The organism is Novosphingobium sp., assembly GCF_965214355.1.
In the GTDB taxonomy this organism is placed as follows: Bacteria; Pseudomonadota; Alphaproteobacteria; order Sphingomonadales; family Sphingomonadaceae; genus Novosphingobium.
The window spans coordinates 3,312,467-3,543,152 of the sequence record NZ_CBDCBI010000002.1; the positions used below are offsets into that span (position 1 = coordinate 3,312,467).

General features: G+C 64.6%; 186 protein-coding genes and 1 tRNA gene (2 of these 187 cut by a window edge). 91 read left to right on the forward strand and 96 right to left on the reverse strand.

The annotated features are described in order from the left end of the window. The 3 genes in view from ACOOE2_RS15370 to ACOOE2_RS15380 are tightly spaced (at most 11 nt apart) and all read left to right on the forward strand, a layout consistent with a single transcriptional unit that may run on beyond the window. Positions 1–863 carry the 3' portion of an amidohydrolase family protein gene (locus tag ACOOE2_RS15370; protein ID WP_420383864.1) on the forward strand. It extends 10 nt beyond the left edge of the window, so only the last 863 of its 873 coding nucleotides appear in the window; its start codon lies beyond the left edge, outside the window; the stop codon is at positions 861–863. Further along, positions 860–1,609, forward strand: coding sequence for an SDR family NAD(P)-dependent oxidoreductase (locus tag ACOOE2_RS15375; RefSeq protein WP_420383865.1), 750 nt, complete (start codon positions 860–862; stop codon positions 1,607–1,609). The genes ACOOE2_RS15370 and ACOOE2_RS15375 overlap by 4 nt, the downstream gene beginning before the upstream one ends. An 11-nt stretch (positions 1,610–1,620) precedes the next feature. Then, positions 1,621–2,385 carry a glutathione S-transferase family protein gene (locus tag ACOOE2_RS15380; RefSeq protein ID WP_420383866.1) on the forward strand — a complete coding sequence of 255 codons (765 nt, stop codon included), beginning with the start codon at positions 1,621–1,623 and terminating at the stop codon, positions 2,383–2,385. Between the two features lie 181 nt (positions 2,386–2,566). Here the strand turns inward: ACOOE2_RS15380 and ACOOE2_RS15385 are convergent, their stop codons facing one another. Genes ACOOE2_RS15385 through ACOOE2_RS15395 form a run of 3 tightly spaced genes read right to left on the reverse strand, consistent with a single transcriptional unit; the run spans position 2,567 to position 5,308 of the window. Beyond that, a complete protein-coding gene (locus ACOOE2_RS15385) occupies positions 2,567–3,445 on the reverse strand; it encodes an SDR family oxidoreductase (RefSeq protein ID WP_420383867.1) in 879 nt (292 codons plus the stop codon). Further along, entirely contained in the window at positions 3,442–4,398 is a 957-nt protein-coding gene (locus ACOOE2_RS15390) for an SDR family NAD(P)-dependent oxidoreductase (protein WP_420383868.1), read from the reverse strand. Before ACOOE2_RS15390 ends, ACOOE2_RS15385 begins: the two co-directional genes overlap by 4 nt. A gap of 34 nt (positions 4,399–4,432) precedes the next feature. Beyond that, positions 4,433–5,308: a 3-keto-5-aminohexanoate cleavage protein gene (locus tag ACOOE2_RS15395; protein WP_420383869.1), complete on the reverse strand. Its 876-nt coding sequence runs from the start codon at positions 5,306–5,308 to the stop codon at positions 4,433–4,435. A 118-nt stretch (positions 5,309–5,426) separates the two neighbouring features. Here ACOOE2_RS15395 and ACOOE2_RS15400 point away from each other — a divergent pair, with 118 nt between their 5' ends. Further along, positions 5,427–6,263, forward strand: coding sequence for a helix-turn-helix transcriptional regulator (locus tag ACOOE2_RS15400; protein WP_420383870.1), 837 nt, complete (start codon positions 5,427–5,429; stop codon positions 6,261–6,263). Here ACOOE2_RS15400 and ACOOE2_RS15405 read toward each other — a convergent pair. Genes ACOOE2_RS15405 through ACOOE2_RS15425 form a run of 5 tightly spaced genes read right to left on the reverse strand, consistent with a single transcriptional unit; the run spans position 6,256 to position 11,344 of the window. Further along, complete coding sequence (locus ACOOE2_RS15405; RefSeq protein ID WP_420383871.1) at positions 6,256–7,650, reverse strand: MFS transporter; 1,395 nt, start codon at positions 7,648–7,650, stop codon at positions 6,256–6,258. The two genes, ACOOE2_RS15400 and ACOOE2_RS15405, sit on opposite strands and share 8 nt — an antisense overlap. Positions 7,651–7,667: 17 nt before the next feature. Further along, the gene (locus ACOOE2_RS15410) at positions 7,668–9,341 is read right to left on the reverse strand and encodes a GMC family oxidoreductase (protein WP_420383872.1); all 1,674 of its coding nucleotides are present in this window, start codon (positions 9,339–9,341) and stop codon (positions 7,668–7,670) included. 13 nt (positions 9,342–9,354) lie between these two features. Beyond that, positions 9,355–10,221: a CmcJ/NvfI family oxidoreductase gene (locus ACOOE2_RS15415; protein ID WP_420383873.1), complete on the reverse strand. Its 867-nt coding sequence runs from the start codon at positions 10,219–10,221 to the stop codon at positions 9,355–9,357. Then, positions 10,221–10,649 carry an acyl-CoA thioesterase gene (locus ACOOE2_RS15420; protein WP_420383874.1) on the reverse strand — a complete coding sequence of 143 codons (429 nt, stop codon included), beginning with the start codon at positions 10,647–10,649 and terminating at the stop codon, positions 10,221–10,223. Before ACOOE2_RS15420 ends, ACOOE2_RS15415 begins: the two co-directional genes overlap by 1 nt. Further along, a complete protein-coding gene (locus tag ACOOE2_RS15425; protein WP_420383875.1) occupies positions 10,646–11,344 on the reverse strand; it encodes a glutathione S-transferase family protein in 699 nt (232 codons plus the stop codon). Before ACOOE2_RS15425 ends, ACOOE2_RS15420 begins: the two co-directional genes overlap by 4 nt. A 213-nt stretch (positions 11,345–11,557) precedes the next feature. On the opposite strand from ACOOE2_RS15425, the gene ACOOE2_RS15430 reads away from it, so the two are divergent. From ACOOE2_RS15430 to ACOOE2_RS15450, 5 genes are all read left to right on the forward strand, one after another. Next, complete coding sequence (locus ACOOE2_RS15430; RefSeq protein WP_420383876.1) at positions 11,558–12,313, forward strand: glutathione S-transferase family protein; 756 nt, start codon at positions 11,558–11,560, stop codon at positions 12,311–12,313. A 13-nt stretch (positions 12,314–12,326) separates the two neighbouring features. Continuing rightward, positions 12,327–13,172 (forward strand): beta-etherase, encoded by an 846-nt coding sequence (locus ACOOE2_RS15435; protein WP_420383877.1) that lies wholly within the window; start codon positions 12,327–12,329, stop codon positions 13,170–13,172. A gap of 4 nt (positions 13,173–13,176) precedes the next feature. Further along, positions 13,177–13,998, forward strand: a complete 822-nt coding sequence (locus tag ACOOE2_RS15440) for a glutathione S-transferase family protein (RefSeq protein WP_420383878.1) — start codon at positions 13,177–13,179, stop codon at positions 13,996–13,998. A gap of 17 nt (positions 13,999–14,015) precedes the next feature. Next, positions 14,016–15,461, forward strand: a complete 1,446-nt coding sequence (locus ACOOE2_RS15445) for an aldehyde dehydrogenase family protein (RefSeq protein WP_420383879.1) — start codon at positions 14,016–14,018, stop codon at positions 15,459–15,461. Positions 15,462–15,737: 276 nt separating this feature from the next. Continuing rightward, positions 15,738–17,201 carry a carotenoid oxygenase family protein gene (locus tag ACOOE2_RS15450; RefSeq protein ID WP_420383880.1) on the forward strand — a complete coding sequence of 488 codons (1,464 nt, stop codon included), beginning with the start codon at positions 15,738–15,740 and terminating at the stop codon, positions 17,199–17,201. Positions 17,202–17,352: 151 nt separating this feature from the next. Here the strand turns inward: ACOOE2_RS15450 and ACOOE2_RS15455 are convergent, their stop codons facing one another. From ACOOE2_RS15455 to ACOOE2_RS15465, 3 genes are all read right to left on the reverse strand, one after another. Continuing rightward, the gene (locus ACOOE2_RS15455; protein ID WP_420383881.1) at positions 17,353–18,726 is read right to left on the reverse strand and encodes an alginate export family protein; all 1,374 of its coding nucleotides are present in this window, start codon (positions 18,724–18,726) and stop codon (positions 17,353–17,355) included. Next, the gene (locus tag ACOOE2_RS15460; protein ID WP_420383882.1) at positions 18,723–19,052 is read right to left on the reverse strand and encodes an antibiotic biosynthesis monooxygenase family protein; all 330 of its coding nucleotides are present in this window, start codon (positions 19,050–19,052) and stop codon (positions 18,723–18,725) included. Before ACOOE2_RS15460 ends, ACOOE2_RS15455 begins: the two co-directional genes overlap by 4 nt. 104 nt (positions 19,053–19,156) lie before the next feature. Next, positions 19,157–20,062, reverse strand: coding sequence for a LysR substrate-binding domain-containing protein (locus tag ACOOE2_RS15465; protein WP_420383883.1), 906 nt, complete (start codon positions 20,060–20,062; stop codon positions 19,157–19,159). 224 nt (positions 20,063–20,286) lie between these two features. Between ACOOE2_RS15465 and ACOOE2_RS15470 the strand changes: the two genes are divergently transcribed. From ACOOE2_RS15470 to ACOOE2_RS15485, 4 genes are all read left to right on the forward strand, one after another. Continuing rightward, entirely contained in the window at positions 20,287–20,874 is a 588-nt protein-coding gene (locus ACOOE2_RS15470; RefSeq protein ID WP_420383884.1) for an isochorismatase family protein, read from the forward strand. Positions 20,875–20,902: 28 nt separating this feature from the next. Beyond that, the gene (locus ACOOE2_RS15475) at positions 20,903–21,775 is read left to right on the forward strand and encodes a pirin family protein (RefSeq protein ID WP_420383885.1); all 873 of its coding nucleotides are present in this window, start codon (positions 20,903–20,905) and stop codon (positions 21,773–21,775) included. A 265-nt stretch (positions 21,776–22,040) separates the two neighbouring features. Beyond that, the gene (locus ACOOE2_RS15480) at positions 22,041–22,676 is read left to right on the forward strand and encodes a glutathione S-transferase C-terminal domain-containing protein (protein WP_420383886.1); all 636 of its coding nucleotides are present in this window, start codon (positions 22,041–22,043) and stop codon (positions 22,674–22,676) included. 3 nt (positions 22,677–22,679) lie between these two features. Then, positions 22,680–23,270: a TMEM175 family protein gene (locus ACOOE2_RS15485; RefSeq protein WP_420383887.1), complete on the forward strand. Its 591-nt coding sequence runs from the start codon at positions 22,680–22,682 to the stop codon at positions 23,268–23,270. Positions 23,271–23,565: 295 nt separating this feature from the next. On the opposite strand, the gene ACOOE2_RS15490 is transcribed toward ACOOE2_RS15485, so the two are convergent. The 8 genes from ACOOE2_RS15490 to ACOOE2_RS15525 form a co-directional block, all read right to left on the reverse strand. Next, a complete protein-coding gene (locus ACOOE2_RS15490; protein WP_420383888.1) occupies positions 23,566–24,687 on the reverse strand; it encodes an NAD(P)-dependent alcohol dehydrogenase in 1,122 nt (373 codons plus the stop codon). A gap of 142 nt (positions 24,688–24,829) precedes the next feature. Continuing rightward, entirely contained in the window at positions 24,830–27,412 is a 2,583-nt protein-coding gene (locus ACOOE2_RS15495; RefSeq protein ID WP_420383889.1) for a TonB-dependent receptor, read from the reverse strand. Positions 27,413–27,553: 141 nt separating this feature from the next. After that, a complete protein-coding gene (locus ACOOE2_RS15500; protein WP_420383890.1) occupies positions 27,554–28,906 on the reverse strand; it encodes an MFS transporter in 1,353 nt (450 codons plus the stop codon). A 48-nt stretch (positions 28,907–28,954) separates the two neighbouring features. Continuing rightward, positions 28,955–29,428, reverse strand: coding sequence for a MarR family winged helix-turn-helix transcriptional regulator (locus ACOOE2_RS15505; protein ID WP_420383891.1), 474 nt, complete (start codon positions 29,426–29,428; stop codon positions 28,955–28,957). An 83-nt stretch (positions 29,429–29,511) separates the two neighbouring features. Then, entirely contained in the window at positions 29,512–30,390 is an 879-nt protein-coding gene (locus ACOOE2_RS15510; protein WP_420383892.1) for a methylenetetrahydrofolate reductase, read from the reverse strand. Positions 30,391–30,453: 63 nt separating this feature from the next. After that, on the reverse strand, positions 30,454–31,854 hold the full coding sequence (ligM, locus tag ACOOE2_RS15515; RefSeq protein ID WP_420383893.1) for a vanillate/3-O-methylgallate O-demethylase: 1,401 nt from the start codon (positions 31,852–31,854) through the stop codon (positions 30,454–30,456). A gap of 135 nt (positions 31,855–31,989) precedes the next feature. Next, positions 31,990–34,137 carry an acetate--CoA ligase family protein gene (locus ACOOE2_RS15520; protein ID WP_420383894.1) on the reverse strand — a complete coding sequence of 716 codons (2,148 nt, stop codon included), beginning with the start codon at positions 34,135–34,137 and terminating at the stop codon, positions 31,990–31,992. 43 nt (positions 34,138–34,180) lie between these two features. Beyond that, positions 34,181–35,020 (reverse strand): p-hydroxycinnamoyl CoA hydratase/lyase, encoded by an 840-nt coding sequence (locus tag ACOOE2_RS15525; RefSeq protein ID WP_420383895.1) that lies wholly within the window; start codon positions 35,018–35,020, stop codon positions 34,181–34,183. Positions 35,021–35,133: 113 nt separating this feature from the next. Between ACOOE2_RS15525 and ACOOE2_RS15530 the strand changes: the two genes are divergently transcribed. From ACOOE2_RS15530 to ACOOE2_RS15555, 6 genes are all read left to right on the forward strand, one after another. Beyond that, positions 35,134–35,550, forward strand: a complete 417-nt coding sequence (locus ACOOE2_RS15530) for a MarR family winged helix-turn-helix transcriptional regulator (RefSeq protein ID WP_420383896.1) — start codon at positions 35,134–35,136, stop codon at positions 35,548–35,550. A 126-nt stretch (positions 35,551–35,676) separates the two neighbouring features. Continuing rightward, positions 35,677–36,399 (forward strand): alpha/beta fold hydrolase, encoded by a 723-nt coding sequence (locus ACOOE2_RS15535; protein ID WP_420383897.1) that lies wholly within the window; start codon positions 35,677–35,679, stop codon positions 36,397–36,399. A gap of 37 nt (positions 36,400–36,436) precedes the next feature. Then, on the forward strand, positions 36,437–37,834 hold the full coding sequence (desA, locus tag ACOOE2_RS15540; RefSeq protein ID WP_420383898.1) for a syringate O-demethylase: 1,398 nt from the start codon (positions 36,437–36,439) through the stop codon (positions 37,832–37,834). 52 nt (positions 37,835–37,886) lie between these two features. Then, positions 37,887–39,008: a cobalamin-independent methionine synthase II family protein gene (locus tag ACOOE2_RS15545; protein ID WP_420383899.1), complete on the forward strand. Its 1,122-nt coding sequence runs from the start codon at positions 37,887–37,889 to the stop codon at positions 39,006–39,008. Then, positions 39,005–39,412: a nuclear transport factor 2 family protein gene (locus ACOOE2_RS15550; protein WP_420383900.1), complete on the forward strand. Its 408-nt coding sequence runs from the start codon at positions 39,005–39,007 to the stop codon at positions 39,410–39,412. Before ACOOE2_RS15545 ends, ACOOE2_RS15550 begins: the two co-directional genes overlap by 4 nt. After that, complete coding sequence (locus tag ACOOE2_RS15555) at positions 39,413–40,165, forward strand: IclR family transcriptional regulator (RefSeq protein WP_420383901.1); 753 nt, start codon at positions 39,413–39,415, stop codon at positions 40,163–40,165. It abuts the gene before it with no gap. Between the two features lie 59 nt (positions 40,166–40,224). On the opposite strand, the gene ACOOE2_RS15560 is transcribed toward ACOOE2_RS15555, so the two are convergent. The 8 genes from ACOOE2_RS15560 to ACOOE2_RS15595 form a co-directional block, all read right to left on the reverse strand. After that, positions 40,225–53,586 (reverse strand): filamentous haemagglutinin family protein, encoded by a 13,362-nt coding sequence (locus ACOOE2_RS15560; protein ID WP_420383902.1) that lies wholly within the window; start codon positions 53,584–53,586, stop codon positions 40,225–40,227. A gap of 71 nt (positions 53,587–53,657) precedes the next feature. Continuing rightward, on the reverse strand, positions 53,658–54,209 hold the full coding sequence (locus ACOOE2_RS15565; RefSeq protein WP_420383903.1) for a hypothetical protein: 552 nt from the start codon (positions 54,207–54,209) through the stop codon (positions 53,658–53,660). Then, positions 54,209–56,089, reverse strand: a complete 1,881-nt coding sequence (locus tag ACOOE2_RS15570) for a putative porin (RefSeq protein WP_420383904.1) — start codon at positions 56,087–56,089, stop codon at positions 54,209–54,211. The genes ACOOE2_RS15565 and ACOOE2_RS15570 overlap by 1 nt, the downstream gene beginning before the upstream one ends. A 48-nt stretch (positions 56,090–56,137) precedes the next feature. After that, positions 56,138–56,863 carry a TonB C-terminal domain-containing protein gene (locus ACOOE2_RS15575; RefSeq protein ID WP_420383905.1) on the reverse strand — a complete coding sequence of 242 codons (726 nt, stop codon included), beginning with the start codon at positions 56,861–56,863 and terminating at the stop codon, positions 56,138–56,140. A gap of 14 nt (positions 56,864–56,877) precedes the next feature. Then, positions 56,878–57,285, reverse strand: coding sequence for an ExbD/TolR family protein (locus ACOOE2_RS15580; protein WP_420383906.1), 408 nt, complete (start codon positions 57,283–57,285; stop codon positions 56,878–56,880). 46 nt (positions 57,286–57,331) lie between these two features. Further along, entirely contained in the window at positions 57,332–59,149 is a 1,818-nt protein-coding gene (locus tag ACOOE2_RS15585) for a DUF2341 domain-containing protein (protein ID WP_420383907.1), read from the reverse strand. A gap of 28 nt (positions 59,150–59,177) precedes the next feature. Beyond that, positions 59,178–60,869 (reverse strand): ShlB/FhaC/HecB family hemolysin secretion/activation protein, encoded by a 1,692-nt coding sequence (locus ACOOE2_RS15590; protein WP_420383908.1) that lies wholly within the window; start codon positions 60,867–60,869, stop codon positions 59,178–59,180. A 173-nt stretch (positions 60,870–61,042) separates the two neighbouring features. Further along, complete coding sequence (locus tag ACOOE2_RS15595) at positions 61,043–63,682, reverse strand: substrate-binding domain-containing protein (RefSeq protein WP_420383909.1); 2,640 nt, start codon at positions 63,680–63,682, stop codon at positions 61,043–61,045. Positions 63,683–64,307: 625 nt separating this feature from the next. Here ACOOE2_RS15595 and ACOOE2_RS15600 point away from each other — a divergent pair. From ACOOE2_RS15600 to ACOOE2_RS15650, 11 genes are read left to right on the forward strand one after another with little or no spacing between them, the layout of a single operon-like run. Then, positions 64,308–66,059: a GspE/PulE family protein gene (locus ACOOE2_RS15600; protein WP_420383910.1), complete on the forward strand. Its 1,752-nt coding sequence runs from the start codon at positions 64,308–64,310 to the stop codon at positions 66,057–66,059. Next, complete coding sequence (locus ACOOE2_RS15605) at positions 66,056–67,276, forward strand: type II secretion system F family protein (protein WP_420383911.1); 1,221 nt, start codon at positions 66,056–66,058, stop codon at positions 67,274–67,276. The genes ACOOE2_RS15600 and ACOOE2_RS15605 overlap by 4 nt, the downstream gene beginning before the upstream one ends. A gap of 5 nt (positions 67,277–67,281) precedes the next feature. Further along, entirely contained in the window at positions 67,282–67,698 is a 417-nt protein-coding gene (gspG, locus tag ACOOE2_RS15610) for a type II secretion system major pseudopilin GspG (RefSeq protein ID WP_420383912.1), read from the forward strand. Beyond that, the gene (locus ACOOE2_RS15615; RefSeq protein ID WP_420383913.1) at positions 67,682–68,098 is read left to right on the forward strand and encodes a pilus assembly FimT family protein; all 417 of its coding nucleotides are present in this window, start codon (positions 67,682–67,684) and stop codon (positions 68,096–68,098) included. The genes gspG and ACOOE2_RS15615 overlap by 17 nt, the downstream gene beginning before the upstream one ends. Further along, positions 68,095–68,469, forward strand: a complete 375-nt coding sequence (locus ACOOE2_RS15620; RefSeq protein WP_420383914.1) for a type IV pilus modification PilV family protein — start codon at positions 68,095–68,097, stop codon at positions 68,467–68,469. The genes ACOOE2_RS15615 and ACOOE2_RS15620 overlap by 4 nt, the downstream gene beginning before the upstream one ends. Then, positions 68,466–69,158: a PulJ/GspJ family protein gene (locus tag ACOOE2_RS15625; protein WP_420383915.1), complete on the forward strand. Its 693-nt coding sequence runs from the start codon at positions 68,466–68,468 to the stop codon at positions 69,156–69,158. The genes ACOOE2_RS15620 and ACOOE2_RS15625 overlap by 4 nt, the downstream gene beginning before the upstream one ends. Then, complete coding sequence (locus tag ACOOE2_RS15630; protein ID WP_420383916.1) at positions 69,155–70,153, forward strand: hypothetical protein; 999 nt, start codon at positions 69,155–69,157, stop codon at positions 70,151–70,153. The genes ACOOE2_RS15625 and ACOOE2_RS15630 overlap by 4 nt, the downstream gene beginning before the upstream one ends. A gap of 2 nt (positions 70,154–70,155) precedes the next feature. Further along, positions 70,156–70,707: a type II secretion system protein GspM gene (gene gspM / locus ACOOE2_RS15635; protein WP_420383917.1), complete on the forward strand. Its 552-nt coding sequence runs from the start codon at positions 70,156–70,158 to the stop codon at positions 70,705–70,707. Next, on the forward strand, positions 70,679–71,197 hold the full coding sequence (locus ACOOE2_RS15640) for a hypothetical protein (RefSeq protein WP_420383918.1): 519 nt from the start codon (positions 70,679–70,681) through the stop codon (positions 71,195–71,197). The genes gspM and ACOOE2_RS15640 overlap by 29 nt, the downstream gene beginning before the upstream one ends. Beyond that, positions 71,194–73,224, forward strand: coding sequence for a type II secretion system secretin GspD (gene gspD / locus ACOOE2_RS15645; RefSeq protein ID WP_420383919.1), 2,031 nt, complete (start codon positions 71,194–71,196; stop codon positions 73,222–73,224). The genes ACOOE2_RS15640 and gspD overlap by 4 nt, the downstream gene beginning before the upstream one ends. After that, positions 73,221–74,084: a hypothetical protein gene (locus ACOOE2_RS15650; protein ID WP_420383920.1), complete on the forward strand. Its 864-nt coding sequence runs from the start codon at positions 73,221–73,223 to the stop codon at positions 74,082–74,084. Before gspD ends, ACOOE2_RS15650 begins: the two co-directional genes overlap by 4 nt. Positions 74,085–74,088: 4 nt before the next feature. Here ACOOE2_RS15650 and ACOOE2_RS15655 read toward each other — a convergent pair whose 3' ends face one another. Beyond that, a complete protein-coding gene (locus ACOOE2_RS15655; protein ID WP_420383921.1) occupies positions 74,089–74,847 on the reverse strand; it encodes a cell wall hydrolase in 759 nt (252 codons plus the stop codon). 157 nt (positions 74,848–75,004) lie between these two features. Here ACOOE2_RS15655 and ACOOE2_RS15660 point away from each other — a divergent pair, with 157 nt between their 5' ends. Next, complete coding sequence (locus ACOOE2_RS15660) at positions 75,005–75,571, forward strand: hypothetical protein (protein WP_420383922.1); 567 nt, start codon at positions 75,005–75,007, stop codon at positions 75,569–75,571. On the opposite strand, the gene ACOOE2_RS15665 is transcribed toward ACOOE2_RS15660, so the two are convergent. The 4 genes from ACOOE2_RS15665 to ACOOE2_RS15680 form a co-directional block, all read right to left on the reverse strand. Then, positions 75,572–75,844 (reverse strand): hypothetical protein, encoded by a 273-nt coding sequence (locus tag ACOOE2_RS15665; RefSeq protein ID WP_420383923.1) that lies wholly within the window; start codon positions 75,842–75,844, stop codon positions 75,572–75,574. Positions 75,845–75,963: 119 nt separating this feature from the next. Next, positions 75,964–77,574 (reverse strand): sulfotransferase, encoded by a 1,611-nt coding sequence (locus ACOOE2_RS15670; protein WP_420383924.1) that lies wholly within the window; start codon positions 77,572–77,574, stop codon positions 75,964–75,966. A gap of 19 nt (positions 77,575–77,593) precedes the next feature. Then, the gene (locus tag ACOOE2_RS15675) at positions 77,594–85,213 is read right to left on the reverse strand and encodes an MBG domain-containing protein (RefSeq protein WP_420383925.1); all 7,620 of its coding nucleotides are present in this window, start codon (positions 85,211–85,213) and stop codon (positions 77,594–77,596) included. A gap of 28 nt (positions 85,214–85,241) precedes the next feature. Continuing rightward, positions 85,242–87,017, reverse strand: a complete 1,776-nt coding sequence (locus ACOOE2_RS15680; RefSeq protein WP_420383926.1) for a ShlB/FhaC/HecB family hemolysin secretion/activation protein — start codon at positions 87,015–87,017, stop codon at positions 85,242–85,244. A gap of 512 nt (positions 87,018–87,529) precedes the next feature. Here ACOOE2_RS15680 and ACOOE2_RS15685 point away from each other — a divergent pair. From ACOOE2_RS15685 to ACOOE2_RS15740, 12 genes are all read left to right on the forward strand, one after another. Further along, complete coding sequence (locus ACOOE2_RS15685; protein WP_420383927.1) at positions 87,530–90,844, forward strand: glycosyltransferase; 3,315 nt, start codon at positions 87,530–87,532, stop codon at positions 90,842–90,844. Continuing rightward, positions 90,841–91,809 carry an NAD-dependent epimerase/dehydratase family protein gene (locus tag ACOOE2_RS15690; protein WP_420383928.1) on the forward strand — a complete coding sequence of 323 codons (969 nt, stop codon included), beginning with the start codon at positions 90,841–90,843 and terminating at the stop codon, positions 91,807–91,809. Before ACOOE2_RS15685 ends, ACOOE2_RS15690 begins: the two co-directional genes overlap by 4 nt. A gap of 328 nt (positions 91,810–92,137) precedes the next feature. After that, positions 92,138–92,491 (forward strand): hypothetical protein, encoded by a 354-nt coding sequence (locus ACOOE2_RS15695; RefSeq protein WP_420383929.1) that lies wholly within the window; start codon positions 92,138–92,140, stop codon positions 92,489–92,491. 61 nt (positions 92,492–92,552) lie between these two features. After that, positions 92,553–93,812 (forward strand): NAD-dependent epimerase/dehydratase family protein, encoded by a 1,260-nt coding sequence (locus ACOOE2_RS15700; protein WP_420383930.1) that lies wholly within the window; start codon positions 92,553–92,555, stop codon positions 93,810–93,812. Between the two features lie 101 nt (positions 93,813–93,913). After that, on the forward strand, positions 93,914–95,413 hold the full coding sequence (locus ACOOE2_RS15705; RefSeq protein WP_420383931.1) for a hypothetical protein: 1,500 nt from the start codon (positions 93,914–93,916) through the stop codon (positions 95,411–95,413). Next, positions 95,413–96,237, forward strand: a complete 825-nt coding sequence (locus ACOOE2_RS15710; protein WP_420383932.1) for an ABC transporter permease — start codon at positions 95,413–95,415, stop codon at positions 96,235–96,237. Before ACOOE2_RS15705 ends, ACOOE2_RS15710 begins: the two co-directional genes overlap by 1 nt. Positions 96,238–96,243: 6 nt before the next feature. Then, on the forward strand, positions 96,244–96,951 hold the full coding sequence (locus ACOOE2_RS15715; protein WP_420383933.1) for an ATP-binding cassette domain-containing protein: 708 nt from the start codon (positions 96,244–96,246) through the stop codon (positions 96,949–96,951). Beyond that, a complete protein-coding gene (locus ACOOE2_RS15720) occupies positions 96,948–98,024 on the forward strand; it encodes a hypothetical protein (protein WP_420383934.1) in 1,077 nt (358 codons plus the stop codon). The genes ACOOE2_RS15715 and ACOOE2_RS15720 overlap by 4 nt, the downstream gene beginning before the upstream one ends. Positions 98,025–98,073: 49 nt before the next feature. Then, a complete protein-coding gene (locus tag ACOOE2_RS15725) occupies positions 98,074–98,379 on the forward strand; it encodes a hypothetical protein (RefSeq protein ID WP_420383935.1) in 306 nt (101 codons plus the stop codon). A 64-nt stretch (positions 98,380–98,443) separates the two neighbouring features. Next, positions 98,444–99,658, forward strand: coding sequence for a polysaccharide biosynthesis/export family protein (locus ACOOE2_RS15730; protein ID WP_420383936.1), 1,215 nt, complete (start codon positions 98,444–98,446; stop codon positions 99,656–99,658). A 36-nt stretch (positions 99,659–99,694) separates the two neighbouring features. Continuing rightward, the gene (locus ACOOE2_RS15735) at positions 99,695–101,863 is read left to right on the forward strand and encodes a beta strand repeat-containing protein (RefSeq protein WP_420383937.1); all 2,169 of its coding nucleotides are present in this window, start codon (positions 99,695–99,697) and stop codon (positions 101,861–101,863) included. Positions 101,864–101,903: 40 nt separating this feature from the next. Beyond that, a complete protein-coding gene (locus ACOOE2_RS15740) occupies positions 101,904–102,389 on the forward strand; it encodes a hypothetical protein (protein ID WP_420383938.1) in 486 nt (161 codons plus the stop codon). Between the two features lie 13 nt (positions 102,390–102,402). Here the strand turns inward: ACOOE2_RS15740 and ACOOE2_RS15745 are convergent, their stop codons facing one another. Together ACOOE2_RS15745 and ACOOE2_RS15750 are read right to left on the reverse strand one after the other, a co-directional pair. Next, positions 102,403–104,103, reverse strand: a complete 1,701-nt coding sequence (locus ACOOE2_RS15745) for a glycosyl transferase family 1 (RefSeq protein WP_420383939.1) — start codon at positions 104,101–104,103, stop codon at positions 102,403–102,405. Positions 104,104–104,158: 55 nt separating this feature from the next. Continuing rightward, positions 104,159–105,379: a glycosyltransferase family 1 protein gene (locus ACOOE2_RS15750; protein WP_420383940.1), complete on the reverse strand. Its 1,221-nt coding sequence runs from the start codon at positions 105,377–105,379 to the stop codon at positions 104,159–104,161. 249 nt (positions 105,380–105,628) lie between these two features. Here ACOOE2_RS15750 and ACOOE2_RS15755 point away from each other — a divergent pair, with 249 nt between their 5' ends. From ACOOE2_RS15755 to ACOOE2_RS15775, 5 genes are read left to right on the forward strand one after another with little or no spacing between them, the layout of a single operon-like run. Further along, positions 105,629–106,078 (forward strand): hypothetical protein, encoded by a 450-nt coding sequence (locus ACOOE2_RS15755; protein WP_420383941.1) that lies wholly within the window; start codon positions 105,629–105,631, stop codon positions 106,076–106,078. 46 nt (positions 106,079–106,124) lie between these two features. Next, positions 106,125–106,889, forward strand: coding sequence for a PIG-L deacetylase family protein (locus tag ACOOE2_RS15760; RefSeq protein WP_420383942.1), 765 nt, complete (start codon positions 106,125–106,127; stop codon positions 106,887–106,889). Further along, complete coding sequence (locus ACOOE2_RS15765; RefSeq protein ID WP_420383943.1) at positions 106,865–107,908, forward strand: glycosyltransferase; 1,044 nt, start codon at positions 106,865–106,867, stop codon at positions 107,906–107,908. Before ACOOE2_RS15760 ends, ACOOE2_RS15765 begins: the two co-directional genes overlap by 25 nt. Beyond that, positions 107,905–108,741 carry a class I SAM-dependent methyltransferase gene (locus ACOOE2_RS15770; protein ID WP_420383944.1) on the forward strand — a complete coding sequence of 279 codons (837 nt, stop codon included), beginning with the start codon at positions 107,905–107,907 and terminating at the stop codon, positions 108,739–108,741. Before ACOOE2_RS15765 ends, ACOOE2_RS15770 begins: the two co-directional genes overlap by 4 nt. Then, entirely contained in the window at positions 108,738–109,697 is a 960-nt protein-coding gene (locus ACOOE2_RS15775) for a GNAT family N-acetyltransferase (protein ID WP_420383945.1), read from the forward strand. Before ACOOE2_RS15770 ends, ACOOE2_RS15775 begins: the two co-directional genes overlap by 4 nt. A 58-nt stretch (positions 109,698–109,755) precedes the next feature. Here the strand turns inward: ACOOE2_RS15775 and ACOOE2_RS15780 are convergent, their stop codons facing one another. Both ACOOE2_RS15780 and ACOOE2_RS15785 read right to left on the reverse strand, forming a co-directional pair. After that, positions 109,756–111,192 (reverse strand): MFS transporter, encoded by a 1,437-nt coding sequence (locus ACOOE2_RS15780; RefSeq protein ID WP_420383946.1) that lies wholly within the window; start codon positions 111,190–111,192, stop codon positions 109,756–109,758. Then, entirely contained in the window at positions 111,193–112,248 is a 1,056-nt protein-coding gene (locus ACOOE2_RS15785; RefSeq protein WP_420383947.1) for a sugar phosphate isomerase/epimerase family protein, read from the reverse strand. It lies immediately after the preceding gene. A 182-nt stretch (positions 112,249–112,430) separates the two neighbouring features. On the opposite strand from ACOOE2_RS15785, the gene ACOOE2_RS15790 reads away from it, so the two are divergent. From ACOOE2_RS15790 to ACOOE2_RS15830, 9 genes are all read left to right on the forward strand, one after another. Beyond that, positions 112,431–113,099: a TetR/AcrR family transcriptional regulator gene (locus ACOOE2_RS15790; protein ID WP_420383948.1), complete on the forward strand. Its 669-nt coding sequence runs from the start codon at positions 112,431–112,433 to the stop codon at positions 113,097–113,099. Positions 113,100–113,187: 88 nt separating this feature from the next. After that, the gene (locus tag ACOOE2_RS15795; RefSeq protein ID WP_420383949.1) at positions 113,188–114,510 is read left to right on the forward strand and encodes a family 1 glycosylhydrolase; all 1,323 of its coding nucleotides are present in this window, start codon (positions 113,188–113,190) and stop codon (positions 114,508–114,510) included. Positions 114,511–114,574: 64 nt separating this feature from the next. After that, complete coding sequence (locus ACOOE2_RS15800) at positions 114,575–115,483, forward strand: LysR family transcriptional regulator (RefSeq protein ID WP_420383950.1); 909 nt, start codon at positions 114,575–114,577, stop codon at positions 115,481–115,483. Positions 115,484–115,617: 134 nt separating this feature from the next. Then, positions 115,618–116,733: an FAD-dependent oxidoreductase gene (locus tag ACOOE2_RS15805; protein ID WP_420383951.1), complete on the forward strand. Its 1,116-nt coding sequence runs from the start codon at positions 115,618–115,620 to the stop codon at positions 116,731–116,733. A gap of 18 nt (positions 116,734–116,751) precedes the next feature. After that, positions 116,752–117,654, forward strand: coding sequence for a VOC family protein (locus tag ACOOE2_RS15810; RefSeq protein WP_420383952.1), 903 nt, complete (start codon positions 116,752–116,754; stop codon positions 117,652–117,654). A 3-nt stretch (positions 117,655–117,657) separates the two neighbouring features. Next, positions 117,658–118,830, forward strand: a complete 1,173-nt coding sequence (locus tag ACOOE2_RS15815; protein ID WP_420383953.1) for an alpha/beta hydrolase family protein — start codon at positions 117,658–117,660, stop codon at positions 118,828–118,830. 10 nt (positions 118,831–118,840) lie between these two features. Further along, on the forward strand, positions 118,841–119,620 hold the full coding sequence (locus ACOOE2_RS15820) for a cyclase family protein (protein ID WP_420383954.1): 780 nt from the start codon (positions 118,841–118,843) through the stop codon (positions 119,618–119,620). A 4-nt stretch (positions 119,621–119,624) separates the two neighbouring features. Further along, positions 119,625–120,593, forward strand: coding sequence for a fumarylacetoacetate hydrolase family protein (locus tag ACOOE2_RS15825; RefSeq protein WP_420383955.1), 969 nt, complete (start codon positions 119,625–119,627; stop codon positions 120,591–120,593). A 342-nt stretch (positions 120,594–120,935) separates the two neighbouring features. Further along, complete coding sequence (locus ACOOE2_RS15830) at positions 120,936–123,041, forward strand: putative bifunctional diguanylate cyclase/phosphodiesterase (RefSeq protein ID WP_420383956.1); 2,106 nt, start codon at positions 120,936–120,938, stop codon at positions 123,039–123,041. A 19-nt stretch (positions 123,042–123,060) separates the two neighbouring features. On the opposite strand, the gene ACOOE2_RS15835 is transcribed toward ACOOE2_RS15830, so the two are convergent. Both ACOOE2_RS15835 and ACOOE2_RS15840 read right to left on the reverse strand, forming a co-directional pair. Next, positions 123,061–124,425 (reverse strand): ATP-binding protein, encoded by a 1,365-nt coding sequence (locus ACOOE2_RS15835; RefSeq protein ID WP_420383957.1) that lies wholly within the window; start codon positions 124,423–124,425, stop codon positions 123,061–123,063. Further along, a complete protein-coding gene (locus ACOOE2_RS15840; RefSeq protein ID WP_420383958.1) occupies positions 124,422–125,084 on the reverse strand; it encodes a response regulator in 663 nt (220 codons plus the stop codon). Before ACOOE2_RS15840 ends, ACOOE2_RS15835 begins: the two co-directional genes overlap by 4 nt. 123 nt (positions 125,085–125,207) lie before the next feature. On the opposite strand from ACOOE2_RS15840, the gene ACOOE2_RS15845 reads away from it, so the two are divergent. Both ACOOE2_RS15845 and ppk2 read left to right on the forward strand, forming a co-directional pair. Next, entirely contained in the window at positions 125,208–125,792 is a 585-nt protein-coding gene (locus ACOOE2_RS15845) for a hypothetical protein (protein ID WP_420383959.1), read from the forward strand. 142 nt (positions 125,793–125,934) lie between these two features. Further along, positions 125,935–126,846 (forward strand): polyphosphate kinase 2, encoded by a 912-nt coding sequence (gene ppk2, locus ACOOE2_RS15850; protein WP_420383960.1) that lies wholly within the window; start codon positions 125,935–125,937, stop codon positions 126,844–126,846. A 6-nt stretch (positions 126,847–126,852) separates the two neighbouring features. Here ppk2 and ACOOE2_RS15855 read toward each other — a convergent pair whose 3' ends face one another. Beyond that, positions 126,853–127,254 (reverse strand): DoxX family protein, encoded by a 402-nt coding sequence (locus tag ACOOE2_RS15855; RefSeq protein ID WP_420383961.1) that lies wholly within the window; start codon positions 127,252–127,254, stop codon positions 126,853–126,855. 119 nt (positions 127,255–127,373) lie between these two features. Here ACOOE2_RS15855 and ACOOE2_RS15860 point away from each other — a divergent pair, with 119 nt between their 5' ends. Further along, positions 127,374–129,239, forward strand: a complete 1,866-nt coding sequence (locus tag ACOOE2_RS15860) for a CshA/CshB family fibrillar adhesin-related protein (protein WP_420383962.1) — start codon at positions 127,374–127,376, stop codon at positions 129,237–129,239. Positions 129,240–129,254: 15 nt separating this feature from the next. Here the strand turns inward: ACOOE2_RS15860 and ACOOE2_RS15865 are convergent, their stop codons facing one another. The 4 genes from ACOOE2_RS15865 to ACOOE2_RS15880 form a co-directional block, all read right to left on the reverse strand. Then, positions 129,255–134,405 carry a hypothetical protein gene (locus ACOOE2_RS15865; protein ID WP_420383963.1) on the reverse strand — a complete coding sequence of 1,717 codons (5,151 nt, stop codon included), beginning with the start codon at positions 134,403–134,405 and terminating at the stop codon, positions 129,255–129,257. 79 nt (positions 134,406–134,484) lie between these two features. Continuing rightward, positions 134,485–135,582, reverse strand: a complete 1,098-nt coding sequence (locus ACOOE2_RS15870) for a hypothetical protein (protein WP_420383964.1) — start codon at positions 135,580–135,582, stop codon at positions 134,485–134,487. Between the two features lie 100 nt (positions 135,583–135,682). Next, on the reverse strand, positions 135,683–136,159 hold the full coding sequence (locus ACOOE2_RS15875) for a hypothetical protein (protein ID WP_420383965.1): 477 nt from the start codon (positions 136,157–136,159) through the stop codon (positions 135,683–135,685). 34 nt (positions 136,160–136,193) lie between these two features. Continuing rightward, positions 136,194–137,168, reverse strand: a complete 975-nt coding sequence (locus tag ACOOE2_RS15880) for a hypothetical protein (RefSeq protein ID WP_420383966.1) — start codon at positions 137,166–137,168, stop codon at positions 136,194–136,196. 592 nt (positions 137,169–137,760) lie between these two features. Here ACOOE2_RS15880 and ACOOE2_RS15885 point away from each other — a divergent pair. The 9 genes from ACOOE2_RS15885 (at position 137,761) to ACOOE2_RS15925 (ending at position 150,505) form a co-directional block, all read left to right on the forward strand. Next, positions 137,761–139,431: a hypothetical protein gene (locus tag ACOOE2_RS15885; RefSeq protein WP_420383967.1), complete on the forward strand. Its 1,671-nt coding sequence runs from the start codon at positions 137,761–137,763 to the stop codon at positions 139,429–139,431. A gap of 184 nt (positions 139,432–139,615) precedes the next feature. Then, positions 139,616–140,653, forward strand: coding sequence for a phosphate ABC transporter substrate-binding protein PstS (pstS, locus tag ACOOE2_RS15890; RefSeq protein ID WP_420383968.1), 1,038 nt, complete (start codon positions 139,616–139,618; stop codon positions 140,651–140,653). A gap of 7 nt (positions 140,654–140,660) precedes the next feature. Further along, on the forward strand, positions 140,661–141,665 hold the full coding sequence (gene pstC, locus ACOOE2_RS15895) for a phosphate ABC transporter permease subunit PstC (RefSeq protein WP_420383969.1): 1,005 nt from the start codon (positions 140,661–140,663) through the stop codon (positions 141,663–141,665). Then, positions 141,662–142,531 carry a phosphate ABC transporter permease PstA gene (gene pstA, locus ACOOE2_RS15900; protein WP_420383970.1) on the forward strand — a complete coding sequence of 290 codons (870 nt, stop codon included), beginning with the start codon at positions 141,662–141,664 and terminating at the stop codon, positions 142,529–142,531. The genes pstC and pstA overlap by 4 nt, the downstream gene beginning before the upstream one ends. Continuing rightward, positions 142,528–143,340 (forward strand): phosphate ABC transporter ATP-binding protein PstB, encoded by an 813-nt coding sequence (gene pstB, locus ACOOE2_RS15905; RefSeq protein ID WP_420383971.1) that lies wholly within the window; start codon positions 142,528–142,530, stop codon positions 143,338–143,340. The genes pstA and pstB overlap by 4 nt, the downstream gene beginning before the upstream one ends. 17 nt (positions 143,341–143,357) lie before the next feature. Continuing rightward, entirely contained in the window at positions 143,358–144,035 is a 678-nt protein-coding gene (gene phoU, locus ACOOE2_RS15910; RefSeq protein WP_420383972.1) for a phosphate signaling complex protein PhoU, read from the forward strand. A gap of 453 nt (positions 144,036–144,488) precedes the next feature. Next, a complete protein-coding gene (locus ACOOE2_RS15915; protein WP_420383973.1) occupies positions 144,489–147,734 on the forward strand; it encodes an efflux RND transporter permease subunit in 3,246 nt (1,081 codons plus the stop codon). Further along, the gene (locus ACOOE2_RS15920; RefSeq protein WP_420383974.1) at positions 147,727–149,091 is read left to right on the forward strand and encodes an efflux RND transporter periplasmic adaptor subunit; all 1,365 of its coding nucleotides are present in this window, start codon (positions 147,727–147,729) and stop codon (positions 149,089–149,091) included. The genes ACOOE2_RS15915 and ACOOE2_RS15920 overlap by 8 nt, the downstream gene beginning before the upstream one ends. Next, complete coding sequence (locus tag ACOOE2_RS15925; protein ID WP_420383975.1) at positions 149,081–150,505, forward strand: efflux transporter outer membrane subunit; 1,425 nt, start codon at positions 149,081–149,083, stop codon at positions 150,503–150,505. Before ACOOE2_RS15920 ends, ACOOE2_RS15925 begins: the two co-directional genes overlap by 11 nt. Before the next feature lie 321 nt (positions 150,506–150,826). On the opposite strand, the gene ACOOE2_RS15930 is transcribed toward ACOOE2_RS15925, so the two are convergent. The 4 genes from ACOOE2_RS15930 to ACOOE2_RS15945 form a co-directional block, all read right to left on the reverse strand. Continuing rightward, the gene (locus ACOOE2_RS15930; RefSeq protein WP_420383976.1) at positions 150,827–151,933 is read right to left on the reverse strand and encodes an acyl-CoA dehydrogenase family protein; all 1,107 of its coding nucleotides are present in this window, start codon (positions 151,931–151,933) and stop codon (positions 150,827–150,829) included. A gap of 3 nt (positions 151,934–151,936) precedes the next feature. Next, positions 151,937–153,133 carry an acyl-CoA dehydrogenase family protein gene (locus ACOOE2_RS15935; protein ID WP_420383977.1) on the reverse strand — a complete coding sequence of 399 codons (1,197 nt, stop codon included), beginning with the start codon at positions 153,131–153,133 and terminating at the stop codon, positions 151,937–151,939. Between the two features lie 188 nt (positions 153,134–153,321). Then, positions 153,322–154,728 carry an aspartate aminotransferase family protein gene (locus tag ACOOE2_RS15940; RefSeq protein ID WP_420383978.1) on the reverse strand — a complete coding sequence of 469 codons (1,407 nt, stop codon included), beginning with the start codon at positions 154,726–154,728 and terminating at the stop codon, positions 153,322–153,324. Between the two features lie 71 nt (positions 154,729–154,799). Continuing rightward, the gene (locus ACOOE2_RS15945) at positions 154,800–155,474 is read right to left on the reverse strand and encodes a flavin reductase family protein (protein WP_420383979.1); all 675 of its coding nucleotides are present in this window, start codon (positions 155,472–155,474) and stop codon (positions 154,800–154,802) included. A 77-nt stretch (positions 155,475–155,551) separates the two neighbouring features. On the opposite strand from ACOOE2_RS15945, the gene ACOOE2_RS15950 reads away from it, so the two are divergent. Further along, positions 155,552–156,265 (forward strand): HD domain-containing protein, encoded by a 714-nt coding sequence (locus ACOOE2_RS15950; protein ID WP_420383980.1) that lies wholly within the window; start codon positions 155,552–155,554, stop codon positions 156,263–156,265. Between the two features lies 1 nt (position 156,266). Here ACOOE2_RS15950 and queF read toward each other — a convergent pair whose 3' ends face one another. Further along, positions 156,267–156,722, reverse strand: a complete 456-nt coding sequence (gene queF / locus ACOOE2_RS15955; RefSeq protein WP_420383981.1) for a preQ(1) synthase — start codon at positions 156,720–156,722, stop codon at positions 156,267–156,269. A gap of 137 nt (positions 156,723–156,859) precedes the next feature. Between queF and sseA the strand changes: the two genes are divergently transcribed. The 8 genes from sseA to ACOOE2_RS15995 all read left to right on the forward strand — a co-directional run bounded on the left by sseA (position 156,860) and on the right by ACOOE2_RS15995 (position 163,936). Continuing rightward, positions 156,860–157,705, forward strand: coding sequence for a 3-mercaptopyruvate sulfurtransferase (sseA, locus tag ACOOE2_RS15960; RefSeq protein WP_420383982.1), 846 nt, complete (start codon positions 156,860–156,862; stop codon positions 157,703–157,705). Continuing rightward, on the forward strand, positions 157,702–158,934 hold the full coding sequence (metC, locus tag ACOOE2_RS15965) for a cystathionine beta-lyase (protein WP_420383983.1): 1,233 nt from the start codon (positions 157,702–157,704) through the stop codon (positions 158,932–158,934). The genes sseA and metC overlap by 4 nt, the downstream gene beginning before the upstream one ends. Then, positions 158,931–159,866 (forward strand): mechanosensitive ion channel family protein, encoded by a 936-nt coding sequence (locus tag ACOOE2_RS15970; RefSeq protein WP_420383984.1) that lies wholly within the window; start codon positions 158,931–158,933, stop codon positions 159,864–159,866. Before metC ends, ACOOE2_RS15970 begins: the two co-directional genes overlap by 4 nt. A gap of 114 nt (positions 159,867–159,980) precedes the next feature. Further along, the gene (gene cobA, locus ACOOE2_RS15975) at positions 159,981–160,760 is read left to right on the forward strand and encodes a uroporphyrinogen-III C-methyltransferase (RefSeq protein ID WP_420383985.1); all 780 of its coding nucleotides are present in this window, start codon (positions 159,981–159,983) and stop codon (positions 160,758–160,760) included. Continuing rightward, on the forward strand, positions 160,757–161,065 hold the full coding sequence (locus ACOOE2_RS15980; RefSeq protein ID WP_420383986.1) for a DUF2849 domain-containing protein: 309 nt from the start codon (positions 160,757–160,759) through the stop codon (positions 161,063–161,065). Before cobA ends, ACOOE2_RS15980 begins: the two co-directional genes overlap by 4 nt. Before the next feature lie 22 nt (positions 161,066–161,087). After that, complete coding sequence (locus ACOOE2_RS15985; protein ID WP_420383987.1) at positions 161,088–162,722, forward strand: nitrite/sulfite reductase; 1,635 nt, start codon at positions 161,088–161,090, stop codon at positions 162,720–162,722. Beyond that, positions 162,715–163,143 (forward strand): DUF934 domain-containing protein, encoded by a 429-nt coding sequence (locus tag ACOOE2_RS15990; RefSeq protein WP_420383988.1) that lies wholly within the window; start codon positions 162,715–162,717, stop codon positions 163,141–163,143. The genes ACOOE2_RS15985 and ACOOE2_RS15990 overlap by 8 nt, the downstream gene beginning before the upstream one ends. Beyond that, entirely contained in the window at positions 163,136–163,936 is an 801-nt protein-coding gene (locus ACOOE2_RS15995) for a phosphoadenylyl-sulfate reductase (protein WP_420383989.1), read from the forward strand. The genes ACOOE2_RS15990 and ACOOE2_RS15995 overlap by 8 nt, the downstream gene beginning before the upstream one ends. 44 nt (positions 163,937–163,980) lie before the next feature. Here the strand turns inward: ACOOE2_RS15995 and ACOOE2_RS16000 are convergent, their stop codons facing one another. Together ACOOE2_RS16000 and ACOOE2_RS16005 are read right to left on the reverse strand one after the other, a co-directional pair. Next, positions 163,981–164,640, reverse strand: a complete 660-nt coding sequence (locus ACOOE2_RS16000; RefSeq protein WP_420383990.1) for an HAD-IA family hydrolase — start codon at positions 164,638–164,640, stop codon at positions 163,981–163,983. 12 nt (positions 164,641–164,652) lie between these two features. Continuing rightward, complete coding sequence (locus tag ACOOE2_RS16005) at positions 164,653–165,030, reverse strand: ribonuclease HI (protein WP_420383991.1); 378 nt, start codon at positions 165,028–165,030, stop codon at positions 164,653–164,655. Positions 165,031–165,235: 205 nt separating this feature from the next. Between ACOOE2_RS16005 and ACOOE2_RS16010 the strand changes: the two genes are divergently transcribed. Then, complete coding sequence (locus tag ACOOE2_RS16010; protein ID WP_420383992.1) at positions 165,236–166,615, forward strand: MFS transporter; 1,380 nt, start codon at positions 165,236–165,238, stop codon at positions 166,613–166,615. Between the two features lie 234 nt (positions 166,616–166,849). Here the strand turns inward: ACOOE2_RS16010 and ACOOE2_RS16015 are convergent, their stop codons facing one another. From ACOOE2_RS16015 to ccmA, 29 genes are all read right to left on the reverse strand, one after another. Beyond that, complete coding sequence (locus tag ACOOE2_RS16015) at positions 166,850–167,788, reverse strand: NAD-dependent epimerase/dehydratase family protein (RefSeq protein ID WP_420383993.1); 939 nt, start codon at positions 167,786–167,788, stop codon at positions 166,850–166,852. 2 nt (positions 167,789–167,790) lie between these two features. Next, entirely contained in the window at positions 167,791–168,939 is a 1,149-nt protein-coding gene (gene proB / locus ACOOE2_RS16020; RefSeq protein WP_420383994.1) for a glutamate 5-kinase, read from the reverse strand. A gap of 79 nt (positions 168,940–169,018) precedes the next feature. Further along, positions 169,019–170,074, reverse strand: a complete 1,056-nt coding sequence (gene obgE / locus ACOOE2_RS16025) for a GTPase ObgE (protein ID WP_420383995.1) — start codon at positions 170,072–170,074, stop codon at positions 169,019–169,021. A 27-nt stretch (positions 170,075–170,101) separates the two neighbouring features. After that, a tRNA-Ala gene (locus ACOOE2_RS16030) sits at positions 170,102–170,177 on the reverse strand. A 150-nt stretch (positions 170,178–170,327) separates the two neighbouring features. Next, the gene (locus ACOOE2_RS16035; RefSeq protein ID WP_420383996.1) at positions 170,328–171,362 is read right to left on the reverse strand and encodes a hypothetical protein; all 1,035 of its coding nucleotides are present in this window, start codon (positions 171,360–171,362) and stop codon (positions 170,328–170,330) included. A 263-nt stretch (positions 171,363–171,625) separates the two neighbouring features. Then, the gene (locus ACOOE2_RS16040; RefSeq protein WP_420383997.1) at positions 171,626–172,369 is read right to left on the reverse strand and encodes a Bax inhibitor-1/YccA family protein; all 744 of its coding nucleotides are present in this window, start codon (positions 172,367–172,369) and stop codon (positions 171,626–171,628) included. A gap of 144 nt (positions 172,370–172,513) precedes the next feature. Next, a complete protein-coding gene (locus ACOOE2_RS16045) occupies positions 172,514–173,344 on the reverse strand; it encodes a pyrroline-5-carboxylate reductase family protein (protein WP_420383998.1) in 831 nt (276 codons plus the stop codon). 3 nt (positions 173,345–173,347) lie between these two features. Beyond that, complete coding sequence (locus tag ACOOE2_RS16050; RefSeq protein ID WP_420384625.1) at positions 173,348–173,851, reverse strand: YbjN domain-containing protein; 504 nt, start codon at positions 173,849–173,851, stop codon at positions 173,348–173,350. 247 nt (positions 173,852–174,098) lie between these two features. Next, positions 174,099–176,705: an SPOR domain-containing protein gene (locus tag ACOOE2_RS16055; RefSeq protein WP_420383999.1), complete on the reverse strand. Its 2,607-nt coding sequence runs from the start codon at positions 176,703–176,705 to the stop codon at positions 174,099–174,101. Positions 176,706–176,817: 112 nt separating this feature from the next. After that, positions 176,818–178,275: a cell division protein FtsZ gene (gene ftsZ, locus ACOOE2_RS16060; protein ID WP_420384000.1), complete on the reverse strand. Its 1,458-nt coding sequence runs from the start codon at positions 178,273–178,275 to the stop codon at positions 176,818–176,820. Between the two features lie 282 nt (positions 178,276–178,557). Further along, complete coding sequence (gene ftsA, locus ACOOE2_RS16065) at positions 178,558–179,844, reverse strand: cell division protein FtsA (protein WP_420384001.1); 1,287 nt, start codon at positions 179,842–179,844, stop codon at positions 178,558–178,560. A 9-nt stretch (positions 179,845–179,853) separates the two neighbouring features. Then, complete coding sequence (locus ACOOE2_RS16070; protein ID WP_420384002.1) at positions 179,854–180,873, reverse strand: cell division protein FtsQ/DivIB; 1,020 nt, start codon at positions 180,871–180,873, stop codon at positions 179,854–179,856. Next, on the reverse strand, positions 180,873–181,808 hold the full coding sequence (locus ACOOE2_RS16075) for a D-alanine--D-alanine ligase (protein WP_420384003.1): 936 nt from the start codon (positions 181,806–181,808) through the stop codon (positions 180,873–180,875). Before ACOOE2_RS16075 ends, ACOOE2_RS16070 begins: the two co-directional genes overlap by 1 nt. Next, on the reverse strand, positions 181,805–182,698 hold the full coding sequence (murB, locus tag ACOOE2_RS16080) for a UDP-N-acetylmuramate dehydrogenase (RefSeq protein WP_420384004.1): 894 nt from the start codon (positions 182,696–182,698) through the stop codon (positions 181,805–181,807). The genes ACOOE2_RS16075 and murB overlap by 4 nt, the downstream gene beginning before the upstream one ends. Before the next feature lie 29 nt (positions 182,699–182,727). Then, positions 182,728–184,152, reverse strand: coding sequence for a UDP-N-acetylmuramate--L-alanine ligase (gene murC, locus ACOOE2_RS16085; RefSeq protein ID WP_420384005.1), 1,425 nt, complete (start codon positions 184,150–184,152; stop codon positions 182,728–182,730). Then, entirely contained in the window at positions 184,149–185,321 is a 1,173-nt protein-coding gene (gene murG / locus ACOOE2_RS16090; protein ID WP_420384006.1) for an undecaprenyldiphospho-muramoylpentapeptide beta-N-acetylglucosaminyltransferase, read from the reverse strand. The genes murC and murG overlap by 4 nt, the downstream gene beginning before the upstream one ends. After that, positions 185,318–186,592, reverse strand: coding sequence for an FtsW/RodA/SpoVE family cell cycle protein (locus ACOOE2_RS16095; RefSeq protein WP_420384626.1), 1,275 nt, complete (start codon positions 186,590–186,592; stop codon positions 185,318–185,320). Before ACOOE2_RS16095 ends, murG begins: the two co-directional genes overlap by 4 nt. A 29-nt stretch (positions 186,593–186,621) precedes the next feature. Then, positions 186,622–187,962, reverse strand: a complete 1,341-nt coding sequence (gene murD / locus ACOOE2_RS16100) for a UDP-N-acetylmuramoyl-L-alanine--D-glutamate ligase (protein WP_420384007.1) — start codon at positions 187,960–187,962, stop codon at positions 186,622–186,624. Between the two features lie 11 nt (positions 187,963–187,973). Then, entirely contained in the window at positions 187,974–189,038 is a 1,065-nt protein-coding gene (mraY, locus tag ACOOE2_RS16105) for a phospho-N-acetylmuramoyl-pentapeptide-transferase (RefSeq protein ID WP_420384008.1), read from the reverse strand. Further along, positions 189,039–190,565 (reverse strand): UDP-N-acetylmuramoyl-tripeptide--D-alanyl-D-alanine ligase, encoded by a 1,527-nt coding sequence (locus ACOOE2_RS16110; RefSeq protein WP_420384009.1) that lies wholly within the window; start codon positions 190,563–190,565, stop codon positions 189,039–189,041. Then, positions 190,562–192,010 carry a UDP-N-acetylmuramoyl-L-alanyl-D-glutamate--2,6-diaminopimelate ligase gene (locus ACOOE2_RS16115; protein ID WP_420384010.1) on the reverse strand — a complete coding sequence of 483 codons (1,449 nt, stop codon included), beginning with the start codon at positions 192,008–192,010 and terminating at the stop codon, positions 190,562–190,564. The genes ACOOE2_RS16110 and ACOOE2_RS16115 overlap by 4 nt, the downstream gene beginning before the upstream one ends. Further along, a complete protein-coding gene (locus ACOOE2_RS16120) occupies positions 192,007–193,743 on the reverse strand; it encodes a peptidoglycan D,D-transpeptidase FtsI family protein (protein ID WP_420384627.1) in 1,737 nt (578 codons plus the stop codon). The genes ACOOE2_RS16115 and ACOOE2_RS16120 overlap by 4 nt, the downstream gene beginning before the upstream one ends. Positions 193,744–193,817: 74 nt before the next feature. Further along, positions 193,818–194,609: a hypothetical protein gene (locus ACOOE2_RS16125; RefSeq protein ID WP_420384011.1), complete on the reverse strand. Its 792-nt coding sequence runs from the start codon at positions 194,607–194,609 to the stop codon at positions 193,818–193,820. After that, a complete protein-coding gene (gene rsmH, locus ACOOE2_RS16130) occupies positions 194,606–195,568 on the reverse strand; it encodes a 16S rRNA (cytosine(1402)-N(4))-methyltransferase RsmH (protein ID WP_420384012.1) in 963 nt (320 codons plus the stop codon). Before rsmH ends, ACOOE2_RS16125 begins: the two co-directional genes overlap by 4 nt. Next, positions 195,565–196,077 (reverse strand): division/cell wall cluster transcriptional repressor MraZ, encoded by a 513-nt coding sequence (locus ACOOE2_RS16135; protein ID WP_420384013.1) that lies wholly within the window; start codon positions 196,075–196,077, stop codon positions 195,565–195,567. Before ACOOE2_RS16135 ends, rsmH begins: the two co-directional genes overlap by 4 nt. Before the next feature lie 479 nt (positions 196,078–196,556). Further along, complete coding sequence (locus tag ACOOE2_RS16140) at positions 196,557–196,850, reverse strand: hypothetical protein (RefSeq protein WP_420384014.1); 294 nt, start codon at positions 196,848–196,850, stop codon at positions 196,557–196,559. A 106-nt stretch (positions 196,851–196,956) separates the two neighbouring features. Continuing rightward, positions 196,957–197,949 (reverse strand): cysteine synthase A, encoded by a 993-nt coding sequence (locus ACOOE2_RS16145; RefSeq protein WP_420384015.1) that lies wholly within the window; start codon positions 197,947–197,949, stop codon positions 196,957–196,959. 72 nt (positions 197,950–198,021) lie between these two features. Further along, entirely contained in the window at positions 198,022–198,693 is a 672-nt protein-coding gene (gene ccmB / locus ACOOE2_RS16150; protein WP_420384016.1) for a heme exporter protein CcmB, read from the reverse strand. Next, on the reverse strand, positions 198,690–199,265 hold the full coding sequence (gene ccmA / locus ACOOE2_RS16155; RefSeq protein WP_420384017.1) for a heme ABC exporter ATP-binding protein CcmA: 576 nt from the start codon (positions 199,263–199,265) through the stop codon (positions 198,690–198,692). Before ccmA ends, ccmB begins: the two co-directional genes overlap by 4 nt. 63 nt (positions 199,266–199,328) lie before the next feature. Here ccmA and ACOOE2_RS16160 point away from each other — a divergent pair, with 63 nt between their 5' ends. Next, positions 199,329–199,619 (forward strand): 4a-hydroxytetrahydrobiopterin dehydratase, encoded by a 291-nt coding sequence (locus ACOOE2_RS16160; protein WP_420384018.1) that lies wholly within the window; start codon positions 199,329–199,331, stop codon positions 199,617–199,619. A 240-nt stretch (positions 199,620–199,859) separates the two neighbouring features. On the opposite strand, the gene ACOOE2_RS16165 is transcribed toward ACOOE2_RS16160, so the two are convergent. Then, complete coding sequence (locus tag ACOOE2_RS16165; RefSeq protein WP_420384019.1) at positions 199,860–200,477, reverse strand: DNA-3-methyladenine glycosylase family protein; 618 nt, start codon at positions 200,475–200,477, stop codon at positions 199,860–199,862. A 131-nt stretch (positions 200,478–200,608) separates the two neighbouring features. On the opposite strand from ACOOE2_RS16165, the gene ACOOE2_RS16170 reads away from it, so the two are divergent. Next, complete coding sequence (locus ACOOE2_RS16170) at positions 200,609–200,926, forward strand: 2Fe-2S iron-sulfur cluster-binding protein (protein ID WP_420384020.1); 318 nt, start codon at positions 200,609–200,611, stop codon at positions 200,924–200,926. Between the two features lie 99 nt (positions 200,927–201,025). Next, positions 201,026–202,381 carry an alkaline phosphatase family protein gene (locus ACOOE2_RS16175; RefSeq protein WP_420384021.1) on the forward strand — a complete coding sequence of 452 codons (1,356 nt, stop codon included), beginning with the start codon at positions 201,026–201,028 and terminating at the stop codon, positions 202,379–202,381. A gap of 295 nt (positions 202,382–202,676) precedes the next feature. Here the strand turns inward: ACOOE2_RS16175 and argC are convergent, their stop codons facing one another. From argC to ACOOE2_RS16190, 3 genes are all read right to left on the reverse strand, one after another. Then, on the reverse strand, positions 202,677–203,600 hold the full coding sequence (gene argC / locus ACOOE2_RS16180) for an N-acetyl-gamma-glutamyl-phosphate reductase (RefSeq protein ID WP_420384022.1): 924 nt from the start codon (positions 203,598–203,600) through the stop codon (positions 202,677–202,679). Continuing rightward, the gene (locus tag ACOOE2_RS16185) at positions 203,597–203,941 is read right to left on the reverse strand and encodes an SH3 domain-containing protein (RefSeq protein ID WP_420384023.1); all 345 of its coding nucleotides are present in this window, start codon (positions 203,939–203,941) and stop codon (positions 203,597–203,599) included. The genes argC and ACOOE2_RS16185 overlap by 4 nt, the downstream gene beginning before the upstream one ends. A gap of 86 nt (positions 203,942–204,027) precedes the next feature. Then, positions 204,028–205,422, reverse strand: coding sequence for a leucyl aminopeptidase family protein (locus tag ACOOE2_RS16190; RefSeq protein WP_420384024.1), 1,395 nt, complete (start codon positions 205,420–205,422; stop codon positions 204,028–204,030). A 110-nt stretch (positions 205,423–205,532) separates the two neighbouring features. Between ACOOE2_RS16190 and map the strand changes: the two genes are divergently transcribed. The 6 genes from map to ACOOE2_RS16220 all read left to right on the forward strand — a co-directional run bounded on the left by map (position 205,533) and on the right by ACOOE2_RS16220 (position 209,874). Continuing rightward, the gene (map, locus tag ACOOE2_RS16195) at positions 205,533–206,360 is read left to right on the forward strand and encodes a type I methionyl aminopeptidase (protein ID WP_420384025.1); all 828 of its coding nucleotides are present in this window, start codon (positions 205,533–205,535) and stop codon (positions 206,358–206,360) included. Positions 206,361–206,503: 143 nt separating this feature from the next. Further along, complete coding sequence (locus tag ACOOE2_RS16200; RefSeq protein WP_420384026.1) at positions 206,504–206,782, forward strand: CopG family ribbon-helix-helix protein; 279 nt, start codon at positions 206,504–206,506, stop codon at positions 206,780–206,782. Continuing rightward, positions 206,779–207,078 carry a type II toxin-antitoxin system RelE/ParE family toxin gene (locus ACOOE2_RS16205; protein WP_420384027.1) on the forward strand — a complete coding sequence of 100 codons (300 nt, stop codon included), beginning with the start codon at positions 206,779–206,781 and terminating at the stop codon, positions 207,076–207,078. Before ACOOE2_RS16200 ends, ACOOE2_RS16205 begins: the two co-directional genes overlap by 4 nt. A 255-nt stretch (positions 207,079–207,333) precedes the next feature. Next, on the forward strand, positions 207,334–207,672 hold the full coding sequence (locus tag ACOOE2_RS16210) for a P-II family nitrogen regulator (protein WP_420384028.1): 339 nt from the start codon (positions 207,334–207,336) through the stop codon (positions 207,670–207,672). 86 nt (positions 207,673–207,758) lie between these two features. Next, entirely contained in the window at positions 207,759–209,168 is a 1,410-nt protein-coding gene (gene glnA, locus ACOOE2_RS16215; RefSeq protein WP_420384029.1) for a type I glutamate--ammonia ligase, read from the forward strand. Between the two features lie 247 nt (positions 209,169–209,415). Further along, entirely contained in the window at positions 209,416–209,874 is a 459-nt protein-coding gene (locus tag ACOOE2_RS16220; RefSeq protein ID WP_420384030.1) for a CHAP domain-containing protein, read from the forward strand. A 17-nt stretch (positions 209,875–209,891) separates the two neighbouring features. On the opposite strand, the gene ACOOE2_RS16225 is transcribed toward ACOOE2_RS16220, so the two are convergent. Beyond that, positions 209,892–212,285: an EAL domain-containing protein gene (locus ACOOE2_RS16225; protein ID WP_420384031.1), complete on the reverse strand. Its 2,394-nt coding sequence runs from the start codon at positions 212,283–212,285 to the stop codon at positions 209,892–209,894. Between the two features lie 238 nt (positions 212,286–212,523). Between ACOOE2_RS16225 and ACOOE2_RS16230 the strand changes: the two genes are divergently transcribed. Further along, a complete protein-coding gene (locus ACOOE2_RS16230; protein WP_420384032.1) occupies positions 212,524–213,948 on the forward strand; it encodes an aldehyde dehydrogenase family protein in 1,425 nt (474 codons plus the stop codon). A gap of 307 nt (positions 213,949–214,255) precedes the next feature. Here the strand turns inward: ACOOE2_RS16230 and ACOOE2_RS16235 are convergent, their stop codons facing one another. The 5 genes from ACOOE2_RS16235 to ACOOE2_RS16255 all read right to left on the reverse strand — a co-directional run bounded on the left by ACOOE2_RS16235 (position 214,256) and on the right by ACOOE2_RS16255 (position 223,511). Beyond that, positions 214,256–218,542 (reverse strand): translocation/assembly module TamB domain-containing protein, encoded by a 4,287-nt coding sequence (locus tag ACOOE2_RS16235; RefSeq protein WP_420384033.1) that lies wholly within the window; start codon positions 218,540–218,542, stop codon positions 214,256–214,258. Beyond that, positions 218,542–220,845: an autotransporter assembly complex protein TamA gene (locus tag ACOOE2_RS16240; protein WP_420384034.1), complete on the reverse strand. Its 2,304-nt coding sequence runs from the start codon at positions 220,843–220,845 to the stop codon at positions 218,542–218,544. The genes ACOOE2_RS16235 and ACOOE2_RS16240 overlap by 1 nt, the downstream gene beginning before the upstream one ends. Continuing rightward, positions 220,823–221,668 (reverse strand): arginyltransferase, encoded by an 846-nt coding sequence (locus ACOOE2_RS16245; protein ID WP_420384035.1) that lies wholly within the window; start codon positions 221,666–221,668, stop codon positions 220,823–220,825. Before ACOOE2_RS16245 ends, ACOOE2_RS16240 begins: the two co-directional genes overlap by 23 nt. Before the next feature lie 192 nt (positions 221,669–221,860). Continuing rightward, positions 221,861–223,102, reverse strand: coding sequence for a threonine ammonia-lyase (locus ACOOE2_RS16250; RefSeq protein WP_420384036.1), 1,242 nt, complete (start codon positions 223,100–223,102; stop codon positions 221,861–221,863). 10 nt (positions 223,103–223,112) lie between these two features. Next, positions 223,113–223,511 carry a hypothetical protein gene (locus tag ACOOE2_RS16255; protein WP_420384037.1) on the reverse strand — a complete coding sequence of 133 codons (399 nt, stop codon included), beginning with the start codon at positions 223,509–223,511 and terminating at the stop codon, positions 223,113–223,115. 100 nt (positions 223,512–223,611) lie between these two features. Between ACOOE2_RS16255 and ACOOE2_RS16260 the strand changes: the two genes are divergently transcribed. Together ACOOE2_RS16260 and ACOOE2_RS16265 are read left to right on the forward strand one after the other, a co-directional pair. Next, the gene (locus ACOOE2_RS16260) at positions 223,612–224,544 is read left to right on the forward strand and encodes an NAD(P)-dependent oxidoreductase (RefSeq protein ID WP_420384038.1); all 933 of its coding nucleotides are present in this window, start codon (positions 223,612–223,614) and stop codon (positions 224,542–224,544) included. Then, complete coding sequence (locus tag ACOOE2_RS16265) at positions 224,544–226,244, forward strand: amidohydrolase (RefSeq protein WP_420384039.1); 1,701 nt, start codon at positions 224,544–224,546, stop codon at positions 226,242–226,244. The genes ACOOE2_RS16260 and ACOOE2_RS16265 overlap by 1 nt, the downstream gene beginning before the upstream one ends. Before the next feature lie 24 nt (positions 226,245–226,268). On the opposite strand, the gene tatC is transcribed toward ACOOE2_RS16265, so the two are convergent. From tatC to ACOOE2_RS16300, 7 genes are all read right to left on the reverse strand, one after another. After that, positions 226,269–227,048: a twin-arginine translocase subunit TatC gene (gene tatC, locus ACOOE2_RS16270; protein WP_420384040.1), complete on the reverse strand. Its 780-nt coding sequence runs from the start codon at positions 227,046–227,048 to the stop codon at positions 226,269–226,271. Further along, on the reverse strand, positions 227,045–227,428 hold the full coding sequence (gene tatB, locus ACOOE2_RS16275) for a Sec-independent protein translocase protein TatB (protein WP_420384041.1): 384 nt from the start codon (positions 227,426–227,428) through the stop codon (positions 227,045–227,047). Before tatB ends, tatC begins: the two co-directional genes overlap by 4 nt. Before the next feature lie 26 nt (positions 227,429–227,454). Next, complete coding sequence (locus ACOOE2_RS16280; protein WP_420384042.1) at positions 227,455–227,727, reverse strand: Sec-independent protein translocase subunit TatA; 273 nt, start codon at positions 227,725–227,727, stop codon at positions 227,455–227,457. Positions 227,728–227,803: 76 nt separating this feature from the next. Then, the gene (gene scpB / locus ACOOE2_RS16285; protein WP_420384043.1) at positions 227,804–228,403 is read right to left on the reverse strand and encodes an SMC-Scp complex subunit ScpB; all 600 of its coding nucleotides are present in this window, start codon (positions 228,401–228,403) and stop codon (positions 227,804–227,806) included. Continuing rightward, entirely contained in the window at positions 228,400–229,173 is a 774-nt protein-coding gene (locus ACOOE2_RS16290; protein WP_420384044.1) for a segregation and condensation protein A, read from the reverse strand. Before ACOOE2_RS16290 ends, scpB begins: the two co-directional genes overlap by 4 nt. After that, the gene (nagZ, locus tag ACOOE2_RS16295; protein ID WP_420384045.1) at positions 229,170–230,186 is read right to left on the reverse strand and encodes a beta-N-acetylhexosaminidase; all 1,017 of its coding nucleotides are present in this window, start codon (positions 230,184–230,186) and stop codon (positions 229,170–229,172) included. Before nagZ ends, ACOOE2_RS16290 begins: the two co-directional genes overlap by 4 nt. Before the next feature lie 312 nt (positions 230,187–230,498). Further along, positions 230,499–230,686: the end of an SPOR domain-containing protein gene (locus ACOOE2_RS16300; protein ID WP_420384046.1), read on the reverse strand. 661 nt of this gene lie beyond the right edge of the window; the window shows 188 of its 849 coding nt (coding positions 662–849); its start codon lies beyond the right edge, outside the window; the stop codon is at positions 230,499–230,501.

A 230,686-nucleotide genomic window follows, 5' to 3' on the forward strand; every position in this document is an offset into this window, starting at 1 on the left:
ATCCCGCCAAAGTCATCGCCATCGACGTGCATGTCCATGCCGAAGTGTCGTGCCACGATCCCGAAGATCCGGTGATGGCCAAATTCTTCGACGCGGCATCGACCTATTTCAAGGCCGATCGCAAGCGCCCGACGATCCCCGAAACGATCGCCTATTACCGCGAGCGCAATATCGCGTTCTGCCTGTTCACGGTCGATGCCGAATGCGGCATGGGGACAAAGCGGATCAGCAATTACGAAGTCGCCGATATCGCCGCCGAGCATTCCGACATCGTCATTCCGTTCGCCTCGATCGACCCGCACAAGGGCAAGCTGGGCGCGCGCGAGGCACGCGACCTGGTCGAAAATCACGGCGTCAAAGGCTTCAAATTCCATGGCATCGCCCAAAACGCGCATCCAGCCGACCGGATGGCCTATCCGATCTATGAAGTCATCGCGGAATACAAATTGCCGGCGATCTTCCACACCGGCCATTCGGGCATGGGCACCGGCATGCCCGGTGGTGGCGGGCTGCGTTTGAAATACGGTCAGCCGATGCTGATCGATGATGTCGCGGTCGATTTCCCCGACATGAGATTCATCCTGGCGCACCCGAGCTGGCCATGGACCGACGAAAGCCTGTCGATGGCGCTGCACAAGGACAACGTGTTCATCGACCTGTCCGGGTGGAGCCCGAAGTATTTTCCCAAGCAGGTCATCCAGTATGCCAACACCCAGTTGAAGCACAAGATGATGTTCGGATCCGACTGGCCGCTGATCCGCCCGGACAAATGGATCGACGCCGCGCGCGAGGCCGGGTTCCGCGACGAGGTGCTGCCGCTGATCATGAAAGACAACGCCGTGCGCGTGCTGGGCCTGGGATGACCGATTTCAGCGGGCGCCATGTCGTCGTCACCGGCGCATCATCGGGGATCGGGCGCGCGACGGCGTTGGTGCTGGCGGCGCGCGGGGCAAAAGTGTCGCTGATCGCACGGCGCGCGGCAGCACTGGACGACATCTGCGCTGGCTTGGACGGCGCGTTTTTTGCAGCTCCCGCCGACGTGTCCGACCGTGCAGCATTGCTGGGCGCGCTGGATGCCGCCGAAAACGCGATGGGGCCGATCGACGCGCTGTTTGCCAATGCCGGAACGGGCGGCACATTTGCGCCGTTTGCCGATTACGACGATGCGGTGTTCGAAGACGTCCTGCGCACCAACCTGCTGTCTCCGTTCTGGGCGATGAAGCGCGTGCTGCCCGGCATGATCGCACGGCGGCGCGGCGCGATCCTGGTGACGGGCAGCCTGGCAAGCGAGCGCGGGATGGCGCACAATCCGGGCTATGTCGCATCGAAGCACGCCGTGCTCGGCCTCGTACGCGCGGCCGCGCTGGAGGCGGCACCCTCGGGCGTGCGGATCAACTGCATCGTGCCCGGGTTCATCGAAACCGAAATGTTGGCCAACATCCCCGAGGCGGCGCGCGCGACGATGGCCGCGCGCGTGCCGCAGGGCCGCACCGGCACGGCGCAAAACGTTGCCGAAGTCGCCGCCTTCCTGCTGTCCGATGCGGCTGCGCATGTCACTGCGCAAAGCTGGGCGGTCGATGGCGGCATTCTCAACACGCTGACGGTCTGAAGGAGCCTTTCATGGCGATTACCTATTACCATGCCGAACCGCTTGCCAATTCGCTGAAATCGATGGCGCCGCTGTTTGAAAAGGGCCTCGCGTTCGACAGTGTCTATGTCAACCTGCACAAGTTCGAACAGCATGCCGCCTGGTTCATCGCGATCAATCCCGAGGGCCAGGTGCCCGTGCTCGACCATGACGGCGTGATCGTCACGCATACGACCGTGATCAACGAATACCTGGAAGATGCCTTTCCCGATGCGCCGGCATTGCGGCCGAACACGCCCGAGGGCAATGCACGCATGCGCTACTGGAACAAGTTCGTCGACGAGCATGTGATGAACCATGTGTCGATGCACGGCTGGCACCGTATGGTCGGGGTGATTGCGCGCGGTATCGCAGGCGACGATTTCGAAACGCTGATGGCGAATATTCCCCTGCCCGACCAGCGGCGCAAATGGGCGGCGGCGCGGTCGGGCTTTTCCGACGAACAGCTGGCGCTGGCGACCGAAAAGATTTCGTACGCTCTGGGGAAAGTGGAGACGCAGTTGGGCCAGACCGAATGGCTGGCAGGCGATGCGTATACTTTGGCGGACATCAATTTCTACGCGCATTGCGGCATGATGGTCGAGCGGATGTTCCCCGACCTGGCCGTGGCGGCCAATTACCCGCGCCTGATTGCCTGGCGCGACCGCGTGACGGCGCGCCCCGCGATGCAACAGGCGCTGGCCATGCCCGACCATACCGCGCCAGGGTTGCGGACATGGTCGGGACACGTACAGTAGGCTCAAAAATCCTCCCCGGGACGGGGAGGGGGACCGCGCGCAGCGTGGTGGAGGGGCGTCGCCCCAGGGGAATCCCCCTCGGTAAGGTACCCGGCGCGTGTCGAAACGTGGCATCATGAGGCACCGCCCCTCCACCACGGCTTCGCGTGGTCCCCCACCCCGTTCCGGGGAGGCTTTTCATTCAGGCCTTTTGCCCTCCGGGTACGCCGTGCGCCGCGCGTGCGGCGTATTCCGGGTCATCCTCGGGCTGGGCCAGCGCGGTCATCACGCGGGTATGAATATCCTCAAGCGTGCCGCGGAATTCGGGATAGGGCAGGATGTACAATTCGTCCGCCTCGACGCCGGCCAATACGTATTTGGCCAGCGTCTCGGGCTCCATGCCCACTTCGATCACGCGCTTCAGGTGCGCCAGCACCGCCGGATCGGCGCCGTAATAGCCGGTATCCTGCTGATGCGCCGGGCGCGTCAGCACCGCCTCGTGAATATTGGTATTGACTGCGCCCGGGCACAGCATCGACACGCCGATGCCGCTGTCTGCCAGATCGAGCGCCAGGCATTCCGACAGGCCGCGGATCGCCATCTTCGACGTGCAATAAATGCCTGTGCCTTTCAGCGCGACAAACGCCGACATCGATGCGGTGTTGATGACATGGCCGCCGTTGCCCCGCTCGATCATGCGCGGCACGAACGTCTGGATGCCGTTGATCACGCCCTTCACATTCACATCGAGCTGCCAGTCCCAATCGTCGTACGTCGCGTTCTGCAACGGGCCGAAGATCGATACGCCGGCGGTGTTGAACAGCAGCTCCACCGGGCCCAGCCGCGCCTCCACCGCATCGGCCGCCGCCGCATACGCTGCGCGATCGGTGATATCGAGCTTGACCGGCATGACTTCGAAATCCGTGCCCGCAAAATACGCCATGGCCTCATCGAGATGATCCTGGCGGACATCGGCGATCGCGACTTTGCAGCCGGCAGCGGCAAAGACCTTGGCCTGGCCCAGCGCAACGCCCGAACCGCCGCCGGTGATGAACGCGGTGCGTCCTGCGACCCTGGTCATGCCGCCGGTTCCGTCTTGCGGCTGTGGCTGGCGAGTTGTTCGTCGAACACCGGGTTGCCCAGCAGGAACCCGATCGCGCCGGCGCGTTCGTGGTTCAACGGTTCGTCGGGCATCGAGGCCAGGATCGCGTCGAAGCGCGTGCGCATGCCTGCGGCAAATTCGGGGTGCGTCAGAATATACAGCTTGTTGGCGCGGATCCCGGCGAGCACGCGCTCGCCCACTTCGTCGGCTGACATCCACAGCGGCGAATTGGGCCGCTTTTCCAGGGCCGCCTCACGCTCGGCATAGCCGCTGTCGCGCTTGTAGGCATCGGGCCGCAATTCGCCCGACATCGCGATATTCGACTGCACCGGGCCCGGCAGGAACGCCGAGACACCGATATCGTCGCCCGCCAGTTCGCCCCGGATCGTTTCCATCAGACCCAGCACCGCTGCCTTGGCCGCGGTATATGTCGCGGTGAACGGGATCGGGACGAGGGCCGATTGCGATGACGTCGTGACCACCTGGCCGCCCTCGCCGTGCGCCTTGATGCGCGGCAGGATCGTGACGAGGCCATTGATGACGCCGCCGAAATTCACCCCCATCGCCCAATCCCAGTCATCGTACTTGGTCTCGATGATCGGGCCCATCACGCCGATGCCGGCGTTGCCGATCAGCATGTGGATCTTTCCGAACCGCGCTTCGGCGGCATCGGCGGCGCGCGCATAGGCGGCGCGATCGGTGACATCGAGCTGTACAGTTTCGACTTGCGCAGCTGCGCCAAGCGACGCCCTGGCCTCGGCCAGCGAACCCTCTCGGATATCGGCGATCACGACGTTTGCGCCCGCCGTGACCAGCGCGCGCGCGATGCCCAGGCCGATGCCATTGGCGCCGCCGGTAATGAACGCGGTCTTGCCGCGCACATCGGCCATCGGGGTTTTGTTGGTGGCGATTTTAACGGGCTCCATGGCCATGATTTTTTCCTCTCCGGTTGTTATGATTATAGGATTAGTGGGCCAGGCCGAGCATTTCGCGCGTTTCGCCGACCGTGGCGATTTCGCCGCCCAGCCGTTCGATCATTTCCGCGCCCCAGTGCACCAGCGAAGCGTTGTCGTTGGCCAGCTGGCCGCGCCGCAGATAGATCGTGTCCTCGAACCCGACGCGGACATTGCCGCCCAGCAGCACCGCCTGCGCCGCCATCGGAAACGAATGCCGGCTGACGCCGAACCCGGTCCATTGCGCGCCGCGCGGCAGCTGGTTCTTGCAATACATCATCGCCTCGGGCGTAGCGGGCAATCCATACTTGGTGCCCAGCACGAACGAATACGGTGCGTTTTTCGGCAGCGCGCCCTTGGCCATAAGATCGTCGGCAAACACGAAATCGCCGGCTTCGAAGCATTCGATTTCGGGCATCACGCCGGCATCCTGGATCATTTCGCCCATCCGCGTGATCATCGGATCGAGATTGATCGCCACCCCGCCCCACAGGTTCATCGTGCAGATATCGAGCGTGCACATGTCCGGCTTGAGCTCGAGAATATGTTCCAGCCGGCGTTCGGCCGTAAACATCAGCGTGCCGGGCCCGGCCACGGCCGGGTCTTCCGGGCTCTGCATCCAGGTGCAGCCCGGCCCGGTGGTGACATTGAGGATGACCGCGTCGTTCTTCTGCCGGATCAGGCCGACCACTTCGCGATAATCGTCGAGCGCCTGGCTCGGCACGCCGGTTTCGCGGTCCCGCACGTGCAGATGGATGATCGACGCCCCCGCCTCTGCCGCGGCCAGCGCTTCGGCCGCAACATGGTCGGGGCGAAATGGAAAATTGGGATGCGTCGGCATCGGCGAGCTGCCGGTTACCGCGCACGTAATGAACACCTTTTCAGCCACGCATCGTCTCCTGCATTGCGCACAATTTTGTGCGCGCGTTACAGACTGGAGTCGCATAGCATTGCGGATCGGACTAGAAGGGTCGATGTGCCAGTATTGGGAGTAACTGGATAAGATTATGGCGCATCGCGAAGAACTTTCCAGCTTTCTGAAATCGGCGCGTGCGCGGCTGGCACCAGTCGATGTCGGCCTGCCTGCGGGTGAACGGCGCCGCACCAAAGGGCTGCGCCGCGAAGAGGTCGCCGCGCTCGCCGGGATGAGCGTCACCTGGTACACCTGGTTCGAACAGGGCCGCGAGGTCCAGTTGTCGGTGCCCATGATCGAACGGCTCGGCCGCACGCTGCGGCTCGATGCGAACGAGCGCGAATTCCTGTTCGCGCTGGCGCAGCATCGCCCGCCACCGCTGAAAAGCCGGATCGACGAAGATATCCGCCCGGCCACGCAGCACCTGATGGACAGCCTGTCGATTCCCGCGCTCGTGATCGTCGAAGACTGGACCGTGATCGGCTGGAACGCGCTCGTCATGCGGGCCTTTCGCGATTACGCCCCGCTGCCGCGGACCGAGCGCAACCTGTTCAAGATCCTGATGCTGAGCGAACGTTATCGCAGCGATCCCGTGCATTATCGCGAAATGGGCCAGCGGCTCGTCGCGCGTTTCAAATGGGATTACAGCCGCACGTCGCAGCCCGAAATATTCGATGCGATCATCGCAGAAATGATGGCGCAATCGCCGCTGTTCAGCGAATTCTGGGCGGAATCGACGATCCTGCCCTATTCCGAACACGTCAATATCGCGCTGATGCCCGGAATCGGTGACATCAGTTTCTGGCATTCTTCCTATGGCGTGGAGGAAGTGCCAGGCCAGCGCCTGATCCTGTTTGCCCCGCGCGACGAAGACAGCGCGCAACGTCTCGCGATCCTGGCGTCGAGCACGCGGTGCGCGCTGGTTACCTGATTTCGATTTCCCGCAGGTGGCCGCTGACTTCGGCACCCGCGCCGCGCGGCAGGCGGGCAAATAGCGGAATGGCGGCCATGCCCACACCAGCCAGCACCAGGATTGCAATGCGATAGTCGCCGAGCGTTGCCACGCCGCCAGCTCCTCCTGTGGTATAATTGAGCACGAGCGAGGCCAGCGAAATACCCAGCGCTGCAGACAGCGCGTTGGCAAGATTGTTGAGCACCGTCGCCCCGCCGATCTCGCGGTCTTCGACATCGGCGAATGCCAGCGCCACCATCGCCGTGAACGCAATCGAACGCCCCGCGCCCACCCCGAGCATGGCCAGGCACAGCAACCATAGCGGCATGCGCGGATCGAGCAGCACGACCGCGGCAAAAGTGCCCATCATCGTCGCGGTCCCTGCGGTCAGCGCCAGACGAAACCCCAGCCGGCGCAGCGCCTTTCCGGCAATCGCCTTGAGCATCAGGTCGCCAAGGTTCTGCGACAGCAGGATCAGCCCGGTCGCCAGCGGCGACAAGCCGAAGCCAAGCTGGAAATACAGCGGCAGCAGCAGCGCCTGCCCCATGAACGGCAATCGCATCAAAAACCCGGCGCCAAACGCCACGCTGCGGAATGTGGCATGCCGCAGCGCGATCAGCGGCACGATCGGCGTAGGCACGCGGCGCAGATGCCGCACAGCCAGGGACCCGACGACAATGGCAAAACCGGCCAGCAGCGCCGGGCCGGCCCAGGCGGCCGGATGCGCCGCCAGCCGGTCGAGCGCCAGCACGCAGCCGGCCAGCGCGGCTGCAACCAGCAGAAACCCGCGGCGGTCAAATTCGACGCGCGCATCGGCATACAGATCAGGCACCAGCCGCCACACCAGCGCCACACCGACAATCGCCAGCGGCACATTGACCCAGAAGATGAATTGCCAGCCCGCCGCTGCCGTAATGAACCCGCCCAGCGGCGGCCCGACCACCGGTGCAATCAGCGCCGGCGTCGTGCTGATCGCGGTCATCTGCACCAGCTCGCGCTTGGGCGTGACGCGCAACAGGACCAGATTGGCCACCGGCACCATCAGGCTGCCAAAGAACGCCTGAAGCGCGCGCGCCGCCACAAATGCCGGCAGGCTGTGGCTGGCCCCGCACAACAGCGACGCCGCCGCAAAGCCCACGATTGCCCCGATCAGCACGCGCCGCGTGCCCAACCGTTCCGCGATCCAGCTGCTGATCGGCAGGAACATCGCCGACACCAGCAGATAGGCGGTGATGCCGACACCCAGATCGACCGCCGGCACGCCAAAGTCGCGCGCCATCTGCGGCAGCGCGGTCGAAATGATCGTGCCTTCGAGGATGCCCATGAACATCACGACCGCCACGACCAGGGCGATCGTGCGCGGCACCGGCGCTGGAGCGTGGGTCAGGACGCCAATGCCGACGGAATCTGCCGGCCCAGGATCAGGTCGCTGGCGCGTTCGGCGATCATGATCGTGGCCGCATTGGTGTTGCCCGAAACGATCCGCGGCATGATCGAGGCATCGACCACGCGCAGCCGCTGCACCCCGTAGACGCGCAGTTCGGGATCGACCACTGCCGACGACGCATCCGGCCCCATCCGGCAGGTGCCCACGACGTGGTACAGTGTCGAGCCGGCAACGCGGGCGTAACCGAGCATGGATTCGTCGGTATCGCCAAACGGATCACCGGATGAAACGAGGTACGGCGCAATCGCCGGCTGGTGCATCACCTTGCGGATCAGTTTGATTTGCGCGACCGCGACTTGCTGGTCGATCGGATCGGACAGATAGTTGGCGACGATCGTGGGATAGACTCGCGAATCCGCCGACCGGATGTGGATGTGGCCCCGCGATTCAGGGCGAACCTGGCACGGCGTGCAGGTCACGCCGGGGGTCCGTTCCAGATCGAACGCCTGTTCGTCGTTCTGTTTCTGCAGATCGACCGAGGCCGCCATCAGGTGCAGTTGCACATCGGGGCTGGCAAGCTCTGGCCGGGTCTTGGTAAAGGCCACGATATGCGCCACCGCATAGCTGAGCAGGCCCTTGCGGGTCAGCGCGTACTTGGCGATTTCCCTTGCCAGCCCCCAGCCATGCGCCATCTGGTTGACTGTGCGAAAGCCTGGTTTCACCGCCCACTGCGCGCCGATCATGTAATGATCCTGCATGTTCTCGCCGACATTGCGCGATTCGTGGAGGACCGGAATGCCGTGCGCAGCCAGCACTTCGCTGCGGCCGATGCCCGACAGTTCGAGCAGCTTTGGCGATTCGACCGCGCCCGCCGCAACGATGACTTCGACATGCGCGCGTGCGCGCACGATCGCGCCGTTCTGTTCGAATTCCACGCCGATCGCCGTCGTTCCATCGAACAGCACGCGCCGGGCATAGGCGCGGGTTTCGACGCGCAGGTTCTCGCGTCCTTCGACCGGATGAAGATACCCGACCGCGGTCGAGCAGCGGCGCCCGTTTTTGGTGGTCAGCTGGAACCAGCTGACTCCGGATTGGTCCCGCGCATTGATATCGGGCGAATAAGGAATGCCCGCCTCGACACAGGCTTCGAGCAAGGCCTGGCTGACCTGGTTGCGTTCGGGAAAGTCTGCGGTGTTGAGCGGGCCGTCGCTGCCATGGGTATCGCAGGCCCCGCGCTCCTGGTTCTGCGAGCGGCGGAAATAGGGCAACACGTCGTCATACGACCAGCCATGACAGCCCATTTGCCCCCAGCCGTCGTAGTCCTCGGCCTGCCCGCGCACATACAGCAGCCCGTTGATCGAGGACGATCCGCCCAGCACTTTGCCCTTGGGCCACTTGTGCGTGCGCCCTTGCGTGCCGGCGTCGGGCTCGGTTTCGTACATCCAGTTGACTTTGGGGTCGTTCAGCGTCTTGCCGAACCCGATCGGTGTGCGGATCATCAGGTTGGAAAAAAACTGGCCCGGCTCTTTCAGCAACCGGTCATCGCCGCCCGCTTCGAGCAGCAGCACGCGGTTCGACGGGATCGCAGACAGGCGATTGGCCAGCACGCAACCCGCGCTGCCGGCCCCGACAATGATGTAATCCGCTTCGATATCATAGCGCTCGGTCATGCGGGCCTCGTTCTCATGTGCTGAAATAGGCAATGGCGCGAAATTCATAGCTTTCGCGCGTCACCGTGTCGGGGCGGCTGGTGTCGTGAAACGCGGTGTGCGGCGCGCGCCAGGCCCGGTCATGGTCGCTGTCATGAAACTTGATCAGGATCACTTCGTCGGCGGTCATGTCTGGAAAATACCACCAGCGATGCGCCGGATTGTGGTGAAAGATGGTGGCCGCGGTCATCTCGTCCTCGCCTTCGATCGGCGCAAACAGCGCGTCGCCTGTCGGAATCTCGTCGACATCGACTTTGACATTGGCGACCGCGTCCTCGTCACCGACGCTGCGGAAATCGCACAGCGCCAGCGGCCAGTCCTGCGGCGGCGGCGAAAACGTCCGCCACAGGCTGAATGCGATGAACCGGTCGTAACCGGGCGCGCCCGGTTGCGTCCGATCATACAGCGCGCGTGCGATCTTCTGTGCGCTGCGCGTGTTGAAATCGACATGCGCCTCGGCCGCGGGCGGCTGAAACCCCGGGCCCGAAATCACCGGCGATCGCAATTGCCCGCCCATCGGGATCACCAGGTCGGCGCCGGTCAACCGTTTGGCGATCGCGATGACTTCGGCGGGATAATCGCGCGCCAGTTCGTCCTGGTCGCGAAAGTCGTGGATCGCGCTCGGCTGCGACGACAGGCAGAACCCGTGCGTATCGAGCGTGATCGGCTCTGCCGACAGCCGCGCGTTGTGGATCGTTACCGGGTACGGCGCATATGTCCCGGTGTTGTATTCCTTGCCCGGCGCCCAGAAGCGCCGGTTGATCCGCGACGTCGGGATCAGGTAATCGATCGTCGTTGCAATCGCGTCGGTTGCCCGGCTTTTCGCTTCGGTCTGTGCCATCAGTCTTTCCCCGCAAACAGCGCGCGCACCGCATCGGGCACGCGTTCGGCGCGCAGGCCCCCCGGGCGATCGGCCGCCGGCACAGTCCACACGCGTTTTTCGGTGCATTCCATGCAGGTTTGGCCATCGCGCGAAATGCGGTGGTCGATCGTGAAACTGCTGTTGCCGAACACCGGCGCGGCGGTTTCGACAGTTACGTCATCGCCATAACTGCACGGGCACAGGAACCGCGCCGTCAGATCGACCATCGGAAACCCGGCGACCTGCATCTGCTTCAGCATGTCGCGTTTTTTGGGCAGGCCCGCCGCTTCGAACAGGCGGATCGTGCTTTCGCCGCAAATGTCGAGAAAGCGCGGCGCATAGACGATGCCCGCAGGATCGCACTGCCCCCATTCGATGCGCACGATACGAGACAGGAATGGTGTCATGCGAGAATATTCTTGCCCTGCGCGACGGTCTTTTCCGCCATCTCCTCTGCCGTTGGCGGGGCGGGCACGAGCAGGCCGCGTTGCACCGCCGGGCGCGCCGCGATCGTATCGAACCAGCGTTGCAGGTGACCAAATCCCTCGATCGGCACTTGCGCCCAGTCGTGGCCGCGCACCCACGGAAAGCACGCCATGTCGGCGATCGAATAATCACCGGCCAGGTATTCGTGGCTGGCCAGGTGCGTGTCCATCACTTCGAACAGGCGCTGGCTTTCGCGCACATAGCGGTCGATGACCTTTGGCAGCTTCTCGTCGAAATAGCGGTTGAAGACCGTCGCCTGACCCATCATCGGGCCCAGCCCCGACATCTGCCACATCACCCACTGGATCACGCGGCTGCGCCCCGCGACATCGGCAGGCATGAACCGGCCGAATTTTTCGGCGAGGTAGATCATGATCGCGCCCGATTCAAAAATCGCGAAATCGCCTGCGTCATGATCGACCAGCGTCGGGATGCGCCCGTTGGGGTTGAGCGCGACGTACCAGTCTTCCTTTTGCACCCGGTTGGTCAACGAGATCGGCGTCAGCTTGTACGGTTCGCCCAGCTCTTCGAGCAGGATGGCGACTTTCCAGCCATTGGGTGTCTCGGATGTCAGCAGTTCCAGCATGATCGCGCCACTCCCGGCAATTCGGCGCATCTTCGCGAGCGTCCGTCCTTACCGTGATCAAGCAAAGTCGCGAGGGCACGGCAAGACGAGTGGCGGCGCTATCATTGGGAGTGACAGGCTGGCGCGAACGGCCAGTTAGTGTGGCTGATAGTATACGCAGACGACTTGCGGCGGGCCCGCGCACCCGCCACCAATCCGGCCAACGCGTAATGACGCGAAGCAACGGGATAGGATGACGAGCATATGCTGACCCTGTACAGCTTTGGACCCGGAGCGAATTCGCTGAAGCCGCTGCTGGCGCTTTACGAAAAAGGGCTCGATTTCGCGCCGCGCTTTGTCGACCCCACGCGGTTCGAGCATCACGAGGACTGGTTCAAGGCGATCAATCCGCGCGGCCAGGTGCCCGCGCTCGATCATGACGGGAACGTGATCACCGAATCGACGGTGATCTGCGAATACCTCGAAGATGCGTTTCCCGATTGCGCGGTCAAGCTGCGCCCCGCCGATCCGGTCGCGATTGCCGAAATGCGCGTGTGGACCAAATGGGTCGACGAATATTTCTGCTGGTGCGTGTCGACGATCGGCTGGGAACGGATGATCGGCCCGATGGCGCGTGCTTATTCCGACGCGGAATTCGAGGAAAAGGTTGCGCGCATTCCCATCCCCGAACAGCAGGTGAAATGGCGCCATGCCCGCGCCGGTTTTCCGCAGGCCACGCTGGATGAGGAAATGCGCAAGATCCGCGTGTCGGTCGCGCGGCTGGAAGCGCGACTGGCGCAGAGCAAGTGGCTGGCGGGCCCGAATTATTCGCTCGCCGATATCTGCAATTTCGCCATCGCCAACGGCATGCAGCATGGCTTTGCCGATATCGTGAACCCGGCCGCCACGCCGCACCTGGTCGCCTGGATCGAGGCGATCAACGCACGTCCTGCCGCCCAGGCGATGTTTGCGAAGTCAAAGAGCGAAATGGCGGCGCGCGCGCCGGCCAACGCCGCGTAAGGGACCCGCGCATATGGCCGACAGGCACAGCATCACGCTCTATGATCTCAACCTGGCGTCGGGCTGCACGATCAGCCCGTTCGTATGGCGCACCAAATACGCGCTGGCGCACAAGGGGATCGATATCGATCTGGTTCCAGGCGGATTTACCGGCATTCTGGAACGCACCGGCGGGCGATCCGAACGCCTGCCCGCGATCGTCGACAACGGCGAATGGGTGCTCGACAGCTGGCTGATCGCCGAATACCTCGACGAAAAATACCCGGACAAGCCGCTGTTCGAAGGGCCGGGGATGAAGAACCTGACCAAATTCATCGACCAGTGGCTGTGGCGCACGGCGATCGGGCCGTGGTTCCGCTGCTACATTCTCGACTATCACGATCTGTCGTATCCGCGCGATCACGACTATGTGCGCACCACGCGCGAAACGATGTTCCTGGGCGGGCAAAAGCTCGAGGATGTCCAGGCGGGGCGCGAGGATCGCCTGCCGCTGGTCCCGCCGACGCTGGAACCGCTGCGCCAGCTGTTGCGCGAAACGCCGTGGCTGGGCGGGGATCAGCCCAATTTCGCCGATTACACCGCGCTCGCCGTGTTCCTGTGGGCCGGGTCGGTTGCGACCACGCCGCCGCTGACGGATGACGATCCGCTGCGCGACTGGCTGGACCGGGGCTTCGATCTGTACGGTGGCCTGGGGCGCCACCCGGCGATGCATTCGCTGTTCGGGCTCCAACTGCGCGAGGGCGATCCGGCACCGTTTCTGCAACAGGCCGTCGGCACCGCGCCCGCGCCGGTCAATCGCGGCGCCGGCACGACGCCCCTCCCAGACCCTGCAAACGCCGAACCGGTAAAGGTTGCCTGACCCCATGGCCTGGAACGACGAACCGACCGGCAATACGCTTACGATGTATCACATCCCGGGCTGCCCGTTCAGCGAACGCATCGAATTGCTGCTCGATCTCAAGGGCTTGCATGGCGTGATGGGCGATCACGTGATCGACATCTCGCAGGCGCGTCCCGATTGGCTGTTGCGCAAGACCCGCGGCACGACCGCCTTGCCCGCGCTCGAGCTGGAAAACGGCGAAACGCTCAAAGAAAGCATGGTCATCATGCGCTATTTCGAGGACCGTTTTCCCGATCGCAAAGTCGCGCGCGCAGATCCGTACGAACACGCGATCGAGGCGATGCTGTGCGCGACCGACGGTGCCTTTACCGGCGCGGGGTATCGCATGATTCTCAATCGCGACCCGGCCGCGCGCGATGCGCTGAAGGCCGAAGTCGATGCGCAATATGCGCGGCTCGACGATTTCCTGCGGTATTACGCGCCCGACGGCGATTTCCTGTTCGATGATTTCGGCTGGGCCGAAGTCGCGTTTACGCCGATGTTCAAGCGGCTGTGGTTCCTCGAATATTACGAGGATTACGCCGTACCTGCCAAACTGGAGCGCGTGCTGCGCTGGCGCGAGGCGTGTGTTTCGCACCCGATCGCGCAAGCCCATCATGGCCACCGCGAACTGATGACCCTGTATTACGATTACAGCCAGGGCGGCGGCAACGGCAAGGTTCCCGAGGGCCGTCACGTGTCCAGTTTCACGCTCGATCCTGCCTGGGACACGCGCCCGCTGCCACCGCAAGACAAATGGGGCCCGCCTGCGACCGACGCGCAGCTCGGCCTGATCCCCGCCTGAACCAAAGGACTGTTCCCATGAAGAATTACCCGCAGAATTACATCGATGGCGCCTGGGTCGACAGCAAGGGCGGCCGCAAACACACCGTGATCAACCCGGCGACCGAAGGCCCCGCCAGCGAGATCACGATCGGCACCGCCGCCGATGTCGACGATGCCGTGATCGCCGCGCGGCGCGCGTTCGAAACGTTTTCGCAGACCACCAAGGCCGGGCGTGTCGCCCTGTTGCGGCGCATCACCGAGGAATACGCCAAGCGCGTGCCTGATATCGCCGAGGCGATCGCGACCGAAATGGGCTGCCCGATCGCGATGGCCCGCACCGCGCAGGCAGGATCGGGCATGGGCCATCTCGGCAATGCGCTGAAAGCACTGGAAGCCTATGAATTCCGCGAAAAGATCGGTGACAACACGGTCGTGCGCGAACCGATCGGCGTCGTTGCGCTGATCACGCCATGGAACTGGCCGATGAACCAGATCGTCGCCAAAGTCGGCCCGGCGCTGGCGGCAGGCTGCACGATGATCCTGAAACCGTCCGAAGAAGCGCCGACCTCGGCCGCGATCTTTGCCGAAGTCATGGATGCCGCCGGGGTGCCGCCGGGCGTGTTCAACCTGATCCAGGGCGATGGCGCAGGCGTCGGCACCGCCCTGGCACAACATCCCGACATCGACATGATCAGCTTTACCGGATCGACCCGCGCCGGGGTCATGGTGGCCAAGAACGCCGCCGACACAGTCAAGCGCGTGGCGCAGGAACTGGGCGGCAAATCGCCCAACATCATCCTGGAGGGCACGCCGCTCGACAAGGCGCTGCCCGGCGGCGTCGGCGGCGTCCTGCTCAATTCGGGCCAGAGCTGCGTTGCGCCCACGCGGATGCTTGTCCACAACTCGCAACACGACGAAGCCGCCGAAAAAGTCGGGCAGATGTTTGGCGCCAAGCAGGTCGGCGCGCCGCTGACCGAGGGCGACCATATCGGCCCGGTCGTGAACGAAAGCCAGTGGAACAAGATCCAGGGCCTGATCCAGAAAGGCATCGACGAAGGCGCAACGCTGGTCACCGGCGGCACCGGGCGACCCGACGGCATGACGCAAGGGTTCTATGTCAAGCCGACGGTGTTTGCGAATGTGACACCCGACATGACCATCGCAAAGGAAGAAATCTTTGGACCGGTACTGGTCATCATGCCCTACACCGACGATGCCGACGCCGTGAAGATCGCCAACGACACGCCCTATGGCCTGGGCGCGTATATCGCCGGCGACCCCGCGCATGCCAAGACGATCGTCCCCAAGATCCGCGCCGGCGCGGTGTTCGTCAATGCCGGCGGCCTGGCGTTCGACATGCCGTTCGGCGGGTACAAGCAATCGGGCAATGGCCGTGAATTCGGCAAATTCGGGCTCGAGGAATTCCTCGAAGTCAAATCGGTGATCGGCGCGCTGCCCGAAGACGAACCGGTGGCGGCATAACCGCCGCGTAAAAGCCCTCCCCCCGCATGGGGGAGGGCCCGCGTGGGGTGTGCGGCGGCCAGGAGCCATCGCTCATAATCGCTAACTTGGAGCAGCATCGTCGTCCCGGGCTTGACCCGGGGTCCCGCTTCTTCTGCAAACTTGTCCGAATTGACGAAGGGCAAACAAGCGGGATCCCGGGTCAAGCCCGGGAAGACGAAAAAAAGCACAGCTATCGCGTATGAGCCATCGCCCCTGGAGGCCGAAACGCAAACACCACCCGATCGCGAGACGCGCATGACCACATTTCCCCACACCATCCATTTCACCGGGCTCAACACGCCGGTCCGGACCGAAACCTCGATCCGCAACCTGCCCGTGATCGGCACGCTGCCGCCCGAAATCAGCGGCGCGTTTTACCGCGCCGTGCCCGACCCGGCCCATGCGCCGATGCACGACGATGACATCGTGCTGTCGGGCGATGGCATGATCTCGCGCTTCCGCTTTGAAAACGGCCATGTCGACTACGACATCCGCTATGTCGAAACCGAACGCTACAAACTCGAGCAGCAGGCACGGCGCGCGTTGTTCGGCCGCTATCGCAACCCGTTTACCGATGACGCCAGCGTCGCGGGCAAGGACCGCACCGTCGCCAACACCACCCCGGTGTGGCACGCCGGCCACCTGTTCATGACCAAGGAAGACGGCCTGGCCTACGAAATCGATCCCGAAACGCTGGCCACGATCGGCCGTTTCGATTTCTACGGCGCGCTGAAATCGGAAACCTTTACCGCGCACCCCCGCGTCGATCCAGCCACGGGCGAAATGTTCTTTTTCGGCTATGAAGCCAGCGGCCTGGGATCAAGAGACATCGCCTATGGCATCGCCGACAAGACCGGCAAGCTGGTGTCCGAACAGTGGTTCGAAGCGCCCTATTGCGCCAGCGTCCACGATTTCGCGATCACCGAACATTACGCGATCTTCCCGATTTTCCCCACCACCACCGACCTCGCGCGGATGCAGGCGGGCGGCGCGCACTGGGCGCACCAGCAGGACCTGGAAAGCTGGGTCGGGATCATGCCCCGCTACGGCAAAGTCGAACAGATGCGCTGGTTCAAGGGCCCCGTCGGCGTCTCGGCGTTCCACATCGTCAATGCGTTCGACGACGAACTGGGCACGCATCTCGACTTGTGCCTGACCGACACCAACGCCTTTGCCTTCATGCGCGAAGCCGGCGGCATCCACCGCCAGCCGTGGGACATCCAGGGCGCCCTCACCCGCTGGACCTTCAACCTGGCCGACGCCGCCGACACCTTCGAGGAACGCCCGATCGGCCCCCCGGGCGACTTGCCCCGCCTGCGCGATGCAGACCAGGGCCGCCCCTACCGCTTCGCCTTCTATTGCAGCATGAACCCGCAAGGCGGCCCCCCGCTCCCCGGCGGCCCGGTCGGCGCAGCGTTCAACGCGCTGATCCGGATCGAGCCGGGCAACGGCCGCGTCGAAATGATGGGCCTGCCGCCCGAAATGGCGGTCAGCGAGCCGGTTCATGTCGAATCCGCGAAGGACGGGCATGATGGCTGGCTGCTGGCCGTGGTGGACCGGCGCACGGCCGATGAGGCGTTCGAGTCGGAATTGTGGGTGATCGATGCGGGCAATATTGCTGCCGGCGCCGTTGCGCGCGTGCCGGTGCCGGTGCGGATGCGCGCGCAAGTCCATGGCGCTTGGGTATCGGATGCGCAGTTGGCTGCACAAGCGAGCTAGACAAGACGAACCATGTTTCGCTCAGCCCGATCGGCGAACTCTGGTCAGTAGCGGCTATCATGCGGGGCATCGGCGCAGGGCAGGTCATCGGCTGAGACGATGAAGGCGCATCACATGCCAGGCGCTCGTCTCAAGCGTACACGAAGCGTCATCACAGACGCAGCGCCGCAGAAAGCATGGCAAAGGTTTCGTCGTGTCCGCCGCCGCGCTTCACGAAGTCACCTGCCGAAAAACGAACCAATGCGGCGCCGACGGTGACGAACGGGTTGGCGCGCCAACTGCCGCTTACCTGCTGCTCGATCCCGGTGAAGCGATCGTTGCGACCGTCAGGCACGACGAGGGGCAGCAACGGTGGCGCGTAGAACGCGTCGCGGACCGAATATCGCCATAGGCCTTCGAGGGTATATTGCAGGTTGAGCTTTGCCGTGGGACTTGCGCGCAGCACTGTCCCGACCTGGATGAGGTTTGCCGGCGCCTCGATGGTCGCTTCGGTCGAATAGGCAACGTTGGGATACAGCGCGTTGAACGTGGACACCCGGTTTTTGGTCGCCGGGCCGCCGCTCAGCACGTCCGCCCGCAGGGTGAGATGCGGCGACCATGGTGCATTGGCAAAGACCCACCCGGCATCGCCGTGAAGCGAAAAAGCGCGGACGTCGCGACCGCCCGCCGCCGTTCCTGATTGCCCGATCACGCCCACCGATCCGTCGAAGGGCCCGGTGCGTTCTCGGATCCGTACGCCGAAAGTATCGGTACGTTCCGCTCCGGCTGCCCCGAGGAGGGCGACCGACGGGTTGCGATTGTGATACCAGAACGCATCCAGACCGAGTGCGTCGCTAAGCGTTCCACTGACATGGACGCCTTCGAGGGTCTGTCCGGGCAGTCCGCGGTCATCAAACACCCCGCGAAGGACCGAGACCGGCTGCACTGCGAAGGCGTCCCACTTCCAGCCGTTCGTCACGTAGCTGGCGCGAACCCCGTCCCATACCTGCCGCACATTAGGTCCGTCGCGCAAGCCGATGATCGCCCCGTCGTCGTAAGACATCTCCGCACGACCGACGCGCAAGGTGGCGCGCCCCTCGCCGATGGCATGCGATAGATCGACGAAAGCCTGCTGGAGATCGAAGCGATCAACGTCTGTTGGCAAGGCACCCGGCCGGCGGCCGGCCTCGTCGTGATTACCGAGCTGGCCGAAGACCCGCACATCGGAGCCAAGTTGCAGGTCGGCGTAGACCAGCAGTCGATGCAAGTCGTAGGTTTCGCTTCCAAGGTTGCGGAACCCAAGCAAAGCGACATTGCTGGCCTCCACCCGCTCGCGCAGGTCCGCGCCGAACGACAGGTAGCTATCGTCCGTCAGCGGAATGAACTTGATTTTGGCATAGAAGTCGTCCGTCGGCGCCCCCGCGACGGGCTTCGGGTCGTCGTCGTACCGGAAGGGCGAGCTCGGCGGCGGCGGGTTGCCGGTCTGCGCGGCAACGGGGCCGGCCAGGCCCATCAGGAGCAAAAAACCCGGCAAACGACCGATCATTGCAATGCGCCAACATAGGCAACGCGGTACGGGACCGGATCGACGCGATCCGCTAAGGCGGCGACTTCGGCCATATGGGCCTGGGCTTCGGGCAGCGCGAGCATGGCCTGGAGGTCGGCGCGGCTGCGCCACTGGACGTAGTTGACGACTCGTCCGCCATCCAGACTGATGTGCACCGAAGCGCCGATGAACCCGGGCAGCGAACGTGCGACATCTGCGGTGAAGCGCCGTAGTGAATCTACGATCGCGGCTTGGCGATCGAGCGACGTATGAAACGTGTTGATGAGGGTAAAGATTTCTACGGAATCATCGATGCATGCGATCATGAGCGTCCCCCTTGGCCACCACGACCCTACTAGCTTGTTCCATTCGGGATAATCCGCCCGTCTGGAAATGTTTGTTCCAAATATGGGCCGGGGGGCGGATAGGTTTAGCTGCCGAACGACGCCGCCAATTCCGGTGACACTCGAGTGGCCAGCATGTCGACAAACAGGCGCGTTTTCGCTGGAAGCAAACGGCTCGGCATCAGCGCGTAGACCGGTGCTTCGCGCAACACCCAATCGGGGAGGACCCGCTGCAATCGCCCGGCCTTTACGTCGAAGCCGACCATAGGTTCGTGCAGCATGACGATGCCGAGGCCGAGCAAGGCAAGCTGGCGCATCAGGCCGAAATTGTTTACCATGATCCGCCCGCTCACGGTCACTTCTACCGTCTCGTCGCCCCGCGACAAAACCCAGCGGTCAGCCTGCGGTGCGTTAAGGTTTCCAATGACGGCGTGAGTGGACAGTTCCTCAGGCCGCGCGGGCACGCCCATGCGCGCGAGATGGGCTGGCGATGCGAACAGGGTCGTACGCAGAATTCCAAGATGGCGGGAGATAAGCGTTGAGTCTGGCTGCTGCCCGACGCGCAGCGCCAAGTCATAATTCTGCGAGATCAGATCGACACGGTTGGGATTAAGGTCGATCTCCAACGTGACGTCAGGATAAAGGCGCGTATAGTCCGCAATAATAGGCGCAAAATACAGCCGCGCCAGTTCCACCGTGGTTGATATCCGAAGCCGGCCGCGAGGCTTGTCCACTACCTCGCCAAGTTTCTCATGGGCAATGCGGGCGGCTTCGACGATGTCGCGGCATCGCTCATAGTAGATCGCGCCCGCTTCGGTCAGTTCGATAGATCGGGTCGTCCGGTTGAAAAGGCGGACACCGACGGCGCGCTCCAAATCGGCTATCCGGCGAGACAACGTCGAGTTCGGCACCCGGAGTGATACGGCCGCCCGTTTGAAGCTCATGACTTTGGCGACTTCCACGAAGAGCGCCATTTCACGGAGGTGATCCATAACATTATCCCGTCTGCGGCACAGAGAAATCCAATGCACAGAGTTCATTCCTCCGGCGGGACGATGTAACTACCCCATATGACAACCCGTCAAGGGCCACGGCACGAAGATATGGCTGAACCAAATCGTCGCCAATTGGTGGCCAGCGCCGCCATTGTCTCCGCCGCGGCTGCGCTGCCGGGCGCCGCCTTCGCCGAAACCCGCCCGAAAAAGGACCCAACCCCATGACGACCAAATCCTATACCACCCAGAACGCCATCATCATGCTGGTCGATCACCAGACCGGCACCGTCGGCTGGGTGAAATCGATCCCCAAAGAGACTGTTGTCACGAGCTGCCGCGTCCTTGGGAAGCTGGCCGTCGCCTATGACATGCCACTCATTATCACGACCACGGTCGAACAGCAGGTCGGCCTGACGATCAAGGATTTGCAGGACATTGCACCTGACGCGTTCGCCAAACGCTACGCCCGTGGCGGTCAGCTCGACTGCTGGGACGATGAGCGCCTGCGCGACGGTGTGGCAAAGATCGGTCGCAAGAAGATCATCATGGCGGGACTCACCACCGACATCTGCCTCTACTGGGCGGCGACGAGCGCGTTGAAGCTCGGATACGAAGTCCTAGTCGTGGCCGACGCCTGCGGCACGACGAGCGCACAAGGCGATGAAATGACCTATAGCCGCCTCCGCAAGGCAGGCGCGGAGATCACTGTGGTGAATCAGATCACTACCGAACTCGCCAACGACTTCTCCCGCCCTGAGGACCAAAAGGCGCAGAACATCATGGCGGATGAGATCATTTCCAAGCTTTGATGTGGCGCGAACCGGGAGTGAGGACACCATGCAGCAACAAGAACAGCGGGCTCCAGCGGTTAGTGCGCTTAGGGCAATCGAAGCGCGCGTTGCGGGCCGGCAGCATGGACCGATTTCCCGGCTGGTTAGTCCCGATGATTGGGGCGAACGGCTGAAGCCATTCATCTTTCTCGACTTCTTCAATGCAGAGATTGAGCCAGGCTTTGGTTTTGGCATGCATCCTCATTCCGGCATCGCGACACTCACCTGGCAACCGGGCAGCGACGTCCGGTATCAAGATACGACTGGCAAGAACGGCATCCTACAGGCGGGCGGGCTCGAATGGATGAATGCGGGCGGCGGCGCCTGGCACCAGGGCTCGCTCCTTGGACAGGGTCGGGTTACGGGGTTCCAGCTTTGGGTCCCGATGCCGCCGGGGATAGAGGACGGCCCTTCGTTCGGGCAGTATGTCGCGCCGGATGAGGTTCCAGACGTGCAAATCCCTGGAGGATCGGTCAAGGTCTTGCTCGGTTCGATGGAAGATGGCGCCGCGGTCCATAGCAGTCCGATCACCTCCCACCACGACATGAACTATTTCGTCGTGGGACTAGAGGCGGGAGCTGTGTGGCGGTATTCGCCACCCCAAGCGCATGATGTTGCTTGGATTTTTGCTTTTGAAGGGGCAGCGATCCTTCAAGGCGAAAACGCTCGAGGCGAGCTCCTTGTGCTTGGAAACTCTGGCGACATCGAAATTGCGGCGACCGGCGAACCCACACGGGTTTTACTTGGTACCGCCAAACACTACACTCATCCCTTGGTGATGGGCCCGAGTTCAGTACATTCAAATGCAAATTCTCTCGCGAGAGGAGCCGAACAAATTCAAGCGCTACGGGTGAATTTGGTTGCACAGGGTCTTCTATAATACGCTGTAGAATGCCACGAGCGTAGCGACGGGCAAGTGAACGCTGGAACGCCCCGGTTGGAAAGAAGATTTCTCCGGAGTCACAACGGCGCATATTTGGGCCGATCAAATGCGACACTTGTCGACCGCCCATCCGCTTCGCTCCGGTCTTCCTGACCGATCCGCCGGCTTTAGAGCGATAGGCTTCGCCCGGCGGCGGCCATAACGAGACCCTTGCGATGACCTCGGCGGCGTTGCGAATGAACAAGGAACCAGGGGATACGATATGATGAAACTGTTCAGTATGGCGGGGACCTGCGCGCTGTCCGTCCATATCGTTCTCGAGTGGATCGGTGCGCCGTTCGAGGTCGATGTGATGGACCGGGGTGAAAACCACGGAGCCGGCTACCTAGCGATCAACTCATCAGGCCAGGTGCCGGCCCTACTGCTCGATGACGGTCAAGTCCTGACCGAAGCCGCCGCCATCTTGCCGTTCCTCGCCGACAGCTTCCCAGCCGCAGGCCTCGCATCCGAGGCGACCCCACTTGGGCGCTACCCGTTAACGCAATTGCTGAGCGTGCTGACTGGGGAGGTCCACGTCGCTTTCAAGCCGTTCTTCATGCCGCAGCGCTTCGTTACCGACGCGGCGCAGTTCGACGCCGTCAGGGCGCAGGCGTTTGTCGTGCTCGCTCCAATGCTGGCGGAGCTGGACGCTCGAATCGGAACGTCCGACTTCGTTCTCGGTGACCGTCGGTCCGTCGCCGATGCTTATTTGTACGTCTTACTCCGCTGGGTCGACAACGCGCCGGACGGGATCGCGCCCTATCGTAACCTCGCGCGTTACCGTGCTGCTGCGGAGGAGGAACCCGCCGTGCAACGTGCGTTGCTGCGACAAGGTATGGCACCGGTTGGAGCGGGCTGAGCGATGGACCAGGAGACTGGCGGAATGCATGCCGACCGGCTGGCCGCGTTCAGCGACGGCGTCGTCGCGATCATCATCACGATCATGGTGCTGGAACTGCATGCGCCCGAAACAGCCGACCGCGCCGCGTTGACGCATCTCCTGCCGATCATGGCGAGCTATGCGCTCAGCTTTCTTCTGGTCGCGATCTACTGGGTCAACCACCATCACCTTCTGCACTCCAACCGTCGCATCGGCCGAGACGTGCTATGGCTCAATATCCACTGGCTATTCTGGCTGTCCCTGTTTCCGTTCGCGACCGCTTATATCGGCAATACCAGAGGCGCGCCCATCGCCGTGATGATGTACGCAGGCCTGGGTACCGCCACTGCGATTGCGTTCCGTCTGTTGGGGGTCAGCCTTAGTCGCCGTAACGCCGAAAATGCTGTGGTCAGCCTGATCGCGCCCAGCCGGCGGCGCAAGAACACGGTTGCCCTTCTAGCAAACGTCGCGGCGATCCCTACGGCGATGATCTGGACACCGCTCGCATTCGCTTTCCTAACTCTTCCAGCGCTGCTCTATTTCCTCCCTGATGCGCGCGCTGAAACGATTTAAAGGATAATGCTAATAATTCGATCGGCTTCTCTGCACCAGGTGTGTCGATTGCAAGAAATAATGCTTTGTCCCAATACCAGTCACACTGACCATGAAGACAAAAGCTTACCTGGCTATGGCGTGGTATAGCGCTGTTTATTGAAACGATTAGAATTCAGTGTAAAGCAGGAACAAAGCGCCCAACATATTATGCCACAGCCAATTTCTGAATCTGGCGACGACGCCCGATCAAGTCAGGGCGTAATACCGCAGCATATAGCGCGCGTCGAACCCAGCGACGTCGTCGCAGCCACAGTCAGTGCTCGGCACTCATGCGCAGCACGGACTTGACGATCCGCCCGCTCTCGCTGGCGTGGACAGCATCGTTGATATCGGCGAGATCAAAATAGGCGATCAATCGTTCGAACGGGAAGCGACCGGCGACATGATGCTCGATCAGCTCGCACACGAACGGCCCGATATCGCTGTCGCCGCCAAGAATGCCCATCACGGTCCTGCCCATGCCCATGAACTGCGCTTCGTTGAACGCCAGCATGTCTCCAGGATCAGAAGCGCCGACCATGCCGAGCTTCCCTTTTGGCGCCAGCAATGCGAACGCGCCTTCGATCACGGAATTGATACCGGTGGTATCGAGCACATAGCCCAGGCCTGCGGGGCAAAGCTGCCGGACCTTTTCGATCGCATCCGAACGGGCGTTGAAGACATGGGTTGCGCCCAGGTCTTTCGCCAGCGCCAGCCGCTCGTCGTTCACATCGATGGCTATGATCGGATCGGCCCCGACGATCCTGGCTGCCATGACCGCCGCTATGCCGACCGTACCGGTGCCGAAAACCGCGATCGATTGGCCGGGCATGACATTCATGCTGCGCAGCACGGCGCCGGCGCCGGTCATCAACCCGCAGCCAAGCGGCGCCAGGCGTTCCAGCGGGATCGCAGCGGCGCTGTCGGGCACGCGGATGACGTTTCTTTGATGGGCAATGGCGTGCGTGGCGAAGGCGGACTGACCAAAGAAATTGCCGTTCAACGGCGCATCGCCGATGAACAGCGTCGATGAGCCGTCGATACGGGTCCCGGACCAGTTGTGCGCAGAAAAGTCATGGCAATAGGTGGGCGCCCCCGACGCGCAATTGGGGCATGTGCCGCAGCTGTTGAAACTCATCAGCACGCGGTCGCCGGGTTTGGCGACCGTGACATCGGCCCCGACGTCTTCGACGATACCCGCGCCTTCATGACCGAGCACGATCGGCACCGGGACCGGCAATTGTCCGTCGCGCACAGCCAGGTCGGTGTGGCAGATCCCGCACGCGACAATGCGCACCAGAAGCTCGTCCGGGCGCAGGTCATCGAGCCTGACGTCCTCGATCGCAAAGGGTTCGCCCTTGCCGCGGCAGATCGCTGCTTGTGCCAGAGTCGTCATGCTACCTCACTTTTCGACGACACGCGCGCTTAAGCCTCTTGGCGCAAGCTGCTGGCGCTGCGTGTCGATCAAAATCCGCGCCCGGTCGTCATCGCGGATCAAGTCCGCGATGACGAACGGGTGGTTTTACGTGGATGCCCGATCAGAATTTCACGCCGAGGCGGGCGTACCATTCGGCCGGGCGGTTGTACGTGCCGCTGATCACACCGGCCGCCAGGTTCGACTGGCCGGTGATGATGTAGCGTTCGTTGGTCAGGTTGGTGCCGCCGACGGTCAGGTCCCACATGCCGCCGGGTGCCTTGTATGTCGCGCTGGCGTTGACGATCATCGTGGCCTTGCGGTCCAGCAGGTAAGTGCCGAGCGAATCGTTCCACATGCTCGACGTGTAGGTCCAGTCGGCGAGCAGCACGATCTTGCCCCGCGGCATGTCGATTTCATAGCGCGGCGACACGTTGATTTTCCAGTGCGGCGCCTTGGGTAGCGGCGCGCCGGCATAGACCCCGGCCTCGACCGGCGAGGAGCCGGGCGCGATATACGCCGACTGCCCGTTGCAGAAACTCTGCAGAGTGCCGCCCTGGCCGCACACATACGAGTAATGCGCATCCAGGTACGACAGCGAGGATGTCAGCGTCAGGCCCCCACCGGGCGCGATCGTCGCTTCCAGCTCGGCGCCCTTGTTGATCGCCTTGCCCAGGTTGAACACGGTCGGCGACGCGCCGATCTGCTCGTTCAGCTGGATGCCGGTGTATTGCGTGTCGAACAGCGCGCCGTCGATCTGCAACTTGTGATCGAACAGCGTGGTCTTGAACCCGAGTTCGAACGTCTGCGCCTTTTCCGGCCCGAATTCGGGCGCGGCGAGCAGCGGCGACGACAGGCGCGTGGTCCAGCCGCCCGATTTGTAGCCGCGGGTCCAGCTGAAATAGAACATCGTGTTGCGCGCAGGATATAGCTGGATGCCGGCCTTGGGGCTGAAATTGTTGAACTGCTGGCTGGACGGTGATGCGGGATAATAATCGAGGTATTGGGCCAGCCCGCCCAGGTTCGACCCGTAGGTAAAGCCCGAGGCAAAGTTGTTGTTTACCGGGAACCCGAGCGCGGCGCCGTTGGCGGCATTGGGCGTCAGCCCCGCGCCCTTGTACGCCAGGCCGTTGTCGTCCCCCTGGCCGCCGTAATAGTCCTTGTTTTCATGGGTATAGCGCGCGCCCAGCGTCAGCCCGATCAGATCGCTGAACCGGTAGTCGACCTGGCTATAGGCGGCGAGCGCCACGGTGTTGAGCCGGCCCGGGCCATCGACCTGCAACAGCCCGTCGTCGAAGATCACATAGTCGTGGAGGTTGCCCGCTTCGTTGAAGAAATAGAGGCCGGCGACGTATTTCAGCTTGTCGTCCATCGCCTTGCCGGTCAGCTGGAATTCCTGGCTCCACTGGTGCTGATCGACCGTAAAGCTGAGCAGCAGGATATTGAGCGGCGAACCGTCGTCATTGATGCCCGCGTTCAAGTCGACCTTGCGATACGCGGTGATCGATTTGAGCACCGCATTGCCGATCGGCTGTTCCAGCGTCAGGCCGACGCCCAATTGCGTGACATTCGAATAGTTGTTGCCGGTGGCGTATGTCGTATCGATGTTGTTGGTGATGAACTTGTTGCCGTACGTCTGATACCCGTTGGCGCCCTGTCCGGCGAGGCCGGGCAGCGTGTTGTATCCACCAACGCCGGTGCGCGGGCCGCAGATGCCGCCCAGACCGATTTCCGACAAGGTGGCCGCGGGCAGCGAGATACAGGTGTTGTACAACCCTTCGATGCTGCCGCCGGTACCCAGCAGGGTGTTGGCGGTCGATTCGGAAGAGACATGGGTGTAATCGAACGTCAGCCGCGCGACGAAGCCGTTGACGCCGGTGTATTTCAGCTTGATCCGCGCGTTCCAGTTGTTGTCGCCGCCCTGGCGATCACCGCGGCTGGCGTTGCCGGCGGCGGCAAACACGCTGGGCACATCGGTTGTGTAGGCGCCGGGATAGGGGATGCGATACTGGTACCCCTCGCGGGTCATCACCCCGATCGAGACTGTCGACGTCAGGTTGTCGGCCAGCGGGATGTCGGCTGTCGCGCGCGCCTGGATGCGGTTATAGCTGCCGGTGGTGAAATCGCCGATGAAGCGGAACTGGTTGCCCGGATCGTGCGTCACCACGCTGATCGCGCCGCCGATCGTGTTGCGGCCAAACAGCGTGCCCTGCGGACCTTTCAGCACTTCGATGCGATCGACATCGAGCAGATCCTGGTTCGCGCCGACCGAACGGCCAAGATACACGCCATCGACATAGACGCCGACGGCCGAATCGATGTTGAACGCGAAATCGGCCGCGCCGACACCGCGGATAGAGGCGCCCAGCACGGCCGAGGTGCCCGAAAATGGCGTCGAGGCATCGAGCGTCACGTTGGGCGACAGCGCGGACAATTGCGACACATCGCCGACCGCGCGTTCCTTCAGCGCGTTGGCGGTAAACGCCGAAATGGAAATCGGCACGGTCTGGATATTTTCGGACCGTTTTTGCGCGGTCACGACGATTTCCTCGATCCCGCCGGCCTTTGGCTCGGGCGTGGCCGGGGTGGCCGCGGTTTGTTGGGCAAATGATGGTGTGGCCAGAGTTATCCCGGCGATCAGCGTGACCGCTGCGCTGCCCAAGAATGCTGCACGCCGACGAGGCTGCGCCTGCACAATTCCGCTCATGTCGTTCCTCCCTCATGTCGGCCGGGGCTGTCAACCGCCCCGATCCGATTCAGTATGCCAAGCATACAGAATTTCCGCGCACTGCCAAGTGTCGAAACATGCATTGAAGGGCAAATCTGTCGGGCGCGTCGCGCCCGGGCCTTACAGGTCGGCGGGTACCATATCGACGGCATGGCCATTGGTGCGTCGCGCCGGCAATCCGATGAACAGGACCAGCGCGATCAGCGATCCGCTCGCCATGATCACCGCAACCAACGCCAGCGGCACGTGCCGGGCAAACAGCGCGCCCGATGCGATCGGCGCCAGCGCCGCACCGATGCGACCGATCGTCAGCGCAAAACCGGTGCCGGTCGCTTTCAATTCCGGCGGATAGAGGCTGGCGAACACCGCGTAGAACCCGACGATCGCCGCATTGGTGACGCAGGCGATCATGGCGATCGCGACAATCCACGCGGTCAGTGTCGGCTGGCCCAGCCCGAATGATGACACCATCACGAATGACAGCGCCAGCGCCGCCAGTGTCGCGCGCCGCGTGCCAAAGCGGTACATCAGCCAGCCGAACGTGCCGCCGCCGATCGCGCCGCCCAGATTGGCGATCGCCAGTGCGCGTGCGCCCTCGGCGCGGGTATAGTGCAGCCCGGCAAATTGCGGATCCGACAGGATGGCCGGCGCCATTTTCAGAATGAAATAGAACGCCAGCGCGTGCGCCGCATACGAAAAGGCCACCAGCAGCGTAACCCGCCGATGCTGCGGGGCAAACAGCGCGGCAATCCCGGGGCGCGGCGCGATCGCTGGCGCCGGCGGCAGCGATGCCAGCGGCGCATGGCCCAGCGCGCAAAGCGAACGATTGAGCCGCACCAGCGCATCGCGCGGCCGCGCGCGTTCCAGCCAGGCCGGTGGCTCGGGCACCAGCAACACGAACAGCGGGATCATCACCAGCGTCATTGTGCCACCGAACTGGAACACCACGCGCCAGCCATGGTGGGCCAGCAGCACCGACACGATCAATCCGCCCAGAAACGCCCCCAGCGGATAGCCGATGACCATCAACGCCATCGCGATGCTGCGCCGCGCGACATTCGACAATTCATGCGTCAGTGCGTTCACCGCCGCCAGCATGCCGCCGATGCCAAGGCCGGTCAGCACGCGCCAGGCCGACAGGACCGGCGCCGAGGTCGCGGTACCGGCGCCAAACATGCCCACCACCATCAGCGCCAGACACGCCAGGATCGCGGGGCGCCGCCCCAGCCGATCGGCCACACCGCCCAGCAGCACCGAACCGACGCCCATGCCGATCAATTCCATCGACAGCACCAGCCCCAGCCCATCGGGTCCAAGATGCCATTCCGCCTTGATCCCCGGGCCGGCAAACGCGCTGGACAACACATCGAACCCGTCCAGCGCATTGAGCAGCACCATGATCGCGACCGCCAGCCATTGGCGGCGGCTCATCGGGGATGCGTCGATCACCGCCGTGGCGTTGGGCTGGTCCATCAGAAAATCCCCGGTTTTTATGGTTGTGGTCGTCACCCGCGACGGGCGTTATTCGTGAATGCGCGTCAGCATCTCGATCAGCGTTTCGACTTCCTTGTCGGTGAACCGCGATTTCAGCCAGCGTTCGTGCTCGCCGATGGCATCCTTGGCCATGGCCAGCGCCGCGCCGCCCGCGGTGGTCAGATTGAGCGTCTGCTTGCGCCGATCGGCCAGCGAGACGCCGCGCACAAGGTACCCGCGTTCCTGCATCCTGTTGACGATGGCCATCGTCGTGGCGCGATCCATACGCATGCGCTGCGCCAGGTCGGTCTGTGCGATGCCGGGGTGATCGTCGATCAGCCACAGTACCGAAACCTGTTTCTGGGTGAGGTCGATATGATTGAACGTCTCGGTAAAATGCCGATACGTCGCGCCGTGGGCCAGGCGAATATGAAAGCCTACGATCGACCGGATTTCACCGATATCGTCATCCCCGGCGACATGCGGTGTCGTGGGTACGAGCGTTTCCTTGGGCCGGGCCATTCGGTATTTCCTGCAGGATTGTCTGCTGCGCATACAAACCCATTCGGAAGCGATGTCTACGCCCCATTTTCACAAACCTGCGATCAGCCGGCGCCATGCCGCGCCTCATAGCCGGCAATCCATTCGACCGTCTTGCGCAAACCGCCGAACGGATAGAAGTGCAGTCGCACTTTGCCGTGCTCTGCTCCCAGCCCTGCGGCAAAGGCATCGACCAGCTTGTCCGGCCCGGCAGACCCGAGCAGGCTTGCAACCGAAATACCATATTTTTTCAGAACACTGGCAGACGCACCGACCCCGCACCGCGCGGCAAATGACAACAAGCGCTTGATCCCGGCTGGCCCCGGCACACCGATGCGCACCGGCACATCGATGCCCCGCCGGCGCAGCTCGACGAGCCATTCCAGAAAGGCATCGGGGTCGAACCCGAATTGCGTGACCACCAGCGGCGCCATGCCGCGCGACGCGATGGCGGCGACCTTGCGGTCAAGCACATCCCAGCATTCGTCCACCGACATGTTGGGGTGCCCTTCCGGGTGCCCGCCGACGCCGATCGCGGTGATGCCTGCACGCTCGAACGCGCCGGTTTCCAGCAGCGCCATCGTGTCGAAGTACGGACCTTCGGGCGCTGGCGGGTCGCCGGCCACGATGAAGCAGCGGCGAACACCGGCGTCGCGCACGACCGCGTTCAGATAGCCTTCGAAATCGTCTTCGGAACGGATCCGCCGCGCCGAAAAATGCGGCATCGGCTCGAACCCCAATTCGCGCACGGCCACAGTCGCCGCAATCCGCGCGGCGTGTTCCTCGCCGGGTAGAAACGTGACCGCGACCGGCGTTTCCACCGGGATCAACGGCGCGGCATCCATGAGCGCGGCGATGTCTTTTGCAGTCATCTCCAACGAATAGCCGTCGGTGATGATATGCGGAGGCTTGTCCCAGTTGCGATGTATCTGCGGTAACGTCATGGCACTATCCCGGCCGGAGACCGCCCCGGCCCGGCGTTCCATCGCCGGTGCCGGGGCAAACAATCAGCGCGCGGTGCGCCAGCCGTCCTGGTAGGTATCGCGCGCAACGCGCGAATACGGCACCGGGCTGACGATTGCGCGAACTTCGATCTGCTTGTGCGGTTCGACGGTGGATTTGCGCGTGCCGCCGTTTTCCTCGCCCCATACCACACGCACTTCGGTGCCGACGGGGATCTCGTGGTCGACCGTCGCCAGCGAAAGGCCCTGCTTTTCGTTGTAGGAATACCCGGTGAACATCGACAGGCCGACCGTCTTGCCCGCGGCATCGATTACCCGGTCGTAGTTCGACGAGGCATAGTTGGCGAGCGGCACATCGAAGAACTTGTACTGTTCGCCATCGGGGTTGAACATCGAGGTCCAGATCTTGCCGAGATCCTCGGGGTTCCAGGCCAGCGTCACTTTGTTGCGCTGCGTGGCAGGATCGAGCTGCTCCAGCGCTTCGCGGCCATGAAAATCATGGTCGAAGCGCACGAACGGACCATAGCCCAGTTCCCACGGGTTCAGATAATAGTCCTCGATATCGTCCGACACGAACGACCCGCCGATCGACCCGGTGGCTTCATAGCTGTCCGGCCCCAGCCATTCGCGAAAGCCCTTGAGCTTTTCACCGGTATAGATTGCGGGCAGCGGTGACGGGATCCAACCCGATTCCAGCGTGTTTGACGGATAGGCGCGGCTGCCGCACGCGATCAGGCCGAATTCCTTGCCGGCTTCCAGAATGGCGGCGCGGATCTCTTCCTGTTCCTCGTACGGGCCCCAGATTTCGAGACCGGGCGCGCCCGACATGCCGTGGCGCAGCGTGCGCACCGTGTGGCCGGCGATATGCATCGTCGACATGTTGAAGAACTTGAGCTGTTCGAGCGGCGCACCATGCAGCTTTTCGATCACGTTCCAGGCCTTTGGCCCCTGGATCTGGAAACGCCATTCCTTGCGATGCGCCGGCTTGCCCATCAGGCGCATCGGCGAACGGTCGTCCAGCTCGATCTCGACATCATAACCGCCGGTCGCCGCGTTATAGCGCAGCCAGTTCGACGCCGGCGCGCGGCCGACATACGTAAACGACGTTTCTTCTTCCCAGAAGATGATGCCATCGCCGATGACATGGCCATACGGCGTGGTGGGTACGTATTGCTTGGCCTTGCCGACCGCCCAGCCTTTCGACGAGTTGATCATCGTGTCGGACAGCAGCTTTGCCGCGTCCTTGCCGCGAATATACAGGTTCACCATGTGGTGCGACTGGTCGAACAGCACCGCGCTGTGCTGCCAGGCCCACTGTTCGGAACGCCAGTTCGAAAACTCGGGCGCGACCACCGGATAGACATAGGCGCCGAGTTGCGAATTGCGCAGCATCGCAACGATATTGCTTTGCTGCGACAGCAGCTGGTCAAGGTTGGCGGCAGTCACTTCAGCTCTCCCGATATTTGGCATTTTGTATGTATCACATACTATAAAATCCTGGCCGTGCAAATGGAATCTGGCCGCAGCAATTTTGCAGCAACGTGACGGTAAGGTCGAAAAAACTGCCCGGGAATGCCGGTTTCAGGCAGGCTGCGGCTGCACCACCATCAGGGCATCGAGCGCGATAATCCCCTGCCCCGCCGGATAGATAATGACCGGATTGAGATCGAATTCAACCAGGCGCGGCTCGCTGTGCAGCAGTCGCGCCATTTTCACGATCAGCGCCGCCAACGCCGGCACATCGAGCGCCGGCGCGCCGCGCCAGCCGGCCAGCAAAGCCGCGCTTTTCAACTTGCCAAGATCGGCGATCACATCCTGCTCGGTCATATCCGGCGTATAGAGCCGCACATCGGACAGGATTTCGGCAGTAACCCCGCCAAACCCGGCCAGCACGACCGCGCCCCATTCGGGATCATTGCGCCCGCCCACGATCATCTCGGTCCCGCGCGGCCCCATCGCCTCGATCAGCACGCCATCGAGCACGATCGTCGCATCATAGGCCGCAACAGCCGCATGCATCCGGTCCCAAGCCGCGCCCGTTGCCTCGGCATCGGCCAGATTGAGGATGACGCCGCCAGCATCGCTTTTGTGGCTGAGCGTGCTCGCCTGCGCCTTCATCGCGACCGGAAAGCCGAGCGCGTGGGCCGCGGCAACGGCGGCGCTGCGCGATGCGGCAAAGGCGCCCCGTGGGAATGCAACGCCCAATGGCGCCAGCAGCGCTTTGGCCCGGTATTCGGGGATGACACCGGCCGCATCGGCAAGCGCCGGCAAATCCAGCGGCGCCGGGTGCACAGGATCTGACGGAGCACAGGCAACGCCCAGCAGCGTCAGCGCACGCAACACGCGTTCGGTCGTCGCAAACCATGGCACACCGCGCGCGCGCAACGCGGCGATGTAATGCTCGGGCATGCGCGCGCCTTCATCCAGCCCGGCAAAAATCATCGGTTTGGTCAGCGTGCCACCTTCGCCCGCGGCCCGGTCAATTGCCGCAAGTATCGCGGGCACCTTGATATCGGCGGTGGTGGGGTCGGACTGGATGATCGCGGCGACAATCGCGCCGACCCGGTCATCGCCGAACAACGCAGTCAGCACCTCGGTGTAGATCGAGGGCTGGCTCAACCCTTGCGCCGTGATGTCGAGCGGATTGCTGACCGGGACAAAGGCCGGCAGCGCAGCGCGCAAGGCCGGCGCATTGTCATTGTCCAGCACGGTCAGCGGCAGGCCCAGCCGCTCCGCCTGGTCCAGCACCATCGCCTTGAACGCGCCGGATTCGCCCAGCACCGCGACATCGGGCCGCAACAACGCCGGGCAGCGCACCAGCAGTTCGGCAACATCGCCCAGTTCCTGCAACGTGTCGGCAAAAATAACGCCCTGACGCGCGACCTTGGCGCGCATCAGCGGATAATCGCCCGCCATCGCCCCGGTGTGCGTCGCGGCGGATTCGCGCGCCGCGCTCGATGTCCCGGGATGCAACAGCACGATCGGCTTGCCCGCCAGGCGCGCGCGCGCGGCCGCCGCCACAAACCGCGCCGGCTGGCGGAATTGTTCGACAATCATCGCGATCACGTGGGTATCGGGATCATCGATCAGCCAATCGACATAGTCCTCGACCCCGCTGCCCGCCTCGTTGCCGGTCGATACCGAAAAGCTGGTCGGGACCGCGCGCGCGATCAGCACGGTGCCCAGCACCGCCGCCATCGCGCCCGATTGGGACACGACACCGACCGCGCGGCGCCCGGCCGGCGGTTCGCAGAACGCCTCGACAAACGTCAGTGGAATCTTGTCGACATGGTTGACCAGGCCCAGGCAATTGGGACCCTCGATCACCATACCGGCCTCATGCGCGATACGCGCGATTTCGGCCTGTTCGGCCAGGCCTTGGGGTCCGTCTTCGGCAAACCCGGCCGAAAACACGATCGCCGCGCCCACGCCGCGCTCTGCCAGCGCCCGCACCGTGTCGATCACCGCCGGGCGCGGGATCGCCAGCACCGCGACATCGACGCCCGGCGGCAGATCCGCAACCGATGTCAGGCAGGGCCGCGCCCCGATTGCATCGCGCTTGGGGTTGATCGGATAGATCGTTCCGGCAAAGCCCGCCCGATCGAGATTGGTGATCAGCGTTGCACCCAGCGCGCCGGGCTTGTCGCTGGCCCCGACCACCGCGATCGATTTCGGACGCAGCAACCGTGCCAGCGCCTCGCGCGAAAAACGCGCCCCTGTATCCAGCATGCCCATCTCCTGCGCGCTTGCGCCTGCGTATTGTAGGCCGCGCTCAGCCTTTGACTTTGGTCGCGTCGAACGTGCTCAGCCCGGGCTTGAACGTCTTTTCGTCGAGGAACTGCTTGGTCGCTTCCTTGCGCGCGGCAGCGCCGCCAAAGCTGTGCAGCGCTTCCTGCGCGCGGATCTGGTATTCCAGCGCATTGTCGTATGTCATGTCGCCCACGCGGCGCATTGTCCATTTCGTCGCGCGCAGCGCATGCGGGTCTTTCTTGAGCAGCACATGCGCGATTTCGAGCACGCGCGTGTGCAACTGGTCGGCCGGCACCGCCTCGGTGATCAACCCTTGCGCCTCGGCCTGCTTGCCCGACAGGGTTTCGCCCATCATCGCGTGATACATCGCCTTGCGAAACGGCATCAGTTCCTGCGCGACCTTGCTGGCGCCGCCGCCGGGCAGGATGCCCCAGTTGATTTCCGACAGACCGAACTGCGCGTCATCGGCCGCGATCGCGATGTCGCAACCAAACAGCGGCCCATAGCCACCGCCGAAGCACCAACCGTTGATCATCGCGATCGTCGGCTTTTCATACCAGCGCAACCGTTCGAACCAGCCGTACGATTCGCGCTGCGACTTGCGGATAGCGCCCAGCCCCTGCGCTTCGGTTTCGCGGAAGTATTCCTGCAGATCCATGCCCGCCGTCCAGGCCGAGCCTTCGCCGGTCAGCACCAGCACACCGACATCGTCGCGGAATTCAAGCTCTTCCAGAACCTGCTTCATCCGCCGATTGAGCTTCGGGCTCATGCAGTTGCGTTTTTCGGGGCGGTTGAATTTGACCCATGCAATACGGTCTGCGACCGTATAGGCGACGGTATCGGCTTCGCTGCGATCGGTCATGATGTCCTCATTTTGCAATTTCACGATTATGCTATAGGCAATAGCCATAAAAATGGTATCGTCAATAACCGTTTCAAGCGTCCGACATGGCTGAAAAGCGAGACCCTGTTCCCATGACCGATCCGTTGCGCCATCGTCCGGGATACGCCCTGCGCCGCGCGGCCAATGCGATGATGGCCGAGCTGTCGCGCCGGCTCGACACGATCGATTTGCGCATTGCCGACGCATCGGTGCTCTTGCTGATCCACGATCGCGACGATGCCACATCGAGCGAAATCGGCCGAATTCTCGACATTCAGCGCGCCAACATGGTGCCCCTGCTGAACCGGCTGGTCGAAGCCGGGCTGGTCGAGCGCCGCCCGATCGACGGAAAATCGCAGGCGCTGCTGCTGACAGCGCTTGGTAAGCAACGGCGGGCGGAGGCAGACGCGATCACCACCGAATTCGAAATCTATCTGATGAACCTGATAGCCCCCAAGCACCGCGACCACCTGATCCCGGCGCTGGGCGGACTGTGGAGCGCGGACTGACCGGTTTGCAGCCGATCGGCAACCGGGCGCCAGTTTCGAAAAGCGCGCGAGGTTCAATCGATATTAGCCCTGCCGGCTTCGCATTGCCTCTGGCGAGCATGCAATAATTCGTATAGACGAAATTTCATGGACGCGAATTCGACATCTTCCGGGACGCAGGCCGCGCCGTTTGTCATCCTGCCCGGACTGATCTGTGATGCCCGCATGTTTGCAGGCCAGATCGAGGCGTTTGGCGCCACCGTGATCGACGGGTTTTACGGCGCGGCCGACCGGATCGGCGCGATGGCCGACTATGCCCTGGCGCGGATGCCCGATCGTTGCACGCTGCTCGGCCATTCGATGGGCGCGCGTGTGGCGCTGGAAATCTGGGCGCGCGCCCCTGCGCGCGTCGATCGCCTCATCCTTGCCGATACCGGCGCACATCCGGTCAGCGACAAGGAACGCGCCGGGCGTATGGCGCTGCGCGATCTCGGGCGGTCCGAAGGCAGCGCCGCGCTGGTCGATCGCTGGCTGTCGCCGATGGTCGGGCCGCACCGCCGCGACGATGGCGTGTTCATGCGCGCAATGCGGACAATGGCGATCGACGGTGGTTGTGCGGCTTACGAGCGCCAGATCGAGGCGCTGCTGCACCGGCCCGATGCGGCGGCGGTGCTGCCGACGATCACCTGCCCGACGCTGTTCCTGGTCGGTGCGGACGACGCCTGGTCGCCGCCGGCGCAGCACGCGGCGATGGCGCGCGATGTGCCCGGCGCACAACTGCGGATCATTGCCGATGCGGGCCACATGGCGCCCGCCGAAGCGCCCGAACAGTTCAATCGCTGCATCAGCGAATGGCTCGACAATACGTGAAATCGCCCCGGAATTCCAAGCAAGGAAGGTTACGAAAATGAGTGACGGCAATCTGCAGCAAGTGCTCGACAGCAAAGGCAACATCGTCGAATTCCTGCGCAACCAGCAGGTCGGACCCAATGCCTATCCCGGCGTTCCGGCCGAATATTCGAACTGGCGCGACGAGCAGCGGTCGTGGGCGGAAACCGCCGTGCTCTTCAACCAGAGCTTTCACATGGTCGACCTGCTCGTCACCGGGCCCGGCGCGTTCGACATGCTGTCCTATCTTGCGCCCAACAGCTTCAAGGGGTTCATCCCCGATCGCGCCAAGCAGTTCGCGCCGGTCACCCCCGAAGGCTATGTGATCGGCGACGTGATCCTGTTCTACCTGGGCGAGGAGACGTTTGAACTGGTCGGCCGCGCGCCGACGATCGAATGGGTGGAATACTGGGCGCAGACCGGGCGCTGGGATGTAAAGGTCGAGCGCGACGAACGCACCGCCGCGCGCCCCGAAGCCGAAAAGCACTACCGCCGCAACTACCGCTTTCAGCTGCAGGGGCCGAACGCGATGAAAGTGCTGGAAAAGGCGATGGGCGAAACCCCGCCCGATCTCAAATTCTTTCACATGGCGACGGTCGACATCGCCGGCGCCAAAGTGCGCGCGCTGCGCCACGGCATGGTGGGCCAGCCGGGGTACGAGCTGTTCGGTCCCTGGGCGGACTACGACACAGTCCGCGATGCGCTGATCGCGGCGGGCAAGGACGATGGCCTGACGCTGTGCGGCGGGCGCACCTACAGCTCGAACACGCTGGAATCGGGCTGGATTCCTTCGCCGCTGCCCGCGATCTACACCGGCGACTCGATGAAGGAATACCGCGAGTGGCTGGGTGCGAAATCGTACGAGGGCGTGTGTTCGCTCGGCGGCAGCTTCGTCTCGGACCGGATCGAGGACTATTACCTGACGCCGTGGGACCTGGGCTATGGCATCATGGTCAAGTTCGATCATGAATTCGTGGGGCGTGAAGCGCTGGAAAAGCTGAAGGATCAGCCGCATCGCCGCAAAGTCACGCTGGCGCTCGACAACGCGGACATCGTGCGCGTGATGAGCTCGATGCTGCAGACCGGCGACAAGGCGAAGTTTCTCGAATTCCCCAGCGCAGTCTATGCGATGCATCCGTATGACGCAGTGCTGAAGGATGGCAGGACGATCGGCCTGTCGACCTGGATCGGCTATACCGTCAACGCCGGCCGGTTCCTGGCGCTGGCCATGATCGAGGAGGAGTTTGCCGAGCCCGGTACCGAAGTGACGCTGCTGTGGGGCGAACCCGATGGCGGCACGTCGAAACCGACGGTCGAACGGCATATCCAGACCGAGATCAAGGCCGTAGTCGCACCGGTGCCCTATTCGGAAGCCGCGCGCGATACATACGCCGACGGCTGGCGCACGAAGGCCTGACGTCAATCAAGCCCTCCCCTCCGGGGGAGGGCTTTTACAAGAAGGGTGCACGATGATCGCGACGACACATGTTGGCAGCCTGCCGCGCGGCGATGCGCTGACCCCGTTGCTGCTGGCCCGCGACAAGGGCGAGCCGTATTCGGCCAAAGACTTCGATGACACGGTGCAGGCTGCGATCGACGATGCACTGGCGCACCAGATCGATTGCGGAGTCACGATCGTCAGCGACGGCGAACTGGGCAAGATCGGCTATTCGACCTACATGATCGAGCGGCTCGAAGGGTTCGGCGGCCATATCGAGCGCAGGGCGGCGGCCGATCTTGCGCCGCATCCCGAATTGTCGAAAAAGCTGTCGGCGATCATGGGGAGCCAGGAATTCACGCGCGCGTCGTGCATCGGCCCGGTCCGTCTGAAAAACCTGCAGCCGCTGCACGACGATATCCGGCGTTTCCAGACGGCGCTGGCCGGTGTCCCGGCGCAGGCAGCATTCATGAATGCGGCCTCGCCGGGCCTGATCACCGCATTCCAGGTCAATCGCCATTATCCGACGCACGAGGCCTATCTTGCCGATATCGTCGATGCGATGCGCCCGGAATACGAGGCGATCGTTGCCGCAGGATTTGCGCTGCAGCTCGATTGCCCCGACCTGGCGATGTCGCGCCATACGGGGTTTCAGGACAAGACCGAGGCCGAATTCCTGAAAATCGCGGCCGCCAATGTCGAGGCGCTGAACGCGGCCACGGCCAATATCCCCTCAGACAAGATGCGCATGCATGTTTGCTGGGGCAATTACGAGGGGCCGCACGACCATGATATTGCGCTCGAGCGCGTGATCGACATCGTGCTGGCGGCGCGGCCGGGCACGATCCTGTTCGAAGCGGCCAATCCGCGGCACGAGCACGAATGGACCGTATGGCGCGATTGTCGCCTGCCCGATGACAAGATCCTGGCGCCCGGAATGATCGACAGCTGTTCGAACTATGTCGAACATCCCGAGCTCGTCGCGCAGCGCATCGAGCGTTTTGCCGCCTTTGTCGGCAAGGACCGGGTGATCGCCAGCACCGATTGCGGTTTCGGCACATTCGCCGGCTATGGCAAGATCGACCCCGCGGTCACCTGGAAAAAGCTGAAAGCGCTGCGCGAAGGCGCCGATATTGCGGACAAGCGCCTGTGACCCCCGATACCATGCTGACAGACGCTGAAATCCTGGCCGCCGAATGGGCGTGCGCACGCCTGGTTGCGCGCTATGCCAATCTGAACGATGCCGGCGCGTGGGAAAAACTTGCCGATCTTTATGCCGAAGACGGCTGTTTCGCCCGGCCCGCCGCGCCAACCGAGGTCGTGCACGGCCGGGCGGCAATCCTGGAAAGCCTGCGCGCACGCCCGTTGCGCAAAAGCCGGCATATTTGCAGCAATATCGTCATCGATGTCGTGAGCCCGGTCGAGGCGCGCGGCGAATGCGCGATGGCGCTGTTCATCGAAGGGGCCGAACCCAAAGTCGGCACGTTCCGCGACCGGTTTATCAGGACCGGCCAGGGCTGGCGTTTTTCCGAACGCTTCGGCTCGCTGGCGTACTAGATGGCGCCATCGGCATCCTCGCCGGGCGTCAAGTCGGCGCTGCGCACGCTTGATCTTATCGAATACGTCGTGGCGAAACCGGCAGGCGTCGGCGCACAGGAAATTGCCGCCGCGCTGGCGATCCCGATCAGCAGCTTGTCCTATCTGCTGGCGACGCTGGTCGAACGCGGGTACTTGCGCCGCGAAGGCCGCACCTACGTCGCAGGCGCAGGTCTCGACCGGCTGCAATGCCCACGCGGCGAGCTTTCGCTGATCGATCTGGCGCGGCCGCTGGTCCGGGCCCTGCGCCAGCAGACCAACGAGACGACTTCGCTGTTCGTCGCCATCGGCTGGGAGGTGGAAGCGGTTGTTACCGAGACATCGAACCACAGCTTGCGCTATGCGATCGATGTCGGTCGCCGCACGCCGATGCATTGCGTGTCTGCGGGCAAGGCGTTGCTGGCCTGTCTGCCGAAGCCGACGCGCGATCGCTATTTCGCCGAAGCGCAGCGGGAGCGGTTTACCCCATTCACCGTGTGCGATCGCAGCGCACTGGAAAACGAATTTGCCGCGACCCGGGAAACCGGCTTTGCCTTTACCCGAGAGGAATACACGATCGGGATCTATGGCATCGGCGTGCCCGTGCGCGCCAAAGGCCAGGTCGTCGCCGCACTCAGTATCGGATTGCCGACCTCGCGGCTGACGCCGGACATGCAGGCGACCATCATGGCGCAATTGGGTGCAGCGTCCCGCGCAATCGAGGCTGCGCAGTAACGGCCTTCTCGAATGCAGCCGATGCCGCAAAGTACGGCACAGCTCCGGCATGATCCGGTTTAGTTCGCCTGCTTCTTGCGGCATTCCGGGTCGGTCACGCCTGGGTCTTCGCAAAGCGCGGCATTGCCCACAAAACCTTCGACGTCGACGGTGATGATCGATTTTTGCTGGCCGTTGTCATTGCTGGCCGATGTCGCATTGGCCGCGGCAGCAATTGTCGAGCTGTTGTTGGCAGGCGCCGTTCCCGGTGTCGCACCGCGCGCGGGGACACCTGAAATAGAGCCGCCGGCGCTGAACGAATCCGCATTGGCGACATGCGCGGCCGCGACCAGGATGTTGCCCGATGCGCGCACCCCGGCGTCGCCGGCATCGACCAGGCCGGCAGGCGCCACCAGGATGATCGATGACGCCGGGTCGGTCGGCAGGCGCTGAAACGCGCCGATGCCCGCCCCCGACACGCTGCCGGCGCTGTCGACGGTGCTGTATCCATCGAGATCCGTGGCAACCGTGACCGGCGGGAAGTTCGATGCCGTCTTGGGACCCTCGCCGGCGTTGAGATCGCCGTTGGAAGACCACATGGTAATATCGCCGCCGGCTTCGGTGAAAATGCGGCTCTGGTTGACCAGGAAATTGCCGTCGGTGAATGCGCTGACCGCACCGCCATTGAGCGTTAGCACGCCTTCATATCCGATCGGGATCGCGCTGATGCGGTTGGCGGCGCTACCCGAAATCGCGCCGAACGCCAGGTTCTGCGTGGGATCCACACCAAAGCGGGTGACGATGCTGGCGGCCTGGGTCGAGGTTCGCACGACCGAGCCGGCAATGAAATTGCCACCCGGCCCCAGGATCGTCAGGTTGCCGCCGCTGTCGGTCTGCAAGGTGGCCAGTTCCAGGTTGGCGTTGCCGGTGTGGACTTGCGTGGCCTTGGCCGGTTCGCCATTCAACAGATTGCGCGTCGGCACGCCCTGCGGATGGTCGGTGCTAACCGTCGCGGAATTGACGGTGTAGACCGCCAGGTTGTCGGTGTAGCCCATGCTTGTCGGAAACAGCGTGTCGATCGCGCGGTATCCGCGAAAGTATTGCAGATACGACGGACTGGTGGGCTCGGCCGGCTGTTGCAATTCGTGGAAATACACATCGTTGATCAGGAACTGGTCCTGTTCCAGCGCGTTGACTTGCGTGAAGGCGGCATACATCGCCTTGCTCTGGCCGTAAGACGCCTTCGTCAGCGCGGCATTGCCGGCATCCGTGTTGGCAAGATCCGATCCTGCAATTTTCGCAACGGCGCTCGGGGTATCGGCAAAGGTGCCAAGCCCGAAAATTGTCGCGAAGGCCACCGGATCGTTGTCGCGCAGCCATTCCGCCAGGATGGGCGCATAGATCTGCTTGGTGCGATCGGGATGATTGTTGCCCAGCGCATCGGCGGTCTGGACGAACAACGACCCGTCGAGCTGCGCAAAGGTGGCCGGATCGAGATATGTCTTTTCGAACGCCGCATAGTCGATCCCGCCGGCCACGCCGAACAGCACGGTCAGGTTGGCGCCCGCTCCGGTCAGCCACGGATCATACAGATTGCCGACGGTCTGGATGCCGCCGGGATAGCTGACATTGTTCACCACTGCCGAATTGATGAACGGGCCGATGTTGCGCCCCGCCTGCACCAGGAAATTGCCCGGGCCGCCCAGCACGTAATCGCTCGAGACGACATAAGGCAGATTGTACAATGCCGAGGTCGCCGCAGTGCCGGCGATATCGCGCCCGGCCTGTACTACAGTGGTATCGCTCGCGTTGATGTTCTGACCGGTGAAATACAGATTGGTGATATCGCGCCCGGCGATCACTTCGGCTTCCTTGGGCACATTGATCAGCGCGTTGGCAATATCCACCCCGGCGTAGATGCGGATCGGGTTGGCATCGTCGGCATGCGTGATGGCCTGGTCGTGATAGATCCGCAGCAGGCCCGGACTGGTGGTCGGCGTGACGCCGGGAATCCCGAAGCCCAGCCCCTGCAGCGTGGTCACGTCGCCCGAACCCGATCCCGTTGTCGATGTCAGCGAAATGACCGACGCGGTGAACGCCCCCGGCAACAGCGAAGGCTGGCTGTCGCTCATCGCAATGACCAGGGAGCTGATATTGCCCGCACTGAACAACGCCAGTTCGCCGATGGCCGATGGGTACAGCTCCAGCGGTTCGCCCGGCGTGGCCATGCTGTCGGTCAGCGCCGACAGACTGACGCTCGGCGGCAAAACGCTACCGCCGAAAATGCCCGAATTGCCCGCGCCAAGCTGGAACGGAACGGTCTGGTTGGTCCGGTTGTCGGTATAATCGAGCGCACCGGTTGCCGTGGCGGTAAAACTGGCGGCCGGGGCGAAATACCCGGCGGCATTGTATTCGGCGTTGGCATTGCCGCCGTTTGCCGCGGCCAGTGCCGAAACGCCGGCCATTGCGATCGAGCCGTCGGCGGTCAGCGTGAACGCGGTGTCTGCAATCCGCACCTGGAGGTATTCGTTGTTGATCGACTGCACGTTGCCACCGACATCGACAGTGGCAGTGCCATCGGCCACGTCGATTTGCCCGCCGTTCAGATCGCCGGCGATATGCGCCGCCAAACTGCCCCGCCCTTGCGTTATCAGCACCGGCCCTGCGGCCGTGCTGGCCGTGGTGGCCGAATTGTCGAGCGCCACGGTCAGTTCGGTGACGCTGCCGCCGGTGGCAATGGCGACATCGCCCCCGCCCAAAGCGCCGATCCCGCTGGTGAAATATTTCGGCGCAATGGCGATTTCGGTATCCTGGCCGACATTGCCGACACGCCACAACTGCGTGTTGTCGCCGATCGTGGTGGCGTCGAATGGCGAGACGAACGCCTTGTTGTATGTCGCGCCGCTGACCAAATTGGCCGCGCTCCAGTCGTCGGTCAGCGCGAGCACGCTGCCGCCTGCCGAAACCGAGATGGCGCCACCACCGGTGGCAAACACCGCGCCTTGCGTGTCGTACCCCTTGGGCGATGGGGTGAAGCTGGCGCTTTGCGCGGCGATCGTCTGGTCGGGACTGACGGGCGTCACCGATACCTGCGTGTCGGTGCCCACGATCGTCGCCGTCAGCGCAGTTCCGGCCAGGCGCGCCCCTGCAGTATAGATCGCGGTGCCGCCGACTTGCGCAACGCCTTTGGAATTTGCGGTATAAGGCTTGCCCTTGGCAGCCTTCGACGCGCCGTTGGCATCGCGATAGATGATCGCAGAGCCGTTGTTGGCCAGGTTGTACGCCTCGTTGGTCAGATCGACATTGCCACTGGCGGCGACAGCGATCGTGCCGTTGCCGGTGCGCACCAGCGTGTTCACATTGGCCACCGGATCGGTGTAATTGATCAGCGTTGGCGCGTTGATCGACCCCACAGGCGCGCCCTGGCCACGTGATCCCAAATACTGCAGGTAATCGGCGCTGTATTTCTGCAGGAATGCGACAATCTGGCCGAGCGGCGCCTGTACGCCCGAATAACCGAATGAATCGGCGATCAGCGTGCCCTGGCTGGCATTGGTGAAGAATGCCCTCGCATCCTGGCCCAGCGCCGCCGGCACGTTGCTGCGCGCATCACCCCAGTTCACCGTGGTGAGCGATGTCGCGGTCAGGCGATTGGCACTGGCCGCCGTGCTGGTCGTGCCGATCAGCGAGGTCAGGGCGAATACCGGATCGGTCGCCGGGGTGCTGCCGTTTACCGCAAGCAGCAGATCGAGCGTGTTGCTGATGCTGATCGTCGCGGCACTGGCCGAAACCGCATATTCGCTGGTGCCTTCGACTGTCACGCCGGCGCCGCTGGCCGGATCGACATGCAGCGGGTTGGCCGAAAATGTGACAGCCCCGGTCTGCGGACTGGTGGTGAACGAGGCCCCTGCGACCAGCCGCAGACTGCTCGACTGGACCGTGCCGCCACCGGGCAAAAGCGGGAACAGTTCGGCAAAGCCCAGCGCATCGCCGCCGGCTGTGCCGCTGTTCGACGGATTGACATTGCTGCCGGCCGCAGTGGCCGAATTGGCTGCCGGATCGTACGGCGCCAGAACGCTCGATGCGCCCTGCTGGACGCCGTAGTACGAGGTCAGGTCGATCGCGAGCGACGGGCTGCCGGCGATGATCGCAGCCAGCGAATAGTCGGCGATATTGCTGCAATTGTTGGCCTGGCCGCACGTGGCGACTACGCCCGCGACATAGTTGCGCGTGCCGCCGCCCAGCTGGTAATTGATCCAGACCGCATCGGACTTGTCGGCAAAATTGAAGAAGCCGTCGCTGATCGAGGCCGCGATATCGAGATTGCCCCCGGCCGCAAACGTGAACACGCCCGCCTGCCCGCTTGCCTTGCCACCCACGCGATATGCAAAATCGACATGGTTTGCCAGCAGGTCGCTTTCGGTGCCAGACACCACGGCATAATACGGGGTGCCGTCGCTGCGCGCGCCAAGCTCCGGGATGGTCTTGAGATCGCCTGCGGCCAGGGCCGCTGCGGTATCGAGCGTACCTGCGGCCAGGTTCCAGGTCTGCGCCAGCTTGATATTGCCGGTGGAGACCAGATTGACGCCGGGGCGCTGGACAAAGGCGGAAAGGTCGGTGGTGCCGTCGGTGGCTGCGATCGAAAAGTTGCGCACGAACGACGGAACGGATTGTGTGCCGTCGGCGCCGATAAACAGGTCGGACAAGATGTTGGTGCCGTTGGCCGTGGGGTCCAGTTGCACCCCTTTGGCCACCGCCGTCACCCCGGAATAGGTGCCGGCCGCAGCGATCGCGTCGAGATTGTACGTGTAATACCCCTCGATCTGTTGCGCAGCCGCACCGGTGATCGTGGCACTCTTGCCGATGGCGATGTTGATGCCCCACCGCGCCTGGCTCGCGGCGGGTGCGGCCACCACGGGCGCGCGCAGCAGCAGCGTGCCACCGCTGTCGGCCGCGACGAAATTGTAGACCGTGGTGTTGACCAGGGTGTTGGGATTGGCGACGGTTTCGGCCACCAGCCGGTTGCCGGTCTGGCCTGCTGCGATCGCCGCCTCGGTGCGCGTGGCGCCAAGGTTCAGCGTCGCGCCCGATGCGATCGTGATCGCGCCGTTTGCAGTCTGACCGACCCCGATCGTGATGTCGCCCGCGCTCGCCTGGCGCAGATCGGTGTCGGCGTACCCGCTGGTGTGCGTATCGAGCAGCGATTTGTCGGCAAGCGTGACCCCGGTCATACCCCATAGCGCGATATTGCCGCTATCGACCACGGCATGCGCGGCCTGTGTCGCGGTCATGCCCGCGATGCTCGTGCCCGATGTGTCGATCGTGCCGCCGATCGTGACCATGCCGCCATCGGCAGTCAGGGTCACGCCGCTCGCCTTGAGCGTGGCGCCGCCAGCAAGATTCAGATCGCCAGTACCCGTGCGGATCGACAGGGCGCCCTGGAACAACTGGCCGTACTGGTGGGCAAAGGCCGACAGGTCGAAGCCGGCATCCTGCGAATCGAGCGTCAGCGATGCCGCGCGCGTGCCGCTTGCGCCGGCATCGAGCGTCGCGCCAAGCGTCACGCCGCCCTCGGCCGCGCTCAGATTGAGCGTGCCGGCATTGCCGGTGCCGTTGTCGACAGAGATGGCGGTGCCGACAGGCGCAATCACATTTCCGGCCAGCGACACCAGGTTGACCGTGCCGCCACCGGCCGAAACCGTCGCGACATCCTGCGCATCGCCATAGCTGCGGCTGTACCCCGGCGTCGACAGCGACGCGTCATGGGCCAGCGTGATCGAACCGGTCGAGCGGGCATCGATGATGCCCGCCGTCGCGGTGATCGCGACGCCATCGATCGACAGGCTGGCCACCGGTGCTGCCGCCGTGCCGAAATCGATCTGGGCGCCGGGCGCGCGGATCCCCTGTGGGGCCGGGGCCGAGGTGCCCGATGCCACGGTCGGCGCCAGCAGGCGGATCGCACCGCTGGTGGCGAACACGTAATGGGGCGCAACCGGGATCGTGTAATTGCCGCTGGGGGTCACGCTGTCGCTCGGCGTGGACGACAGCGAATTGGGATCGACCACGGCAGCACGATCGATCACGAATGGCGTGGTCACGCTCAGCGCGGCAGCCCCGAGCACAAGCGAGCCCGCGCCTTCGACATACAGGCCCTTGGTCGCGGCAAGCGCAATTGCGCGATCGAAACCATACGTCCGGAACTGTCCGGACCCCAGCGTGACGCTGCTGGCGTTGATCGTCAGCGTATTGCCGCTGGTGGCGCAAACCGGTGCGCCCTTTGCCCCGCAACCCAGCGACGCGCCATGCGTGTTGAGCAGCGTGACGGCGCCGGTGTTCAGCGTCAGTGTCTCGGCCACGCCGCTTTCGCTGCCCAGATCGATCCCCGGAGCATCGATCGTCAGGTTGTTGAAAGTGTGCGTGGTCCCGGGGTCAAACGTGATGGCTTTGTTCGAAGCCAGCGTCAGCGTCGTCGCTGCGGCAAACTTGGCCTCGATCGCGGCATTGACCGTGCCGGTCATGCCGAAACTGATCGTGCCCGCCACCAGCGCGAGATTGGGGGCATTCAATTGCGCGCGCGCCGAAATATCAAACTTGTCGTTGGTGTCGAACAGCAGCGACGTGCCACTGATACCATCCAGGCCGATCTTGAGCGTCGATGACCGGTTTGCGTTCGCCTCGGCCGTGCCGGTGCGATCGACCAGCCGTTGCACGCCGTTGGCCACGCGCAGCAGCGAACCGACCCCGGTGGTGTCGAACTGGCCGGGCTGGGGCACCGCCGCCCCCTTCAGCGTGAAGGTGCCGGTAATCACATAATTGCCCGCGCGCGCATCATCGAGCGTGCCGGTGGACAACAGATTGGCACCATCGTTGATGACCAGGCGCGACCCCTTGCCACCGACTGCCAGCACCAGTTCGGGCACCTTGACAATCGCGCCGTCAAGCACGGTGATCTTGCTCGCCGAAACGTCGAGCGACGTCGTATCGTCGGAATTGTCGGTGCGCTGCGCACCGATCAGCAGGCTGTTGGCATCCAGATTGGCCAGCGTCTTGTTGGACAGCACCAGCGCACCTGCCGTCTTCGATGTGCCCGTGGCGCTGAGGATGATGTCGCTGCCCAGGATATCGACTTGCGACCCGTTGCCGCCGGTCGCGGCCGCCAGATTGAACGTGCCGTCGATCGTCAGCTTGGCCAGCGGATCGAGCACGACTTGCGCGGCATCGAGCGGATTGGACGGCGCAGACTTGCCCGCGCTGGCCGCCGCCGCCTTGACCGTGGTCGTGCCGTCAGTGGTCACGATGTCGGAATAGCGCAGGAATGTCGCCTGGCTTTCCACCGTGAATGAATAGCGCTGCGACCCGGAATAGCCGGTGCCGGCGGTCGAAAACGTGCCGCCCATGACCACGCTGCCATCGCGCAGCGTCTGCACCGTGCCGGCGCCGGGCGCGGCCTGGCCATCGTTTTCGACCAGGCGATAGGCGCCCGGCAGCAGTGCATAATGTGCCGGCATCAGCACGTATTGCCCCGCCGGGATCCCGCCGCCGCCATCCAGCGTGACCGCCATGCCGGCATTCGCGCCATACAGATTGGTCGGGCCATGCGTGCCATTGTCGTCAAAGCCGGGCGTCTTGCTGTAATCGGCCGCATAGATCGGATCATACAGCGCGATCTTCTGCGCCTGCGCCAGCGGCACGATGGCATAGACCTGGCGCTGGTCGGCGTATTGATAGCCGATCCCCGTGGCCGCATTGTACCCGTTGCTGCTGTACTGGTCGGTGTTGAACCGGCTGAGCAGATCGCGCGATCCGCCGGTGCCCGATACGAATTCATAGGCATAGACACTGCCGCCGCCCGCGCCGTCGATCGTGCTGCCCTTGGCGGCAGTGATGTTGGTGCCCGTGATCGTCAGATCGCCGCTGGGCAGGCGGCTGACCGCCGCGCCGGTCCCGGCGGTAAAGAAGTACTGCGACAGGTTGGTCGTCGTACCGTACGGAATGGCCATGCCGGTGCCCGACACCGAGGTTATGCTCTGCGCACCGAACACGACATCGGCGACCGGATTGGCATACGTCCCGAAATCGATCCGGCCGAACGGTGCGGCCAGATACCCGTCCTGCGTGACCGACGCAGCCTCGACCTGCAGATACGATCCGGCCGACAGCGGCGTGGTCTTGTCGATATGGTCGCCCAGGAACGTGATCGTCGACTGGCCGAGCGCGGTCAGCAGGTATGGCGCTGGCGGGTTCGGATCGACGGCGCCGGCGGCATCCTCGAGAATGCGCTGCAGATTGCCCGTGCCGGTGGTGGTATAGACCCGCGCCGCATCGAACGTGATATTGCCCGCCGCGACCAGCGCGCCGTCGAGCACGGGCGCCTGGCTTGCCGCGCTGCGATCGTCGACCCCGATCAGGCGCACATCGGCCGCGCTGTTCAGGTTGACCTGACCGATCGAAGCGTCGAACGTGATCCCGCCGATGAAATCCATGCCCGACACGCCCGCCGCAAACGTGACCACGGCATTGCCGGTCGCGGTTCCAAGCGCGGTGTTGCCGCTGCCCGCGGTGCTGGTGAAATTGATATAGGGCGCGGTGATCGTGGCGACGGTGCCCGCCGTTGCCGAAATCGTGACCGCGGCATTGGCACCCACTGCCGCGCCGTCGATCGCCACCGGCGATTGCACCAGCAGCGCGCGAGGCAGCGCCAGCGTGAACGTGCCATCGAGCGCAAGGCCGCCATCGGCGATCAGCGTGCTGAACCCCGACTTGATGATCTGGTCGGCATAGGCGACATTGTTCGCGCCGACGCAATGCGCCGCGCCCGCGCAAGGGTCGGTGCCGCGAACGATCGGATCGAGCCATTCCAGCGTGCCACCAGTCGCTTGCGCGGTGCCGCCCGACGCCAGCACGGTGGCGCCCGACAATGTGCCGCCGGCCAGCAGCGCGATCGACCCACCATTGCTCCATTGCAACGACCGGACGTATTTCCCCTGCGCATCGACGACATCGAGCAGCGCACTCGTCCCGCGGATATCGATGGTTGAGCCCGGCATGGCGACGATTTCACGCGGCGCAGTCTGCAACGGTTGGGCGGGCGGAGATGGCGCCGTGCTGGCCGGATCGGGATAGGCCTCATACCCATAGGCGGGTGCGGCGAACAGCACGGCAGACGATGTCGTGATTGTCGCCGCCGACACGATCGTGCCGCCATCGATCACCTTGCCGACGCGATATTGCGTGCCGGCAGGCGCGATCGGCGCGAGAGGATCGAGAATGACCGTGCCGGCCAGATTGGTCGTGCTGCCCGCCTTCAGCTCGATCCCTGAAGCTTCGGCGACCTGCCCCAGGACATACAGGAATTTTTCCGAGCCGACGGTCGTAAAAATCTGGTTGTTGGTCAGGACCTGCCCGTTGCCGTCGGTCAGCCCGGCGGTGTTGGCCGCATCGAGCTGATATTGCCCTTGGGCATTGGTCCCGCCAAACACCCCGCCAAAGCCGCTTCCGCCCAGCGCCGGATCGGTGATGCCATAGCCCTGCGCCGCCAGCGCGACGGGCAGATTGGCGGCGATCGAAATGACGCCTCCGGGCAGATCGATGACCCCCGCGTTGTACAATTTGGGCGCAATGATCGTCGCAAGCGGTGCGCCGGTCACTGCGCCGCCAGCCTCGACATCGAGTTCCATCAGGCCATTGAGATCGAGCGTCGCAGCCTTTTGATACCAGGCCGAAACCGGCACGGCAGCGGTCAAGACCGAGGCGATATTGCTGCCGCCGGGCAGTGCCAGCAGGCGCTGCGTGGTGGCGGCGTCGAGGATATCGGGCAGCAGCGACTGGTTCAGGTCGAGCGTCTGGCCACTGCCCACCACCACGCGGGTGGTGTCGAGGAAGGCGGACAGCCCCGCGCTGCCGCTGTCGAACAGACCGGCATAAATCGCCGAATGGTACGTCGTCAGATTAAGCGTGCCAAAGCCTGTTGATTTCAGGAAATCGAGCGGGATGACGGTGGCATTGGCATCGCCGCCGGTGGTGACGCCTGCAGCCGTCACCGCGATATCGGGCGCGATCAGCGTGAATGTGCCGCCGCCGCCGAAACCGAAGCCGGTGATGCTGCCCGGCGCGAATTTGACGACGCTGGTCTCGGTCGCGACCACCGCCTGGGGAATGACGCCGACCGTGGTGGTTTGCGCCATGACCGGGTTGAACGCCACGCCCTGGCCGGTGACGGTCGTGCCCGCGTTGTCGCCATTGACCGGCTGCAACGGCGAAATCGCCGCATAGATCGTTTCGTCGATCAAGCTGACATTGCCGCCTTTGGCCGTCAGCGTCAGCGCGCCCTTGGCCGAAACGTACCCCCCGGCGGACACATCGAGGCGGCTGCCCTGGTTGATCAGGATGCTGCCCGAAATGTCGCCCAGCGTATCCGCGCTGATCGGCACAAATACCTTGGGCGCAACGGTAAGCCGGATCGAACCCCCGCCTGTCCAGGCCGAACCCTGCGGCGCGGTGTTGACGGAATAATCGTTGGTCCATTTGCCCGACACATCGAGCGTGCCATTGACGATTACATCGAACGGCGATGGCGGAGTGGCCGCGCCCGCATACGTTGCGCCGATATCGTCATCGCTGCGATAGGGATTGCCGACGCTGCCGATGCCCGGGCTGCCTGCCGTGGTCAGCTGATAGGTCTGCGCCGCGATCGTTCCGCCGGCAATGCGGACCGTGCCATCCAAGCTGATCGTGCGCCCGGCATCGAGTTCGAGCGTCCCGCCTGCGGCCAGTGTCAGGTGCACCGGCGCCGCCAGGGTGATTGCGCCGCTCGTCTGCAGCATTAGCGCCGAAAGGCCGGCCTGCGACAGCATCTGCGCATCGAGCCGGATATCCGCCAGGTTGGCCGCGACCGGGGCGCCGTTGTCGAGCACAAAATCCTGGCCCAGCCCGATTCCGGATTTGCCGCTGAACGCGCCGATGCGGAACAGCCCGCCCGACGGCAGCTGGGATTTGCTGTATTGCAGTTTGCGCGGATCGCCGGCGATGCTCGAACCGGCGCTGGCCACTTGCGCGCCGGCGAGCTGGTATGCGCCGGCAAAGGCGTTGCCGTAGACGGTGGCGCCAAACGCGATGTTAGATCCGACGATTTCGACCGCACCCGCATCGCGCCCTTCGTCATAGCTCGACACATATTTTTCGCCTTGGATCGCGGCATTGTAATACGTCTGCGAAATGCCGGCCCCCGGCTGCGTCGCGGTAAACCCGTTGACCACTGCGACATAGTCGCCATTGGCGCTGGCATTGGCGATGTTGACCGCGCCGCCCGATCCGGTGATCAGCTCGCTCGACAGCACATAGCCCGCGTCATACCGCACCCAGCCACCGGCGAAATCGAACACGGCGCTTTTGGCGATGGCGATGGCGGGTACTTGCGACGGATCGAGATTGCTGGTGCTGTTCTGCGCGCCGACATCGATGCTGATCGTGCCGCCTCTGGTCATCAGTTGCGCGGCCGATACGGGTACCTGGCTGATCGCGCTGGCTGCTTCGACCAGCGGCGAGCCCTGCCACGCCACCCCGTCGGACCGCACGCCCGATGTCGTGGCATCGACATACAGGGTCGCGCCGTTCAGCGTGAAACTGCCGTCGGTCGTGACCGAACGGTAATTGGGCGTGTCGCGCAATTCGTTCTGCTTGGCCGGGCTTATCACGACGCTGTTCGACGACGCGCTGACGGCGACATCCATCATGCCCGCAACGTCGATCGTCGCGCCCGCCGCGATCGACACGCCGCTGGCGACTTCGGGCTGCAACGCGATATTGCCCTGCGACGCATCGGCGCCGATCACGACATTGCCGCTGGGCGCGTAGATGAATGCGTTCTGCCCTATGGTGACCATCGCTGGAAACAGCGCGATCGCAGGGCCCGGCGTGGTCGACTGATACGTCGTGACCGAATCGCCGATTGCCACTTGCGATGTCTTGAACGCGGGCGGCGCATCCGGCGTGCCCTGCGGCACGGTTTCGCCATCGGCGTCGGGCATGATCACGATGCCGCTGGCCGTCGCACCGGTCGCCCCGCCGCCCAGCGTGACCGTGCCGCCGGTCAGGCGGATATAGCCATTGCGCGACACACTGGTGGTCGATTGCAACAGGCCATCGTTTTCGACCGTGCCGTTGATCGCGGTGCCCAGCGAAATATAACCGCGCCGCGATTCGATATAGCCCAGATTGACCACATCGCCCTGGTCGGGGGTGGGCGCCTGCGGCAGCGTCGGCACCACCGGAACCTGGCTCGACAGCACCAGCCCGCGCACGTTCGCATCGATGCTGCCTGCACCGCCGGCAGACGCGACCGCCCCGATGTTTTCGCCCGCCTGCAGGCTGACCTGACCATCGGTGGCATAGAGCGATCCGGCATTGATCACGCTCGGGCCGGCCAGGATGATATACCCGCCCTCGCCCGACGTGATCGTGGCGCCGCTGTCGACGATGACCGAACCCGCCGCCGGATTGGGCAGCGCGTCATTGGCGTTGTACAGCCCCTGCGGCAACAGCGCGGACAAGAGCTGCCCCTGATAACCGCCCACGCCGTTGACCAGCAGGCCGTTCTGCAGGAACGCGGTGTTGCGCTGCGCGATCGTCGAGGACAGGAAAAATTGCGCCTGACCGCTGGTCACGACATTCGACGCAAAATTGCCCAGTTCGAGCGTGCTGGCGATCAGCGCGTTCAGGCTGACTTGCGATTTCGGTCCGAAGATGACGCCGTTGTTGTTGAGGATCAGCACGGTGCCGTCGGCCTTGATCGCCCCCAGAATCTTGCTGGGATTGGCCGAATTGACCACGCGGTTGACTACGGTCCAGCCGGGTTGCGCAACCCCGCCCGACTGCTGCACGAACGCGAGCGTGGTGTTGGTACTGATGTCGAAATTCTGCCAGCTGAGCAGCGCATTCTTCTGCGTCTGGGTGATGGTAACCGTCACCGCGCCCGCGCTCGACGTGCTCTGCACCGGCGCCTTTGCGCCATCCCAGGTGTTGAGACCGGTGCTGTCGTTGGCCGCCAGGTTTGCGGTCGGTGCGGAATTGGCCGTGACAGTGCCGGCAGCGGCGCCCGCCGCAGCATAGACGGTCAGCGCCTTGACCGGGGCGATCGGATTGAGCCCGGCGGCCGAAATGCCATCGGTTACCGCCGATGCGCCATTGACCGAGGTATAGGCGGCATTGCGCGCCGATTGCACATAAATCTGCAATTGTGCGGCCTTCGTCTGCATCGCCTGTTGACGTGCCAGCGCATCAGTCATCGTGACCGGGCGCACCGGGGCCGCCGTCGTCGCCGCAGCAGCAGAGGCGGGATTGACGGTGCCGGCATTGCTGCGCAGCTTTGCCAATTGCGCGGCCGCCGGCGTGGAGGACAGGCCGAGCAGCAGCGCGGCCAAGCTGACGCCGGCGAGCGGATGCACGCGGCGCGCTTGTGGCGGCAATGGCAGCCTTGTCGCCCCTGCCGATCGTGTCCGTCGCATGGCTGCCATGATCAATTTGCCCTTTCGCGGGCGGGAGTGGCCGGCGCTGCGGGTGCTGGCGCTGGAGGGGCCGGGGCCGCCGGCGTCGTGCCGCCGGGGTTGCGCTCCGGGGTGCCGGACGGCGCGGTTTCCCCCGGCAACGGGGGCACCGGCACATCGATGCGATTGGTATAGATCGCGTCCGACAACGCCTGCAGTTCGAATTCGAACCGGCGGCGACCCATCTGCAACGGATCCTTGTGGGTAAGCTGGTAGCGCTTTTCGTAGCCTTCGATCAGTTCGCGACCGATAAACACCAGCCGTCCGTTCTTGATCCGGCATTCGTCCATCACCACCGCACGGTTCCTGGCCGATGCCAGTTCGCGTTCGAGCGTCGCGATCGTCTGCTGGCTGGCAAGCAGGCGTTGCTGCAACGCTTCGATCCGCGCGGCCTCGCTGGGCGGGGCATCGATCCCGGCCTGCGCCGGAGCCACAGCGGGCGCAGGCGCGCCGACCGGCGTTGCGGCAAATGCCGTGCCGGGCAGTGCCATCGTGCATGCGACAAGGGCCAGCAGCGCGCGCATCAGAACGCCACGTTCAGATCGAACTGGAACACGTCGATCGCCAGCGGTACGCCCGAAACCTGGTTGGTGCTGATCCAGCGGGCCGTCCCTGTCACCCCCTGTGACAAGCCGAGCGACCCGCCAAGCGTGAAGCCTTTGGCATTGGTCCCGCCAAGGTGGAACGAATCGTCGTTGAACGCATCGAGCACGACATCGCTCTGCAGGTATTTATAGCCCAGGAACGCGCGCCATTCACCCCATTGGCGCGGCGCGGGATAGCCGATGCTGGCCAGCACCTGGAAGCCCTGCCCGCCGCCGACGAACGGCGTGCGTTTCGCCGCGACCGGGTCGCAGATGTTGCCGCTGCCGCCCGCGCCACCGTTGTTGACCGGCTCGTAGGCTTCGCCGTGGCCGCAGACGTTGCGCGTGAACGCCAGATTGCGCAGGTATTCGCCCAGCAGCGTGAATTGCGTCTTGTCGCTGACCGGGACCTTGAGCACAGCCATCGCGTTGAGCACATGGAATTTTTCGGCAAGACCAAGCAATTGGTTGCCATCGACCGACTGCCCCGCGCTGTTGACGATATCGCGGATCTGGAACAGCGTGTTGCCCGATTGCACGTAAAACGGCGCCGACCAGTCGGTCGAACACTGCGTATCGCCAAACCCCAGCGCGCACGGCGCCGATGGGCGCCCTTGCGTGTTCCTGTAGAAATAATACCCTGCAGCAAGTTTGAGGTTGGCCTCGCCACCCAGATGCACCTCGCCCAGGATCTGGCCGGCAAACAGCCATTTCTGGTGGTTCTGCTGTTTAAGCGTTGCGGTATCCGGGAAATTCTGGTCGCCGAAATCGAGCGGGAACGCCCCGCCCCGCAGCGTGAAATCGGCATAGCCGAACACGCGGTGGGGGAAGCTGACTTGCGCGGCAATACCGTCGAATTTCAGCTCGGTGTTGAACAGCGCATCGGTCGACAGGAACGGATTGTCCATGCGCCCGGCAGTAATGACCGCGTTGCTGGTCAGCCGCTGTTCGATATAAGCCTTGTTCAGATAGACATTGCGCTTGTAAAACCCGTTGCCGAGCGTCGCGCTGGTCGATGTCGGCGCGTTGTTGTTGCCGCTGGCAAGTTCGACGCCGATTTTAGTCGATGAACTGACGCCGAAATCAAATCCGAGCCGCACGCGCACGCCCAGCAGGTTGTACTTGTTCTCGACCGCGTTCTCGAACGGGATCGCACCGCTCAGCAGGTCGAGCGGCCCGGAATTCACGATTGCCTGGAAATTGGGAACATCGGTTGCATTGAACCGGCTGTAGACATCCGATTGCGAACGCAGCCGCAGATCACCGTGAATGTGCAGGCCCTTGACCCATTCGGGGACCGACATACCGGGCGACGCCCAGCCTTCGACACGCGCCTGGTGCATGATGTCGGCGCGCAGATCGTCGCGGATCTGGTCGCGCACCACTTGCGGCACATAGGGCACGCGGATCGTGCCCGCAGCCGGCGGCGGCAGAGTGGCAGACCCTTCGGCGGGCGCAGGTGCGGACGAGCCCGGGCGGTCGATCATGGCCAGCGCGGCTCCGGATGCAGCGGGGGTACCTGTGGGACTGCCCTGCGGCGCCACGAGCGCGAACGCACGATGCGCGTCGGCTTGCGCGGCCAGCGCCAGATCCGCTTCCTGCGTCGCCTGTGCGATCAGCGCGTCGCCATTGGTGCGCGAGATCGTGCCTTGCGCGACCAGCAAACGCACCAGATTGACCATGGCATTTGTCGACGGTGCTTCGGCCACCCGCGCAGGCGTACCCGCACCCGCCTGCGCATGCGCGGGGGCCACACCCAGCAGCAATGCGGCAGGCGTGCAGAGCAGCAATGCAGCCTTGCGGGTCCAGATCGGTGACATCGAAACGTTCCTTCTAATCGTCTTGCGCCGGTGCCGGATATTCCCGGCCTACAACGATCGTTTGCCGCGCACCGTGACCTTGCGCGGAAAGCGCATGCCCGCAGGTGGCGGATCGAGATCGGCCGCACTGAGCAGGATTGCGCGCAACGCCTGGTCGCGATCGGGTCGGCCCGATGTTTTCAGCAATGTGACCACGGTCACCCGCCCGGCGGATGACATCGTGATCGCAAAATCGGCGGAGAACACCTGCCGGTTGACCCGGTCGTCGCGCTGCACCTTTTCCTGCAGCACGGCGCTGAGGTATCGCCCGTAGAACACATCGCTCATCGATGTGCCGCCGCCGCCGCCCGCGCCCGTGCCGCCGCAATTCGTGCCCAGGCACGTGCCGCTGCCGCCCATGCCTCCGCCATTGCCCGACTGCATCCCGAACGAATCCGCTCCGGCCTGCGCCGGCCCGTTGATCGACATCGCCGCCGGGGCCGCCGGCGCCGAGGCCGGCTTGGGCTCCGGATTGGGCACAGGATTTGGTTTTTCCGACGGATCGGGCGGTTTGGGTTCGGGCTTTGGCGGCGGCGGGGGCGGCGGGGGCGGTGGCGGCAGCATGCTGATCACGGCGGGCGGTGGCGCTTCCACTTTCACCCCGGTCGTCACGCTCATCTGGCTGTAGATAAACCACACGATCGCCACGACCACCACGACGCCGACCAGGAGTGGCCAGCGGCGCAGCAATCCCCCCGTCTCGGGTTCGTCGGCAGGAGGAGGTGATTGCGCCATTCCCGGTCACACGATCACGATGCAGTCGGCTTGCCGGTAACCAGCCCGACCTTGTTCAGCTCCAGCTGGCGGCACAAGTCGAGCACTTCCATGATCTTGCCGTATTGCGAGGCCTGGTCACCCTTGAGCACGATCGGCACGTCGGGGTTGGTCGCCTTGGCATTGCGCAACCGCGTTTCGAGATCGGAAATCGTCACCGGAAACGCATCCATGAAGATCTGGCCCTGGTTGTTGACCGTGATCGCCACGATCTTGGGCTGGACCAGGCTCTTGGCCGAGCTCGCCTTGGGCAGGTCGACCTTGACCCCCTGTACCGACGCGGTCGCCATCAGGATGAAGATCACCAGCAACACGTAGGCCAGGTCGAGCATCGGCGTTATGTTGATATCGTCATAGGCCTTGCGGCCGCCACCTACATCCATGGTTCAGGTCCTTGTGTGCGTGTCGTCAGGTCGGATCGCGCGGAGTTCAGAAATCGTCGACGCCGACCAGCGACATGTCGTCCATGCCGAAGTGGTCCATTTCGCCGGTCGCAGCCTGGTCGGCCTGCATTTCAGCAATCCGGGTCAGCAACTGGTCGATGAACACGCCCATGTCGCTGGCCAGCGGGATCACCATCGAGTTGAGATAGTTGTAGCCGAACAGCGACGGGATGGCGCAGAACAGCCCCGAAATCGTTGCCAGCAGCGCGGCCGCGATCCCCGGCGCGATTGCGTTGACGTTCACGTCGCCCGCCATCGCCACGCCGCCGAACGTGTTCATCACACCCATCACCGTGCCGAGCAGACCGATGAACGGGCCCCCCGAAATCGCGATCGTCAGGATCACCATCCAGGCATCGAGCTTGTGGTTTTCATGGACGACGACTTCGGAGGCGACCGCACGCATCGAATCGATCGCCTGCGAGGTCAGCGGGCGACTGCCCCAGCGCGCCTTGCGCCGGTTGAACTCCTCGATGCCGACATCGTAGATATGCGCGAGCGGCGCGTCCTTGATCAACTGGGTCTGCTTCTTGTCCAGCCCCTGGATCTGCGCAGTCGGCACCAGTTCGTCGTCCATCTGGCGAAACACTCGCATGAACGCCGCGTTGCCCTTGGTGCACTTGGCAAAGTACCGGAACTTGTTGGCCATCACCAGGGCCGAGATCGTCGTGAGCACGAGGCACACGCCGACCACCACTTCATCGACGCCTTCAAGCTTCGACAACACGAAAAAGAACACACCGCCGCCCGAGCTTTGCTTTTCGGCGGTTTCAGACACAGTGACGAGCTTGCCGCCCTTGCCTTCGGCTTCGGCCATGACCTGGATCATGCCGGCCGGGCGCGCGGTCTTGGACAGGCGCACTTCATCGAGTTCACCATTGAACGGCTGCCCCGCGGCCCCGCCGAGCGTGGCCGGGCCGGCAATCGCCGACAACGCGCCGGCGCCCGTGCCCTGTTCGGCGCCATTGACGTAGAGATGCGTCACCTTGCCATCGCTGACGAACGCCACCTGGCTCCAGTCACCCTGCTTCAGCGCGGTCTTGGCCTGCAGCGAAATGCCCGGGCCCGATACGAACGGCACGCCGGCGTTCAGCCCGACAGTCAGCCCGCCGCGCGCAAAGATCGCCGATGTGCCGGCCAGCTGGTCGGGCTTGACCCAGGCGGTGAACGTGAAGGGCGCCGCGGCCGGCATCGCCAGCGATCCGGATTCGGCGATCTGGATTTCGCCTTGTCCGGGAAAGCGCGCCGCGCTGCTGACGATCCCGCCGTCATCAAGCCCGGGAGGCGCCGATTTGGCGTTGTTGGCATTCGCGCTGGAATCGTTCGACGGTGTGCCGGGCTTTTCGGAGAAATGATAGACCGCCATGTAATCGGGGTCGTACGTGCCCTTTTCATCGGCACCGACCGGCGCGCTCTTGTTGCCGAAATACAGCCAGATCGCGCGTTTTTCGCCGCCATTGAGATTAGGCACCGAAACCCAGGCGGTGGCAATGCCCACGCCGGCGTCGAAATGTTCGATATGAAACGGCAGCGGCGTCTTGTTGTCGCTGTCGACAAAGCGGATGTCCGCGCCGTTGGGCATCGCGTCGGTAAAGGTGAAATTGCCGCTGTGCAGCCGCACCAGCACTACCGTGCGCCCGATCGCGCCGGTGACGTTGACCCCCGATGGCGATGTGTCGACGGTTACCGCCTTGCGGTATGACCAGTCCTTGTTCCACCAGCCCTGGTCCCCGGCGGCCGCGGCCGGTGCGGCTAGCCCCGACAGTCCCAGCACCAGCAGGATCGCCAACACGATACGGGTCACTTGGAATTCCCCCCAGATAGAAACATCATCAGAAATCCCCCTTGACCTGAAAATCGACCCGGGGATGAAAACGCTGCGTTGCCGGACCATTGGTCAGCGGTACGCCGGCCAGCACTTCGGCAGTAAAGTGCGTAAACAGCCGCGTGCGCAGCCCGCCGCCGGCACTGACCAGCCGATAGGCATTGATCTGGCCGGGCAGCACGCTGTCGACATGCAGGAACGCGCTGTCGACAAAGCCGTAGAACCGTGCCTCGCTCAGCCAGCGGCCAAACACGGTGGCAAACGACGGCGATCGCAATTCCAGGCTCGGCTCGATGCCGTTGTCGCCGACCGCTTCGGAAGACAGGTAGCCGCGCACCGTCTGCATGCCGCCGCCGGCGAACTGTTCGTTGGTCACCAGATGCGCATCGGCAAACTGGCCGGCCAGTTTGAACGCAGCGATCATGTCGTTCTTGAACGCGTACGAAAAATCCGCGCCCAGATTGACGCGCACAAAGTTTTCAAAAGTAAAGCTGCCCCGGTTCTGGAACGCATCGGCGGGCACGCATGTCGTACCCTGTTCGACGCAGACGACCTGGTGAAACGCGCGCAAACCCGTCGTCACGCCGAGCGAGAGATCGTAGCTGGTGTGCTCGCTTGCGCCGGCCCGGGCATATTGCACCTCGAAGGGCACATAGCGGATCGGCGCGGTACTGGCCTGCACGCCGTTGACCACAATCTTCTGCTTGAAGTCCTTGTAATCGAGCCCGAAACTGAATGTCTGCGATCCGGCCGACACTGGCAGGCGATACAGCAGCCGCCCACCCACCTGAAACCCGTTGCCCAGCACCGCCGACCCGCCGAGCGAGGCGACATTGCTGTTCGAATGATAGCCCGACAGCGACACCGTCCACGGCGAATTGAGAATGGGCACGGTGTATGACCCGGCAAACACTTCGGTGTCGGACCGTTTTTGCGGCGCCACCACATAGGTCGCCGAGATCGACTGCCCGGCCTGAAACAGATTGGTATAACGCACGCCCAGTGTCAGGCGCAGCGGCTTGGTCGACGGGCTGGCATCGTTGTCGATAGCGAAATTGGCATGCAGCGGACGTTCGTCGGTGACCGCCAGATCGACATCGATTTCGCCGCTGACCTTGCCGGGCTTGAACTGGGGATTGATCAGGCGGTCGGGAAAATGGTTGGCCGTGGCGACCTCGGCCTGCAGGACCTTCAGGTTGATCGGCTTGCCCTCGACCAGCGAAGGCACCTGCTCGCGCGCGACCCACAGCGAATGGTATTTGCTGCCCGAAACATGCAACTGGCCGACAGGCGCCTCGCTCACCGCGATCTGCACGATGCCCTGCGCAAAGCTGTCATGATCCTGGGTCGGCACATCGACCAGCACGGCGCCATAGCCCTTGGCAGCATAAGCGTCCTGCAAGGCTTTGCGCGCAGCCTCGACATCGTCCTTGGTGCGCCCCGGCCCGCTGTGCGCATAGACCAGCCGCTCGACTTCACTAGCTGAAAGTCGTGTGACGCCGCTCACATCGAAGGCCTGGATAAAGAATTTGTCCGGCGCGGGACCCTGGACGGCGGGCACGGTTGCGCCTGGCGCGCCGGGCGCAAGCGACTTGGCATCAGGGGCAATCGCGGCAACCGCGCCCGCCCCGTTTGCCAGCAACCCGGCCAGCGCGCCGCAAACCCATATCGGGCGCAGGCGCAATTTACTGAATGACACTGAATATCCCCGCGGCCCCCATATGGACCTTGGTAACTTTGTGTTTAACTTCTGTGACATTTTGCGACCGATCGACGGTCGCTGTGGCCCGCAACGGGACCACACACAAAAACAAGGGGCCCCGGAACGATCCGGAGCCCCCGTTTTGCAGACGTAACGGTCAGACTGGGTGATCAGAGACCAACCAGCAATCCCGAGCCATTGCCGCCTTCGGCGCATTTCTGGTTCGGCGTGGTCGGGGTGTACGTGAACACACCGGCCGATACCTTGACCTTGGTCGGAACCACGGCGCTCGTGAAGTTGAGCGGCGAGGCTGCGTAACCGGTGTTGGCGGTGCCGCCACCGGTCGTCGACTGGTTCACGTCCGAAGTGCCCTGCAGGAAGGTGCGGGCAACCGCAACCTGCCAGGCCGCCGGCACGATTCCGATGCTGGAGCTGGCGATGATGCCAGGGATCGCAGGCGACGGGCTGGTGAAGGCATTCTTGTTGATCTTGGTATTGGTCGAGTCGACAGTCAGCGCGCTGGTCAGCGTGGCGACGAGGTCGGCGATCGCCTGACGGTTGCCTGGCGAAACGAAGCAGGTGTAGGTCAGCATCTGGGTGGTCCCAACGATCGGGAAACCCTGGCTTGGCTGGGCAAGACTGTAGGTACCGGACAGGAGGCCGGTGCCGTAAGGCGTGCCGTTCTGATAGAACTGGTCAGTCCAGGCGAAGGGGTTCGAACGAACGATCTGGCCACCCGAAGCCGAAGTCGCCGAGCTCGAAGACGGTACGTAGTTGCCCGAGGCATCCGATTCGGGTGGCAGGAACGCCAGGGTACCGCCCTGGGTGTTGAACGCGGAAAGCGCGTTCTTCACTGTCGGCGCGTAGAACGTGTAGGCATAGATGCCGCCGGTTGGGGTGTAGCTGTTTGGCAGTGTCGCCAGAACCGCAGCGCGCAGGAACCCGGTCGCAGGCGTACCGACAGCGTCGCTGCCGGTCACGACGTCGGCCGAGATGTAGCCGACTTTGCCGTTGTACAAGATGTTCGAGTCGGTTGCGCTGGTGTTGTTGTAGGTGCTGGTGATGGCATCGTAATCCGGCGCGTAGTTGATCGTGGCAGCAACTGCGCTGCCGCCGTTGGCGACGATGAACAGACCGCTACCATTGGTCTTGGTCGGGGTTGCCGGTGCAACAGCCGTGCCGCCATTGGTGGTGGTACCGATGTTGCCGATGGCGCTGCCGGTCCAGTAGTCACCCGAGATCGTGTTCACTGTGCCGGCGTCGTTGCCTGCAGAATAAGCCGAACCATCGATATGCGTGTCCGAGCGGATCGACGTGTAGTTCAGACCGGTTGTTGCCGAATAGGGCAGGGTCTGAGCATTATGCAGGTACTTGTTGCCAACGAAATTGCGCTTGTCTGCCACGGGCAGCAACGGCGCGGTGACGCCCGGTGCCGAATAGTAGTTGTTGGTCGAAGTGGCGCCGCTGCCGTAGATCTTGTCCTGGCTGCAGACGGCGGCAAGGTGACGCGTGAAGATGTCGGTCGTGCCCGAGTTGTCCATGCGGCCAACCAGACGGATCGGCGCACCCGATGTGCCCCAGCGTGCAGCCGTATCGTTGATCGGATCGAACAGCGGGATGTTCTTGTTCGCCTGCGTCAGCGCCGCATCGTTCCAGTTGGTGATCATGCCGTTGAAGATGCCGCAATACAGCGAACCCGTCAGCTGAAGGGACGCAACAGCGGTGGTCGAACCGGCATAAACCGCTTTGCCCTTGGCGTTGAACGTCATCGTCTTGGTTGGCGTCGATGCATAGACCGTGTTGTAGACGATCGCGACCGGAACGACGAACAGCGGGAATTCAACCGCAGGACCAGCTTTGGTCGATGCGTTTGCGTTGTACAGCGTCAGGTTGGACTGAACGATCGGAGCGTCGGAAAACGCATATTGCACGTGGCTCCAGGCGTTCTGGCCGGCAATGCTGACGAACGGGTTTGGCACGTTCGAAGTCGAACCAGGCTGGCTCGTCGTCTTGCCGTAGCCGTCATCGAAAACGTCCGAAGCGTATTCCCAGGCCTTCTGACCCAGGCCCGAACCCGAACCGACGTACTTGCCCGAAAAACCATACGCGGCCAGGTTGCCGGTGGTCACCGAGTAATCGCTGAACTGTGGCTGCAGTTCGGTCATGTTCGAGCCAGGAATGAAGTACAGGCTCTTCGAATTGTTGGCCACGCCGCCCGAATAGGTGGTGTAGGCGCTGTACTGGATCGCGCCGGCAGGCTGGCTACCCGGTGCATATGCAGCGAACGTGCCGTTGTTGCAGGTCAGCGAAGGCGTGCCAGCGTATGTGTTGGCCAGGATCGTCTTGCTGCCAACATTCAGCGAACCACCGGTCGGGCCCGAACCGCCGGCAACAGCCTGGCCGTTGGCAAGGGGGTTAGGCGTGCCAAAGCAATTCATCGTGCGGACCAGGACGTTCTGGACGGCGGTCGAACCGACGCCATGAATCGAATAGTCGCCGTCGAACACGGTGTAACCGGCACCAGCGGCATACTGCGGGTTGCCGTAGATGTCAGGGGTCGAGGTCGGCGCGGTCGTGCCGTTGGTGGTGATGACGTACGTGGCGGGATTGCCAGGCGCCTGGATCGCAAAAGGGTTGTCGGCGAGCGACAGCGGAGCAGCAGGCGCCTGCGCGACGTTAACGACAGTGGCGTCGGCTTCGTACGCCTGGATGGCGAAAGGAGCAGGATAGGTCTGCGCCGAAGCGGCAGACGAGGCAGTCACGCCGGCAATGGCCGTCGCGAGCAGCAGGGAAGATTTGAAATTCGACATTGGTGAAATCTCCAACAGGTGAAATGACCCAATCAGACGATGCACAGACAACCACGCCATGGCCGGGGCGTGGGTGCGCACCGGCACCGCCCGATCTCGCGAGCAACCCCGACACAACTGGACATCCTGCAATCAACAAGACAAACGGAAACGCTCTAAAAATCCAACAAAATCAAGTAGATTCGTTGAATTCGTAGAGTAAATACCCGGGAGAATTCCCAAGTTTCTGCAATTTCATGGGATTTAGTGGCGACTAGCCCAGCATCCCCCCCAAGGACGGCAAGTCATCCCTGCCGACGACGGAGGTCTAGACACAATTGATTACATTTATGTGTTACATTTATTTCAATGCACAAAATTCCTGTCGAATACTTAATGCCATCAGGCTTTTTTTACACATCGGTTGCATGCGCACGATCCCGTCAAATTTGTAACAATGCTGACGCAAATTCCGCATAAATGCGGAGCGTGGGTCGGGGCATCGCGGGCGTTTTCCAAGCGTTTTCCGACCTATGTGCCCGCCGGATCATGCGCAGCCGGCGTGCCAGGAAACCGGGACAGGCAACGAGGCACAGGCCACGCCATCGCGACCGGCGGGCTGGCAGAACGTGGGAATTGGAAGAACGTGACTCTCTCCGACACCCCCGATTTGGCCGCCCAGGGCAGCGCGACGAGCGACGATTCGCGCGCAATCGGCGTCGCCGCATCAATCCTGCACGCACCGGGACATTCGGTCGCAATCTCGATCTTGGAAGTCTTCGAAACCCGCAATATCATCAGCCGCGAGGCGCTCGTCCGCGCGCAACTGGTCGCGACCGAAAGCGGTGAGCGGCTGGAGGCGGTGGTCACGCGGCTTGGCCTGCTCAGCGAAAGCGCGCTGTGCGACCATCTCGCCCTCGCCAGCGGACTGCCGGTCGCGCAAAGCGATGACTTGCGCGCGCCCTTCGCGCTCGACCAGCCGATCGCTGCCGATTTCCTGCGTGATATCCGTGCCGTGCCGATCGCGCGCGATGCCCATGGCGTATGCGTGGCTGTGGTCGATCCGTTCGACCCGTTTGTCGCACAATCGTTCCACTTCGTCTTCGGCGGCCAGGTGCGGCGCGTGATTGCGCGGGCCAGCGATATCGATGCCGCAATCGAACGCCTGTGCCAGGGCGATGACCAGCCGTGGCAGATCGACGATACCGCCAATGCCGATGATATCGACCGGTTGCGCGATCTGATCAGCGATGCGCCGGCGATCCGCGCGGTCAACCGCCTGATCGCCGAAGCCGTCGATACGCGCGCGTCGGACATTCATCTCGAACCCGCCGATGACAGCCTGGTCGTGCGCTATCGCATCGACGGCATGCTGCGCGAAGTCGCGCGATTGCCGCAGGCGATGAAAAGCGCGATCGTGTCGCGCATCAAGGTCGTGTCGGGGCTGGATATTTCCGAACGCCGCCTGCCGCAGGATGGGCGCCTGCGGCTGGCGGTGCGTGGCCACGAGATCGATTTTCGCGTGGCGACTTCGCCATCGATCCACGGCGAAAGCGTGGTCATGCGTATTCTCGACCGCTCGAACCTGACGCTCGATTTCGCCGCATTGGGCTTCGACGACACGCTTGCCCAAGGGTTTGCGCAAGTCGTCGGCCGGCCGCACGGCATCGTGCTGGTGACCGGGCCCACGGGCAGCGGCAAGACCACCACGTTGTACGCGGCGCTGTCGGCGATCAACAGTGTCGAGCGCAAGCTGCTGACAGTGGAAGACCCGATCGAATACCGGCTGAACGGTGTGGTCCAGACGCAGGTCCAGCCGTCGATCGGGTTTACCTTTGCCGCCGCGCTGCGCTCGTTCCTGCGCCAGGATCCCGATGTGATCATGGTCGGCGAGATTCGCGATACCGAAACCGCACAGATCGCAGTGCAGGCCGCGCTGACCGGCCACATGATCCTGTCGACGTTGCATACCAACACCGCGGCCGGCGCGATCAGCCGGCTGATCGACATGGAGGTCGAACCGTTCCTGCTGGGTTCGGTCCTGGCCGGCGTGCTGGCACAGCGGCTGGTGCGGCGGCTGTGCATGGCCTGCCGCGAACCGTATTGGCCCGATGCCGCTTTGCGCAGCGGGCTGGGATTGCCCGATCAGCAATTCCATCGCGCCACCGGCTGCGATGATTGTCGCCAGACCGGTTACAGCGGGCGGCTGGCGGTGTTCGAATTCCTGGTGATCGATGCGGCCATTGCCCGGCTGATCACGCAACGCGCCGAACCTGGCGCGATCGAGGCGGCGGCGCAGCAATCCGGGTTTCACAGCCTGATGCGCGACGGGTTTTCCAAGGCGGCGGCCGGCCAGACGTCGATCGAGGAAATCCTGCGGGTGGCGAGCGGCGAATGAGCACCGCGACCGCCTTTCGCTATCGCGCGGTCCGCCCCGACGGCAGCCAGGTTTCGGGCGAGATCGAGGCCAGCGACAAAGGCGATGCGATCACGCGCATCCGTCGCACCGGCGCCACGCCGATCGATCTGCGCGCGCTGGCCGCCGGCACGGCCAAGCCAGCGGGCAAGACCCGGCGCCAGCCGCGCGCGATCAGCCGCGCGCTGATCGGCGAACTGGCGGTGCTGCTCGGCGCCGGGCTGCCGCTGGATCGCGCGCTGGCGCTGGCCATCGACAATATCGAGAATGCCGCCGCCGCGCAGGCGATGGGCGTGCTGCTGATCGCGGTGCGCGAAGGCGCTCCGCTGTCGCGCGCGATGCTCGATAATCCGGCGCTGTTTACCCCTGCCGAAGCGGCGATGGCGGAAGCTGGCGAAGCCGGCGGCAAGCTGGCCGATGCGCTGGAACGCCTGTCCGACATGCTGGAGCAGGAGGCAGCGCTGCAGCGCATCCTCGTCACGTCGATGATCTATCCGATCGCGCTATTGGTCATCGCGGTCAGCGTGATCGGCCTGATGCTGCTGTATGTGGTGCCGCAATTCGAGCACCTGCTCGACAACACGCGCGCAAAACTGCCCGCCGCGACCTTGGCCGTTATCGGCGCCAGCCGCCTGCTGCGCGAAGACGGATTGTGGGCTCTGATCGTGCTGATCGGGATCACGCTCGCCCTGCGCCAGGGTCTGCGCCGCCCGGCGGTGCGCAAGCGGATCGATGCGCAGATTTTGCGCGTTCCGCTGCTGGGCGAGCTGTTGCGGCGGATCGACACCGCGCGGTTTGCGCATACGCTGGGCGCGCTGGTCGAGGGCGGCGTGGCGCTGCCTGCCGCACTGGTGCTGTCGCAGCGGGTGATTGCCAATTCGGTTATGGCTGCCGCCATCGGCAAAGTTGCCGAAGGCCTGCGCGAAGGTGGCGGGCTGGCCGGGCCGCTGGCCGCGACGCGCGTGCTGCCCCGGCTGGCGCTGGCGTTCGTGCGCACCGGCGAAGAGACCTCGGAACTGGCGCTGATGCTGCGGCGCCTCGCCATCGTGCTCGATCGCGATGTCCGCACCCGGCTCGAACGGCTGGTGGCTATTCTTACGCCTACGATCACGGTGGTGCTGGGGGCGGTCGTGGCCACGATCATCGCCTCGATCATGACGGCGATCCTCGGCTTCAATGATCTGGCGGTTTCCCAATGACGACAATGACCCCAACCCGCGAGCGCGGGTTCACCCTGCTGGAACTGCTGGTCGTGCTGGCGATCCTGGGTCTGCTGGCCGCGATCGTCGGCCCGCAGGTGATCCGTTATCTGGGCAGCTCGCGCACGCAATCCGCGCATGTTCAGGCCAAGAATATCGAGGCGGCGATGGAGCTGTACAAGCTCGACGCCGGGCGTTTTCCGACGCCCGACGAGGGCCTGGGCGCGCTGGTCAAGGCGCCGGCGACCGATCCGGCGTGGAACGGGCCTTATCTGAACGACGCCGCCGCGCTCAACGATCCCTGGGGCAAACCCTATCAGTTCAAGATCCCCGGCGATCACGGCGATGTCGATGTGTTTTCCCTTGGCTCCGACGGCCAGCCCGGTGGCACCGGCGAGGCCAAAGATGTCGGCAACTGGTGAGCGCGGCTTCACGCTGCTGGAAATGATGATTGCCGTGGCGATCATGGCGCTGATCACCGGGCTTGGCTGGCCGGCGGTCGGCCAGCTGCTGTCGCGCACCGCGCTGGCGCAGGCGCGCGGGACGCTGACGCTGACGATCGCGCGCGCGCGCAATCTGGCACTGACCCGCGACGCGCCGGTCACCGTGAGCCTGACCGCCGAGACGCCTGCGCAGCTGGTTTTGTCCGACGGCGCAGCGATCGCCCTGCCACGGGGCGTTTCGATCGACTGGCCCGCCGGCGGGGTCGTGGTCTATGGTGACGGATCGACAGCGGGGGCGACCGGCCTGATCCACATCGGCGCAGCCGGCAGCCGCTACACCGTCGATCCCGCCACTGCGCGGGCCAGCTTTGCCCCATGACCGCCGCCCCCTGCCCCATGATTGCGCGCGAGCGCGGCTTTTCGCTGGTCGAGGCCGTGATTTCGCTGGCCATCATCGCCGTGATCACTTTGACGCTGTTTGCCACCGTCACCGCCAATGCCCGCACCCGGCACATGGTCCGCCAGCGCCGCGAGGCGCTGATGGTCGCGCAGTCGCAGCTCGATCGCGCAGCGGGCGGGCTGACCGACGAACAGGGCCAGTGGGGCGATCTGCAATGGCATATCGATCGCCGGAATTACGGCGATAGCGATGCGTTTGCCCACAACCGGCTGGAACAGCTGACGATCACGGTCGAGGATCCGCTCCATGCCCCGCTGGCGCGGCTGACCACGGTACGGATCGCGCCATGACTGTGCCGAACGCCCGGACAGCGGGTTTCAGCCTGATCGAGATGCTGGTCAGCCTGGCCGTGCTCGGCATCGCGGCCGCCCTGCTGGCGACGGGCATCGGGCGGATCGGGCTCAGTCTCGATCTGGCGGACAAGGGCGACAGCCGCGTCGATACGGTCGCCACTGCGCAATTCGTGCTGCGCCACCGACTGGCCAGCGCCGTGCCGGTGGCCGATGCGCAGGCTGGCGCCGGCACGATCGATTTTGCCGGGCTCGACAACCGGGTCGACTTCCTGGCCGAACCGGCCGAGGGCGACCGTCCCGACGCGCTCCATTATTTCCGCATCGCGCGCGATCCCGGTGGCGACCTGACTCTGTTCAGTGCCAATTCGCTGGATCAGCGGGTCGATGCGCACAATGCCGCAACAGTCGGCTGGACCGCGCGCCCGCTGGTTTCGGGCACAGCCGCGATCGAAATCCGCTATCTCGGGCAGAATGCGTATGCGCCCGCGCAAGGGCTGGTGTGGCAGGACAACTGGTCGCATCGCGCTACGCTGCCGCAACTGGTGCGCGTGCGGGTCAGCTTTCCGCCCGGCGACCCGCGCACCTGGCCCGACCTGATCGTGCGCCCGCACGGCACGGTTGCCGACCCCTGCGCAGTGGCACCCGGCGATGCCGGTTGCGCGCCGGTCAAGGCCGTCGCAGCATGAGCGGGTTGCTGAACGCCGATATGCAGACTTTGCGCGGCTGGGCCGAGCAAGGCTGGCGCTGGTGGCTGGGCGAACTGGCCGGCCTGGTGCCGCGCCGCTGGCGCGAGGGTCGGCACCGCCGGCTGGCACTGTCCCTGTATGATCCGCTCAGCGGTCGCCTCGACCCGATCGGTGACGCGCGGCCGCGCGCGCCGCTCGCGGTGGTTCTTCCGCGTGATCTGGTGCTGACGCGGCTGATCGAAACCCCTGCGCTGGGCGCGCGGGATCTGAACAAGCTGATCACGCTCGATGCAGATCGCATCATGCCGCTGGCGCGCGGCGAGGCGCTGCTGGCGGCGTCCGCGCGCGGACCGGCAGGGCCCGGCCGGATACAGGTCGAAGTCGCCGGGTTGCCGCGCGCCCGGGCCGAGATGCTGTCGCTCGCGCTGGCGCATGCGCCGCGCGTGCCGGCGGCGGTGCTGGTCGGTGCGCCCGAACCGGGGCTTGCGCAGCCTGTCGACCTGCTGCCCGCGTTGCGCGCTGCGGGACTGGCCGGCGGCGTAGAGCGGTCGGCCGCGCCGCTGTGGCTGGCCGTGGCCTTCCTGTTCCTGATCAACATGGGCCTGCTGGTGTGGCGCGATACCGCCACGCTCGATACGATGTCGGCGCTGGTCGATCAGCAGGCCCCCGCAGTCAATGTCGCGCATGGTATCATTGCGCGCATGCGCCGCGAGGACGCGATCGCGGCCGCCACGGTGACCGCCCGGCGTAAACGCGAACCGCTGGCGCTGCTCGCGCGGATCGATGCCGCGTTGCCCTCCGGCACGTGGTTGCAACGCTTTACCTGGACCGGCGACAGCGTGAAGCTCGCCGGATTTCATCCGGCAAAGGCCGACGTGTCCGGCGCGTTGCGCACAGCGGGCATGGCGGTGGCGCGCTATGGCGACACATCGAATGCCGCGCCGTCGCCATTGGGCGAACCGTTTGAAATCACGCTCAAATTGGGCAAACGCTGACCATGCGCGCGCTCGCGCCCCGCGAATCGCGCCTGGTCGCGGTGTTGCTGCTGATCGCGGCGCTGGGGCTGTTCGACCTGGTCGTGGTCGATCCGCTGATCAGCGGTTTTGCCGCACGCGCGCAGCAGCGTGAGGCGCTGCAGGCGCGCTATGCCGCCAACGAGCGCACGATCGCCGCGATCCCCCGGCTCAGCCGCCAGGCCGCCGCCCGCGCGCATCAGGCGGACCTGTACACGCTGAACGCGGCCGACATGCCCACCGCTGCCGATGCGCTGCGCGACCGGATGCAGGCGGCCGCCAATGCGGTCGGCGCCGAGTTCCATGGCGCGGAGGATCTGCCCGGCGCACCCGGCATGATCGCCGCGCGCGTGGCGATGCGCGTGCCCGCGGGCAAATTGGCGCCCCTGATTGCCGCAATCGAAAATGCCACGCCGCTGGTTACCATCAAGGGCCTGTCGGTCAGCGCGGATGACGCGCTGCTGTCGGGCGCCGCTGCAAGTCTGGATGTGAAACTTGAAATCGCGATTGCCTTTCACGCCGCCGCCCGGCGGTAGCCCGGCGCGCCTGCCGTTCCTGCTGCTACCGCTGCTGGTGGCGGCGGCAGGCGTTCAGCTGGCACTGCCCGGCCATGTCGATCTGGCGACAGGCGGGCTGCCCGCGCGCATCGGGGTGACGCTGCCGCCGGAGCCGCCGCTGGTGGTGCTGCCCCCGGCGATACTGATCGCGCACGATCCATTCGTGCCGGTTGCCGTGCGCGCACCCGAGGCGCGCCCCGCCCCACCGCCCGATCCACTGGGCGGCGCGGTGATCGCCGGCGTGGTTCAGGAAGGCCGGCGCCGCGTCGGCGTGGTCCAGCGTGCGGATGGCATGGTGCGCCATCTGGCGGTGGGCGACAGGCTGGCCGGATGGCGGATCGACGCGCTGACGCCCGGCGGTGCGGATCTTTCGCGCGGCCGCCACCGCATCATCGCGCTGCCGTACGGCACGCACCCGGTACCGTCCCTTCCCCCGCACGCAGCCAAACCGACAGCGGATGACCAATGACCAGATCGACCAACACTATCGCCGCAATCGCCGTGATGTCGCTGTCCTGCCCGGGCACGACTGCCGCGCGCCCCCCGATCGATATCCCCGCCACGCCGGCGATTGCCGACGAAAAAGACCCGACAAGCGTGCTCGATCGCCCGGTGCGGACCACGGTCGTGCCCGGCACGGCCGCAATGCCGATGATGCCGCAGGCGGCCGCAAGACCGCCTGCGCACGGCGATATCACGATCAATTTCCCCAATGCCGATGTGCGCGCGGTCGCGTCCACAGTGCTGGGCGACTTGCTGCACAAGACTTATACCGTGGCGCAAGGCGTCACTGCAACGGTCACGCTGTCGACGCCCTACCCGGTGACGAAAGGCGCGCTGCTCGATCTGTTCGAGGCAGCGCTGCGCCAATCGGGCCTGGCGCTGGTGCCGGTGGCCGGTGGCTATGAAATCCAGAACGTCGCAGGCGCGCGTGCGCCGATCGCGCCCGAGATGACCGGGTCGGGCAGCGAGGTGATCACGCTGCACTTCATCAACGCCGACGAGGTGCGCAAACTGCTCGATACCGTGCTGCCCGGCGTCGTGACGGCCAGCGATCCGGCGATCGGCATGGTGACCATTTCGGGCACCACCGGGCAACGCGCCAGCGCGCGCGACCTGTTGCACCAGTTCGATGTCGATTGGCTGCGCAACACCAGCTTTGCGTTGTATATCCCCGAAAAGACCGATGCCCGGCTGATCGTGCCATCGCTCGACAAGCTGATCAATGCGCCTGACTCGCCCACCCACGGGCTCGTCCGGCTGATCGCGATGGATCAACTCAACGGCATCCTGGCGATCAGCACGCAACGCCAGTATCTCGACGATGTGCGCCGCTGGGTCGAAATTCTCGATCGCGAGGGCGAAAACAACGAGCGGCGGATCTTTGTCTACCGGGTGCAGAACAGCCGCGCCAAGGATCTGACCAAGACGATCAACGCGGCCTATGGCGGAATATCCGGCGCGGACAACGCGTCCGCCGATCAGGCCGGCGCAGGTCAGTCGGCGGGCGCCAGTCTGCCCCAGCCCGGCGCCGTTCCGGCCGCGCCTGTCGCCGCACCGACGCGCGCAAATGCTGCAGGCTCGGGCGCGAGCCCGGCGCAGGCCAAAATCACCGCCGACGATACCAACAACGCCGTCATCGTCTTCGGCACGGCGCGGCAATACGCGATCGTCGAGGATGCGCTGCGCAAGCTGGATATCACGCCCAAGCAGATCCTGATCGAAGCGGCGATCACCGAAGTCACGCTGACCGACGATCTGGCCTATGGCGTGCAGTGGAACTATTCGAACCCGAGCGGCAGCAGCCAGGTCGGTTATGCCAACACCGGCAACGGCGTGCCGCAGGCCCAGACATTTCCGGGCCTGTCGTTTTTCTATGCGCAGGGCAGCATTTCGGCAACGCTGACCGCGTTGCAGCAGCACACCAATGTCAAAGTCGTCTCGGCGCCAAAACTGCTCGTGCTCAACAACCAGACTGCATCGCTGCAAGTCGGCGACCAGGTACCGACCCAGACCGGCAGCACATCGAATGCCAACGGCACCTCGACCTCGATTTCCTATGCCGACACCGGCATCATCCTTAAGATCACGCCGCGCGTGAATGCCAGCGGCGTGGTCCAGCTCGATGTCGCACAAGAGGTCAGCGGGGTCAGCGGGTCGACCGGCGGATCGACCATCGAAGGCATTACTCCGACGATTTCGACGCGCAAGATATCGACCACGGTCGAAGTCCACGATGGCCAGGTGATCGCGCTTGGCGGCCTGTTCAGCGACACCAAGACCGTCAGCAAGAACGGCATTCCGTTCCTGTCGCAGATCCCGATCGTCGGCGGCCTGTTCGGCACGCACCAATACAAGGACACCCGCACCGAACTGATCGTGCTGCTGAAGCCCCATGTCATCGCCACAGAAGACGATGCGCGCGGCATTACCGACGAGCTTGCGCGCAAGCTTCACGCGCTGCCGCGGCTGCGCAGCGAGGGCGGGATCCCTTGATCGGTCCCGATCGTCCTGTCCCCGCGTGCGAACAGGGCTATGGCCTGATCGCCGCGGTGGCGGCGATCGCGGTGTTCGGTGCGCTGGCGCTCTCGGTCGTCACTGCGACGCGCGTCTCGATTGCCGCCGGCGCTGGCGAAATGGCGCGCGCGCGCGCCGATGCCGCTGCCGATGCCGGCCTGGCGATTGCCGAGCACGGCGTTGTTACAGGCAATGACCAGTTTCTGGCGCTGGTGCACGGACGCGCGCGTGAAATCGAATTCGATGGCAGTCGGATCACCGTGCATGTGGTGGACGAGCGCGGCAAGATCCCGCTCGGCCATGTCGAGGCCGACACCACCGCGCGCATGCTGGAACAGGCTGGCCTGTCGGGCGAGAACCTGACGATCGCGAGCGATTCGCTGCAGGACTGGCTCGATGACGATGACCAGCCGCGCAGCGCCGGCGCCGAAAGCGCATGGTACGCCCGTCAGGGGTATGGCCCGCGCAACGGCGGGCCGCTGACCGTGGACGAGCTGGCGCGGGTGCGCGGGTTCGGGCCACGGCTGGCCGAGCGGTTGCGCGGCTATGTCACGGTCGATCCCGATATTCAGGCGTTCGATCCGACCTATGCCCAGCCCGGCGCGATCGCGGCGATGACTGCCAATGGCGACCTGACGCCCGAGGCGATCCAGGCCCGGCGCGAAGCCGATGGCCAGCAGGTGGCGCTGGAAATTGTCAAGCCGGGGCAGTTCCTGAACCGCCCGCTGACCATCATCGTCGATGCGCAGACGCCCGATGGCGGTCACGCCCATCGCGAAGTGGTGATCGTCGTCACCGGCAAACCCGCGCAGCCCTATCTCATCCACGCGGTGCGATAACGTCTCAGTCCGGACTGGCCGCAGCGACCGCAAGACCCCATGGGGCAAACATCGCGTGCGGAGAGGCAGCGGCGCCTTGTGCGATGCGCAGGTTCGGCACCGGGCGGCGGCCATGGCGCGCCAACACGCGGCGCGGGGCGGTGAAACGGCCGATCGCGGGCACCGCCTCGTCTTCGGGCTCTGGCTGCACGCCGGTCAGCCCTCGGGTCCAGTGCGCAGCACTGCCCGGCATCCGGTAAAAGATATGCGCGCCGATGCGGGCGACCTGTTGCCCGGTGGCGGCCCAATAGGGCAGCACGTAATCGGCGTGATAATGCGTGGCGCCGGCGACATGATCCGGCACTGCGCCGTCGAGCACGGTCTGCGCGATGCTGCGCGCCAACGTCAGCGTCGTGTCGGACATGCGGCGGTTGTACGATCCGTCGCAGGCAAACGAGAACTGGCACCCGGTCGAGCGCGACGATCCCTGAAACACCACGCCGCACACGGTCTTGGGAAAACGGGCATCGCGCGTGCGGTTCAAAATGACCTGGCCGACAGCTTCCTGCCCGGACACCGGCTGACCGGCGGCTTCGTAGGCGATGGCCAGGCTCATGCAATCGAGCGCGCGGTCACGGCTGTCTGCAACTGGTGCGGCATCGATCGCGGGCCCGCCAAACAGCGGCACGGCAGCGGGCGCGACCAGCGCGACATCGCCTTGCGAATCGGCAACTTGCGCGTGGGCCGATCCCGCCGCCCCGATCAGCAGGACAGCAGCTTGCAACGCCGACAACAGTCTGGAATGACCCCAAAACACGGTTAAGATTTCCCCCACGCCCCCTTTGCCTAGTGGCCGAAATTTGTTTCATTTGATTGACACATTCGCGCGCAAAGGAGGGATTGCCGACCGGTGATGGGTTGTGCGACCGGGGATGTGAAACGTGATTCGAGCAAAGCGGATTGGCCAGCGCCTGGCGATGGCAATTGCAGTATCGATCGGCCTTGCGGCCGCGCCTGCTGTGGCGGATCCTGCACAGTTGCCCGACCGCCTGCTGACCTGCTCGATCGGGCATATTACCAATTTCGACCCGCATATCGAACAGACGCCAGATCAGCTGACGTTCGACGGGCATCATGCGTTCACCCTGTTCCTGCCCGGGATACCCGCGCTGGTGGGCCGCCCGCCCGATGCTGCCGAAGATGCGCCCCCGGTCGATCCGCGCACGCGCATCGTGCACGATCCCGATCATATTTCCGGCCAGCCGTCTTCGCAGTTCGGGCGCATCGTCGATATGTGGCCCGATCGCGTGGAACTGAGCGCGACGATCGAGGGCCCCTTGCTCAACATGATCGTCGTCCATCCGGTCGACATCGAACATGGCACGGCCAGCCTGTTCATGATGCGCGCGACCGAACTGACCCATTATCAGCCGGAGCATTTCTATCAGGGTACGTGCAGGATCGTGACCGGCAAGATGGCGCACGAGGCGATGCGGCGGCCTGCCTGATCAAGGGTGCATGTGCAACGCGATGTTTGCGGCGCACAGCATGAGGCACGCGCCAATGCAACCGGGCTCGAAACCCGGCAGCGACGTCACACGCGATACCGCGCGCGCTGCGGCGCGCAGACGGGCCCTGCGTGCAGCCGGCGCGCGCGGCGGTGGGGCCCGCCCCGCACGCAGCGCCTGGCGCGCACGATCGATCACTTCGCGCGCCAGATCCGCCGATTCTGCGTGAGTCAGGGCGCGCTGCTGCGGCACAGGGTTTGGGGCCGATGACATTGTAAGGCTTTCCGCGATGGCCGGCGCAACCTTGCGCCGCTGTGTCCAAACCTAACCACGGTGCTTCAAAATCCGGTGAAATCGGGCCGGCGATTAGCTACGGAGTTATACGCAGCCCATCACGCCAATGGGCCCAGCGCGTCGATCCGGCTGCGCAGCGATCCCAGCAAATGCGCGAACCGGCGCCATTGGTCGACCCCGTCACGATTGAGCGGCGCGCGCACTTGCGCGGCGCTTTGCGTGGTGCTGGGACGGCGGTTTTCGTGGAACGCCAGGCACGCCGGCTGCCATTCGAGCCCGCAATCGGCGAGCAGCTGCCGGATCACGGGTTCGGGCCGCTCGACCAGCGTTTCATGCGCGATCTCGATCATGTGCACGCCCGTCACCCCGCGCCAATGCGCCATCAGCCCGCGATAGGCACCATAATACGCCACCAGTTCGTCAAGGTCATAGCTCCAGGGGCAGGTCTGGTTGAACAGCGTCTTGTACAGCGCGTAACAAGTACCCATCGGATCGCGCGTGGTGTGCACGATGCGCGCGTCGGGCAGCGCGCGGGCGATCAGCGCGACAAGCCGCCAGTTGTCCGGCAGCTTGTCGACAAAGCATGCTTCCGGCCCGCGCCAAGGCGCGGTCAGTTCGGCATAGCGCCGGCCGATCGCTGCCGGATCGAGCCGCCGGCTGGCCAGGATCAGCGCTCCGGCGTCGGACGGATCGACGCCGGCGCTGCGCGCCACATCGGCCAGCGCCCGCGCGAACGCTGATGATTCGCCGACTGTCCCCACCTGGCTGTGGCTGGTCAGGATGCGTTCGACCACGGTCGAGCCCGACCGGGGCAGCCCCAGCACAAAGATCGGCCGGATACCGCGGAAACCGCGCACCGGCGCAGGCGTTTGGCCTTGTGGAAATTTGCGGCGCAACAGATCGATCATGCCCAGATCGCCGCGCACATCGTAGGCCAGCGAGGCGCGCATCAGGCGCGCCCCGGCATCGAGATGCACGAAACTGGCCATGCCCTCCCCCAGATCCTCGTGGCATTTCGCCGCCGCGTAATGCAGCTGATACCGCGCGCGCGCGGTCTGCACGCTTTCCGGCAGGCGCGCCAGCAGGGCTTCGATCGTTGCGACATGCGTGGCGCCAGGTGTCTGTCGTACCAGTTGCACCAGATTGAGCCACGCCTCGGCGTGAAACGGTTCGCGTGCCACCGTGGCTTCGAAACCGGCGGCGGCGGCAGCGGGATCGCCCAGATAGCGCGCAATGACGGCGCGGTTGAAATGGTGCAGCGCCAACTCGGGCGCGCCCGCGATGGCCCGGACGTACGCGGCGCGGGCCATCTCGAAATCGTTCAGCAACGCATGGGCGTCACCGATCATGCCCCACAGCGTCGCGCAATCGGCCGGCGTGTCGCCCGATGCGGTCAGCTTTGCTTCGGCGACGGCCAGCGCCGCCCGCGCCGCGCCGGTGTCGTTCGACACCAGCAGAACACGGGCGCGCCGCAGGGCAAAGTCCGCGCATTCGGGATGCAACGCTTCGCCGTGCTCGACATGCGCAAGCGCGGCCGCGAAGTCGCCAAGCAGGAACGCGGCCTGGTTGGCGATCAACCGCGCCGCAAGGTCGCCCGGATTGATTGCCAGCGCGTCTTCGGCACGGCCGCGCGCGACGGCAATCGCGCCGGTGGCCATGCCATGGCTGGCATCGGCCAGCGCGCGCCGCAGGTCAGCCGATTCGTCCACGCGGCCAGGTTAAGCCGTCTCAGTTACGCGCAGGACACCGTGCCCCCGGCGCGCAAGCCGTCGTCGTGATGCCGGTATCGAGGTCCAGCTGGCTGACGTTGTTGTTGCCATAGATCGCCTGGCTGTCACTTGCCGTCATGCTCCCGTCGGCGCCCGGCGCCATTCGCGGCAGCGAGTTGGACCCGAATTGCGCAGCCGCCGGTTGCGCGATCAACAAGGCTTTAGCATTGCCCGGCGCCTGGTTGAACGTGAAAGTGTAATTGCCGCTGGCCGCGGTCAGTCCGCTGCCGACGATTGGGAACACGCCCGGATTGCTGCCGCTAAGGGCCGTCGTCGTCCAGACTGCCGTGCCACCAGTCACTCCCTTGATCGTATCGTTGTTGACCAGCCCGTTTGCGCTGATCGACCCCGTCAGAGCGGGCAGCGGTGCGCCCGGAGCAATGGTCACCGGTGTGGCGACATATGTCACGGTCAGGCTGGCAGGGGTCACCGCCAGATTGGCGCCTGTATAGCGCAGCGTATAGTTGCTGCTGGCGCCAAGCGACCCTTGCGTGATCGCATAGGTGCCGACATTGCTGGCGCTGGTGGCTGTGGTCGCCAGACTGCCGGTCAGCGTGTCGCCGTTGACGAGGCCGGTTTCGGAATACGTCAGCGCCGGATTGGCCGCGCCATACGTGCGTGTCTGGCCGCTGGCCGTGACCGACAGGCTGGCGGGATTGATCGTCAGCGCGCTGGCGTTGGCGGCGGCCTGCACGCTATTGACCGTGTAATTGGCGCTGGTGCTGGCGATGCCGCTGCCGCTGATGCCGTAAGTGCCGACATTGCTGGTACCGTTTGCGGTTGTTGACCAATTGGCAGTCCCACCGACAACATTGCCCGCCGTATCGCCATTGACCAGCCCGGTTTCGCCGACGCTGCCCGACAAGCCGGCCGGCGTGGTGCCATAGGTGCTCGATGCGGCATTGGCGGTGTAGGTAACGGTCAGTGTGGCCGGATTGACCTTCAGTGCTGTCGCGTTGCCCGCGCCTTGTGCAAAGGTCACGTTATAGTTGCCACTCGCGCCTGACAGGCCTGAACCGTTGATCGCATACGTGCCGACGTTGCTCGTCGATGTCGCAGGCGTCGCCCAGGCGGCGGTCCCGCTGGTGACACCGCCGACAGTGTCGTTGTTGACCAGGCCTGTCGCCGAAACCGTGCCGGTCAGGCCCGAAGGCGTCGTGCCATACGTCGATGATGCGGCCGCCGCGTTGTAGGTCACGGTCAGGCTGGCCGGCGTGACGCCCAGATTGGCGCCGGTATAGCTCAGCGTGTAATTGCTGCTTGCGGCGAGCGACCCTTGCGTGATCGCATACGTGCCGACGTTGCTGGCGGCGGTAGCGGTGGTCGTCAGGCTGCCGGTCAGCGTGTCGCCGTTGACGAGGCCAGTTTCGGAATAGGTCAGCGCCGGGTTGGCCGCGCCATACGTGCGTGTCTGGCCGCTGGCCGTGACCGACAGGCTGGCGGGATTGATCGTCAGCGCGCTGGCGTTGGCGGCGGCCTGCACGCTGTTGATCGTGTAATTGGCACTGGTGGTGGCGATGCCGCTGCCGCTGATGCCGTAAGTGCCGACATTGCTGGTACCGCTTGCGGTTGTTGACCAATTGGCAGTGCCACCGACAACATTGCCCGCCGTATCGCCATTGACCAGCCCGGTTTCGCCGACGCTGCCCGACAAGCCGGCCGGCGTGGTGCCGTAGGTGCTCGATGCGGCATTGGCGGTGTAGGTAACGGTCAGTGTGGCCGGATTGACCTTCAGTGCTGTCGCGTTGCCCGCGCCTTGCGCAAAGGTCACGTTGTAGTTGCCACTCGCGCCTGACAGGCCTGAACCGTTGATCGCATACGTGCCGACGTTGCTCTTCGATGTCGCAGGCGTCGCCCAGGCGGCGGTCCCGCTGGTGACACCGCCGACAGTGTCGTTGTTGACCAGGCCTGTCGCCGAAACCGTGCCGGTCAGGCCCGAAGGCGTCGTGCCATACGTCGATGATGCGGCCGCCGCGTTGTAGGTCACGGTCAGGCTGGCCGGCGTGACGCCCAGATTGGCGCCGGTATAGCTCAACGTGTAATTGCTGCTTGCGGCGAGCGACCCTTGCGTGATCGCATACGTGCCGACGTTGCTGGCGGCGGTAGCGGTGGTCGTCAGGCTGCCGGTCAGTGTGTCGCCGTTGACGAGGCCGGTTTCGGAATAGGTCAGCGCCGGGTTGGCCGCGCCATAGGTGCGCGTCTGCGCCGTGGCGGTGACCGACAGGCTGGCCGGCGTGATCACGCCAATCATGCCGGTGGCGCTGTTGGGCAACGCATAGTTCGACAGGTTGGTACCCGAATTGGCCACGAAATTGGCATTGCTGAGGTTGGCCGTGACCGCAATGCCGCTGCCGGCATTGGCCGAACCATACGTGCCGACTGTCTGGTTGACCACAGCACCCTGCCCGTTGGCAAAACCGCTGAGCTGGTAATTGCCCGAGGTCAAAGTGGCGACAGTGGTGCCGTCATAGGTCTTTGAGATCGTGCCGGTCAGGCCGGCAGTAACGGCGATCAGCGGCGCCTTGGTGATGGTCAGTGCGCTCGCGTTGCCGGGATTTTGCGCAAAGGCCACATTGTAATTGCCGCTCGCGCCGATCAGTCCGGACCCGTTGATCGCATACGTGCCGACATTGCTCGTCGACGTTGCAGGCGTGGTCCAGGCCGCCGTGCCACTGGTCACGCCGCCCAGGGAGTCGTTGTTGACCAGGCCCGCCGCCGAAACCGTGCCGGTCAGGCCCGAAGGCGTCGTGCCATAGACCGACGAGGCCGCTGCCGCGTTGTAGGTCACGGTCAGGCTGGCAGGCGTGACGCCCAGATTGGCGCCGATGTAGCTCAGCGTGTAATTGCTGCTGGCGCCAAGCGACCCTTGGCTGATCGCATAGGTGCCGACATTGCTGGCGCTGGTAGCGGTGGTCGCCAGGCTGCCGGTCAGCGTATCGCCGTTGACGAGGCCGGTTTCGGAATACGTCAGCGCCGGATTGGCCGCGCCATAGGTGCGTGTCTGGCCACTGGCGGTGACTGTCAGGCTGGCCGGCGTGATCACGCCGATCATGCCGGTGGCGCTGTTGGGCAGCGCATAGTTCGACAGGTTGGTGCCCGAATTAGCCACGAAATTGGCATTGCTCAGGTTGGCCGTAACCGCAATGCCGCTGCCGGCATTGGCCGAACCGTATGTGCCGACGGTCTGGTTGACTGTCGCGCCCTGCCCGTTGACGAAGCCACTGAGCTGATAATTGCCCGAGGTCAGCGTGGCAATGGTGGTGCCGTCATAGGTCTTGGTGGCCGTGCCGGTCAGCGCCGCGGTGATCGCGGTCAGTTGCGCTTGCGTGATCGTCAGCGCCGTCGCGTTGCCCGTGCCTTGCGCAAACGCGATAGTGTAATTGCCGCTTGCGCCCTGCAGCCCGGAGCCATTGATCGCATACATGCCGACATTGCTCGACGACGTCGCCGGCGTGGTCCAGGCCGCCGTGCCGCTGGTGACGCTGCCGACCGTGTCATTGTTGACCAGCCCCGTCGCCGAAACCGTGCCTGTAAGGCCCGAAGGTGTCGTCCCGTAAACCGACGATGCCGCCGCCGCATTGTAGGTCACGGTCAGGCTGGCGGGATTGATCGTCAGTGCGGCGGCGTTCGCGGCGTTTTGCGCAAACGTCACGTTGTAGTTGCTGCTCGCGGCCGACAGCCCCGCGCCGTTGATCGCATACGTGCCGACATTGCTTGCCGATGTCGCAGGCGTCGCCCAGGCGGCGGTCCCGCTGGTGACACCGCCGACAGTGTCGTTGTTGACCAGGCCTGTCGCCGAAACCGTGCCGGTCAGGCCCGAAGGCGTCGTGCCATACGTCGATGATGCGGCCGCCGCGTTGTAGGTCACGGTCAGGCTGGCCGGCGTGACGCCCAGATTGGCGCCGGTATAGCTCAACGTGTAATTGCTGCTTGCGGCGAGCGACCCTTGCGTGATCGCGTACGTGCCGACGTTGCTGCCGCTGGTGGCGACAGTCGCCAGGCTGCCGGTCAACGTATCGTTGCCGACCAGACCGGTTTGGGAATAGGTCAGCGCCGGATTGGTCGCGCCATAGGTGCGCGTCTGCGCGGTGGCGGTGACGCTCAGGGCGGCGGGCGTGATCACGCCGATCATGCCGGTGGCGCTGGTCGGCAGCATGTAGTTCGACAGATTGGTGCCCGAATTGGGCACGAAGTTCGAATTGCTCAGGCTCGCCGTGACCGCAATACCGCTGCCGGCATTGACCGAGCCATAGGTGCCGACCGTCTGGTTGACTGTAGCGCCCTGCCCGTTGACGAAGCCGCTCAGCTGGTAATTGCCCGAGGTCAGCGTGGCGACGGTGGTGCCGTCATAGGCCTTGGTCGTCGTACCGATCAGCCCGGCCGTGATCGCCGTCAGTTGCGCCCCGCTGATTGTGAGCGACACCGGTACCAGGTTCAGGTCATACCCCTGCTGGTTCGAATAGAGTCCGGTCAGCGCTGCCGTATAGGTGCCAGCGTTGGTCCCCGTGACGTTCGGGTTGGTCGCGGTGCCCAGGATTTCGGCGCTGTTGGCATTGGCAGGCACTGTATAGCCGCTGACCGAATGCGCGTTGCCGTCATAGGTGATGGTGGCCGAATTGCCGGTGATCGTCAGCGGAGCGAGGAAAATACGCAGCAGCGGCGTGGTGCTGCTGTTGTAGATACGCCAGGTATTGGTGGTGCCGCCGGCGTCGTCGATCGCCCAGCCGGCGCCTGTAAACGTCGCCAAATTCTGCATTGCCGCCGTCGTCACACCGGTGCCGCCATTGGTATCGGTCCGGCCAGTGGTCTGCGTGTTGAAGAACGAGGCAGTCACGGTACCCAGGTTCGACCCGACCAGGCCGCCAAGCGCCGTGGCGGTCGAGACCGTGCTCTTTACCGCACCCGTGGCGTAACTGGTGGTAATCGTGGCAGCAACATTGCCGGGCAACGGCGCATTCTGGCCGACCAGCCCGCCCGCGTTGGCTAGCCCCTTCAATGCGCCCGACGTCACCGCACCGGTGGCGTATGTGTCGCTGATCGAATGGTAATTGGCCCCGACCAGGCCGCCGACGAAATTCGCGCCCTGGACAGCACCGGAGGCATAGCTTTGCGAAATTGAGCCATCCGAATTGCCCGCCAACCCGCCGACATTCGATGCCGTGCCGGTTGTCTTGCCAGTCGCGTAGGCGCCGATGACCGTGCCGCTGGCATCGACCTGTCCGACCAGCCCGCCGACATTGATGGTGCCGCTGACGGCACCGGTCGCATAGCTCGCGCCGGCGGCATCGTTGGCGATCGCCCCGCCATTGTCGCCGACCAGACCGCCGGCAATGCCGTTGGTCGGATCGTTGCCGAACACCTGGCCTGTGGCATGACTTCCCAGGATTTTCGCGCCACCGGCGTTGAAGCCGACCAGCCCGCCAACCGACGTGCCACCACGCACCGCGCCTGTCGCATAGCTGTCGGTAATCGTGCCGTAATTCTGGCCGGCAAGGCCACCACCATCGCCGACCGTACCGCTTTGCGTCACGGCGCCAGTGGCAAAACTGCCGGTGATCGTGCTCATATTGGCATTGCTGCCGACCAGGCCGCCGATCACATCGGAGCCCTTGACCACGGCGCTCGAATTCGATCCGCCGATCGTGCCAAAATTCTGCCCGACGAGGCCCCCGGCAAAACCCGCACCGTTTTCGTTGATGGTACCGGTCGAATAGCTGTTGGTGATCGTCCCCTGGTTTTCGCCGGCCAGGCCACCGAGATTGCTGTTGGCGGTGATCGACACTGCGGTCACGCCCAGGTTTTGCACCACGCCGCCCGAACCGATCGCGCCGAACAGCCCGACATTGTCCGCGCTCGGCAGATTGATAGTCAGGCCGTTGATCGTGTGGCCCTGCCCGTCGAGGCTGCCGGTAAACCCGGTGCCTGCCACGATGGTATCGCTGGCATCGGTGCCGATCGGCAGAAAGCCCGCGCCGGCGTTCCACGCCGACGTGCCGGACGCGCTGATATTGCCCGTCACGACAAAGCTGGACGCGAGCAATGCGGCGGAATTGATGCCTTGCAACCCATAGACGTCTGAAATCTGGTAAGGGCTGCCAGCGCTGCCCGCCCCGCCCGTCACGCGCAGAAAACTGGCGCTGTTGGTATCGAAGCTGAAATCCGTGGCCGAAAACGACGGCAGGCTCGCGCTGTTCTGCATCCAGTTGCCGTTGGTCAGGCTGAACATGCCGACATTGACCGCAGCGGTTGCCGTAACAGTGCCCGTCTGCGACACGCCATTGCCTGCGGTCAGCACCAGCGAGCCCGTCAGTGCGGTGATCGGCGCGCTGATCGCAATGTTGTTGTATGCCTGCAGCGTCAGCGAATTCGCGCTGTTCCAGCTGACTGCGCTGGTGATGTTGATATTGCCGCTGCCGGTCGAGGCCGTGCCATAGGAGCTGGGGCTGATCGCCGTGGACGAACCGGTCGCACTCGACGTGCCGGTCGTATCGTTTGCGCCCGATGTCGTCAGGATGACGCTGTTGGTGGCCAGCGCATTGGACAACGATGTCGCTCCCGCCGCATCGATCGTCAGGTCGAGCGGATCGAGCAGCCACGTGCCGGTCTTGCCATGCGTGGCAGCCGTCGTGATCGAAAATCCGCTGAAATCGACGGTATTGCCGGAGGTCTCGATATGACCGCCGTCGCCGGTGGCGCCCGTCGCACGGGCGGACAGCGTGGCATTGCCGGACAGGCTGTCGCCCAGCACCTTGATGTGGCCGGCATTGCCACTGGCCGAATCGACGCTGATGCTGCCGCCAAGATCGATGCTGCCCGAACGGCCGCTCAGGCTTTGCGCATTCACGCTGGCGGGCAGATTGACCATGTTGCGAACCGCATCGCGCGCCGCGCCGCCCGAAACGAGCGCGGCGGAACCGTCCGCCGACAGCGCTGCGCCGCTGGGCAGCGCCACCTGCAGGAAACCGCCGCCATTGATATCAAGCGTGGCTACAGTGCCCGCACCGATGACGACCCGGCCCGCCGGCGCCAGGATCCGGCCCGATGTTGCAACGCTGCCGCCCAGCAGGCCAACAAACCCGCCGCTCGCCGTCGTGATGCTGCCCGCATTGCCGATGCTGCCACCGGTTCCGCTGAACGTGCCTTTGCCCGCCAGGAAATCCTTGTCGGCAAGATCGAGCGTCGAGGCCACAAACCCGCGCCCGACCGAGATCGCGCCGGTCGAAGTGATCTGGATACCATTCGGATTGATCAGGTAGACCGTGCCCGTGGCCGTGATATCGCCCGCGATCACCGACGTGGTGTTGCCAGTGACGCGGTTGAGCGTCGCGCTGTTCACCGTCGGCTGGACAAAGACGACTTTGTCGCCTGCGCCGACATTGAAGCTCTGCCAGTTGATCACAGCATTGGCCGATGACTGATTGACCGTCAGCGTCGAAGCAGTGCCGGCAATGCTGGCATTGCCCGCGGCAACCGTACCGTTCGACGGTAGCGCGTTGGCAAGGGCCGCGCCGCCGGACGATGTCGCGAAAAGAGCCAGCGCGCTGGCGGTCAGGTTCAGTTTATACCGGGAAAGACGCATGGACGCGCTCCTGTAAATATCGAATGCGTCAGAGACGGAATGTGAGATTGACCGAGACACGCGTCGGGTCGATCGATTGCCCGGCCCCTGCGACGCCGGGGGCGCGCGTGATGTGGCCATGGCTGACTTCGACCGAACCGACCGTCGTCACGCCGCTGGTGGCCGGCGTGATCAGCAGCCGCAGCCCCCCGCCGGCCGACCAGCTATGCAGATCGGCTGTCTCCACGATCGTGGGATCGGACACGTGCCCATACCCGATCACGCCAAAGCCATAGGGCGTGATGACGGCATTGCGGCCGCCGACCAGGATCGGATGCGTCAATTCGAGCCGCCCGGTCACACCGCTGTCGACATTGATCGAACCCAGCGCAAACGCAGACAGCGCATCGCTGCCGTCGAGCGAAAATTCGGCTGCTGCGGGCAAGGCGCCGGTAAAGCTGGCCTGCCCCCGGATGACGCCCGACATGGCAAACCCGGCGCCGATCTGGTCATCGATACTCAGGTGCGCATTGGCCTTGCGAAAATCGGGCTCGGAACCCTGGCGCGACAGACCGATGCCGCTGCGCATCGCATCAGCCTGGGTGCGCGCGCCCAGCCCTGCAAAGCCGACGCTGACCTGGCCGTCGGCGCCGACGATGGCGGCCTGGCCCACCGACCGGGAATAGTTGAGGCCCAGCGTGGCAAACCGCAGCCGGTCCTTGCTGATTTCGCCGAGATCGGTGATCGCCTCGCGCTCGCTGCTCAATTCGAACCCGCCGGTCAAGGTCAGGTTTTCGCGGCGGCTGCGCACGATCGGATAATTAGCGCGCAAGGCCACGCGTTCGAACACGCCGGTCGTCGGCGCACCGCCGCGCGGCGCGGTATCGACCCGGGTGTATTCGGGATTGATCGCCAGGCCGTCGTTGCCGATCGGCACGATCGCGCCGCCCGCCACGATCCGCCGGCGCGGCGCGCTGTCGAACAGATGATCGAAATCGGGCCCGTTGGTCAGCGTGCCGTAAATCTGCTCGCCCAGCCCGAGCACGGAATTGAGCGAAGCCGAGACAGTAAACGCCTCGTACTGATAGGCGCGGCCAAGGGTGTTGTCGAACCCGAGACTGGCCGAAACCGGGCGATACTGGCCCGACACCACGAGTGTGGTCGCACCGACCGCCGCACCGCGCACCAGCGCCGAACGCAGGCGTACGCCTGGGGTGTCCCCCGCCAGCAGCACGTGGCGTTCGATCTGCGGCAGCGTCAGCCCGCGTTTGCCAATCAGCAGCGCCAGCCGCCGTCGCACCGCCTCGCGCACCGGCCCGGGCAGCGCGGACACATCGACGCTTTCGATAAACCCGTCGACGATCAGAAAATGCACCGCGCCGCCATCGGCAAGGTGCTGCGGGGGCAGGGTAACGCGAGTCAGCACCTGGCCCGCGCGGCCAAAGCTGGCCTCGATCCGGCCGGCAGCGGCATAGAGTTCGGCCACGCTGACCGTGCGGCCCGCCAGGCCATTGCGTTCCTCGACGACAGCCTTGTCCGCAGCGGGCGGCAGCGTCCTGTCCAGCCCTTCGACCACCACGCCTCCGACTTTAAGCGTCAGCGCATCGGACCCGGCCGGCGCAGACGCAGACGCGGTCGCCGGCAGGTCGATCGAACCATCGGGCTGCGCGCGCACCGGCGCCAGGCTGTCGGGAACGACTCGGCTGGGTGACGGCACGGATTGTGCCAGCGCGGCCGGCGCGACAGCCACGCCCGCAGTGGCCAGCAGCAGGCCCGCCGACAGACGAAACCCGGCCGGCACGCCAACGGAATGCGCTGTGCGCATACGTGTCACGAACGAGGCAAAGGCCCCGAAATTCCCGGTTATTGAACGCCCAATTGGCATGATGTTTCCCGCATTGACTTCCGCCGCCAGCGAACCCCCACAGCGCACGGAACAGCATTGCCCTGTTCCCGAGGGCAATGCCGCTGATTGAGCAGTTAAGTATGCAAGTTTTGTGACAGCGGACTGACGACACTGCAAAAACGCGGCCGGCCCAGAGAAGCATTGCGCAAGCCCGCCAATGATACGCGCCTGATTTATGACAATTAGGCAAGGACCGTCTCGCAATTGTAACCTGACGGTTCTTTAGCGGCATCCCTGGGATGCCTGCCCAATCTTCAGATTGGCAGATCCATCACGCCGGATGGGGTCCGGCGTACTTTCATGGTTCGGTAACGGCCCGATCACTCTGTATTCCGGGCAAATTCCGGAATTATGACTTGGGATCGGCGTGGCGTTTTGTTTGGGGTGTTGGGCGATATGCTTTTCCGCAAGCCGGGACGACTGGCCGGCGCATGCCCGCACCCGGCGTTCGGGTCACGCCGGGCAGCGCGCTGATGCCCAAACGCAGCCAGGTCGACACCGGCGCCCCCGCTCCCGTCAGAAGACGCACCAATCGCAAACCCGCGCCGCGCATCGCTCCGGCGAACCAGGTCGCGCCAAGCGAAACCGAACGCCTGCTCTGCGCGCCAGACCCGTTGGGGGCGATCGATGCAATCCTGCCGCGCAATGCCGGTGCATGGACGATGCAGTTGCGCGGGCTCGACAGTTTCACCGAACCCGAGGCGCCGCGCGCACCGATTCGCATCTGCATTGCGGCCGAACAGATCACCGGGCCGGTCCGCAACGGCGGCATCGGCACGACATATGCCGCGCTCGCGCTGCTGCTGGCCGATGCCGGGTTCGATGTCACCGTGCTGTATCTGCGCGGACAGGAATCCGAGATCAACACGATCGATTTCTGGATCGCCGATTACGCCGCCCAAGGCGTGAAACTGGTGCCGGTGCCCGACTATGCCACCGCAGACCGGTTCGTTTCGGGCGCGGATCGCTGGTTGCGCGCGCCGTACAACATGCTGCGCTGGCTGATCGAGCATCCGATGGATGTGGTGCACGTGTCGGAATGGCGCGGCAGCGGGTATCTGGCGATGCTGGCCAAACGCACTGGTATCGCCTGCACCGACACGCTGTTCGTGGTCAAGACGTCGAGCCCTTGGATGTGGAACCGGCTTTATGGCTCTAACCTGGTCGAGCGGGTCGACGATCTGGTCAAGATCCACGCCGAACGGCAGAGCGTCGAACTGGCCGATGTGGTGATCGGCGGCAGCCTGCATCTGCTGCGCTGGATGGCCAGCCAGGGCTATGCGGTGCCGCAATCGCGCGCCTTTGTGCAGCCCAATGTGGTGTCGTTCGATACGCTGCAGCCGCTGATCAACACGCGCGCACTGCCGCATGGCACCAGAACGCCGATCGACGAATTCGTGTTCTTCGGCCGGCTGGAGGCGCGCAAGGGCCTGTTCGTGTTCTGCCAGGCGATCCGCCGCCTGATCCGCAAAGGCGTGGCGCTGCCAGCGAAAATTACCTTCATGGGCAAACCCGGCGCCCGCCTGCCGTCGCATCCCGATCAGGATACGCCCGATTTCATTCTCGACGTCAGCAAGGACTGGCCGTGCGAGGTGCAGATCATCTCGAGCTATCAGCAGTACGAGGCGATCGAATATTTGTTGAGCGGCAAGCGGCTGGCCGTCATGCCTTCGATCATCGAAAACAGCTCGATGGCGATCTACGAGGCCGCGATTTGCGCCATTCCGGCTGTCGCAACCAATGTGGGCGGCAATGCCGAACTGATCGATGCGGGCGACCACGCGGCGGTGCTGTGCGCGCCGCACCCGGTTTCGCTGGGTGACCGGCTGGAACAGGCGCTGACGCTTGGCGGCATGGTGCCGCGTCCCAGTTTTGACAACCATGCCAATCTGGCAACATGGCGCAGGTTTCACCGGCAATTGAGCGCGGGTCTGCGCGAAAAGCTGCTCGATGCCACGCGTGCGCAGCCCGCCGCGATCGATGCGGTCACGGCGGTATGCATCTATTTTACCGGCGACGCCGATGCCTTGGACGCCACGCTGGCCAGCCTTGCCGCGCAGAGCCCCGCACGCCCCGCGGTGGTGGTCGCAGTCGATGCCGTCAGCAACGCCGATGGCGAAACCGCCGCAGCGTTGATGCTGAGACACGGGTTCGACCCGGTGCTGGTCGACGCGTTCGATCTCGATGCCGGGCCGGCATTCAACGCCGCCGCCGCGCGCGCCGCGGCGCCCTGGCTGCTGTTTGTATGGGAAGGGGCCACTTTGGTTCCTTGCGCGCTGGGCGAACTGGCGCGCGGCGCGGCGTGCGCGGGGGCCGATGTCGTCAATTACCTGGTGCGCGCGGTCGATCCAGCCGGCCTGTCCGGCACAATCGGGCCGCTGCACGCGCGGTTGATCGTCAGCCCGTCGCACAGCTTTTTCAGCAACGACATCGGCGAAATGCCGCTGTTCGTCCGCCGCAACGCCTTTCAGGCTTTGGGCGGGTTCACCACCGACTACCGTGTGACCGGCTATGACCACGAATTCGTCGCCCGCGCGCTGCTGGCCGGGACCGTGTGCCAGACGGTGCTGCGCGAATTCGGCAGCATCGTCCCGCGCAGTTCGGACTGGCTGCGTCAGCGCGGGTATGACGCAGCGGCCGGCCGTTTTCGCGCGATCCGCCCAGGTCTTGCCGCAGCGCCGCTCGCGATGCGTGATGCGATGCTGCTGGCGCGCGGGCTGCAGGCACGCAGCGGCAGCAAGCCGCGCCAGGTTATCGATCCCGCCACGCCCGAAGGCATGCTGGTGCGCATGATCGCCGGCGTCGCCACCGAAGAGGCCGCCGCCGCGACCGACCACCCCGTGGCCAAGGCGGAACGTCGGGCAGTAATTGCCTCCAAGCCCAGATCTGCAAAACCCCGCACCCGAAACGAACCGGATCCATTGACCGACGGCCTGGTCAAGGCGGGAGAGCGGCTTGGCGCCAAGATATCCGCGCGCGCCGAAACCGCGGCCCCTGCGCCGGCCCGTCCCCGTGCCAAACCGCGCGCCATGCCGGCCCAACTGCGCGCGCTGGTCCAGCGGCAGGAGGCGGCGACCGATGGGACGCGCATCGGCCAGGTCTTGGGCGTGTACGAAGGCCGGCTGTATGGCTGGGTCACCGATCTGGCCAATCCTGCCGAACCGGTCGGCGTGGAATTGATCATCGATGGCGCGCGCGGCGTATGGCAGGGGCAGCTCGCGGATCGCAGCTTTGCGCCATTTGCGGCTTTGCCTGGCGAGGCGGCGCGGCATGGCTTCGTCATCGACCTGCCGCCGTCGCCGGCTGCCAGCAAGGGCGCGATCGGCTATGCGGTCGCGGCCACCGGCGGCGGGCTGGTGCTGGGCGACGGGCTGGTGCTGCCCCGCGCCAGCACAATCGAAACATGCGGGATCGACGCCGGTTGCCTGCCGGGCGACGATGGCGTGGTGCGCGGCTGGGCGCGGCGGATCAAGGACGCGGCACGCCCGGTCGATGTCGCGCTGTTTGCCAATGGTGTGTTCCTGGGCCGCGCCCGCGCCGACCAGCCATCCGCCCAAGGCGCGTTCGGCTTTGCGCTGCCGGTGCCACGCCTGTTTCGCGAAGCCGGGCGCCACCGCATCGATGTCGTGATTGCCCGCCTCGGCTTGCCCTTGCCCGGCCTGCCGGTCTGGATCGAGGGCAGCAGCGTCGCAGTGGCGAAGTTGCGCGCAAAACCGCCGCCCACCCGTACGAAAGCCGCAAAATGATCATTCTGGTAACCGGCGGTTGCGGCTTTATCGGTGCCAATCTGGTTCCGTTGCTGGAGGCGGCCGGGCATGATGTCCGCGTGTTCGACAGCGAAATTGTCGGCAAGCGCGCGCACCTGGTGAATTTTGCCGGCGAATTCCTGTCGGGCGATATCCGCGATCCCGCCGCGCTCGATGCCGCGCTGGCGGGCGTCGACGTCGTGATCCATCTTGCCGCCGATACCCGCGTGATCGATTCGATTGCCGATCCGTCCACCAATTTCGACGTCAACGTCGTCGGCTCGTTCCGCCTGCTCGAAGCGATGCGCGCACGCGGCGTGCGCCGCATCGTCAATGCCTCGACCGGCGGCGCCATCATTGGAGAGGCAGAGCCGCCGGTGCACGAGCGCATGGTGCCCAACCCGATCGCGCCCTATGGCGCGACCAAGCTGGCGGTCGAAGGGCTGTGTTCGGCCTGGGCAGGCAGCTACGGCTTTGCCGCGATGTCGCTGCGGTTCGCCAATGTCTATGGCCCGCGATCGTATCACAAAGGTAGCGCGGTGGCGCAATTCATGCGGCAGGCGCTGCAGGGCGCACCACTCCAGATCTATGGCGACGGAGAGCAGACCCGCGATTTCGTGTATGTCGGCGATCTGTGCCGGGGCATCTTGCGTGCCATCGAGAGCGGGCAGTCGGGCGTGGTGCAACTCGGATCGGGTGTGCCCTTGTCGATCAACCAACTGATCGCCGCGATCGGCAAAGTTGCCGCCCCGCTGCCGCTGACTGTTGCATATCATCCGGCGCGCGCCGGCGAAATCGCACGAACCTGGTGCGATATATCGCAGGCCCGGGCGCGCCTTGGGTTTGCGCCCGATACGAATCTGTCCGCAGGTCTGGCAGCGACATGGGCGTGGTTTTGCACGCGCAGCGAGTCCGCGATCGGGATTCCGGCACCATTGGGACCGCAACAGAATTCCGAAGTGTAACAGCTTTGTCGCACCTCTGTCACACTGATAACTTAGCGACGAACCACTGATTGCACTGCAAGACTCGTGGTTACCAAAACGTCCTGCAGTGTTTTTGATTCTTATGTGGTGTAGGGGCCAGCGCATAAGAAATGCTTAAAAAATATGCTTGTTGATTTATCAATCAGCAGCGTTCGGGGGAAAAATTTCGCAAATCATGTTCGCACGCGAATCTTGAGCCCTTATGCTCGCGTTCGGCGGACCATCGAAATTTTTCTGTCATGTTGGTTGTGATGGCTATTTCCGGCCACGCCCAGTTTTTTACGTTCTCTTGACGGAGTTTCTAGGCATGCTTCTTTTCATCGATGAACCGCGCAATATCAAAATCGTTCGCCAGGATCCGGATGGCGGCGCGCGCGTGCCGCTGGGCAAGATCAAAAAGCAGGAACTGACCGTTCCCGAAGATATGGCAACGCAGCTCAAGGGCACTGAGCTCGAAGAAATCGAATCCGCGTTCGACCTGCTGACCGAAGGCGAAGCCTGCCGGATCAAGGGCACCGTTGCCGGATTTCCGATCACGATCCGCGAAGTGCTGTCGTACTACAAGGACGTTGCGACACCGGCAGAGCAACGCTGGATCCTCAGCGCGATCCTCGAAGGCCTGCGCCAGGTGCGTCGCCACGATCGCGAACACGCTGCCTGATTGTCATCACCGGGCTGAACCCCCGGTCGTCGATTGTAGAAAGACTTAAGGCATTTTTTTCATGGAAACGGTCCTCGTTCTCGGCGGGGACGGGTTTTGCGGCTGGCCGACAGCGCTTCACCTGTCCGACATCGGCTATGATGTGGTTATCGTTGACAACCTCTCGCGCAGAAAGATCGACATCGATCTGGAGGCCGTTTCCCTGACTCCGATCCGTCCGATCGGCGTCCGACTGGATGCCTGGCGCGAGGTAAGCGGCAAGACGATCCGGTTCGAAAATCTGACGATCGGTACCGATTACGATCGTCTGCTCGAGCTGATCCGTCGCGAACGCCCTCGCGCCATTGTCCACTTTGCCGAACAGCGCGCCGCGCCGTATTCGATGAAGGGGGCAAAGGAACGCCGCTACACGGTAAATAACAACCTCGGTGCCACGCACGACGTGCTGTCGGCGATCGTCGAAAGCGAGCTGGATATTCATCTGGTCCACCTGGGCACGATGGGCGTCTATGGCTATGGCACCGCGGGCATGGCCATTCCCGAGGGCTACCTGCCGGTCAAGGTCGATACCCCCGAAGGCGAAAAGGCCATCGAGATCCTGTACCCGGCCAACCCGGGCAGCGTCTACCACATGACCAAGGCGCAGGACGCGCTGTTCTTCTGGTATTACAATCGCAACTACAAGCTGCGCGTCACAGATCTGCACCAGGGGATCGTGTGGGGAACGCAGACCGCACAGACCAGCCTGGATGAACGGCTGATCAACCGGTTTGATTACGATGGCGACTATGGCACCGTGCTCAACCGGTTCCTGATGCAGGGCGCCATCGGCCATGCACCGACGGTGCACGGCACCGGCGGCCAGACGCGCGCGTTCATTCACATCCGCGATACCGTGCGGTGCATCGAACTGGCGATCGCCAATCCGCCAGCCACCGGCGAACGGGTCTCGATCATGAACCAGATGACCGAAACCCACCGGCTGATCGATCTGGCGCAGATGGTTTCGACGATGACCGGGGTCAATTACGTCCTGGTGCCCAATCCGCGCAACGAAGCGGCGGAAAACGGCCTGGTAGTGTGCAATGCCTCGTTCCTGAAGCTGGGCCTCAATCCGACCCGGCTGGAAGAAGGCCTGGCCGACGAAGTGACGAGCATTGCGCGGCGGTATGCCCACCGCTGCGACGTTTCGAAAATCCCGTGCGTATCGCAATGGACGCACGAACGCGAAGTACCGCAAAGCCCGCCAAACCTGGTGCTGGTGGCCAATCCCACCCACACCGATTGTGCGACACAGGACCTGATACTGGTCGCAGTCTAACCAAACGCCGGGGGGCAGGTTTCGGGCAAAGCACCAGGCGCCGGTTGTGGCGCGTGAACCATGTACCCCCGGCCCGACTTGCAATTGAGGGAAGTGCCGGAATGACCAACGATCACGGAACGGACGGCGCGCCCGTCCCCTCGCCAGGTGCTGGCGAAGGGGCTCCGTTGCGCGTTGCGACGACCGCATCGGCCCTGCCGCCCTTTCCGCAACAAGTCGTGCGCCAGGACGCTGCTGCGCCCGATGGGATCATGCCGCCGCCGCTGAAGCCCGACCACAGTTTTCGCGGTATCGCGGCCATGGCGAGTGACAAGCGGCCGCTGCTTCGCGAAGTCAGCACCCCACGCAGCTCCGATCCGGCTATGCCGGCGCTCGATCTGATCGCACCTGCACCGCGCGCGCCGGAGACCAGCCCGGCGCCCGAGGCCGATCCCGTCGTTGATGACCGGCCGCGCATCGTCGGGATGCCGTTTCCCAGCCGGAAGCCCAAGATTTCGAACGGCCGCCGGATCTGGTTCGGCCTGTCGTTCGTCGCGCCGGTGATTCTGGGCGCGCTGTACCTGTTCCTGATCGCGCCCGATCAGTATGTCACCGAATACCGCTTCAGCGTGCGTCTGCCGGTGCCCGAATCGACGACGCCGTCGGTGCAGACCAAATCGTTCCTGTTCGACGGCAACACCACGCCCGGGACCGATCTGCTCGATAACTATACCGTGGTCGACTACGTCAACAGCCGGCAGGCTGCGATCGACCTGAATGCGAAGCTCAATCTGCGCGGAATGTACAGCAAGCCGTTTGATCCGTTGTCGAATGTCGGCAAGTCCGCGTCGGCCGAACGCCTCGCCTGGTTCTGGCAGGGCATGGTCTATTCTGTCTATGACCCGGCGTCGGGTCTCGCGGTCGTGCGCGTGCGCGCCTACAGCCCGCAGGACAGCTATGCGATCGCCACCAATCTGGTGAGCCTGTCATCGGATCTGGTCAATACGATCGGCGCGCATTCGCAAACCGATTCGGTCCGCTTTGCGCAGCAGCAGGTCGACGATGCCATGGCAAAACTGGCTTCGATGAACGCGCAAGTCACCGAAATGCGGCGCACCAGCGGGTTCCTCAATGCCGACCAGGGCAGCCAGGGCCCGGTCAACTCGACGCAAGGGTTCGAAGCGCAGCTGATCCAGCGCGAAAGCCAGTTGCAGGGGCAGATCGCCTCGGTCACCGCGCAATTGCACAATCCCGATGCGCCGCAAGTACAGTTGCTGCGCGACCAGCTTGCCGCCAACGACGCGCAGCTGCGTGCGACCCGGCAGATCCTGAAAGGCCAGGGCAGCAGCGGACTGGCCGACAGGGTCACGCAGTTCGAATCGCTGCAGAACCGGCTTCACGATTATCAGGGCGTGCTGCACGCCGCCATCAACACGCTTGCCGCAACGCAGGCCGCGCAGCATTCGCAGCGTGTCTACATGACGACCTATGTCAAGCCGACTTTGCCCGAAGCACCGCTGGCACCCAACCGCTGGCTTGACCTGATGATCATCGTGATCGGCGCGGCGATGGTCTGGGCGATCGGCCGGCTTGTCGAAAACTCGATCATGGAACACGGCTGATGGCCGATGCGTTGAGCCCACGCAACGATCGCGAAAGCCCGTGGACGCGCGAATTGCGCACGCAGATGCGCGTGCTGGGCGCGTTGTTCCTGCGCGAATCCGAAACACGGCGCGGACGGCGGTTTTCGGTCGGGTATCTTGCCGCGGGTATCGAACCGCTGCTGGTGATCCTGACGATCGGTCTGGTGTTCTACACCATCAACCGCCAGGCGCCGTATGGGCACAGCCTGTTCCTGTTCATCGCAACCGGCGTGTTTCCGATCTATCTGTTCATCCATACCTCGATGCGGCTGCGCGGCGCACTGGCGCCCGGATCGCACCGCAAGCGCTATCCGATCGAAACCTCGCTCGATCATATCGTCGTGCACGCGGTGCTGCATGTCCTGAGCACCAGCGTGATCGGCGTCGCGTTTTTCGGATTCCTGTACTGGCTGGGCATTCAGGAGGCGGTGCCCTGGGATCCGCTGTCGACGATGCTGGCGCTGTCGATCTTTTTCCTGTTCGGCATCGGTGCCGGAATCATCAATTCGGTGATCGCGCGCCTGTTTCCGCCATGGGATGCGCTGTGGCCGGCGCTTGCGCGCGGGTCGCTGCACTTTTCGGCGCCGTACTTCGTCGCGGCCTATCTGCCGCCCAACATCCGCTGGTATTTCGCTGCCAATCCCGTGATTCACGCAGTGAACTGGTTCCGGCAGTCGTTCTATTTCTTTTATCCTGCCGAGCTGACCAATATCTATTATCCGCTGACATTTGCCATCGTGATGATCGTGGTCGGGCTGCTGCTCGAAGCGGGCATGCGCACATATCTTGAAGACAAGGAATAGTCTGCGATGATCCGGCTGCACGGTTTGACTTATCTCGGCCAGAACGGCGACACGATGTTCGACAGTGTCTCGGTCGAATTGCCGGCAGGCCGACGCCTGGCAATCCTGGGCGGCAAATACAGCGGCAAATCGACACTGGTACAGATGCTGTGCGGGGTGATGAAGCCGACGCATGGCTACGTCGAGCGCTATACCCGCATCTCGTTTCCAGGCGGATATCTGCGCGGGTTTCGTCCGGCGCACACCGGCCGGCACAACGTGATGTTCGCGGCCAAGATCTATGGCGCGGACCCCGATGAAGTGTTCGAATTCGTGCGCCATGTCTCGGGGCTTGGCGACAAGATCGAAATCCACATGCGCCTGATGACCCCGCAGGATCGCGCGCGGCTGAGCTATGTCCTGACGTACGCGCTGCCGTTCGACACGTATCTGTTCGACAATTCGATCGGCGCGATCGATCCCGAATTCCGCGCGCGGTGCGAGGCGATGTTCGAGGCGCGCACGCGCACCGCCGGCGCGATCGTGGCCACCGGCAATGTCCGCATCGCGCGCCAGCATTGCGATTGCGCCTACGTCATCCGCAATCGCGGGCTCGATTTCTATGAAGACGTCAACGAAGCCATCGCGGTATTTGATGCCGACCAGGCCGCCGCCGCGTCCGTCGCCAACGAAGAGGAAGCCGCGTTCCTGGCGCCCGAAGGTACCAGGGTGTGACCATCCGCCGGCCGATCCTGAACCGGAGCGCCTGTGTCGCCGGCCTCGTGCTGGTGGCATGGCCAGCGCTCGTGCGGGCCGATCCGGCGTGCTTTGGCGCGGCGGACAACCGGCGGCTGACATTTCAGGTGCTGCAGAATGCGCCGACGTCAAAATCGAGCCGCCAGCGACCTTATGCCTATTACCCGCAAACCGGCGTGGCCTCGATGCAGCTGCAATCGGTGGTCGCGCCGCTGCCCGGCACTGCGACCTATTATTTTCAATGGGCCAATCGCGCCAATACACCGCTCGCGAACGCCGATGGCGAGGCGATCGTGCGCAAGGCCAATCTGCAGCCTTCGTTCACCGGCAAGCGCAAGCAGCGCAGCGCCTTTACCTCGGTCGCGCGGGCCGACGCATGCACGCTGGCGCAAACCGCCGGGGTGCTCGGCTGGCCCGATCGCGCCGCCGGCTATGCCCGGGCGGCGGGGATCCGGCTGGTCGGTGAAAGCGCGCAGCCCGATGCCGGATCGGTCGGCCCGCTGGACACATGCATTGCGCCCGCAGGCAGCCTGGCGCCGGTCAAATCGGGCGGCGGGGGATCGGGCGTGTTGCTCGATTACGAAGTGCAGGACGGCCGGACACCAGCGCAGACGACTGCGTTTCTGCGCCAATGGGCGCAACTGGTGCACGATGGCCATCGCCCCGCGATCCTGCTGACCAACCCGATCGACGCGCCGACGCAAGTCTATACCGGCGTGACCGCGGACAATGCCCATACGCTGGTCGAGACGTTCGACCTGACCACGATCCTGTTATGGAGCCGCAATCCCGAACACGATCTGGCTGCCAGCTATGAAAAGCAGAAAGCCGCGATCGCCGCCGGGGGCAAATTCGACGGGTCGCGCGTGCTGATCGATTTCGAACTGGCCGGAACGACGCTGGAAGACGCGCGGTTCGTCCGGCGCGCTATTGTCACCGATCATCTGGCCGGCGTGTTCTTCTGGCGCAACGGCGCGCGCCAGGGCGGTGTGTGCACCAGCGATGTCAACGCCCGGATCGCCGCGATCGCGTTCGGCGATGGTGCGCCATGAGCGCTGCAACCGGGCATGACGTGGGCGGTGCAAGTGAAGCAGGTGCTTCGTGTTGAAAGGTCTGAGCGATATGGTCAAGCGAAAGCGCAGCACTGCAAATCCAAAGCCCGGCGCCGATGCCGTGGCGGCGCTCATGCCCGTTGCGGCCGTGGCGGTTGACGCGCCCGCGCCCGCGGTCGCGGCAGACCCTGTGGAAAGCATCACCCGCAAGGCAACTGCCAAGCCGAAACGCGTGACCAATCGCACGGTCCGCCGCCTGTCGAAACCAAAGGTGCAGCAGGAACTGCTGCTGATGATGTCGCGAACGGGCGACTGCAGCACCGCCGCAACCCACCACACCGCCCAGGGCGAATGATGACGCCATCCGCCATCCGGGATTCAAGCATGTCCGCCCGCGCGGCGTGACGAAAGCAAAAGCCATGTCGAGAACCACAGTGACCGCACCCCGCCATGCCCTTTTCCAACGTCCCCGCCTGCTTGCCGCAGCCGCGATGGCGCTGTTGACTGCCGGCTGCGGCACCTTGCCGGTGGCCGGGCCGATGGCGCCAAGCCTGACACGTGAAGCGCGCGAAGACGCCCCACCGTTCCTGCTCGTGCCGGTCAACCGCATGACGCTGACTGCGCTGGCGCATGTTCCGGCGGACAACTTCACGCCGCTGGCCGCGCCCTCCCCGCCTGCGGTCGACACCATTCATGTCGGCGATACGGTGTCGGTCACCTTGTGGGAATTCGGCAGCGGCCTGCTCGGCCCGGTTCCCTATACGCCCAACATCCAGCAGGCCGCACCAGGCCTGGTCGGCGCACAATCGGCCACTGTCCCGAACCAGACAGTCGATCAGGCCGGCGATATCATCGTGCCGTTCGCGGGCGACATCCATGTCGTGGGTCGCACCACGCGCATGGTGCAGGCCGCGATTATCGCGGCGCTGCGCGGCAAGGCCAACCAGACGCAGGCGCTGGTGCAGATCGTTCACAGCAGCGACAACGCGGTGACTGTCACCGGCGATGTCAATCATCCCGGTCGGATCTCGCTGATGCGCAACGGCACCCGCCTGCTCGACGCGATCGCCGAAGCGGGCGGAACCGTTGGCAAGGCGCGCGACATGCTGGTGCAATTGATGCGCGGCGGTGTTGTACGCAATATCCGCCTGTCCGACGTGATGGGCGACCCGGACCAGAACATCTTTCTGCGCGCCAACGACATGGTCTCGCTCGATCACGAGCCGCAGACACTGGTCATCCTGGGCGCGGCCAACCACAACACCGAAGTGCTGTTCGGCAAATCGCGCGTAACCCTGGCCGAGGCGATCGGCAATGGCGGGGGCCTCGCCGACAACCAGGCCGATCCTTACGGCGTGTATGTGCTGCGCTACGAAAAGCAGGCGCTTGCGCGCACGCTGTCGACCGCGCCGCTGCCCGATTACCTGCTGGCCGGCGATACGGTTCCGGTGATCTACCAGCTGAATTTCAAGACCGGCGACGGACTGTTGCTGGCCGACAGCTTTGCGATGCGCGACCGTGATCTGGTGTTCATCGCGACGTCGCCTGCGGTCCAGGTCGGCAAGGTCGCGCGGCTGCTGAATGTCGCGGCCTCGATCTTCAAGAACAGCGCAAACGTCAATATCGGCAACTGACCCGCCGGCATCTGCTTTTCTAAAGGATATGCCCTGATGCCTGCCAACGAGACCTATGTCCTGACCACCGGGATCGACACGATCGCCGGCGATAGCGGCATCAACATGATCCAAGCGGCAAGCGACACGCTGTCGAGCGGCGACCAGATCGATGGCGGCAGCAGCGGCGCCAATATCCTCGCGCTGGGCGGGGCCGGAACATTCGACCTGACCCAGCCGGCCACACTGACCGACATCGCCTTTGTCGATGCGACCGAGATGGCGGGGACGTCGTGGCAAAGCGTGACGTTGCGATCGGGCTTGAACGTGACGGTGAATGTGGCCAGCGTCGCGGGCGGCCTGATCTATCTGTACGGCGCCAACGATGCCGACGTGTTCGACCTGGGCGCCGGCGCCGATGTCATCACGCTGGGCAGCGCGTCCGAAACGGTCAATGGCGGCGGCGGCCCCGCGCTGGTCAATATGGCCGCCGCGACCGCCGGCGCGTTGATCTCCGGCCACGGCGGCACCACGACGCTGGGGCTGTCGGGCGGCGGCACGATCGAGCTCAATCCGGCCGACACCGGGCTGTCACTGATCAAGCTGGCTGCGTCGAACACCGCCTACACGCTGACCCCGACCGGCCAGAACGGCCTGATCATCACTGATAATTCCACGACCGACGATATTGTCACGCTGTCGTCGTCGACAGACGAGCTGATCTGCAAGGCGGCCAGCGTGACCGCGCTGGTGAACGCCGCCAATGCCGGCGCTACCGTGCACGGCGGCACCGGCGCCGACATCCTGGAGATTACGACTGGCGGCACGGCGGTGTTGGGCGTGGCGACCGACCGGGTCCACGTGCTGCTCGATGCGGCCACGAACCTGACGTTGAACACCCTGATCACCGGCGTATCGGGCAGCAGCGGCAATGACACGGTTGCGCTGGGCACGATCAACCTGAAGGCCACGACATCGCTCAACGGCGCGCAAGGGACCAATACGCTGATCCTGCAGAGCGCCGGCACATTCCGGCTGGCCCTGCCCTCGACGCTGACGAATTTCCAGGTGATCGACGCCTTCGAAGGTGCAGGCCAGACGGTGGACTTGCGCCGCGGCATGACCTCGACGATCAACGTCACGGCGTCCACCACCACCGGCAGCAATGCTGCGATCACGCTGAACGGTGTGGCCGACAGCGCGGTATTCAATCTTGGCGGCGGCACGGACACAGTAAACCTGGGCAGCAGGACCGAGACTGTCAACGGCGGCAGCGGCACGGCGCTAATCAATGCCAAGGCGGCGGTGGCCGGCGCGTTGATCCACGGCGGCAGCGGGGTAACCACGCTGACACTGCACGGCGGCGGCACGGCAACCATGAATGCGGGCGACAACGGCATTTCGACGGTGGTGCTGGCCCCCACTACCACGGCCTATGTCTTTACCGCCAATGCCCAGGCGGGGCTGACGATCGTCGACCAGGGTTTCGGGTCCGACACGGTCACCGCAGGCGGCGCGAATCAAACGCTGACCGGCGGCGCGCGCGGCAGGCTGACGATGGTCGGCGCCGATGCGGGCTATGACACCTTCACCGACACCGCCGCGGTGATCAACGGCGACACGATCGCCAACTTCGCGCAGATCGGCAACATGATCGACGCAACCGACCTGACCTTTGCCAAAGTCACCGGCACCTTCGCCGAAAACGCTACCGGCACTGCTGCGCAGCTGACCCTGAACGATGGCACGCGCGCGCTTGGCCTCACACTCGACGGCGCTTTCCTGGCGGCGGGCGCTTCGGGCAATCTGCCCGGCAGCGGGATCGTGCTTGCCTCCGACGGGCTGAACGGAACCGACATCGAATACGCCGGAACGCAGCCAGTCACACTTGACGGCAGCGCAGGCCATCGCGTGCTGATCGCCAATGCGGCGGGCGACACGCTGACTGGGGGTGCGGGCGACACGCTGGATGGCGGTGCGGGTGCCGATACATTCGCGTTCGGTGCAGGGTTCGGCCATGAAACGGTGAACAATTTTGCCGCAACCGGTTCCGCGCACGATGTGGTGCAGTTCGCCACGGCGCAATTCGCCGACTGGGCGCATCTGCTGGGCGCGACCACGCAGCAGGGCAGCGATGTGCTGATCACGCTCGACCCGGACAACTCGGTCACGCTCAAAAACGTCGCGCTGGCCAGTTTTACGCAAAGCGACGCGCGGTTCGTGTGATGTCGCGACACATCGATCAGAAACAGAAAGGCAAGGTGCGGTGATGAACACAACGATGATCGTGCTTGCCGTTGCGGCGGCTGGCCTGACGGCCGCAGCGCAACCGGTACAAGGCGAAACGATTAACCTGATCTGCAAATACCAGCCCGTTGGCGGGTATAGCGACATGGAAGTGATCTGGGCCGATACGGCGACGATGACGGTGCACACCGTGTTGTCGTTGCAGAACCGGCCGGCCATGCACGGCCTCAACGGCGGCGGCAATATCGACGATGCGCTGTTGCGCGCGGGCATGATCGGCCAGATCAAGACCTGGCCCGCGACGATTACGCCGGCCACGATCACCTGGACCAGCCAGGACGATACGCCCCGCCCGGTTCAGATCGACCGCAAGACCGGCATCCTGACCTGGACAACCCCGCAAGACCCCACTCCGCCCAATCAGGGCACGGCGCATTGCGATATCGCAAACCGCCGGATTCCCGACACGCAGGTCGCTCCGTTTGGCAAACATCAGCGCAACTGACCCGCGCCAAAATTCAGGTGGTTCGGGGGCGAAAGGCGCGAATAACCTCTGCAAGCGCGGGATATGCGACTCGTTCGCCGGCTTTTTTTGAGCAGGCGAGCAGGCCATTGGGACAGTACCGGTCGTCATCCCAGCCGGGATGGTCGAGGATCGGATACAGGCATATGCCTTCGATCGGCACGCCAAGCGCCTGTGCGCGTTGCACTTCGCGCAGGATCATTCGAAGCCACGCGGGCCGGGCACTACCCTCGATGCCGGTTTCGGCGATAAAGATCGGGCGGCCGTAGCGCGCATAAACGTCGGCGAGGATGGCATGGAGCGGCCGGCTGAGCGGATGATCAAAGGCGAGCGGCGCGCCGCCGTGAATCCACTGGTTGTTGTGGTAGAAATTGACGCCGACGATATCGAGCAATTCCGGACGGCCGCCGATCTGCGGCCACGCCTTGCCGCCGATCATGTCCCAGGCCTGGTATTGCGCCAGGCGATGGCCCTCGGCGCCGGGTGCGTCCTGCGGGCGGGACGGGTCGGTGACGACATTGATGACCGGGTCGGCGTGCACGAACCGCGCTGCAGGATCGACCGCGAGGATCGCCTCCATCGCGGCAATCGCTGCCCGGGCAAGCTGCACCTTGAGTTCGTAGCCGCGGTCGCGTGCGAACGGGTTGAGATAGGCGACGTCGCCGCCGCCCCAGGAAAAAAACGAGATTTCGTTGATCGGCGCATAGAACCGGCGCTCGCCAGGCCTGGCCGGGCCGATGTGCCGTGCGGCGGCAGCGGCAAACGCGGCGAACCGGGTGACGAAGGCAGGGGTCCAGATGTCGATATCGTCGGGCCAGCCGTAATGGAGCAGGTCCCAGATGACTTCGGTGCCGATCGCGTCGGCCGCTTCGCGCTGGCGGTCGAGACTGGACCAGTCGTATTGGCCCGGTTCGGCCTCGATCAAGTGCCAGCGCAGGCCGTCGCGGACGGTAAGAATGCCCAGCGCGGCAAGTTCGGCATAATCATGCGCGGCGAATGTGTCATGATGACTGGCCGCAATGACGTCGAGGCGTTTGCGGTCGTGCGCGCGGCGATGGGTAGAGGATTCGAACCCGCCTTGCAGAAAGCTCTTGAACAGGCCGGTCGGGCACGCGTGGGCCGGGCGATCGGTGAGGACTTTTGCAAACACCGCGTCCCAGCGAGAGGCTACGGCAGCCATCCCGGACTCGGGCGGTGTTTCGACGATCGCGGGGATCATGATCGCATCATGGTCGCGGCCCGGCATCCGCGCGGCGGCTGCATCGCGGATCGCGGCGGTGGCGCCGACATAGCGCGCGGTGAAATGCTTCGGGCTGGCGATCGCTTCGGATACGAGGAAACCACGATCGATCAGCGGCGGGCGAAGGTGCATAAGTTCCAGCGCCGGATAGACGTCCGCAACGTTCTGGTACGACACGATCACGTCGTACGCGGGCATTTTGCTTGCCAGGTATGCGACAGTTTCGTCGAAGCCGAGCGTGTGAGGCGTGCGATCGACCGGCACTCCGGCCGCCTGCAGCCGCGCATGCATCGTGTCGGGCGTGCCCTGCTTGTGAAAGCACACCACGGCTTCGAGCCGGTAGCGCGCCGGGTCGAGCGCCTGCGCGAGCAGTCGCACTTCTCTTTCCTCGCAACCCACGCCGAGCCAGGCGAAGACAAACAGCACGCGGACCGGCGGGGCATCGGCAGCAAGCATGGTCGTCAACCGCCGCCGGGCGCGGCGCGACTGTGCGTCACAAGCCGGATTGGCGTCATTCGGCAGCCATCACCGGGGCTTCCAATGCGACGGCCTTGGCGACCATCCGGCTGTAGGTTTGCTTGCCACGAAGGACGCGGTTGATCTCGTTTGCCATGTCCGCTTGCGTCCGGTCCCACGATTGCGTGGCCAGAAGGCGGTCGGTTTCATCGAGCCAGGCGCCGCCTCGAGGCAAGGCCAGGGCAGCATCGCAAGCGGCGACAAAAGCGCGCGCGTCCGCGGCAATCGCGACGGCTTTCGTCTGGCCGTAATCATGGATCACGTCCACGATCGGCGTCGAGACCACGGGCAAGCCGCCGGCAAGATATTCGGGCGTCTTGGTCGGGCTGATGAACCGCGTCGCGGCATTGATGGCAAACGGCATCAGCGCGACGTCCCACCCGGAAAGGTAGGCCGGCAGCTCTTGGTAGCTGCGTCCACCGAGCCAGTGGAGGTTAGGGCGACGCGGCAGGCTGGCGGGGTCGATCTTGACGACCGGGCCGATCATCACGAAAGACCAGTCCGGCCGCCGGGCAGCGACGGCATCGATCAACCCAAGGTCGATGCGTTCGTCGATGACACCGAAAAAGCCCAGCTTCGGGCCAGGGATGCGGCGCTGATCGTCAGGTTCGATATTGCCGCTGCGGCTTTTTGCAAAGTGCGCGACGTCGACGGCCGAGGGAAAGACATGCACGTCGCGGTGGCGACCGCGCTTTGCCTCGTGCAGACTGAGGCCGCCGGTGAAGACCAGGTCCGCACGCGCGAGCAATCGTGATTCGCAGGCAAGCAACGCAGGGTCGGCGAAACGGAATGCGGACAGTTCATCCATGCAGTCATAGACGACAGCGGCGGCATCGAGATGCTCGGCAAATGGCAGCATCATCGGTGTGTAGAACCAGAGCACGGGCTTTGCCCGAATGCTCGTCGCTATCAGACTGTCGAGCAGCTGCCGCAACCCCGCCTCGACCTGGGCAGCGGTCCACCAATGCGGCAGTCGCGGGCGCAGCGCGATCACGTTATCGGCGGCAAAAGGATGGTGCTCGAGAAAGGGCAGCGGATGGTCGCACGCGATGTGCTCTTCCCACACGAACACGAGCTGGTCCTGCGCGAAACGCTTCATCAGATGCTGCGGCCGCTGCGTCACGAAATCCCAGCGGAGATGCGAGAAACAGATCAACGGTGGCGGGCCGGGCTCGTCAATCGCGGAATGTTTGAAAATTGATCCAGTATCGTGCACACTCTTCCAATCCGCGTGGTCGCGCTCATCCGGGTGTACCTAAAATCCATGGATCTGCGGCCGGTTCCTTATGCCAGGACAATAACTTCGTACCGTTATTGACAACGGATTGCCCGCACCTGCAAACGCTCCAACGACCAAAGCCGATGCGTCTTGTCGACCATGCGACGGCGGCGAAAGCCTTGAATATTTCGGCACCTGCCGCGCATGGGACTGGTCCGTCTCCAACCAATCTGGCATGGACAGACCGTGCCTGTTCGCATTCCATCCGTCGCATTCGACCTTGCTCCTGTCGGTACGAAAATCGTTCGTGCCGAGCGGATGTCGCGCGCTTTCCTCAAGTGCCATCTCGACGATGGCCGCGCCTTGCATCGTTTCGTACAGCCCGAGCCCGATGCCCATCCGCACGATCATCCCTGGTCTTTCGAGACGACCATTCTTTCGGGGGGGTATGTCGAGGAACTGTTCACGATCCTCCCGAACGGCAAGTGGCAAAGCGCCTATGTCGAGCGCCTGCCGAATTCGCGCCACCGGATCAAGGCGACGCATATCCATCGCATTGTCAGCTTGCCGCAAGGCGAAAGCTGGACAATTGTTGAAGCCGGGCCACACGAACGTACCACGTTCTTCTGGCGGTTTGGCGAAACGATCCGGCGTCGTGCCTGGAACGTCAGACATTGGAGCAATTACCGACCGTGATGCCCGTTGCTTGCCCGCTCGCCTGTCTTGCCTGGAGCAATTGGCGGTGAACGCTCGCTCGAGCGACGCATGGGCGACGTGTTTCGCGGCCGGCGGCCCCATCGGCGAGCGCGTTGCGGTGGTGGTGGCGCATCCCGATGACGAGACGCTTTGGGCAGGCGCACTGCTTGGGCGGCTGGATGACGGGGTTTTGATCCACCTGACCGACGGCGCACCGGCGGACAATGCCGACGCGCGCCAGCGCGGCTTTCCCACACGCGATAGCTATGCCGCCGCGCGTGCAGCGGAACTGGACCTTGCACTGGCAGCGCTCGGCTATCGCGGGGCACGCAAGGCTTATGGAATACGCGATCAGGAGGCGGTTTTCGCAACTGATGCGCTGATCGAGCGGCTGACGACGGACCTGGCCGGGGTGGCGGCAGTGGTTACCCATCCTTACGAGGGGGGCCACCCCGATCACGACGCCGCCGCGCTCGCGGTACGGCGGGCGGCCGATCGCGTGGGCGCAGCGGTGGTGGAGTTCGCCTGTTATCACAAGCGCGATGGCAACCGCGTGTTCGGAGCGTTCTGGCCTGGTTCGGCGGAAAAGACCCGGGCGTTGTCGCCCGATGAGTCTGCACGCATCGACGCGGCGTTGCGCGCGCACGCCAGTCAGGCGCATGTGTTTGGCGACTGGCGGCCTGCTCACGAGCACTGGCGCGCAGCGCCCACGTATGACTTTGCCGCACCGCCGCCGCCGGACGAGGCGCTGTACGACGATTTCGGCTGGACGATGACGACCAGCCGGTGGCGGGATATCGCGGCGTGGTAACGGTCTTGTCGGTGGGCTATGCCTTTGCGCCGGTCACGGCCGATCCGCCCGGCGGGTCCGAGCAGATCCTGGCGGCTCTCGATCGCGCGCTGACCGCTGCCGGCCACCGTTCGATCGTCATCGCGCAGGAGGGGTCGGTCGTCACGGGTGAACTGCACACCACGCCAGCGCCGCACGGGCGGATCGAAGAGCCGATGTGGGCCACCAGCCACGCGATCATGCGCGAGCAGATTACAATGGTGATCGAGCGCCACCGGCCCGACGTCGTGCATTTGCACGGGCTCGATTTCGGGCATTATCTGCCACCTGCGGGCCCGCCGGTGCTGGTGACACTGCATCTGCCGCTTGACTGGTATGACGCCCGGTGGCTGCGCCCCGAGCGGCCGCAAACCTTTCTGCAACCGGTTTCTGCAAGCCAGGCGGCGCTGGCCGATGCCGACGTCGCGCTGATCGCGCCAGTGGCCAACGGCATCGATACCGAGAGGTTCAGGCCCGGCCCCAAGAGCGACCGCGCGCTGGTTCTGGGCCGGATCACGGTGGAAAAGGGTTTCCATTCGGCGCTGGATGCCGCCCATGCCGCGGCAATGCCGCTGGATGTCGCGGGCGTGATTTTCCCTTATGCCGAGCACGAACATTATTTCGCCAGCGAGGTGGCGCCAAGGCTCGACGCCGAACGGCGTTATGTGGGGCCCGTCGCGGGCGAGGCGAAAGCCGCGCTGCTGCGTGCGGCGCGCTGTGTGCTCATTGCGTCGACCGCAGCGGAGACATCGTCTCTGGTCGCGATGGAAGCGCTTGCCTCGGGCACGCCTGTCATCGCCTATCGTGCGGGTGCCTTGCCCGACATTGTCGAGGACGGCGTGACCGGCTGGCTGGTCGACGACGTTGCCGGCATGGCGGACGCCCTTCGCCGCGTCGATACGATTGACCCGGCGGCATGCCGGGCCGCGGCACTCGCGCGTTTCTCACAGACACGCATGATCGAGGATTATATGCAACTTTACCGTCAGCTCGCCGCATGATCGACCCCGCCATCATGGCCGCATGCGCCGCCGGCGAGATCTCTCCGGAAATCGCGCTTTCGCGCCTCCTGCTGCTTGGGACAGCACCCGATCCCGCCGAGCTTGCACGGTTGGCGACGCCGGGTCCGCTTGCCAGGCTCGCGGTGCTGGCCGATACATATCGCGATCAGCTCGAACCGCTGAGCGCCTTTGCGCGCGCCGGGCTCGATCCGGGTGATGACGCGATGGCAGGTACCGCGGCGCTGTTCGATCGGTTTGCGGCGCAGGCACCGGAAGCTGGTGTCGCATTTTATTCGCTGGGCGATCCGGCTGTGCTGGCGCGTGCGACGGCAGAGCTGGTGTCGGTCATCCGCGCCTGGGCGCCGCCGGCAGGGCGGCGCGTCGTCGATCTGGGCTGCGGCATCGGACGCGTGTCGCTGGCGCTCGCCGACGAAGCGGCAGCGGTGACGGGCATCGACGTGTCGGCCGGCATGGTTGCTGCGGCGCAGGCGCGATCGGGCGGGGCGTGTGCAACCTTTGTCCAGGGGGACGGTCTGCGGCTGCCGATGATCGGAGATGGTGCCGGCGACCTTGTGCTCGCGATCGATTGCTGGCCGTTCGTGGTGCGGGCCGGCGCTGATGCGACCGATACTCTGGTGGCAGAGATCGCGCGCGTGCTTGCCCCGGGCGGAGATTTCCTCATCTTCAATTGGTCCTATCGCGGCGATCCCGCGCTCGACGAACGAGACGCGCGCGCGCTGGCGCAAGCGCACGGCTTCGATGTGGTGCGCGTGGGCGAACGTCCGTTCGAGCTGTGGGACGGCGTCGGCTTTCACTTGCGGCGGCGCGCGTGACACTTTCCGAATGGTGGGCGTTGTGGCACGCCGATCCGCGCGCGACCCCGTTTCAGTCGCCTGCCTGGCTCGATGCCTGGTGGGAGGCGCTGGGCAGCGGAGAGCGACGCGACGTGCTGGTGCGTGACGACGACCGGCTGGTCGCAGCGCTGCCGATGCGGGTGTGGCAGGATGGTGCGACGCGCCGGCTGGTGCCGGTCGGCGCGGGCGAAAGCGACTATTGCGATGCGCTGGTCGACCCTGCGGCCGGCAACGCGGCCGAGCGGCTGATGACAGCGCTGCTGACCGCCGCGCAAGGGTGCGACGAAGTGCTGCTGCCTGATCTGCGCGAGGGGTCCCCCCTGCTGGGGCCGGTGCCCGACGACTGGATTTCGGACTGTGCACCGTGCGAAACCTGCCCGGTGTTGACGCTGCCCGAGACGGGGCCGCTGTTGCCGGCGCTGACCAAGTCGCAGCGGCGCAAGGTTGTGCACGACAGGCATCGCGCCGCCAATGCAGGTGGCGCAATCGAGGCGATCGTGGCGCCAGACGATATCGACGCGGCGCTCGACGCCCTGTTTTCCCTCCACGAAATGCGCTGGGCTGCGGTCGGGCAGGCCGGCGTGCTTGCCGATCCACGCATCCAGTCATTCCATCGCGCCGCGGCACCGGCCCTGGCAGCGGCCGGGCTGTTGCGGCTTGTGACCGTGACCTTCGATGGGCGGTGTGTTGCGGTGCTGCTTGGCTTTGCGGATGCTTCGCGCGGCTATTCGTACATCAACGGCGTTGCAAACACCGTGCCGGGTCAGAGCTTTGGCTCGATGGCGTTTGCAACACTGATCGAGCGCGCGGTAGCCGACGGCGCCCGCGAATTTCATTTCCTGCGCGGCGAAGAAGACTACAAATACCAATGGGGCGCCAAACCGACCCACACGGTTCGGCGCACACTGCGCCGACGCGAGAGCGGGATGACATAAGATTGACCCACTGTGATTGCAGATTTGACGCAACGCGTTCCAGACGCGTCATCCCGCGCTAAGGTGTGTCGAAAATACGTTGCGGCAGGCGCAACGACAGCGTGACGCACATTGTCAGCAAGGTGGCGATCACCACCGCTGCCGCCAGCGCCGGCAGATGGTGCACGCCGCCCCACCAGAAATAGACCCCGCCGACCACCGCGATGCCGAAGGCCGCGCCGAGTTGCTGCGCGGTCTTCAGCAGGGCGCTGGCCGCGCCCGCATGCTGTCGATCGACGCGCGAAACCGACACCGGCCCGATACATCCGCTGGTCATGCCCATCCCCGTGCCGCACAGCACCAGGAACACCGCAATCACCGGCCAGGGCCAGTGCAGCGCGGTCACTCCGGCCAGCACCAGGCACACCGCGGGCAACATCATGCCTGCCCCGATCACCAGCACGCGCCGCCCCAGGCGTGGCAGCAGATTGCGACCGACAAAGCCGATGCCGAACATTGCACCCAGCCCGTAAGGCATATGCATGATCCCGGTAAACAGCGGGGTCGCACCGCGCTCTGCCTGCATCGCGAAGGCGAACACCAGCAGAAACCCCGCACTCGATGCCGCGAATACGATTGAAATCGCCAAACCCGTGCGAAATGCCGGGATCGAGAACAGCACCGGATCGAACAACGCCGGCCGCTGCGCGCGCACCCGCGCCGTGACGTGCCGCCAACCGGCCCATACCAGCGGGATCACGCAGACCAGACAGCCCGCGGTGATCACCGGGCTGGCGCTGTCGCCCGCCCCGATCAATGGCCAGAACAGCGCGGCCAGCGCCAGCCCGAACAGCACCATGCCGACCAGATCATAACCCGCCGGCCGGTCCGAGCGTGTGCGCGGCAGAAACATGAGCCCCGCGATGATCGCCAGCGCGCCGATCGGCAGATTGATCAGGAAGATCGACCGCCAGCCCAGGCCATAGGGATTGGCCGCGAGCAACAATCCGCCAAGGATCGGGCCGGAAATTGCGGCCAGTCCGCCAATGAGGCCGAACAGCGCCATGCGCGACACGCGCTCGAGCGGCTCGAAAATGACCTGGACCAGCGCCATCGCCTGCGGCGCCATGATCGCGCCGGTTGCCCCCTGCATCATCCGCGCCGCGACCAGCTGGCCGGCGGTGGCCGACAATCCGCATGCCAGCGACGACAGGGTGAACCCGGCAATGCCCAGCACGAACATACGGCGATAGCCATAGCTGTCCCCCAGTCGCCCGCCTGCAAGCAGCAGCACTGCAAAAGCCAGCGAATACCCTGCGATGATCCATTGCGAAGCATGCGCATCGGTGCCGAGACTGGCCTTGATCGCGGGCAAGGCGGTGTTGACGATCGTCATGTCGACGATTTCCAGCACGAGCGCGATAATCACAGTCAGCAGCGCCAGCATCTTGTGACGCGGGCTGAGATGGCGCGGGTCGAACGAAGCGTGGCTTTCGCGCGGCGCGATCGATGCCATTCAGCGCAGCCCCATCAGCGCGCGGTTCAGCGCCGCGTCGGCACCGCCGGCGGCAAAATCGTCGAACGCATGCTCGGTCACGCGGATAATGTGCCGGTCGATGAACGGTGCGCCTTCGGCTGCGCCCTGTTCGGGATGCTTGAGCGCGCATTCCCATTCGAGCACGGCCCAGCCAGCGAAGTCGTATTGCGCCATCTTGCTGAAAATCTGTGGGAAATCGACCTGGCCATCACCGAGCGAGCGGAACCGCCCAGGGCGATCGACCCAGTTCTGATACCCGCCATAGACACCGCTGCGACCGCTCGGCCGGAATTCGGCGTCCTTTACATGGAAGCATTTGATGCGGTCGTGGTAGATGTCGATGAACTGCAGGTAATCGAGACATTGCAGCACGAAATGGCTGGGATCGTAGAGAATGTTGGCGCGCGGATGGTTGCCGACCCGATCAAGGAACATCTCGAACGTCACGCCGTCGTGCAGATCCTCGCCGGGATGGATCTCGTAGCCGATATCGACGCCGTTTTCGTCGAACACGTCAAGGATCGGGCGCCAGCGCCGCGCCAGTTCGTCGAACGCCTGTTCGACCAGCCCTGCCGGACGCTGCGGCCACGGATACATGTAAGGCCAGGCCAGCGCGCCGGAAAATGATGCATGGGTGGTCAGGCCCAGCCGGCGCGAGGCGACTGCCGCCAGCTTGAGCTGGTCGACCGCCCACGCCTGGCGCGCATCGGGATTGCCGCGCATCTGCGGAATCGTGAAACCGTCGAATTGCGCATCATAGGCGGGGTGCACTGCAACCAGTTGCCCCTGCAGATGCGTGCTCAGTTCGGTGATCGCCAGGCCCTTTTCGGCGAGCATGCCGATGATTTCGTCGCAATACGTCTGGCTTTGCGCGGCAAGGGCAAGATCGAACAGTCGCGCGTCCCAGCTGGGAATCTGCAGCCCCTTGTAGCCCAGCCCTGCCATATAACCGGCAATCGCGGGCAGCGAATTGAACGGCGCGTTGTCGCCGGCGAACTGGGCAAGGAAAATGCCTGGCCCCTTGATGGTCCGCATGTCTCTCTCCATCGTATAATTTGTAATTTCATTCTAATTTGTTTAGGGCTCGCCCGTCAAGCACGATCGGTGAGTGGTGCGGGCGCGGTCGCGACATTGGCGCATGGTTGCATTGCCGCTATGGCGTTATGAGGTCGTGAGCGTGCACGGACCTGTCCTGTTGCTGGCGAGGTGTTGCATTGGTGTCGAAATTCGCTGGCGAACCCGCAGCTGCCTTGCCGATCGACATGGCTGGCCGCACGCCGCTGCAGGGGCGCAGCAAGGCGTCGCTGGAACGCATGCTGTCTGCCGCACGCGACCTGATGATCGAGCGCGGAAGCGAGGATTTTACCTTGCAGGAAATCAGCCAGCGCGGACAGGCATCGATCGGTTCGATCTATCTGCGGTTTGAAAGCAAGGACAACCTGGTCCGCGCGGTCCTGGCACATGCGCTGCAGACGCTTTCCGACAGTGAAACCGCCATGATCGCCCGGCTGCGCCGCCAATGCCTGTCGCTGGCCGATTTCGTCCCCCGCTTTGTCGAAGACTACGCCGAAGTGTTGCGGATAAACGCCCCGCTGCTGCGCCTGGCGATGGCGCGTGCGGGCAACGATCCGCTGGTGGCCGTTCTGGGCAAACAGGCTGCCGACACCGCCGTGGAACAGACGAACGCGGCGCTGCTGCAATTTTCGGGCGAGTTTGCGGGCGACGATCATGAATTGCGCGCGAGTTCGGCCTATCACATCATTTTTGCGACGCTTGCCCGCCAGTTGAGCCTGGGCACGATCAGCGGGTCCGCCAAGGTTTATGACTGGGATCTGATCAAGCGCGAGCTTGGCCGCATGTGCCTGGCATACCTGCGCGATCGGTGACGGCTCGCCGGGCTTGTCCGATGGCTTGACAGTTTGCGCTTCGGCTTCGATTATTCGAATGCGATTCCAATAAGCGAAAGGCCACTCCTTGCTCAATCGTCGCCAATTCGTGACCAGCGCCGCGCTTGCGGGATTGGCAACGCGGGCACCGCTTGCCCGTGCCGCAACCGGTGCCAGCGCGTTTCCCCGGGGGTTCCTGTGGGGGGCATCGACGGCGGCGTACCAGGTCGAAGGCAACAATGTCGGCAGCGACATATGGGCCGCCGAACACGCCGCAAACACGCCTTATGCCGAACCGTCGGGCGATGCCGCCAACAGCTTTGCGCTGTGGCCGACCGATCTCGACCTCGTGCGCGGGCTGGGGCTCAACACGTATCGGTTCAGCCTGGAATGGGCGCGCATCGAGCCCGAGCCCGGGCAATTCTCGATCGCCATGCTCGACCACTACAAGGCGATGATCGCCGGGTGCCGTGCGCGCGGAATTACCCCGGTCGTGACGTTCAACCATTTCAGCACGCCCATGTGGTTCGCTTTGAAGGGCGGCTGGGCACATCCCGACAGTCCCGAATTGCTTGCCCGCTTCTGCGACCGTGCGGCACGCCACCTGGCGGATGGCATCGGTTTTGCAACGACGCTCAACGAGCCCAATCTTGCCGGAATGCTGGTCGATGTCCTGCCGCCCGAGCTCGGGGCGCGCCTGGTCGAACAGGACAAGGCGATGAGCGCGACGATCGCGCGCGCGCACAACAGCCCGCAGTTCCTTGCCGGCAATTCGATCTGGGTGCCCGATCCCGCCGTGGGCCAGGCCCATATGCTGCGCGCGCATGCGCTGGCCCGCGCCGCGATCAAGGCCGTGCGCGGCGACCTGCCGGTCGGGGTCAGCCTGGCGATCGTCGATGACCAGGCGACGGGATCGCCGGCGTTGCGCGATGCCGCACGCGAAAAGCTGTATGCGCCGTGGCTGCGCGCGGCGCGCGGCGATGATTTCGTCGGCGTACAGAACTATACGCGTCAACTCTGGGGGCCACAGGGCAGGCTGCCCGTGCCGCCGGGCGCGCCGCGCAACGATGGCGGCGAGGAAATCTATGCGCCATCGCTGGCCGGCGCGGTGCGCTATGCCCACGACGTCGCGCGCGTGCCGATCCTGGTCACCGAGCATGGCCTGCGCAGCGACGACGATGCGCCCCGGCAAAAATTCATCCCCGCCGCGCTCGCCGCGTTGCACGAGGTGATCGCGCAGGGCGTGCCGGTGCTGGGGTATTGCCATTGGTCGCTGATCGACAATTATGAATGGGGTTTTGGCTATGCCCCCAAATTCGGGTTGCACAGCCTCGATCGCCGCAGCTTCGTCCGCACGGCCAAGCCGAGCGCGGCGATCTACGGCGCGATTGCCCGTGCCAACGCCGTCTAGCACTTGCGTGTACCCGCTTTCAATCTATGGTCATAACCCAGTTACATAAACCGGATTTCTGATCATGCGTTTCAAGGAACTCGATCTCAATCTGCTGGTCGTGTTCGATAGCCTGATGGAAACACGCAGCGTGACGCGCACGGGCGAGCGGCTGAGCCTGACCCAGCCGGCCGCCAGCGCCGCGTTGCGCCGGCTGCGCACCTATTTCGGCGATCCGATGCTGGTCCAGGTGGGCAAGCGCATGCACCCCACGCCCTTTGCCGAGGCATTGTATCCGCAGATCCAGCGTGCGCTGGGCCAGGTGCAGCAGGCGATCGCGACACCGGCCGGGTTCGATGCGGCCACGAGCTCGCGCCGGTTTCGCATCAATGCGTCGGATTACGTGATGGTCGCGGTTCTGGTCGAGCTGGCCGCGCGGCTGCGCCAGCATGCGCCGGCGATCCAGCTCGAGGTGCAGTTGCCGTCGGAGACCAATGCCGAGGATCTGGAAAATGGCCGGATCGATCTGTTAATTGCGCCCGAACAATTGCTTGCGCCATGGCACCCGTCGGATTTCCTGTACGAGGAAGAACAGGTCGTGGTCGGGTGGAACGGCAATCCGGTGATCACCGGCGGATTGACCGAAGACCAGTTCTTTGCCGCCGGGCATGTCGGCGTGGCGCTGGGCGCACGCCGTGCCACGACCTTTGCCGATACGCAGCTGACGCGCATGGGTCGCCAGCGCCGGATCGAGATCGAAGTGGGATCGTTTGCGAGTGTGCCGTGGTTCCTGCAGGGCACCGACCGGCTGGCCGTGCTGCACAAGCGGCTGGTGCGGGTGATGATGCCGCAGTTCGACCTGACGTTCGTCCCGATGCCGTTTCCGTTTCCGCGCCTGCGCGAAATGGTGCAATTTCATGAATCGCGGCGCGATGATGCGGGACTGGCGTGGCTGCGCGACCAGTTGCGGCAGTCGGCGCTCGCCACGGCATGATTTTAGTTGATGAAAAAGCATAACGATAATGATTTTTACATATCCTTCGATTCCGCCCACAGACCTTTTGAACGAGACGTTTGGGAGAATGCCATGATTTGCCCGATTCCGGTGTTCAGCCGGGCCCCACGGTCATGAACCATCAGCAGATTTTGATCATCGGCGGCGGCATCGGCGGCCTGACCAGCGCGATCGCGCTGCGCCGCGATGGCCACGCGGTTACCGTAATCGAGCGCGATCCGACCTGGTCGGTCTATGGCGTGGGCATCATCCAGCAATCGAACGTGCTGCGCGCGGCGCAGACACTCGGTATTCTCGATGGCTATCTCGCGGCCGGCGTCGGCTTCGACGCGGTCGAGATCTTCATCCCCAGCGGCCAGAAAGTTGCGCGGGTCCCGGGTCATCCGGTGGCCCCCGGCCTGCCCACAAATCTTGGCATCGGCCGCCCCGCGCTGCACAAATTGCTGGGCGACACCACGATTGCCGCGGGCGCCGATGTGCGCCTGGGCGTGACGGCCGAAGCGATCGATGACACCGGCGATGCCGTCAAGGTTGCATTTTCGGATGGCACCACAGGCACCTACGATCTGGTGATCGCCGCCGACGGCGTCTATTCGGCCACGCGGGCGATGATCCTGCCCGAGGCGGAAAAGCCGGAATACACCGGGCAAGCGGTCTGGCGCTACAACTTTGCGCGACCGGCCGATCTCGATGCGTTGCAAGTCTACAACGGCCGCACCGGGGTCGGCCTCGTACCGATCAGCGACAGCCTGATGTACATGTATGCGACCACGCCCGAGCCGGACAATCCGCGCTATCCGACCGAGGGGCTCGCCGCACTCATGCGGGCAAAGCTCGCCGGCACGGCACCCGCGATCCAAGCGCTGGCCGAACAGATCACCGATGACGAGGGCGTCGTCTATCGTCCGCTCGAAGGCATGCTGGTGCGCGGACCCTGGCACAAGGGCCGCGTCGTGCTGCTGGGCGATGCCGTTCACGCCACCACGCCGCACCTGGGCCAGGGTGCGGGTATGGCGATCGAGGACAGCGTCGTGCTGGCCGAGGAAATCGCCCGCGCCGATAATCCCGAAGCGGCGTTCACCGCGTTCCGCGCGCGCCGGTTCGAGCGGTGCCGCTACATCGTCGAAAAGAGCCTGGAAATTTGCCACGGCCAGATCGGCAAGGGCCCGCCGATCGATAACGCCCTGGCCACCGCTGAAATGTTCGCGGTCGTGTCGCAGCCCATCTGATACAAAAGGACAGTCCCCATGAGCCGAGTGACCGATATCCGATACGTGGGTTACGGCGTGGTCGATTTCGACGCCGAATCCGAATTCTACGCCAATGTCTGGGGCCTGGAGCCCGTGATCAGCGATGACGGACGCGCCTGGTTCAAGACGCAGGGCCATGACGAGCACCAGGTCGTCAGCCTGCGCAAGGCCGATGCCAACCGCGTCGACGTGATCGCACTGGCGACCGAAACCGACGCCGATGTCGATGCGCTGGCTGAAAAAGTCGTCGCAGCGGGCGGCCGGATCGTGCATGCGCCGCGCGCGCTGACCACGCCCGGCGGCGGCTATGGCTTCCGCTTTTTCTCGCCCGACGGCCTGCCGTTTGAAGTCAGCGCCAATGTGGCACGCGGCACCAGCCGTGCCCTCACGCGCTGGGAAGGCCTGCCCGAACGGATCAGCCACATCGTGCTGCATTCGCCCGATCACAAGGCACTGGCCGCGTGGTTCTGCGATGTGCTCGGCTTCAAGACGTCCGACTGGCTGGGGGATTTCATGGTGTTCCTGCGCTGCAATTCGGCGCATCACCGCTTTGCGATCCTGCCGGGGCCGCCCTGCCTCAACCATGTCGCGTACGACATGCCCAGCGTCGATGACATGATGCGCGGTATTCACCGGCTCAAACACAGCGGCATCGACATCGGCTGGGGCCCCGGTCGCCACACCGCGGGCAACAACACGTTCAGCTATTTCGTGACGCCCGGCGGGTTCGTCGCCGAATACACCAGCGAGCTGGAAGACGTGGATTTTGCCACGCACGAAGCGACCGTGCACATCCCCACGCCGCAGACGATGGACCAGTGGGGCATCGGCACCGGCGGCCCGCAGACGCTGCCCCATCCGCACCCCAATCCGGGCCTGTTCACCACGGTCGAGGCCTGAACGATGGCACTGCTTGAACTTTTTCCCAACTATATCTGGAACCTGTCGGTCGCAATTGCGATGCAGTCGGGCGGGCAGGTCGGCGAAATCGTCGACATGTGCCAGCCGATCAGGGATGCCGCTGCCAATGGCGCGGATGCGGGCACGCCCGCCTTCATGCGGCAGTGGGCGGCGATGGGCGACAAGCTGATCGAACTGGCCGGCGAGGACGAAGCGCGCGGCCGCAAGTTGAGTGCGTCGGACAAGCTGGAGCGCGCCTCGCTCTATCTGTTCACCGCCGAGCGCATGCAGGGCCATGGCCATCCAGGTCGCCAGGATACGTATGCCAAGGCACTGGCGACGTTTGCCAGATCGACGGCGCTGGGCGGGATCAACCGCGAACGCGTCGACGTACCGCTGGGCGACGATTACCCCGCAGGCGCGACAATGCCCGCGCTTTACGTCCGCGCGCCCGGCCCCGGCCCGCATCCGGTGGTGGTCTATTGCAATGGCCTCGATAGCTGCAAGGAGCTGCTGTACTGGTCGCACCTGCCCGCCGCCCTGGCGCGACGCGGCATTTCCACGCTGTGTGTCGATCAGCCGGGCAGCGGCGAGGCGCTGCGCCTGCAGAACCTGCCTGTTACTCCCGAAAGCGAACGCTGGGCTTCGCGCGCAGTCGACTGGCTGGAAACGCAGCCCGATGTCGATCCCAAACGCATCGGCATGACCGGCATTTCGCTGGGCGGGCATTTCGCCCCGCGCGCGGTCGCCTATGAGCCGCGCTTTGCCAGCGGCGCCTGCTGGGGCGCCAATCACAACTGGCGCGAAGTGCAGGACAAGCGCATGAAGAAAGAGGGTGAAAACCCCGTGCCGCATTACTGGGCGCATGTGATGTGGGCGTTCGGCGCCAGCGATATGGATGATTTCCTGGCGAAATCCGATGGCATGAATCTCAACGGCCATATGGATGGCGTGCGCGTTCCGTTCCTGGTCACCCACGGCGCCAGCGATCGCCAGATCAGCGTGCAATATGCGCATGACTGCTACGAGCAGCTGGTCAACAGCCCACGCCGCGAATTGAAGATCTTTACCGCCCGCGAAGGCGGTGTCGAACATGTCGGCGCCGACAACATGAGCTATGGCTGCGATTACATCGCCGACTGGTTTGCAGATACGCTGGGCGGAACAATCGGTTAGGAACACTCCAATGGCACGTCAATTCATCGATCTGTCGATCACGCTGTGCAACGACGTGGTGTCGGACCCGCCGTTCATGCGTCCGCACATCACGTATCAGACACATGACGAAACCGTGGCCGAGGCCGGTCATTTCTTTCCCGGCCTCACGGCCGAGGCAATCCCGGGCGGCGAAGGGTTTGCGGCGGCGGAAACCATCACACTGACCACGCACAACGGCACGCATCTGGATGCGCCGTGGCATTTTCACCCCACGATGAATGGCGGCGAACGCGCGATCACGATCGATGAAGTGCCGCTGGAATGGTGTTTCCAGCCAGGCGTCAAGCTCGATTTCCGGCATTTCCCCGATGGCTACGTCGTGACCGCCCAAGACGTCGAGGATGAACTGGCGCGTATCGGTCACACGCTGCAACCGCTCGAGATCGTGGTGGTCAACACCGCGGCGGGCATGGCGCTCGGCCGTCCCGATTTCGTCAATGTCGGCTGCGGCATGGGCTATGAGGCGACGATGTACCTGACCAGCCGGGGCATCCGCGTGACCGGAACCGATGCGTGGAGCTGGGATGCGCCGTTCAGCCACACTGCCAAGAAAGTGGCCGAAACCGGCGATACCTCGCTGATCTGGGAAGGCCACAAGGCCGGCCGCGACATCGGTTATTGCCACCTGGAAAAGCTGCACAATCTGGAAAGTCTGCCGTCGTCGGGTTTCACGATGTCGTGCTTTCCGCACAAGATCAAAGGCGCGTCGGCCGGATGGACCCGCGCCGTCGCGATCATCGAGGACTGAACAGATGCGGCTGGCAACCTTGCGCGACGGCAGCCCGGATGGCGTGCTGGTGCTCGTTTCGAACGATGGCCAGCGCATGATCAGCGGCGGCACCACCCTGATCGCGGCCATTGCCGACTGGGCCACGGCCGAGCCGGCGCTGCAGGCGCTGGCCACGCGGCTGAATGCCGGCGGTGGCGATCTGCTGGACCATGCCCTGATCGCCGCGCCAATGCCGCGATCATGGCAATGGCTCGACGGATCGGCCTTTCACCAGCACGGCGATCTGATGCAGATTGCGTTCAGCATGCCGCCGACCCCCACCGATCGCCCGCTGATGTACCAAGGCATGTCCGACCGGTTTTACGGCCCGACCGATCCGATCCCGTTTGGGAGCGAGGCCAATGGCATCGATTTCGAAGGCGAATTCGGCGTGATCGTCGATGCCGTACCGATGGGCACCACCGCCGCCGACGCCGCCGGTCATATTCGCCTGATCGTGCAGATCAACGACTGGTCGCTGCGCACACTCGCTCCTGTCGAAATGAAAACCGGGTTCGGCTGGATCCAGGCCAAACCGCCATGCAGCATGGCGCCGTTTGCCGTGACGCCCGATGAACTGGGCGCGGACTGGCGCGACGGACGCGTGTGCTGCGACCTGGCGATAGAATGGAACGGAGACCGCTTCGGCCTGGTCAACGGTGACCAGATGGCGTTTTCGTTCCCCGAACTGGTTGCCCATGCCGCCGCCACGCGCGATCTGGTTGCCGGCACGATCATCGGTTCGGGCACGGTTTCGAACCGCGAATATGCCACGCGCGGATCGGCCTGTATCTCGGAACGCCGCGCCATCGAAATGATCGCCGAAGGCAAGCCGCAAACCGCATTCATGGCACACGGCGACCATGTCCGCATGGAAGGCCGCACCAGCGACGGGCGCACGCCGTTCGGCGCAATCGACCAGGGAATCATCAAGGCACAAGCGCGCACCTGAATCCGAAATGCCCATCGGGGCGCAATCGCGCACGAGACGCCTTGGCGATGACACGCTGATCCGCGCCGTTATCCCGGCCTCGCTGCCCTTGTGCAGATATTTGGTTAATTATCAACACTATAATACCGGATTTTGGCGCCGAATGGCGACCAAGGTGATGGTCTGCGTCCACCGGTTTCGTACACGTTGCCCCCCGTTTTTTATCGGTGAGGGGGTGCGGTCTTGTTAACGATTTTCGCTTAAATATGAAGGGGTTCGCCGCTCCGAGGATTGACCGAGTTGCCAAAAAGCCAAGACACCGGCCCGAAAACGTTCAGGGCGTCGGCGCGCAAGCAACCGGCCTTGAGGCCTGACGACGTCGGCCAGGTGGCGTTTGATTGGTTTCAGGCGCAGCCGGGTTGCATGTTGCTGGCGGTGGCCGATGCACAAGCACGGCCTGTGGGGCAATTGGAACGGACCAGTTTCCTGCTGCGCTTTGGCAGCCAGTACGGCAACGCCATTTATGCGCGTCGTCCGGTGTCGCTGACGATGGAGCCCGTCAATCTGATGATCGAAGCGGATGACGACGCCGTCGAATTCGCCGAACGGGCGCTCGACCTGTTCGCAGACGAGCTTTGGCGCGGATTTATTATCGTCGATCAGGGGCGGTATCTGGGCGTCAGCGGGATGATCGAATTGTTGCGCGCAACCACGCAGGAGCGCACGTCTAACGCGCGCAAGCTGCGTAGCCTGGCAGACGATCTGCGCAAATCCAATCGGGCTCTCGAACGCCAGCGCCGACTTGCCGAAGCGGTCATCGAACATATTCCCTCGCTGATCGCCGTGCGGGGCCAGCGTGATGGCACATTGCGGCTGATTAACCGCGCCGGGGCCGAGATGATGGGCAAGTTGAACGAAAAGGTGATGAGACGAAGTGCCGTAGCATCCCGGCCCGGCGATATGATGCAGCAGATACTCAGGGCCGACGCCACGCTGGCACGGCAACCGCCGGCGATGCCGTGTGACCTCACATTCACGATTCCCGGCGCCATGCAGCAACGCATCATTCGGGCGATGCAGATCCCGATCCCCATGCCTGACGACGATGCGCTGACGCTGACCATTGCCGAGGACGTGACCGAAGTGCGCCGCGCCACTTCGCGGATCGAGGAACTGGCGCTGTTCGATGTCCTGACCGGGTTGCCAAATCGCGTCCAGCTGAACAACCGGCTGATTTCGTTGCTGGATACCGAGGTCTCGGGCGCGATGGCGCGCCCTGAAGTTGCCCTGATCGCGATAGACCTGGACCGGTTCAAGATGGTCAATGACACGTTTGGTCATGATGCGGGGGACATGGTGCTGCGCGAAATGGCTGCGCGGTTGCGCCTGGCCGTAAGGCCGGAGGATCTGTCGGTGCGGATCGGCGGCGATGAATTTGCGGTGCTCGTCAGTGCCCCGTCGCTCGCGACGCTAAGCGAAATCGTCGCCCAGCGCCTGTGCGAAAGCATGAAGCAGCCGTTCCATATCCGCGACAAGATCGTCCATCTCGGCGGCAGTATCGGCATCGCCATCTACCCGCACGATTGCCAAAATGCCGACGAGCTTATGAAGCACGCCGATATGGCGATGTACGACGCCAAGGCCAATGGCAAAGGCACCTGGCGCCGGTTTTCGCCTGGCATGCGCGAAGGCCTCGAACAGCGCAGCGCGTTGGAAATGGAACTGCGGCAGGCGCTGGCACGGGGCCAATTGGCGATACACCTGCAACCGCAGATGGACATTGCCGACCGGCGGATTTCGGGTTTCGAATGCCTGGCCCGCTGGACGCATCCCGATCTCGGCCAGGTTCCGCCGGCGGTGTTTATCCCGCTGGCCGAAGATATCGGGCTGATCGGCGAACTGGGCGAATGGATCATCCAGCAATCCTGCAGGATCGGACGCACGCTGCCCGCCGGCATGTCGATTGCGGTCAACGTTTCGGCAGTTCAGTTCCGTCTGCCCGGGCTGGTCGAATGTATCCAGGCCGCGCTGGCGGACAGTGGGCTGGAGGCCGACAGGCTCGAGCTGGAAGTCACCGAAAGCATGCTGATCGCCGACGAAGCGCAAGTGATGATCAGCTTCAACCGCCTGAAAGCACTGGGCGTGCGCATTGCCCTCGATGACTTCGGTACGGGGTTTGCCTCGTTTACGTATCTCAAGCGTTATGCGTTCGACAAGATCAAGATCGATCGCAGCTTTGTCAGCGGGTTGCCGCAAGACGCATCATCGCGCGCAATCGTATCGGCAGTGGCTGTGCTGGGCAGCCAGCTGGGTGCGGTGGTCACGGCCGAGGGTGTCGAAACCGACGTTCAGTACGAAGCGCTGGAGCGATTGGGCTGCATGCAGGTACAGGGGTACCTGATCGGACGCCCGTCGGCCGATCCCTATCAGTATCTGCAACCACCATACGGCCAAAAGCGCATGGCTTGAGCGAAGCGCGCCGAGCAGGTCATGGCGCGACGGGCATCAATATAACCGCGCGCAGGCCGCCGCCGGAGGCCGGCTCGAGCGCCAGGCTGCCACCGTTGATTTCGAGCAGTTCCTGCGCGATCGGCAAACCGAAACCGTGGCCGTCCCCGCGCTCGTCGATCCTGCGTCCGGGCGCCAGCGCATCGCGTATCGCACCGTGGTCGAGCCCCGGCCCGTCATCCGCGATCGTCAGTTCGATGGAGGCTTCGACCATCCGCGCGCCAACGGTAATCGTCGCGCTTGCATGCTGCCAGGCATTGTCGAGCAGATTGCCGACGATCTCGTCCAGATCCTGCGGATCGATCGCGACGATGAAGTCCGCCGCCACATCGATCGCGATGCCCACAGGCCGTTCGGCGTGGATCCGGGCCAGCGCGCCGGCAATGTCGGCGATCGCCGGAGCCAGCGGCGTCCGGCTTCGGGCGCTGCCGCCCTGCGCGCGCGCGCGGGCGCGGCCCAGATGATGGCGCACCCGCCGGTCGATCTGATCGACCATCGCGCCCAGGCTGCCATCGGGATCGCGCCCGGGCTCGGCCAGTTTCAGCCCGAGCGCGGCGAGCGGGGTCTTCAGGCCATGCGCCAGGTTCGACACATGCCGGCGGGCGTGCGCCAGGCCCTGTTCGTTCTGATCGATCAGCGCGTTGAGCTCGGTTGCCAGCGGCGCGATTTCGGCAGGCAGGCCGCTTGAAATATAGTGCAGCCGGCCCGACCGTACCTCGGCCAGTTCCAGCCGGAGCCGGCGCAGCGGGGCCAGGCCAAGCCGCAATTGCAACAGTGTCGCGCCGGCCAACCCCGCGCCCAGCACGCAGAGCGAGACCAGCAGCGGCACCAGCGCCTCGTGCAGCGGGGCGATCGCGACCGCGCGCGGGCCTGCGGCGGTCAGCACCACCGGGCCAGCGGACGTATCCACCGCGATCCGGCGAAAATGCACGTCATGATTGTCCCCCGGGTGGGGATGGCCTGCCGCCGGGTGGGGATGGCCTGCCGCCGGGCCGGGCCTGTCCGGCCCCAACGGCGGATCTGGCATGTCGGACATACGCGGCGCATCGATGGCGGCGCCGTGCGTCCACGCGCCTGCCGGGCCATCCACGCGCCAGCCCCAGCCAGAGCCCGGTTCGTCGAATGCCGGCAGGCTGATTGCGCGCGCACGATCCAGCGAGCCATCGCGGCGTATGGCGCGCGCCAGCACGTCGACCTGGGCGTCGAGCTGCTGATCCAGCCCTTGTGTGACAAACCGTTCGAGCACATGGCCGATCGCAAAGCCGGCAAACACCAGCGCCACCAGCGTGGTAAGCGCAGCAATGCCGAGCAGCCGCCCGAACAGCGAACGCGGTATGAGGGTCATGATCCGGCGGTCAGGCGATACCCCCGCCCCCGCACGGTTTCGATCATGCCTGCGCCGATCTTGCGCCGCAACCGGCCGATGATGACCTCGATCGAATTGGAATCGACGTCGGCATCGCCTTCGTAAACCCGCTCGATCAATTGCGCGCGCTCGATCACGACCTCCTTGCGCAGCATCAGCGCCGACAGCACCCGCCATTCGAACGCGGTCAGCTTCAGCGGCAACCCGTCCAGCTCGAACAGGCCGAGTTGCGCATCGAACGCGACCGGGCCGCATACTATCCGCGATCCGGCGTGCCCGGCGGCGCGGCGGACCAGCGCGCGCAGCCGCATCACGACTTCCTCGACGCGAAACGGCTTGGTCAGATAATCATCGGCGCCCGCCTTGAACCCGGCGACTTTTTCGGACCAGCCATCGCGTGCGGTCAGGATCAGCACGGGCAACGTGCGCCCTTGTGCGCGCCAGTCGCGCAGGACCGAAATGCCGTCGCGCAACGGCAGGCCCAGATCGAGCACGGCGGCGTCATACAATTCGGTCGCGCCAAGATGGCCACCGTCCTCGCCATTGCCCGCAACATCGACCGCAAAGTTTTCCGCGCGCAGCGCGCGCGCGATCCCGTCGGCCAGGGTGCTGTCGTCTTCGACCACAAGTATCCGCACAATCTCGTCCTTTCGGGCCCCGACTAGCCCGCCAACCCCAACCGAACCTGAACCACAGGGTTCAGCGTGCGTCGGAACGAATCGGGTAAACGATGGTCATCGGATAGCTAAAAGGAGATACCGATGTCTGATACCCCAATGTCTGAACCAACCGATCGCCGGCGCTTTGCCGGCAGCAACCGCGCCATGGTGGCCATCGCCGCAGCTTTCGTCGCGCTCGGCGGCGGCGCGGGCGCCATTGCCATGCACGCAGGGCAACCCACCGTGACGATGGCCCCCGCCGTCCCGGTTGCCATCCATTCGCTGACGTCCGGCACCATCGTGACGGTCAAGGGCCGTGTCGCCGAAATCTACGGCAACAAGTTCATCATGGCCGATACCAGCGGCCGTGCGCTGGTCGACACCGGCCCGCATGGCGAACGCGCGCTGGTGACCGTGGGCGAGGACGTGACCGTTCAGGGCCGTTTCGACCGCGGTTTCATGCATGCATCATTCCTGGTCGGCCCGGATGCCAAGGTCACTGCGCTGGAACCGCTGGACGGCCCGCATGGCGGACCTGGCCACCACCACGGACCGCGCCACGGGCCTGACGATGGCCCCGGTGACGAACGCGAAAATGGCCCCGGGGACGGTCCCGATCATGGCCCCGGCGCGCCGCCACCCCCGCCGCCGCCCGCTGCAGCGGCGGTTGCCGCTCCAGCCAAATAGGCTTCGCGCCGGTGATGGCCTGTTGGGTATGCCCTTTGCATACTTGCCGATGCCATCGCCGGCCGGCCGCGTAGCGCACTTGTCATATCGACAAGATAGGCCGGCCGTGTTTAATCCACGCCTGCGCTGCGGAGAATGAGCCATGGACGACAACACCCGGTACAACCTCGAGCGCATGAAGGACGAAATCGTCGACAGCTTCGACGAAGAGCTCGAGCTCGAAATGGACGAGGCGCATCTCGAGCTGCTGACCCAGGAAGGGCTGGCGCACGATCGCAAGCGTATGGACCGGGGCACGTATTTCCGTGAATTGTTCCGGCTGCAGCACGAGCTGGTGCGGTTGCAGGACTGGGTCCAGTACAAGAAACTGAAAGTCGTGGTGCTGTTCGAAGGCCGCGATTCGGCGGGCAAGGGCGGTGCGATCAAGCGCGTGACGCAGCGGCTGAACCCGCGCACCTGCCGCGTCGTGGCCCTGCCCGCGCCAACCGAGCGCGAGCGGCACCAGTGGTATTTTCAGCGGTATGTCCCGCATCTGCCGACCGAGGGCGAAATCGTGCTGTTCGACCGCTCGTGGTACAACCGCGCCGGGGTCGAGCGCGTCATGGGGTTCTGCAGCGAAACCGATGTCGCCGATTTTTTCCGCACCGTGCCCGAATTCGAAAACATGCTGGTGCAATCGGGCATCATCCTGATCAAATACTGGTTTTCGATCACCGACGACGAGCAGGAATTCCGCTTCCAGATGCGGATCCACGATCCGCTGAAACAGTGGAAACTGTCACCGATGGATATGGAAAGCCGCGTGCACTGGGAAGATTATACCAAGGCCAAGGAAGAAATGCTGGCGCGCACGCATACCGAAAAAGCGCCCTGGTGGGTGGTTGCGGCCAATGACAAGCGCCGCGCGCGGCTGAACTGCATCACGCATCTGCTGGCGCAGATCCCTTATGAAGATGTGCCCAAGCAGGACATCACCCTGCCCGCGCGACTGCACCATGCGGACTATGTGCGGCACCCGGTACCACCCGAGCTGTATGTGCCGGAAATTTACTAGCGCGGGTTATCGCGCGCGTTTGAACCGATCCAGCGCCCCGCTGCACCACAGCGCGGCCCAGATCAGCACCGGCTGGGCGATCATGCGGGGGCCGTGATAGGCCCAGCCCAGGCCGCGGTCCGGGCGTGCCAGATCCATCATCATGTGATGGACATTGGCGGGCCAGACGCACAAAGCATAGGCCGCCAGCCCCCACCCGGCCGCCACGCGCAGGCGCGGCGACACCGGTTGCGCAAGACCGATCGCGCCCGCCAGTTCGGCCAGCCCGGTCAACGCGATGACCAGCGGCGCATCGGGCACCCACGCGGGTGTGATCGTCAGGAACGGCGCAGGCTTTGCCAGATGAAGCACACCTGCCGCAAAGTAGGCCGCGACAAGAAAATAACGGGTCAGCCGTCTGGCAAGCATCGATCGTTCTCCCATTCGCCTGTCTTTGCACATCATTATCGCAATTCGTGCGAAATCTTCACAGACTTCGCCGCAAGCGCCGATTGCAGCCGAGTCGCGGTTGCGCCATACCGCTTGCCATGTTCGCAAACTTCTTGGCTTTCGTGCGCCGCGCGCTTTTTCTGGCAACGCTCTGGGCCCTGTCGGCCACAGCCGCATTTGCGGCCAATTGCTACCCGCCGACGTCACAGGGCAGCACCGGTCCGAACGACTGGCAATCGTATTGCTGGGTCGATTTTTCAACATACAACAACACGACTGCGATGTCCGCCAGTGGCCAGAATTTCAGCCTGACCCTGCAGGACGGCACGGTCATGCAATTCAACCTGAAAGTCACCGGCGTTTCGCTGAACCCGGTGTCCAGCCCGTCATGGACAGGCGCGGCCATTGGCAACACCGCGATGCTGGGCATCGGCGGCCTGCCGGTCCTTTACGCCACGGGCGGCGGTAACACGACGGCAACGATTTCCGCGCTTACGCTTACCCCGCCCTCCGGGGGCACGGCGGCGACCAATTACATGATGGCTTTTGCCGATGGCGAATCCACCAATTCGGGCGAAACGCTGCAATTCGTGACCAATGGCGGCAATTGGGTGGTGCTCGACCAGGCTGGCCCGACCAGCGGCAGCAGCTATCCGACCGAAGCGATTGTCACCAACACCGCGACTTTGACCGGCAACGCCAACGCCACTGTCGGCGCCTATGTCTTCGGCACGACCAAGCCGACCACGATCACCACCACGCTGGTTTCGGGGGGCCTGCAAGGATTCATGGTCGCAGTGCGGTTTGCCTCACTCCGGCTCAACACGACGATTGCCGCGGCGCGTGTCGCCGCCGCCGATCAGTTCACATACGGGATCTCATCGACCACCACCGGCGCCACGCTCATCAACGCGACATCGGCCGGCACCGCGCTGACAGGGTTCGGCATCGCCGGGATCGCGACCGCGTCGGGGGTACCCCTGACGCTGACCCAGTCGATGGCGGCGGGCAGTACCGACACGCTGAGCCACTACGTCTCCAGCCTGACCTGCACCAACTCGACCTCGGGATCGGCGACCGCCATGCCGACCGGCGTGACGACCTCGAATTATTCGCTCGGCTCGCTCGCCTATGGCGATGATGTCATGTGCATCTTTACCGAAACGCCCTATCCCCACCTTACGCTCCAAAAAGCGCTGGGCACGGGTGGCCGGCAATTCACAGGCGATCAGTTCGTCGTGAACATCGCGCAAGCGGGCAACACGATCGCCACTGCCACCACCACCGGCTCGGCCGCAACCCTTGCGACCAACGTTACGCCGCAGACACAAGTCACCGCCGGCACCGCCTATACGTTCAACGAAGCCGCATCGGGCACGACGCTGACCAGCCAGTATACGACGGGCCTTGGCTGCACCAACAGCTACGCCGGGTCGGCGACCAAATTGCCGACCACCGTGACCGGCAGCATCACGCCCGCGATGGGCGATGTCGTGCTGTGCACGCTGACCAACACCAAGGTCGCGTCGAACGCCAACCTGACCATCGTCAAGACTTCGGCGCTGGTGTCGGACCCGATCAACGGCACGAACACACCCAGATCAATCCCCGGCGCGATCGTCGCCTATACGCTCACCGTGAGCAATTCCGGCCCGTCGGTGGTCGATTCCAACACCGTGCTGATCGTCGATACCCTGCCCACGCAATTGTCGGTTGGCACTGCGGCAACACCGGTGTTTACCCAGGGATCGCCAACCAGCGCGCTGACTTTTACCGCCAGCACCGACATCGCGTTTTCCAAAGCCACCACGGCGCCGACGAGCTTTGCCGCGTGCAATTACACGCCGACATCAGCGTTTGACCCGGCGGTGCGCTACATCTGCCTCAACCCCAAAGGCACTATGGCCGGATCGAACGGCACTGCGCCCAACTTTGCGATCACGATCCAGGCAAAGGTGAACTGAGCTCGACGCGGATATTTACCGGCGAACTTTGCTGTCCAGCCCGAGGAACCCGAACGTGCTGGTGTCGAATTTCAGCCGCATGCTGACGAATACGCCCTTGTGCGTGCTGTTCGCGGCGGCAAAGTCCGCATCGCGATAGCCCCTGATGTTGTAGCCCACCATCATCAGCACGTTTTTCGCCGGCACGAACCCGATGCTCGGCCCGATCGAAAACCGCGTCGTGTGATCGGTCGGGCTGGTCAGCACCGAAGCCTGGCCACCGATTTCGACCTTTTCGCCAATGCCGACATGCGCGCCCACCCCGGCCATCAGTGTCGTGCCCGCAAGGTTATAGCCGTCATAGGCATCGAAATTGCGACGCGCGGCGACAAACAGGCTGACCTCGCTGCGTTCCGCCAATTCGCCATCGTCACGGCCGTGCGGCGTCCAGTTGACCGAAGCCGACAGGATCAGCCGCCGCGCATGGGCGTCGCCGCTGGTCAGGCCAGGCGCCAGCGAACTGCCCGCTGCCGCGGTCGCCAGCGAGGGCACTTTCGACGTGGTGCTGTCGGTACCGATCAGCGCATAATCCGTGCGATATTCGGCGCGCGCCAGCCATGCGAAGGCCGAGAAATGCGGGCGCCAGGCCATCGCGACCGTCGCATCGAGCACGTCGGTAATCGTACCGGTGGTCCCCACGGCATGCGTATAGGTCAGCCCCGACCCCAGCATTTCGCCATCGCCCAGCTGGTGGATCAGGCCCGCGGTCAAGCCATGGCGCTGCGACAGTTCTCCGGTGCGGTATTCGCCGCGCACCGTCGCGCTCCACAAATCCTTGTGCCAGGCCATGCCCAGCGTGACCGCAGTGTAGTTTTCGACCAGTGACGTCGTGGCGATCCCGTTACCTGTCGATACGCCAGTCAGGGTACCGGCAGAACTTGCCGAGCTGCCCGAACCGGCCAGGCTGGTCGTCGTGGTCGGGCTCGATACGCTTGGCAGACCGGTCACGGCCGACCCCAGCCCGGCGAGCGAGCCGCCCGACAGCACCTTGTTGGTATCGAGCGTGGCATCGAGCGTCAGCCGCTTGTTGAGCGCAAAGCTTTGCGACAGGCCGAAATTGGCGAACGCGCGGGCCATGTTTTCATCGATATTCTGGTTGCCCAGCCCGGCCGTCGCATGGCCGCCCTTCCACGGCTGCATGTCGATGCCGATACGGCCGGTGCGCGTTTTCAGCTCGCTGCTGTCGGCCAGTTCATAGCTGCCGATCAGGCGCGTATGGCTGTTCAGCGCATAACGCGCGCCCACGGTCAGGCTGCCGGGCAGGCTGGCCGCATCGGCGCCGCCCAGCGGCACCGACGTCGCCGCCGACAGCTCCAGCCGGTTGTTCAGCAGTTTTTGCGTGACACTGGCATCGACGGTCGTCGACCGGCCATTGGTCACGCCGTCGTTCTGCTGCAGCGTGGTCATGCCCAGGTTCGCCTGCGTATTCTTGTCGTGGTATTGCAGCTTGAACGAAGCCTGCTTGCGGTTGTCGATCACACCCAGCCCGTCGTCGAGCCACAGGCTGGCAGCGAGCGCGAATTTCGGCGACAGTTTCTTGCGCGCATCCACCCCGACGCGGCGATGGCCCAGTTGTGCGTCACCGGTCTGGCCGACGCCGAAATTCAGGTCCGCGCTGCGTGCATAGGCGACCACGTCGAGCAGTTTGTCGTGATGCTCTTCCTGGATCAGCCAGGCGCGCGACACAGCGCCGGCAAAGGTCGACACCGCGCCTTCGGCCCGCAGTTCTGTGGTCCGGGTGATCTGGAACTTCAGGTCGGCGGCAGCCTCGGTGCTGCGCCCGGTCGATGACCCTTGCGAGGTCGTGTCGCTGATCACCGTGGCGCCGACGCGCAGGCGTTTGTCACGCGTGGTAAAATCCGCGCGCGCCGCGCCGACGAATTTGTCCGCTCCGGCAATCGTGGGATCGATGTCGTAATCGATCACGGCGTATTGCGGGTTCAGACCGGAATCGCGCGACAGCAGCGGCGATTTGAACGTGATCGTGCCGGCAATCGGGTCGATCGTGTAATCGGCATAGGCGGTCAGCGTGGTCGAGCTCAGCACGATATCGGGGCGCACGTGATCACGCGCCTCGACCGTTACCCGCTCGGTGTTGAGCATGATCGCGTTCGATGACAGCGGGTACGGGCCGGACAGGCCGTTGCCTGCGATTTCGTCATGGCGATGCGTCGTCGAGGTGCGCGCGGCAAAACCCTGCAGATGCAGGCCGCCAATCCGCGCCTCGGACTTCAGCCCCGTGGCGGTACGCGAAAACCTGGCCAGCGCGGTCTGGTTGAAGCCCGCTTCGACATCGCCGAAAATGGCATAGAACGTTGCGGTTTCGATGCGGACATACAGCTTGTTGCGGCTGGCAGCATCGAACCGCCGGCTCGAACCATCGCCATAGACCGTGTAATAGGCCCGCGGGTCGATCGTGCCGAGCACGGTCTGGTCGGCGGCCTGCTTGGCGCTGTCATAGGCCAGCGTGACCAGGAATTTGCCCAGGATGCGGCCCTTTGCATAGAATGCGGTGCGCGCATGCTGGCCCAGGTCGCTCGAAATCGCGCTGGTCTTGTCCATGTTGTCGGCGATCGTGCGCGCGCCCAGGCTGCCTTCGGCCAGGCCCACGATCGTCCAGTCGATCTTGCCCGGCTTGACCCAGCTTTCGAGCGTCTGGCTGTGATGCTGATCGTTGTCGGTAAAGTTGAACTGCAGCTGCAGCGCGCCACTGGCCATCGTCGGCGCCAGTTCGATCAGGGCAACGCCGTCGTCGCCTTTCACTGTCCAGTGCGGCGCCTGGCGGGTCAGGCCCGACAGCGCGCGCGACTGCATCATGTCGATCGCATCGGCGCTTTCATACGGCGCCGAAATCGCGACTTCGCCCGACAGCCCGGCATGCACCGGGCGGCCGTTGCGATCGAGAATGCGCACCGCGAGCACCGGCCGCGTGCGGCCATCGGCCAGCAGATGCGTGCGCTCGGCAACGATCTGCCCGCTGAACGCAACATTGTTGAAATGGACAGTGCGCGCCAGATGGCCGGCTATGCTGCCATCGGCATTGCGCACATCGGCGGTCAGTTCGGTGGTTTCGCCATCGATCGGCACGCCGCGCCAGATGCTGATCGCAAAGCTCTGATCGGCGGCGACTTTGGTCGTGTCGCGCATCAGCGCCGACACCGGCTTGCCATTGGCCGACAGATCGATCGTCTGGTTTGCACCATGGCGGATGACGATGCGGACCGCAGGGCTGCGCGGATTGTGATCGGCCGCGGGAAACAGGATCTCGGGCACGCCTTTGCCCTGTGCCAGCCAGTCGGTTTCCGCGCCGGCCGCGACACGCTCGGCGCGCTCGACTTCGGCCTTGATATCGACAGGTGCGGCCGACGCCTGCGCCTTGATCAACTCGGCGTGGAAATTGGCAACCATCAGGCTGCCGCCGTCGCCCACGACAAAGCGGCTGATTGCGCTGCCCGCGGCACGCGTCCCGCCGCCGCACAGCACGAACGTGCCGCCTTCGGGCAAGGTCTGCGGGGCGACCTGCACGACATGGGTGCCCGGGACCAGGCCGTCGAAATGATAGCGGCCGTTCCGGTCGGTGATCGCAAAGCTGCCGTCTTCGAGCATGACGCGCACGCCCGGGATGCCGCGATGGCCGTTCGCCAGACCGCAGCCGCCATCTGTGATCTCACCTACCAATGTCATCCGGCTTGACAAGCCGTCTTCGTCGATCCGCACAACGGCATTGGCCGACGCGGTGGTGCCGGTGATGTCGGTAACTGTCGCGGTATTTTCGGCACGATTGGTGCCGGATTTCGGGCGTACGGTCGCGGTATAGGTGATCTGGCGCGTCCCACCGCTGGCCAGATTGCCCAGCGGCACCGTCAGCAGCGAACCGTCGGGCGCAAACACGGCATTGGCAGCCGTCACGCCATCGATCTTCACCGAACCAGTGCGCAGGCGCAGCAGCGTCGACGGCTTGTCGGTCAGTATCAGCCCGCGCATGGCGTGGGCGGTATCGCTGTTGGACACAGTGACGGTATAGGCGACCAGGTCGCCGGGCTGCGCTTCGCTGATCGAGGCGACTTTGGTGATCTTTGCCGCAGTGACCGGACGATCGACCGGGATGTCGATCTGGATCGGCATCGTATCGGCAACCGAGAACACCCGGCCATACGACGCAGGCGAAATCTTGACCGCCGAGCCGTCGACGCGCTTGAGCGCCGACAATTGCGCTGGGGTCAGTTTCGACGGCGCGGTGTAAGGCGCCGGCGGTGTGATAACAATGCGATAGGTGCCGAGGTGCACTTTGGGAAAGCGATATTCTCCGGCCGGAAGCGTATGCGAAACGCCTGCGCCGTCCACCACTGCAGAACCCGTCTGCACGATCGAGGGCCAGCTGGTGGCGCCATCGTCAGCATAAACGGGAACCGGTGCGCCGGTCGTGGCATCGACGATCGCCACAGTCGCGCCGTTGACCGGAGTGCCGTCGTCGCTGGAAAAGACTTCGCCGAATGGATCGGCCAGCACATTGACGGTCCCAGTGGTCGGCGTGAGACTGGCGCCTGGGAATTCGGGCTGAATGGTGATCGCATCGCCCCCACCGACCGACAGGACACAATCGCCGGGCGCGGGTGACGGCGGAATTGCGGCAGTCGAAATGGAGCCGGCAAACACGCCTGTGTTTGCGCCGGTCTCGGCGATGTTCAGCGTTTCGCGGTCGCCGCTCGTGGTAGTGATGACGGCAGTGATATGGTCGATCGCGGTGGGGCTGAGATTGCCCTGTGGCATCGAGACCGTAAAGAAGAATGCCTGACCAATGGTGATGGTCGCGGCGGGCACGACTCTGGTCTGCGCGCTGCCGGCGGGCGATGCCGCGGCCAGCGAAGACGCAGACGATACTGTCGTCATCGCACATTGCGTCGCCTGGTACGTCAAAGTGGACGTTCCAGACTGTGATGCCAGATAGGTCTGAACTGTAACCGGCAGGATGGCTTCGTTGAATATGACCGTGTTCGAGGCGACAGTTGCCGTCTGGCCACCGACGGGCCAGCTGGCATAGGCAGTGTTGGAAATGGTCTGGGCGCACGCGCCTTCACCCCCCGCCGCTGCGCAAAGCAGGACGAGCAGGGCAACCAGTCCCTTCACCGCCAGTTTCAAGGGCGGGATTGTTCGAACCATCGGTTTGAAAGCGGGCGGGAGACGCAAATCCCCCGCCCCTTTCTGCTTAATTAATGGTTGCGCGGATGCGCATGGTCGTTGCGCCGCCAGCCGAAACGTTGTTCAGCGTTCCGTTCGCAGTGCCGGAATTGCCCGACGTCGCAGTGGCAAAGCTGCTGTTCGCCACGGTTCCGGTGGTGCCGTCGGTATTGCAGGTCGTGCCCGTGTACGTGCCGTTGAGCACGATGCCGAAGCTCGACAGATACGTGACGGTGGTCGGCAGGGGATCGCTTACCGACAGGGCTGTCGTCGGCGCGCCGCCCGAACCGTTCTGCACGACGATGCAATATTCGATCGTCGCACCCGGGATCGATTTCGGGTTCGTGGTACCGTTGATCGGATCCGAAACGATCGTCGACTGCTTGGTCAGCGTCAGCACCGGGGCATAAACCGTATAGTCGCCCTTGGCCGAGTACTTGTCGTCGTATTGCGCATCAAGCCCGCCCGTGCCGGCCGCGTCGGCAAAGATCGTCTGAACGGTACCGGGTGTCCACGCGCCCGTGCTGGCGACCAGATTGGCGCCCTGCGTTCCGGGCGTTCCGCCCAGTTGACCCTGTGCGGTCAGAACGATACCCGAAACCTGGGTGTTGGTCGCCGTCAGTGGCACGCTGGCCACGACAAACACCGTCTTGCTGGTGTCGGGCGCGACTTCGTCGAGATACGTGATCTGCTGGTCGGTGCCCGAGTCATACGTTCCGTTGCCGTTCGTATCGATGAAGTAGGTAAAGCCCGACACGCCGAATGCGTCGGTGCCACCGTGCTGCGCGGACGCGCCGATCGCCTGGTTCACAGCCGACAACGAGAAATCGAGCGTGTCGTTCGATGTGTTGGCAACGGTGAACGTGTCATAGGCAACCGACTGGCCAGGTGTGACCGTGGTGGTCGCGCCGACGTTGTTGACGGTAAAGATCACCTTGCGGTCGACCAGGACGGTGTTCGATGCCGAACCGGCCGTCTGCGCGACATTGTTTACCGAGTAGTTGATCTGGGCAGTGTTGGTGATGCTGGTACCGGCCTGGGTACCTGCAGCATAGGCTGGGCTTGCCCCCAATGCGACAAGCACAGAAATGCTCGCCACGCCCAGCAGCTTGCTGGCGTATTTCATTATAATTCTCCTGAATGGTTAAACGTTTGTCAAAAAAATGGTCCGCACCCCGAACATCACGCCCGCGGACCTCAGGCTCTCACAAAATATGTGGTTTCGCTCAGCGGACCACGGCGTGATATTGTAGCGTGCCCGACGCACCCGGGGCGATCACGGGGATCACCCAACGGACGGTCGTGACATCGGAATCCTGTGCGGCGTGCGGTGCAACGCCCGGTTTGGCGACGGTCAGCTGGGCCAGTTTGCCCCAGGTCTTGCCGCCATCGACCGAAACTTCGAAATTGTCGGCACCGGCGCCTTCGAGCGCGACTGCGCCGGGAACCGGATTGGTTACGACGAAATGGTCGACCGGCTTGTCGCTGGTGTTGCGATAGGCGGTCACGAACAGCAGATGGTTGCCTGGCACGACCTTTTCCGGCGCCACGAACTGGTGGGTCGTTTGGCCGTTGACGGTCGTGACCTTGTCCAGCTTGATCGAGCTGTCGAGCGCAACCGCGCCAGGAGCAGCCATCGCCAGAACCGGAGAAGCAGCCAGAACCACCATTGCGGTCATCACATTACGAGTAAGTTTGCGCATGTTTCATGTCCTTGATTAAATGGAGTTGCAAAAATCAGTTGATCTTGACTTTGAAAGCGATCGTCTTGTCGGCGGTCCCGCCTGCAACACTGCCCAGCGTCACGGTAATCCCGGTTGCCGACGCAGTGCCCGCATCGCTGTCGGCAGTGTCGGTCAGGCCCGTTCCGCCCAGCGTCAGCGAGTTGGCCTGGTAGGTCGTCCCCACCGGAAAGGCGTCGGTCACGGTCAGGCTGGCCGCGGTGCCCGATCCGGCAACATGTGCGACGATGGTATACGTGACCAGCGCGCCGGGTACCGGATTGGTTCCACCGTAGGGATCGGCAACGACGGCCGATTTGGTCAGCGTAACGCCCGCCAGGCTGGCGATCAGGCTGGCCAGCGCGTTGGCAGTGCCGCCCGATGCGCCGACCACTGCGTCGACTCCGGCGGTGCCCTTGCCGGCAAACAGCGTGCCAGGGGTGCCCGACCCGATCACCGAAACAGCGGTCAGGCGCACTTGCGATGTCTGTGCATCGGTTGCGGTCGTCGGTGACGCCGCCAACAGGAAGACTTTGATCGAGGCATCGGGTGCCAGCGTCTGGCTGGCCGCGCCGTTGGTGATGACGGTATCGACACCCGGGTCATAGACGCCGTTGCCGTTGGTATCGATGGCGACGGTCTGTAAAGTTGCGTTGAAGGCGTTGCCGCTGACGGTCGGCGCGCCGGTCAGGTTAAAGGTGTCGGAGCCGTTGCCGGTGTTCGTCACCTGATAGATCAGCACCGCCGGCGCGCTTCCGATCGTAACCGGCGTCGTCGTCAACGGCGTGACCGCAACGCCGATCAGCTGATCGACCTTTACCGTCACCGTGTTCGACTGGATCGTGCTTGTGCTCGTTCCGCTCGAAAACGTGGCGTTGGCCGTGTTCTGGATCAGGGTCCCGGCAAGGGTTCCGGCAGCATATGCCGAATGTCCCCCGACGAGCCCGGCGACAGCTGCTCCGGCAGCCAATGTGTTGCGAAGGCGTTTCATAGAAAATGTGTATAACTACGTGTGGTTAAGGCCGGGTTAGTAGCTCGCCGAAATGGTAAAAAATCCCGCTGCGTATCAAAATTCCACATGAAAACAGTATCGCGTGCGCCAAGCCAATTCGCGCCACGACACCTTTCTTTCGGTCGGCCCGGGTTTATCGGCATTTTTGCTCGCAAACGATTGCCCACACCGTTGCGATATGATTCGCGGGAACATCCGTGGTGCACCGGCGTTTAAGCGGCCTGGCAATTGATCGTGCGGGCCAGGGGGAGGCTCGACTGCTTCAAGGCCGGCAGCCGGGGCAAAAGTGCGATGCCGCCAGCGTATGATCGCGGTTAACAGTGCCATGAGCCAGGTGGTTAATACCGAGGCCTGCCACCGACGCTGCCGTTACCCTATAGTAGTGCGCCATCGAACAGAGGGCGTCGCAGGCGCGCTGCGCAGGGATCTGTGGCCCCGGGGACACAGCGGGAGCAGCGTCTCGACCGGCGCCATGACCCTCGTGCAACCGCGCAGGACTTTGTCACAAAACCGCAACATCAGAGCCATAGCGGTTTGGCCATTCTGAACTACCATAGAAAAGGGCCACCTTATGAAACTCAACCATGCCTTGCTGGCAGCGGCGGCAATGGGTGCGATCGTCGCACCGAACGCACACGCCGCGACAAAGAAGCACGTCAAGCACCACGCCGCTGCCGCACCGCACGATGCGGCGCTGCGCGGTGAAGTCAACGAGCTGAAGGCGCAGATCGCGTCGCTGCGCGAAGAAATGCGCAACCAGCGCGACACGACCGCGACCACGCAGACCCAGGTCGCCCAGACCCAGGCACAGGTTGCCCAGACGCAGACCCAGGTCAGCGCGATCAACCAGGAAATCACGAACGTTCCGACCAAGGACGACGTGAAGTCGATCTCGAGCGCGACCATCGCGTCGGCCGTCGAAAAAGAACATCACAACGACACGTTCTACTTCAAGGGCATCAAGCTCACGCCAGGCGGCTTCCTCGAACTCGCGGGGATCTATCGCCAGCACAACCAGACCAACGACATCGCCACCAATATCGGCGGCATCCCGTTCCCCAGCGCGCACAACTACTACGAAGGCGAAAGCCGCTTGACCGCGCGCCAGAGCCGCGTGTCGTTCCTGGCCGAAGGCATGGCCAACCAACACACGAAGCTGTCGATGTACGGCGAATTCGACTTCCAGGGCGCGGCGCAGACCGCGAACTCGAACGAAAGCAACAGCTACAACCCGCGTATCCGCGTGCTGTACGGCACGGTCGACTACAGCAAGGATGGCCAGGGCCTGCATTTCCTCGCAGGGCAGAACTGGTCGCTGGTCACGATGCAGAGCAAGGGCATCACGCCGCGCGCCGAAGTCATCCCTCTGGTGATCGACGCACAGTATGTCGCGGGCTTTGCCTGGACGCGCACGCCGCAGGTTCGCTTCACCGCCGATTTCCTCGATCACAAGTTGTGGATCGCGGCTTCGGCTGAAAACCCGCAGACCACGTTCGGCGGCTCCATTCCTGCCACCGTCACCAACGTCGTTGCCGGCGGTTCGGGCTTCAACAGCGCGAACAACCTGTCGCTCAACACCGTGCCCGATTTCGTCGGCAAGGTTGCCTACGACGACAACATCGGCGGCCATCAGCTGCACATCGAAGGTTTCGGCCTGCAGCGCACGTTCACCGCGCGCGTCAACGGCAGCGCAGTCATCGCCGGCAACAACGTCAACAAGGGCGCGGCCAGCTTTGGCGGCAGCATCAACTTCCAGGTCGTTCCGCAATTCCTCGATGTGCAATTCACCGGCATGGCGGGCAAGGGTATCGGCCGTTACGGCGCAGGCTCGCTGCCTGACGTGACGTTCGACTCGAATGGCACGATCCACCCGATCCATGAAAACCTCTACCTCGCGGGCGTGGTTCTTCACCCGACCAAGATGCTCGACATCTATGGCTACGCGGGCGAGGAACTGCAGCGCGCAACGCCGGAAACCGGCGCTTTCGGCACCGGCAACCTGCTTGCCAACGACAGCGGCTGTTTCATCGAAGGCGGCACGTGCGGTGGCAACACCCGCCGTGTTCGCGAAGCGACCGGTGGCCTGTGGCAGAAGATCTACCAAGGCTCGTTCGGTCGCGCCCAGGTCGGTCTGCAGTACAGCTACACGCAGCGTGACCTGTTCATCAGCGCCAATTCGAACGGCGTGCCGCGCACCGACCAGTCGATCGGCCTGATCAGCTTCCGCTACTACCCGTTCTGATCGAACGACCATTCGCAGCGCGGCGCAGCGGTTTTCACCGCTGCGCCGCGTTTGCGGTTTTCCTTGCGAGTGCTGCTGTGGACCGTCATATTTCAGTCACAGCGTTCCTTTAGTGCCACCCGGAACCGTTTCCCTCAGGACGGGTCCGTTTTTCTACCTGCCAGAAGCAACATAGGGGACCACCATGTTCAAAACCGTAGTCATTGGCGCAGGGCTCGTTGCCGCCCTCACCACCACGGCATATGCCGACAGCTTTACCGGCGCCGGCGCGACGTTTCCCGCGCCCGTCTACACCGCATGGGCGCAGGCGTACAAAACCGCGACCAACAACGAACTGAACTATCAGGCGATCGGTTCGGGCGGCGGTATCCGCCAGATCGAAGCCAAGACCGTCGATTTCGGCGCGACCGACAAGCCGCTGAAGATCGAAGACCTGAACAAGAACGGCCTCAGCCAGTTTCCGACCGTGGTCGGCGGCATCGTGCCGATCGTCAATCTGCCCGGCGTCATGCCTGGCCAGCTGCATCTGACCGGCGAAATCATTGCCGAGATGTACCTGGGCCGCCTGACCAAGTGGAACGATCCCGCGATTGCACGTATCAACCCCGGCCTCAAGCTGCCCGGCCTGCCCGTGACCGTGGTGCACCGTTCGGATGGTTCGGGCACGACGTTCATCTTTACGACGTACCTGACGCACAAGAGCCAGGCCTGGGCCAACACGGTCGGCGCCAACGACTCGGTCAACTGGAAGACGGGCCTGGGCGGCAAGGGCAACGACGGCGTCGCCGCGTTCGTCAAGCAGACACCCGGCGCGATCGGCTATGTCGAATACATCTATTCGCGCAAAGACAAAGTGACCTACACGCTCGTCCAGAACGCTGCCGGCCAGTTCCCGCAGCCGAACGGCGGCGCCTTTGCCGCTGCTGCCGCCAGCGCGCCCTGGGGCAAGATCCCGGGCAACTACATCATGCTGATCGATCAGCCTGCACGCAATGCCTGGCCAATCAGCGGCGCGACGTTCATCCTCGTGCCGAAGAACCCCGAAAACCCCGGCCGTACCGCCGCTGTGCTGCGGTTCTTCGACTGGGCCTACAAGACCGGTGACAAGACCGCGATGGGCCTCGACTATGTGCCGCTGCCTGCGCAGGTGAAGGATCTGATCCGTCGCCAGTGGATGAATGAAGTCAAGACCGGCGGTCGCCCGGTCTATAACGGTAAATGATCTGACTATGGTGCAGCCCCCATCTTCCAACAGTCTGGGCGCTGCGCCCGATGGCACTTCCACCCTGCGCGTTATGGACGCGCAGGGTGTCGCCATAAAACCGGGCAGCGACGCGGTGTTCCGTACGCTGTGCCTCAGCGCCGTGCTCGCCATGATGGCCGCGCTGACAGGCCTCGTGCTGTCGCTCGCTTCGGGCGGCTGGATGGCGCTCAGCCATTTCGGTATCAGTTTCTTTACGACCAGCACCTGGGATCCGGTGGCGGACCAGTACGGCGCCGCAGCACCGATCGTCGGCACGCTGATCACGGCATTTCTCGCGCTCGTGCTCGCGCTGCCTGTGGCGGTCGGCGTTGCGGTGTTTCTTGTCGAAATCTGCCCGCAGGCGATTGGCCGCTGGCTGGCGATCGCGGTCGAATTGCTCGCGGGCATTCCCTCGATCGTCTATGGCATGTGGGGCCTGTTCGTCCTCGCGCCGTGGTTTTCGGCCAATGTCCAGCTGCCGCTGATGACATGGGTCACGCCGGGCTCGTGGCTCGAATCGATCATTTCGGGCGTGCCCAACGGCGCCAATATCTTTACCGCTTCGCTGATCCTGGCGGTGATGATCCTGCCCTATATCGCTGCGATCCTGCGCGAACTGCTGATGTCGGTGCCTTCGCACATGCGTGAGGCGGCGTATGGCCTCGGCTGCACCCGCCGCGAAGTGGTGATGAGCATCATGCTGCCCTATGTGCGCAAGAGCGCGATCGGCGCGGTCATGCTCGGGCTCGGCCGGGCCCTGGGCGAAACGATGGCGGTGACGTTCATCATCGGCAATTCGCACAATTTCCCGCACAGCCTGTTCGACAGCGGCTCGACCATTTCGTCGACGATCGCCAACGAGTTTACCGAGGCGACCGGCGAAATGCATATCTCCGCGCTGATCGCGCTGGGCCTCGTGCTGTTCCTGATCACGTTCGTCACGATTGCCGCCGCCCGGCTGCTTTTGGGACGCGGGGGAGAGACGAAATGAAAACCCTCGAAAACGCGAATTTTGACCGGTTCCTGCATACGCGTCGCCGGGTGTACAACACGATCTTTCTTATCCTGACCGGGCTTGCCACCGCGATCGCGCTCGCCGCGCTGGCGCTGATCCTGGAAACGCTGGTCGTAAAAGGCGTCGCCGGGCTCGACACGGCGGTGTTCACGATGAGCCAGCCTGCGCCGGACATGGCCGGCGGCCTGCTCAACGCGATCGTCGGATCGCTCGTGATGTGTGCGATCGGCATGGTCATCGCGCTGTTCGTCGGTGTTCTGGCAGGCACCTGGCTGGCTGAATATGGCGACGGGACCAAGCTGGCGACCGTCGTGCGGTTCCTGAACGACATTCTCATTTCGGCGCCGTCGATCCTGATCGGCCTGTTCGTCTATCAATTGCTGGTGCGCCCGTTCCACGGCTTTTCGGCCTTGGCCGGCGGGGTCGCCCTCGCGCTGCTGGCGATGCCGGTGGCGACGCGCGCGACCGAGGACATCATGCGGCTGCAGCCTTATGCGCTGCGCGAGGCCGGCATGGCGCTGGGCGCCAATCGCGGCCATGTCATCCGCTCGATCATCTGGCGCGCCAGCAAATCGGGGCTGATGACCGGCGCCCTGCTCAGCTTCGCACGCATCAGCGGCGAAACCGCGCCGCTGCTGTTCACATCGCTTGGCAATCCGTTCCTCAGCTTCAAGCTGACCCAGCCGATGGCATCGATGCCCACCACGATCTTTCAGTTCGCAATGAGCGCATATGACGACTGGCAGCGCCTGGCCTGGGCCGGCGCGCTGATCATCGCGGTTGCGGTTCTTACCACCAATATCATCGGACGTGCCTTGACGCGCGGGAGCATCCACAAGTGACATTCGAAGCCCCATCCATGGATCAGACCACGGTAATGATCCCGCCGCCCGCCGGCGACCGCGTGATCGACGTGAAAAAGCTCGATTTCTTCTACGGCAAGAACCAGGCGCTGTTCGGCGTCGATCTGCCGGTCGCGCGCAACAAGGTGACCGCGCTGATCGGCCCGTCGGGTTGCGGCAAGTCGACGCTGCTGCGCACGCTCAACCGGATCTACGATCTGTATCCAGGTCAGTCGGCCACCGGCGACATCCATTTCGATGATGAAAACATTCTCGACCAGGCAAAGAATTCCGAAGGCCTGCGCGCGCGCATCGGCATGGTGTTTCAGCGCCCGACCCCGTTCCCGATGTCGATCTACGACAATATCGCGTTCGGCGTCCGCCTGCACCGCCGCGTCGGCAAGGCCGACATGGACGCGATGGTCGAACGCTCGCTGACCCGCGCTGCGCTGTGGGACGAAGTGAAGGACAAGCTGCATTCGTCGGGCCTGGGCCTGTCGGGCGGGCAGCAGCAGCGCTTGTGCGTTGCGCGCGGCATCGCGATCAATCCCGATGTGCTGTTGCTCGACGAGCCGGCCTCGGCGCTCGATCCGCTGTCGACCGCCAAGCTGGAATCCACGCTGATCGAGCTGAAATCGTCGCTGACGATCGTGATCGTCACGCACAACCTGCAACAGGCGGCGCGTATTTCGGATTACACCGGGTTCATGCTGCTGGGCAAGATGATCGAATTCCGTCCGTCGTCCGATGCCTTTGTCTCGCCCGAAACGCGCCAGATGCAGGACTACATCACCGGCCGGTTCGGCTGAGCGAAAAGAGACATCAGATGGCCAATGAATTTACCCCGCGTGCGATCGATGCCGACATGGGTCAGCTCAACGCGCTGATCGCGCAGATGGGCGGCCTGGCCGAAAGCCAGATCGTGGCCGCGATCGACGCGCTGCACAGCGGCAATCACGACAAGGCTGCCGAAGTTGTCGCGCGCGACAAGCAACTCGACGCGATCGAGGCCGAAATCGAAAAGCTGGCGATACAGCTGATCGCACTGCGCGCGCCGCTCGCCAGCGATCTGCGCCAGGTCGTGGCGGCGTTCAAGATTTCGGGCATGCTCGAACGCGTTGGCGATCATGCCAAGAACATCGCGCGCAGCACGCTGAAGATCGAGGATTTCCGGTTTGGTCCGATCGCGCTGATCCCCGCCGTCGCCGAAATCGCCGTGGGCATGATCCACGCCACGCTCGACGCCTATGCGTCGCAGGACGCGGTGCTGGCGCAGGAAGTGGTCGCACGCGACGATCTGGTCGATGCGCTGTACAAGGAACTGATCCGCAGCCTGATCGAGCAATTGGCAGAAAAGACGACCAACGTCGTGACCGCGACCGAGATGCTGCTGGTCGCGCGCAATATCGAACGCATCGGTGACAATGCCACCAATATTGCCGAGGCGGTCTACTACGCTGCGACCGGCATCGTCATGCCCGATCGGCACAAAACCGCCGATTAAGTTACCAACCTTGGGCATCCCGGCCCGTCAGGTCATGGCCACGCAGTTCGGGACCGGCCGGCGGGTTGAACTCTCTAGGTCCGGCGGTGCCGCGCGCGGATCGCCCGGGGGGCGCCGGGTCTATTGCGACATGGCCAATACGTTACCAACCATGCACAGTCCGATTGTTGCCAGCTCCTGCAACAATTCGTTACCAGCGGGCATCTTTCTTGACACGATAAACGCGTGCTATGCGCCGCGGGTTGGAACGACCTTCGTTTTGATGTGTTGACTGATCGTGGCCTGTGGCGCCCCGATCTTGCGTGCCATCGGCCTTTCACCGGATCGTTTTGCCCTTGAAAACCCTTTTGCCCACGCCCGTCAGGGTTGATAGGCAAATGCGGTCCGCACCATCGTTCGAGTAACGCGCGATTGTCGTTGAGCTTCCCCGGTTTGGGGATGGAGTTTGCAAGCATGCTGGATATCGTCAAGATCGCCCTTCACCGCCCGCTGACATTCATTGTCATGGCGATCCTGATCGCGATCTTCGGCGTGCTGTCGGCCATTCGCGCGCCGGTCGATATTTTTCCCGAGATCAATATTCCGGTGATCGCGGTGGCCTGGCAATATGCCGGGCTCAATCCCAGGGACATGAACGACCGCATCATCACGCCGTATTCGCGAACCTTGACGACCACGGTCAATGACATCGAACATATCGAAAGCCAGTCGATGGTCGGTATCGGTGTGGTGAAGATCTATTTTCAGCCGGGCACCAATATCGCCACAGCCAACGCGCAGGTCACCGCGATTTCACAAGCCGCGCTGAAACAGCTGCCACCGGGCACGACGCCGCCGCTGATTCTCAATTACAACGCTTCGACCGTGCCGATCGTGCAGATTGCCTTGTCGGGCACCGGGCTGACCGAACAGCAGCTGTTCGACCTCGGTTTCAGCCAGATCCGCCCGCCACTGGTGACCGTGCCGGGCCTGGCGATGCCATATCCGTCGGGCGGCAAACAGCGCCAGATCCAGGTCGATCTCGATCCGTCCGCGCTGCAGTCGAAAGGCCTGTCCGCACAGGATGTGACCAATGCCATTGCCGCGCAAAACCAGCTCAATCCGGCTGGTCTGGTCAAGATCGGGCCGACCCAGTACAGCGTATCGCTGAACAATTCGCCGACATCGGTCGAGGCGCTGAATGACCTGCCGGTCAAGGTCGTCGGCGGTGCAACGATCTACATGCGCGATGTCGCCCATGTCCGCGACGGCTACCCGCCTCAGACCAATGTCGTGCACGTCGATGGCAAACGCTCGGTGCTGCTGACCGTGCTGAAAAATGGCGCGACATCGACACTGGCGATCATCGGCGGGATGAAGGAAAAACTGCCCGGTATCACCGTGGGCCTCCCCGAATCGCTGAAAATCGCGCTGGTCGGCGATCAGTCGATCTTTGTGCGGGCGGCGGTCAGCGGCGTGATCCGCGAAGGACTGATCGCGGCGGGCCTGACCAGCCTGATGATCCTGCTGTTCCTGGGTTCGGTGCGGTCGACACTGATCATCGCGACGTCGATCCCGCTGGCGGTGCTGGCCGCAATCGCGACCCTTTATGCCACCGGCCATACGCTCAACACGATGACGCTGGGCGGGCTGGCGCTCGCTGTCGGCCTGCTGGTCGATGAAGCGACAGTGACGATCGAAAACATCAACTGGCACCTTGAACAGGGCAAGGACGTGATCCCTGCGATCACCGACGGCGCCGCGCAGATCATCGTGCCGGCGTTCGTGTCGATGCTGTGCATCTGCATCGTGTTCGTGCCGATGTTCTTCCTGCCGGGCGTGGCCGGATATCTGTTCGTACCGATGGCGCTGTCGGTGATTTTTGCGATGGTGTTCAGCTTCATCCTGTCGCGCACGCTCGTGCCGACCATGGCGATGTACCTGCTGAAAAAGCATGATCCCGACAAACATGACGGGCCGCGCCGCGGCGGCATCGGCGGCTTTTTCACCCGCTTTCAGCACGGTTTCGAAAAGCGCTTCGAGCGTTTTCGTGCGGGCTATGTCGGGCTGTTGCGGTTGGCGCTGATCGGCCACGGCCGGTTTGTCGCAGGGTTTTTGGCGGCCATGGTTATTTCGCTGGTCCTGGTGCCGTTCCTGGGCAGCAATTTCTTTCCGGCCATCGATTCCGGCCAGATCCTGATGCATGTGCGCGTACCGATGGGATCGCGCATCGAGGATACCGCCGCCCGCTTCGACCTGATCGAACAGCGCATCCACCAGGTGTTGCCGGTGGGCGAAGTAAAAGCGGTTATCGACAACATCGGCCTCCCGGTCAGTTCGATCAACACCGTGTATAACAACAGCGGCACGATCGGTCCGCAGGATGGCGACATCATCATCACGCTGAAGGAGGGCCATGCGCCGACCGAGCGCGCGATCGAAACATTGCGCCGGGAAATGCCGGTGAAGTTTGCCGGCACGACATTCGCATTCCTGCCCGCCGACATCACCAGCCAGATTCTCAATTTCGGCAGCCCTGCCCCGATCGACGTGCAGATAAGCGGCAACAAGCCCAAGGACGTGGCGGCGTTTGCGCACAAGATCCTCAACGCCATTTCACCCATACCCGGCATTGCCGACGCGCGCATCCAGCAGCCCGAAGGGTCGCCAAACCTCGATGTCGACGTAAACCGGACGCTGATCGGGCAATACGGGCTCAACGAACGCGATGTGACCAACAGCCTGGCCAACGCACTCGCCGGGTCGTCGCAGACCGCGCCGGTGTATTACGTCAATCCGGCCACGGGCATCCAGTACCCGGTCGTCGCGCAGGCGCCGGAATACCTGGTGTCGTCGATCAACCGTCTGGAAAACGTACCGGTTGGCGGCGCCACGTCGGGTACCCCGACGCAGTTGCTGGGCGGTGTTGCCAAGCTGAAACGATCGGACATTCCCGCCGTACTGTCGCAATACAACATCGCGCCGGTCTACGATGTGTTTGCCACAACGCAGAACCGTGACCTTGGCGCCGTAGCCTCGGACATCAATGGAGTCCTCAAGACGCTCGCCAAGGACCAGCCCAAGGGCGTGAAGGTGGCAGTGCGCGGCCAGGTGGCGACGATGAACACCGCTTTCACCGGCCTGGGCCTTGGCCTCGTCGCCGCGATCGTGCTGATCTATCTGCTGATCGTGGTCAATTTCCAGAGCTGGCTCGATCCGCTGGTGATCATCTCTGCGCTGCCTGCCGCGCTGGCCGGAATCGTGTGGATGCTGTTCATCACCGGCACGACGCTGTCGGTGCCGGCGCTGACCGGCGCGATCATGTGCATGGGCATCGCCACGGCCAATTCGATCCTGGTGATCAGCTTTGCGCGTGAACGCCTGGACGAAAACGGCGATCCCACGCTGGCCGCGATCGAAGCGGGTTCGGTGCGGTTTCGCCCGGTGCTGATGACGGCGCTGGCGATGATGATCGGCATGGTACCGATGGCGCTGGGCCTGGGCGAAGGCGGCGAACAGAACGCGCCGCTGGGCCGCGCGGTCATCGGCGGGCTGTTGTTCGCCACCACCGCCACGCTCATTTTCGTGCCGGTGGTGTTCAGCATGGTACACACCGGCCGCAAGCAGCGCGGCCATGACGACAACAAGCAAGCGGCCGATGCGCCGAAAAACGACACCACCGAAACCCACTCAAACGAAGCGGTGCCTTCCCATGCCTGACTCGCAGACCCCCCAGGAATCGGCACACGTCGATCTCGATCAGCCGCTGCCCGATGCCGGCAAGCTCAAGAAGATCGGCCTGATCGTCGGTGTCAGCGCAGTGGTGATCGCGATCGTCGGCATCAGCTGGCGCCACCATGCAGTGGGCGGCGAACAGTCGGTGTCGCGCACCGCGTCCGTCGACAATGTCGCCGTCGTCCATCCCGTGCAGGTCGGCGGCGGGGACGAACTCGTCTTGCCGGGGCAGATCCAGGCCTGGAACAACGCGGCGATCAATGCGCGAACCAGCGGCTATGTCCATTCCTGGCTGGCTGACATCGGCGATCATGTGCACGCCGGGCAAGCGCTCGCCGTGCTCGACGCCCCCGAAGTCGATCAGCAACTCGCCCAGGCCGAAGCCGATTACCAGACCGCGCTGGCCAACCAGCACCTGTCGGCCACAACCGCAAAGCGCTGGGCCCAGTTGCTGACACAGGATGCTGTCGCGAAGCAGGAAAACGACGAGAAACAGGGCGATCTGGCCGCCAAGACCGCATTGTCCCGGGCCTCGCTCGCCAATGTCAAACGGCTGAAGGCCACCCAAGGGTTCGAGCGCGTGCTGTCGCCGTTCGATGGCGTGATCACCAGCCGTTCGGCGCAGATCGGGGCCTTGGTCGTAACCGGCAATGCGACTGCGCAGCCGCTGTTCACCGTATCCGACGTGCACCGCATGCGCATCTACGTCAAAGTGCCGCAGAGCTATGCCGCGATGATCCACCCGGGCATCCCCGCCACGCTGGAAGTGCCAGAATACCCCAATCGTGCCTTTCCCGCTGTCCTCGTGCGCTCCGCCGGCGCAGTCGATGTCCAGTCGGGATCGGTGCTGGTGGAGCTGCAGGCCGACAACACCGACCGCGCGTTGAAGCCCGGAGCCTATACCCAGGCGCATTTCCACGCGACCGGTGGCGACGGCTCGCTGTCGCTGCCCGGCAGCGCGATCCTGTACGGCACTGCCGGACCCAGCGTCGCCGTCGTGCCTGCAAACGGCAAGGGCGATGCGAACGGCGAAAAAGTCGTGACCATGCGCCCGGTCAAGATCGTGCGCGATGACGGCAATGTCGTGCGCGTGACCGGCGCGATCAGCCCGAACGACACGATCGTCGACAGCCCGCCCGACGCGATCCACACCGGACAGAAAGTCCGCGTGACCCAGGTGCTGAAGCCCAGCGCCGACCTGTCGGCAAAGCCGCCGGCAACCAGCGGCCCCGGTACGACGACAGGGACCGGCACCAACACCCAGACCGGGCCCACCAACTCGGCGCAGACCAACACGGCTCAGACGAATTTGGGGCAGACAGGCTCTTCGAATGCGAAGTAAACACCTGATCATCGCGGCACCGCTCGTTCTGGGCGTGATGCTGGGAGGCTGCGCTCTGACGCCCCGTGACCTGCCGGTGGTCGCGCCGCCCCCGCATTTCGACGATATCCCGCCCAACTGGGCAGAAGCAGTGCCTGCCGACACCATCCCGCGCGGACCGTGGTGGTATGCGTTCAACGATGCCGTGCTGAACGATCTGGAATTGCGCGCTGATGCGGCCAGCCCGACGCTGGCCGCCGCACTCGCGCGCCGCGACGAGGCGCGCGCCGTGCTGGGCGAAACGAGAGCGGACCTCGTACCCGAAGTCGACGCCGTGGGCAGCGCTGAACGGCAGCGCGTTGCAAAGGACCGGCCTCAATCACAGGGCTATGCGGTGACCGGCAACAATTATGTTCTTGGCGCGCAGCTCAATTACGAAGTCGATCTGTGGGGCCGCGTGCGCAACGAAGTCCGCGCGGCAAGATCCGAAGAGCGCGCGACCGAGGCCGATCTCGCCTCGGTCAAGCTCAGCCTGCAGGCCTCGGTCGCCGACGCCTATGTCCGGCTGCGCGGGCTCGATGCCGAACAGGACCTGCTGGTCCGCTCGGTCGATGCCTTTACCAAGGCCTACAACCTGACGCGGACGCGGCATATCGGCGGCGTCGGCACCGCGCTCGATGAAAACCGTGCGCTGACCGTGCTCGGCAATGCCCGCGCGCTGTCGGTCGATGTCACCGATCAGCGCAACCGCACCGAGCACGAACTGGCTGCGCTGGTCGGCGCGCTGTCGAGCGGGTTCAAAGTGGCGCCGGTTGGCCAGGTGACGCAGGCACCCGCCGTGCCGGTCAGCACGCCATCGACGCTGCTGCAACGCCGCCCCGATATCGCTGCGGCCGAGCGCCGGGTGGCCGAATCCAACGCGCGCATCGGCGCAGCCCACGCCGCGCTGTTTCCGACGATCACGCTGGGCCTGGCCGGCGGCTTCAACACGACGGGCCCGGCCTTGTTGAGCCAGCAGAACACGACCTGGGCACTCGGTCCGCTCGGTTTCAACCTGCCGATCTTCGACGGCGGCCGACGCTTGTCCGCCGTGCGCCTGGCGCGCGCGCAATTCGATGAAAACGCCGCCAATTACCGCAACACCGTAATCACCGCGTTTCGCGAGGTAGAGGATTCGCTGACCGACGCGCGCGATCTGGCGCGCGAAGTTACCGAACAGCAGATCGCGGTCAAAGCGGCGCAGGCGACGACCAAACTGTCGCTGATCCGCTATCGCGAAGGCGCGTCGAACTATCTGGAAGTCGTGACCGCGCAGACCGACGAGCTTAATTCGGAACGCTCGCTGCTTGCCGTGCAGACACGCGTATCGCAGGCCAGCGTGTCGATCGTGCGTGCGCTGGGCGGCCCGGTGAACGAGCGGCCGGCAGGAAGCTGAAGGTGAAATGCGCCCTGCGGACCGGCACGAGGGGTGGGGGGGAAGTGCCGGCCCGCAGGGAGCCAAGCGACGCCGGGCGATTTCGCCCTGGTCGCTAAAAGTTGGCTGCGGCCAAAGTGGAAACCACCCTTTGCCCGCCGCCGGATGCCGGGGTGAGAACCCCCCGGTATGGATACTGGTGTGCTGTGCCACCAAAATTCGCATCGTGCTTTTCTGACAAACTGCCTGCCATGAAGAAGGTTCCGGGCCCGGCTGCGAATTTTCGTTTTTTTTCGGCGTCTGACCGAACCCTGCGACAGGTCCGGCCCTTCGGGCTCGAAACTATGCCGGCTCCAGCTCCTGGCCCAGCGCGATATACCGCGCGAGATGGTGGTCCTCGTCGCCCAATTCATGGCCGAGCATGATCAGCCGCTTGGCATAATGCGACATCGCCAGTTCCCACGTCATGCCGATCCCGCCGTGCATCTGGATCGCTTCTTCTGCGGCGAGCGAACCCGCCTTGCCGATCGTCGTCTTGGCCGCGCTGACCGCCCGTTCGCGTGACACGCGGTCCGCGCTGTACAGATCGGCCGCGTTGATTGCCGCGCTGCGCGCCTGTTCGATCTCCAGTGCCATCGTCGCCATGCGGTGCTGCAGCGCCTGGAACTTGCCGATCACGATGCCGAACTGCTTGCGCGTGCGCAAATAGTCGAGCGTCTGGTCGCGCAGCACGTCCATTACCGCCACCGCTTCCCACGACAGCGCGACCAGCGCCAGCGCACGCGCCGCCTCGATCACCGGCGCAGCGCCGCCCGCCTCACCGATCAACACCGCCGGCGTCGCGGCAAAGGTGACATCGCCGGCCGAGCCACCATCGACCAGCAGGTAATCGTGCACGGTCAGGCCCGCCGCATCGCGTTCGACCATAAACGTCGACAGTCCCGCATCGGTTTTCGCCACGACCACCAAGGCATCGACGCTCCCGGCACATGACACCACGGCTTTTGCGCCATCGAGCACCCAGCTTTCGCCTCGTGCGGTTGCGCGCGTGGTGATCGCGCCGGCATCGAACCACGTGTCGGCCTCTTCCTCGGCATAGCTGATCACGCGCTCGCCCGCGATCATCGCGGCCAGATCGTCATGGCGCCCGGCGGCGGCGAGCACATGCCCGGCTTGCAATGTCGCCAGCCACGGCCCGGTGACCAACGCCCGGCCGATCTCGCCAAACACCACCCCGACATCGAATGGCGATCCGCCGAACCCGCCCGCGTCTTCACCGAACAGCGCGCCCACCGCGCCCAGTTCCGCCATCTGTCCCCACAGATCGCGCGACCAGCCGGGGCCTTCGAACGCCGCCGCAGTGCGCGTGGCGAACGGGTATTTGTCTGCCAGAAAGCGTCGCAAACTGTCGACCAGCATCTGCCGGTCTTCGCCCAGGGAAAAATCCATGCGTCAGAGCTCCAGAATGGCTTTGGTGATGATTTCGCGCTGGACCTCGTTCGATCCGCCGAAAATCGACAGCTTGCGGTCGTTGAAATACTGCGTTGCAACCGGCCCTGCCCATTCGGGGCCGACAGCTTCGCCGTTCCAGCCGCCTTCGAACGATTCGGGCACCCACGCCCGCGCATATGTGCCGGCCGCGCGGCGCGTCATGTCGTCGATCTGCTGGCGGATCTCGGTTCCACGGATTTTCAGCATCGAGCTTTCCGCGACCGGTGCCGCGCCCGCGCCGGCAGCGGCCAGCACGCGCATATTGGTCGTCTTCATGTTTTCGAGCTCGATTTCGAGCCGCGCGAGCCGGGCGGCAAACTGCGGATTGTCCGTCAGCGACCGGCCGCCGCGCTGTTGCGTGCGCGCGATATCCTTCAGTTCGCCCAGCGCCGCCATCGACGCGCCGACACCCGCAATATTGGTGCGCTCGTACGTCAGCAGGTATTTGGCATACGTCCAGCCGCGGTTTTCCTCGCCGACCAGATTTGCGACCGGCACGCGGACATCGGTCAGGAACACTTCGTTGACTTCGTAATCGCCCGACAACAGCCGGATCGGGCGGACCTCGATCCCCGGCGTCGTCATGTCGATCAGCAGGAACGAAATGCCTTCCTGCTTCTTGCCCTCGCTGCTGGTGCGCACGAGGCAGAACATCATGTTGGCGTACTGCGCCAGCGTGGTCCAGGTTTTCTGGCCATTGACGACATAGTCATCGCCATCTCGCACGGCGGTGGTCTTCAGGCTGGCGAGATCCGATCCCGCGCCCGGCTCCGAATAGCCCTGACACCACCAGTCGCTGCCATCCAGGATGCGCGGCAGCCAATGGCGCTTCTGTTCTTCGGACCCGTATTTCAACAGCACCGGCGCGACCATCGACAGACCGAACGGCAGGATGCGCGGGGCGTTGGCCAGCGCGGTTTCGGTCTCGAAAATGAACCGTTCGATGACGGTCCAGCCGGTACCGCCCCATTCGACCGGCCAATGGTTGGCCAGCCAGCCGCGCGCATTCAGAATGGCGTGCCATTCTTCCATGTCGGCCTTGGTCAGATGCTGTCCCTTGCGCATCTTGTCCGACAACCGCGCGGGCAGTTTTTCAGCCAGGAACGCGCGCACTTCGGTGCGGAATGCCTCTTCGGCGGGCGTGAATTTCAGATCCAAGCTGATCTCTCCTGCCACAGGCGCCCTCATCGCGGCGCCGATTTGATTTCATCGCTCGATTAAACCGACACGCAGGGGCAGGCAAGTGGCGATTTGGGCATGCGCATTCGGCGCAACCCCTCCCGACACACTTCGTCATCCTGGACTTGATCCGGGATGACGTCGGAGATCGTGGCAGGCCGTCTCGTTCAGATCCCCAGGTCACCCGCAATGCGGTCGAGGGCTGCGCGGAACTTGTGCAAGATCGCATCGACCTCGTCCGCGGTGATGATCAGCGGCGGGCAAAACGCAACCGCATCGCCGATCACGCGGCAGATCATGCCCTCGTCATGCAGCGCGATATTCATCATCGCGCCCAACTTTCCCGGCACAGGAAGCGCGGTCTTGGCTGCCTTGTCGGTCACCAGCTCGACCGCCGCGATCAGGCCGACACCGCGCACTTCACCCACCAGTGGATGATCGCCTAGTGCGGCAAGCCCTGCGCGCAGGCGTTGCCCTTGCGTCGCGGCATTGGCGACCAGGTTTTCGGTTTCGATGATCCGCAAGGTTTCCAGGCTGACCGCGGTCGCCACCGGATGCCCGCCGGCTGTAAACCCGTGGCCCAGAGTGCCGATCCGCGCGCTTTCGTCGAGCACCGGGCCGAGCACGCGGTCGTTGGCGACCAGCGCGGCGATCGGCATGTACGACGACGAAAGCTGTTTCGACAGGATGATCACATCCGGCCGGATGCCGTATGTGTCGCACCCGAACATGTTGCCCGTCCGGCCAAAGCCGCAGATCACTTCATCGGCGACCAGCAGGATGTCGTATTTCGCCAGCACCGCCTGGATCTTTTCCCAGTACGTCGCAGGCGGCACGACCACGCCCCCTGCCCCCATCACCGGCTCGCCCCAGAATGCCGCGATCGTGTCGGGCCCTTCGGCCAGGATCATCGCTTCCAGTTCGTCGGCGCGGCGCGTGGCAAACGCCTCTTCGCTTTCGCCGGGCAGGCCATCGCGCCAGTAATGGGGCGCACCGGTATGCAGCACGCCCGCAATCGGCAGATCGAACGAGCGATGGTTGTTGGGCAATCCGGTCAGGCTGGCCGACGCCAGCGTCACGCCATGATACCCGCGCATCCGCGAAATCAGCTTCTTCTTTTCGGGCTTGCCCAGCGCGTTCGACCGATACCAGATCAGCTTGATCGCGCTGTCGTTGGCTTCTGATCCCGAATTGCAGAAGTACGCCTTGCTCATCCCGCCCGGCGTCAGGTGCGATGTCATCGCAACCAGTTTTTCCGCCAGGTCGATCACCGGCCCGTGCGCCTTGTGCGTGAACGTGTGATAATACGGCAGCTTGCGCATCTGCGCGGCGGCCACATCGGCCAGCCGCGTTTCGCTGAACCCCAGCGCTGCGCTCCACAACCCCGACATCGCCTCGATATAGGCCTTGCCGTCGGCATCGTAGACATGAATGCCTTCGCCGTGATCGATCACCAGCGGGCCGATATCTTCGTGCAGCCGGCCATTGGTATAGCCGTGCAGGTGATAGCGGATATCGCGTGCTTCGGTCGAGTTGGGCGATTTGGCGGGCTGGATTGCGATCGTTTCGTTCATGCGCATACCATGGCGCAAAATGCCGCGGTTTGGCTATGCCCTATTTTTGTGCCCCGCCCCGCGTGGCAAAGCTACGCCGGGTCAGTCCAGACCGGCCGGTTCAGTTCGAACAGATCCGTGCCGCGCGCGTAGAACCCGCTGCCATGGACGCGCCCGATCAACCGCATCGCCGGCGTATCGAGCCGCCGCGTCGCCGGATCGTAGAATTCGTCGCGGACGTGAAAATGCAGGACTTCGCCGATCACCAGGGTCGTCGTGCCGATTTCCACCGTCTGATAGACGCGGCACTCCATCGCCACCGGGGCGCTCGTGATGCGCGGCGGGGCGATTGCAATCGACGCTGCGGTGTCCAGCCCGGCAAGCGTGATCTCGTCGATATCGGGCGGGGCGTCGATGCACGTCAGGTTCATCGCCTGCGCATCGGGTTCACCCACCAGATTGACCACGAATTCGCGGGTATCGAGTATGTTTTGCGCGCTGTCCTTGTGCGTGCCATCGGGCCGCCGCATCATCCCGATCGCCACGATCGGCGGCGCGGCGCCCATCATGTTGAAGAAACTGTACGGCGCGGCATTGCGCGTGCCTGTGGCCGACTGGCTGGTCACCCAGGCGATCGGGCGCGGCGTAATGGCCGAGGCCATCAGGCGATAGCGATCGGGCGAGGACATCGTTGAAAAATCGAAATGCATCGTTTGGCCACCAGCAAGAGTGCCCAGCGAGATAGGCGCACCATCGGGCGAAGTCATCCCCTGCCCCGACGCTAGGTTGACAGCACCCGCGCCGCGCGCTTCCTTTCTTTGGCATGCAACGCGAAAGGCACGCAATGGGATATGGTGGCAAATGGGCGCTGGCGGCGGCGGCAATGCTTGTGGCATCCGCCGGGCACGCGCAAGCCGCGCCGAAAACCGTTTCAGACTGGCGCGCGGGGCTCGATGCCTTTGCGCACGACCATTTCCGGCACCCGGCGTGGGGATGGCAACACAGTCGGCGCGATTACGAAACGGCACGCGATCTGGCGCGCGCCGATCACGTCGCGGTCGATGACGACGTGCTGTTTGCCGCCGCGTATATCCACGACATCGCCGGATTTGCGCCATGGGAAGACAAGGATTTCAGCCATGACCATTCCGATGTCGGCGCGGCCAAATTGGGCGAAGTGCTGACCGGACTGGGCTTTCCGGCAGCCAAGATCGACGCCGTGCGCGAGGCGACGCGCACGCATATGTACTATCGCAAGGCCGTCTCGCCCGAAGCTGTCTATATCCACGATGCCGACGCGCTCGACTGGCTGGGCGCGATCGGGGTCGCGCGCATTCTCGCCACGGTCGAACACGGCAATCCGCCACCCGCAAAGGCCGACCCGGAATCCGCGCGCGACCTGCCCGCCGCTGTCGCCGAAATCGAACAGAACCTGAAAGACGTGCCCGCCGGCGTGCAATCCCCCGCAGCCCGTGCCCGCATGCCCGCGCTGATAGCCGAGGCGCGCGCGTTCCTGACCGAGCTGAAAGCCGAATCCGACGCTGGCGAAGCGCTATGAATCAACCGCGCCCGCGATACCCCGCCACGCCCTGATCGGGCACCCACAGCCCATCGGGGGCGGCCCCCGATTGCCAGAACACGTCGATCGGGATGCCGCCGCGCGGATACCAGTAGCCGCCGATGCGCAGCCAGCGCGGTGCCATTTCATCGAACAGCCGCTGGCCGATACCCACCGTCACGTCTTCGTGAAACCCGGCATGGTTGCGGAATGCACCCAGGAACAGCTTCAGCGACTTGGATTCGACGATCCGGTCGCCCGGCGCATAATCAAGCACCAGGTGCGCAAAATCGGGCTGACCGGTGACCGGGCACAGCGACGTGAATTCGGGCGCGGCGAACCGCACGCAATACAGCGATCCCGCGCGCGGATTGGGCACATAGTCGAGCACGGCCGCTTCGGGCGATGCGGGCAGAGCGCTTGGCTGACCCAGATACAGGGGTGTGATGTCGGACATCGGTTTCATCCTTTCGGTTATGCCGCGCTTTGCCGCGCATGACGCGCCGGGGCAAGGCAGACTTGGCAACGCGCTTCGAAGCTGACAACAGGTCTGTCCAGGCCCCGCAAGGCCGAACGACAGGAGCACAGGTTCGCATGGATTCGCTGGTCAGCACCGCATGGCTTGCCAAGGAACTGGGCGCCTCCGATCTGCGGATCGTCGATGCGAACGCCTTCCTGCCCGAACACACACGCAATCCGGCGCTGGAATACGCGGCCTGCCACATTCCGGGCGCGGTCTTCCTGGACCTTGACGCACTGGTCGATGCCGATGCCCCGTTTGCCAACACGCTGCCCCCGGCAGACCTGTTTGCCGAACGGATGCAGGCGCTGGGTATCGGCAATGACAGCCGCATCGTAATTTATGACGACAGCCCGATCCATTCGGCGACGCGCGCGTGGTTCATGCTGACGCTGTTCGGCGCGCGCAACGTGGCGCTGCTGGATGGCGGCATCGCCAGATGGAAGGCCGAGGGGCGGCCCTGTGCGCAGGAAGTGGTAAATCCGCCGCCCGCGCGGTTCACCGCATCGCCCGCAATCCGCCAGGTGCGCAGCAAGGCGCACATGCTGATCAATCTGCAAACCTGCGCCGAACAGGTCGTCGATGCCCGCGGCACCGGGCGTTACACCGGCGACGTCGCCGAAACGCGCCCCGGGCTTGCCTCCGGCCATATCCCCGGCGCCCGCAACCTGCCCTATGCCGGCCTGTTCGCCGCCGATGGCACCTGGAAATCGCCCGAGCTGCTGCGCGCTGCGTTCACCGATGCCGGCATCGATCTCGACGAACCGATGGTCGCGACCTGCGGCTCGGGAATGACCGCCAATGTCGTGCTGTTCGCCGCGCATCTGCTCGGCAAGGACGACGCCGCGCTTTACGATGGCAGCTGGGCCGAATGGGGCGCAGACCCCGCGCTGCCTGTTGAAACCGGGCCTGCGCAATGAGCGCAAATGATAGCAGGAACCTGGGCCCCGGCACGCGCGTCACCGCCGCCGGCCGCCGCGACGAATGGACCGGTACGCCCGGCCACCCCGGCGCCGTCGTCAGTCCGCCGGTATGGCGCGCCAGCACGCATCTGTACCCCGATATGGCGGCAATGCGCGCGTACCCGGCCAACGAAGACGGCAATTTCTTCTACGGCCGGCGCGGCTCGCCCACGCAATGGGCACTGGCTGACGCGCTGACCGGGCTCGAGCCGGGCGCTGCGGGCACGGTGTTGTATCCCTCGGGCGTGGCCGCCATCGCCGGCGTCCTGCTGACCGTGCTGCGCCCCGGCGATGTGCTGCTGATGACCGACAACGCCTACGAACCCAGCCGCGCGATGGCGCGCGGGGTGTTGCGCGATTTCGGCGTCGAAACGCGCTGGTTCGATCCCGCCGATCCGGCTGCATTCGCCGCGGCGATCTGCCCGCGCACGCGCTGCGTCCTGCTGGAAAATCCCGGCAGCCTGACGATGGAGCTGGTCGATGTGCCGCACCTGGCGCAGATCGCGCGCGAGCACACTATCGTCAGCGTGCTTGACAACACCTGGGCCTCGTCGCTCGGGTTTGCCGCGCTGCGCCATGGCATCGATATCGCGGTGATGAGCCTGACCAAGCATGTCGGCGGCCATTCGGACGCGATGATGGGCTCGGCCAGCGCGGGCGCGGACTGGTACCGCAAATTGCGGCTGCGTGCGCAGGGGCTGGGTATCGTCGTATCGCCCGACGATGCCGCGCTGATGCTGCGCGGGCTGCGCACGATGGACCTGCGGCTGCAACGCACCACTGCAAGCGCCCTGGCGCTGGCGCAATGGCTGGCCGCGCAGCCGCAGGTGGCACAAGTGCTCTGCCCGATGCTGCCCGGAACGCCGGGCCACGCCATATGGCGCCGCGATTTTACCGGCGGCTGCGGCTTGTTCAGTTTCGTGTTCAGGGGCGGCACCAGCGCCGCGCGTGACGCGGCGATCGACGCCTTGTCGCTGTTCGGCATCGGATTCAGCTGGGGCGGGTTCGAGAGTCTGGCCACACCGGTCGATCCCGCCGCAATGCGCAGCGCGACGCCGTGGCCGCCGGCGCAGTGGGACCCGGCCGACCGCTTTGGCGTGCGACTGGCGATCGGGCTGGAAGATGCGGCCGACCTGATCGGCGATTTGGGCGCCGGCCTTCGCGCCTGGTCGGAATGGCCCGCATGAGCACCGCGACCCTGCACCTTAGCGCGCAGATGCACACGCTGTACGATGCGCTCGACGACATCAGCATCGATTTCGGACGGTACCATATCTCGCTTGCCAACGCGATCTGGATGGCGCTGGTGATCATCGCCGCGTTCGCATTTGCGAGGTTCGGCGGCGGTTTGGCACGGCGCATCATGCGCCGCGTGCCCAATCTCGATCCGGCGCAGCGCTTGCTCGGCGAAAAGACCGTCACGCTGCTGATCTGGGCCTTCGCATTTTTTTCCGCGATCGACGCGCTCGGCATCAGCCTGACCGCCTTCACGGTGTTTTCAGGCGCGTTCGGTCTCGCGATCGGCTTTGGCCTGCAGAAAACCTTTGGCAACATGATCGCCGGGTTCATTCTGCTGCTCGACCGCTCGATCAAGCCGGGCGATGTGATCGCGGTCAGCAGCGGCGGCACCAACACGATGGGCGTGGTCAACAAGATCGGCGTCCGCGCGGTGTCGGTGAGCACGCTCGACAACCGCGAATATCTGATTCCCAACGAAATCCTGATGACCAGCCAGGTCGAAAACTGGTCGTATTCATCGCGCCGGGTCGCGGTTTCGATCCCGATCAACGTCGCCTATGGCAGCGATATCGATCAGGTCGAGGCGCTGCTGCTGCAGGCCGCCAGCAAGATCGGGCGCGTGCTGACCGATCCGCCGCCCAGCGTGCTCGTGGTAAACCTGGGGCCGGGCATGATCGAAATGCTGGCCAGCGTGTGGATCATCGATCCCGAAAACGGCATCGGCGCGATCCGCTCGGACGTGCTGAAAAACGCCTGGGCGCTGTTTCGCGAACACGACATCGCCATTCCCCACGCGCAGCAGGATGTGCATCTGCGCGAGTCCGAACCGCTGCGCCAATTGCTGCAACTGCTGGAAAAACCCGCAACGCCAAATACTTAAACTCCCTCTCCTGATGGCCGCAGCGCAAGTAAACGCGGCGCATAAAGCTGGCCTAGCGGCCTCCAAAGGCATTCTGACTGGCGAGCCGGGGCGCAAGCCCCCATCTGCCGCAGCATGGCACAAACAGCTGATCCCTCGCGCGCAATCGGCACCGTCCATCTGGTCGGCGCGGGCCCTGGCGACCCCGATCTGCTGACGCTGCGCGCGGCGCGGTTGATCACACAGGCGCAACTCATCGTGCATGACGGGCTGGTCGATCCGGCGATCCTGGCGATGGCACCCGCCAATGCGCGGTTCGTGTCGGTCGCCAAAAGCCGCGCGCGTCACACCATGGCACAGGACGACATCAATACGCTGCTGGTGCGCGAGGCATTGGCGGGCAACGACGTGGTGCGGTTGAAAGGCGGCGATCCGTTCGTGTTCGGGCGCGGCGGCGAAGAGGCCGAGGCTTGCGCCGCGGCCGGCGTGCCGGTCTCGGTCGTGCCCGGGATCAGCGCGGCGATGGGCGCAGCGGCTGCCGCGGGTATCGCGCTGACGCATCGCGATGCCGCGTCGATCGTCTCGTTCGTCGCGGGCCAGTGCAAGGGCCTGACCGAACAGGATTGGGCGGGACTGGCCGGCAAAGGCCGCACGCTGGTCATCTATATGGGCGTGGCGACGGCGGCTGCGATCACCGACAAACTGATTGCGGACGGGCTGTCCCCGGATATTCCGGTCGCAGTGGTCGAAAACGCCACGCGCCACGATATGCGTGTGCTGCGCGGCGTGCTGGCGGGACTCGACAATCTGGTCACCACGCACCGGGTGAAAAGCCCGGCCCTGATTATCATCGGCGATGTTGCCGCGCGCCAGAATGCCGCGTCGCTCGCCCGACTTGCGGAGACAGTGCGTTGAGTGGCGACAAGTTCAAGGTTCTGACCGGCAACGACCTGTTGTCGGGCGATGTGACATGGTGGACCGGCAGCACATGGTCGCGCCACGTCGATGATGCCGCGCCTGTCGAGGACGGCGCCGCCATCGCCGCAAGCGAAGAAGCCGCGCAGCGCGTGGTCGCGGCGTATGTGATCGACGCTGTGCGCGAGGACGGCGCATTGCGCCCGGTCCATATCAAGGAACGCATCCGCGCGCTGGGCCCCACCGTCCGGCTCGACCTGTCGCTTCGCCCCAATGATCCGGCTGCGGCCGGCTGGGTCGCCTGAAAGGCCAGGAAAGGCACCAACCATGTATCAGTATGACACCCATGACCAGGCGATGGTCGATGCCCGCGTCGCGGAATATACCGACCAGGTGGCGCGGCGCATCGCCGGCACGCTGACCGAGGACCAGTTCAAGCCGCTGCGGCTCAAGAACGGGCTCTATCTGCAACTGCACGCGTATATGCTGCGGGTTGCGGTGCCCTATGGCACGCTCGATTCGCGCCAGATGCGCATGCTGGGCGACATCGCGGACAAGTACGACCGCGGGTACGGCCATTTCACCACGCGCCAGAACATTCAGTACAACTGGATCAAGCTGGAAGAATCGCCCGCGATCCTGGCCGATCTGGCGACGGTCGGCATGCATGCGATCCAGACCAGCGGCAATTGCATCCGCAACACCACGGCCGACCATTTCGCCGGCGCCGCCGCCGATGAAGTCGCCGACCCGCGCCCTTATGCCGAATTGCTGCGCCAGTGGTCGACGTTCCATCCCGAATTCGATTATCTGCCGCGCAAGTTCAAAGTGGCCATCATCGGCAGCGAAACCGATCGCGCCGCGATGAAGCTGCACGATATCGGCATCCAGGTGGTGAAGAACGACGCTGGTGAGATTGGCCTGCGGTTCCACGTCGGCGGCGGTATGGGCCGCACGCCGATGATCGCGCCGGTCATCCGCGATTTCCTGCCGCCGCTGCAGATGATCAGCTACCTGGAAGCGTGCCTTCGCGTCTACAACGCGCATGGCCGCCGCGACAACAAGTACAAGGCGCGGATCAAGATCCTGGTCCACGAAATCGGCGCCGACGAATACCGCCGTCAGGTCGAGGAAGAATTCGCGCATATCCTGACGCTCAATCTCGAGCCGCCCCCCGCCGAGCTGGAGCGGATCAAGGCGCAATTCATCGATCCCGGGTTCGACCCGGCCGCTGCGGACGCAATCGATCTGTCCGATCCCGATTTCGCGTTGTGGGTCGATCAGAACGTCCACGCGCACAAGGCGCCGGGTTATGCCATCGTCACGATCAGCCTGAAACCGGTCGGTGGCATCCCGGGCGATGCCACCGCCGATCAGATCCGCCTGATGGCCGATCTTGCGCGCGACCACAGTTTCGACGAATTGCGCGTCAGCCATGCGCAGAACATCGTGCTGCCGCATGTCAAGAAAACCGACCTCCACGCGATCTGGCAACAGCTTGATGCAGCAGACCTTGCGACGCCCAATCTCGATCTGATCAGCGATATCATCGCCTGCCCCGGCCTCGATTATTGCAGCCTGGCCAATGCACGCTCGATACCGGTCGCGCAGAAAATCGCGCAACGCTTTTCCGACATCGGCCGCCAGCGTGAACTGGGCGAGCTGAAGCTGAAGATTTCAGGCTGCATCAACGCCTGCGGCCATCACCATGCCGGGCACATCGGCATCCTGGGAGTGGATCGCAAAGGCCTGGAAAACTACCAGTTGCTGTTCGGCGGCTCCGAAGGCGCGGACACGTCGCTCGGCAGCATCATCGGCCCCGGCTTTACCGAAGACGGCATCGTCGATGCGATCGAAAAGGCCACCGATGTCTATCTGGCACAGCGTCAGGCCGATGAACGGTTCATCGACACCTATCGCCGCATCGGCACTGCCCCGTTCAAGGAAGCGATCTATGCCTGACACCCTGATCCGGCTGCGCGATGACACCGCCTCCACCGCGCCTGTCGTGCCCTTGGCCGAGCTTGGCGGCGACACCAATGCGACCGCCGTGCGCGTGACGCCGGGCGATGACATCAGCGCGCTGCTGCCGCTGCTGGGCCGCCTCGAACTGGTCGAAGTGGCGTTCCCCGCCTACACCGACGGGCGCGGCTATACTTCGGCACGCGCGTTGCGCGAACGCGGCTATACCGGCGAACTGCGCGCGGTCGGCGATGTGCTGATCGACCAGATCAGCCATTATCACCGTTGCGGGTTCGATGCGTTTTTGCCCGACCAGCCGATCGCGCGCGCCGCCATCGACAAGGCGATCGCGACCTGGCCCGAAGTCTATCAGCGCACGGTCGATGGCCGCGCGCCGATCTGGGCAGCGCGTCATGGCTGAGAGCGCGCCCCAGATCGAAACCCGCAAGATCGACCGTATCGCCACTGGCCCGCGTTTCCGCGATGCCGATGCGATCCGGTTGAACAACCTGTTCCGGGGCACCGATACGCGCGACATGCTGCGCACGGTGATCCGCGACGGGCTGGCCGGCGATCTGGCCGTGGTGTCGAGCTTTGGCGCGGAAAGCGCGGTGCTGCTGCATCTGGTCGCGCAAGTCGACCCGGCCACGCCGGTGCTGTTTCTCGATACCCAAAAACATTTTCCCGAAACGCTGGCCTATCGTGACGAACTGGTCGCGCGATTGGGCCTGTCCGACGTGCGCGTGCTGGTGCCAGATGCCGCGGTGCTGGAAAAGAAGGACGAAAACGGCCTGCGCTGGTCGTGGGACCCCGACGGCTGCTGCGACATCCGCAAGGTCGTTCCGCTGGCCAAAGCAATGGCCGCGTTCGATGCGTCGATCACCGGGCGCAAGGGCTTTCAATCAGCCACGCGCGCCGGGCTGCCGCGTTTCGAGATCGACCATTCCGACTCTGAAGGTAGGCTGAAGATCAACCCGCTGGCCAGCTGGTCCCACGATGAGCTCGAAGCCTGGTTCGAAACGCACGACCTGCCCCGCCACCCGCTGGTCGAACGCGGCTACCCCTCGATCGGTTGCGCGCCGTGCACCAGCAAAGTCGCGCCGGGCGAAGACGCCCGCTCGGGCCGCTGGAAAGGCTGGGACAAATCCGAATGCGGCATCCACGTTCCGGGCCAGCCCGACGAGCTGCCGCCGGTGTACGATCCGGCATTCTGATCGCACACACCCCCTCTCCTAAGGGGTCCTAAGGGGGAGGGGTTTTAAAGCAAGGTGATGGCGATGCCGGTTGTTGTCGATCTTACACCGACGCCTGCGTAGTTTACGATCGATTGCGCGTCTGGCTCTGCCATCGCGCGGCTATGCATCTGGGTGATCACCAGCACATCGGCGCCCGCCGCCTTGCCCGCCTCGATCCCTGCCGGCGCATCTTCGAACACCAGACAATCGGCCGCCTCGAACCCGAGCCGGCGCGCACCGAGCCGAAATCCGTCGGGCGCGGGCTTGCCGTTTTCGACATCTTCGGCGCAGATCAGCAACGGCGGCGTGGGCAGGCCGGCAGCCGTCATCCGCGCCAGCGCCAGCGCGCGCGGCGCCGATGTCACCACCGCCCAGCGGTCCGCCGGGATTGCCGCCAGGAACGCCGCCGCGCCGCCGATCGGTTCAATATCCGCGACATCCTCGATTTCCATCCGGGTAAGTGCAGCGGCCTCGGCGTCGGGGTCGAGGCCCGGTAGCGCCAGTTCGCGCATCGTGTCGAGTGCACGCTTGCCGTGGATCGTGCGTAGCAAGGCTTCGGCATCGAGCCCGTGCAGGTTTGCCCAGCGCGTCCAGCAGCGTTCGGCCGAAATGATCGAAGTGAGCAAGGTGCCGTCCAGATCGAACAGAAAGGCGGCGTATGTCTTGTCGAAATCTGGTGTCATGCGCGCCCCGTACTACCTGGGATGCCGTGCCGCCAGCACTATGCCGGCAAGATTTTGCTGGCGTTTGACCCAGCGGATGGATGCAGGTCGCGATACCCTGGCCAGCGCAACGAACGTCGCCGCGTGGCCGCCAGGCGCTGATTTTGGCGCCAGCGCCTGATTGGCCTGCGTGATCACGGCCAAGGCATCGCCGATCAGCACGAAATCGCGCAAATCCTGCGCCTGGCACAGTTTCAGCGCGTGGATCAGTGCGAGCCATTCAGCATCGTGGCTTGTACCCTCGCCCAGATCGTCGAAGACGTGCGCGGCCCCGCGAACGACCACCGCAACTTCGATCGGCCCGGGGTTGGGCCGGGCGCCGCCGTCGAAAAAAACTTTCACCCGGCGCATCGTCGCCCTTCCTGAGCCCCTCCCCTTCAAGGGACCGGTTGGGTCGGGGCTATCTCCACTGCCAACACTCATGCAAGCGTGAATTGCAGCCGAAATGCTTTACCAGTGCGTGCGGCTTGCCCTGTGCGATCAGGTGCTTATGGGTTGCGCGGTGATTCCTGTGCCCGCGCCCCCTTCCCGCTTTGCCGTCGCCCGGGGTACGCCTTTGCATCAGCGCCTGATCATGGCGCTGGTCAGCGCGGCGCTGTTCATGGAAATCCTCGACGGCACGATCATCACGACCGCGCTGCCATCGATGGCGCGCTCGTTTCACACCTCGCCGGTCGCGCTCGATATCGGGGTGTCCGCCTATTTGCTGACAGTGGGCGTGTTCGTTCCGGCGAGCGGCTGGGTTGCCGACCGGTTTGGCGCGCGGCGCGTGTTTGCCGCCGCGATCGCGCTGTTTACTGTCGCATCGGCGCTGTGCGCGATGGCGCCCGGGCCGACGTCGTTCGTGTGCCTGCGTATCCTTCAGGGGCTTGGCGGCGCGTTGATGGTGCCGGTCGGGCGGCTGGTGGTGATGCGGCTGACGCCGCGCGAAAAATTGGTCGAGACGCTGGCGGCGCTGATTTGGCCCGCGCTGATTGCGCCGGTGATCGGCCCGCCGCTGGGCGGCCTGATCACGCAATCGTTCGGCTGGCGCTGGATTTTCTATTTCAATGTGCCGCTTGGTGCGGTGGCGTTGGCGGGATGCCTGTGGCTGATCCCCGATGTGCGCGAGGTGGTGCGGCGGTTCGACCGGCTGGGCTTTGCGCTGTCGAGCGTCGGGCTGTTCGCGTTGCAGATCGGTCTGGAACGCCTGCCGCGCCACGCCGATGCGCTGGCGCTGGGGCTCAGCATCGTCGGGTTGATTCTGGTCGTCCTGACCGTGCGGCACATGCGGCGTGTAGCGCATCCGCTGATCGACCTGGCAGCGTGGCGTGTGGCCTCGTTCCGCATGGCTTCGCGTGGCGGGTCGATCATGCGCATTGCGATCAACGCGGGGCCGTTCCTGCTGCCGCTGATGCTGCAGGAAGGGTACGGGTTCAGCGCGTTTCACGCCGGGATGTTCGTGCTGATGCTGTTCGTCGGCGATCTGACGATGAAGGCGTTCGTCACGCGCATCCTGCGCCGGTTCGGCCATCGCCCGGTGCTGATCCCCACCGGCTTTGCCTGCGCGGCGTCGCTGCTGGCGATGGCGTTCATCACGCCGGCGGTGCCGCTGTGGCTGATCGCGATCATCCTGGTGGTGCATGGCATGATCCGCAGCCTGGAGTTCACCAGCCTGACGACGCTGGCCTTTGCCGATGTCGACCGCGCTGCGCTCAATGATGCCAGCACGTTTTTCAACACCACGATGCTGCTGTCGGGCGCTGCGGCCATCACGGTCGCGGCAATGGCGGTGCATGCCGGCAGTGCCCTGCTGCGCTTTCCGGCAATGGCCCCGCTCGCGGGGCCGGGCGCAGAATACCGCATTGCGTTTGCGATCGTCGCGCTGGTGGCGTTGCTGGGCACGATCGACGCCTTTCGCCTGCCGCATGGCGCGGGCAACACGTTGACGCAGTGACCTTTTTGTCCCTGCCCTGAGAGGGTAAGAGCGTCAGCGCTATCCGCAATCCTGCTTATACCGCCACCAGATGATCATCATCAAACGCAGCTAACCCGTGGGCCAGACCACAGCACGGACGACCTGTCCCGATGCCCGAGACCGCTGCGCAGATCCGCAGCGACGATCGGGAAATCGCGATCCGCAAACTGATCAACCAACGGGCCGATGGTCGCGCCCTGCTGATTTCAGCGGCTACTTGAGCCAGCCCGCCTCGCGGTACCACATCGCGGTCGAATGCAGCCCGCGCCGGGTATCGACCTCGGGCCGCCACAGCGCGGCCGGCGGTTGCAACAGCACGTCCGATGCCCAATCAGGATGGCACATGTACCCCACGCGGTCGGGCGTGAGTTTCGCCCGCCCCTTGCGCACTGCGCGATCGGCCAGCGCGGCCCATTCGAGCACCTTGCGCGGCAGCGGTACCGCAAATGCGCGCCGACCCACCGCGATGCCGATCGCATGCGCCAGTTGCACATGGGTCCACCCGCCCGGCACGCCATCGTCGGGCTCGAAAATAGCGCCGGTGACATCCTCGCCCCCCGGGATCAGGGCCAGCATCAGCGCCGCCAGATCGCTGACGTGAATCAGCGAGAGACGGCCCTTTGGCGGCAACGGCACGAGACCACCCCTGGCCAGGCGGAACAGTTCGAACATTTCGGTATCGCGCGGGCCGAACACCGCGGGCGGCCGGACGATCGTCCAGTCGAGGCTCGATGCCATCACGATCCGTTCGCCCTTGCGCTTCGACGCACCATACAGCGACAAATCGGGCTCGCGCGCCGACAGCGACGAGACATGGACCAGCCGGTTGATGCCTGCGCCAAGCGCGGCATTCACGACATTGAGCGTGCCGCGCACATTGCCCGCAGCAAAGCCCGCGGTATCGACGCTGCTGACAACGCCGGCGATATGGATGACCATGGTCGCCCCCATCATCAGCCGGCGTAGCGTGCGCTCGTCACCCAGGTCGCCCAGCACCCATTCGACGCCGGGCCGCGCAACCTGCTCGCGCCGCGCCAGCGCGCGCACGTCATACCCGGCGCGCAGCACCGCATCGAGCACCGCCTGCCCGACAAAGCCGGTCGCGCCCGTCATCGCGATCAGGTGTGGCCCGGATGTAACGGTTTCGGGCATGGTCATCCCATCAGGACCAGATGGTCGCGATGGACCAGCGCCGATCGCGGTGCATAGCCCAGGATTTCGGCATGATCGCGCGTGTTGTGCCCGGCAAGCGCGGTGCATTCGGCAGCGTCGTATTCGGACAGCCCGCGCGCCAGCACATCACCGGTGGGGCCGAGCACCACAATCGCATCGCCGCGCACAAACTGGCCTTCGACCAGCACGACACCCGCTGCCAGCAGGCTGGCACCTTGCGCCAGCGCGGCAGCAGCGCCGGCATCGACCTGAACCGACCCGCGCATGCGCATCGTCCCGCCCAGCCAGGCCTTGCGCGCTTTCCTGCGTCCCTCGCTGCTCGATCGCGCCAGGAACAGCGTGCCCCGGCCCGATCCGAGCGCGGTCGCGATCGGCGTCTCGGGGCGGCCATCGATGATCGCCAGCGCAATCCCGGCAGGCCCGGCGATCTCGGCCGCCTGCAATTTCGAGGTCATGCCGCCCGAGCCCAGCCCAGAGGCGGAGCCACTTGTTGCCATCGCGCGGATTTCGGGTGTGACACGGCGCACCACCGGGATGCGCGTCGCGCCCTCTGCGCGCGGATCGCGATCGTACAGGCCATCGATGTCCGACAGCAACAGCACCGCGCTGGCGCTCGCAGCCTGGCCGACGCGCGCAGCCAGCCGGTCATTGTCGCCAAAGCGGATTTCCTCGGTGGCGACGGTGTCGTTTTCGTTGATCACCGGCACCGCCCCGCGCGCGAGCAGCGTGCCGAGCGTGGCGGTGACATTCAGCCAGCGCCGCCGGTCCTCGAGATCGTCCAGCGTCAGCAGCACTTGCGCCGCAATCGCGCCATGCTGGGCCAGCAGTTCGGCCCAGAGCCCGGCCAGCGCGATCTGCCCGACGGCGGCAGCGGCCTGCGCATCGGCCAGGCTGCCGCGCCCGCCTCTGGCCAGGCAGAGCCGGCGCGCGCCCAGCGCGATCGCGCCCGATGACACTACGATGACTTCCTGCCCGCGCGCACGTGCTGCCGCCAGTTCGGCGACCAGCGCCTGCAGCCACGCACGGCGCGGCTCGCCATCGGCACCGACCAGCAGCGCCGAACCGACCTTGACGACAAGCCGGGGTGCCAATGCCGGGTCGGCGAAGTGGTCGAGCTGGGTAATGGTCATGATCGCGCTTCGCTTAACGCATGGCGCGAAAAATTGGGAACCGGTTTTTTTATAATTTCGCTGCGACTGCGAAATAGGATCAATACGGTGACCAGGGCTCCCGCGTGCTCTCGTCCTCGATCTCGCCCGCCGGCCGCTCGGTCGCGGTCGATGCGGGCAGGTGTTCGAGCACGGCGTCGAGCAGCGCATCCATGCCCTTGCCCGTCGCGCCCGAGATCGGGAATACCTGATCCGCACCCGCCGCAATCAGCTCTTCGGCAAAGGCGCGGACCAGTTCGCTATCGACCAGATCGATCTTGTTGAGCGCGATCAGGCGCGGTTTTTCATCGAGGCCCGCACCGTAGTTCGCCAGTTCCTCGGCCACGACCTGCATCGCCTCGGCCGGATCGGTGCCGTGGATATCGACAAGATGGATCAGCACGCGGCAACGTTCGATATGACCCAGGAACCGGTCGCCGATTCCCGCGCCATCGGCCGCGCCCGCAATCAATCCCGGAATATCGGCCAGCACGAATTCGCGATTGCGATGGCGCACGACGCCGAGCTGCGGCCGGGTCGTGGTGAAGGCATAAGCGCCGACTTTGGCCTTGGCATTGCTGATCTGGTTGATGAACGTCGATTTGCCCGCATTCGGCAGGCCGACCAACCCTGCATCGGCAAGCAGCTTGAGCCGCAGCCACACCCACAGCTCTTCGCTGGGCCAGCCCGGCCCCGACTGGCGCGGCGCGCGGTTGGTCGATGATTTGAAGCTGGCATTGCCGCGCCCGCCATCACCCCCACGCAGCAGCGTGACCCGCGCACCGGGTTCGGTCAGATCGAGCAGCACGGTTTCGCGATCATCATCGAGCACCTGGGTGCCGACCGGCACCTTGATCACCAGATCGTCGCCGCCTGCGCCAAACCGGTTTGCGCCCGATCCGCCGCCGCCGCGCTGCGCCTTGAAATGCTGGGTATAGCGAAAATCGATCAGCGTATTCAGCCCGGGCACCGCTTCGAACACGATGTCACCGCCCTTGCCGCCGTTGCCGCCATCGGGGCCGCCGTATTCGACATATTTCTCGCGCCGGAATGCGACCGCGCCGGCGCCACCGGCGCCCGAGCGGATGAATATTTTGGCCTGGTCGAGAAAATGCATTGTCAAAGTGTCCGGTGGATCAGGCGCTGGTGGAGCCGAGGGGGATCGAACCCCTGACCTCGTCATTGCGAACGACGCGCTCTCCCATCTGAGCTACGGCCCCGTTCCAGCGTTCGTACCGGCCGGCATGAGGCAGCCCGCACCAAGCGCGCGCCTCGCCAGACGGAGAGGCGCGCCCTTAGCGCAGGTGTGGCGGTGTTGCCAAGCACCATTTTTCCCGCAAGGACGCAGCGCGCATCCTGTTTGGGGCTGGTTACTGGTTAGGCGGTCCTGCCACCGGGCGCGGCGCGGGCGTGGAAACCGGCTCGTCCCGGGGGCCGCTCAACAGATCGGGCAGGCGCCCGGACGACGCCGGTTGTGGCAGCGGCTGCGCCGTGTTGCGCACCGGCGCCTGAACCACGCCGGGAACCGGCGGCTGGTAAACCGGTGCCGGCGCAGCAGGCGCAGGCTGATATCCCGGCGCCTGATACGCCGGTGCAGGATAGCCCGGCGTCGTGTCGACCTGGTTGTGGTATGGTGCAGTCTGGATCAGCGGCGCGGTCGGCATGCCTGGTGGCGATGGCAGGGTTGGCGACGGCGGCGTTGGCGGCGGCGGCGCCTGCGAGACAAACCGCCCGATCGTCACATGCCCGACGCGGCCGTATTTTTCCTGCCATGCGGCCAGCGCGTTCTTGTACTGGTCGTACCGGGTGTAGAAATCGTCGAACACTTTTTCGATCAACGGCACATTGGCCGTGGCGAACACATCGAGTTGCGCAGGCGGCACATTCACGCCGGCCTGCATCACCTGATCGACCACGTTGCAGAACGCATCCTTGGTCGGCGGCAAGGCATAATGGTTGTACAGCACGGTCAGGTAATCATCGCGCAGCTTTTCGCCGCCGCGCTGATACTTGGCCCGGAATTCATGGTCCATCGCGTCGTAAATGGTTTTCAGCGCATTCGCATTGCGCGCCAGAAACGCACGGTAATTGGGCAGGATCGCGGCATTGCGCGGATCGAGGCAGCCAAGCGCCGCCACCGTATAGGCAGAGCGCAAATTCCACACGATCTGATTGCTCGACACTTTGCGATTGACCGACTCGCGCTGCCCGTCGGCCCCGATTTCAGGCGTCACCAGCGTCGGTGCCGCGCCATCGGGCGGGATTGGTTCTGGCGGAGGCGGTACTTCGATCAGCGGCGGCGGCGGCGGTGGTGGCGGCGGCAACGGCTTGCCTGCGCACGCAGCCAGCGCCATTGTCAGCGCAATCCCTGCGAAAAAGCGCCAGCGCGGTGCATACGGTGTCATCGAATTTGCACTACCGCCCCGGACCGGGCGTCTCGAAACCGGACCGAAACCGGCGCCCGCCAAACCATCGCTATCATTCACGGTCTTCAAAGCCTTTCACCGCCGGCTGTACCCAGCTCTGGTCTTCACCGCCCCCGGTCGAGGCGTTTACACAAGCGCCGCGTACTCGAAAAGCAAAACACCCCGCAGGATGCAAAAATCCTGCGGGGTGTGGGATATGGGATTCAGGTCGGGCCGTCGTGACAAGACCGGTCCGGATCGGATCAGCGACGGTCGCCCATGAAGCGCAGCAGAAACATGAACATGTTGATGAAATCGAGGTAAAGCTGCAGCGCGCCCATGATGACCGCCTTGCCCGCCATCGTCGTGCCGGCAACGTAGCGGTACTGGTCCTTCAGCCGCTGCGTATCGTACGCGGTCAGTCCGGCGAACAGCAGCACGCCAAGGAAGCTGATGCCCCAGGCAAGACCCGGCGAATGCAGGAAGATGTTCACCAGCGATGCGATCATGATGCCGACCAGCCCCATGATCAGGAACGTGCCCATACCCGACAGGTTCTTCTGCGTGGTGTAGCCAAACAGGCTGAGCCCCGCGAATGCGCCGGCGGTGGCAAAGAAGGTCACGGCGATCGACGGTCCGGTGTAGACCTGGAAAATCGACGACAGCGACAGGCCCATCGTCACGCTGAACGCCCAGAACAGGCCCTGCATCGCGGAGGTCGACAGGCGATTGATGCCAAAGCTCATCACCATGACGAACGCCAGCGGCGCCAGGCTGATCACCAGCCGCAGCGGGCCATGCATGACCTGATCCGCCATGCCCGACGCCGAAAAGCCGAGCGCGACGATGCCGGACAGCGTAACGCCCGATGCCATGTAGTTGTAGATCGACAGCATATGCCGACGCAGCCCGGCATCCTGGACCGTGCTACGGTCCCAGCTGCCGGACATGCCAGCGGACGCACCGAAGCCCGTCGGGGTGGGCCGTGGATCGTTCCAGTTTGCCATGTGACTCAAGTCTCCAAATGCCGGGCCTGCAGCCGGGCTCATGATCGCAATATCGCCCCGGATGCGCCCGCTTTCAAGCGAAACCCGCGAAAATTCCGATGAAGCGGTTATGCACGAGAGTGCATTTCGGATCGCTGAACGAAATCAGTGGTGTTGGGTGTGGCGATCAGCGCCCGCCGCCATCGCCTTTATCGCCTCGGCGGTCATTTCCGCGCTGCGATCGCGCGCGCCTTTCAGCGTATCCTCGAGCAACGCCGCCAGCCGGCCGTCCGCATCGAGCACATCCAGCCCGACCTGTGTCACCCCGCCCGGGCTGGCCACGCGCCCTGCCAGTTCGGCAGGGCTGTGCGGCGAAGCGGCGGCCAATTGCGCCGCGCCCTCGACCATTGCCAGCGCCAGCCGATCCGCCTGCTCGCGCGGCAGACCGAGCGCGGCGGCCCCGCTCGCCAGCGCATCGATGAAGCGATAGACAAAAGCCGGCCCCGATCCCGCCAGCGCCGTGACCAGATCCATGTCGGCCTCGCGCGCCAGCCATTCGGCCTGGCCCAGCGGCGCCATCAGCGCATCGGTGCGCCCGCGCGCCGCGCCATTGGCATCGCCAAACAGCGCGATCGGCGATTTGCCCACCGCCGCAGCAAGATTGGGCATCACCCGCACGATCGCGCCGGCCAGCGGAAACGTCGCGCGCAAGGTCGCCAGATCAACCCCGGCCAGGATCGACAACACCAGCGTGCCCGCGCCGATCAGCGGTGCAATCGCCGGCGCTGCGCTGCCAAGCTGATGCGGCTTGAACCCCAGCAGCACCACATCGGCCGCTGCTTCGTCAGGCGCGGCGTCGAGCAGCCGCACGCCATCGGGTGCCGCGGCAAGATAGGGATCGATAACCGTGAACGCCGCCGGATCGAACCCGCCGGCCAGCCATCCGGCCAGCATCGCGCCGCCCATATTGCCACAACCGAACTGGAACAAGCGCATGGCTTACGCTTCACCCACCGCGTCGACCAGCGCGCTGGCCAGCGCCTCGGCAGGTGTCTTGTCGCCCCACAGGATGAACTGGAACGCGGGGTAGAACCGGTCGCACTCGTCCACCGCCGCTTCGATCGCGGATTGCGCCTGGCCCAGGCTGAGCAGCCCTTCGTCGCCCAGCATCAGCCCGTGGCGGTACAGCAGCACCCCGCCGTTCGACCACATGTCGAAATGCCCGACCCACACCTGTTCGTTGATCAGTGCCATGACTTCGAACACCGCGCTGCGCTTGTCATCGGCGACGCGGATATCGGGCAGGCACAGCATCTGCAGCACGTGGTCTTCTTCGCGCCAGATGCAGCGAACCTGATAATTTGCCCAGGACCCCTGGATCTCGCCGTGGATCTCGTCGTCGGACACGAATTCGAACGGCCAGCCGCGCGCCTCGAACAGCGACGCAAGCATGTCGACCGGCGCAGCGTCGTCGCGTTCGGCATTATCGTGGGCAGTCCGCATCATCGCCACTCCAGTACACCAGTCCGGTTATCGCAGGCGAGACCCTTTTTGGGATCGCCCTGCGCCAAGTAACCGGCCGCTGTCGCTTGCCCACAGACCCATCGCCAAGCCGCCCGCAATCGGCAATGACGGGTGCCAAACGCGTTGCGCAAAACTCGACAAGCCTGTGCAAAACCTGTGGACACACAGGTTAAAAGCGCGTGAGCGCAAGTTTGGGTCCATTCCTTACAGCGAACGCGGCTGCCGATCAGGAGCCCAGGCTGTCGATCGCCTGCCCGGCGGGACTGTTCCATTCAAATCCCGACACGCCGTCCTTGCGCAATTCGGCGATGAACGCCTGCGCCTCGGCATCGCTGTCGAACGGCCCGGTCAGCAGGCGGAAATTGCTGTGCCATGGCGTCAGCCAGGCTTTGCGCCCTTTCAGCCCATGCGCCCGGCGCACCAGCGCGCGCCATTCGCCGGCCATCTTGTCGCGATCACCGCCGGTCAACACCTGGACCCAGATGCGGCTGGCATAATGCGCCTTCTTGCCGCCCTTTTCGGGCTTGTCGGCGTCGGTGTCCTTGCCGTGGGTCTTGCCTTTGGCCTTGGCATCCTTCTTCGACGTGGCCTTGCTGTCGTCGCTGTCGCTATCGCGCGAGACGCCGCCGGGGCCATCGGGCCGATCGCCCTTGGCCACGGGCGCGCACGCCTCGTCGTCATTGGCGGCATGCGCCTTGCCCCTGGCGCCGTGACGCCCGTGCGCCGAAGCGGCCTTGGCCACGCGCGCGGCTTCTGCCTTGGCGGCGGCCCTGCCCTTGCGACCCTTGGCGGGCGTTACGGGCTTGCACGGCTCGAGCGCAGGCTCGGCATCGGCGTCCTTGGCCGCCTTCGCTGCCTTGGCCTTGGCGATCTTGTCCTTTGCCGCCTTTTCCCTTGCGGCCGGCTCCTCGGCGCGCGCCTTTTCGGCGGCCTCCGCATCGGCGGCGGCCCTGTCTTTGGCGTCCTTGGCGTCCTTGGCGGCTTTCATGCGCGCCTTTTCCTTGGCAACTTTTGCGGCGGCGGCGGCATCGGCTTCGGCCTTCGCCGCGCGCTCGTTTTCGGCCGCATCGCGTGCGGCCTTTTCGGCGGAGACGGGTTCGACCACGGCATGCTGTGTGGTTTCGGCCGGCGCGGTCGCAGCCTGGGGGGCCGGTGCGGTCGCAGCTTGGGGGGCAGGTTGCGCAGCGGGCCCGATCGCGGGCAGTTCGCCGCCCGCAGCGGAAGACCCCGCAGCAGACGGCAGGGGCGCATTCGCAGTGGGTTCGGGGATTGGCGGTTCGAAGCCCACGGTCGGCGCCGGCAGGGGTGGGGCCGCGGGCTGCGGCGCGAGCGGGGGCGCGGGCGCGGGCGCAACAGGCACTGCAGCGACGCGCGGCGTCTGTTCGACCACCGGTGCAGAAACCATCACCGGGCCGGTCGTCGGCGTGCGCGGCGGGGTTGCAAAGAACTGCGTCGAAATCGGCGGCGTCGGCGCCTCGCGCGTCGCCACCGGCGCCGTGCGGGCCGCGTAGCCCATGCTTTGCTGGGGTGGCGGCATGTCAAGCTTCGACAACACCGCAGGCTGCGGCACGCGGGGCGAAAGCGCGGGCGTGGACGCTCGCGGATTGGGCGAAAGCGGCGGCGGCACCGGCGTGGGCGCAGCGTTACTGGCCTGCGCCAGATCGAATGTCGAACGACGCGTCGGCGTTTCGCGGCTGGCCACAGGCACCACCGGCCCGACCCGCGCGACCACCGGCGGCGCGTGGCCGGCGCTGGGTGCGGGCACCGGTCCCGTGTTCGCCGCCAGCATCACCGGTGGCGGCGGCGCGGGCATCGCCACGTCGGGCAAAGCGGCCGGCGTCGCTGCGGCAACCGCAATCTGGCCCTTGCGCTTGCGCGCGGCCTTGAGCTCGGCGGCGGTCGGCGCGGCTTTTGCCAGCACTGGCGCCGCCACGACCAGCGGCGTGCGCGGGTGCGCACTGGCATAGGCCAGGACGCGCGAATCATCGCGGCCGATATCGGCCGCCCGTGGAAACCGGCCCAGACTGGCGACAGCTGCCTGTTGCGCGGCCGTCAGCCGCACCATGAAGCGCAGATAGGGCGCAATCGATTCGGCCAGGTCGGCGGGCATCGTCGCATGCGCCACGCTGACCGCCTCTTCGCCCTTGCCCCCGATCGCCAGCACAAAGATATGCGTGCGCCACGCCGCGCGGTCCTGATGTTGCAGCAGCGGCAGCAACGCGAGATCCGCGCTGCGCCGATCGCCGCCGATCGCCAGGCTCAACGCTTCGCGGCGGGTCGCCTCGTCGCGCAGTGCCGGATCCCGGTTGCGCGCCAGCGCCAGGCGATATTGCGCGATCGAGGCGGCATTGTCCCCGACCAGATCGAACGCCAGCCCGCGATCGAGCGCAAACCCGGACGGATCGCCCCCGGCCCGCTCGGCCTCGGCATACCAGCGCAACGCCTCGACCGGATCGTCGAGATGGAGCCGCGCGCCGGCGATCGCGACTTTGACTGTCGCATTGGTCGGCGCGACCTGATTGGCGCGCGTGAAAAACCCCAGCGCCGCTTCGTTGTCACCCAGCGCCAGTGCGGCATTCCCCGCCTCCAGCAAAGCTTCGACATTGCGCGGATCGCGCGCCAGATGGCCAAGCGCAGCGTTGAGCGCCTTGCCTGCGCTGGGAGCGGTCGGTTCCACAACCGCGCGCGAGACGGTTCCCGGGCCCTCTTCATCATCGGCAGCCTGCGGCGGCGCGGCCAGCGCAGGCGACACGCAACACAGCGCCACACCCAGCACAAGCAGGCGCGCACGCGTTTGGAATTTGGGCAAAGGCAGCGAGGCAAACCGAATCATTGTCAGCGCCTCTAGCCTATCGAACGTGAACAGGGGGCATGATGCGACGGATCATGCCCCCTGTTCGATGAAACGCAAATCGGGACCGCATAGTCGCAGTCACGAATTGAAATTACTGGTTATTCTGCCGGCCAAGGAAACGCGGGATGTTCGGCGCCTTGCCGTCATCCTCGGGCTCGGCCGCTTCGTCGGCGCGGGTGCCGCGCGACAGGCTGGCCATGCGTTCGAACAGCGTCGATCCGCCCGCGGCAGGACGCGCAGGCGCCGCCGGGTCGATGAATTCGGCGGATTCGCGGCCAAACCGGGGCAGCCCCGATGGCGCGGGTTCGTTGCCATGCGCCGGCGCGCCGGTCCCTTCGCTCAGATCGAGCGTCAGGTCGAACGGTTCGTCTTCGGGCGAGGCCGGGCCGCCGGAATGCAGCACATGCGGCTCGGCGGTTACCGACCCGGTTTCGACAGGCGGCTCGAGCACGGCCGGCGCGGGCGGCGCTGGTGGCGCGCCGACCGGCGGACGGGGCGCAATGCCCTGGGCCGCGCCGGGGAATGCCGGGCCGCGTGATCCGCCGACCGATGTCGGACGCGACGCGATTTCGGCCTGTTCGTGTGTCTGTTCGATGCCGGTGGCGACCACCGACACGCGGATCTTGCCATCGAGATCGGGATTGAATGCCGAACCCCAGATGATGTTGGCATTGGGATCGACCAGCTCGCGGATATGGTTCGCCGCTTCGTCGACTTCGAGCAGTTTCATGTCGTCGCCGCCGATGATCGAGATGATCACGCCTTTGGCGCCCTGCATCGACACGCCGTCGAGCAACGGATTGGCAATCGCGCGTTCGGCGGCTTCGAGCGCACGGTGCGGGCCTTCGCCTTCGCCCGTACCCATCATCGCCTTGCCCATTTCGCCCATGACCGAGCGCACGTCGGCGAAATCGAGATTGATCAGGCCCGGCATCACCATCAGATCGGTGATCGAGCGCACACCCTGCTGCAGCACTTCGTCGGCCAGGCCGAACGCTTCCTTGAACGTGGTTTCGGCCTTCGCGACCAGGAACAGGTTCTGGTTGGGAATGACGATCAGCGTATCGACGTGCTTCTGCAATTCCTCGATGCCGGTTTCGGCCGAGCGCATCCGCCGCGCGCCTTCGAACAGGAAAGGTTTCGTCACCACGCCAACGGTCAGCACGCCCTTGCGCCGCGCCGCTTCGGCAATCACCGGCGCCGCGCCGGTGCCGGTGCCGCCGCCCATGCCGGCAGCGATGAACACCATGTGCACGCCTTCGAGCGCGCGCTCGAGTTCGGCCATCGTTTCCTCGGCTGCGGCACGACCGACTTCGGGCCGCGCGCCTGCACCCAACCCTTGCGTGATTGCTGGCCCGAGCTGGATGCGCGTATCCGCGATCGAGTTGTTCAGCGCCTGCGCGTCGGTGTTGACCACGACGAAATCGACACCCTCGATGCCGGCGCGGATCATGTTGGCAATGGCATTGCCGCCCGCGCCGCCAACCCCGATCACCGTGATACGGGGCCGCAGTTCGTCGATCGACGGCGGTCCGATGTTGATGCTCATGTCGGTCTCCCGGTACGGACGGGGAACTCCCGCCTGAAATTAATCCATCTTTGGCACACAATGATTCGTCAGATCAAAGTCAAACGTAGCTTTTCCACAGATTGGTGCGGAAATTGTCGTCTTCTTCCCCCCTCCCCTTCAGGGGAGGGGCCGGGGGTGGGGCCTCTCACCACTCGCCAAGGTTGATTGGGAGGGGTTCATCGCTTCCCTTATCGCAGCGTTGGCGAGTGGGGAGAGGCCCCACCCCAACCCCTCCCCTGAAGGGGAGGGGCTTTAGCAAAATCAGAAATACTCCCGGATTGCGCGCCATATTCTTGCCAGCATGGCCCAGAAACCGCGATCTTCGGTATCGCCCCGCCATGACGGGCCGATCGCGCGAATGTCGACCGGCTCGGCCGCGGCATACAGCAGCAGCCCGACCAGCGTCGAAGAACTCGGTGTGGCATTGCCCGGCGGCAGGCCAAGCATCGTCGGCGGCGATCCGATACGCACCGGGCGGCCAAGCGCGCCCTGGGTAAAATCGGCCAGGCCCGGCATTTGCGCGCCCCCGCCGGTCAGCACCACCTGCTGCCCGCGCTGGCCGGTAAAGCCCATCGCTTTCAACGCCTTGGAGATTTCCTCGGTGATATAGCCCAGCTGCTGCGTAATCACGGAGATCAGCTCGGCGCGCGGAATGCGGTTCTTGTCGTCGGCGTGGCGGGCGATCGGGCCGGCGCCCTCGGGATCGCCGGGCGCGTTGACCGGAATCATTTCGCGATGGTCGGCCGGGCTGGCAATTGCCGAGCCCGACATGCATTTCAACCGCTCGGCCTGATAGCGGCGGATCCCGAACGCGGAGGAGATGGCATCGGTGATATCGCCCGATCCGAAGGGAATGACCTGCATCCCCAGCAACATACCGGTCGCATAAACCGAAACCGTCGTCACTTCGGCGCCGAATTCGACGAGCGCCACGCCGATCTCGCGCTCCTCGGGCGTCAGGCAGGCATGCCCTGTCGCGACGGGCGATCCGACGACGGCCTCGACCCGCAGGTGCGCCTGTTCGACGGTTTCCTTCATGTTGCGGATCGGCGCGCCATCGGCCAGCATCACGTGGATATCGACCGCCAGCCGTTCGGCGTGCAGCCCCTTGGGATTGGGCACACCGTGCGCGCCGTCGAGCGTGTAATGCGCCGGCTGCGCGTGCAGCACCTGGCGTCCCTCAGGCTGGATCACTTCGCGCGCGGTGATCAGCAGGTGTTCGATATCGTCCTGTTCGATCCGCCGGCCGCCGATATCGACCTCGACCCGCGCGGTGGTGCTGACCAGGCCCGCGCCGGCGCAGCCGATCCACACCGATTGTACGCTGGCATTGGCCATTTTCTCGGCACGCTCGATCGCGTCGCGCACGCAATGGGTGGCGGCGACCATGTCGATGACATAGCCGCGCTTGATCCCCGCGCTGGCCCTGTGCCCCGACCCCAGCACAACCAGATCGCCCGTTTCCGCCAGCCCCGCGATCATCGCGGATGTGCGAAACGAGCCGATGTTGACGGCCGCAAAGACTTTGGTGATGCGCGGAATGGCCATCAGGTCATGTCAGTCGTGCGCCGTGGCGGCGGCATGGGGCGTTACGCCTTTGGCGGCGGTTTTTACCGCTGTCGATCTGGCCGGGCCATCGGCGCCGTTGGCGTGTGTCGCGCGGGCCACGGCCGCAGCCTTGGCATCGGCAACCACTGCCTCGGCATGCCCTGGAATGCGCAGGTATATCCGGTCGGCCACGCGCATGTCGAACGCGGCGACTTTGCCGCCCAACAAGCGGTCGACACCGTCCATCCGCGCAAAGCTGAGCAGGGCGGCGGCGCTTTCATCGTCGCCCTCGGGCAGCGCGAGCACTTGCCCGGTCTTGAACGTCAGGTTCCAGCGGCGATTGCCGACCCATTCGGCATCGGCGACCTGGGTCTTGATCGCGGGCGCAGCCTCGAGCAATTTGTCGAGCGCGCCGACCTGGCTTTCGACGCCGGTGCCTGCCAGCACCAGCATGCCGCGCGCGCGCGAACTGGGCACGGCCTCCAGTGTATGACCGGTTTCGTCGATCAGCACGAACTGCTTGCCATCGCGCAGCACCGCATGCGGGCTGCGTTCGACCACATCGACCACCAGCGTATCGGGCAATTGCCGCGACACACGCGCATCCTTGACCCAGGGCAGCGTCAGCAAGTCGGTGCGCAGCGCCGCCAGATCGAGCCGCGACATGACCTGGTCGCGCTGGCCCAGCACTTTTTCATAGATCGCCAGTTCGTTCATGCGATTGACGCCGCGCACTTCGACGCGTTTGACCTTGAACCCGGCATGCCCGGCGATGATCGCCACTTCGTTTTCCGCCATCCCCGGCACCCCGGCCAGATCGGCGGCAATCGCCACTGCGCCAAGCACCCCGCCGACGATCGCAAAGATCAGCATGCGGTGCAGCGTCTCGTCGGAAAACGGCAGCCAGCGCACCGCCTGCCCGACGATATTGCCGGTCTGCTTGCGCGCGGTTGCCACGCGCTTCTGGGTGGTGCGCGCGGCGGCTGCGCGCCGAACGCCTTTGCCGCCACGCCGGATCGTCTGGGCCATCAGCGGACTTCCTTTTGCGCGAGCGCGTCTCGAATCAAGATTTCCACAAGCTCGCCATAGTCCATGCCCAGCGCGCGCGCCTGTTCGGGCACCAGGCTGAGGGGTGTCATCCCCGGCTGCGTGTTGACTTCGAGCAGGAACAGCCCGTCGATCCCGCGTTCGTCGTCCCAGCGGAAATCGCTGCGGCTAGTTCCCCGGCACCCGAGCAGGCGATGCGCGCGCAAGGCGATGTCGCGGCAGGCCTCGGTGACATCGTCGGGGATCTCCGCCGGGCAGATATGGTCGGTCATACCCTCGGTGTATTTGGCGTCGAAGTCGTAGAAGCCCGATTTGGGCCGCAGTTCGGTGACCAGCAGCGCGCGGTCCCCCAGCACGGCGGTCGTCAACTCGCGGCCCCGGATAAACGGTTCGGCCAGCAGATGGTCGAACTGCTGCCACGGGCCGACGGCATCGCGCGACACCGGATTGCCGGTATTGCCATGATCGGTCACGATTGCGACACCGACGGACGAGCCTTCGTTGACGGGTTTCAACACATAAGGACGCGGCAGCGGGTCGCGCTCGAAAATCTCGGCCACCGGCACCACGCGGCCACCGGGCATCGGAATGCCATGCGGCACCAGCGCCTGTTTGGTCAGCGCCTTGTCGATCGCGATGACCGACGCGGCCAGGCCCGAATGCGTATAGGCCAGCCCCATCAGGTCCATCATGCCCTGTACTGTGCCATCTTCGCCGGGGGTGCCGTGCAGCGCGTTGAACACGACATCGGGTGCGGTCGCGGCCAGCACTTGCGCAACATCGCGGCCCATGTCGATGCGCGTGACCGTGTGCCCGCGCGCTTCCAGCGCGTCGGCGACGCCATTGCCGCTCATCAGCGACACCGGCCGTTCGTTCGACCATCCGCCCATCAGCACGGCCACATGCAATTTGTTCACGCTTCACCTGAATTATTGTTTGGAAAGTGGGGGCCCGGCATACCGACACGCCGGATTTCCCACTCCAGATCAACGCCCATCGCCGTGCGCACCTTGTCGCGCACCAGTTCGCCCAGCGCTTCGATCTGTGCGCCGGTGGCGGCTCCGGTGTTGATCAGGAAATTCGTATGTTTCTCGCTGACTTGCGCGCCGCCCAGGGTCAGGCCCCGGCAACCGGCCGCATCGACCAGTTCCCACGCCTTGTGTCCGGCCGGGTTCTTGAAGGTCGAGCCGCCGGTCTTGCTGCGCAACGGTTGCGAGGCTTCACGCGCGGCGGCGATACGATCCATTTCGGCCTGGATAACAGTGGCCTCGCCCGGAACCCCGCGAAACCGCGCCGCAACGACAATCGCGCCATCGGTCAGGTCCGAATGGCGATAGGAAAAGCCAAGGTCGGCCGCCGAAACCGTAACCAGATCACCACTGCGCGTCACGACGTCGCAATCGACCAGGACGTCTTTGACTTCGTGCCCATACGCGCCGCCATTCATGCGGACAAAGCCGCCGACCGTGCCGGGGATCGAGCGCAGAAATTCCAGCCCGGCAATGCCATGATCGCGCGCCGTCGACGACACCAGCACGCCCGACGCGCCGCCGCCGCATTCGAGCGTCGCCGTGTCGATCGCACGCACGTGCGCAAACGGCTTGCCCAGCCGCACCACCACGCCCGCAACGCCGCCATCGCGCACGATCAGGTTCGACCCCAGCCCCAACGCCATGACCGGCACATCAGGCGCCAGTGGACCGAGAAAATCGCGCAAGTCATTCACATCCGCCGGCTCGAACAGCCATTGCGCCGCGCCGCCCGCCTTGAACCACACCAGCGGTGCAAGCGGCGCGTTTTCGGTCAAGCGCCCACGCGTTTCAAGGCAGGCCAAAGTCACGCCGCTTCCAGCTCGCGCCGCACGGCGTCGGCCAGCCCCGCCGCCCAGCGGGTGATATCCCCCGCGCCCAGGCACACCACGATATCATCGGCACGCAACAGCCCGGCGAGGTCCGCCGCCAGCGCGTCGGCGCCCGCGATGCCATGCGCGCTGCGATGCCCGCGCGCCTTGATCCCTTCGACCAGCACGGCAGAATCGACGCCGTCGATCGGCATTTCACCCGCTGCGTAAACCGGGGCGGCATAGACCACGTCGGCATCGTTGAATGCGCCCTGGAAGTCTTCCATGTGATCGCGCAACCGGGTGAACCTGTGCGGCTGCACCACCGCGATCACCCGCCCGCGCGCGCCCTCGCGCGCGGCGGCGAGCACTGCGCGGATTTCGACCGGATGATGGCCGTAATCGTCGATCACGGTCGTCACGCCGCCGTCGAACGCGATCTCGCCGACTTTGGTAAAGCGCCGCTTGACCCCGGCGAAGGTGGCGAACCCGCCGCGAATGACCTCTTCGCTCACGCCCATTTCGACCGCCACCGCGATCGCGGCCAGCGCGTTCTGGACATTGTGCCGCCCCGACATCGGCAGGAACACGTCCTCGATCCGGTGAAACTCGCCGTCGCGCTGGCGCAGGACCACGGTAAACCGGTTGCCGCCCGGTACCGGGGTCACCGCTTCGCCGCGCACGTCGGCCTGCGCCGAAAACCCGTACGTGATCACGCGGCGGTCGCGCACCATCGGGATGATCGCCTGAACCACCGGATGATCGATGCACAGCATCGCCGCGCCATAGAACGGAACGTTTTCGATGAATTCGACGAACGCCGATTTGACGCGATCAAAGCTGCCGTAATGGTCGAGGTGTTCGGGATCGATATTGGTGACGATCGCGATCGTGCCGTCGAGCCGCAGGAACGAGCCATCGCTTTCGTCGGCCTCGACCACCATCCAGTTGCTGTCGCCCAGCCGCGCGTTCGACCCGTAGGAATTGATGATCCCGCCGTTGATCACGGTCGGATCGATTCCGCCGGCATCGAGCAGGCAGGCGACCATCGAGGTCGTCGTCGTCTTGCCATGCGTGCCCGCCACCGCGACGGTGTTTTTCAGGCGCATAAGTTCGGCCAGCATTTCGGCGCGGCGCACCACGGGGATACGCTGGTCGAGTGCGGCGACGACCTCGGGATTGTCGCGCTTGACCGCAGTCGACGTGACGACGACCGATGTGCCGGTGATATTGGCCGCGTTCTGCCCGATCATCACCGCAATGCCGCGCGCGCGCAGCCCTTCGACGACATAGCTGTCGGCCATGTCGGACCCCTGCACGCGGTAACCCATGTTGTGCATGACTTCGGCAATGCCCGACATGCCGATCCCGCCGATGCCGACGAAATGGATCGTGCCGATATCGATGCCGACGCCCTTCATTGCGAAACCCTCGATGGCGCGAATGTCGTCCGCGCCGGCGCAGTCTGCATGCGGATCACATCCATGACCGGCGCACCGCCAAAGCTTTCGACCAGATCGGCCAGATCGCTGACCGCGTCGGGAAAACCGCAGTTCCACGCAGCATGCGCCGCATGCGCCAGCGCATCGGGGGCCAGCGCGATCGCCTGGACCTGCTTGGCCAGTTCCTTGGGCAGGAAGCCGGGCTGGCGGATCGCGCGCGCGCCGCCGGCACGCACCAGTTCGACCGCATTGGCCGCCTGATGATCGTCGGTCGCGATCGGCAGCGGTACCAGAATGCCCGGGCGGCCCACCGCAGTCAGCTCGGCAATTGTCGAGGCCCCCGCGCGCCCGATGAACAGATGCGTCTCCGCCAGCCGCACATCCATATCCTCGAAATATGTGCCCAGTTCCGCCGGGATCTGGTGCGCGGCATAGCGCGCACGCACTGTCGCGATATCTTCAGGCCGGCACTGCTGGGTGACCTGCAGCCGGTGGCGGAGCGCGGGCGGCAGCATCGCCAGGCCATCGGGCACGACCTCGGCCAGGATCGACGCGCCCTGGCTGCCGCCGGTGACGAGCACACGCAACAACCCGTGTTCGCCCAGCGGCGGAAACGGCTCCTTGCGCAATGCCAGCACTTCGGCGCGGACCGGATTGCCGACCAGATGGACTTTGCCCAGCCATTTGGGGTTCATCCGCCCGACTTCGCGATAGGCGGTGGCAATCGCATCGACCCGGCGTGCGAGCAGGCGGTTGACCCGGCCCAGCACCGCATTCTGTTCGTGGATCACCGTCGGAATATGCGCCGATTGCGCAGCGAGCAGCGCGGGCAAGGCGGGATAGCCGCCGAACCCGATCACGCACGACGGTTGAAAGCTTTCGAACAGACGCAGCGCCATCGCGCGACCCTGCCAGATTCCGCGCAGGCCCTTGGCCCAACTGAGCGGGTTTTTGGTCAGCCGCCCGGCTGGCAGCACATGCGCGGGGCAGAAATCGGGCTTGCCCGGGATACGCGCGCCGCGTTCATCGGTAACGAGCGCGACATGATGGCCACGCCGTTCCAGCTCGGTCGCCAGCGCAAAGGCGGGGATCATGTGCCCGCCGGTGCCCCCGGCGGCCAGGACGTAGTGGTGTGATGCTGAACTCATGGCGCGGCCGAATCCCCAGAATCGTCAGGCTTGGGAGCCTTGCGGGTCCGACCCTTGGGCGCGCGTTCCCGGGGGGCGCGGTCTTTCGGGTCGAACGTCTCGCGCGACAGATAGGGGTTGCGCCGCGTTATGGCGAGCAGGAACCCGACACCCAGCAACAACGCGATCGTCGACGACCCGCCATAGCTGATCAGCGGCAGCGTCATGCCTTTCGACGGAAACAGCTGCAGATTGACCAGGATGTTGATGAACGCCTGCCCCGCCAGCTGCGCGGTCAGCCCGGCCGAGGCCAGCACCGTGAACAGATCGTCTTCATCGAGCAGCCGCAGCAGCACGCGCATCACGATCGCGCAATACAGCAGCACGATCACACCGCACATGATCAGCCCGAATTCCTCGCCGATCACCGAAAAGATATAGTCGGTATGCGCCTCGGGCAGCGCCATCTTGCGCGTGCCCAGCCACAGCCCGGTGCCACCCCAGCCGCCATTGAGCAACGTGCGCATGGCCAGATCGACCTGATCGAATTCGCTGCCGCCCCAGATGAACGAATCGATGCGGTGTGTCGCATTGGGATAGAACAGATAGGCGAGCACCAGCACCGTAATGCCCATGCCCAGCGCCATGGCGATCCGCTTGACCGACAGGCCCGACAGCAGCACCAGCACGAACCACACCCCCAAAAACAGCACGGTCGACCCGAAATCGGGCTGCACCATCAACAGCGCACCGACCAGCAGCATGACCCCGATCGAAATGCCCATCACCGGGATTTTCGGATCGCGCACCCGCCACGACAAAATCCACGCGAGCGCAATCGCAAACCCGGGTTTGAGAAATTCCGACGGTTGCAGGCTGATCCCCAGATTGAGCCAGCGCCGCGCGCCTTTCACTTCGGTGCCCAGGATCGGCACCAGGATCAGTCCGAAAATCATCGCCGCCGCCAGCACGATCGCCAGCCGCCGCGCGGTTTCCTTTGGCAACAGCGAGGCCAGGAACATCGTGATGAGCCCGACCGCCAGCCAGCGCAGATGCAGCCAGAAGAAATGCAGATCGCCCAGCGATTTCGCGCCGGTGGACAGCCGGTGCGAACTGGCCGGCGACGCGGCGGCGACCGCAATCGCGCCGATCACCACCAGGACCATCACCAGGCCCAGCAGCACGCGATCGATCTCGCGCCACCAGATCACCAGTTCGCTGCGCCGGCTGCGACGATAGCGATTGGCGCGGCCGATCACGCGCACGCCCCCGTCGCGCGTCTGGACCGGCATCGGGCGGCTGGTGATCGCGGTACTGGCCATCAGGTCATTCCCTCGGAATTGGGCAGCGGCGGGCAGGCCGCATCGCGATCGGCAATCAGCATCGTGACGATCTGGCGAAAGGCATCGCCGCGCGCCTCGAAATCGCGGAACTGGTCGAAACTGGCGCAAGCCGGCGACAGCATCACCACATCGCCCGGTTGCGCGGCGATCATCGCCTGGCGCACCGCATCGCACAGCATCTCGCTGCGCACGACCGGCATGTATGGGCCCAGCAGTTCGGCGAACAGCGGTCCCGCCTCGCCGATGACATAAGCGCCGACGACATGACCGAATGCGGGCGCACATTCGCCCAGCGTATCGGTCTTGGGCAATCCGCCGCAGATCCAGTGGACGCGCGGATAAGCCGCCAGCGCGGGCGCCGTCGACGCCGGATTGGTTGCCTTGCTGTCGTTGATGAACAGCACGCCGTCGGCCAGGGCCACACGCTCCATCCGGTGCGGCAGCCCGACAAAGCTGGCGAGCGCCGGGCGCCAGACGTCTTCGTCAATACCCAGCGCCTGGGCGACGGCGACCGCGATGGCCGCGTTTTCCAGATTGTGCGGGCCTTGCAGCGATGGCCAGTCGGCTTGACCCGGCAGCGCATCGGGCGCGGCAATCGTGACTTCGCCTGCGCGCTGCGCGGCGATACGTGTCGCAATTGCCCGTGTCACCGGATCGCCTTGCCCGAAAATCGCGCGCTGACCGGCAGACTGCATCGTAAACAGCCGTTCTTTCGATGCGGCATAGGCATCGAACCCGTCATACCGATCCAGATGATCGGGGCTGACATTGATCAGCACGGCGATATCGCAGGCAAGCGACCGCGTCAGGTCGATCTGATAGCTCGACAGTTCGAGCACATAGACGCCGCCTGGCGGCAATGCATCTTCGCCCAGCACCGGCAGGCCGATATTGCCGCCCATCCGCACCGGCAGGCCCGCCGCCCGGCACAGATGGTGGACCAGCGCGGTCGTGGTCGATTTGCCATTGGTGCCGGTGATCCCGACCACGCGGTGCGGCGGCAGATCGGCGCGGATCTGCGCCAGCAGTTCGATATCGCCAATCACCGGCACACCGAACGCTGCGGCATGCGCGGCGATCGGATGACGGTTCAGCGGCACGCCGGGCGACACGACCACGCCGGCAAACCCGGCCAGGTCGATCGTCAGCGGGTCCGCAACAGTCGCCACATCCGCCACTTTGTCGCGCGCATCCTCGCGCGCGTCCCACGCCGTCACCTCCGCGCCCCCCGCGACCAGGCTGGCCACGCTGGTCAGCCCCGAACGGGCAAGACCCAGCACCGCAAAGCGTTGGCCGGCAAAGCGCGTAGAGGTCAGCATGAGAGTGCGGCTTACCTCACTTTCAACGTGGCAAGGCCCAGCAGCGCCAGCACGATCGACACGATCCAGAAGCGGATCACGACGGTCGATTCCTGCCAGCCGAGCTGTTCGAAATGGTGGTGGATCGGCGCCATGCGAAACACGCGCTTGCCGGTGCGCTTGTAGACGAAGACCTGCACGATCACCGACACCGCCTCCATCACGAACAGCCCGCCGACGATGCCCAGCACGATCTCGTGATGCACCGAAACCGCGATCACGCCCAGCGTGCCGCCCAGCGCCAGGCTGCCGGTATCGCCCATGAACACCGCGGCCGGCGGCGCATTGAACCACAGGAACGCCAGCCCCGCACCCATCACGCCCGCACAGAAAATCGCCAGTTCGCCGGCCTGCGGCACATGCGGAATACCGAGGTAATGCGCATAGTCGGCGCGGCCCGCCAGATAGGCGATGATCGCAAACGTGCCCGCCGCAATGATCACCGGCATCGTCGCCAGCCCGTCGAGCCCGTCGGTCAGATTGACCGCATTGCCCGCGCCGACGATGACGAAGGCGGCAAACAGATAATAGAACGGCCCCAGCGGGATATACATGTTGCTGAACACCGGGACGTACAGGTTGGTCTGGGTGCACACCAGCGCGACCGCGATCCCGGCAACCGCAAATTCACCTGCCAGGCGCAATTTGGCCGAAACGCCCTTGTGCGCGTTCTTGGTCACCTTGTCGTAATCGTCGAGGAACCCGATCAGGCCAAAGCCCAGCGTGACGACCAGGCAGGCCCAGACATAACGGCTGCCCAGATCCATCCACAGCAGCAGCGCGATCGACAGCGAAATCACGATCATCAGCCCGCCCATCGTCGGCGTGCCGCGCTTGGCGAGGTGCGTCTGCGGGCCATCGGCGCGAATCGGCTGGCCTTTGCCCTGCCGGCTGCGCAACATGACGATGAAGCGCGGCCCGATCAGCAGACCGATCACCAGCGCGGTCATCAGCGCCGCGCCCGAACGGAACGACTGATACCGGATAAGATTGGCCGCGCCCTCGAAATGAAAATAGCGCGCGATAATATACAGCATTCAATCGCCCCCGGCCGTGGTGTGCGGCCCGTCTGTGTCTGCACGGGCCGCCACCAGCGCCTTGACCAGCGCAGACAGCCCGACCGAATTCGACCCCTTGATCAGGATCGCGTCGCCACCTTGCGGAGCCCAGTCCGCTGAGTCCAGGATCGCGGCTGCCTGCGCGGCGCCGGGCACGTGGACGAATGCAATCGGTGCGGCAAGCGTAGTGAGGTCGATTGTCCCCAAAGCAGCGGCCAATGGCGCCATTTCTGCGCCAACCAGCAGGGCGCGCGTCACGCCAGCTGCAACCAGCGGCGCGGCAAGGCCCGCATGATAACCATCGCCGCCCTCGCCCAGTTCCTTCATCGCGCCCAGCACGGCCATTCTCCGGCGCGCGGGCGTCGCGCCCAGTTGCGTGATCGTCGCCAGCATCGAGGCCGGATTGGCGTTGTAGCTTTCATCGATCAGCAGCGCATGGCCTGTTCCGTCGCCGCCATGCACGACAATCGGGTGGCGCGCGCCGCGCCCGGCCAGATCGGGCAATTCGGCCAGGGCCAGCCCCGCCGCGCCCAGATCGCCGCCGACCGCCGCAACCGCTGCCATCACCGCCAGCGAATTGACCGCCCAATGCGCGCCCGGCTGCGAAATGGTATAGCACAGCTTGCGCGGGCTGCCGGTGCTTTCGCCAAACTCGGCCGTCACCAGCGTACCGCCATCGGCGGTGGGCAATGCGTCGATCAGCCGGACATCGGCGGTGGCCGCCGTGCCGAACAGGATCACGCGCGCGCCATGGTCCCGCGCCACGCCGGCCAGCAGCTGCGCATGCGGGCTGTCTGCAGGGACGATCGCGATGCCGCCGGGCTCCAACCCCTCGAAAATTTCCGCCTTGGCCTGCGCAATCGCGGCTTCGTCGGCGAAATGGCCGATGTGTGCGGGTGCGATCGTCGTCACCACAGCGACATGCGGGCGAACCAGCCGGGTCAGCGCGGACAGTTCACCGGCGTGGTTCATGCCCATTTCGAATATGCCGAACCGCGTGCGCGCAGGCATCCGCGCCAGGCTCAGCGGTACGCCGACATGGTTGTTGAAACTCTTCACCGAACGATGCGCCTGCCCCCGGCTCGACCGGTCGAGCGCGGCATACAGGGCCTCTTTGACGCCGGTCTTGCCCGCAGAACCGGTGACGCCGATGACCCGCGCCTCCGCATTCAGCCGCGCGCGCGCCGCTCGGCCCAGCGCATCGAGCGCCGCAGATGTATCGCCGACACAAACATGCGCATGGGCAACGGCGCGATCGACCAGCACGCCGCTCGCACCCCTGGCCACCGCGCCTTCGACAAACCGGTGGCCATCGGCGGCTTCACCGGTCAGCGCGATGAACAGGTCGCCTTCCATCACCTCGCGACTGTCGGTCGCAGCGCCGGCCACCGCGAAATCGCCGCCGCCGGCCACACCGCCGGTCGCCTCGGCGATCTGTGCGGCAATCCACAGCGCGGTGCCGATCGCATCGTCGTCTTCGACCGGCCATTCCAGAATTGCGTTCATGCCGTACACTCCCGCGCAACCGCCACATCGTCGAACGGCAGCACGCGTGTCGCCTCGCCGCGCCCGATGATCTGGCCCTGTTCGTGTCCCTTGCCCGCGATCAGCACGATGTCGCCGGCTTTGGCCTCGGCGATTGCGACCGTGACTGCGGTGCGCCGGTCGGCGATGTCGCGCGCCTCGCCATTGCACCCCGCCATGACTTCGGCGCGGATCGCGGCCGGATCTTCGCCGCGCGGATTGTCATCGGTCACGATCACGACGTCGGCGCCCGCCACCGCAGCCGCCCCCATCGGCGCACGCTTGCCCGTGTCGCGATCACCACCGGCGCCAAACACCAGGATCAGCCGGCCTTTTACATGCGGCCGCAAGGCATCGCACGCAGCGATCAGCGCGTCAGGGGTATGCGCATAATCGACATAGACCGGCGCACCCGCCGCGTTGATCGCCGCACGCTCCAGGCGTCCGCGCACCGGCTGCAACCGGGCCAGTGCCTCGAACGTGCGGTCGCCGTCGCCGCCTGTGGCCAGCACCAGACCCGCCGCCACCAGGGCATTGGCCGCCTGGTACGCGCCGATCAGCGGCAGCGTGAACGTGCGCGTTCGTCCGGCGTGTTCGCATGTCAGTGTTTGCCCGAGCAATGTCGGCGTCCGGGTCATCAGCCGGATCGTTTCGCCCGCCGTGCCCACCGTTACCAATGTCAGCCCGCGCGCGCGCGCATGCTCGATCGCACGGCCCGACCATTCGTCATCGGCCCAGATCACCGCCGCGCCGCCCTTGCGCACCACGTCATCGAACAGCCGCATCTTGGCCGCGAAATAGGCACCGAATGTCAGGTGATAATCGAGATGATCGCGCGACAGATTGGTGAACGCGCCAGCCACCACCGGCAGCCCGTCGTTGCGATACTGGTCGAGCCCGTGGCTGGATGCCTCATAGGCAAGATGGCTGATCCCCTCGCGCGCCAGCCCCGACACATTGGCCAGGAACGTCACGATGTCGGGTGTGGTCAGCCCGGTCGAGACGCTTTCATCCGCGGTCGTCACGCCCAGCGTGCCGATCGAGGCGGAGCGGTGGCCGGCCATGCGCCACAACTGCCGCGTCATTTCGACCGTCGACGTCTTGCCGTTGGTGCCGGTCACTGCAACGATCGTTTCGGGCACCGGGGTGAAGAACTGCGCGGCGATGCGCGCAAACGTGCGGCGCGGTTCGTCAGATGCGATATGCACCGCGCCGTCGACGATCGCCTCGGGCCGCGCCACGATCGCCACGGCGCCTGCGGCAATCGCGGCGGGAATGTAATCCTCGCCATTGACGCGCGTGCCCGCAAACGCGCCAAATACCGTGCCCGGCGCCACCTTGCGATGGTCGATCGCAAACCCGGTGACATTTGCATCCGGCGCAACGCTGGCAAGACCAGCGGCGCTGATCAGCCCGGCCAGTTTCATTCGCCTTCTCCACTGGCCACGAGCGGCGTCAGGTCAGACACGTCGACATCGCGTTTTGCGTCGGGCACCACACCCAGCAACGGCCCGGTGCGCGCGACCACGCGGCTGACGATCGGCGCAGTGTTCCATGCGGCGGTGCGCTGGCCCGATGTGCTTTGCGTCGCCTTGGGCTCGTCGAGCATCGCGATCACGACGTAACGCGGGTGGTCCATCGGAAACGCGGCGGCAAACGTCGCGATGATCGCGGTCTTGTTCTTGTACCCCGCACCATGGCCGCCGGCGATTTCGGCCGAACCGGTCTTGCCCCCGACGCGAAAGCCCGAAGCCTCGGCCTTGCGCCCCGTCCCGTCGACGACGATCAGGCGCAGCAACTGCCGCATGCGCGCGCTGGTCGAGGCCTGGAACACGCGTTGCCCGGCAGGCGCATGCGCGGGATCCACCTTGTACAGCGTCGTCGGCCGCCAGATCCCGCCATTGACGAGCGCGGCATAGCCTGCCGCAAGATGCAGCGGTGTTACCGCGATGCCGTGGCCGAAGCTGACCGTCATCGTGCGCAACCGCGGCCATTCGCCTTTGGGCCAGATCGGAAAGCCCTTTGCCGGCAGCTCGATCGTGGGACGCGCGTTCATGTGCAGCGCGATCATCGTGTTGCGCAACCGCTGCCCGCCCAGCTTGTCGGACACTTCCGCAGTAACGATGTTCGACGAATGGATCAGCGCCTCGGGCACATTGAGCGACGCCCCGAACGCATGACTGTCGTGGATCGTGTACCCGTCGATCTTTAACGGTGTCGCGGGGTAACGCACCGCCATGTCGGTCACGACCCCGGCGTCGATCGCCGATGCGATCGTGAACGGCTTGAACGTCGATCCCAGCTCATAGACCTGGTTCGACGCGCGGTTGAACGCCAGCGCATTGCGCACCAGATCGCCGCGATTGGGATCGAAACTGGGCAGCGAGGCCATCGCGATGACTTCGCCGGTATCGACATCGAGGATGATCCCTGCCGCGCCCTTCGCATGCGTTTCGAGCATGCCGCGCGACAGTTCATCCTCCATCGCGCCCTGCGCGCGCGAATCGATCGACAGTGCCACCGGCTCGGCGCGGTGCGCCGGGTCGATCAGCCGCGCATTGAGCACTTGTTCCATGCCCAGCTTGCCTTTGCCGTCTTCATCGATGTAGCCCAGCACGTGCGCGGCAAGCGAGCCCTGCGGATAGAAGCGCTGGGTTTCGCGCGGGAATTCCAGCGCGGGTTCGCCCAGCGCGTGCACCTTGTTGGCCTGTTCGGGCAGGACGCGCCGGCGCAGATATGTCGGATTGCCCGCTTTCAGCTTGGCCAGCAGATCGCCATAGTCTTCGTCGGGAAATATCAGCGCAAGTGCGTGCGCGACCTCTTCCGGCGTCTTGACCAGCGGCAGGCCCTTGGCGCCGAGCGCCTTGGGGTTGAACCACAACGAATAGGCCGGAAATGCGCGCGCCAGCGGCACGCCGTTGCGATCGGTGATTTCGGCGCGAGGCGGCACCAGCGCATCGCCGGCGGCGCCATGGTCGGGACCTTGCGCGGCATAGCCCAGCTGGGCGATGCGCACGAACGCGGTCAGCGTAAAGAACACGAAGCCCAGCACGACCCACAACAGCCGCAGCTTTGCCGTCTGCAGCGACAGCAGCCGCACATTCGCCAGATGGCGGCGCCCCGGATGGCGGGTTCCGCTGATCGTCGCGGCGCTCGGCACGCAAGGGCCGGCAAAACCCGGCGTGGCGCGAAGATCGGGCCTGGGGCCGGGTCTGGGGGCGGGGCTGTAAGCGTTCACTTGGCGGTCTTTGCGTCCCTCAGAGCCAGTTTGATCAGCGGCGTGCCCGATCTCCCGGGCGACAGCGCGTGGCGGCGCGGATCAGCACTGGCCAGGCGCTCCTTTGGCCGCACGAGCTTTGCCGCAAACGCTCGCGAGGGGGCTTTGGCGCCTTTCGCGGCGGCTTTGATCTTGCTGCCGGCGGGCTTCTTGCCAGCAAGCTTTCCGGATTTGGCGCCCGCTTTTGCAGGCTTCGTCACGCGGCCGGCATGATGCACCGCGCCGAGCCGCTCGCCCAGGCCGGCCAGTCCTGCGACGGCCCCCGTGCCCGCAACCGTAACGGCGGCAACTTTCGTCAACCGGGGCACGGTATCGGCCGGTGTCGCAGTTTCGCTCGTCGCGCTTACCGGCTGCCCGGTCATCGGTGACACCATCGCGGGGAACGCGGCGGCTGCAACCACGCCATCGTCGGCGCTGGCCACGCGGATCGGCGCGGGCGCATCGGGTTCGACCGGCTTGGCATACGAGGCCAGCTGGCGTTCGTTGTCCAGGTATTGCGAGGCGATCGGTGCGGCATAGCCGAATTCGACATCGTTCCACGTTTTCAGCTGCTGCTGGTTGGCGCGGGTTTCGAATTCGGTCTCCAGATACATCGTCTCGGCTTTCAGCGCGATGATTCTGGCCTGCGACATGTGCACCTGGCTGCGCAGCGCGTTGACGCGAAACGCCAGGATCATGACCAGCGCGACACAGACGACCAGCGTGGCCATCCATCCGATCGAACGCAGGCGACGGGCAGTGACCATCATGCCGCAAGATCCCTTATGCTGCGAGTGTTCTGGTTTCGGGGAGGCGCATCGCTGCGGATGGCCCAACGCAATGTGGCGGAACGCGCGCGCGGATTGCGCGCCAGTTCCTCGTCCCCCGGGCGGATGGCCGCCGAGGGTTTGCCGAACACCGGCGCATCACGCTGCGCCGCCTGCGGCAGATGGCGCGACCCGCCGGGGACCATGCCCGATGCTTCGCGCAGGAAGTGCTTGACCATGCGGTCTTCCAGGCTGTGGAATGTCACCACCGCCAGCCGCCCGCCGGGTGCAAGCACGGCCTCGGCCGCAGCAAGCCCGGCGGCCAGCTCGTCGAGCTCGCCATTGATGTGGATCCGCACCGCCTGGAACGCGCGCGTGGCCGGGTCCTTCTTTTCGCCGGTGTGCCAGCCAAGCGCGCGGCGTACGATATCGGCAAATTGCCGCGTGGTCGTGACCGGGCGCGCCGCAACGACCGCACGCGCGATCCGGCGCGACTGGCGTTCCTCGCCATAGCGATAGATCACATCGGCGATCTGCGCCTCGTCGGCGGTGTTGAGGAAATCGGCGGCGCTGGTCCCGTCGCGCGCCATGCGCATGTCGAGCGGGCCGTCGGTGGAAAAGGCAAAGCCGCGCTCGGCCTGGTCGAGCTGCATCGAGCTGACGCCGATATCGAGCACGACGCCATCGACCAGGCCGACGCCCGCCTCACGCAAGGTGTCGGCCAGTTCGGAAAAGCGGCGGTGGTGCAGGATCAGCGATGCACCGGCAGAAGCGACCAGCGCCTGCCCCGTGGCGATCGCATCGGGATCGCGATCGAACGCATGGACCGTCGCGCCCGCACCGATCAGCGCAAGCGTATAGCCACCCGCGCCGAAAGTGCCGTCGGCCATGACCGTGCCCGGCGCCGGCGCCAGCGCGGCAACGACTTCATGCAGCAGGACGGGGATGTGGCCTGCGGTCATTTGCCGCGCCCCCGGACAACGTTGCGGCTCGCCGCCTCGGCCATTGCCGAGCGGCAATTCGCCTTGGCGCCATCCCAGCCGGGGCCCATCGCAAACAGCACATCGGGCGCCCAGATCGTGAAATGCGTGCTGCCGCCATGGAAATACAGGCCGTTATCCGCCCGGGCATGGTCGCCCAGATAATCGGGCAGGATGAACCGGCCCGATTCGTCGAATTTGGTTTTTGCAAAAGCGCTGATCTGGCCGAGGCGTTCTTCGCTGTCGAACGGCTCGCCGCGTTTCAGCGCCATATCCTCTTCATGCGCGACCATGGCTTCGAACGTGTCGGCGCGCGACAGGCCGAAACCGACAAGGCAGCGATGGCTGGCATGGGCATCGAGGCACAGGATGGGCGTGTTGCCCGATGCAGCGAGCACGGTTCCGCGGAAATCGGGGGGCAGGACAAAGCGGCCCTTGTCGCCTCGCAGCGAAAAGCCCTTTCCCCAATATTTCGACGGCCCACCCGTCACACGATTGCCCCCACTGTAAAGCGCCGGGTCCTGGTGCAGGACCGGGCTTGTGCATCCGAAAATACCCTCCCCGAGGGACAATGCTCCGCGCCCCTGCCGAACGCGGTGTCGCGGCAGTTCATCTCGCGATGCGGCAGGAAATCGTCCCCGTGGCAGGGTCTTATATCGGGATGGCCCGGGCGACAACGGGAAATTACGGGAAAATGCGGAGAATAGCCATTTTCCGTGGCTATTTTGTACGCCAACGCAGCGGGTCGCAAATACGGATAACGGCGCGCCAACCACCGAAGTTGCTCAAAAATATAAAGATAAGGGGGATGCTTGGGTGCGGGCAGCACAGCGCTGAGCAGCCGTTCCCGTTGTTTCCCGTGCGCAAGCGAGTTGCCCCCGCGATTCGCGCAGACCGCGCCGGACACGAATTGGCTATGGAATGCCGGGTGCCAGGCACCGTTTCCCGGGATTTTCCGCAGCGTCTGCGCTCAGTGCGCGCTGACGGGTTTACCCTGTTTGTGCGCCGCGGCATTGCCGTCGACCGGAACTTCGGGCGCGACACCGATATCGGCCAGCGGGTCGTTGGCGGGCAAGGCACTGGCCGATGCCGCCGGTGTGGAGGCGATTGCACTGCGATCGACGGTCTGGATCCGCTGCATGATCACGCTGGCCAGGCTGACCAGCAACAGCATCGCGGCCAGGCCGAACATCCCGACCTGCAGCCGGTGCACTGCCTGCGATCGCAAATCGCGCGATCCGGGATGGGCCAGGTGTTGGGGCATGGTCGCATGTCCATCTGCCGGATCGCCGGCCAGTGCGGAACGCCTGCGGATCCGCAGCAACCTTCCCGATGTCTTTCCAAACAGCGCCATTGTGACGGAGATTACTCTAAGTGACGAGCCAGGGGAAGACCGGCAAACCTTTGGCGCGCAGCCACTGCGCATTGTACAGGCTCGACAGATAGCGAAAGCCCGTATCGCACAGGATCGTTGCGACCCGGCTGCCCGGCCCCAGCCGCTTGGCCAGCGCAATGGCACCTGCGACATTGATCCCGCTCGACAGGCCAAGGCACAGGCCCTCTTCGGCCAGCAGGCGCTCGACCCAGACCAGCCCTTCCTCGTCCGAAATGCGGAACTGCGTGTCGATCGGCGCGCCTTCGAGATTGGCGGTGATCCGGCCCTGCCCGATGCCTTCGGCGACCGACGAGCCTTCGGCATGCAGTTCGCCGCACGCGTAATAGCTGTACAGCGCGGCGCCATGCGGGTCGGTCAGCGCGATGGTGATTGTGTCGTCGAAGGCTTTGAGGCCCAGGCCCGTGCCGGCGATTGTCCCGCCGGTTCCCGCAGCGCACGTAAACCCGTCGATGCGGCCATCCATCTGCGCCCAGATTTCGGGGGCGGTGCTTTCGACATGTGCGCGGCGGTTGGCGATGTTGTCGAACTGGTTGGCCCAGATCGCGCCTTCGGTCTCTTCGGCAATGCGCCGGCTGGTGTGGACGAAATGCCCGGGGTTCGAAAACGGCGCAGCGGGCACCAGCACCAGTTCCGCCCGCAGCGCCCGCAACGTGTCCATCTTTTCGCGCGATTGCGTTTCGGGCATCACGATCACCGTGCGATAGCCCAGCGCATTGGCCACCAGCGCCAGTCCGATCCCGGTGTTGCCCGCCGTGCCCTCGACGATCGTCCCGCCCGGCTTCAGCGTGCCGCGCTCCACCGCATCGCGCACGATCCACAGCGCGGCACGGTCCTTGACCGAGGCACCGGGGTTGGCAAATTCACACTTGCCATAGATTTCCGCCCCGGCGGCCTCGCTCGGCCCCTTGAGCAGGACCAGCGGCGTGTTGCCGATCAGCGAAAGCGTATCAGGAAGCGTGGATGTCACTGTCATGCCTTTCAGGTAGGAATTACCCGCAGCAACGGCAACGCAAAAAGTGAAACATCCCCGAAAGCGCGTCTATTCGCGTGCCGCCCGAATGGCTGCGCCCGCTGCAAAGGGCGCAATCGCCACCGCGACCAGACTGGCCGCCGCCAGCAGCGCCAGCCCGTCCGCCCCGCCCGGCGCCGACGAGCCCGCGCCGAAGATCAGCAATGGCACCGCCAGCGGGATCAGCAACAGCCCGCCCAGCGCCGCACCGGCGCGAAGGCCCGCCGTGATCGCCGCGATCATCACGCCGATTGCGGCCAGCCCCGGCGTGCCCGCCAGCAAGCCGATTTCCAGCCGCAGCAACTGCCCGCCATCGAGCGACAGCCACCCCGCCGCAATCGGCGTGGCCGCCATCAGCGGCATCCCGAAACACAGCCAGTGCGCCACGATCCGCACCAACATCACCGCTTCCTCGGACAGGCCGCGCAAGGCCCACTGATCGAAAAACCCGCTTTCGACATCGGGCTCGACCAGGCGATCGAGCGGCAGGATCGCCGCGAGCAGCGCCGCGACCCAGATCACCCCGGCGCCCGTGCGCGCCAGCAACCGCGCATCGGGCCCGACCGCAAACGGATACAGCATCGCCACTGCCAGAAAGAACAACAACGGCAACGTGGCCCCGCCGCGCCCGCGCGACCCGCCCAGCAACAGCGCGCAATCGCGCGCAAAAATGAGCCAGAGTTGGCGTAGCGTGCGCGTCACGGCACAAAGTCCAGCAGCGACAGGCGTTGCAGCCGTGGCACATCGAGCGCCTGGTGCGAGGCGATCACCGCAATGCCCCCACGCGCGCAATGGGCCGCAATGGCACTTTGCGCGACATCGGCCCAATGGGTGTCGAGACCGTTCAAGGGCTCGTCGAGCAACCAGATCGCCGCGCCGCTTGCCGCCACACACGCCAGGCCTGCACGTTTGCGCTGCCCGGTCGACAGGTACCGCACCGGCACATCGGCCAGGCCGTCCAGCCCGAAATCGGCCGGCAATGCGGCCAGGCCATCGATCCTCCGCCAGAAATCCAGCGCTGCGCCCAACGGCCGATGCGCATCGAGCGACAGCCGCTCATCCGACAATGCAATCGCGCCCGTTGCGGTAACCACCCCGGCATAGGCACGCATCAGCCCCGCCAATATCCGCAACAGGCTCGATTTGCCGATACCGTTGGGCCCTGCCAGATGCAGCGCACAGCCTGTTTTCAGATCGAAACCCAGCCCGCGCAACAACAACCGGTCGCCCCGGCGACACGCAATATCCTCGGCGATCAGGCGGCACGGTTGCATCCGCCCAGCCGATAGGGGAAATGCACAAGGCTAACAAGAACACCCGCACAAAGGAGAGATGCCATGGCAATTGCCCAACTGACGCCAACCGAACGCGACGCCGCGCTGGCCACCCTGCCCGATTGGACGCTGGCCGGCGACGGCCTGGCGATCGAGCGCAAGCTGGTGTTCACCGATTTCGCGCAGGCCTTCGGATTCATGGCACGCGTGGCGATCGTCGCCGAAAAGGCGGATCACCACCCCGAGTGGTTCAATGTCTACAACCGGGTGGAAATCCGCCTGACCACGCATGACGCGGGCGGGTTGTCGAAACGCGATGTGGCGCTGGCGACCGCGATCGACGGGTTTGTGTAAAACGTTGATCGTCGCTGCAAGTCATACATCACAATCGTCATTCCCGCGGACGCGGGAATCCAGAGTGGGCGCAACACGCTGACGTCACGGTGTTGGGGTTAGCCTGGATTCCCGCGTCCGCGGGAATGACTAGTAATTGGCGAACAAGATTGAATTGAAATTTTGACGCAGGGATGTCCGCCGGGCAGTGGTGGTCGATTGCCGATGTCGCCGGGTCGACGTCGTGGTGATCCGCTAAACCTACAACGCCGGATTGTTGTAACAATGCCAGGTGAAGATCGCGACCGCGCCGCGATGCGGACGCCACGCTTCGGCCAGTTCGCGCGTCAGGCGCTCGTCGGGTCGTGCCTCCAGCGCCAGCAATTTGCCCAGCCCCGCCTGCACTGCCAGGTCGCCCGCCGGCCAGATATCCGGGCGGCCTTCGGCAAACAGCAGGTAGATTTCCGCCGACCAGCGACCGATGCCCTTGATCCGGGTCAGCAGTTCGATCGCCTGCTCGTCGTCGGCAGGCAGCCCGTGGAAATCGATTGCGCCCTCGCCCACCAGTTCGCACAGCGAGCGCGCATAGCCCTGCTTCTGGCGTGACAGGCCGCAGGCGCGCAGATCGTCGAACGGGGCTGCCAGCAGATCGGCCGGGTCCATCCCCTCGCCCAGCAGGGCCTCCAGCTTGGCCCAGACCGATGCCGCTGCCGCCACGCTGACCTGCTGGCCCACAATGGTGCGCAACAGCGTATGCCAGCCACGCACGCGGATGCGCGGCTCGGGATAGCCCACGCGCTCGACCGCCTGCGCCAGCGCGGGACTGGCGCGGCCGACATGATCGAGCCCGTCGCGGATCTGTTCGACGGTCAGGCCCATGCATTTCTCTCCGGTATCACGCGCACAGGCGTCCTTGTTGATTGCGCAGGCTTGCCAAATTGCGTGATGGGCGATAGCAGCCCGGCGCAAAGAAGGACACGTGCGCGCGTTTCGCACATCGGAGATCGATCATGCCAAAGCTGACTGTCGTCAACCGTGCCGGTGAAGAAAAAACCATCGATGCCTCCACCGGGACCACCGTTATGGAAGCGATCCGCGACAATGGCTTCGACGAATTGCTGGCGCTGTGCGGCGGCTGCTGTTCGTGTGCGACGTGTCACGTCTATGTCGATCCGGCCTTTGCCGACAAGCTGGCGCCGGTCAGCGAGGACGAAAACGACCTGCTCGACAGCTCGGAATATCGCAACGCCACGTCGCGCCTGTCGTGCCAGCTGCCGATCACCGATGCGACCGACGGCCTGAAAGTGACGATCGCGCCCGAAGACTGAGCGCGCCGCTTTTGCGTGTACAAAACGCCCGCCTGCCCCTTGGCAGGCGGGCGTTTTTGCGGGATGCATCGCGCCGGATCGAATGACCGGGAGAGAATCATGTTGGCGCAGCGCATCTGGTCTTTGATCGCCCCCCTGTTTGCGCTGGTCGCGGTTCAGCCCGCTGTCGCGCGGCCGCTGCTGCTGATCTCGATCGACGGGTTGCGCCCTGCCGATGTGATCGAGGCGCAACAGCGCGGGATGAAGCTGCCCAACCTGACAGCGTTCCTGACGCAGGGCAGCTATGCGCGCGGCGTCGTCGGCGTGTTGCCCACCCTGACCTATCCCAGCCACACCACGCTGATCACCGGGGTATCGCCGGCAAAGCACGGCATCGTCGCCAACACCACGTTCGACCCGATGAACATCAACGACGGCGGCTGGTACTGGTATGCCGAGGACAACAAGGCCGAAACACTATGGGATGCAGCGTTTCGTGCGCGGCTGACCACCGGTAACGTGCATTGGCCGGTGTCGGTCGGCGCAACGCACGTCACCTGGAACCTGCCGCAGATCTGGCGCACCGGGCACCCTGATGATCGCAAGCTGGTGCGCGCACTGGCGACGCCCGGGCTGGTCGCCGAAATGGAGGCCGCGCGCCGCGAAGGCTATGCCGACGGCAAGGACGAGACTCTTGCTGGCGACAAATTGCGCGCCGGCTTTGCCCAGTCGCTGATCCGCCATCACCAGCCCGGGTTCCTGACGGTATATCTGACCGCGCTCGATCACGTGCAACACCAGACCGGGCCGGGCTCGCCCGAGGCGCACCAGACGCTGGAGGCAATTGACGGCCTGGTCGGCGATGTGATCGCAATCGAGCGGCAGTTTCACCCCGATGCAGATATCGCCGTCGTCAGCGATCACGGGTTTGCGCCGATCGACAGCGCGATCAATCTCTATCGCCCGTTCATCGATGCCGGGCTGGTGACGGTCAATGCCGGCGGCAAGATCAGCGGCTGGGAAGCGATGCCCTGGGCGACCGGCGGATCGTTTGCGATCGTGCTGGCGCATCCGCAGGACGCCGCGTTGCGCGCCAAAGTCGGTGCGCTGCTCGAACGGCTGGCGGGTAATCCCGCCGCGCATATCGACCGCGTGATTGCCGAACCGGCGATTGCCGCGATGGGCGGCAACCCGCGCGCGGCGTTCTACGTCAATCTGAAGATCGGTACTGCCGCCGCGCCGTTCCTTGCGGCCGGGCTGCCGCTGACGCTTCCTGCCGGCGAGTACAAAGGCATGCACGGCTATTTCCCCGCCGCGCCCGAAATGCGCTCGACCTTCATGATGTCGGGCCCCGGCATCGCCAAGGCGCGGGACCTGGGCGAAATCGATATGCGCGCGATCGCGCCGACGCTGGCGCGCGCAATGGGTGCGACGCTGCCGGGGGCGGAGAAGCCGCCGTTGGCAGTCACGCCTTAAGCCCCTCCCCTTCAGGGGAGGGGCTGGGGTGGGGCCTCTGCCCACTCGCCAACGCCGTTGGTGGCCCCAAGCGTGGAATATGGCCGAGATCCCCTAGTGCTCAGCCTTCCTTGAAGTGGAGAGGAAAATTGGAGCATGAGAGAGGATCATTCGGTCAAGCGGGACGCCGCTGACAGCGCAATAAAAGGCGCCATTGCGATGCTCATCCCAATGCTCGCAGTGTCACTGACAATTGGCCTTGGCGAGTGGGGAGAGGCCCCTCCCCCGGCCCCTCCCCTGAAGGGGAGGGGGGAAGTTAGAGGACCAGGCCGGCGGTTTCGGGCAGGTTGCTGATCAGGTTCAGGCTTTGCACGGCAGCGCCGCTGGCGCCCTTGCCCAGGTTGTCGAGTTCGGCGACAAGGCGCGCTTGTGCGCCGTCCTGGCTGGCGATCACATGCAGGCGCAGGCCGTCCCATGCCGCCGCATGTTCGCGTAGCAGGATCTCGGCGGGCACTTCGTCGGCCACGCTGACGACCGGCGATCCGGCGTAGAACGCCCGCAACGCGTCGCGCAGCATTGCCGGATCGGGTGCGCCGGGAATGATCGACAGCGGCAGCGGAATTTCCACGACCATCCCGCGATAGGCCGCGACGACCGCCGGCGCAAACAGCGGCGCGATCGCAAGATGCGCATAAGCCTGCATTTCGGGCACATGCTTGTGCCCGAATTCGAGCGCATAACCGCGCCAGGCAATCCCCGGCTCGCGCGCAAAGCGTTCGATCAGCGCCTTGCCGCCGCCCGAATACCCCGAAACTGCATTGCACGTATAAGGCCAGGCCACCGGCAACAGCCCCGCGCGCACCAGCGGCGCCAGCAGCCCCAGGAAACCGGTGGGATAACACCCCGGATTGGTGATCCGTTTGGCCCCGGCAACCACATCGCGCCCGACCAGTTCGGGAAAACCATACGTCCAGCCCGGCGCAACACGGTGCGCGGTCGAGGCGTCGATCACGCGCGTACGGTCGTTGGCGATCAGCGCCACCGCCTCGATCGCGGCCTCGTCGGGCAGGCACAGGATCACGACATCGGCGTCGTTCAGCGCCTCGGCCCGCGCGCCGGCATCCTTGCGCCGGTCGTCATCCAGCACGATCAGCGAAAATTCGCTGCGCCCCGACAACCGCGCCGCGATTTCAAGCCCGGTGGTGCCTGCCGCGCCATCGATGAAAACCTGCGTGGTCATGCGATCGCCAGTTCTGTCGTGCGGATATACCCGACCAGCCCGTCTTCGCCGATCTGGCCCCATGCCCAATCGCCCGCCAGATCGAGCACATTGAACAGCGTTTCAACGGCAAACGTGCCCAGCACCACCGGTTCGCCCCGCACGCTGCGGATCAGCGGCGTCGCATCGGCAGTCACCCGGTGCGGCATCGGCACCGCGTAATGCGGCACGAAAATGCGCCCGGCACAGCGGATATGCGCCAGATCTCCCCGCACCGGACGATGCAGCGGGTCCCCCTTGTCCGACACATGCGTCAGCGTAAAATCGCGACCGGTCAGCGCGGAGGGTTCAACAGGCGGCAAATCGGCGCACAAAGATCGGGGTTCCTACGCAAACAGTGAGCAGGGCGCCTAGGCGAATTGCCGCATGCGTTCAAGCCGTCGGCCCGTCATGCGCCCGTGTTGTCACCGAAACGCGACACCAGCAGGCCCCACGCGGCGCGCAGGCCAAGTGCTTCGCCGCCTTTGGGACGACCGGGCTTTGCTGCCGGGCGCCAGGCGAATGTGTCGAAATGGACCCAGTCGATGCCGGCCGCTACAAACCGGTCGAGGAACAACGCCGCAACGCTCGCGCCGGCAAAGCCGGTGGCCGCGCTGTTGACCATGTCGGCGACATCGGATTTCAGGTATTCGCGATACCCTTCATGCAGCGGCAGGCGCCACACCGGATCGTCGGTTTTCATGCCTGCGTCCGCCAGCGCAACCGCGGTGGCATCGTCACGCGCAAACATCGCGGGCAGATCGGGCCCCAGCGCCACACGTGCCGCGCCGGTCAACGTGGCAAAATCGATCAGCAATGCAGGCGGCGTTTCGCACGCCCGCGTCAGCGCATCGCCCAGCACCAGCCGCCCTTCGGCATCGGTGTTGGTGATCTCGATCGTCAGCCCCTGGCGCGATCGCAACACATCGCCCGGGCGCATCGCATTGCCCGATATGGCATTTTCCACCGCCGGGATCAGCAGATGCAGCCGCACCGGCAGCGCCTGCTCCATCACCAGCCGCGCCAGTGCCAGCGCATGCGCCGCGCCGCCCATATCCTTTTTCATCAGCGCCATGCCCGCACTGGGCTTCATATCGAGCCCGCCGCTGTCGAAGCACACGCCTTTGCCGACTATGCCCACGCGCGGATGCTTCGCATCGCCCCAGGTCAGCTCGATCAGGCGCGGCGCATGATGGCGCGCCGCAGCGCGGCCGACCGCGTGGACCATCGGATAATCGCGTTCGAGCGCATCGCCCGCAACGACATGGATTTCGGCGCCATAGGTTTTCACCAGCGCGCGCGCCTCCAGTTCCAGCTGCGCCGGGCCCATGTCTTCGGCCGGGGTGTTAACCAGGTCGCGCACCAGCGCGATCGCGCTCGCCTCGGCGATGGCGGGCGCGATCGCCTTGACCTCCTGCGTCAACAGCACACGCGGATCGGTGCGCGGGCCTTCTGCCTTGTACCGGTCGAAGCGATATTGCGCGCAGATCCAGCCGACCAGCGCCGCGCCGATGCGCGAGGCCGGATTGGCGACGCGGTAATTGCCGCCCGGCAGCATTTCGGCCAGCCGCGCCAGGCTCCAGGTGTCGATCGTATCGATACCGGCCAGCGCGAACCACCCCGCACCATCGGGCACGATCACCACTTCGCCCGGGGTACCCTCGAACTTGTGCGCGGTGATCACTGCGCGCTGCCCATCGGTCAGCGGGCGCAGCAGCGCAGGCAAAGCGGCCTTGTCGGTAAGGTGGATGGCAATCGCCTGCTGACCGCGATCAGGCTGGATCAATGCTGTTCTGTCGTTCATCGTTGGAGTCTTGCCGCAGCCATGCCGGTGTTACGAGCAAAAAACGTCCGGGCGAGCGGAAAAGTGCGCCCCCTCTCGCCAATCCGCCCCCCCCTCGCTATATTGTCGGCATGACCAACTATATCATCGCCGACGAAACCGAGCTGCAGCCGCGCGACGGCACGATCAAGCTGCATGGCGAAGCCGGGTTTGCGGGCATGCGCAAGGCCGGGCGACTGGCTGCCGAAATCCTCGACGCGCTGGCGCCGCTGGCCGTGCCGGGCGCGACGACCGCCTCGCTGGATGATGTGGTGCGCGAGATGACGCTGGCGGGCGGCGCGCTGCCGGCGACGCTGGGCTATCGCGGGTACAGCCATTCGTGCTGCATTTCGATCAACCATGTCGTGTGCCACGGCATTCCGTCGGAGCGCACGCTGCGCGACGGCGATATCGTCAACATCGATGTCACCCCGCTGCTCGATGGCTGGCACGGCGATACCAGCCGGATGTTTCTGGTCGGCGATGTGCCGCTGAAGGCGCGGCGGCTGGTCGAAGTAACGTACGAATGCCTGATGATCGGGATCGAGGCGGCAAAGCCCGGCGCGCGGATGGGCGATGTCGGCGCCGCGATCCAGCTGCACGCCGAGCGCCAGCGGTACGGCGTGGTGCGCGATTTCTGCGGCCATGGCGTCGGCCGGCTGTTCCATGACGAGCCCGACGTGGTGCATGCCGCGCGCGCCGGCACCGGCCCCGAACTGCGTCCGGGGATGATGTTCACGATCGAGCCGATGATCAACCTGGGCAAGCCGGGGGTGAAAATCCTCGAGGACGGGTGGACGGCGGTGACACGCGATCGTTCGCTATCGGCGCAGTTCGAACATTCGATCGGGATTACCGAGACCGGCTGCGAGATTTTTACGCAGAGCCCGACGGGACGGAACTGCCCGCCTTACGTCTGACATGGACTGCACCGATGATGATGGATATGCGGTAGCAATAAAACGGCTTTCCAGCGAAACGAGACACTCAGATTTGCCCGCGCCGCATAGTGCAATCAACCAAGCTATGTTACACGGGATTGCATGTCACAAAGGCTCTGAACATGTCCGCCAACCCGTCAAGCACCACTCTATCTGTAAGTGTGCCAACAGATCTGACCGAAAAGCTCGACAGGCTTTCCGCCGGAACCCAGCGCAGCCGGTCCTATCTTACGGCAAAGGCGCTTTCGGCGTATGTCGAGCGCGAGTTGGAGATAATCGAGGGTATCCAGCGGGGACTTGCTGATGTCGCCGCCGGTCGCACCACGCCGCATGATGTAGTGATGGCCCGAGCACGTGCGATCATCGCAGAGGTTCGCGAGACGAAAAACGCAGGCCGGTGAGACGTGTAATCTGGTCGGACACAGCGACCACCGATTTTCACGACATCTTGCATCATATCGCGACTGCCGATCCCGATGCGGCCGATCGGGTTGCAGATGCAATCGAAGCGAGCGGCGCTGCGCTGGGCGACTTTGCCACAGGGCATCCGGGTAGGGTTGCCGGCACCTTTGAGAAATTGGTGCGGCGCTTGCCCTACATCATCACATATGCCTTGACCGATGACGAGCGGACCGTTTCCATTTTGCGGCTGATACATGCCGCGCGCGATTGGCAGGATGAAAGCTGGCCGGAATAACCGACGAGTGCCCAATATTTGAGCAGCGGTTGCGCAAAATTTGCGCACATATCGCAAAGTTTCACGCAATTTGCGCAATGCTAAAGGCCATCGAACCTTTGTAATATTGCCCGCTTCACCACATTTTGCGGCTTTCGCGAAGCCCGGGGATGGCCTAGGAACATATCGTTGGGCGTCATCACGATTCTGAGAAATCGTGGGGCGCAGCAACGGTGACGCCGGTTTTCCGCGCGAGGTATCAGGGGTTCAGATCGAGTGAAGAAGGTCGAAGCGATCATCAAGCCCTTCAAGCTGGACGAAGTGAAGGAAGCGCTGCACGAAGTCGGCGCGTCGGGCATCACCGTTACCGAGGCCAAGGGTTTCGGCCGGCAGAAGGGCCACACCGAACTGTACCGCGGCGCCGAATATGTCGTCGATTTCCTGCCCAAGGTTAAGCTTGAGGTCGTCGTGGCCGACGCGCTGGTCGATCGCGTGGTCGAGGCCATTGCCAATGCCGCGCAGACCGGCCGGATCGGCGACGGCAAGATCTTCGTCATTCCCGTCGAAAGCGCGCTGCGCATCCGCACCGGCGAACGCGACGACGACGCGATCTGAATTGCACCCGGGCGCGCTTGCCGCCCCCGCACGACCACAATTCCCATCCAGCTCCTGCACAAGGGGCGCCAACAGAAGGACCAGCAATGGCAACTGCGAAGGACATTATCGCCCGGATCAAGGACGAAGAGATCGAATGGGTCGATCTGCGCTTCACCGATCCCAAAGGCAAGTGGCAGCATCTGACGATGGTCGCCTCGATCCTGGGCGAGGATGAGCTGGAAAGCGGCCTGATGTTCGACGGATCGTCGATCGAAGGGTGGAAGGCGATCAACGAATCGGACATGATCCTCAAGCCCGACCTCAGCGAAACCTGGATCGATCCGTTTTCGGCCGCGCCGATGCTGATCATCAACTGCGATGTGGTCGAGCCTGCGACCGGCGAACTGTACGCGCGCGATCCGCGCTCGACCGCCAAGCGCGCCGAGGCGTACCTGAAGACGACCGGCATCGGCGACACCATCTATGTCGGGCCCGAAGCCGAATTCTTCGTGTTCGACGATGTGAAATTCTACGACGGCTATGACGGCAACGGCTTCAAGATCGACGATATCGAGCTGCCGACCAACACCAACATGACGTATGATGCCGGCAACATGGGCCATCGCCCGCGCGTCAAGGGCGGCTATTTCCCGGTCGCGCCGGTCGACAGCCTGGTCGACATCCGTGGCGAAATGGTGCGCACGATGCTCGACATGGGCCTGCCCTGCGACAAGCATCACCACGAAGTCGCGGCTGCGCAGCACGAGCTGGGCCTGACCTTCGGCACGCTGGTGCAGACCGCCGACCGCATGCAGATCTACAAGTACGTCGTGCACCAGGTCGCGCATGCCTATGGCAAGACCGCGACATTCATGCCCAAGCCGATCAAGGACGACAACGGATCGGGCATGCACACGCATATGTCGATCTGGGACGGTGGCAAGCCGCTGTTCGCCGGCAACGGCTATGCCGGCCTGTCGGATATGTGCCTGTATTTCATCGGCGGTGTGGTCAAGCATGCCAAGGCGCTGAACGCGTTTACCAACCCGACGACCAACAGCTACAAGCGGCTGGTTCCCGGTTTCGAAGCGCCGGTGCTGCTTGCCTATTCGGCGCGCAACCGTTCGGCCTCGTGCCGTATCCCCTATGGCGCGGGTGCCAAGGCCAAGCGCGTGGAATTCCGCTTCCCCGACGCGATGGCCAATCCGTACTTGTGCTATTCGGCGATGCTGATGGCCGGGCTCGACGGCATCCGCAACAAGATCCATCCCGGCGAGGCGATGGACAAGAACCTGTACGACCTGCCGCCCGAAGAACTGGCGCATGTCCCCACGGTTTGTGCATCGTTGCGTGAAGCGCTGGATTGCCTGAAGGCCGATCACGCGTTCCTGCTCGAAGGCGGCGTGTTCACGCAAGACCAGATCGAAGCCTACATCGAGATGAAATGGCCTGAAGTGTCGCGTTGGGAAACGACGCCGTCGGCGGTCGAATTCGACATGTACTATAGCGCCTGATTATAGTTTGTATTACACGGAGCGCGTCCGGACTTCGGTTCGGGCGCGCTTTTTGTTGCAGTGCGTCATTTTCACGCAATGGTTTGCCGGATTTATCCCCCGACGGGACGAACGGTTGGACCGACACGGCGAACGGAACCGCCCCCGGGTAGCAGAATCGGAACAAATCCGTAGGGTGAGCGTTATGCAGCGCACTCACATCCTTCGCACGATTTCCGGCCTTGTGGCTCTCGCAACCGTTTGCGGAATGCCCGTCGCAGCCCAGGCCCGGTTGCAATGCGTTGCCTATGCGCGGCAAATTTCCGCAGTGCAGCTATCGGGCAATGCGCGCGAATGGTGGGGCCATGCCGAAGGGATTTATGCCCGTGGCAACGAACCGCGCAAAGGCGCAGTGCTGGCATTTCGCGGCACGCACGCGATGCCGATGGGCCATGTCGCGGTCGTCAGCAAAGTGATCGATGGTCGCCACGTCCTGATCAGCCATGCCAACTGGTCGCGCCCCGGCGCGGTGGAAAAGGGCGTGATGGCGGTGGATGTGTCGGACAGCGGCGACTGGTCGCAAGTGCGCGTGTGGTACGGCCCGACCGCGTCGCTCGGCCTGCGCCCCTCGCCCGCCTTCGGCTTCATCTATCCCGGCACCAGCACCGAGACTGCCGGCGCCGAGACGGCCAGCAGGGCCGATGACAGCGACAACGACGCTGGCTGATTTCGGCAAGCCTGATTTCAGGCAGACCGCAACGCCCTGACCGGAAGCGTTTCCATCGGGCGGGCAGGATCGAGCAGGGGCAGCACCGCGGCGGCCGACATCGGGCGCCAGTACAGAAACCCCTGGATCATTCCGCAGCCGGCGGCTCTGACCACCGCGCCCTGCGCTTCGGTTTCCACGCCCTCGGCCACGACTTTCATCCGCAGGCTGCGGCCCAGCGACGCGATCGCGCACAGGATCGCCTGCGCGTCGGCATCGGTTTCGATGTTGGAGATGAACGACCGGTCGATCTTGATCCGTTCGAACTGAAACTGGCGCAGATAGCTCAGGCTGGAATAGCCGCTGCCGAAATCGTCAAGCGCGATGCGAAACCCCATTTCGGCCAATTGCCCCAGCACTTGCAGCACATGGTCGGACCGGTCGAGCAGGACACCTTCGGTAATTTCCAGCACGATGCGGTGCGGATCCACACCTGTCGCAGTGACCAGATCGGCGATCGTCGTGACAAAATTGCGGGCCATCAACTGGATCGGCGACAGGTTTACCGAAATATCGCACGGCGGCCAGCCGGCGCATTCGTTGAACACATGGGCCAGCATCCAGTTGCCGAGCGCGATCATCAGCCCGCCCTGTTCGGCCACAGGCACGAACATATCGGGCCGGATCGCGCCGCGCTCGGGATGATTCCAGCGCAACAGCGCCTCGACGCCGGTGATGGTGCCTTTGCTGTCTTCGCCTGCAAAACTGACGATCGGTTGATACGCCACGGACAATTCGTTGCGCGCGATCGCACGGCGCAATTCGGTCTCCAGCTCGAGCCGCAGCTTCATGCCGGCATCCATATCGCGGGTGAAACAGCGATAGCGGGCGCGACCGCGCTGTTTGGCGCGGTACAGCGCGATATCGGCACGGCGCAGCAATTCGCCCGGATCCTCGCTTTGCGCCGGGCCCCAGCTGATCCCGCAGGAACACGTTACACTTATCGCATTGCCCGCAATCGCAAACGGTTCGTCCATCGTGCGCATGATCTGCATGCCGATCTGGCTGGCCAGGCTGCGCCCGCCTTCGCCCCGGCGCAGGACGACGAATTCATCGCCGCCGAACCGCGCGATGAAATCACCGGATGGCAACGTCTCGATCAGGCGCAGCGCGACCTGCCGGACCAGCTCATCGCCGGCGTGATGCCCCAGCGTGTCGTTGACCAGTTTGAATGCATCGAGATCGATGTAGCTGACAAACACGTCGCCCCGCGCCTGGCCGCTGGCACTGGCCGCCAGTTCGGCATGCAGGCGTTGCATGTAATGCACGCGATTGGGCAGGCCCGTCATCGCGTCGTGCAACGCATTGTGCCGCGCCTGCGCCGCATTGGCGACCAATGCGCGGGTGGTGTGCCAATTGGCGCGCAACACGATCGTTCCGCCGATCAGCACGCACGGAAACAGCACGATCCATGTCCATAGCATCGGCGACGCGCTGCGCAGGATCGACGGCCCGGGGCTTTTTCCACTCCAACGGATCCAGCCGAGCGCGGCGCCATTGATCCCGGTCAGGGGAATCATGTTGGTCGTCGTGTGCGCCGACACTTTTGCGGACGCGGCAGGATCGTCGGGCATGGTCAGCCCCAGGTCGGGCAGCAACAGCTCGCGGCGCATCCGCAGAATAATGCGCGGATCGAGCGGCTGCGTCGTCACGAACCAGACCGGCGCCCGGCTCAGCATCGCAGGATCGTGGTCGGGCACGACCGAGCCGACCGTGATCAGACTGACGCCATGGTCTGTGCGGACAAGGCCGCCGGCCCAGCGCGGCGCGAGGCTGCCCGCGCGATCGATCGGCCAGGCCACTTTCCAGGATTCCGCAGGCGCGCCGGGCCGCGCCCCGGCGTTCTGCACGCCAAGCCGCACCGTCGCAACCGGCACACCCAGCACCTGGCCGGGACGCATGCTGCGCGCCAGCAATTGTCCGATCGCGCCGTTCAACTGCCGATATGCGCCATCGCCATCGGGACGGCCGTTTGCCCAGGCGCGAATCAGCGTGCCGTCGCTTTGCACCAGGAACGAGCGGTCGGCATTGTACGTCGCCCAGGCGTAATGGCCGAATTCGCGATCGAGCCACAGCATTTCGGATGTCGGTCCGCCGCCTGGTCGCCATAGCGGAGACTGGATATGCCGGATTGCCTCGTCCCAGCTGAGCAGGCCCAGCTCGGAGCTCGCCTGCGTCTCCAGCGACCGTGCGACAAACCGTGCGACCAGTTGCTGTTCGTCCTTGCGCGACAGATCGTCGGCGATCCTGATCGCATGTTCAAACGCCACCACCAGCGCGACCGACAGCGCAATCACACCCAGAAACGTCGCGAGCGCGATCCAGGCGGTACGCAGGCCGCTCGCGATCCGCCGCTCGGCATCAAACTGCAAAGATGGTCCAGGTCCCATGGTGCCAGACGCTATCGGACGCATGGCGAACATATCGTTAGCGGAAATGAATAAAAACCCCAGTGCGCGGCTCGGGCAACCCTTTGCAAATGCGCCGGAATTCACGGTTCGCAAAACGCCGGCACGCGCGCCCGTGCCATCCATGACCTTGTATTCCGCGCATTCCGCCCCACACTGGCGGTGGAACGGCGCGGCCGGAGCCGCAGCCGCCGGAGGTATCATGCGCGAACTTTTGAACCATTACATCGACGGCCAATGGGTGCCGAGCGAAGGCGGCCGGCGGTACGAAGTGATCAACCCGGCGACCGAGGAAGCCTGCGCCGCGATCACGCTGGGCAGCGACGCCGATGTAAACAAGGCGGTCGCCGCCGCCAAGCGCGCCTTTGGCAGCTATAGCCGCACCACGCTGGCAGAGCGCACCGCGCTGCTGGGCCGGATCATCGAGGAATACAAGAAGCGCATTCCCGATTTCGCACGCGTGATCGCCGAGGAAATGGGCGCGCCGATCAGCTTTGCCGGGACTGCACAGACCGGCGCCGGCCTTGGGTACATGCTTGGCACATTGGAAGCAGCCGAAGATTTCGAATGGGAAGAACCGATCAAGGGCGCCAATGCACGCATCGTCTATGAACCGGTCGGCGTTGTCGTCGCGATCACCCCGTGGAACTGGCCGCTGAACCAGATCTGCGCCAAAGTCGCGCCGTGCATTCTGGCGGGCAACGCCGTGATCCTGAAACCATCGGAAGAATGCCCTTCGAACGCGGCGATCTTTGCCGAAGTGCTCGATGCCGCAGGCGTGCCGCCGGGCGTCTTCAACCTGGTGCAGGGCGATGGCCCGGGTGTCGGCGTCGCGCTGACCAAACATGTCGATGTCGATATGGTCAGCTTTACCGGATCGACCCGCGCCGGCATCCAGATCGCCAAGAACGCCGCCGACACGGTCAAGCGCGTCCACCAGGAACTGGGCGGAAAATCGCCCAACCTGGTGCTCGAAGGCGCCGATTTTGCCGCCACATTGCCCGGTACCCTGCAAGGCGTGATCGCCAACACCGGCCAGAGCTGCATCGCGCCGACGCGCATCCTGGTGCCCATCGCGCGCAAGGCCGAAGCCGAAGCCTTTGTCCGTGACTATTTCGCCGCGGTCAAAGTCGGCAGTCCCAGCGACGAAGGCTCGCACATCGGACCGCTGGTCAACAAGGCGCAGTGGACCAAAGTGCAGGGCCTGATCGAAAAATCGATCGAGGAAGGCGCCAGCCTGCTGCAAGGCGGCCCCGGCCTGCCCGAAAGCGTCAACCGCGGCTATTACATCCGCCCGACCGTGTTTGCCGACGTGACCCCCGACATGACCATTTTCCACGAGGAAACCTTTGGTCCGGTGGCCACGATCACGACGTATGACACGCTCGATGAAGGCATCGAGCTGGCCAATCGCACGAGTTATGGCCTGTCGGCCACGGTGACGGGCGACCCCGCCGCCGCAAAGGACATCGTCGGCCAGTTGCGCGCCGGCCTGGTCGCGGTCAACCAGTGGGGCGGCGTCAAGGGCGGATCGTTCGGCGGTTACAAACAGTCGGGCAACGGCCGCGAAGGCGGTCGCCACGGGTTGAAGGATTTCATGGAAGTGAAAACGATCGTCAACGCGTAACGGGCAACGGGTGTGGGGACGCAAATCGCGCGCCCCACACCCGCCGATCGACGCCCCGCATCAACGCCCGGTCGCATTCACCTATCCAGCTTATAACGTCTGTATTTACGCGCCATCCGCTCATGCCGAGCCTGTCGAAGCACACGCACTGACACCAATGTCGGCAATGACAAACCGCACAGAAGCGAGCGTCGCGCGCGTCCTTCGACAGGCTCAGGATGAGCGGGGGGGGGATTGTTGGTGTCGAAACGAGATGTAGGAATGCCGTAGGGGTCATGTCCGGGGCATTACAGAGATCATCCGCCGATCAGTAATCTTTCATGAACTTCAAGCTGGCCGATTCATCATACACCGTCGAAATCGTGCCGAGCAGCGACAGCCAGCGGGTCAGGCGGAACTCGATCGATGTTGCGCTATACCCATGGCCGTCGGTTACCAGTTCGATGTAGAACTTGCGTCCCAGGTATTTGCCCACCGCGATCGAAGTGCCGCGCGGGATCGTCGGATCGGCGCTCAGCACGCGCAACCGGTCCAGCCCGATCGCCCCGCGCAGCTTGTTGATCGGATCGAGCCCCCCGCCGCCGCGCAACGAGGCGAGCGCCGAGGCAAGTTGCACCGCCTCTGGCGCGGAGATCTGCGAGATCGAGCTGCCGAACAGGATGCGGCTGAGCAGTTCTTCTTCGGGCAACACCGGCGTCGAGGCGAACGTGATCTGCGGGTGCGTAGCGGACCCGGCGATGTTGATGGTCGCGGAAATATCGTTGGCATCGCCGGTGGCGACGATGTCGAGCTGCGGATCGATCGGCGTTTCGCCGTTGAAGCGGATGCGGCCGCGCGTGAGGTCGAAACGTTTGCCCGAAAATTCGTAGCTGCCCTGGATCACGTCTGCGCTGCCGAAAATCTGCGGGTTGGCGGTGTCGCCGCGGATACGCACATCGGTCTGCCATTCGCTTTGCAGCCCCATGCCATGCACATCCAGGCGATTGGCGCCGGCGGCATCGATCAGCAGCTTCCAGGGAGGCCCGCGCGTTGCCGGCGGGGCAACGTCGGCTGGCGCGTTGCGTTCGCTGACAGCGATCGTCGGCAGCGCCTGTGCGGCGGTTGTGCGGCCCATCACGTACCGCGCGCGATCGACTTTCAGGCGACCCGCGATGGTGCCGCTGGTGCCGTCGGACACGATCCGCATCGGGCCGGTGATCGTCGCGGCCATCTCCGGCCGGTTGACCAGTTCCGCGTTGGTCGCGCCGATGCGCAGATCGATTTTCGGGTGCTCGGACGAGGCATCGCTGAAGTCGATCGAGCCGCTGCCCGCAATCTTGCCGCCCGCAGTTTTACCCCCCCCAGTCTTATTATTGCCCGCGGTCGTGCCGGTAAAATGCGCGAGCGACAGATGCGCGCCGCTGAAGCTGCCGGCAACGTCGATGTTCTGGATGTCGGACCCGCTGATCGAGCTTTGCGCGCGCATCGCGTGGCTGACGACCGCGCCGGTCAGCACCGGTGTGTCGATCGTGCCCGACACTTGTGCCGCAATGCCGATCGGCCCCGTCAAATCGAATGCATCGATCGCGGCCAGCCGCCACAGCGCATCGGCCGGCCCGGCATAGCGCATTTGCCCGTTCAGCCGCCCGCCGCGCACGCGCTCGATCATGGTGCCGCCGCGCGGCAAGTCGGCAACGAGCGCCTCCAGCCGCATGCGCGGCACTTTGCCCTCGCGCGCGACCGCGCGCACCTGGACCGCACGTTCGTCCAATTGCCCGACCAGCGCCAGATCGAGCGGGCGCGATGTCAGCACCAGGCCCGAACGGCTGAGCCCCCTGACCGACAGCGCCGCATGGCCCGCGGGCGCCCCGGTGTGATCGTTGCGGAAATCGACCACGCCCGACACATATCCGCCCAGGCCCAGATCTGCATAGACGATATCAAGCGCAGACAGTGGCATGCGCGAGATCGCCACATGCATATTGGTCTCGCCAGCGGCGGTGCCGGCGCCGATTTTTCCATTCGCGATAATCGCGCCGCTGCCGAAATCGACCTGCGTCGGACTCAGCGTCCAGCCATCTCCTTCACGCGTCAGGATCGCGCGGCGTGGCATCGTGATCGCATTGCCGGCATAATCGCCGGCGACGAATGCGATCACCCGGTCGGACGCAAATGCCGCGGTGCCTTGCAGCGCAAAGCGCGTGCCTCGCCGCCCGGCAAGCGAAGCGGTCACCGACCCCGCACCGTTGACGACGGTCGCCTCGGCAATCAGGCGCCCGATGAACACCTGCCCGATCGCGACCCCTTGCGCCTGCAAGGCGCTGTTGAGCGTGGTGTTGCCGGGCGAAATCAGCGCGCTGGCAGTCAGTTTCGCGATAGCGACGGAGATCGGCTTGTCGCCGCCGAATTTCGCGGCATGGGCGTTGATTGCCGCCTCGATCGCCTGGCCTCCTGCCTGCCCGGCAAAGTGGATCGTGCCGTCGAGACCACCGCCGGTCATCAGCAGATCGCCGTCGAGACCATTGGTGTCGAATGCCAGCGTGCCGGTCAGGTTGGTGTTGAACACGCGCGCATCGGCCAGCGTCATGCGTATCGGATCATTCGGCCCGGCATTGGCCGGCACCGCAAAATCGAGCGCCAGCACCACCGGACCCAAGCGCGAATCGCCGGTAAGGTTCAGATGGTATCCGCCAGCGGTGCTTGCCACCGCGACTTTGACCGCCTTCACCCCGGCCGACGGCAGCGGTTCGGCGAAATGGGCCTCTGCCGTCGTGGCGCCATGGTCGATCAGCGCGTGGGCATCGAATGCGCCATAGCCGGTGTGCGTCCCTTGCGTGGTGACTTCGATCCGGCCGCCCGGAGCATAGCTGACCCTGGCCGTCATCGCCACGAGCGGCGAAGTGATGCGCATGTCGGGTGTGGTCAGCGCGAGGGCGCCGCCCCCCAAGGCTCCTCCCCAATGCGCGCTGCCCGCCACATGCGCGGTCGGGCCGACGAGCGAAGTCAGCCCGCCCATCGCGAAATGCGAAACATTGGCCGCGTAATTCACCGCCAGCGTCCAGGGATGGCCTTGCGCCAGCACCAGCACGCCTTTGCCGGTGCCATCGGCCAGACCCATGCGCGGCACCGCAAACCCGCGGGTGTCGACCCGCCCGGCCAGGGCGTAAATGTTGCTGCGCAGATCACCCTTCAGCGACAGATCGCCTGAAACCCCGTTGCCGATGACGTGCAGCGCATTGCCAGACACCATGTGCCCGCCAAACGACACCGTACCGGTCAGCCGGGCGCCCGCCAGGTGCGGATCCAGCCACGGAGTGCCGGTGTCGATGCGCACCGCACTGGCTGCAAGCGGCACATCGAGCCGCGCATTGTGCCAGCGCGCAACGCCCGTGGTGTGCAGACCGGTCGCGCGACGGGCCCCCACCGCCAGTTGCGTCAGCGCCAGGTCATGACGGATCGCCAGATCGTTGAACGGCCCGTCCAGCTGCGCTGTCATGACCGCCGCGCCCGGTTGCACGATCGTCGTCCACGCAGCCGGCAACAGCTCGGGCTTCAGCAGCCGCGCGGTCAGCGCCAGCGCCTGCGCGCGGTTGTTCGCCAGGTCGATTGCCCCCTGCCCGTCGATCCGCCCCAGCGCATCGCCGAGATGATAGCGCCCGTCGAGGCGCGCGCCGACGAATGTGCCCGCATACGACACGGCCAGCGGGCGCGCGGCAAAATCGGCCGGCAGCCCGCTGGCAACCGCGCCCGGATGGACCAGCGCGGCCAGCCGGTATTGCCCCGCGGCATTGTCGATCAATCCGCCTGCCAGCCGGTGCCCGTCGGCCGAGGCCAGCAGCCAGCCGTGCCATTGCGAAAACCGCCCTGCGCCGCCGACCTGCGCGACAATACCATGCCTTACGCCGCCGGTCGCGCCGGCGGTCAGGCCGGCAAGCAAGCCGTCGGCGGGGGCACGATAATCGAGATCGAGCGCGAACCGGTCGCGGTCGGGCTCGCTGTCGAGATGGAGCGACAGGTGATCGCGCCCGCCCAGCCGCCCGGTGCACGACAGCAGCACGCGGCCGTGGCGCACATCGGCCTGTGCAGTCAGGTCGATCCGCCGCCGCGCGCCGGCAAGGCCCGGCGCCACCGTCAGCCCTTCGACACGAAACCGATCGATCCGGATATCGAAATCGGGCAGGATCGGGACATTCGGGTCGCTGGCATTGAGATGGGGCGCGCGCAGCAGCAGCCCCCGGTGGAGCGTCAGGTCGCGAATATCGAGCCCGCCGCCAAAGCCCGCGACCAGCCGCAACGCGGGTAGCGGGCGCCATGCCAGATCGGCCTCGGGCAGCGTGAGGAACCGGCCCGACGCATCCGACAACACGACATCGTGCAGCGATGACGTGCCCAGCAACGAACCATCGATCCGCCCGATCGTGATGATCAGCCCGCTTTGCAGCCGCAATGCGGCAATCCGGTCGGTAACGAGGCGATGGCCCAGTGGCGAATCGAGCAGCAACAGCGCGATCGCCAGCATCACGCCCAGCCCCAGGCCGACCACGCCCAGCACGCGCAGGATCGCCGGGATCAACCCCCTGGCAGGACGCATTTCGGCAGGGGCAGTTTCGGCCATCAGAACGCCTGACCCAGCCCGATATACACACCGATCCTGCTGTCCCCCGGCGAGGGATTGAGCGGCGTGCCCACATCGACGCGGATCGGACCGAACGTGGTCTTGTAACGGATGCCCAGCCCCGCGCCGAACTTTGCCCCGCGCATCGTCGGCGTCGGCGTCGCACCGGCCGTACCGCTGTCAAGGAACGGCACCACACTGAGCGCGCCGCCCATCAGCCCGGTCTTTACCCGCGCCTCCAGCGAAAATTCGGCCACCGACAAGCCACCGACGGGATTGTGGCTCGCGTCCTTTGGCCCGACATCCTGATAGCCATACCCGCGGATTGACGCGCCGCCGCCGGCATAAAGCCGCTGCGACGGCGCGATATTGACGAGCGACGTGCCATTGATCGAGGCGAACCGCACGCGTTCGGCCAGCACCACGCCGTGCCCCACGCTCTGGTACGTGCTGCCGTCGAATTGCGTCATCACATACGACGATTTCGGCCCGTCCTGGATCGAGATTGCAGGCTGCACGGTGATCGCCGCGCGAACACCGCGTTCCGGATCGAGCAGATTGTTGCTGCCGTCGAAACCGAATTTCATCGGCAGCGCTGCGATGAAATACGTCGTGAACGGCGAATTGGGTGGTGATCCGGCAAGCAGTTCCTGGGTCGCAATCACTTCGAACCCGAACGAATAGGCCCAGCGCTTCTGGAAAATCAGCGTGCTCGTCTTGGCCAGCGTGATCGTCGCGGACAGCGTATGCGCGTTATAAGCATCGGTGGTCTGCGCCTGTGCGTACACATCGGCGGTGAACGACTGGTCGCGCGCCAGGAAATTGCTCTTGCGAAACGTCAGCCCGGCCAATTGCTCGCGCGTGCCCAGGATGCCGCGCGCGCCGACCATGCCTTCGGGCGGAAACTTGTTGCGGTCTTCCCAGCTGCCTTCGATATAAAACCCCTGCCCGCTCGACTGGCCGCCCTGCAGCGTTACCGAATGTTGAGGACCTTTGGTCAGCGCAACATCGATATCGGCGACGCCCGGCGCAGTCGGCGTGGGCGCCACGGTTTCGCGCGGTACGATTTTTACCCCGCCGACAATCCCGGTCTGCAGGATTCCCTGCCGGAAATCGTCGACCAGCCGCCGGTCGTAGATCCGGCCGGCGCGGAACCGCGCAATGCGCTGCAAATGCCGCGCGTTGAGGAATTGGGGTAGCGAGCTGGTCACGTGCCCGAACACGTATTTGCCGCCAATGATCGCCGGTATGTCGAGATCGGCGTTCAGCGCGGCGTGATCGACGCTGAGCGCGGGATCGCCGACTTTGTTGAACGCATAGCCGATGTGCCCCAGTTCATCGATCAGGCGGTCGCGGGCGGCCTGGATCGTTTCGGTGTTGGCCGGGTCTCCGGTCTTGAGCTTCAACGCAGTGAGGAGCAGCGTCTTGTCGGGGCTTTGCGCGACATCGCCCAAGGCAATCGCGGCGAGCGGATAACGCGTTCCCGGCACGATTTCAAACCGCACCGTGATCGCGGCGGCGGCCGGTCTGCCCTTGCGCGGTTTGGCAGGTGCGGTCTGGATGATCACCGCGTCCGACGACAGACCGACTAGGTTTTCGCTGACTTCGGCATCATAATAGCCATACATCCGCAGGATCTGCAGCAGCAGATCGACATCGTCGCGCGCCCGCCTGGTCATCTGCGCCAGATTGTCGGTGGTGCGGCCCAAAGTGTGCAACGATGACAGGCCTTCGAACCGGTCGGCCAGGTCGTCCATTTCGGGCAGGACCGTGCCGGGCGGAAACACCAGGTCGATCCCGGCACCGGCATGGCGTACCAGCGCATCGGCGCCCAGCGGCCCGCGCCAGCCGCCGCGCGGCATCGCTGCATCGAGCACCGCGCCGGCATCGCGCGCCACAGTGGCGGCAGCGTCGATATCAGGATCGGGCGTCAGCAGGTCGATCGGCGACGCATCGAAACTGTCGGGCCAGGCGATCGTCAGTCCGGGAATCGCCGGCATCGGCGTGCCGTCCAGTGCCGAGACGTCGGGCAGCGTCGCCGGATCGGGTGCGTGATGCGCGGCATCGGTATCGAGCGCCCAGGCTTGCGGATCGGCGACCGCGGCGTCGGGGATCAGCGCGCTGAGCGCGGCGTCGGTTTCATGCGCTTTGGGCGGGGCATGCGCACCCGGCGTTTCCGCCTGGGATTGGGATTGGGCTTGGGATTGGGATTGGGCCAGCGCAGGCCCCGACAGCGCAACAATCAGCGCGGCAAAACACGGTGCGCCGCGCGCAAGTCGGTCAGTGGTGCGGGCGGACCGCAAGGGCGATGCCGTCTTTCCCCGAATCGGCGCCAAAGGGCTGATCGAGCCGGGGAGCGCTGGCCAGACGATCGATCGCATGCGCCTGGGTCTCGGGATCGAACCGTTCCCACCCGTCGCGGCCCAGCCGTTCGAGCGGGCGAAAGCGCACTTTGTACTGCATGCATGCCGACCCTTCGACCCAATAGCCGAGGTAGACATAAGCCAGGCCAATGTCATGCGCGTGCCGGATGTGATCGAGAATGATATACGTGCCAAGCCCGGTCCGCGCAGAGTGATGTGGATCGTAAAAACTGTAAACCATCGACAACCCGTCACCCTGCTGATCGGTCAGGCACGCCCCGACCAACCGCCCGGGAGAACCATCGGCATTGGGCTCCCGATATTCGACGACATAGCTTCTTATCGGAGTATGTTCCACCATGTCGGCAAAGTCGACCTCATCCATCGCCGCCATCCCGCCACCCGGGTGCCGCTCCGACAGATACGCCTGCAACAATTCGTATTGTTCGGGGGTCGACCACGGTTTGCACACCGAAACGATCAGGTCCGCATTCTGGCGGATCGTGCGGCGCTGGCTGGCCGACGGGGCAAATTCGTGCGCGGCCACGCGCACCGATACGCAGGCCGTGCAGCCCAGGCAGCTCGGACGATACGCAACCGTCTGGCTGCGGCGAAAGCCGATGCGGCTGAGCGCATCGTTCAACTCGTCCGAATTGTCACCCTTCAGCTCGGTGAACACCTTGCGCTCGGTCCGGCCCGGCAGATAGGGGCACGGACCGGGGCTGGTCACGAAAAAGCGGGGGAAGCGAACGGGTGCGCTCACGAGACGGGCATGTCCTTTGTTTGGGTACCGGGGCGACTGTGTCGCAAAGCCCGGCGCGCTTAAAGGACATTAACCATGAATTGCCTCGGATGGACAAGACCCGATCGGGGTATGCGCCAGGTTTTATGCCAGGGCGTGACGACTGTCCCGGTGCAGGACAGACGGTAGCACGCGGGTAAACGCTGAAGTGATTCAGCCCAGTTCGACCTGCTCGACCTGATACCCCCGCGCGCGCAACGCCTCGACCAGACGGTCGATCTGGTCGCGGTCGCGCGCTTCGCATTCGATTTCCGCGGTCAGGCCCTTGGCAGGCAGCGAGGTGAAAATCCGCTGGTGCCACACTTCCAGGATGTTGACCTGGTGGCGGTTGAACTCCTCGACCACCTTGAACAGCGCGCCCGGCCGATCCTGCAGCACGATGCGCAACCGCCCCAGCCGGCCCGACCGCGCCAGATCGCGCAGCAGCACATTGGCCAGCAGCCGCGTGTCGATATTGCCGCCGGTCAGCACCACGCCGACCGTGCGCCCGGCAAAGATCGCAGGGTTTGCCATGACGGCGGCAAGGCCCGCCGCACCGGCGCCCTCGACCACGGTCTTTTCGATCTGCAGCAGCAGCGAAACCGCCTGTTCCAGATGCGCCTCATCGACCAGCACGATATCATCGGCAAGGCCCGCCAGCAGCGCCGAGGTGAACACGCCCGGTTCCTTGACCGCGATGCCTTCGGCCAGGGTGTCGCCACCGCAGGTCAGTTCGGCGTGCTTCAGCTTGTTGTACATCGACGGATACAACAGCGCCTCGACCCCGATCAGCCCGATGGCGGGATTGATCCCGCGCGCTGCGGTGCCCATGCCGGTCATCAGTCCGCCGCCGCCGATCGGCACGACCAGCATGTCGATTTCGGGCACATCGTCCAGCATTTCGAGCGCGACAGTGCCTTGCCCCGCGGCAATATGCGGGTGATCGAACGGCGGCACGAATGTCAGGCCCAGCTGCCGTTCGAGCGCGCGCGCGTGGGCATTGGCCTCGTCAAAGGTTTCGCCTTCGAGCACGATGGTGCCGCCGTTGCTCTCGGTCTGGAGGATCTTTACCGTCGGCGTGGTGCGCGGCATCACGATCGTGACCGGCACGCCCAGCCGGGTGCCGTGATACGACAGCCCCTGCGCATGGTTGCCCGCCGATGCGGTGATCACGCCGCGCGCGCGCTGCTCGTCGGTCAGTTGCAGCAGCGCGTTGAGCGCGCCGCGTTCCTTGTATGCCGCAGTGAACTGCAGGTTTTCGAATTTCAGCCAGATTTCCGCCCCGGTAATCGCGCTCAGCGTCTTGCTGTGCAAGGTGGGCGTGCGCACCACCTGGCCCTGGATGCGCGTGGCAGCGACGCGCACATCATCGAGCGTCAGGGTTTGGGTCAACTCGGGCATAACGGAAACAGTCATGCCACGTGTCCTAATCGAAAGAGTCCGTGTTTGAAACGCATTTGCGCGACATTTCGCGCCACACCATCAACACCAGCGTCGCCGCAACGATCGCCAGCGTATCGGCAACCCAGTCACGGATATCGCAATCGCGGTGCAGCTCCGGCACCGATTGCACCACTTCGATCAGCGCGCCCAGGAACGACAGCCGCTCGACCAGCCGCCAGCGCGGCATGGCGGGGAATGCGAATGTGCCCAGCACGGTCAGCGTCGCAAAGGCCAGGCTGTGTTCGAATTTGTCGCCCAGCGAATCGATCGGCAGCGCCGGCGGGTGCGGCAGCAGGGCCATCGTCACGGCAAACACCATCGCCAGCCAGAACAGCACGAGCCCGATCTGGCGGATGGCGGGTGTATTCGGGTATGACAGCATGTGCCGGCGCTACCCGCCCCCCGTTTGCGCTGCAAGTGCGAAGCGCGGCGCACCATCAAACAGGCTGGCGCACACTATCAAACAGGCTAGATACCCGGTCATGACCAAAAGCCTGCGACCCGTAACCGACGCACCGATCCACGTCTCCTTCATCGGCCTGGGCACGATGGGGTCGTCGATGGCGCGCCATCTGGGCCAGGCCGGCCACCACCTGACAATTTACAACCGCACGCCCGCGCGCACGAATGCCTGGCTCGCCGCCAATCCCGGGCTGGGCCCGCGTGTCGCCGACAGCCCTGCGCAAGCGGCGCAGGGCGCCGATGCCGTGATCACATGCGTGGGCAACGACGACGATCTGGCCGATGTGGTGCTTGGCCCCAGTGGCGCATTCCAGACGCTGCGACGCGGCGGGGTATTTATCGACCATACCACCGTTTCGGCCCGAATCGCGCGGCAGATCGCGGTCGAGGGCCGCGACAAGGAAGTGCTGTGCGTCGATGCGCCTGTCACCGGCAGCCAGTCGGGCGCCGAATCCGGCACTTTGGCGATCATGTGCGGCGGCAGCGCGCAGGCGTTTGCCGCCGCGCAGCCGATCCTGACCGCGTACGCCCGGCGCATCGTGCATGTCGGCAAATCGGGCGCGGGCCAGATCGCCAAGATGGCCAACCAGATGTGCCTGGCCGGCACGATCGCGGGCCTTGCCGAAGCGGTGCGCTTTGCCCAGAGCGCGCATCTCGATCTCGACAAGACGTTCGAGGCGATCAGCGGCGGCGCCGCGCAATCTTGGCAGATGGACAACCGGTTCATGACGATGGCGCGCGACGAATTCGACTTCGGCTTTGCGATAGACTGGATGCGCAAGGATCTCGGGCTTGCCATCGACGAAGCGCGCAATGTGGGGGCGAGTGTGCCGATTACCGGATTGATCGACCAGTTTTTCGCCGATGTACAGGCGATGGGCGGCGGCAGGCAGGATACCAGCGCGCTGATCCGGCGCCTGCCGCGCCGTCTTGCCCGGCGAGGTGCGAAATGATGAAGCGTCTAGTTCTCACTGCAAGCCTGCTTGCCCTGGCGGCCAATGCCCGCGCCGATACACTGGTGGACAATATCAAGGGCGAAACCATCGCCGCCGACGGCACGCTGCAGACATTCAGCGCGCTGCTGTTCGACGATACCGGGATCATCAAGGCGGTCTATGGCCCGCGCGACCGCGTGCCCCGCCAGGGTCGGGGCGGGTATCAGTATCATGTCGATGGCAAGGGCCGCGTGCTGTTGCCCGGCATGATCGACGCGCACGCGCATGTCATGCAAACGGGGTTTGCCCTGCTGACACTCGATCTGTCGGACAGCGTGTCGCTCGACGATGCACTGGACCGCATCGGCAAATTCGCCAGGGCGCACCCCGACCGGCCATGGATTCTGGGCAGCGGATGGAATCAGGAACGCTGGCACATGGGCCGGTTTCCCACTGCGGCGGAGCTCGACCGCGTCGTCCCAGATCGCCCGGTGTGGCTGGAACGCGCCGATTTTCATGCCGGATGGGCCAACAGCGCCGCGCTCAAAGCAGCCGGCGTTACCGCCGCGACCGTTTCGCCCGAAGGTGGCGCCATCGACCGCATGCCCGATCACAGCCCGGCCGGCGTGCTGATCGATCACGCCGCAAACCTCGTGGCGCGCGTGGTGCCGGTGCCGCAGGCGCGCGATCTCGATCTGGCGCTGGCGACCGCCGAGTCGGATTTTGCCAAGCGCGGGATCACCGCGGTCGCCGACATGGGCACGACCGTCAACGACTGGATCGCGTTTCGCCGCGCGGGCGATGTAAACCATCTGTATGTGCGGATCATGGCCTATGCGATGGGCACCGAGGCCATGGCGCAGATCGGCGGCAGCGGACCGACGCCGTGGCTCTATGCCGACAAATTGCGCATGGGCGGGCTGAAACTGCTGCTCGACGGCGCGCTGGGATCGCGCGGCGCCTGGCTGAAGGCGCCGTATGCGGACCAGCCCGGCAACAGCGGCACGCCGCTGTATTCCGAAACACAGCTGGGCAACCTGATGAGCCGCGCGGCGATGGACAATTACCAGGTCGCGGTCCACGCGATCGGCGACAAGGCCAATGAAACGCTGCTGACGACGATTTACGATCTGACCCACACGTACAAGGGCGATCGGCGCTGGCGGATCGAGCACGCGCAAGTGGTCGATCCCAAAAACTGGCCGCTGGTCGGTGAAATTGCGCGCGCCGGCGGCGTGGTCGCCTCGATGCAGCCGGTGCACCAGACGTCGGATCGCCTGATGGCCGAGGCGCGGCTCGGGCCCGACCGGCTGCGCGGCGCCTATGCGTGGAACAGCCTGAAGCAGCAGGGCGCGGTTCTGGCATTCGGATCGGACACCCCGGTCGAGCGGCCCGATCCGTGGATCGGTATCGCGGTCGCGCTGACCCGGCAGGATGAAACCGGCGTACCGGCCGGCGGCTGGCAACCGCAGGAGCGCGTCGACCGCCTGACTGCGTTCGCCGGCTATACCAGCGCCGCTGCCTGGGCCGGGTTTGCGGAAGGCAAATTCGGCCGCATCGCGCCAGGTTTGCGGGCGGATTTCATCCTGGTCGACACCGACCCGATGACCGCGACGCCCGAAGCGATCCGCAAGACCCGGGTCTTCCAGACCTGGGTCGGCGGCGGCAAGACCTATGATGCCGAGCCGGATGCGGTGGTGGCAAAGCCGAAGCGCTGAACCTCCTCACCGTCCCGGGGAGGATCAGGTAGCGGCGGCTTCCATGTCTTTTTCGCGCGCGTCTTTTGCCTCGGCAAAGCGCATCACGATCAGCGTGCCTTCGAACAAAATCATCAGCGGGATCGCCAGCATCAGCTGCGAAATTACATCGGGCGGCGTGATCAGCGCGGCCAGCGCGACGATGCCGACAATCACATAGCGCCGCGCCGCAACCAGTTGCGCCCGGGTCAAAATCCCGGCGCGGTTGAGCAGCATCAGCAGCACCGGCATCAGGAAACTGCCGCCGAATGCCAGGATGAACTGCATCACCAGGTTCAGGTATTCATCGATGCCCGGCAACGCCTCAAGCTGCAACCCACCGTGCACGCCCTGAAACCCGATGAACCAGCGGAATGCGGTCGGCATGACGACAAAATACGCAAGGCTCGCCCCCATGCCGAACAGCACCGGCGTCGCGATCAGGAACGGCAGGAACGCTTTCTTTTCGCGCGCATAAAGCCCGGGTGCGATGAATGCCCACAGCTGGTTGGCGATGATCGGAAAGCTGAACAGCGTGGCGGCAAACAGCGCGACTTTGATCTCGACGAAAAACGCGCCGTACAGCTTGGTGTAGATCAGCTTGCCCGTGCCTTGCGGAAAGGCATGCGCCAGCGGGATGATCAGCACGCCCAGGATGTCGTTGGCGAAATACAGGCAGACCGCAAACGCGATGGCGAGCGCCAGGATCGCGCGCAGCAGCCGCGTGCGCAGTTCGAGCAGATGGTCGAGCAGCGGCGCCTGCGTCTGGTCGATATCGTTGATCATGCGGGATGATCGGTGTGCGTGACCCGAGTCGGTTCGGTGGGCGCGTGCGCCGCGATCACGGGATCCACCGGCGTATGCTCGATCAGCGGATGCTGAACACCTGCGGCATCAGTTACGGCAGCGGGCGCCGCGCCGGGATCGACGGGCGGATTGGCCGCCATGATCGCTTCGTTCTGTTCGCGCCACTTGCGCTCCATCTCTTCCATCTCGGCCTCGCGGATCATCGTCTCGACCCCCGATTTGAAGTGGTTGGACACACGGCGCACGCGCGCGATCCAGCGGCCGGCGGTGCGCAGCGCCATCGGCAGGTCTTTGGGCCCGATCACCACGATCGCAACGATCGCGATGAGCAGGAATTCGGATGGTGCGATATCGAACATCGGGTCGGATCAGCGGCCGTTACGCGTCATGCGCCGCCAACCGGCCCCGTCGTGTCGGCAGGGATCACCGGCGCCACTGGCTGCACCGGGGCCACGGGGGCCGGTGGAACCTGCGATGCGGGCGGAATCTGCGAAGGCGGGGGCGTTGCCGGACGGTTGGTTTCTTCGCTCATGCCTTCCTTGAAGCTTTTGATGCCTTTGCCGAAATCGCCCATCATGTCGGAAATCCGGCCGCGACCGAACAGGACGAGGACGACGAGCGCAACAATGATCAGGTGTGGTAGGGACAGGCCGCCCATGAAAATTCTCCTTCAATCTTTCCCAGATAGGCGCTTTCCACACCGATCGCCAGATGCTTGCGTCGAAAGGGCGCTGCTATTCGTCGATTTTGCCGGCCAGCGCGGCATCGGCCGCGTCATTATCCGTCAGCGCGGCATAAGCGGTGTCGATTGGATCGAGCAGGCCTGCGGCACGCAGTTCGTCCAGCCCCGGCAGATCACGCCGCGTCGCGAGGCCGAAATGGGCCAGGAACGCGGGCGTGGTCGCATAGATCGTCGGGCGCCCGGGGGTTTCCCGGCGCCCGGCAATCCGCACCCAGCCGGCCTCCATCACCACGTCGATCGTGCCGCGCGCAGTCTGCACGCCGCGGATCGCCTCGATCTCGGCGCGGCTCACCGGCTCGTGATAGGCGATGATCGCCAGCGTCTCGATCGCCGCACGCGACAGCTTGCGCGGGTCTTCGCGTTCGCGGCGCAGCAGGTGCGCCAGATCAGGCGCGGTCTGAAAATGCCAGTACCCGCCGCGCTCGACCAGTTCGACCCCGCGTCCGGCATAATGCGCGGATAATACGCCGAGTGCCGCAGCGACGGCCGCGCCGCCCAGATGCCGGCTGATGTCATCGAGCGACAACGGCGTTTCGGAGGCAAACAGCGTTGCCTCGACCGCGCGGGCGAGGTCATCGTAAACCTCACTCATGCCGCGCGCACGCGCAACGGGCCGAACACTTCGTCCTGCGCCAGCTCGGCACGACCCTGTTTGGCCAGTTCAAGCGCAGCGGCAAAATGCGACGCCAGCGCCGAGCGCGTCAGGCGCGGATCGGCGTGGGGCTCGGCGCGCGGCAGCAACTGGCGCAGATCAATCCAGTCGCGCGCGACACCCAGCATCCGCGACAGGCGTTCAAGCGCAGCCTCCAGCGTGATCACCGGGCGTTCGCGAACCATGTGCACCACCGGCGTGTTGCGCACCTTGATGGCGCCATAAGCCAGGATCAAATCATAGAGACTGGCAGTCCAGCGCGATTTGCGATCGACGCTGACGCCTTCGGGCTGGCCATGCGCAAAGACATCGCGGCCCAACCGGTCGCGCGCCAGCAGCCGCGCCGCAACATCGCGCATCGCGCCCAGCCGTTGCAGCCGCAGTTGCAGGCGCAACGCCAGTTCCTCGGGACTTGGCTGAATTTCCGTATCGCGTGGCAGCAACAACAGCGATTTGAGATAGGCCAGCCAGGCCGCCATCACGAGATAATCGGCCGCCAGTTCCAGCCGCAACGATTGCGCCCCGTTGATATAGCCGAGGTACTGGTCGACCAGGTCGAGGATCGAGATCCGCCGCAAATCGACCTTCTGCCGCCGCGCCAGATCGAGCAGCAGATCGAGCGGTCCTTCCCAGCCATCGAGTTCGAGATACAGCGCGCCGTCTTCGCCAGGCGCCGGCTCGATCGGCAGCCAGTCGCTTTCTTCGATCACGTCACAAGAGCCAGCAGCGCATTGCCCTTTGCGGTGAGTGCGGCTTGACGCAGCGCCAGATCGACCGGCGCAATGTCCGTCGCGGCGAGCGCCGCCGTCAAACGCGCACCAGCTTGCGGCGTCATCGGCGGCAGGGCCGCGGCAATTCCGGTCATGTCATCCATCCGCGCCCAGCAATTGAGCGCAAGATCGCACCCTGCCGCAACCGCACGCGCCGCGCGTTCGGGGATCGTGCCGGTCAGCGCCGCCATGTCGAGATCGTCGGACAGCAGCAGCCCCGAAAACCCGATCGCCCCGCGCACCACATCGCCGATCACCCGCGCAGACAGTGTCGCAGGCGCAGCAGCATCCCACGCGGTGTAAAGGACGTGCGCAGTCATCGCGATCCTGGCCGTGGCCAGCGCGCGAAACGGCGCAAGATCGGTTTCGAGCGTGGCGGCATCTGCAGTCACTGTCGGGAGTGCCTTGTGGCTGTCGGCAGTCGCGCGGCCGTGGCCCGGCATGTGCTTTACGACGCCTGTCACGCCGGCGCGGGCCAGCCCGTCCAACACCGCACGGCCCAGTGCGGCCACGCGCAGCGGTTCCGCGCCCAGCGCGCGATCGCCGATGACGTCGTCCGCGCCCGGCTGGCGCACATCGAGCAGCGGCAGGCAATCGACAGTGATGCCGGCGTCCGCCAGATCGAGCCCAAGCGCCTCGGCATTGGCACGCGCGGCCTCGATCGCGCTGATCGGTGCCAGATCGTACAACCGGTCGAATACGCCCTGCGGCGGATAGGGGCCCCATTGCGGCGGTTTCATCCGCACGACGCGGCCGCCTTCCTGGTCGATGCAGATGAATGTGCGACTGCGGCCGTGCAGCGTGCGCAAGTCATCGGTCAGCGCGCGCAATTGCGCGCGGCTTTCGATGTTGCGGCCAAACAGGATATAGCCCGCCGGATCGACCTCGCGGAAAAACGCGCGCTCATCGGCGGTAAGGACGAGGCCGGACAGGCCGAATATGGCTGGAAGCATGATCGGTCGGACATGCCGCAAGCGGGGTCATGTGTGCAAGCGTCTTGCGTGATGCGCCGGGGAATGCGCTTTGCCGTGGTTTTGTTGTGTGGCCGTTACCCAGTCGTCCGTGGTCTTGCTGCCTATCCCGACGTTGTCCTGGACTTGCCGCCCCCTCCCCACGTCGTCCCGGACTTGATCCGGGACAAGGCTTTCTTTGGCGCACCGTGGAAAGGACAAAGAAGCACAATCCCGGATCAAGTCCGGGATGACGATGGGGTTGGGGATGGAGTTTGGCACCGGCGCTGGCGCTGGCTGGTGCCCCCAACTACCCTAGCGCTTGACCTGGCACTTTACGCCGTCGGCTTCCAGATGGCTGCACAGGCTGGTGGCTGCGCTGCCGTCGGACGCCAGTGCCTGCAGGCGGTAGACGGTGCCGATATCGGCTTTGCCTTCGACCACGCGGTGGTTGAGGCCTTTGAGCAGCTCGTTGGCCGCGGTCAGGCGCGACCAGGCTGATT

Excerpts from the sequence above, each read along its gene's own strand:
- ACOOE2_RS15375 (WP_420383865.1), top strand. The coding sequence starts at position 860 with ATGACCGATTTCAGCGGGCGCCATGTCGTCGTCACCGGCGCATCATCG.
- ACOOE2_RS15380 (WP_420383866.1), top strand. The coding sequence starts at position 1,621 with ATGGCGATTACCTATTACCATGCCGAACCGCTTGCCAATTCGCTGAAA.
- ACOOE2_RS15385 (WP_420383867.1), bottom strand. The coding sequence starts at position 3,445 with ATGACCAGGGTCGCAGGACGCACCGCGTTCATCACCGGCGGCGGTTCG.
- ACOOE2_RS15390 (WP_420383868.1), bottom strand. The coding sequence starts at position 4,398 with ATGGCCATGGAGCCCGTTAAAATCGCCACCAACAAAACCCCGATGGCC.
- ACOOE2_RS15400 (WP_420383870.1), top strand. The coding sequence starts at position 5,427 with ATGGCGCATCGCGAAGAACTTTCCAGCTTTCTGAAATCGGCGCGTGCG.
- ACOOE2_RS15410 (WP_420383872.1), bottom strand. The coding sequence starts at position 9,341 with ATGACCGAGCGCTATGATATCGAAGCGGATTACATCATTGTCGGGGCC.
- ACOOE2_RS15415 (WP_420383873.1), bottom strand. The coding sequence starts at position 10,221 with ATGGCACAGACCGAAGCGAAAAGCCGGGCAACCGACGCGATTGCAACG.
- ACOOE2_RS15420 (WP_420383874.1), bottom strand. The coding sequence starts at position 10,649 with ATGACACCATTCCTGTCTCGTATCGTGCGCATCGAATGGGGGCAGTGC.
- ACOOE2_RS15425 (WP_420383875.1), bottom strand. The coding sequence starts at position 11,344 with ATGCGCCGAATTGCCGGGAGTGGCGCGATCATGCTGGAACTGCTGACA.
- ACOOE2_RS15430 (WP_420383876.1), top strand. The coding sequence starts at position 11,558 with ATGCTGACCCTGTACAGCTTTGGACCCGGAGCGAATTCGCTGAAGCCG.
- ACOOE2_RS15435 (WP_420383877.1), top strand. The coding sequence starts at position 12,327 with ATGGCCGACAGGCACAGCATCACGCTCTATGATCTCAACCTGGCGTCG.
- ACOOE2_RS15440 (WP_420383878.1), top strand. The coding sequence starts at position 13,177 with ATGGCCTGGAACGACGAACCGACCGGCAATACGCTTACGATGTATCAC.
- ACOOE2_RS15445 (WP_420383879.1), top strand. The coding sequence starts at position 14,016 with ATGAAGAATTACCCGCAGAATTACATCGATGGCGCCTGGGTCGACAGC.
- ACOOE2_RS15450 (WP_420383880.1), top strand. The coding sequence starts at position 15,738 with ATGACCACATTTCCCCACACCATCCATTTCACCGGGCTCAACACGCCG.
- ACOOE2_RS15455 (WP_420383881.1), bottom strand. The coding sequence starts at position 18,726 with ATGATCGGTCGTTTGCCGGGTTTTTTGCTCCTGATGGGCCTGGCCGGC.
- ACOOE2_RS15460 (WP_420383882.1), bottom strand. The coding sequence starts at position 19,052 with ATGATCGCATGCATCGATGATTCCGTAGAAATCTTTACCCTCATCAAC.
- ACOOE2_RS15465 (WP_420383883.1), bottom strand. The coding sequence starts at position 20,062 with ATGGATCACCTCCGTGAAATGGCGCTCTTCGTGGAAGTCGCCAAAGTC.
- ACOOE2_RS15470 (WP_420383884.1), top strand. The coding sequence starts at position 20,287 with ATGACGACCAAATCCTATACCACCCAGAACGCCATCATCATGCTGGTC.
- ACOOE2_RS15475 (WP_420383885.1), top strand. The coding sequence starts at position 20,903 with ATGCAGCAACAAGAACAGCGGGCTCCAGCGGTTAGTGCGCTTAGGGCA.
- ACOOE2_RS15480 (WP_420383886.1), top strand. The coding sequence starts at position 22,041 with ATGATGAAACTGTTCAGTATGGCGGGGACCTGCGCGCTGTCCGTCCAT.
- ACOOE2_RS15485 (WP_420383887.1), top strand. The coding sequence starts at position 22,680 with ATGGACCAGGAGACTGGCGGAATGCATGCCGACCGGCTGGCCGCGTTC.
- ACOOE2_RS15490 (WP_420383888.1), bottom strand. The coding sequence starts at position 24,687 with ATGACGACTCTGGCACAAGCAGCGATCTGCCGCGGCAAGGGCGAACCC.
- ACOOE2_RS15495 (WP_420383889.1), bottom strand. The coding sequence starts at position 27,412 with ATGAGCGGAATTGTGCAGGCGCAGCCTCGTCGGCGTGCAGCATTCTTG.
- ACOOE2_RS15500 (WP_420383890.1), bottom strand. The coding sequence starts at position 28,906 with ATGGACCAGCCCAACGCCACGGCGGTGATCGACGCATCCCCGATGAGC.
- ACOOE2_RS15505 (WP_420383891.1), bottom strand. The coding sequence starts at position 29,428 with ATGGCCCGGCCCAAGGAAACGCTCGTACCCACGACACCGCATGTCGCC.
- ACOOE2_RS15510 (WP_420383892.1), bottom strand. The coding sequence starts at position 30,390 with ATGACGTTACCGCAGATACATCGCAACTGGGACAAGCCTCCGCATATC.
- ACOOE2_RS15520 (WP_420383894.1), bottom strand. The coding sequence starts at position 34,137 with ATGCTGGATACAGGGGCGCGTTTTTCGCGCGAGGCGCTGGCACGGTTG.
- ACOOE2_RS15525 (WP_420383895.1), bottom strand. The coding sequence starts at position 35,020 with ATGACCGATCGCAGCGAAGCCGATACCGTCGCCTATACGGTCGCAGAC.
- ACOOE2_RS15530 (WP_420383896.1), top strand. The coding sequence starts at position 35,134 with ATGACCGATCCGTTGCGCCATCGTCCGGGATACGCCCTGCGCCGCGCG.
- ACOOE2_RS15535 (WP_420383897.1), top strand. The coding sequence starts at position 35,677 with ATGGACGCGAATTCGACATCTTCCGGGACGCAGGCCGCGCCGTTTGTC.
- desA (WP_420383898.1), top strand. The coding sequence starts at position 36,437 with ATGAGTGACGGCAATCTGCAGCAAGTGCTCGACAGCAAAGGCAACATC.
- ACOOE2_RS15545 (WP_420383899.1), top strand. The coding sequence starts at position 37,887 with ATGATCGCGACGACACATGTTGGCAGCCTGCCGCGCGGCGATGCGCTG.
- ACOOE2_RS15555 (WP_420383901.1), top strand. The coding sequence starts at position 39,413 with ATGGCGCCATCGGCATCCTCGCCGGGCGTCAAGTCGGCGCTGCGCACG.
- ACOOE2_RS15565 (WP_420383903.1), bottom strand. The coding sequence starts at position 54,209 with ATGCGCGCGCTGCTGGCCCTTGTCGCATGCACGATGGCACTGCCCGGC.
- ACOOE2_RS15570 (WP_420383904.1), bottom strand. The coding sequence starts at position 56,089 with ATGTCACCGATCTGGACCCGCAAGGCTGCATTGCTGCTCTGCACGCCT.
- ACOOE2_RS15575 (WP_420383905.1), bottom strand. The coding sequence starts at position 56,863 with ATGGCGCAATCACCTCCTCCTGCCGACGAACCCGAGACGGGGGGATTG.
- ACOOE2_RS15580 (WP_420383906.1), bottom strand. The coding sequence starts at position 57,285 with ATGGATGTAGGTGGCGGCCGCAAGGCCTATGACGATATCAACATAACG.
- ACOOE2_RS15595 (WP_420383909.1), bottom strand. The coding sequence starts at position 63,682 with ATGTCGAATTTCAAATCTTCCCTGCTGCTCGCGACGGCCATTGCCGGC.
- ACOOE2_RS15605 (WP_420383911.1), top strand. The coding sequence starts at position 66,056 with ATGAGCACCGCGACCGCCTTTCGCTATCGCGCGGTCCGCCCCGACGGC.
- gspG (WP_420383912.1), top strand. The coding sequence starts at position 67,282 with ATGACCCCAACCCGCGAGCGCGGGTTCACCCTGCTGGAACTGCTGGTC.
- ACOOE2_RS15615 (WP_420383913.1), top strand. The coding sequence starts at position 67,682 with ATGTCGGCAACTGGTGAGCGCGGCTTCACGCTGCTGGAAATGATGATT.
- ACOOE2_RS15620 (WP_420383914.1), top strand. The coding sequence starts at position 68,095 with ATGACCGCCGCCCCCTGCCCCATGATTGCGCGCGAGCGCGGCTTTTCG.
- ACOOE2_RS15625 (WP_420383915.1), top strand. The coding sequence starts at position 68,466 with ATGACTGTGCCGAACGCCCGGACAGCGGGTTTCAGCCTGATCGAGATG.
- ACOOE2_RS15630 (WP_420383916.1), top strand. The coding sequence starts at position 69,155 with ATGAGCGGGTTGCTGAACGCCGATATGCAGACTTTGCGCGGCTGGGCC.
- gspM (WP_420383917.1), top strand. The coding sequence starts at position 70,156 with ATGCGCGCGCTCGCGCCCCGCGAATCGCGCCTGGTCGCGGTGTTGCTG.
- gspD (WP_420383919.1), top strand. The coding sequence starts at position 71,194 with ATGACCAGATCGACCAACACTATCGCCGCAATCGCCGTGATGTCGCTG.
- ACOOE2_RS15665 (WP_420383923.1), bottom strand. The coding sequence starts at position 75,844 with ATGTCATCGGCCCCAAACCCTGTGCCGCAGCAGCGCGCCCTGACTCAC.
- ACOOE2_RS15675 (WP_420383925.1), bottom strand. The coding sequence starts at position 85,213 with ATGCGTCTTTCCCGGTATAAACTGAACCTGACCGCCAGCGCGCTGGCT.
- ACOOE2_RS15680 (WP_420383926.1), bottom strand. The coding sequence starts at position 87,017 with ATGCGCACAGCGCATTCCGTTGGCGTGCCGGCCGGGTTTCGTCTGTCG.
- ACOOE2_RS15685 (WP_420383927.1), top strand. The coding sequence starts at position 87,530 with ATGCCCGCACCCGGCGTTCGGGTCACGCCGGGCAGCGCGCTGATGCCC.
- ACOOE2_RS15690 (WP_420383928.1), top strand. The coding sequence starts at position 90,841 with ATGATCATTCTGGTAACCGGCGGTTGCGGCTTTATCGGTGCCAATCTG.
- ACOOE2_RS15695 (WP_420383929.1), top strand. The coding sequence starts at position 92,138 with ATGCTTCTTTTCATCGATGAACCGCGCAATATCAAAATCGTTCGCCAG.
- ACOOE2_RS15700 (WP_420383930.1), top strand. The coding sequence starts at position 92,553 with ATGGAAACGGTCCTCGTTCTCGGCGGGGACGGGTTTTGCGGCTGGCCG.
- ACOOE2_RS15705 (WP_420383931.1), top strand. The coding sequence starts at position 93,914 with ATGACCAACGATCACGGAACGGACGGCGCGCCCGTCCCCTCGCCAGGT.
- ACOOE2_RS15710 (WP_420383932.1), top strand. The coding sequence starts at position 95,413 with ATGGCCGATGCGTTGAGCCCACGCAACGATCGCGAAAGCCCGTGGACG.
- ACOOE2_RS15715 (WP_420383933.1), top strand. The coding sequence starts at position 96,244 with ATGATCCGGCTGCACGGTTTGACTTATCTCGGCCAGAACGGCGACACG.
- ACOOE2_RS15730 (WP_420383936.1), top strand. The coding sequence starts at position 98,444 with ATGTCGAGAACCACAGTGACCGCACCCCGCCATGCCCTTTTCCAACGT.
- ACOOE2_RS15735 (WP_420383937.1), top strand. The coding sequence starts at position 99,695 with ATGCCTGCCAACGAGACCTATGTCCTGACCACCGGGATCGACACGATC.
- ACOOE2_RS15745 (WP_420383939.1), bottom strand. The coding sequence starts at position 104,103 with ATGCTTGCTGCCGATGCCCCGCCGGTCCGCGTGCTGTTTGTCTTCGCC.
- ACOOE2_RS15770 (WP_420383944.1), top strand. The coding sequence starts at position 107,905 with ATGATCGACCCCGCCATCATGGCCGCATGCGCCGCCGGCGAGATCTCT.
- ACOOE2_RS15780 (WP_420383946.1), bottom strand. The coding sequence starts at position 111,192 with ATGGCATCGATCGCGCCGCGCGAAAGCCACGCTTCGTTCGACCCGCGC.
- ACOOE2_RS15785 (WP_420383947.1), bottom strand. The coding sequence starts at position 112,248 with ATGCGGACCATCAAGGGGCCAGGCATTTTCCTTGCCCAGTTCGCCGGC.
- ACOOE2_RS15800 (WP_420383950.1), top strand. The coding sequence starts at position 114,575 with ATGCGTTTCAAGGAACTCGATCTCAATCTGCTGGTCGTGTTCGATAGC.
- ACOOE2_RS15805 (WP_420383951.1), top strand. The coding sequence starts at position 115,618 with ATGAACCATCAGCAGATTTTGATCATCGGCGGCGGCATCGGCGGCCTG.
- ACOOE2_RS15810 (WP_420383952.1), top strand. The coding sequence starts at position 116,752 with ATGAGCCGAGTGACCGATATCCGATACGTGGGTTACGGCGTGGTCGAT.
- ACOOE2_RS15815 (WP_420383953.1), top strand. The coding sequence starts at position 117,658 with ATGGCACTGCTTGAACTTTTTCCCAACTATATCTGGAACCTGTCGGTC.
- ACOOE2_RS15820 (WP_420383954.1), top strand. The coding sequence starts at position 118,841 with ATGGCACGTCAATTCATCGATCTGTCGATCACGCTGTGCAACGACGTG.
- ACOOE2_RS15825 (WP_420383955.1), top strand. The coding sequence starts at position 119,625 with ATGCGGCTGGCAACCTTGCGCGACGGCAGCCCGGATGGCGTGCTGGTG.
- ACOOE2_RS15835 (WP_420383957.1), bottom strand. The coding sequence starts at position 124,425 with ATGACCCTCATACCGCGTTCGCTGTTCGGGCGGCTGCTCGGCATTGCT.
- ACOOE2_RS15845 (WP_420383959.1), top strand. The coding sequence starts at position 125,208 with ATGTCTGATACCCCAATGTCTGAACCAACCGATCGCCGGCGCTTTGCC.
- ppk2 (WP_420383960.1), top strand. The coding sequence starts at position 125,935 with ATGGACGACAACACCCGGTACAACCTCGAGCGCATGAAGGACGAAATC.
- ACOOE2_RS15855 (WP_420383961.1), bottom strand. The coding sequence starts at position 127,254 with ATGCTTGCCAGACGGCTGACCCGTTATTTTCTTGTCGCGGCCTACTTT.
- ACOOE2_RS15860 (WP_420383962.1), top strand. The coding sequence starts at position 127,374 with ATGTTCGCAAACTTCTTGGCTTTCGTGCGCCGCGCGCTTTTTCTGGCA.
- ACOOE2_RS15870 (WP_420383964.1), bottom strand. The coding sequence starts at position 135,582 with ATGAAATACGCCAGCAAGCTGCTGGGCGTGGCGAGCATTTCTGTGCTT.
- ACOOE2_RS15875 (WP_420383965.1), bottom strand. The coding sequence starts at position 136,159 with ATGCGCAAACTTACTCGTAATGTGATGACCGCAATGGTGGTTCTGGCT.
- ACOOE2_RS15880 (WP_420383966.1), bottom strand. The coding sequence starts at position 137,168 with ATGAAACGCCTTCGCAACACATTGGCTGCCGGAGCAGCTGTCGCCGGG.
- ACOOE2_RS15885 (WP_420383967.1), top strand. The coding sequence starts at position 137,761 with ATGAAACTCAACCATGCCTTGCTGGCAGCGGCGGCAATGGGTGCGATC.
- pstS (WP_420383968.1), top strand. The coding sequence starts at position 139,616 with ATGTTCAAAACCGTAGTCATTGGCGCAGGGCTCGTTGCCGCCCTCACC.
- pstC (WP_420383969.1), top strand. The coding sequence starts at position 140,661 with ATGGTGCAGCCCCCATCTTCCAACAGTCTGGGCGCTGCGCCCGATGGC.
- pstA (WP_420383970.1), top strand. The coding sequence starts at position 141,662 with ATGAAAACCCTCGAAAACGCGAATTTTGACCGGTTCCTGCATACGCGT.
- phoU (WP_420383972.1), top strand. The coding sequence starts at position 143,358 with ATGGCCAATGAATTTACCCCGCGTGCGATCGATGCCGACATGGGTCAG.
- ACOOE2_RS15915 (WP_420383973.1), top strand. The coding sequence starts at position 144,489 with ATGCTGGATATCGTCAAGATCGCCCTTCACCGCCCGCTGACATTCATT.
- ACOOE2_RS15920 (WP_420383974.1), top strand. The coding sequence starts at position 147,727 with ATGCCTGACTCGCAGACCCCCCAGGAATCGGCACACGTCGATCTCGAT.
- ACOOE2_RS15925 (WP_420383975.1), top strand. The coding sequence starts at position 149,081 with ATGCGAAGTAAACACCTGATCATCGCGGCACCGCTCGTTCTGGGCGTG.
- ACOOE2_RS15930 (WP_420383976.1), bottom strand. The coding sequence starts at position 151,933 with ATGGATTTTTCCCTGGGCGAAGACCGGCAGATGCTGGTCGACAGTTTG.
- ACOOE2_RS15940 (WP_420383978.1), bottom strand. The coding sequence starts at position 154,728 with ATGAACGAAACGATCGCAATCCAGCCCGCCAAATCGCCCAACTCGACC.
- ACOOE2_RS15945 (WP_420383979.1), bottom strand. The coding sequence starts at position 155,474 with ATGACTTCGCCCGATGGTGCGCCTATCTCGCTGGGCACTCTTGCTGGT.
- ACOOE2_RS15950 (WP_420383980.1), top strand. The coding sequence starts at position 155,552 with ATGGGATATGGTGGCAAATGGGCGCTGGCGGCGGCGGCAATGCTTGTG.
- queF (WP_420383981.1), bottom strand. The coding sequence starts at position 156,722 with ATGTCCGACATCACACCCCTGTATCTGGGTCAGCCAAGCGCTCTGCCC.
- sseA (WP_420383982.1), top strand. The coding sequence starts at position 156,860 with ATGGATTCGCTGGTCAGCACCGCATGGCTTGCCAAGGAACTGGGCGCC.
- metC (WP_420383983.1), top strand. The coding sequence starts at position 157,702 with ATGAGCGCAAATGATAGCAGGAACCTGGGCCCCGGCACGCGCGTCACC.
- ACOOE2_RS15970 (WP_420383984.1), top strand. The coding sequence starts at position 158,931 with ATGAGCACCGCGACCCTGCACCTTAGCGCGCAGATGCACACGCTGTAC.
- cobA (WP_420383985.1), top strand. The coding sequence starts at position 159,981 with ATGGCACAAACAGCTGATCCCTCGCGCGCAATCGGCACCGTCCATCTG.
- ACOOE2_RS15985 (WP_420383987.1), top strand. The coding sequence starts at position 161,088 with ATGTATCAGTATGACACCCATGACCAGGCGATGGTCGATGCCCGCGTC.
- ACOOE2_RS15990 (WP_420383988.1), top strand. The coding sequence starts at position 162,715 with ATGCCTGACACCCTGATCCGGCTGCGCGATGACACCGCCTCCACCGCG.
- ACOOE2_RS15995 (WP_420383989.1), top strand. The coding sequence starts at position 163,136 with ATGGCTGAGAGCGCGCCCCAGATCGAAACCCGCAAGATCGACCGTATC.
- ACOOE2_RS16000 (WP_420383990.1), bottom strand. The coding sequence starts at position 164,640 with ATGACACCAGATTTCGACAAGACATACGCCGCCTTTCTGTTCGATCTG.
- ACOOE2_RS16005 (WP_420383991.1), bottom strand. The coding sequence starts at position 165,030 with ATGCGCCGGGTGAAAGTTTTTTTCGACGGCGGCGCCCGGCCCAACCCC.
- ACOOE2_RS16015 (WP_420383993.1), bottom strand. The coding sequence starts at position 167,788 with ATGCCCGAAACCGTTACATCCGGGCCACACCTGATCGCGATGACGGGC.
- proB (WP_420383994.1), bottom strand. The coding sequence starts at position 168,939 with ATGACCATTACCCAGCTCGACCACTTCGCCGACCCGGCATTGGCACCC.
- obgE (WP_420383995.1), bottom strand. The coding sequence starts at position 170,074 with ATGCATTTTCTCGACCAGGCCAAAATATTCATCCGCTCGGGCGCCGGT.
- ACOOE2_RS16035 (WP_420383996.1), bottom strand. The coding sequence starts at position 171,362 with ATGACACCGTATGCACCGCGCTGGCGCTTTTTCGCAGGGATTGCGCTG.
- ACOOE2_RS16040 (WP_420383997.1), bottom strand. The coding sequence starts at position 172,369 with ATGGCAAACTGGAACGATCCACGGCCCACCCCGACGGGCTTCGGTGCG.
- ACOOE2_RS16045 (WP_420383998.1), bottom strand. The coding sequence starts at position 173,344 with ATGCGCTTGTTCCAGTTCGGTTGTGGCAATATGGGCGGCGCGATGCTG.
- ACOOE2_RS16050 (WP_420384625.1), bottom strand. The coding sequence starts at position 173,851 with ATGCGGACTGCCCACGATAATGCCGAACGCGACGACGCTGCGCCGGTC.
- ACOOE2_RS16055 (WP_420383999.1), bottom strand. The coding sequence starts at position 176,705 with ATGATTCGGTTTGCCTCGCTGCCTTTGCCCAAATTCCAAACGCGTGCG.
- ftsZ (WP_420384000.1), bottom strand. The coding sequence starts at position 178,275 with ATGAGCATCAACATCGGACCGCCGTCGATCGACGAACTGCGGCCCCGT.
- ftsA (WP_420384001.1), bottom strand. The coding sequence starts at position 179,844 with ATGGCCATTCCGCGCATCACCAAAGTCTTTGCGGCCGTCAACATCGGC.
- ACOOE2_RS16070 (WP_420384002.1), bottom strand. The coding sequence starts at position 180,873 with ATGGCCCAGACGATCCGGCGTGGCGGCAAAGGCGTTCGGCGCGCAGCC.
- murC (WP_420384005.1), bottom strand. The coding sequence starts at position 184,152 with ATGAAGGGCGTCGGCATCGATATCGGCACGATCCATTTCGTCGGCATC.
- murG (WP_420384006.1), bottom strand. The coding sequence starts at position 185,321 with ATGAGTTCAGCATCACACCACTACGTCCTGGCCGCCGGGGGCACCGGC.
- ACOOE2_RS16095 (WP_420384626.1), bottom strand. The coding sequence starts at position 186,592 with ATGCCGGTCCAGACGCGCGACGGGGGCGTGCGCGTGATCGGCCGCGCC.
- murD (WP_420384007.1), bottom strand. The coding sequence starts at position 187,962 with ATGCTGACCTCTACGCGCTTTGCCGGCCAACGCTTTGCGGTGCTGGGT.
- mraY (WP_420384008.1), bottom strand. The coding sequence starts at position 189,038 with ATGCTGTATATTATCGCGCGCTATTTTCATTTCGAGGGCGCGGCCAAT.
- ACOOE2_RS16110 (WP_420384009.1), bottom strand. The coding sequence starts at position 190,565 with ATGAACGCAATTCTGGAATGGCCGGTCGAAGACGACGATGCGATCGGC.
- ACOOE2_RS16115 (WP_420384010.1), bottom strand. The coding sequence starts at position 192,010 with ATGAAACTGGCCGGGCTGATCAGCGCCGCTGGTCTTGCCAGCGTTGCG.
- ACOOE2_RS16125 (WP_420384011.1), bottom strand. The coding sequence starts at position 194,609 with ATGATGGTCACTGCCCGTCGCCTGCGTTCGATCGGATGGATGGCCACG.
- rsmH (WP_420384012.1), bottom strand. The coding sequence starts at position 195,568 with ATGACCGCAGGCCACATCCCCGTCCTGCTGCATGAAGTCGTTGCCGCG.
- ACOOE2_RS16140 (WP_420384014.1), bottom strand. The coding sequence starts at position 196,850 with ATGCCCCAACACCTGGCCCATCCCGGATCGCGCGATTTGCGATCGCAG.
- ccmA (WP_420384017.1), bottom strand. The coding sequence starts at position 199,265 with ATGCAACCGTGCCGCCTGATCGCCGAGGATATTGCGTGTCGCCGGGGC.
- ACOOE2_RS16160 (WP_420384018.1), top strand. The coding sequence starts at position 199,329 with ATGGCAATTGCCCAACTGACGCCAACCGAACGCGACGCCGCGCTGGCC.
- ACOOE2_RS16165 (WP_420384019.1), bottom strand. The coding sequence starts at position 200,477 with ATGGGCCTGACCGTCGAACAGATCCGCGACGGGCTCGATCATGTCGGC.
- ACOOE2_RS16170 (WP_420384020.1), top strand. The coding sequence starts at position 200,609 with ATGCCAAAGCTGACTGTCGTCAACCGTGCCGGTGAAGAAAAAACCATC.
- ACOOE2_RS16175 (WP_420384021.1), top strand. The coding sequence starts at position 201,026 with ATGTTGGCGCAGCGCATCTGGTCTTTGATCGCCCCCCTGTTTGCGCTG.
- argC (WP_420384022.1), bottom strand. The coding sequence starts at position 203,600 with ATGACCACGCAGGTTTTCATCGATGGCGCGGCAGGCACCACCGGGCTT.
- ACOOE2_RS16190 (WP_420384024.1), bottom strand. The coding sequence starts at position 205,422 with ATGAACGACAGAACAGCATTGATCCAGCCTGATCGCGGTCAGCAGGCG.
- map (WP_420384025.1), top strand. The coding sequence starts at position 205,533 with ATGACCAACTATATCATCGCCGACGAAACCGAGCTGCAGCCGCGCGAC.
- ACOOE2_RS16200 (WP_420384026.1), top strand. The coding sequence starts at position 206,504 with ATGTCCGCCAACCCGTCAAGCACCACTCTATCTGTAAGTGTGCCAACA.
- glnA (WP_420384029.1), top strand. The coding sequence starts at position 207,759 with ATGGCAACTGCGAAGGACATTATCGCCCGGATCAAGGACGAAGAGATC.
- ACOOE2_RS16220 (WP_420384030.1), top strand. The coding sequence starts at position 209,416 with ATGCCCGTCGCAGCCCAGGCCCGGTTGCAATGCGTTGCCTATGCGCGG.
- ACOOE2_RS16230 (WP_420384032.1), top strand. The coding sequence starts at position 212,524 with ATGCGCGAACTTTTGAACCATTACATCGACGGCCAATGGGTGCCGAGC.
- ACOOE2_RS16235 (WP_420384033.1), bottom strand. The coding sequence starts at position 218,542 with ATGGCCGAAACTGCCCCTGCCGAAATGCGTCCTGCCAGGGGGTTGATC.
- ACOOE2_RS16250 (WP_420384036.1), bottom strand. The coding sequence starts at position 223,102 with ATGACTGTTTCCGTTATGCCCGAGTTGACCCAAACCCTGACGCTCGAT.
- ACOOE2_RS16255 (WP_420384037.1), bottom strand. The coding sequence starts at position 223,511 with ATGCTGTCATACCCGAATACACCCGCCATCCGCCAGATCGGGCTCGTG.
- ACOOE2_RS16260 (WP_420384038.1), top strand. The coding sequence starts at position 223,612 with ATGACCAAAAGCCTGCGACCCGTAACCGACGCACCGATCCACGTCTCC.
- ACOOE2_RS16265 (WP_420384039.1), top strand. The coding sequence starts at position 224,544 with ATGAAGCGTCTAGTTCTCACTGCAAGCCTGCTTGCCCTGGCGGCCAAT.
- tatC (WP_420384040.1), bottom strand. The coding sequence starts at position 227,048 with ATGATCAACGATATCGACCAGACGCAGGCGCCGCTGCTCGACCATCTG.
- tatB (WP_420384041.1), bottom strand. The coding sequence starts at position 227,428 with ATGTTCGATATCGCACCATCCGAATTCCTGCTCATCGCGATCGTTGCG.
- ACOOE2_RS16280 (WP_420384042.1), bottom strand. The coding sequence starts at position 227,727 with ATGGGCGGCCTGTCCCTACCACACCTGATCATTGTTGCGCTCGTCGTC.
- scpB (WP_420384043.1), bottom strand. The coding sequence starts at position 228,403 with ATGAGTGAGGTTTACGATGACCTCGCCCGCGCGGTCGAGGCAACGCTG.
- nagZ (WP_420384045.1), bottom strand. The coding sequence starts at position 230,186 with ATGCTTCCAGCCATATTCGGCCTGTCCGGCCTCGTCCTTACCGCCGAT.